At 67.8% G+C, this 230686-nt stretch carries 199 protein-coding genes, 1 tRNA gene and 1 pseudogene (2 of these 201 only partly in view); 97 read left to right on the top strand and 104 right to left on the bottom strand.

The annotated features are described in order from the left end of the window. Positions 1–2168, top strand: partial view of a penicillin acylase family protein gene (locus tag GDJ08_RS05230; protein ID WP_153164415.1) — the 3' portion only. The gene continues 193 nt to the left of window position 1, outside the view; the window shows 2168 of its 2361 coding nt (coding positions 194–2361); its start codon lies off the left edge, out of view; the stop codon is at positions 2166–2168. A gap of 25 nt (positions 2169–2193) precedes the next feature. Here GDJ08_RS05230 and GDJ08_RS05235 read toward each other — a convergent pair whose 3' ends face one another. Together GDJ08_RS05235 and asnB are read right to left on the bottom strand one after the other, a co-directional pair. Continuing rightward, positions 2194–3576 (bottom strand): cation:proton antiporter, encoded by a 1383-nt coding sequence (locus tag GDJ08_RS05235; protein ID WP_153164416.1) that lies wholly within the window; start codon positions 3574–3576, stop codon positions 2194–2196. 101 nt (positions 3577–3677) lie between these two features. After that, positions 3678–5369, bottom strand: a complete 1692-nt coding sequence (asnB, locus tag GDJ08_RS05240; protein ID WP_136004235.1) for an asparagine synthase B — start codon at positions 5367–5369, stop codon at positions 3678–3680. Between the two features lie 354 nt (positions 5370–5723). Here asnB and GDJ08_RS05245 point away from each other — a divergent pair, with 354 nt between their 5' ends. Both GDJ08_RS05245 and GDJ08_RS05250 read left to right on the top strand, forming a co-directional pair. Further along, complete coding sequence (locus GDJ08_RS05245; RefSeq protein WP_136004237.1) at positions 5724–6626, top strand: tetratricopeptide repeat protein; 903 nt, start codon at positions 5724–5726, stop codon at positions 6624–6626. A gap of 101 nt (positions 6627–6727) precedes the next feature. Next, positions 6728–7411, top strand: a complete 684-nt coding sequence (locus tag GDJ08_RS05250) for a pentapeptide repeat-containing protein (protein WP_153164417.1) — start codon at positions 6728–6730, stop codon at positions 7409–7411. A gap of 189 nt (positions 7412–7600) precedes the next feature. Here GDJ08_RS05250 and dapE read toward each other — a convergent pair whose 3' ends face one another. Genes dapE through map form a run of 6 tightly spaced genes read right to left on the bottom strand, consistent with a single transcriptional unit; the run spans position 7601 to position 14471 of the window. Beyond that, positions 7601–8728: a succinyl-diaminopimelate desuccinylase gene (gene dapE / locus GDJ08_RS05255; protein WP_153164418.1), complete on the bottom strand. Its 1128-nt coding sequence runs from the start codon at positions 8726–8728 to the stop codon at positions 7601–7603. Further along, positions 8725–9087 carry an arsenate reductase gene (locus GDJ08_RS05260; RefSeq protein WP_153164419.1) on the bottom strand — a complete coding sequence of 121 codons (363 nt, stop codon included), beginning with the start codon at positions 9085–9087 and terminating at the stop codon, positions 8725–8727. The genes dapE and GDJ08_RS05260 overlap by 4 nt, the downstream gene beginning before the upstream one ends. 45 nt (positions 9088–9132) lie before the next feature. Next, positions 9133–9990 (bottom strand): hypothetical protein, encoded by an 858-nt coding sequence (locus GDJ08_RS05265; protein WP_153164420.1) that lies wholly within the window; start codon positions 9988–9990, stop codon positions 9133–9135. Between the two features lies 1 nt (position 9991). Beyond that, positions 9992–11056: a 2,3,4,5-tetrahydropyridine-2,6-dicarboxylate N-succinyltransferase gene (gene dapD, locus GDJ08_RS05270; protein ID WP_153164421.1), complete on the bottom strand. Its 1065-nt coding sequence runs from the start codon at positions 11054–11056 to the stop codon at positions 9992–9994. Beyond that, positions 11056–13677, bottom strand: a complete 2622-nt coding sequence (locus GDJ08_RS05275; RefSeq protein ID WP_423670162.1) for a [protein-PII] uridylyltransferase — start codon at positions 13675–13677, stop codon at positions 11056–11058. Before GDJ08_RS05275 ends, dapD begins: the two co-directional genes overlap by 1 nt. Before the next feature lie 20 nt (positions 13678–13697). Then, positions 13698–14471, bottom strand: coding sequence for a type I methionyl aminopeptidase (gene map, locus GDJ08_RS05280; protein ID WP_026070700.1), 774 nt, complete (start codon positions 14469–14471; stop codon positions 13698–13700). A gap of 260 nt (positions 14472–14731) precedes the next feature. Between map and GDJ08_RS05285 the strand changes: the two genes are divergently transcribed. The 8 genes from GDJ08_RS05285 to tsf all read left to right on the top strand — a co-directional run bounded on the left by GDJ08_RS05285 (position 14732) and on the right by tsf (position 22507). Next, entirely contained in the window at positions 14732–15256 is a 525-nt protein-coding gene (locus GDJ08_RS05285; protein WP_017355581.1) for a Csu type fimbrial protein, read from the top strand. Between the two features lie 7 nt (positions 15257–15263). Then, a complete protein-coding gene (locus GDJ08_RS05290) occupies positions 15264–16022 on the top strand; it encodes a fimbrial biogenesis chaperone (RefSeq protein WP_026070699.1) in 759 nt (252 codons plus the stop codon). Between the two features lie 13 nt (positions 16023–16035). Next, on the top strand, positions 16036–18372 hold the full coding sequence (locus GDJ08_RS05295; RefSeq protein WP_153164422.1) for a fimbria/pilus outer membrane usher protein: 2337 nt from the start codon (positions 16036–16038) through the stop codon (positions 18370–18372). Continuing rightward, positions 18369–19412 carry a Csu type fimbrial protein gene (locus GDJ08_RS05300; RefSeq protein ID WP_136004253.1) on the top strand — a complete coding sequence of 348 codons (1044 nt, stop codon included), beginning with the start codon at positions 18369–18371 and terminating at the stop codon, positions 19410–19412. The genes GDJ08_RS05295 and GDJ08_RS05300 overlap by 4 nt, the downstream gene beginning before the upstream one ends. 71 nt (positions 19413–19483) lie before the next feature. Beyond that, on the top strand, positions 19484–19765 hold the full coding sequence (locus GDJ08_RS05305) for a hypothetical protein (RefSeq protein ID WP_136004255.1): 282 nt from the start codon (positions 19484–19486) through the stop codon (positions 19763–19765). After that, positions 19741–20484 (top strand): fimbrial biogenesis chaperone, encoded by a 744-nt coding sequence (locus GDJ08_RS05310; RefSeq protein WP_153164423.1) that lies wholly within the window; start codon positions 19741–19743, stop codon positions 20482–20484. The genes GDJ08_RS05305 and GDJ08_RS05310 overlap by 25 nt, the downstream gene beginning before the upstream one ends. A 211-nt stretch (positions 20485–20695) precedes the next feature. Continuing rightward, positions 20696–21502 carry a 30S ribosomal protein S2 gene (gene rpsB, locus GDJ08_RS05315; protein WP_017355305.1) on the top strand — a complete coding sequence of 269 codons (807 nt, stop codon included), beginning with the start codon at positions 20696–20698 and terminating at the stop codon, positions 21500–21502. Positions 21503–21628: 126 nt separating this feature from the next. Next, positions 21629–22507: a translation elongation factor Ts gene (gene tsf / locus GDJ08_RS05320; RefSeq protein ID WP_017355306.1), complete on the top strand. Its 879-nt coding sequence runs from the start codon at positions 21629–21631 to the stop codon at positions 22505–22507. A 105-nt stretch (positions 22508–22612) separates the two neighbouring features. Here the strand turns inward: tsf and GDJ08_RS05325 are convergent, their stop codons facing one another. Continuing rightward, the gene (locus GDJ08_RS05325; protein WP_017355307.1) at positions 22613–23308 is read right to left on the bottom strand and encodes an AIM24 family protein; all 696 of its coding nucleotides are present in this window, start codon (positions 23306–23308) and stop codon (positions 22613–22615) included. A gap of 292 nt (positions 23309–23600) precedes the next feature. Between GDJ08_RS05325 and GDJ08_RS05330 the strand changes: the two genes are divergently transcribed. From GDJ08_RS05330 to GDJ08_RS05405, 16 genes are all read left to right on the top strand, one after another. Then, a complete protein-coding gene (locus tag GDJ08_RS05330; protein WP_153164424.1) occupies positions 23601–25100 on the top strand; it encodes a GGDEF domain-containing protein in 1500 nt (499 codons plus the stop codon). A gap of 124 nt (positions 25101–25224) precedes the next feature. Next, positions 25225–25956 carry a UMP kinase gene (gene pyrH, locus GDJ08_RS05335; RefSeq protein WP_017355309.1) on the top strand — a complete coding sequence of 244 codons (732 nt, stop codon included), beginning with the start codon at positions 25225–25227 and terminating at the stop codon, positions 25954–25956. A 138-nt stretch (positions 25957–26094) separates the two neighbouring features. Beyond that, positions 26095–26652: a ribosome recycling factor gene (gene frr / locus GDJ08_RS05340; RefSeq protein WP_017355310.1), complete on the top strand. Its 558-nt coding sequence runs from the start codon at positions 26095–26097 to the stop codon at positions 26650–26652. Between the two features lie 6 nt (positions 26653–26658). Further along, positions 26659–27429 (top strand): polyprenyl diphosphate synthase, encoded by a 771-nt coding sequence (gene uppS, locus GDJ08_RS05345; protein WP_153164425.1) that lies wholly within the window; start codon positions 26659–26661, stop codon positions 27427–27429. After that, positions 27426–28250, top strand: coding sequence for a phosphatidate cytidylyltransferase (locus GDJ08_RS05350; protein ID WP_017355312.1), 825 nt, complete (start codon positions 27426–27428; stop codon positions 28248–28250). Before uppS ends, GDJ08_RS05350 begins: the two co-directional genes overlap by 4 nt. Positions 28251–28252: 2 nt before the next feature. After that, the gene (locus GDJ08_RS05355) at positions 28253–29443 is read left to right on the top strand and encodes a 1-deoxy-D-xylulose-5-phosphate reductoisomerase (RefSeq protein WP_017355313.1); all 1191 of its coding nucleotides are present in this window, start codon (positions 28253–28255) and stop codon (positions 29441–29443) included. Positions 29444–29477: 34 nt separating this feature from the next. Then, positions 29478–30836 (top strand): RIP metalloprotease RseP, encoded by a 1359-nt coding sequence (gene rseP / locus GDJ08_RS05360; protein ID WP_136004259.1) that lies wholly within the window; start codon positions 29478–29480, stop codon positions 30834–30836. A 72-nt stretch (positions 30837–30908) separates the two neighbouring features. Continuing rightward, positions 30909–33332: an outer membrane protein assembly factor BamA gene (bamA, locus tag GDJ08_RS05365; RefSeq protein ID WP_017355315.1), complete on the top strand. Its 2424-nt coding sequence runs from the start codon at positions 30909–30911 to the stop codon at positions 33330–33332. 322 nt (positions 33333–33654) lie between these two features. Beyond that, positions 33655–34677, top strand: coding sequence for a UDP-3-O-(3-hydroxymyristoyl)glucosamine N-acyltransferase (gene lpxD / locus GDJ08_RS05370; protein WP_017355316.1), 1023 nt, complete (start codon positions 33655–33657; stop codon positions 34675–34677). Continuing rightward, a complete protein-coding gene (gene fabZ, locus GDJ08_RS05375) occupies positions 34674–35129 on the top strand; it encodes a 3-hydroxyacyl-ACP dehydratase FabZ (protein ID WP_017355317.1) in 456 nt (151 codons plus the stop codon). The genes lpxD and fabZ overlap by 4 nt, the downstream gene beginning before the upstream one ends. Positions 35130–35148: 19 nt before the next feature. Next, positions 35149–35940: an acyl-ACP--UDP-N-acetylglucosamine O-acyltransferase gene (lpxA, locus tag GDJ08_RS05380; protein ID WP_017355318.1), complete on the top strand. Its 792-nt coding sequence runs from the start codon at positions 35149–35151 to the stop codon at positions 35938–35940. After that, positions 35937–37223 carry a lipid-A-disaccharide synthase gene (gene lpxB, locus GDJ08_RS05385; RefSeq protein WP_153164426.1) on the top strand — a complete coding sequence of 429 codons (1287 nt, stop codon included), beginning with the start codon at positions 35937–35939 and terminating at the stop codon, positions 37221–37223. Before lpxA ends, lpxB begins: the two co-directional genes overlap by 4 nt. Beyond that, complete coding sequence (locus GDJ08_RS05390) at positions 37220–37882, top strand: ribonuclease HII (protein ID WP_153164427.1); 663 nt, start codon at positions 37220–37222, stop codon at positions 37880–37882. Before lpxB ends, GDJ08_RS05390 begins: the two co-directional genes overlap by 4 nt. 218 nt (positions 37883–38100) lie before the next feature. Further along, the gene (gene dnaE / locus GDJ08_RS05395) at positions 38101–41682 is read left to right on the top strand and encodes a DNA polymerase III subunit alpha (RefSeq protein ID WP_153164428.1); all 3582 of its coding nucleotides are present in this window, start codon (positions 38101–38103) and stop codon (positions 41680–41682) included. Positions 41683–41713: 31 nt separating this feature from the next. Then, a complete protein-coding gene (locus GDJ08_RS05400; RefSeq protein WP_153164429.1) occupies positions 41714–42574 on the top strand; it encodes a hypothetical protein in 861 nt (286 codons plus the stop codon). A 121-nt stretch (positions 42575–42695) separates the two neighbouring features. Next, positions 42696–43655, top strand: coding sequence for an acetyl-CoA carboxylase carboxyltransferase subunit alpha (locus GDJ08_RS05405; RefSeq protein ID WP_136004269.1), 960 nt, complete (start codon positions 42696–42698; stop codon positions 43653–43655). A gap of 92 nt (positions 43656–43747) precedes the next feature. Here the strand turns inward: GDJ08_RS05405 and GDJ08_RS05410 are convergent, their stop codons facing one another. Beyond that, positions 43748–44197, bottom strand: coding sequence for a CopD family protein (locus GDJ08_RS05410; RefSeq protein ID WP_136004271.1), 450 nt, complete (start codon positions 44195–44197; stop codon positions 43748–43750). A 121-nt stretch (positions 44198–44318) separates the two neighbouring features. Here GDJ08_RS05410 and GDJ08_RS05415 point away from each other — a divergent pair, with 121 nt between their 5' ends. After that, positions 44319–44915 carry a class I SAM-dependent DNA methyltransferase gene (locus GDJ08_RS05415; RefSeq protein WP_136004273.1) on the top strand — a complete coding sequence of 199 codons (597 nt, stop codon included), beginning with the start codon at positions 44319–44321 and terminating at the stop codon, positions 44913–44915. A 97-nt stretch (positions 44916–45012) separates the two neighbouring features. Beyond that, positions 45013–46332, top strand: coding sequence for a polyhydroxyalkanoate depolymerase (locus GDJ08_RS05420; RefSeq protein ID WP_136004275.1), 1320 nt, complete (start codon positions 45013–45015; stop codon positions 46330–46332). 72 nt (positions 46333–46404) lie between these two features. On the opposite strand, the gene GDJ08_RS05425 is transcribed toward GDJ08_RS05420, so the two are convergent. Both GDJ08_RS05425 and GDJ08_RS05430 read right to left on the bottom strand, forming a co-directional pair. Next, positions 46405–47424, bottom strand: coding sequence for a sensor domain-containing protein (locus GDJ08_RS05425; protein WP_153164430.1), 1020 nt, complete (start codon positions 47422–47424; stop codon positions 46405–46407). Further along, positions 47421–47786 (bottom strand): PadR family transcriptional regulator, encoded by a 366-nt coding sequence (locus GDJ08_RS05430; protein WP_017355577.1) that lies wholly within the window; start codon positions 47784–47786, stop codon positions 47421–47423. The genes GDJ08_RS05425 and GDJ08_RS05430 overlap by 4 nt, the downstream gene beginning before the upstream one ends. 151 nt (positions 47787–47937) lie before the next feature. Between GDJ08_RS05430 and GDJ08_RS05435 the strand changes: the two genes are divergently transcribed. Next, positions 47938–48837, top strand: coding sequence for a peptidylprolyl isomerase (locus tag GDJ08_RS05435; RefSeq protein ID WP_153164431.1), 900 nt, complete (start codon positions 47938–47940; stop codon positions 48835–48837). 12 nt (positions 48838–48849) lie between these two features. On the opposite strand, the gene GDJ08_RS05440 is transcribed toward GDJ08_RS05435, so the two are convergent. Continuing rightward, positions 48850–49731, bottom strand: a complete 882-nt coding sequence (locus GDJ08_RS05440; protein ID WP_136004281.1) for a DMT family transporter — start codon at positions 49729–49731, stop codon at positions 48850–48852. Between the two features lie 161 nt (positions 49732–49892). On the opposite strand from GDJ08_RS05440, the gene GDJ08_RS05445 reads away from it, so the two are divergent. Further along, positions 49893–50834, top strand: coding sequence for a LysR substrate-binding domain-containing protein (locus GDJ08_RS05445; protein ID WP_153164432.1), 942 nt, complete (start codon positions 49893–49895; stop codon positions 50832–50834). A 71-nt stretch (positions 50835–50905) separates the two neighbouring features. Beyond that, positions 50906–51199: a hypothetical protein gene (locus GDJ08_RS05450; protein WP_017355573.1), complete on the top strand. Its 294-nt coding sequence runs from the start codon at positions 50906–50908 to the stop codon at positions 51197–51199. 43 nt (positions 51200–51242) lie between these two features. Here GDJ08_RS05450 and GDJ08_RS05455 read toward each other — a convergent pair whose 3' ends face one another. Further along, entirely contained in the window at positions 51243–52049 is an 807-nt protein-coding gene (locus GDJ08_RS05455) for a DUF4349 domain-containing protein (RefSeq protein ID WP_423670159.1), read from the bottom strand. 235 nt (positions 52050–52284) lie between these two features. On the opposite strand from GDJ08_RS05455, the gene GDJ08_RS05460 reads away from it, so the two are divergent. Then, positions 52285–54096 (top strand): DUF885 domain-containing protein, encoded by a 1812-nt coding sequence (locus tag GDJ08_RS05460; protein ID WP_153164433.1) that lies wholly within the window; start codon positions 52285–52287, stop codon positions 54094–54096. A gap of 960 nt (positions 54097–55056) precedes the next feature. Here GDJ08_RS05460 and smrA read toward each other — a convergent pair. Both smrA and GDJ08_RS05470 read right to left on the bottom strand, forming a co-directional pair. Next, complete coding sequence (gene smrA / locus GDJ08_RS05465; RefSeq protein WP_136004287.1) at positions 55057–56889, bottom strand: multidrug efflux ABC transporter SmrA; 1833 nt, start codon at positions 56887–56889, stop codon at positions 55057–55059. An 88-nt stretch (positions 56890–56977) separates the two neighbouring features. Next, the gene (locus tag GDJ08_RS05470; protein ID WP_153164434.1) at positions 56978–58555 is read right to left on the bottom strand and encodes a serine hydrolase; all 1578 of its coding nucleotides are present in this window, start codon (positions 58553–58555) and stop codon (positions 56978–56980) included. A 131-nt stretch (positions 58556–58686) separates the two neighbouring features. On the opposite strand from GDJ08_RS05470, the gene GDJ08_RS05475 reads away from it, so the two are divergent. Both GDJ08_RS05475 and GDJ08_RS05480 read left to right on the top strand, forming a co-directional pair. Continuing rightward, positions 58687–59127 carry a VOC family protein gene (locus GDJ08_RS05475; protein WP_153164435.1) on the top strand — a complete coding sequence of 147 codons (441 nt, stop codon included), beginning with the start codon at positions 58687–58689 and terminating at the stop codon, positions 59125–59127. Continuing rightward, positions 59124–59942 (top strand): DUF72 domain-containing protein, encoded by an 819-nt coding sequence (locus GDJ08_RS05480; RefSeq protein ID WP_153164436.1) that lies wholly within the window; start codon positions 59124–59126, stop codon positions 59940–59942. Before GDJ08_RS05475 ends, GDJ08_RS05480 begins: the two co-directional genes overlap by 4 nt. On the opposite strand, the gene GDJ08_RS05485 is transcribed toward GDJ08_RS05480, so the two are convergent. After that, positions 59915–60574 (bottom strand): Pr6Pr family membrane protein, encoded by a 660-nt coding sequence (locus tag GDJ08_RS05485; RefSeq protein WP_229296445.1) that lies wholly within the window; start codon positions 60572–60574, stop codon positions 59915–59917. The two genes, GDJ08_RS05480 and GDJ08_RS05485, sit on opposite strands and share 28 nt — an antisense overlap. A gap of 94 nt (positions 60575–60668) precedes the next feature. Between GDJ08_RS05485 and GDJ08_RS05490 the strand changes: the two genes are divergently transcribed. Beyond that, positions 60669–61616 (top strand): DMT family transporter, encoded by a 948-nt coding sequence (locus GDJ08_RS05490; protein ID WP_136004419.1) that lies wholly within the window; start codon positions 60669–60671, stop codon positions 61614–61616. Between the two features lie 12 nt (positions 61617–61628). On the opposite strand, the gene GDJ08_RS05495 is transcribed toward GDJ08_RS05490, so the two are convergent. The 7 genes from GDJ08_RS05495 to GDJ08_RS05525 all read right to left on the bottom strand — a co-directional run bounded on the left by GDJ08_RS05495 (position 61629) and on the right by GDJ08_RS05525 (position 72198). Then, the gene (locus GDJ08_RS05495; RefSeq protein WP_136004297.1) at positions 61629–62789 is read right to left on the bottom strand and encodes an AAA family ATPase; all 1161 of its coding nucleotides are present in this window, start codon (positions 62787–62789) and stop codon (positions 61629–61631) included. Positions 62790–62864: 75 nt separating this feature from the next. Further along, positions 62865–63926: a DUF1176 domain-containing protein gene (locus GDJ08_RS05500; RefSeq protein WP_165699759.1), complete on the bottom strand. Its 1062-nt coding sequence runs from the start codon at positions 63924–63926 to the stop codon at positions 62865–62867. Positions 63927–63934: 8 nt separating this feature from the next. Beyond that, positions 63935–65005: a GGDEF domain-containing protein gene (locus tag GDJ08_RS05505; RefSeq protein ID WP_136004300.1), complete on the bottom strand. Its 1071-nt coding sequence runs from the start codon at positions 65003–65005 to the stop codon at positions 63935–63937. A 66-nt stretch (positions 65006–65071) separates the two neighbouring features. Then, the gene (locus GDJ08_RS05510; RefSeq protein ID WP_017354731.1) at positions 65072–65794 is read right to left on the bottom strand and encodes a pseudouridine synthase; all 723 of its coding nucleotides are present in this window, start codon (positions 65792–65794) and stop codon (positions 65072–65074) included. Between the two features lie 54 nt (positions 65795–65848). Beyond that, complete coding sequence (locus GDJ08_RS05515; protein WP_423669325.1) at positions 65849–67525, bottom strand: sensor domain-containing diguanylate cyclase; 1677 nt, start codon at positions 67523–67525, stop codon at positions 65849–65851. A 128-nt stretch (positions 67526–67653) separates the two neighbouring features. Further along, a complete protein-coding gene (locus tag GDJ08_RS05520; RefSeq protein WP_229296446.1) occupies positions 67654–69996 on the bottom strand; it encodes a putative bifunctional diguanylate cyclase/phosphodiesterase in 2343 nt (780 codons plus the stop codon). Between the two features lie 252 nt (positions 69997–70248). Continuing rightward, positions 70249–72198 carry a DEAD/DEAH box helicase gene (locus GDJ08_RS05525; protein WP_153164439.1) on the bottom strand — a complete coding sequence of 650 codons (1950 nt, stop codon included), beginning with the start codon at positions 72196–72198 and terminating at the stop codon, positions 70249–70251. Between the two features lie 268 nt (positions 72199–72466). Here GDJ08_RS05525 and GDJ08_RS05530 point away from each other — a divergent pair, with 268 nt between their 5' ends. Further along, on the top strand, positions 72467–72697 hold the full coding sequence (locus tag GDJ08_RS05530) for an RNA-binding S4 domain-containing protein (protein WP_136004306.1): 231 nt from the start codon (positions 72467–72469) through the stop codon (positions 72695–72697). 30 nt (positions 72698–72727) lie between these two features. Here the strand turns inward: GDJ08_RS05530 and ubiM are convergent, their stop codons facing one another. From ubiM to GDJ08_RS05550, 4 genes are all read right to left on the bottom strand, one after another. Continuing rightward, positions 72728–73921: a 5-demethoxyubiquinol-8 5-hydroxylase UbiM gene (gene ubiM / locus GDJ08_RS05535; RefSeq protein ID WP_153164440.1), complete on the bottom strand. Its 1194-nt coding sequence runs from the start codon at positions 73919–73921 to the stop codon at positions 72728–72730. A gap of 101 nt (positions 73922–74022) precedes the next feature. Next, positions 74023–74412: an MAPEG family protein gene (locus tag GDJ08_RS05540; RefSeq protein WP_136004310.1), complete on the bottom strand. Its 390-nt coding sequence runs from the start codon at positions 74410–74412 to the stop codon at positions 74023–74025. 30 nt (positions 74413–74442) lie between these two features. Further along, entirely contained in the window at positions 74443–74973 is a 531-nt protein-coding gene (locus GDJ08_RS05545) for a DUF4019 domain-containing protein (protein ID WP_153164441.1), read from the bottom strand. Positions 74974–75034: 61 nt separating this feature from the next. Then, positions 75035–76195, bottom strand: coding sequence for a COG3904 family protein (locus GDJ08_RS05550; protein WP_153164442.1), 1161 nt, complete (start codon positions 76193–76195; stop codon positions 75035–75037). Between the two features lie 168 nt (positions 76196–76363). Between GDJ08_RS05550 and GDJ08_RS05555 the strand changes: the two genes are divergently transcribed. From GDJ08_RS05555 to GDJ08_RS05565, 3 genes are read left to right on the top strand one after another with little or no spacing between them, the layout of a single operon-like run. After that, on the top strand, positions 76364–77830 hold the full coding sequence (locus GDJ08_RS05555; protein WP_153164443.1) for an AlkA N-terminal domain-containing protein: 1467 nt from the start codon (positions 76364–76366) through the stop codon (positions 77828–77830). Beyond that, a complete protein-coding gene (locus tag GDJ08_RS05560) occupies positions 77827–78318 on the top strand; it encodes a methylated-DNA--[protein]-cysteine S-methyltransferase (RefSeq protein WP_136004316.1) in 492 nt (163 codons plus the stop codon). Before GDJ08_RS05555 ends, GDJ08_RS05560 begins: the two co-directional genes overlap by 4 nt. 60 nt (positions 78319–78378) lie before the next feature. Continuing rightward, complete coding sequence (locus GDJ08_RS05565; RefSeq protein ID WP_153164444.1) at positions 78379–79632, top strand: alkaline phosphatase family protein; 1254 nt, start codon at positions 78379–78381, stop codon at positions 79630–79632. 76 nt (positions 79633–79708) lie between these two features. Here the strand turns inward: GDJ08_RS05565 and GDJ08_RS05570 are convergent, their stop codons facing one another. Both GDJ08_RS05570 and GDJ08_RS05575 read right to left on the bottom strand, forming a co-directional pair. Further along, the gene (locus GDJ08_RS05570; protein WP_068850363.1) at positions 79709–79891 is read right to left on the bottom strand and encodes a 30S ribosomal protein THX; all 183 of its coding nucleotides are present in this window, start codon (positions 79889–79891) and stop codon (positions 79709–79711) included. Positions 79892–79999: 108 nt separating this feature from the next. Continuing rightward, positions 80000–80413, bottom strand: a complete 414-nt coding sequence (locus GDJ08_RS05575) for a MerC domain-containing protein (RefSeq protein WP_136004320.1) — start codon at positions 80411–80413, stop codon at positions 80000–80002. A 152-nt stretch (positions 80414–80565) separates the two neighbouring features. On the opposite strand from GDJ08_RS05575, the gene GDJ08_RS05580 reads away from it, so the two are divergent. The 4 genes from GDJ08_RS05580 (at position 80566) to GDJ08_RS05595 (ending at position 86433) form a co-directional block, all read left to right on the top strand. Further along, on the top strand, positions 80566–82755 hold the full coding sequence (locus GDJ08_RS05580) for a TonB-dependent receptor (RefSeq protein ID WP_153164445.1): 2190 nt from the start codon (positions 80566–80568) through the stop codon (positions 82753–82755). A 248-nt stretch (positions 82756–83003) separates the two neighbouring features. Beyond that, positions 83004–83570, top strand: a complete 567-nt coding sequence (locus tag GDJ08_RS05585; RefSeq protein WP_153164446.1) for a TetR/AcrR family transcriptional regulator — start codon at positions 83004–83006, stop codon at positions 83568–83570. After that, positions 83567–85252 (top strand): MFS transporter, encoded by a 1686-nt coding sequence (locus GDJ08_RS05590; RefSeq protein WP_153164447.1) that lies wholly within the window; start codon positions 83567–83569, stop codon positions 85250–85252. Before GDJ08_RS05585 ends, GDJ08_RS05590 begins: the two co-directional genes overlap by 4 nt. Before the next feature lie 8 nt (positions 85253–85260). Then, positions 85261–86433 carry an HlyD family secretion protein gene (locus GDJ08_RS05595; RefSeq protein ID WP_136004327.1) on the top strand — a complete coding sequence of 391 codons (1173 nt, stop codon included), beginning with the start codon at positions 85261–85263 and terminating at the stop codon, positions 86431–86433. 63 nt (positions 86434–86496) lie between these two features. On the opposite strand, the gene GDJ08_RS05600 is transcribed toward GDJ08_RS05595, so the two are convergent. Further along, positions 86497–86982: a Fur family transcriptional regulator gene (locus GDJ08_RS05600; RefSeq protein WP_136004329.1), complete on the bottom strand. Its 486-nt coding sequence runs from the start codon at positions 86980–86982 to the stop codon at positions 86497–86499. 16 nt (positions 86983–86998) lie between these two features. Beyond that, the gene (gene gltX / locus GDJ08_RS05605) at positions 86999–88402 is read right to left on the bottom strand and encodes a glutamate--tRNA ligase (protein WP_153164448.1); all 1404 of its coding nucleotides are present in this window, start codon (positions 88400–88402) and stop codon (positions 86999–87001) included. A gap of 157 nt (positions 88403–88559) precedes the next feature. On the opposite strand from gltX, the gene GDJ08_RS05610 reads away from it, so the two are divergent. Then, on the top strand, positions 88560–89189 hold the full coding sequence (locus GDJ08_RS05610; RefSeq protein ID WP_153164449.1) for a hypothetical protein: 630 nt from the start codon (positions 88560–88562) through the stop codon (positions 89187–89189). Positions 89190–89207: 18 nt separating this feature from the next. Here GDJ08_RS05610 and GDJ08_RS05615 read toward each other — a convergent pair whose 3' ends face one another. The 5 genes from GDJ08_RS05615 to creB form a co-directional block, all read right to left on the bottom strand. Continuing rightward, the gene (locus GDJ08_RS05615; protein ID WP_153164450.1) at positions 89208–90824 is read right to left on the bottom strand and encodes a M28 family metallopeptidase; all 1617 of its coding nucleotides are present in this window, start codon (positions 90822–90824) and stop codon (positions 89208–89210) included. A 114-nt stretch (positions 90825–90938) separates the two neighbouring features. Next, complete coding sequence (locus GDJ08_RS05620; RefSeq protein ID WP_153164451.1) at positions 90939–91376, bottom strand: hypothetical protein; 438 nt, start codon at positions 91374–91376, stop codon at positions 90939–90941. A gap of 14 nt (positions 91377–91390) precedes the next feature. Then, positions 91391–92710 (bottom strand): cell envelope integrity protein CreD, encoded by a 1320-nt coding sequence (gene creD, locus GDJ08_RS05625; RefSeq protein WP_136004339.1) that lies wholly within the window; start codon positions 92708–92710, stop codon positions 91391–91393. A gap of 92 nt (positions 92711–92802) precedes the next feature. Next, positions 92803–94263: a two-component system sensor histidine kinase CreC gene (creC, locus tag GDJ08_RS05630; RefSeq protein WP_136004341.1), complete on the bottom strand. Its 1461-nt coding sequence runs from the start codon at positions 94261–94263 to the stop codon at positions 92803–92805. A gap of 2 nt (positions 94264–94265) precedes the next feature. Beyond that, positions 94266–94961 carry a two-component system response regulator CreB gene (gene creB / locus GDJ08_RS05635; protein WP_153164452.1) on the bottom strand — a complete coding sequence of 232 codons (696 nt, stop codon included), beginning with the start codon at positions 94959–94961 and terminating at the stop codon, positions 94266–94268. A 45-nt stretch (positions 94962–95006) separates the two neighbouring features. Here creB and GDJ08_RS05640 point away from each other — a divergent pair, with 45 nt between their 5' ends. From GDJ08_RS05640 to GDJ08_RS05660, 5 genes are all read left to right on the top strand, one after another. Continuing rightward, complete coding sequence (locus GDJ08_RS05640) at positions 95007–95864, top strand: 23S rRNA (adenine(2030)-N(6))-methyltransferase RlmJ (protein ID WP_136004345.1); 858 nt, start codon at positions 95007–95009, stop codon at positions 95862–95864. 95 nt (positions 95865–95959) lie between these two features. Next, positions 95960–96505 carry a GNAT family N-acetyltransferase gene (locus GDJ08_RS05645; protein ID WP_017356031.1) on the top strand — a complete coding sequence of 182 codons (546 nt, stop codon included), beginning with the start codon at positions 95960–95962 and terminating at the stop codon, positions 96503–96505. 73 nt (positions 96506–96578) lie between these two features. Next, the gene (gene mfd, locus GDJ08_RS05650; protein ID WP_153164453.1) at positions 96579–100046 is read left to right on the top strand and encodes a transcription-repair coupling factor; all 3468 of its coding nucleotides are present in this window, start codon (positions 96579–96581) and stop codon (positions 100044–100046) included. Between the two features lie 77 nt (positions 100047–100123). Further along, positions 100124–100636 (top strand): hypothetical protein, encoded by a 513-nt coding sequence (locus GDJ08_RS05655; protein ID WP_017356033.1) that lies wholly within the window; start codon positions 100124–100126, stop codon positions 100634–100636. A gap of 50 nt (positions 100637–100686) precedes the next feature. Then, the gene (locus tag GDJ08_RS05660) at positions 100687–101292 is read left to right on the top strand and encodes an HD-GYP domain-containing protein (RefSeq protein ID WP_037591213.1); all 606 of its coding nucleotides are present in this window, start codon (positions 100687–100689) and stop codon (positions 101290–101292) included. Between the two features lie 68 nt (positions 101293–101360). Here GDJ08_RS05660 and GDJ08_RS05665 read toward each other — a convergent pair whose 3' ends face one another. From GDJ08_RS05665 to GDJ08_RS05675, 3 genes are all read right to left on the bottom strand, one after another. Further along, positions 101361–103460: a M13 family metallopeptidase gene (locus GDJ08_RS05665; protein ID WP_136004348.1), complete on the bottom strand. Its 2100-nt coding sequence runs from the start codon at positions 103458–103460 to the stop codon at positions 101361–101363. 240 nt (positions 103461–103700) lie between these two features. Then, a complete protein-coding gene (gene gpmA, locus GDJ08_RS05670; RefSeq protein WP_017356036.1) occupies positions 103701–104450 on the bottom strand; it encodes a 2,3-diphosphoglycerate-dependent phosphoglycerate mutase in 750 nt (249 codons plus the stop codon). Between the two features lie 78 nt (positions 104451–104528). Next, positions 104529–105584: a cation diffusion facilitator family transporter gene (locus GDJ08_RS05675; RefSeq protein ID WP_153164454.1), complete on the bottom strand. Its 1056-nt coding sequence runs from the start codon at positions 105582–105584 to the stop codon at positions 104529–104531. A 148-nt stretch (positions 105585–105732) separates the two neighbouring features. Here GDJ08_RS05675 and GDJ08_RS05680 point away from each other — a divergent pair, with 148 nt between their 5' ends. Continuing rightward, complete coding sequence (locus GDJ08_RS05680) at positions 105733–107157, top strand: GGDEF domain-containing protein (RefSeq protein WP_136004352.1); 1425 nt, start codon at positions 105733–105735, stop codon at positions 107155–107157. 7 nt (positions 107158–107164) lie between these two features. On the opposite strand, the gene GDJ08_RS05685 is transcribed toward GDJ08_RS05680, so the two are convergent. From GDJ08_RS05685 to GDJ08_RS05700, 4 genes are all read right to left on the bottom strand, one after another. Then, entirely contained in the window at positions 107165–107359 is a 195-nt protein-coding gene (locus tag GDJ08_RS05685; RefSeq protein ID WP_136004354.1) for a hypothetical protein, read from the bottom strand. A gap of 209 nt (positions 107360–107568) precedes the next feature. Then, positions 107569–109278, bottom strand: a complete 1710-nt coding sequence (locus GDJ08_RS05690; protein ID WP_153164455.1) for a LeoA/HP0731 family dynamin-like GTPase — start codon at positions 109276–109278, stop codon at positions 107569–107571. After that, positions 109278–111476 carry an AAA family ATPase gene (locus GDJ08_RS05695; RefSeq protein WP_153164456.1) on the bottom strand — a complete coding sequence of 733 codons (2199 nt, stop codon included), beginning with the start codon at positions 111474–111476 and terminating at the stop codon, positions 109278–109280. The genes GDJ08_RS05690 and GDJ08_RS05695 overlap by 1 nt, the downstream gene beginning before the upstream one ends. A 78-nt stretch (positions 111477–111554) precedes the next feature. Next, positions 111555–112622: a helix-turn-helix transcriptional regulator gene (locus GDJ08_RS05700; RefSeq protein ID WP_136004360.1), complete on the bottom strand. Its 1068-nt coding sequence runs from the start codon at positions 112620–112622 to the stop codon at positions 111555–111557. Between the two features lie 264 nt (positions 112623–112886). On the opposite strand from GDJ08_RS05700, the gene GDJ08_RS05705 reads away from it, so the two are divergent. From GDJ08_RS05705 to GDJ08_RS05720, 4 genes are all read left to right on the top strand, one after another. Then, positions 112887–114020, top strand: coding sequence for a metallophosphoesterase (locus tag GDJ08_RS05705; protein ID WP_153164457.1), 1134 nt, complete (start codon positions 112887–112889; stop codon positions 114018–114020). A gap of 77 nt (positions 114021–114097) precedes the next feature. Next, complete coding sequence (locus GDJ08_RS05710; RefSeq protein WP_017356044.1) at positions 114098–114484, top strand: BlaI/MecI/CopY family transcriptional regulator; 387 nt, start codon at positions 114098–114100, stop codon at positions 114482–114484. Then, positions 114481–115962, top strand: a complete 1482-nt coding sequence (locus GDJ08_RS05715; protein WP_153164458.1) for a M23/M56 family metallopeptidase — start codon at positions 114481–114483, stop codon at positions 115960–115962. Before GDJ08_RS05710 ends, GDJ08_RS05715 begins: the two co-directional genes overlap by 4 nt. A 120-nt stretch (positions 115963–116082) precedes the next feature. Beyond that, complete coding sequence (locus tag GDJ08_RS05720; RefSeq protein WP_153164459.1) at positions 116083–118248, top strand: TonB-dependent receptor plug domain-containing protein; 2166 nt, start codon at positions 116083–116085, stop codon at positions 118246–118248. Between the two features lie 13 nt (positions 118249–118261). Here GDJ08_RS05720 and GDJ08_RS05725 read toward each other — a convergent pair whose 3' ends face one another. Beyond that, on the bottom strand, positions 118262–119395 hold the full coding sequence (locus GDJ08_RS05725; RefSeq protein ID WP_153164460.1) for a fatty acid desaturase family protein: 1134 nt from the start codon (positions 119393–119395) through the stop codon (positions 118262–118264). A gap of 2 nt (positions 119396–119397) precedes the next feature. Further along, positions 119398–120474 (bottom strand): ferredoxin reductase, encoded by a 1077-nt coding sequence (locus GDJ08_RS05730; protein ID WP_165699761.1) that lies wholly within the window; start codon positions 120472–120474, stop codon positions 119398–119400. 92 nt (positions 120475–120566) lie between these two features. Between GDJ08_RS05730 and fabR the strand changes: the two genes are divergently transcribed. After that, positions 120567–121229, top strand: a complete 663-nt coding sequence (gene fabR / locus GDJ08_RS05735) for an HTH-type transcriptional repressor FabR (RefSeq protein WP_017356049.1) — start codon at positions 120567–120569, stop codon at positions 121227–121229. Positions 121230–121242: 13 nt separating this feature from the next. Here fabR and GDJ08_RS05740 read toward each other — a convergent pair whose 3' ends face one another. From GDJ08_RS05740 to GDJ08_RS05750, 3 genes are all read right to left on the bottom strand, one after another. Further along, a complete protein-coding gene (locus GDJ08_RS05740) occupies positions 121243–122631 on the bottom strand; it encodes a hypothetical protein (RefSeq protein WP_153164462.1) in 1389 nt (462 codons plus the stop codon). Positions 122632–122748: 117 nt separating this feature from the next. Then, positions 122749–123114: a glycine zipper 2TM domain-containing protein gene (locus GDJ08_RS05745; protein ID WP_017356051.1), complete on the bottom strand. Its 366-nt coding sequence runs from the start codon at positions 123112–123114 to the stop codon at positions 122749–122751. 156 nt (positions 123115–123270) lie between these two features. Next, complete coding sequence (locus tag GDJ08_RS05750) at positions 123271–125256, bottom strand: oleate hydratase (RefSeq protein ID WP_153164463.1); 1986 nt, start codon at positions 125254–125256, stop codon at positions 123271–123273. Positions 125257–125451: 195 nt separating this feature from the next. Between GDJ08_RS05750 and GDJ08_RS05755 the strand changes: the two genes are divergently transcribed. From GDJ08_RS05755 to GDJ08_RS05770, 4 genes are read left to right on the top strand one after another with little or no spacing between them, the layout of a single operon-like run. Continuing rightward, positions 125452–126816 carry a TolC family protein gene (locus tag GDJ08_RS05755; RefSeq protein WP_153164625.1) on the top strand — a complete coding sequence of 455 codons (1365 nt, stop codon included), beginning with the start codon at positions 125452–125454 and terminating at the stop codon, positions 126814–126816. Beyond that, the gene (locus GDJ08_RS05760) at positions 126809–127825 is read left to right on the top strand and encodes an HlyD family secretion protein (protein WP_017356054.1); all 1017 of its coding nucleotides are present in this window, start codon (positions 126809–126811) and stop codon (positions 127823–127825) included. The genes GDJ08_RS05755 and GDJ08_RS05760 overlap by 8 nt, the downstream gene beginning before the upstream one ends. After that, positions 127822–129003, top strand: a complete 1182-nt coding sequence (locus tag GDJ08_RS05765) for an ABC transporter permease (protein ID WP_153164464.1) — start codon at positions 127822–127824, stop codon at positions 129001–129003. Before GDJ08_RS05760 ends, GDJ08_RS05765 begins: the two co-directional genes overlap by 4 nt. Beyond that, positions 129000–130118: an ABC transporter permease gene (locus tag GDJ08_RS05770; RefSeq protein ID WP_153164465.1), complete on the top strand. Its 1119-nt coding sequence runs from the start codon at positions 129000–129002 to the stop codon at positions 130116–130118. Before GDJ08_RS05765 ends, GDJ08_RS05770 begins: the two co-directional genes overlap by 4 nt. A gap of 214 nt (positions 130119–130332) precedes the next feature. Here the strand turns inward: GDJ08_RS05770 and GDJ08_RS05775 are convergent, their stop codons facing one another. From GDJ08_RS05775 to GDJ08_RS05800, 6 genes and pseudogenes are all read right to left on the bottom strand, one after another. Beyond that, on the bottom strand, positions 130333–130851 hold the full coding sequence (locus GDJ08_RS05775; protein ID WP_017356057.1) for a hypothetical protein: 519 nt from the start codon (positions 130849–130851) through the stop codon (positions 130333–130335). An 89-nt stretch (positions 130852–130940) separates the two neighbouring features. Next, a pseudogene (locus GDJ08_RS20175) lies at positions 130941–131589 on the bottom strand (transposase); the annotation flags it as partial. A gap of 364 nt (positions 131590–131953) precedes the next feature. Further along, on the bottom strand, positions 131954–134584 hold the full coding sequence (locus tag GDJ08_RS05785; RefSeq protein ID WP_153164466.1) for an AAA family ATPase: 2631 nt from the start codon (positions 134582–134584) through the stop codon (positions 131954–131956). A 96-nt stretch (positions 134585–134680) separates the two neighbouring features. Next, positions 134681–135280 (bottom strand): hypothetical protein, encoded by a 600-nt coding sequence (locus GDJ08_RS05790; RefSeq protein WP_153164467.1) that lies wholly within the window; start codon positions 135278–135280, stop codon positions 134681–134683. Positions 135281–135331: 51 nt separating this feature from the next. After that, positions 135332–135964, bottom strand: coding sequence for a tyrosine-type recombinase/integrase (locus GDJ08_RS05795; protein ID WP_153164468.1), 633 nt, complete (start codon positions 135962–135964; stop codon positions 135332–135334). Beyond that, positions 135897–136451 carry an integrase arm-type DNA-binding domain-containing protein gene (locus GDJ08_RS05800; protein WP_153164469.1) on the bottom strand — a complete coding sequence of 185 codons (555 nt, stop codon included), beginning with the start codon at positions 136449–136451 and terminating at the stop codon, positions 135897–135899. Before GDJ08_RS05800 ends, GDJ08_RS05795 begins: the two co-directional genes overlap by 68 nt. Before the next feature lie 145 nt (positions 136452–136596). Between GDJ08_RS05800 and mutS the strand changes: the two genes are divergently transcribed. From mutS to katG, 3 genes are all read left to right on the top strand, one after another. Beyond that, positions 136597–139209 carry a DNA mismatch repair protein MutS gene (gene mutS / locus GDJ08_RS05805; protein ID WP_425505090.1) on the top strand — a complete coding sequence of 871 codons (2613 nt, stop codon included), beginning with the start codon at positions 136597–136599 and terminating at the stop codon, positions 139207–139209. 138 nt (positions 139210–139347) lie between these two features. Further along, positions 139348–139956, top strand: a complete 609-nt coding sequence (locus tag GDJ08_RS05810; RefSeq protein WP_017356060.1) for a DUF937 domain-containing protein — start codon at positions 139348–139350, stop codon at positions 139954–139956. 221 nt (positions 139957–140177) lie between these two features. Next, complete coding sequence (katG, locus tag GDJ08_RS05815; RefSeq protein WP_017356061.1) at positions 140178–142406, top strand: catalase/peroxidase HPI; 2229 nt, start codon at positions 140178–140180, stop codon at positions 142404–142406. A gap of 34 nt (positions 142407–142440) precedes the next feature. On the opposite strand, the gene GDJ08_RS05820 is transcribed toward katG, so the two are convergent. Then, positions 142441–142845 (bottom strand): RNA-binding S4 domain-containing protein, encoded by a 405-nt coding sequence (locus GDJ08_RS05820; protein WP_153164471.1) that lies wholly within the window; start codon positions 142843–142845, stop codon positions 142441–142443. Continuing rightward, positions 142838–143065, bottom strand: coding sequence for a hypothetical protein (locus tag GDJ08_RS05825; RefSeq protein ID WP_229296448.1), 228 nt, complete (start codon positions 143063–143065; stop codon positions 142838–142840). Before GDJ08_RS05825 ends, GDJ08_RS05820 begins: the two co-directional genes overlap by 8 nt. Before the next feature lie 139 nt (positions 143066–143204). On the opposite strand from GDJ08_RS05825, the gene GDJ08_RS05830 reads away from it, so the two are divergent. Continuing rightward, positions 143205–144665, top strand: coding sequence for an MATE family efflux transporter (locus tag GDJ08_RS05830; RefSeq protein ID WP_153164472.1), 1461 nt, complete (start codon positions 143205–143207; stop codon positions 144663–144665). 85 nt (positions 144666–144750) lie between these two features. Here GDJ08_RS05830 and rplS read toward each other — a convergent pair whose 3' ends face one another. The 8 genes from rplS to ffh all read right to left on the bottom strand — a co-directional run bounded on the left by rplS (position 144751) and on the right by ffh (position 150921). Beyond that, positions 144751–145158, bottom strand: coding sequence for a 50S ribosomal protein L19 (gene rplS, locus GDJ08_RS05835; RefSeq protein ID WP_017356065.1), 408 nt, complete (start codon positions 145156–145158; stop codon positions 144751–144753). 156 nt (positions 145159–145314) lie between these two features. Beyond that, positions 145315–146073: a tRNA (guanosine(37)-N1)-methyltransferase TrmD gene (gene trmD / locus GDJ08_RS05840; RefSeq protein ID WP_017356066.1), complete on the bottom strand. Its 759-nt coding sequence runs from the start codon at positions 146071–146073 to the stop codon at positions 145315–145317. A gap of 5 nt (positions 146074–146078) precedes the next feature. Beyond that, on the bottom strand, positions 146079–146591 hold the full coding sequence (rimM, locus tag GDJ08_RS05845) for a ribosome maturation factor RimM (RefSeq protein WP_017356067.1): 513 nt from the start codon (positions 146589–146591) through the stop codon (positions 146079–146081). Between the two features lie 42 nt (positions 146592–146633). Next, a complete protein-coding gene (rpsP, locus tag GDJ08_RS05850; protein WP_017356068.1) occupies positions 146634–146894 on the bottom strand; it encodes a 30S ribosomal protein S16 in 261 nt (86 codons plus the stop codon). A 124-nt stretch (positions 146895–147018) separates the two neighbouring features. Next, positions 147019–147807, bottom strand: coding sequence for an aminotransferase class IV family protein (locus GDJ08_RS05855; RefSeq protein ID WP_017356069.1), 789 nt, complete (start codon positions 147805–147807; stop codon positions 147019–147021). Then, positions 147804–148880 (bottom strand): NAD(P)H-dependent flavin oxidoreductase, encoded by a 1077-nt coding sequence (locus GDJ08_RS05860; protein ID WP_165699762.1) that lies wholly within the window; start codon positions 148878–148880, stop codon positions 147804–147806. The genes GDJ08_RS05855 and GDJ08_RS05860 overlap by 4 nt, the downstream gene beginning before the upstream one ends. A gap of 75 nt (positions 148881–148955) precedes the next feature. Next, on the bottom strand, positions 148956–149390 hold the full coding sequence (locus GDJ08_RS05865; RefSeq protein WP_037590943.1) for a hypothetical protein: 435 nt from the start codon (positions 149388–149390) through the stop codon (positions 148956–148958). A gap of 151 nt (positions 149391–149541) precedes the next feature. After that, the gene (gene ffh / locus GDJ08_RS05870; RefSeq protein ID WP_017355335.1) at positions 149542–150921 is read right to left on the bottom strand and encodes a signal recognition particle protein; all 1380 of its coding nucleotides are present in this window, start codon (positions 150919–150921) and stop codon (positions 149542–149544) included. 131 nt (positions 150922–151052) lie between these two features. Here ffh and GDJ08_RS05875 point away from each other — a divergent pair, with 131 nt between their 5' ends. Then, on the top strand, positions 151053–151847 hold the full coding sequence (locus GDJ08_RS05875; protein WP_017355334.1) for a cytochrome C assembly family protein: 795 nt from the start codon (positions 151053–151055) through the stop codon (positions 151845–151847). A gap of 4 nt (positions 151848–151851) precedes the next feature. On the opposite strand, the gene GDJ08_RS05880 is transcribed toward GDJ08_RS05875, so the two are convergent. The 4 genes from GDJ08_RS05880 to radA all read right to left on the bottom strand — a co-directional run bounded on the left by GDJ08_RS05880 (position 151852) and on the right by radA (position 158097). Continuing rightward, entirely contained in the window at positions 151852–152325 is a 474-nt protein-coding gene (locus GDJ08_RS05880; RefSeq protein ID WP_229296449.1) for a hypothetical protein, read from the bottom strand. 59 nt (positions 152326–152384) lie between these two features. After that, on the bottom strand, positions 152385–154691 hold the full coding sequence (locus tag GDJ08_RS05885; RefSeq protein ID WP_136004384.1) for a tetratricopeptide repeat protein: 2307 nt from the start codon (positions 154689–154691) through the stop codon (positions 152385–152387). Between the two features lie 45 nt (positions 154692–154736). Beyond that, positions 154737–156593: an ATP-binding protein gene (locus GDJ08_RS05890; protein WP_017355331.1), complete on the bottom strand. Its 1857-nt coding sequence runs from the start codon at positions 156591–156593 to the stop codon at positions 154737–154739. Between the two features lie 127 nt (positions 156594–156720). Beyond that, a complete protein-coding gene (gene radA / locus GDJ08_RS05895; RefSeq protein WP_017355330.1) occupies positions 156721–158097 on the bottom strand; it encodes a DNA repair protein RadA in 1377 nt (458 codons plus the stop codon). Positions 158098–158246: 149 nt separating this feature from the next. Here radA and GDJ08_RS05900 point away from each other — a divergent pair, with 149 nt between their 5' ends. Further along, a complete protein-coding gene (locus GDJ08_RS05900; RefSeq protein ID WP_017355329.1) occupies positions 158247–160310 on the top strand; it encodes a putative bifunctional diguanylate cyclase/phosphodiesterase in 2064 nt (687 codons plus the stop codon). A 185-nt stretch (positions 160311–160495) separates the two neighbouring features. Here GDJ08_RS05900 and cyoD read toward each other — a convergent pair whose 3' ends face one another. Genes cyoD through cyoA form a run of 4 tightly spaced genes read right to left on the bottom strand, consistent with a single transcriptional unit; the run spans position 160496 to position 164566 of the window. After that, positions 160496–160846 (bottom strand): cytochrome o ubiquinol oxidase subunit IV, encoded by a 351-nt coding sequence (cyoD, locus tag GDJ08_RS05905; protein WP_017355328.1) that lies wholly within the window; start codon positions 160844–160846, stop codon positions 160496–160498. After that, the gene (cyoC, locus tag GDJ08_RS05910; protein WP_037590942.1) at positions 160846–161487 is read right to left on the bottom strand and encodes a cytochrome o ubiquinol oxidase subunit III; all 642 of its coding nucleotides are present in this window, start codon (positions 161485–161487) and stop codon (positions 160846–160848) included. The genes cyoD and cyoC overlap by 1 nt, the downstream gene beginning before the upstream one ends. Continuing rightward, entirely contained in the window at positions 161484–163481 is a 1998-nt protein-coding gene (gene cyoB / locus GDJ08_RS05915; protein WP_026070658.1) for a cytochrome o ubiquinol oxidase subunit I, read from the bottom strand. Before cyoB ends, cyoC begins: the two co-directional genes overlap by 4 nt. A gap of 8 nt (positions 163482–163489) precedes the next feature. Next, the gene (gene cyoA, locus GDJ08_RS05920; protein WP_017355325.1) at positions 163490–164566 is read right to left on the bottom strand and encodes a ubiquinol oxidase subunit II; all 1077 of its coding nucleotides are present in this window, start codon (positions 164564–164566) and stop codon (positions 163490–163492) included. A 341-nt stretch (positions 164567–164907) separates the two neighbouring features. On the opposite strand from cyoA, the gene GDJ08_RS05925 reads away from it, so the two are divergent. Further along, positions 164908–166929: an acyltransferase family protein gene (locus GDJ08_RS05925; RefSeq protein ID WP_153164474.1), complete on the top strand. Its 2022-nt coding sequence runs from the start codon at positions 164908–164910 to the stop codon at positions 166927–166929. A gap of 78 nt (positions 166930–167007) precedes the next feature. Here the strand turns inward: GDJ08_RS05925 and GDJ08_RS05930 are convergent, their stop codons facing one another. Beyond that, positions 167008–168018: a 2-hydroxyacid dehydrogenase gene (locus GDJ08_RS05930; RefSeq protein ID WP_153164475.1), complete on the bottom strand. Its 1011-nt coding sequence runs from the start codon at positions 168016–168018 to the stop codon at positions 167008–167010. A 244-nt stretch (positions 168019–168262) separates the two neighbouring features. Continuing rightward, positions 168263–168784 carry a hypothetical protein gene (locus GDJ08_RS05935; protein ID WP_153164476.1) on the bottom strand — a complete coding sequence of 174 codons (522 nt, stop codon included), beginning with the start codon at positions 168782–168784 and terminating at the stop codon, positions 168263–168265. A gap of 108 nt (positions 168785–168892) precedes the next feature. Here GDJ08_RS05935 and GDJ08_RS05940 point away from each other — a divergent pair, with 108 nt between their 5' ends. After that, on the top strand, positions 168893–169060 hold the full coding sequence (locus GDJ08_RS05940) for a diguanylate cyclase domain-containing protein (RefSeq protein WP_267873503.1): 168 nt from the start codon (positions 168893–168895) through the stop codon (positions 169058–169060). Here GDJ08_RS05940 and GDJ08_RS05945 read toward each other — a convergent pair. Together GDJ08_RS05945 and GDJ08_RS05950 are read right to left on the bottom strand one after the other, a co-directional pair. Beyond that, positions 169049–169873: an IS3 family transposase gene (locus GDJ08_RS05945; protein ID WP_165699763.1), complete on the bottom strand. Its 825-nt coding sequence runs from the start codon at positions 169871–169873 to the stop codon at positions 169049–169051. The two genes, GDJ08_RS05940 and GDJ08_RS05945, sit on opposite strands and share 12 nt — an antisense overlap. Next, entirely contained in the window at positions 169873–170187 is a 315-nt protein-coding gene (locus GDJ08_RS05950) for a DUF1153 domain-containing protein (protein WP_153164477.1), read from the bottom strand. Before GDJ08_RS05950 ends, GDJ08_RS05945 begins: the two co-directional genes overlap by 1 nt. Positions 170188–170229: 42 nt before the next feature. On the opposite strand from GDJ08_RS05950, the gene GDJ08_RS05955 reads away from it, so the two are divergent. After that, positions 170230–170370, top strand: coding sequence for a hypothetical protein (locus GDJ08_RS05955; protein WP_153164478.1), 141 nt, complete (start codon positions 170230–170232; stop codon positions 170368–170370). A 154-nt stretch (positions 170371–170524) separates the two neighbouring features. Here GDJ08_RS05955 and GDJ08_RS05960 read toward each other — a convergent pair whose 3' ends face one another. From GDJ08_RS05960 to GDJ08_RS05980, 5 genes are all read right to left on the bottom strand, one after another. Continuing rightward, entirely contained in the window at positions 170525–170998 is a 474-nt protein-coding gene (locus tag GDJ08_RS05960) for a hypothetical protein (RefSeq protein ID WP_153164479.1), read from the bottom strand. Beyond that, a complete protein-coding gene (locus GDJ08_RS05965) occupies positions 170988–172517 on the bottom strand; it encodes an RHS repeat domain-containing protein (RefSeq protein ID WP_229296450.1) in 1530 nt (509 codons plus the stop codon). The genes GDJ08_RS05960 and GDJ08_RS05965 overlap by 11 nt, the downstream gene beginning before the upstream one ends. After that, a complete protein-coding gene (locus GDJ08_RS05970; protein WP_153164480.1) occupies positions 172456–173199 on the bottom strand; it encodes a hypothetical protein in 744 nt (247 codons plus the stop codon). Before GDJ08_RS05970 ends, GDJ08_RS05965 begins: the two co-directional genes overlap by 62 nt. A gap of 220 nt (positions 173200–173419) precedes the next feature. Continuing rightward, positions 173420–173495: transfer RNA gene (locus GDJ08_RS05975), tRNA-Thr, on the bottom strand. A 59-nt stretch (positions 173496–173554) separates the two neighbouring features. Continuing rightward, the gene (locus GDJ08_RS05980) at positions 173555–176434 is read right to left on the bottom strand and encodes an autotransporter outer membrane beta-barrel domain-containing protein (RefSeq protein ID WP_153164481.1); all 2880 of its coding nucleotides are present in this window, start codon (positions 176432–176434) and stop codon (positions 173555–173557) included. Positions 176435–176602: 168 nt separating this feature from the next. On the opposite strand from GDJ08_RS05980, the gene GDJ08_RS05985 reads away from it, so the two are divergent. From GDJ08_RS05985 to GDJ08_RS06000, 4 genes are all read left to right on the top strand, one after another. Further along, complete coding sequence (locus GDJ08_RS05985) at positions 176603–177205, top strand: RNA polymerase sigma factor (protein WP_017356264.1); 603 nt, start codon at positions 176603–176605, stop codon at positions 177203–177205. After that, positions 177205–178182 carry a FecR family protein gene (locus GDJ08_RS05990; RefSeq protein ID WP_153164482.1) on the top strand — a complete coding sequence of 326 codons (978 nt, stop codon included), beginning with the start codon at positions 177205–177207 and terminating at the stop codon, positions 178180–178182. The genes GDJ08_RS05985 and GDJ08_RS05990 overlap by 1 nt, the downstream gene beginning before the upstream one ends. A gap of 62 nt (positions 178183–178244) precedes the next feature. Beyond that, a complete protein-coding gene (locus tag GDJ08_RS05995; protein WP_423669359.1) occupies positions 178245–180980 on the top strand; it encodes a TonB-dependent receptor plug domain-containing protein in 2736 nt (911 codons plus the stop codon). Positions 180981–181102: 122 nt separating this feature from the next. Further along, positions 181103–181432: a YegP family protein gene (locus tag GDJ08_RS06000; RefSeq protein ID WP_017354914.1), complete on the top strand. Its 330-nt coding sequence runs from the start codon at positions 181103–181105 to the stop codon at positions 181430–181432. 42 nt (positions 181433–181474) lie between these two features. Here GDJ08_RS06000 and GDJ08_RS06005 read toward each other — a convergent pair whose 3' ends face one another. From GDJ08_RS06005 to murJ, 7 genes are all read right to left on the bottom strand, one after another. Continuing rightward, entirely contained in the window at positions 181475–182149 is a 675-nt protein-coding gene (locus tag GDJ08_RS06005; protein ID WP_153164484.1) for a lysoplasmalogenase, read from the bottom strand. Then, on the bottom strand, positions 182146–184029 hold the full coding sequence (locus tag GDJ08_RS06010) for a M61 family metallopeptidase (protein WP_017354916.1): 1884 nt from the start codon (positions 184027–184029) through the stop codon (positions 182146–182148). The genes GDJ08_RS06005 and GDJ08_RS06010 overlap by 4 nt, the downstream gene beginning before the upstream one ends. A 94-nt stretch (positions 184030–184123) precedes the next feature. Then, on the bottom strand, positions 184124–185074 hold the full coding sequence (gene ispH / locus GDJ08_RS06015) for a 4-hydroxy-3-methylbut-2-enyl diphosphate reductase (RefSeq protein WP_017354917.1): 951 nt from the start codon (positions 185072–185074) through the stop codon (positions 184124–184126). A gap of 53 nt (positions 185075–185127) precedes the next feature. Next, complete coding sequence (gene lspA / locus GDJ08_RS06020) at positions 185128–185634, bottom strand: signal peptidase II (RefSeq protein WP_017354918.1); 507 nt, start codon at positions 185632–185634, stop codon at positions 185128–185130. Further along, on the bottom strand, positions 185634–188465 hold the full coding sequence (gene ileS / locus GDJ08_RS06025; RefSeq protein WP_153164485.1) for an isoleucine--tRNA ligase: 2832 nt from the start codon (positions 188463–188465) through the stop codon (positions 185634–185636). The genes lspA and ileS overlap by 1 nt, the downstream gene beginning before the upstream one ends. Next, complete coding sequence (locus tag GDJ08_RS06030) at positions 188462–189409, bottom strand: bifunctional riboflavin kinase/FAD synthetase (RefSeq protein ID WP_017354920.1); 948 nt, start codon at positions 189407–189409, stop codon at positions 188462–188464. Before GDJ08_RS06030 ends, ileS begins: the two co-directional genes overlap by 4 nt. Before the next feature lie 75 nt (positions 189410–189484). After that, positions 189485–191089, bottom strand: coding sequence for a murein biosynthesis integral membrane protein MurJ (gene murJ, locus GDJ08_RS06035; protein WP_153164629.1), 1605 nt, complete (start codon positions 191087–191089; stop codon positions 189485–189487). Between the two features lie 116 nt (positions 191090–191205). Between murJ and rpsT the strand changes: the two genes are divergently transcribed. Next, complete coding sequence (gene rpsT / locus GDJ08_RS06040) at positions 191206–191475, top strand: 30S ribosomal protein S20 (protein ID WP_017354922.1); 270 nt, start codon at positions 191206–191208, stop codon at positions 191473–191475. 199 nt (positions 191476–191674) lie between these two features. Here the strand turns inward: rpsT and obgE are convergent, their stop codons facing one another. From obgE to rplU, 3 genes are all read right to left on the bottom strand, one after another. Further along, the gene (obgE, locus tag GDJ08_RS06045; protein ID WP_017354923.1) at positions 191675–192727 is read right to left on the bottom strand and encodes a GTPase ObgE; all 1053 of its coding nucleotides are present in this window, start codon (positions 192725–192727) and stop codon (positions 191675–191677) included. Between the two features lie 195 nt (positions 192728–192922). Continuing rightward, entirely contained in the window at positions 192923–193183 is a 261-nt protein-coding gene (gene rpmA, locus GDJ08_RS06050; RefSeq protein ID WP_017354924.1) for a 50S ribosomal protein L27, read from the bottom strand. 15 nt (positions 193184–193198) lie between these two features. Then, positions 193199–193516 carry a 50S ribosomal protein L21 gene (rplU, locus tag GDJ08_RS06055; RefSeq protein ID WP_017354925.1) on the bottom strand — a complete coding sequence of 106 codons (318 nt, stop codon included), beginning with the start codon at positions 193514–193516 and terminating at the stop codon, positions 193199–193201. Positions 193517–193809: 293 nt separating this feature from the next. Between rplU and uvrA the strand changes: the two genes are divergently transcribed. Together uvrA and GDJ08_RS06065 are read left to right on the top strand one after the other, a co-directional pair. Then, entirely contained in the window at positions 193810–196800 is a 2991-nt protein-coding gene (gene uvrA / locus GDJ08_RS06060; protein ID WP_153164486.1) for an excinuclease ABC subunit UvrA, read from the top strand. Continuing rightward, the gene (locus GDJ08_RS06065; RefSeq protein ID WP_017354927.1) at positions 196800–197204 is read left to right on the top strand and encodes an acyl-CoA thioesterase; all 405 of its coding nucleotides are present in this window, start codon (positions 196800–196802) and stop codon (positions 197202–197204) included. Before uvrA ends, GDJ08_RS06065 begins: the two co-directional genes overlap by 1 nt. Positions 197205–197266: 62 nt before the next feature. Here GDJ08_RS06065 and GDJ08_RS06070 read toward each other — a convergent pair whose 3' ends face one another. Beyond that, entirely contained in the window at positions 197267–197710 is a 444-nt protein-coding gene (locus GDJ08_RS06070) for a copper chaperone PCu(A)C (RefSeq protein ID WP_017354928.1), read from the bottom strand. A gap of 34 nt (positions 197711–197744) precedes the next feature. On the opposite strand from GDJ08_RS06070, the gene GDJ08_RS06075 reads away from it, so the two are divergent. The 4 genes from GDJ08_RS06075 (at position 197745) to GDJ08_RS06090 (ending at position 201315) form a co-directional block, all read left to right on the top strand. After that, positions 197745–198524, top strand: a complete 780-nt coding sequence (locus GDJ08_RS06075) for an enoyl-CoA hydratase/isomerase family protein (protein ID WP_017354929.1) — start codon at positions 197745–197747, stop codon at positions 198522–198524. Positions 198525–198607: 83 nt separating this feature from the next. Next, positions 198608–199516 carry an acyl-CoA thioesterase II gene (gene tesB / locus GDJ08_RS06080; protein ID WP_026070594.1) on the top strand — a complete coding sequence of 303 codons (909 nt, stop codon included), beginning with the start codon at positions 198608–198610 and terminating at the stop codon, positions 199514–199516. A 6-nt stretch (positions 199517–199522) separates the two neighbouring features. Beyond that, positions 199523–200029, top strand: a complete 507-nt coding sequence (locus GDJ08_RS06085; protein WP_017354931.1) for a putative signal transducing protein — start codon at positions 199523–199525, stop codon at positions 200027–200029. 68 nt (positions 200030–200097) lie between these two features. Next, positions 200098–201315 (top strand): RNA polymerase sigma factor, encoded by a 1218-nt coding sequence (locus tag GDJ08_RS06090; RefSeq protein ID WP_026070595.1) that lies wholly within the window; start codon positions 200098–200100, stop codon positions 201313–201315. Positions 201316–201403: 88 nt separating this feature from the next. Here GDJ08_RS06090 and GDJ08_RS06095 read toward each other — a convergent pair whose 3' ends face one another. After that, positions 201404–201982: an EF-hand domain-containing protein gene (locus GDJ08_RS06095; RefSeq protein ID WP_153164487.1), complete on the bottom strand. Its 579-nt coding sequence runs from the start codon at positions 201980–201982 to the stop codon at positions 201404–201406. Between the two features lie 155 nt (positions 201983–202137). On the opposite strand from GDJ08_RS06095, the gene GDJ08_RS06100 reads away from it, so the two are divergent. After that, a complete protein-coding gene (locus GDJ08_RS06100) occupies positions 202138–202893 on the top strand; it encodes an arginyltransferase (protein ID WP_153164488.1) in 756 nt (251 codons plus the stop codon). 37 nt (positions 202894–202930) lie between these two features. Continuing rightward, on the top strand, positions 202931–204136 hold the full coding sequence (locus GDJ08_RS06105) for an endonuclease/exonuclease/phosphatase family protein (RefSeq protein ID WP_017354935.1): 1206 nt from the start codon (positions 202931–202933) through the stop codon (positions 204134–204136). Positions 204137–204167: 31 nt separating this feature from the next. On the opposite strand, the gene purT is transcribed toward GDJ08_RS06105, so the two are convergent. Then, positions 204168–205355, bottom strand: coding sequence for a formate-dependent phosphoribosylglycinamide formyltransferase (purT, locus tag GDJ08_RS06110; RefSeq protein WP_136006179.1), 1188 nt, complete (start codon positions 205353–205355; stop codon positions 204168–204170). Positions 205356–205494: 139 nt separating this feature from the next. On the opposite strand from purT, the gene GDJ08_RS06115 reads away from it, so the two are divergent. From GDJ08_RS06115 to GDJ08_RS06145, 7 genes are read left to right on the top strand one after another with little or no spacing between them, the layout of a single operon-like run. Beyond that, entirely contained in the window at positions 205495–206379 is an 885-nt protein-coding gene (locus tag GDJ08_RS06115) for an SPFH domain-containing protein (protein WP_153164489.1), read from the top strand. A gap of 4 nt (positions 206380–206383) precedes the next feature. After that, on the top strand, positions 206384–206563 hold the full coding sequence (locus GDJ08_RS06120) for a type II toxin-antitoxin system antitoxin (RefSeq protein WP_017354938.1): 180 nt from the start codon (positions 206384–206386) through the stop codon (positions 206561–206563). Further along, positions 206560–206739: a DUF4177 domain-containing protein gene (locus GDJ08_RS06125; RefSeq protein ID WP_017354939.1), complete on the top strand. Its 180-nt coding sequence runs from the start codon at positions 206560–206562 to the stop codon at positions 206737–206739. The genes GDJ08_RS06120 and GDJ08_RS06125 overlap by 4 nt, the downstream gene beginning before the upstream one ends. A gap of 1 nt (position 206740) precedes the next feature. Then, entirely contained in the window at positions 206741–208039 is a 1299-nt protein-coding gene (locus GDJ08_RS06130) for an alpha/beta hydrolase (protein WP_153164490.1), read from the top strand. Further along, a complete protein-coding gene (locus GDJ08_RS06135; protein WP_153164491.1) occupies positions 208036–208590 on the top strand; it encodes a PH domain-containing protein in 555 nt (184 codons plus the stop codon). Before GDJ08_RS06130 ends, GDJ08_RS06135 begins: the two co-directional genes overlap by 4 nt. Before the next feature lie 9 nt (positions 208591–208599). Continuing rightward, a complete protein-coding gene (locus tag GDJ08_RS06140; protein ID WP_153164492.1) occupies positions 208600–209409 on the top strand; it encodes a M15 family metallopeptidase in 810 nt (269 codons plus the stop codon). Positions 209410–209438: 29 nt separating this feature from the next. Continuing rightward, positions 209439–209969, top strand: a complete 531-nt coding sequence (locus GDJ08_RS06145) for a hypothetical protein (RefSeq protein WP_153164493.1) — start codon at positions 209439–209441, stop codon at positions 209967–209969. A 10-nt stretch (positions 209970–209979) separates the two neighbouring features. Here the strand turns inward: GDJ08_RS06145 and GDJ08_RS06150 are convergent, their stop codons facing one another. The 5 genes from GDJ08_RS06150 to GDJ08_RS06170 form a co-directional block, all read right to left on the bottom strand. Further along, positions 209980–210654 (bottom strand): DNA-3-methyladenine glycosylase family protein, encoded by a 675-nt coding sequence (locus GDJ08_RS06150; RefSeq protein ID WP_153164494.1) that lies wholly within the window; start codon positions 210652–210654, stop codon positions 209980–209982. A gap of 1 nt (position 210655) precedes the next feature. Next, on the bottom strand, positions 210656–211027 hold the full coding sequence (locus tag GDJ08_RS06155) for a DUF423 domain-containing protein (RefSeq protein ID WP_017356776.1): 372 nt from the start codon (positions 211025–211027) through the stop codon (positions 210656–210658). A 105-nt stretch (positions 211028–211132) separates the two neighbouring features. Then, entirely contained in the window at positions 211133–212212 is a 1080-nt protein-coding gene (locus GDJ08_RS06160; RefSeq protein ID WP_017356777.1) for a polyketide cyclase, read from the bottom strand. 280 nt (positions 212213–212492) lie between these two features. Then, the gene (locus tag GDJ08_RS06165; protein ID WP_017356778.1) at positions 212493–213134 is read right to left on the bottom strand and encodes a response regulator; all 642 of its coding nucleotides are present in this window, start codon (positions 213132–213134) and stop codon (positions 212493–212495) included. Beyond that, positions 213134–214330: a sensor histidine kinase gene (locus GDJ08_RS06170; RefSeq protein ID WP_017356779.1), complete on the bottom strand. Its 1197-nt coding sequence runs from the start codon at positions 214328–214330 to the stop codon at positions 213134–213136. The genes GDJ08_RS06165 and GDJ08_RS06170 overlap by 1 nt, the downstream gene beginning before the upstream one ends. A gap of 138 nt (positions 214331–214468) precedes the next feature. Between GDJ08_RS06170 and GDJ08_RS06175 the strand changes: the two genes are divergently transcribed. From GDJ08_RS06175 to GDJ08_RS06195, 5 genes are read left to right on the top strand one after another with little or no spacing between them, the layout of a single operon-like run. Beyond that, positions 214469–215065, top strand: a complete 597-nt coding sequence (locus GDJ08_RS06175) for a GNAT family N-acetyltransferase (RefSeq protein ID WP_017356780.1) — start codon at positions 214469–214471, stop codon at positions 215063–215065. Between the two features lie 15 nt (positions 215066–215080). Further along, on the top strand, positions 215081–215851 hold the full coding sequence (gene minC / locus GDJ08_RS06180) for a septum site-determining protein MinC (RefSeq protein WP_423666619.1): 771 nt from the start codon (positions 215081–215083) through the stop codon (positions 215849–215851). 36 nt (positions 215852–215887) lie between these two features. Next, positions 215888–216697, top strand: a complete 810-nt coding sequence (gene minD / locus GDJ08_RS06185) for a septum site-determining protein MinD (protein ID WP_136006162.1) — start codon at positions 215888–215890, stop codon at positions 216695–216697. A gap of 2 nt (positions 216698–216699) precedes the next feature. Next, on the top strand, positions 216700–216960 hold the full coding sequence (gene minE / locus GDJ08_RS06190) for a cell division topological specificity factor MinE (protein ID WP_017355894.1): 261 nt from the start codon (positions 216700–216702) through the stop codon (positions 216958–216960). A 46-nt stretch (positions 216961–217006) separates the two neighbouring features. Then, positions 217007–217492, top strand: a complete 486-nt coding sequence (locus GDJ08_RS06195; RefSeq protein ID WP_017355895.1) for a hypothetical protein — start codon at positions 217007–217009, stop codon at positions 217490–217492. 112 nt (positions 217493–217604) lie between these two features. On the opposite strand, the gene GDJ08_RS06200 is transcribed toward GDJ08_RS06195, so the two are convergent. From GDJ08_RS06200 to GDJ08_RS06210, 3 genes are all read right to left on the bottom strand, one after another. Then, complete coding sequence (locus GDJ08_RS06200; RefSeq protein ID WP_017355896.1) at positions 217605–218837, bottom strand: DUF819 family protein; 1233 nt, start codon at positions 218835–218837, stop codon at positions 217605–217607. 117 nt (positions 218838–218954) lie between these two features. Continuing rightward, positions 218955–221018: an alpha/beta hydrolase family protein gene (locus GDJ08_RS06205; RefSeq protein WP_153164495.1), complete on the bottom strand. Its 2064-nt coding sequence runs from the start codon at positions 221016–221018 to the stop codon at positions 218955–218957. A 165-nt stretch (positions 221019–221183) separates the two neighbouring features. Continuing rightward, complete coding sequence (locus GDJ08_RS06210; protein ID WP_153164496.1) at positions 221184–223154, bottom strand: OPT family oligopeptide transporter; 1971 nt, start codon at positions 223152–223154, stop codon at positions 221184–221186. Between the two features lie 183 nt (positions 223155–223337). Here GDJ08_RS06210 and GDJ08_RS06215 point away from each other — a divergent pair, with 183 nt between their 5' ends. From GDJ08_RS06215 to GDJ08_RS06225, 3 genes are all read left to right on the top strand, one after another. Then, the gene (locus tag GDJ08_RS06215) at positions 223338–224525 is read left to right on the top strand and encodes an acetyltransferase domain-containing protein (RefSeq protein WP_153164497.1); all 1188 of its coding nucleotides are present in this window, start codon (positions 223338–223340) and stop codon (positions 224523–224525) included. Positions 224526–224641: 116 nt separating this feature from the next. Continuing rightward, positions 224642–226399 carry a peptide MFS transporter gene (locus tag GDJ08_RS06220; RefSeq protein WP_136006155.1) on the top strand — a complete coding sequence of 586 codons (1758 nt, stop codon included), beginning with the start codon at positions 224642–224644 and terminating at the stop codon, positions 226397–226399. Between the two features lie 263 nt (positions 226400–226662). Further along, positions 226663–229326, top strand: a complete 2664-nt coding sequence (locus GDJ08_RS06225; protein ID WP_153164498.1) for a hypothetical protein — start codon at positions 226663–226665, stop codon at positions 229324–229326. A 46-nt stretch (positions 229327–229372) separates the two neighbouring features. Here GDJ08_RS06225 and GDJ08_RS06230 read toward each other — a convergent pair whose 3' ends face one another. Beyond that, positions 229373–230686 carry the 3' portion of an alpha/beta hydrolase family protein gene (locus tag GDJ08_RS06230; protein ID WP_017355776.1) on the bottom strand. 660 nt of this gene lie beyond the right edge of the window, so 1314 of the gene's 1974 nt are visible here — the last part of the coding sequence; its start codon lies off the right edge, out of view; it ends in the stop codon at positions 229373–229375.

A 230686-nucleotide genomic window follows, 5' to 3' on the forward strand; every position in this document is an offset into this window, starting at 1 on the left:
CCGATGCGATGCAGGCGCTGGGGCTGGTGCACGCGCAGGAACGCTATTTCGAGATGGACCTGATGCGCCGCACCGCCGCCGGCGAGCTGGCCGCGCTGTTCGGCCCGGCCGCCGTCGAGATGGACCAGCGGATGCGCGTCCACCGTCTGCGTGCGCGTACCCGCGCGCATCTGGCCGAGGCCATCGGTGCGCGGCCCGAGGTGATCCAGGCCTATGTGGCGGGTGTCAACGCCGGCCTCGCCGGGCTGCGCGTGCGCCCGTGGCCGTACCTGCTGCTGCGCCAGCCGCCGGCCCCCTGGGCAGCCGAGGACAGCGTGCTGACCGGGCTGGCGATGTATGCCGATCTGCAGGACCCGGGCAACCAGGACGAGCTGGCGATGGCGCGCCTGCGTGACGTGGTGCCGCCACCGTTGTATGCCCTGCTCGCCCACGACGGCAGCGAGTGGGATGCGCCGCTGTTCGGCCCACCGCGTGGCAATGCGCGGCTGCCCGGCGCCGACGTGCTGGACCTGCGCCGGCCGTTGGCCGTGCCCCCCACCACAACAGCCGCGCGCGCCGAGCCGGATGTGCACGGCAGCAACACTATGGCCGTGGCCGGCGCACTCACCGCCGATGGCCGTGCGATCGTCGCCGATGACATGCACCTGGGCCTGCGCGCGCCGAACCTCTGGTTCCGGGTGCGGCTGCGTTATCCCGACCCGCAGGCACCCGGCGGCAAGGTCGATGTCACCGGCTTTTCCCTGCCCGGGTTGCCGGCGATCGTGGTCGGCAGCAACGGGTACGTGGCGTGGGGATTCACCAACAGCTACATCGACAACGCCGACTTCGTCCCTGTGCCGGCCGCCGCGCCCGGCACGGTCGATGGCATCCGGCGCTACGAGGAGCGCATCCAGGTGGCCGGGCAGCCCGACGTGATCCTGCAGGTGCGCGAGAGCGCCTGGGGGCCGGTCCTGCACACGCGTGCGGATGGCAGCGGCGAGGCCCTGCGCTGGACCGCGCAGTTGCCCGGTGCACTGCGGCTGGACTTCGCGGCGATGGCGCGCGCCGGGAATCTGGACGAGGCCCTGCGCATCGCCGACCACGCCGGTATTCCCACCCAGAACCTGCTGCTCGGCGACCGCAAGGGACGTATCGCCTGGCGGCTGATCGGCGCCCGACCCGACCGTGCCGCCGGCTGCCCGCCCGCCGGCGCCGCACAGCCGGCGGCGGCGCACTGCGCACCGTGGCCGATCCGCAGCGACCGCTCACCGGCGCTGGTCGACCCGCCCTCTCACCGCCTGTGGACCGCCAACGGACGCGTTCTCGACGGCGAGGCGCTGACGGTGGCCGGCAACGGCGGCTACGACCTGGGCGCGCGTGGGCGGCAGATCCGCGACCGCCTGATGGCGCGCCAGCAGTTCACCGAAGCGGACCTGCTGGCGATCCAGCTCGACGACCGTGCACTGTTCATGGCGCGCTGGTGGACGCTGATGCGCCAGGTGGTTGAGGGCAGCAACGACCCCGCGCTGAAGCGCCTGGAGGCCGCCAGCCGTCACTGGGACGGGCACGCCGGGGTCGATTCGGTCAGTTACCGGCTGGCGCGCGGCTTCCGCGGCAAGGTCGTGGACGCCCTGACCACGGGCCTGCTCGCACCGGCCACGGCAACCCTTGGCGACCGTTACCTTCCACCGCGGCTGGCCCAGTTCGAAGGGGTCGCCTGGCCGCTGGTGACCGAGCGGCCGGCACACCTGTTGCCGCCGGCCTACACCAGCTGGGGCGCGCTGCTGGAGGATGCCGCCCGTCACCTGGACGCCGACCTCGCCGCGCAGGGGCCGGATCTTGCGCAGCGCACCTGGGGCGAGCGCAACACGGCCGCGATCTGTCATCCGATCAGCCGCGCCCTGCCCGCGTTCGTCCGCCGCGGGCTGTGCATGCCCGCCGATGCCCTGCCCGGCGACCGCGACATGCCCCGCGTGCAGGGGCCGGCGTTCGGTGCCTCGCAACGCATGGTGGTCGCGCCCGGCCATGAGGCCGATGGCCTGGTGCACATGCCCGGCGGCCAGAGCGGGCATCCGCTGTCGCCGTTCTGGGGCGCAGGGCACGAGGATTGGGTGAAGGGAACGCCGACGCCGTTCCTGCCGGGCAAGACGGTGTACCGCCTGGACCTGACGCCGGGCACCGCGCGGTAGCGGGCACCCGCCGCCTCTGCCGCAGCTAGCGCCAGCGACGGTCCATCGCGCTCAGCAGCGGCCCGGTCATGGCGGTGGTCACCAGCGCCATGATCACCAGCACGGCGAACAGCCGGTCGCCAAGGAAGCCCAGTTCGTAGCCCAGGTTGAGCACGATCAGCTCCATCAGCCCGCGGGTGTTCATCAGCGCGCCGAGCCGCCAGGCCTCGTGATTGCCCATGCCCGCGCTGCGCGCCGCGCTCCACGTGCCGATCAGCTTGCCCAGGGTGGCCACCGCGATCACCACCAGGCACAGCAGCAGATCGCTGGCGTGCAGCGCGTCGGCGCGCATGCGCAGGCCGGTCATGGCGAAGAACAGCGGCAGCAGCAGGGTGACCGCGAACGGCTCGACCCGGGTGGCCACGGTGTGCCGCAGCGTGGCATTGCCGGACACCGCCACACCGGCGGCGAACGCACCGAACAGCGCGTGGATGCCGAGTATTTCAGTGACCAGCGCGCAGCCCAGCGCCATCAACAGCATGATCAGCAGCCAGCGGCCCTCCAGCCCCGGCGCAATCGTGCGGCGCGAGAACCACGGCCGCACCACGCCCAGCATCAGCGCCACGAACGCCACCACACAGACCAGGTTGATCGTCGCCGGCACCCAGCCCTGCGCCTGCGCGGCCGCCACGATCAGCGCCAGCAGGCACCAGGCAGTGGCATCGCCAAGTGCGGCGCAGGCGATCGCGGTCTGGCCCAGCGGCGTGCCGGTCATGCCGCGGTCGGCCAGGATGCGCAGCAGCACCGGGAACGCGGTGATGCTCAGCGATACGCCGACGAACAGCGCAAATCCGGTGAATCCCACACCGCCCGGCGCGTGCGCGTCGTACAGCCACAGCGCCAGCAGCACGCCAAGCACGAACGGCACGGCGATGCCGGCATGGCTGACCACGAACGCGAAGCGACGCCGGCCACGCAGGCCACCCAGATCCAGTTCGGCGCCGGCCACCAGCAGGAACATCAGCACACCCAGCTGACTGAGCAGCCCCAGCGAGCCCAGCGACGCCGGCGGGAACAGCACGCCGTGCACCTGCGGCAACAGCGCGCCCAGCACCAGCGGCCCCATCATCAGGCCCGCGGCCATTTCGCCGATCACGCCCGGCTGGCCGAGCCGGCGGAACAGCCAGCCGGTGCCCTTGGCCACCAGCAGCAGCACAAGAAGCTGCAGCAGGAACAGCCCCAGTGGCGTACTCAGATGCGCTGCCCAGTCGGCATCGAGGGCCGCATGGGTACGGGCGACCTGCGCCTGCACGCCGGGACCGGCAAAGCGCGCAAGGCCGAGGCCCACCAGCAACGGTAGCGCCACCCAGCCGAGATACCGCCATGCCAGTCCGCGGCGACGCACGCCGCCGGTGGTGTCCGCTTCCATGACCGGTCCCGATCGATTGACGCAGGGATTCTACGGGTTCAGGGGCATCGCGGCAGCAGGCAGCGGTGCGGCGACACGGTGGCGTCGCCGCACCGGATCGATCACGCCAGTGCCTGGGCGTGCACACCGGCGACCGCGCGACCGGACGGGTCCGCCATTGCCGCGAAGCTCGCGTCCCAGGCGATGGCGGCCGGCGACGAACAGGCGATCGACTTGCCGCCCGGCACGGTTTCGGCCGCCGCCTGGGTCGGGAAGTACTGCTCGAACACGTGGCGGTAGTAATAGGCCTCTTTGGTCTGCGGCGGGTTGTGCACGAAGCGCTTGTCCGCCGCCGCCATCACCCGGTCGCTGATCTGTGCGTCGGCATGCGCCTTGAGCCCATCGATCCAGCCGTAGCCCACGCCGTCGCTGAACTGCTCTTTCTGCCGCCACAGAATCGACTCCGGCAGATAGCCCTCGAAGGCTTCACGCAGCACCGCCTTTTCGATCCGGCGCGCGCCGTCGCCGCCCTTCCCCACCATCTTGTGGCGGGCATCGATGCGCATGGCCACATCGAGGAACTCGCGGTCCAGGAACGGCACGCGCGGCTCCACGCCCCAGGCCATCATCGACTTGTTGGCACGCAGGCAGTCGTAGTTGTTGAGCGCGTCGAGCTTGCGCACCAGTTCCTCATGGAACTCCCGTGCGTTCGGCGCCTTGTGGAAGTACAGATACCCCCCGAAAATCTCATCGCTGCCTTCGCCGGACAGCACCATCTTCACGCCCATCGCCTTGATCCGGCGCGCCAGCAGGAACATCGGCGTGGAGGCGCGGATGGTGGTGACATCGTAGGTTTCCACGTGCCGGATCACTTCCGGCAACGCATCCAGCCCTTCCTCGAAGGTGTACTCGAACCCGTGGTGCACCGTGCCCAGCGCCTCGGCCGCGATCGCCGCAGCCGCCAGGTCGGGCGATCCCTTCAGGCCGATCGCGAACGAATGCAGGCGCGGCCACCACGCTTCGCTCTGGTCGCCGTCCTCGATGCGATGGCGGGCATAGCGTGCGGCCACCGCAGCCACCAGCGAGGAATCGAGACCGCCGGACAGCAGCACGCCATAGGGCACGTCGGTCATCAGCTGCCGGTGTACGGCACGCTCGAAGGCTTCGCGCAGCTCGGTCAGGTCGGCAGCCACGCCGTCCACCGCGTCGTAGTCGCGCCACGGGCGCTCGTAGTAGCGGGTCAGCGTGTCGGTGGCGCTGTCGTACCAGTGGCCGGGCGGGAACTGCGCGGCGTCGGCGCAGATGTCCACCAGTGACTTGAGTTCGGAGGCCACCACCAGGCGGCCGGCGCTGTCGTGGCCCCAGTACAGCGGCACCACGCCGATCGGATCGCGTGCGATCAGTACACGCTGCGCCGCGCGGTCCCACAGCGCGAAGGCGAAGATGCCGTTGAGGCGGTTGAGGAACGACGCGGGGGTGTCCTGGCGGTACAGCGCGTTGATCACCTCGCAGTCCGACCCGGTCTGGAAGGCGTAGGGCTGGGCCAGCTCGCCCTTGAGTTCACGGTGGTTGTAGATCTCGCCGTTGACGGCCAGGGCCAGGTCGCCGTCGTCGGACAGCAGCGGCTGCGAGCCACCGGCCGGATCGACAATCGCCAGGCGCTCATGGACCAGGATGGCGCCGTCATCGACGTACACCCCGCTCCAGTCCGGGCCGCGGTGGCGTTGCCGCTGGGACAGCTCGAGGCTGTGGCGGCGCAGGGCCGGAAGGTCGTCGCCGGCCTGCAGGCCGAAAATACCGAAGATCGAACACATGGGAGCAGCTCCTGGGAATGGGGGAATACACGTGACGTCTGTATCCGACCGGCCACCTTTCCCGGGCCTGTGCTGCACCCGGAAAACAAAAAACCCGCATCGACCGATGCGGGTTTTCTGGGTCCGGGCGTGTGTTGCTGTTCTAGCCCTGGTCGCAGTCCCGCATCGGCCGCGCACGATTATTCGCGCGCAGATTGCTGCGGTTATTGGTGTTGACGGCGGTGGCCAGGAACGAGGACATGGATCGACCGTACCCCGGTTTTGGCGACGGCGCAACTGTTGCGACGGCAACTGATTCAGCGGGCGCGCCATCGCGCTCGGGGATAATCGCCCACCCCGTTCCGGATATCATGGATGACCCTCTGCTTCCCCCGCCTGCGCGCCGCGCTGCTGCCGACGCTGGCCCTGCTGGTCCTGGCAGGCTGCCATAGCGCCCCTACCCGCCCGGTCAGCGACACCGAACGTGATGCCCTGGCCGCTGCGGCCGATGGGCAGTTCGACTCGGCGATGCGCGTGGCCAGGATGTACCGGGCCTGGAATGACCCGCGCGCGTTGGACTGGTACGCGCGCGCCGCCGCCACCACCCCACGCACGCATCGCACCACCGGTGCCGAAGAGGAGTTGGGCACGATCCTGGAACGCGGCCGCCTGGACAGCAGCGACACGCCGCAGAAGCCCGAGGCGGTCGTGTTGAAGCCGTCGCCACGCAAGGCCTTCCGCTGGTACCACAGCGCCGCGTACCACGGCTCGCCCTATGCCATGCACGACCTGGAGAAATGGTATGAACGCCGCGGCGACATGGAAGGCGCACTGCGCTGGCGCCTGCGCTCGGCGGTGTATCTGCGCGAGCTGTACAAGCTGCAGGCGCTGCGCGATGCGACCAGCGGGTCGGCCAAGCCCGGCACGCCGGTCAGCAGCGCGCCGTCGCCGAACCCGGTGATCGCCGCCATCCAGCGCCGTGCCGAACGCGGCGATGCCGAGGCCCAGGTCGATCTTGGCGCGCTGTACGAAGCCGGCATCGGCGTGACCGAGAGCAAGGCTGATGCGCTGCGCTGGTATGCCCGCGCGGGCGACCAGGGCAATGTGTATGGCCAGTACCTCGCCGGGCTGCTGCAGGGCCGCGGCGGGCGTGGTCTGGAAAAGAACGTGGACGCGGCCGCAGGCTGGTTCGCCCGTGCCGAAGCGCAGGGCTTCTACATGGCGGCCGAATCGTACTGGCGCGAGGCGATTGCGCCGCCGTTCTTTACCTTTGAATGATGGCCAAGCGGCGTACCGGGCCCCGCCCGGTCGCGCTGTACACAGCCAACGGCGCTGCGCAAGACTGCATCACCACGCGCTTCTCGCCCAGAATGGGCGGCATGAACAGCGTCACTTTCCGCAACGACACCCTCACCCGCGAACGCATGCAGCAGATCATCGCCGCGCATCCACGCGCGGCGGTTTTTGAATCCTGCGTGTTCGACGGCGGCGATTTTTCGCGGCTGGACATGGATGGCTTCCAGTTCAACCAGTGCTCGCTGGCGGGCACGAGCTGGCTGGCCGCCTCGCTGGAGGAAAGCCGGTGGCACAAGTGCCGGGGTGCGCAGGCCGACCTCAGTTCGGCGCTGCTCAGCGACAGCCATTTCTCGCACTGCGATCTGAACAACAGTCATTGGCGCCGCGCGACGCTGTCCTCGGTGCGGTTCGAGGACTGCAAGCTCACCGGCGCGCACCTGCAGGAGGTCAGCGGCTGGGCGCTGGAGTTCCGCAACTGCCTGATGGTCAGTGCGGACCTGCGCGGTCTGTCGTTCCGCAAGGCGCAGCTGGACGGCATGGATTTCTCCGATGCGGAGCTGTCCGGCTGCGACTTCCGCGACGCGGTGTTCAACGGCGGCAGCCTGCGCAATGCGCAGACCCGGCTGACCCGCTTTGACGGCGCCGACCTGCGCGGCACCGATATCAGCGGGCTGAACGTGATGGACAGCAAGCACTTCAAAAAGGCGGTGATTTCGCAGCAGCAGGCGGCCGCGGCATTGGCCGCGTTCGGGCTGATTGTGGCGTGATGGGCGGCTGGCTGGAATGCCTGGCTGGAATGCCTGGCTGGGTAGAGCCTACCGGGTAGAGCCGGGTGTTGGTCGGCTGTTTGTGGTCTGGTGAAGAGCAGCCGACTGACAGTCGGCTCTACCTTTTCGTCGGCTCTACCTTTTCGTCGGCTCTACCTTGTCGTCGGCTCTACCCTGTCGGCCACGCGGTTACGCCAGGAGCCGCTCGATGAGGCGCTGGTACAGGGCCGGCAGCCGTTCCAGGTCGGCCACCGCGACGTTCTCGTCCACCTGGTGGATGCTGGCGTTGACCGGCCCCACTTCGATGCACTGCGCGCCCAGCGGCGCGATGAAGCGCGCATCGGAGGTGCCGCCGCCGGTGCTTTCCTCCGGCGGCGCGCCGGCGAACGCACCCAGAACCTCGCGGGCCACCTGGCGCAGCGTGCCTTCCGGGGTGTAGAACGGCTCGCCGCTGCGGTGCCAGCGGAGCGTGTAGTCCAGCGCATGGCGGTCGAGCAGCGTGGCGATCTCCTGCTCCAGCACCGGCGCGCTCCAGTGCGGGTTGTAGCGCAGGTTGAACTGCACCTGCAGCTCGCCGGGGATCACGTTGTTGGCCCCGGTACCGGCATGGATGTTGGAGATCTGCAGGCTGGTCGGCGGGAAGCTCTCATAGCCGTCGTCCCATTGGCGCGCCGTCAGTTCGGCCACTGCCGCGGCAGCCAGATGGATCGGATTGCGCGCCTTCTGCGGGTACGCCACATGACCCTGCACGCCCTTCACCGTCAGCGTGGCCGACAGGCTGCCACGGCGCCCCACGCGCAGCAGGTCGCCGAGCACGGCGGTGGAGGACGGTTCGCCGGTGATGCACCAGTCGATGCCCTGCCCGCGCGCGCGGAACAGGTCGGCCACCCGGCGCACGCCGTCGATGGCATCGCCTTCCTCGTCGCTGGTGAGCAGCACCGCCAACGTGCCGGGGTGGTCCGGATGGGCGGCGACGAACTGCTCGGCGGCCACCACGAAGGCGGCCACGCTGCCCTTCATGTCCGCCGCACCGCGGCCGTACAGCACACCATCACGGATCTGCGGCACGAACGGGTCGCTGGTCCAGGCCTCGACCGGCCCGGTCGGCACCACGTCGGTGTGGCCAAGCAGCACGAGCACCGGCGCGCCGTGCCCGTGGGTGGCCCACAGATTGTCGACCTCGCCAAGGCGCAGGTGTTCGCAGCTGAACCCGGCGCGCTGCAGGCGCCCGGCCAGCAGCGCCTGGCAGCCGGCATCGTCGGGGGTCACCGACGCGCGCGCGATCAGGTCGCAGGTCAGTGCAAGGACATCGCTCACGCGCCGGCTCCGAAGCGCTGCTTGAACCCGTTGTCCGAGAACCCCTGGGTCACAGTGCCGTCGGCCGTGACCACCACCGGCCGCTTGATCAGCTGGGGATGCTCGCGCAGCAGCAGCTTCCACTCCGCGTCGGAGGCCGCCGCCTTGCGGTTCTCCGGCAGTTGCCGCCAGGTGGTGGACGAGCGGTTGACCAGTGCGGCGAATCCGCCGGCCTGCGCGGCCCAGTCGATCAGGGTTTCCGGCGAGGGGGTGTGCTCGCGGTAATCGACAAAGGTGTACGGCACCTGGAAGCGGTCGAGCCACTTGGTGGCCTTCTTGCAGGTGTCGCAGTTCTTCAATCCATACAGGGTGGTGGTCATGGCGCGCTCCGCACAACGTCGATCAGGAAAGACCGCCGAAGCATGTCACACCAGGCGTTCGGACACGACCCGGAACGGCACCTGCGGCACCCGGAAGCAGAGCGCATCGGCGGGATCGACCCCCATGCCCGCCACCCGCGGACAGTGCGGCTGGCCCACCAGCCGCAGCGGCTGCACCTGCGACACCGTGATCGGCAGGTCGATGTGGGTCAATGCGGTACGGCCGTCGCCGCACACGGCGATGGCCGCGTCCTGGCAGGCGAGAAATGCCAGCGCCTGCGGCGTGTCGGCGAACGCACCCGCCGCCCAGTCGGGCGGCCAAGCCGCTGTCGGCGCCAACTGCGCCTGCAGTGCCGGTGCACTGCCCTGCCCCGGTTCGATGCGCGTCCGCCACCCATCGCCGCTGCGGCCGTGATCGAAGCGTGCCGGCCAGTGCGGCTGCATCGCATCGCTGAACAGACGGGCGCCCACGGCGTGGGTCACGCTGTCGATCACGTTGCGGTCGAACAGCACCACCGGCGTGGCCGCCGTGTCGTCCTCGGGCAGCAGGTACCAGCGCCAGTTGCTCTGCAGCGGCGAGGGAAACAGCGCACGCAGCCGTCCGGCGAACGCCGGGCCGAAATGGCCGTGCCGATAGGTCAACACCGTGTAGGGCGTGCGCCCGGCGTGGGTGAACAGACGGTAGCCCGGTGGCGCTGTGGGCGCGTTGGCGGCATCCACCCACCAGGTCATGTAGATCACATCGCGCACATCGCTGCACAGCGGTGGCACCGGCAGCACGCGGGTCAACGCGCGCCGCAGGGCCGTCCAGCGCGTACCGTCCAGCAGGCGCTGCAACGCGCGTCCCGGCCACCCCGGGAAGGGATGGCGGTAGCGCGCTGCCTGCGCCAGCGACGGCGCCAACTCAGTCGGCCAGACCGCGCAGCAGGTCGTTGACGCTGGTCTTGCTGCGGGTCTTGGCATCGACCTGCTTGACGATCACGGCGCAGTACAGCGAGTGCGAGCCGTCCTTGGACGGCAGCTGGCCGGACACCACCACGCTGTACGGCGGCACCGAGCCGTAGCTGATCTCGCCGGTGGCGCGGTTGTACACGCGGGTGCTCTGACCGAGGAACACGCCCATGCCGATCACGCTGTGGTGACCCACCACGAAACCCTCGACCACCTCCGAGCGGGCGCCGATGAAGCAATGGTCTTCGATGATGGTCGGGCTGGCCTGCAGCGGCTCGAGCACGCCCCCGATGCCGGCGCCGCCGGACAGGTGGCAGTGTTTGCCGATCTGCGCGCAGGAACCGACGGTGGCCCAGGTATCGACCATCGTGCCTTCACCCACGTAGGCGCCGATGTTGGTGAAGCTCGGCATCAGCACCACGTCCTTGCCGAAGTAGGTGCCGCGGCGCGCGATGGCGCCCGGCACCACGCGCACGCCGGCACGGCGGAACCTGGCTTCATCGAAGCCGGCGAAGCGCGATTCGACCTTGTCCCAGAACGGCGCCGGGCGTGCGTCGACCACGGCCATGTCGTTGACGCGGAAATACAGCAGCACGGCCTTCTTCAGCCACTCGTTGACCTTCCAGCCGCCGTGGCCATCCGGCTCGGCCACGCGGAATTCGCCGGTTTCCAGGCCGTCGATGACCCGGCCGACCAGCGGCTTGGTCGAGCCTTCCAGTTCATGCAGGGTCAACGTGGCACGGCGCTCGAAGGCGCTCTCGATGCCGAACTTCAGCTCTTCCACGCCCGGCGTGGCCGGCTTGCGCAGCGATTTGCGGGCGATGGTGGCGTCCCGGCTGGCGGTGCGCTTGGCGGCACTTTCGGTCGGGCTGGCGGCGGCCTTGCCGGCGGCGGCTTTGCGCGGCGCGGCCTTCTTCGCGGCCACCGGCGCCTTCGCGGCAGGCGCCGTCCTGGCGGCGGCAGTCTTCTTGGCCGCCGCAGAGGTAGCGGCAGTCTTCTTGGTCGGCTTGGTGGCCATCAGCGGGGGTCTCCGGCGTTTCGATCAGGGTCCAGGCAGGCCAGCATGGCGTCGTGCAGCTGCTGCCTGGCGGATTCGGTCAGGGGGTGGTCGTGTTCATCGCTGATCACGAACATGTCTTCGGCGCGCTCGCCGAAGGTGGCGATGCGGGCGTCGTGCACGCGCAGGCGCTGGTTGCGCAGCACGTAGGCGACATCGGCCAGCAGGCCGGGGCGATCCGGCGCGACCAGGCTGAAGCGGGTGCTGCTGCTGCCTGCGTCGGCGATGTCGCGGAATTCGATGCGGGGCGCGAAACGGAAATGGCGCAACTGGCGGGGAATGGCCCGGCGCGAGGGACGCAGCCGGGACAGGTCACCGGCCAGCGCATCGCGCAGCGCCGCCTCCAGCCGTGGCGCGTCGCCATCGGCGAAGCTGTCGGCCGGCGTCACCTCGAAGGTATCGAAGATGGTGTCCACCGGCCCGTCCAGTACGCGCGCGCGGTGGATGCCGTAGCCCTTGCGGTCCAGCGTCATCACGATCGCGGCGAACAGGCCATCGCGATCGGGCGAATGCACGAACACTTCCAGCGCCTGGTCGTCAGGAGTGATGCGGCGCACCTTGACCAGGGTCTGGCCCTGCTTCACCGGCACCAGCGCTGCAGCCTGCCACGCCAGTTGCTCGGGGCGCAGGCGGATGAAGCTCTCGTCGGGCATCACCGCGAACTGGCGGTCGATGGTGGCGTCGTCGTAACCGCGTTCGCGCACCAGCGTGCGCACCGAGTCACGCGCCTCGGCCACGCGCTCGGCCGCCGGCATCTGGTTTTCGAGCCCGTCGCGCAGCGCGCGGCGCGCGGCGAAGTACAGATCGGCCAGCAGCCGGTCCTTCCAGGCGTTCCAGAGCTTGGGACTGGTGCCGGCGATGTCGGCGCAGGTCAGCAGATAGAGATAGTCCAGCCGGTCGCGGCTGGCCACCAGCGTGGCGAAGCGGTGGATCACGTCCGGATCGGAAATGTCCTGCTTCTGCGCCGTCACCGACATGCGCAGGTGCTGCTCGACCAGCCAGGCCACCAGGTCGGTGTCCGAGGCGCTCAGCGCATGCGCCTGGCAGAAATCGCGTGCGTCCACCGCACCGAGTTCGGAATGGTCGCCGCCGCGGCCCTTGGCGATGTCGTGGAACAGGCCCGCCAGCAGCAGCAGCTCCGGCTTGCGCAGGCGCGGCCACACCTCGTGGGCGATCGAGAAGCGCTCGTCGGCGCGGCTGCTGGCGAACAGCCCGATGTTCCGCAGCACCATCAGGGTGTGCTGGTCCACCGTGTAGACATGGAACAGATCGAACTGCATGCGCCCGGACACCTGGGCGAACGCCGGAATCCACTGGCCGAGCACGCCCAGGCGGGCCATCCGCGCCAGCGTGTCGACCGCGCGCGGGCTGCGCAGCAGTGCCATGAACTGCTCGCGCGCCGCCGCGCCCGCGCCGGTATACGCCGGCAGCGCGGCCAGCGACTCGGCCAGCGCGCGTGCGGTCAGCGAATGCAGGCCGCGCACGTCGGGGTTGTAGGCCCAGCTGGAGAACAGCGCGAACACCTGTTCGATATCGCCCTGCGGCCACTGCGGATCGTTGGCGGCCAGGTAGCCGCGACGCAGCGAGAAACCCACGCTGACCGGCTCGGGCACCGCTTCGCCGTCGAACTGTTCTTCAAAGCGCTGCAGCAGGCGGTCACTGATCCGCCGCACCACCGTGGCGCTGCGGTAGAAGCCCTGCATCATTTTCTCGACGCCCAGGCTCTCCGGGTCGTCTTCGAAGCCGAGGCGTGCGGCCAGGGTCTTCTGGTAGTCGAAGCGCAGGCGTTCTTCGGGCCGGTTGGCGACCAGGTGCAGGCCAAAGCGCAGTTGCGCCAGCGCGCAGCGCTCGCGCCGCAACGCGGTGGCCTCGTCCAGCCCCAGATGCCCAAGGCCGACCAGGGCCTCCAGTTCGCGCACGCCGAACGCACGCAGCGCCATCCATCCCAGTGTGTTGAGATCGCGCAGGCCGCCCGGGCCATCCTTGATGTCCGGTTCGAGGTTGTCGGCGGTATCACCGAAGCGGCGGTGGCGTGCCAGCAGCTCCTCGCGTTTGGCAAGGAAAAACTCGCGGGGCGGCCACAGGCCATCGACGTTGACCGCTGCCTTCAGCGCCTGCCGGGCGGCATCGTCGGCCACCAGCGGGCGCGATTCGATCAACGCGGTCAGCACGGTCTGGTCGGCGCTGGCGTCGGTGCATTCCTGCGCCGAGCGCACTGCATGACTGACCGGCAGGCCGCAGTCCCACAGCAGGGCGAACAGGCGTGCCAGCGCCGGCTCCTGCGCCCGCTGGCGCGGCGGCTCGCCGAGAATCAGAAGATCGATGTCCGACCGCGGAAACAGTTCGCCGCGCCCGTACCCCCCGACCGCGAACAGCGCCAGCCCGCTCTCGGCCGGCAGACAGCGCTGCCAGGCCAGACGGATCAGGTGGTCGGCCGCGCGGGCGCGCAGCGCCAGCAGGCGCTCGATGTTGTCGCCCTGGTCGAAGCGCCGGTACAGGCGTGCATCGGCCTGCTGCAGGGACTGGCGCGCTGTCGCCGCCCATTCCGGGTCAGCGACGGAGGTGGCCGGCGCGTCCAGCATCGGGCTCGCCGGCAGCATGCTCAGACCTGCGATTCGCCGGGCGACAGGGTCAGCACGTCCACGCCGGTCTCGGTGACCGCGATCATGTGCTCCCACTGCGCCGACAGCTTGCGGTCCTTGGTCACCACGGTCCAGCCATCCGGCAGCACCTTGTTGTAGCGGGTGCCCTCGTTGATCATCGGCTCGATGGTGAAGGTCATGCCGGGCTGCAGCACCAGCCCCTGGCCCGGGCGGCCGTAGTGCATCACCTGCGGTTCGTCGTGGTAGATCTTGCCGATGCCGTGGCCGCAGTACTCGCGCACCACGCTGAACCGCTCGGCTTCGGCATAGCTCTGGATCGCATGGCCGATATCGCCCAGCGTCGCGCCCGGCTTGACCGCACGGATGCCGCGCCACATCGCTTCATAGGTGGTGTCGACCAGGCGCCTGGCCATCACCGACGGGGTGCCGACGTAATACATGCGGCTGGTGTCGCCGTGCCAGCCGTCCTTGATCACGGTGACGTCGATGTTGACGATGTCGCCGTCCTTGAGGACCTTGGCTTCGCTGGGAATGCCGTGGCAGATGACGTTGTTCACCGACGTGCAGACGGTCTTCGGGAAGCCCCGGTAGCCGACGTTGGCCGGCGTGGCCTTCTGCACGTTGATGATGTGGTCGTGGCAGATGCGGTCCAGCGCTTCGGTCGTCACGCCCGGCTTGACGTGCGGGGTGACGATGTCGAGCACCTCGCTGGCCAGACGGCCGGCGATGCGCATCAGTTCGATTTCCTGGGGAGTTTTCAGATTCACGCTCATGGCGACCATTATCGCCGATCCGGAGCCAGACTGAACGGGGCCGGCGGGAACGCCGACAGCCGAGGTTCGGCTGGCTGACCGGGGCCGCCGTGCGCCGGGGACGCCGCGTGAACGCAAAAAACGCCAAATCCGGCCAGAAATCCTCACGTTTCCCCGACAACCCCGCTTCTATAAGCAGGGTAGCGCCCGCCCGGCGCCCGTCCCTGCAGTACGTCAGCATCGACCTGATCATCCAGGACCCCCGTCCAAGGAGAATGCCCATGCGATCCCTGCGTCCCCTGCTCGTCGGTGTCGGCCTGGCGGCCCTGTCCACCCCCGCCCTGGCCGCCGATACGACCACCTTCAACGTCAAGATCATCATCACCAAGGCCTGCACGATCACGGCGGCAGCCGCCACGGACGTGGATTTCGGCAGTGCGCTGTCCACCGCCACCAGCCCCTCCAACGCCCAGGGCACGATCACCGCCCAATGCTCGGCCTTGACGCCCTACACCATCGCGCTCAACGCCGGCTCCAACGCGGGCACGGCCAATGACGTCACCACCCGGCGCATGAAGAACACCAATGCGGCGGTGACCACCAACAATTTTGTCGGCTACCAGCTGTACCAGGATGCCGGCCACAACACCGTGTGGGGTGCCACCGCCGGCACCAACACCGTGGCCGGCATCGGGACCGGCCTGCCGCTGGCCTACAACGTGTACGGCCAGATCGCCAATCCCAGCGTCAACAACGCCGCCACCGGCAGCTATCAGGACACCGTCACCGCCACCATTTCCTACTGAGGTTGCCATGCTGACTTTCGGACCGGGGCGCCCACGGCGACCCACGGCGTCGGCATGGCGGGCGTTGCCCTGGCTGTGGCTCGGCATCGCCGGCATGGTCCACGCCGCCAGCCTGCAGGTCGCGCCGACCTCGCTGCAGCTCACCCCTGGACAGAATGCGGACGCGTTGTGGGTCAGCAACAGCGGCACCTCGCCGGTGGACGTGCAGGCGCGCGTATTCCGCTGGACGCAGCGCGATGGCAAGGACGCGCTCGAGCCCACCACCGAGCTGGCAGTGAGCCCGCCGATGCAGTCGCTGGCCGCCGGCCAGCAGCAGCTGATACGGGTGGTGCGCGTGCAGCCGGAAGCGCCCGCTGCGCAGCTCGCGTATCGGGTGATCGTCGATGAGGTACCAACGCTCGACCCGGCCCGCCGGGGCATGCAGTTCGTACTGCGCTACTCGCTGCCGGTGTTCGTGCAGCCGGCCGGCGGACAACCGCCGGCCCCGGACCTGCAGGCCAGCGTGGTCGATCTCGGCGCGGGGCGCATCGCGCTGCAGGTGCATAACCGCGGCAACAGCTATGCCCAGATCGCCGACCTCGCCGTGGGCGACCCCGCGCGACCGCAGATCGTGCAGCCGGGCCTGCTCGGGTATGTACTGAGCGGCCAGACCATGCGCTGGCCCCTGGAACTCACCGCAGCCCGGATGGCGGGCGGCACGCTTTCGGCGAAGATCAATGGCGAGCAGGCCCAGACCCCGCTCCCCCTTGCGCCACCGTCTCGCTGAGGCGTGCGTGCGGATGGCGCTGGCTGCAAGCCTGTTGCCCCCGGCCGCGAGCGCGGCGGAGGCCGATATCGGCGCGTCCGGCGACGCCATGCTGCCGGCACCCACGCCGTTGACGGCAACGCAGACGCTGTATCTGGATGTGACCCTCAATCGCAGTCCACGCGGTCTGCTGCCGTTCTCGCTGGAGGCCGGCCGCCTGATGGCCCCGGCCTCCACCCTGCGCCAGCTCGGTTTCAGCGTGCGGGGTGAGGCCCCGCTGCCACTGGATGCCCTGGGCGGCGTTGTGGTGCGCTACGACGCTGCGCTGCAGACCTTGGCGCTGGACGCGCCGCTGTCGCAGCTGACCCTGCCCACCACCCTGCTGGAACGCCCGGCAGCGCCCACGCCGGTGGCCAGCGCGTCGCCGGGCGCCCTGCTCAATTACGACGTGTATGCCAGCCACAACCAGGATGCGGGCAACCTGGCCCTCACCACCCAGTGGCGCGCGTTCGGCCTCGGCCGTGGCGTGCTGGAAAGCACCCAGTTGCTGCGCACCTACCAGGAAGGCCGCAGTGGCCACTGGCGCGGCGAAAGCGTCCGTCTGGACAGCCACTGGGAACTGGACTTCCCCGACAGCGCCACGACCTTGACCGTGGGCGACTTCTTCAGCGGGTTCGTCGACTGGAGCCGCCCGGTACGCATGGGCGGCGTGCAGATCGGCCGCAACTACGGACTGCAGCCCTACCGTGTGCTCACCCCCACGCCCACCTTCCTTGGCGAGGCGGTGGTGCCCTCCAGCGTGGAGCTGTACGTGGACGGACTGCGTCAGTACAACGGCGAGGTCCCGGTGGGGCCGTTCCAGCTCGCCGCCCAGCCCGGCATCAGCGGGGCCGGCAACGCGCAGGTGGTGATCACCGACGCCTACGGGCGCATGCAGACCGTGGACTTCGCCTTCTACGGCGCCCAGCAGCTGCTCGCCAAAGGCCTCACCGACTGGTCACTGGGCGTGGGCCGGATGCGCCGCGAATATGGCATCCACTCCTTCGCCTACGACACCCCGGTGCTGGTCAGCGGCACCTGGCGCCACGGTGTCAGCAACCGCTTCACCGCCGAGGCCCACGCCGAAGGCGGTGGCGGCGTGGCCAACGCCGGCGCCGGCGGCTGGTGGCTGCTGGGCCCCGGCGGCGTGTTCAACGCAGCGTATGCCGGCAGCCGTGTGAACGGTCGCGAGGGTGGCCAGTGGGCGCTGGGCTACAGCTGGAACAACCGGCGCGTCAACGTCAATGCCGCCACCCGCCGCACCCACGGCGACTACCGCGACCTGGGCGCCCTGCAGGAGGCCCTGCCCCCCGATGTCACCGACCAGCTCACCCTGGGCCTGACCCTGGGCCGCGCCGGCGCGATCAGCGCAAGCTACCTGCGGTTGTCCTATCCCGACGGTGACGACAACCGCTACGCCAGCCTGTTCTGGAACAAGACCTTCTCGGCGCGCTGGTCTGCCTACCTGTCCTTCAACCAGGACCTGTCCGACCGTGACGACCGCAGCGTCTACCTGTCGGTGTCGGCCAGCCTGGGCCGCAACCGACAGAGCAGCGTGTCGGCCCAGCGCAACGGCGACCGCCGTCTGTATGCCGTGGATGTCTCGCAACCGGTTCCGGGGGACGGCAGCCAGGGTGGGTTCGGCTGGCGGCTGCAGGCCCGCGATGGCGATGGTGGTGCCGGCGGACTGGCCGAACTGGGCTGGCTGAACCGGGTCGGCCGCTACGCACTCGGCGCCTCGCGCCAGGGCGATGCCAACTTCGCTTATGCCAATGCCGCCGGCAGCCTGGTCTGGATGGGGGGCCATGCCTTTGCCGCACGCGAAGTGCCGGATGCGTTCGCGGTGGTTTCCACCGATGGTATCGGCGGCATCCCGGTGCGCCTGGAGAACCGACTGATCGGGGTGACCGATGCCAACGGCCTGCTGCTGGTCACCCCGCTGCTGTCCTGGCAGCGCAACCGCCTCTCCATCGACACCCTCGACCTGCCGGCCGAGATGCGCGCCGACCGGGTGGACACCTGGGTGACGCCGCGCCAGAACGCCGGACTGGGCGTTGCCTTCGGGCTGCGGCGCACCCGCCAGGCCACCGTGGTACTGCACGATCCGCTGGGCCTGGCCCTGCCCCCGGGCAGCCGCGTGCACCTGCCCGATGGCCGCCGGACCATCGTGGGCTATGACGGCGAGGCCTACCTCGACGATCTGCCTGCGCAGAGCCGCCTGCGCGTGGAGACAGAGACCGGCCGCTGCGAGGTCGAGGTCGCGGTGGTCGGCGCGGCCGACGGCACGCCCCTGCGCATCGGCCCGCTGCGCTGCCTGCCGGTGCCCCCATGAGCAGCGCCTGGCACAGCGGACTGCCGCTGGCGGCGCTGCTGGCGTGCCTGTGGCTGGTACCGGCGCCTGCGCGGGCAGCCACCACCTGCACCGCGACCGCCCCGGGCGCGCTCGCCTTTGGCACCATCACCAATGGCGCAGCGGCGCCGACCAATGTGATGGTGTCGTTCAAGATCCAGTGCAGCACCGTCGGCCTGTCCCTGCTCGCCGACGCGTCGGTCCGGGTCTGTGTCGGCATCGGAACCGGCAGCACGGGCACCACCCTGTCCCCGTTCCGCGGCATGACCAACACCTTCGGCGACACCATGTCGTTCCAGCTCTACACCAATGCCGCGCGCACCATCCCGTGGGGACTGCTGCCGGGCGGAACGCCCCCGGCGCAGGTCGTCGATCTGAAGTACCCGGTGCCTGTCCTGGGTGGCAATGGCGAAGTCACATTGACCCTCTACGGCCAGATCCCGGCCAACCAGGCGCTGGCCTTCGGCAGCTACACCAGCAGTTTTTCCGGCAGCGCGGTCACCCTGGAATACGCCTACAACGAAGTTCTCCTGGGCGGCTCGACCACCCCGGCGACCTGCACCGCCGGCACCACCGGGCACAAGACCGCCACCGACGCCTTCCCGTTCACCGTGACCGCCAACGTGCTCGCGCAATGCAGCGCCACGGTCGCCACCGACATGGACTTCGGCAGCCGCGCCGGCAGCATCGCCAGCGCGATCGACCAGACCTCCACCATCACCACCACCTGCCTGAAGCGCACGCCGTTCACGGTCGCGCTGGACAACGGCCTGTATGCCGGTGGCACCAGCGTGCGGCGGATGCGGCACGTCACCAACGCCGCCTACACCATTCCCTATGAGCTGTACCGCGACAGCGCGCGCACCCTGCGCTGGGGCACTACGCAGAACGTGGACACCCTTGCCCAGACGGGCACCGGCAGCGCGCAGCCGATCACCGTGTACGGCCGCGCACCGGCCACGGTCGGTGCGGTGGCCGAAGGCAGCTACAACGACCGCGTCCAGGTCACCATCACGTTCTAGGCCGGTGGCGTTCCCTCAAGCATGGCGCCACAACGCCGATAACCCCGTCGCCCTCCCTGTTGTCGACGTGGATGATCCGCCGCCGTTCCGTCCCGCTGCTGGCGCTGAGCCTGCTCGCCAGCCTGGCCGTCCCCGCAGCCTTGTGCGCCCCCGCCACGCCCCTGCGCATCACCCTGCGGGTCGTCGAGGCATGCCGTCTGCCGTCCGGCCCGGCGACGGACGCCTGTCAGGCGGCCCACCAGCGCAGCGACGATGGCACCCCGCCACCTGCGCAGGTGCAGGCACTGGCCCCGGCCGATGAAACGGCACCGCCCGGCCCGGAGCGCGCATGGCCTCCCACCTTCATCTTCTGATCGCGCCGCGGGCGGCGCTGCTTGCCGTGCTGGCAGGGCTGCTGCCCGGCGTCGCGGCGGGCCAGGCGCTGGAGATCGCGCCGCTGCAGGTCGCCCTCCCCGCCGGCAGCGCCGACGGCGAACTCTGGCTGCACAATACCCACCCGGGCGCATGGACGGGCCACGCACGGCTGTATCGCTGGGAGCAGACGCCCGACCGGGAGCTGCTGACCCCGGCCGATGACGTGGCCTTGAGCCCGACCCGGCTCACCATTGCCCCGGGCGGCCGGCAGCGGCTGCGCGTGGTGCGGCTGGACAGCGGCCCGCTGGCGCAGGAGCGCAGCTACCGGCTGCTGCTCCGCGCAGGGCCGGACAGCCCGCCCCTGCAGGTCTCGCTGCCGGTGTTCCTGGCCCCGGACGGCGACGCGGCAGGTCCGCCCGCCCTGACCGTGCAGCTCGGCGACGCCCTGCCCGGCCCGTCCCTTCGGCTCTACAATGACGGCCCTCGCCATGTCCGCCTGGCCGACCTGGCCTTCGTGGACCACCACGGCCGGCGCCACCCGCTGATCCCCGGCCTGGCCGGCTACGTCCTGCCGGGCCGGATGCGCCAATGGTCCCTGCCGGCCCGGGCGGCCGGCTACCACCGCGGCCGTTTCCAGGCCCGCCTGGACGATGCCGCCCAGGCCGATCTGGCCCCGGCCACCCCGCCAATTGCGCCGGCCGCCGCAGCCGGGCTATAATCGACGGGATTTCCCGCGCTCTTCGCGTGAAAACCGTCCACACCGGACGTCACCGGTGAATCCACACCTGTCGTCCCCATCCGTGCCGGGGTGCTCCGCAAGGAGTTCGGCCACGGAGACGACCGGGAAGCCCAACCCCGGAACCACCCGCCTCGCGGCGGACCGCCCATCTATTACCCGTGGCGGCCGGTTCCCACTCAGGAGTATTGCAATGCCCCAGGTCACCATGCGTCAGATGCTGGAAGCCGGCGTCCACTTCGGCCACCAGACCCGTTACTGGAACCCCAAGATGGGCCAGTACATCTTCGGCGCCCGCGGCAAGATCCACATCATCAACCTGGAAAAGACCGTTCCGCTCTTCAATGACGCGATGAACTTCATTTCCAGCATTGCCCAGAAGCGCGGCACCATCCTGTTCCTGGGCACCAAGCGCAGCGCCCGCGAGTCGATCCGCGAAGAAGCCGAGCGTTGCGGCATGCCGTTCATGAACCAGCGTTGGCTGGGCGGCACCCTGACCAACTTCCGTACCGTCAAGCAGTCGGTTGCCCGCCTGAAGGAACTGGAAGCCGGCGAAACCGACGGCAGCTTCGACAAGCTGGTCAAGCACGAAGTGCTGGGCCTGCGTCGCGAGCGTGACAAGCTGGAAGCCTCGCTGGGCGGCATCAAGGACATGAACCGTCTGCCGGACGCGATCTTCGTCATCGACATCGGCCACGAAGACATCGCCATCAAGGAAGCCAAGAAGCTCGGCATCCCGGTGATCGCTGTCGTCGACACCAACTACAACCCGGAACTGGTCGACTACGCGATCCCGGGCAACGACGACGCCATCCGCGCTGTGCAGCTGTACGCCCGCGCCGCTGCCGACGCCGTGCTGGAAGGCAAGGCTGCTGCGCCGCACGCCGCCACCGTCCGTGAAGAAGAGTTCGCCGAAGCCGCGGCCGCCGAAGAAGGCAAGCCGGCTCGTCGCGCTCCGGCCAAGAAGGCCGCTGCCGACAAGGGCGAAGCCCAGGCCTGATCCAGGCCCCTGGTGGGCGCCACGCGCCCACCGATCCTGTCCGCTGCCGACGGCGCGACGACAGGACACTGTCACACGGGCCGGCCACCATGCCGGCCCAACCCCTTTCTTTCGTGAGGAAATCCCGTGGAAATCACTGCTTCCCTGGTCAAGGAACTGCGCGAGCGCACCGGCGCCGGCATGATGGAGTGCAAGAAGGCACTCACCGAAAATGGCGGCGACATCGACGCCTCGGCCGAATGGCTGCGCAAGTCGGGCCTGGCCAAGGCCGACAAGAAGGCTGACCGCGTTGCTGCCGAAGGCATCATCGTTGCCGCCCAGGACGGCAACAAGGCCGTGCTGGTCGAGATCAATTCCGAAACCGACTTCGTCGCCAAGGACAGCAACTTCCTGGACTTCTCCAAGGCCGTTGCCGCCACCGCCCTGAGCTCGGGCGCTGCCGACATCGACGCGCTGAAGGCCGCCAAGCTGCCGACCGGCGAGACCATCGAAGAAGCCCGCGCCGCCGTCATCGCCAAGGTCGGCGAGAAGGTCGACGTGCGTCGCATCGTGCGTCTGGAATCGACCAACAACGTCGCTGCCTACGTGCACGGCGGCCGCATCGGTGTGCTGGTTGAACTGGCCGGCGGCGACGCCGAGCTGGCCCGTGGCCTGGCCATGCACGTGGCTGCCATGAACCCGCCGCACAACAAGGCGGCCGATGTGCCGGCCGACTTCGTGGCGAAGGAAAAGGAAATCGAACTGGCCAAGATGTCCGACAAGGACAAGTCCAAGCCGGCCGACATCCTGGAAAAGATCATCAGCGGCAAGATCGCCAAGATCGTCAACGAAGTGACCCTGTACGGCCAGCCGTACGTGCTGGACACCAACCAGTCGGTCGAGCAGGTGCTGAAGGCGGCCGGCGGCGACGTGGTCGGCTTCAAGCGCCTGGCCGTTGGCGAAGGCATCGAGAAGGTCGTGGAAGACTACGCGGCCGAAGTGATGAAGCAGGCCGGTCTGGCCTGATCCATCGCCTCCAGCGCGATAACGAAAAAGCCCGGCTGACGCCGGGCTTTTTTTTGCTCCACGCCTCTGCGCGTGACATCGCCGCCGTTGACGTTGCAGCGCCCCTCAGCCCTTTGACTGGAACGACACTTCTTCGTAGGGCTGCACCACCACCCAGCCTTCGCCGGCGAACTTCATCTGCAGACTCTCGCCCGAGCCGCGACCGACCAGCGTGCCCAGCGACACATCCGCCACCACCTCCGGCGACAGCGAACCCGACCACGCCACCGTCGCGTTCGGATCGGTGAACACCGGCCCGCCCTGCGCCGTCACCCGCAGCGTCATCGGCTCGTAGTGCGACGTCACGGCCACGATGCCGTGCCCGCTCAACCTGATGTTGAACAGCCCGCCGGACAGCATCCCCGCCACTTTCTTCATCATCGTGATCTTCGACTCGATCCCGGTTTCGAAGGCCAGCACATCGTTGCCGTTGACGAAGATCGACTCGCCCGCCAACCGCAGCAGCGTCACCTTCTTGCCCGCATCGGCCAGGTACACCCGCCCCTGCCCTTCCACCTTCATCAGTTGCAGGCCTTCGCCGCTGACCATCTTCTTCAGCAGCGTGCCCAGCCCCTGCTCCAGGATGCCCTGGCGGGTGAACTTCACCCCGCCCTTGCGCGCCACCATCGACCCCGCCTTGGCCCACACCAGACCATCGACACGCACCTCCAGCATCCGCGGGCTTTCCAGCTCGAACGCGTCGGCGCTCACATCCTTTTCCTGCGTGGTGGACAGAAACTCCTGAAGCGACTTCACGGTCATGGGGACAACGTCCTTGAGATTGAGACCGCGAATGGTAGCGCCCACCGCCCCAACGGCGCACGCCTTCGAACCGCAGGCCCCCACCTCTCACCCGCCACTCCCCCATTCGTCGGCGGATGTGTTACCAAAGAACCTGTCGCGCCTGCCCCCTGCAGTCTGCCCACTGGTTTTGCCTTGCATGGCGCCTCGGCGCACCATTGCCAACGCCAGTTTCCATAACAACGCAAGAATCCACGATCAAATCTGTGACGCACACCATGTATTCTTGCCACAACACATCAATAGCCCCGCCATGCCTCCCGAGCTGACAGCCGCCCTGGCGCTCTGCCGCAACCTGCCCTCGCCACCCGGTATCGCCTTGCGCATCATCGAGCTGGCGCAGGACCCGGAAGCGGACATCACCACTGCCGCCGACATCATCGCCATCGACATGGCGTTGAGCGCGCGCATGCTGCGCATCGCCAACTCGCCGCTGTACGCCAGCCGCCGCCGGATCGAAAACCTCGGCCAGGCACTGACCATGCTCGGCCTCAACGCCACCGTCAGCCTCGCCCTTGGCTTCACCGTGACCCAGGGGCTCACCGACCCGGGCGAAGGCCAGGACCTGCGCGAACGCGCATGGCGACGCAGCATTCTCAGCGCCCTCGCCGCCAGCCTGCTCGGCCAGGCGCGGGGTCTGCGCAAGGCCGAAGAGCTGATGCTGGCCGGCCTGCTGCAGGACATCGGCGTGCTCGCGCTGGCCCAGGCCGAGCCGGAACGCTATCTGCCCCTGCTCCGCCAGGCCGCCGACAACGACGCGCTGGTGGCACTGGAACGTGAACACCTCGCCTGCAGCCATGCCGACGTAGGCGCCTGGATCGCCGAAGCGTGGGCCTTGCCGCGCTACCTGGTGGAGAGCATCGCGCGCAGCGAGCAGCCCGAGGCCACCGAAGACACCTTCCAGGCCTGCGTCGCCGTCTCGGGCGCGGTAGCCGACATCTGGCTGAGCCGCGACGCCGATGCGGCCCGCGAACACGCCCTGCAGCTGGTCAATACCCGGCTGCAGCTGGACAGCGCCCAGTTCGACCAGGTCCTGGCGCGCATCAGCGAAGCGCTGCCGGACATCGGCGCCCTGTTCGAGACCACCCTGTTCTCCCCGGCGCGCGTCCAGCAGCTGATCGACCACGCCCAGGAACTGGCCACCCTGCGCAACCTGCGCGAGATGCAGGACGCCGCCCAGGCCCGCAAGCGCGCCGATGAATTCGAGGCGCGCGCCAACCGGCTGGCCGAGCAGGCCCATCGCGATGCCCTGACCGGCGTCCTCAACCGCCGCCAGCTCGAGGCCGTGCTGGAACAGGAGTTCCTGCGCGCCACCCGGCACGGCTGGCCCCTGTCGGTGGCCTTCATCGACCTGGACGACTTCAAGAAGATCAACGATGCCCACGGCCACCTGATGGGCGACCAGGTCCTGCGCATGTTCGCCAGCAAGCTGCAGGAGCAGCTCCGCAACAGCGACACCGTGGCCCGCTTCGGCGGCGAGGAGTTCATCGCCCTGCTGCCCAACACCACCGAACCGGTGGCCCTGGAAGTGGTACGCCGGGTCCTGGCCAACATCGTCAACACGCCGATGGCCGAACTGGAGGGAGGCCCCCTGTTCGTGACCTTCTCGGCCGGCGTGGCGACCCAGGGCGGTTACGAGCGTTTCGCCGATGTTCAGGACCTGCTGAAGGCCGCCGACGACGTGCTGTACCGCTCCAAGAACCTGGGCCGCAACCGCGTCATCGCTCGCTCCCCGAGCTCCGCCCCGGCCTGAACGGGGCCGTGACGACAGGCCCCCGGCGGTCCCGCCACGGACGCCGCAGTGCAGCAAAATAATCCTGCTCCGCGGCCCGGCTTCCAGTAGAATTCCCGCGTTTTCCACGCATCCAGAGGCCACCATGTCCAATCTCACCTATCGCCGCATCCTGCTGAAAGTTTCCGGGGAGGCGCTGATGGGAGACGAGGACTACGGCATCGACCCCAAAGTGATCCACCGGCTGGCGCGTGAAGTGCTCGAGGCCCAGCAGGCCGGGGCTGAAGTCGCCCTGGTCATCGGCGGCGGCAACATCTTCCGCGGCGCCGGCCTGGCCGCAGGCGGCATGGACCGCGTCACCGGCGACCAGATGGGCATGCTCGCCACGGTGATCAACGCGCTGGCCATGCAGGATGCGCTGGAAAAGCTCGGCGCCAAGGCGCGCGTGATGAGCGCGATCAAGATCAACGATGTGTGCGAGGACTACATCCGCCGCCGCGCCATCCGGCACCTGGAAAAGGGTCGCCTGGTGATCTTCGCCGCCGGCGTCGGCAGCCCGTTCTTCACCACCGACTCCGGTGCCGCCCTGCGCGCCATCGAGATCGGCGCGGATCTGCTGTTGAAGGCCACCAAGGTCGATGGCGTCTACGACAAGGACCCCAACAAGTACAGCGATGCCGTGCGCTTTGACACGCTGAGCTACGACGAAGTGATCCGCCGCGGCCTGGAAGTGATGGATACCGCCGCCTTCGCACTGGCGCGCGACAGCGACCTGCCGCTGCGCGTGTTCGACATGGGCCAGCCGGGCGAACTGCTGAAGATCCTGCACGGCGAGAACATCGGCACCCTGGTGCAGGGCCGCGACAGCGCTGCCTGACCCCCGCCGCCGCCGGCAAACGGCACCGATTCCGCAACCGCAGCCCACGCAGCGGCGCGGAACTGGTGCCGATGGGCCCGGTATCGGCCCGTATTCGCCTATAATCGCCCGATTCCAGTTACATCCAGGATTCGGGCGATGCTCAACGATATCAAGCAGGACGCGCAGACGCGCATGGCAAAGAGCATCGATGCTCTGAAGCACACCCTCACCTCCATCCGCACCGGCCGCGCATCGCCGTCGCTGCTGGACCGGATCACCGTCAAGGCCTACGGCACCGACACGCCGCTCAACCAGGTCGCCTCGATCAGCGTCTCCGAGGGCCATTCGCTGGTCATCACGCTGTTCGACAAGGGCATGATCAAGGACGTCGAGAAGGCCATCTACGCCTCCGACCTCGGCCTGACCCCGAACGTGGCCGGCACCGTGATCCGCCTGAACCTGCCGCCGCCGACCGAGGAGCGCCGCAAGGAGCTGGGCAAGCAGGTGCAGAAGGAAGGCGAAGGCGCCAAGATCGCCATCCGCAACATCCGCCAGGACGCCAACAAGGCGATCGCCGCGCTGCTCAAGGACAAGTCGATCAGCGAAGACGACAAGAAGCGCGGTGAAGACGACATCCAGAAGCTGACCGACAAGTCCATCAAGGACGTCGACAGTGTCGTGGCAGAGAAAGAAAAGGAACTGATGGCGGTCTGAGCCCCCATGACCTCAGCCCCGTCCAGCGGCACTGCCGCGCCCCTGCCCCGCCACCTGGCCATCATCATGGATGGCAACGGGCGCTGGGCACAGAAGCGTCGTCGCCCGCGCGTGATCGGCCATCGTGCCGGCGCGCGCGCGGTCAATCGCACCATCGACTTCTGCCTGGAGCGCGGCATCGCCGTGCTGACCCTGTTCGCCTTCTCCAGTGAGAACTGGGGGAGGCCGCAGGAGGAAGTGGATGCGCTGATGAAGCTGTTCCTCAATGCGCTCGATCGCGAAGTGGACGAGCTGCACCGGCGCGGGGTCCGCGTACGCTTCATCGGCGACCGCCAGCGCTTCGGCGCCGGCCTGGTCAGCCGCATGCAGCTGGCCGAACAACGCACCGCCGACAACCGCGCGATGACCCTGAACATCGCGGCCAGCTACGGCGGCCGCCAGGACATCGCGCAGGCCGCGCGCGACCTTGCCGCCGAAGTGGCGGCCAGTCGCCTGCTGCCCGAGCAGATCGACGAAGCCCTGCTCGGCAGCCGCATCGCGCTGGCCGACCTGCCGCCCCCGGATCTGTTCATCCGCACCGGCGGCGACACCCGCATCAGCAATTTCCTGCTGTGGCAGCTGGCCTATACCGAACTGTGGTTCACCGACGTGTTGTGGCCCGAGTTCGATGCCGCCGTCCTGCAGCAGGCCCTGGATGCCTACGCCGCGCGTGAACGTCGTTTCGGCCTGACCAGCGCCCAGATCGCCGCCCTGGCCACCGAGACCACGACCCCATGACCAGAACCCGAGTCATCGCCGCACTGATCATGGCGCCGGTCGCCATTGCGGCCATCCTGCTGCTGCCGACCCCGTGGCTGGCCGCCGCCGCCGCCGCCGTGTTCCTGATCGGCCTGTGGGAATGGCTGAAGCTGGCCGATGTCGACGACACCCTCGCCCGCACCGTGCTGCTGGTCCTGAACCTGGTGCTGATGGTGCTGATCGTGTGGGCCGGCGACGGCTCGCTGGTGCTGTACCAGATCGCCGCACTGATCGGCATCGGCTGGTGGGTGCTGGCCCTGGTATGGCTGCGCTTCTTCAACTTCGGCGCCAGCCCGAGCAGCCCGGCGCGTGCGCTCAAGCTGCTCGCCGGCACCCTGGCCATCGTCCCGGCCTGGGCCTCGCTGGTGCTGATCCATGCCAGCGGCAGCAACGGCCACCTGTGGCTGCTGACCGCGTTGGCGGTGGTGTGGGCAGCCGATTCGGGCGCCTACTTTGCCGGCCGCACCTTCGGCCGCACCAAACTGGCGCCGCGGATCAGCCCCAACAAGACCTGGGAAGGCCTGGGCGGCGGCATGGTCGCCGGCCTGCTGGTCGCGCTGGGCTTCGGTTTCATCGCCGGGGTCGAGAGCGGCCACCTGGTGGGCCTGACCATCACCGCTGTCGTCACCGTGTTCGCCTCGGTGCTGGGTGATCTGTTCGAGAGCCTGATCAAGCGCCACGCCGGCGCCAAGGACTCCGGCCACATCATCCCCGGCCACGGCGGCGTGCTGGACCGCGTCGACGGCGTGCTGGCCGCCCTGCCGGTCTTCGCCCTCGGCAAGGAAATCTTCGGATTCTGAGCATGACCAGCGTCAACACCCCCCGCCAGGTCGCCGTGTTCGGCGCCACCGGTTCGATCGGCGCATCCGCGCTGGACGTGATGGCACGCCATCCCGACCGGTATCGCGCCAGCGTGCTGGCTGCCGGCCGTCAGGTCGACGCGCTGGTCGCGCTGTGCGTGGCGCATCGGCCCGATCACGCGGTGATCGCCGACGCGACCCTGTATCCGGCCCTTCGCGCCGGCCTGCAGGCCGCCGGGCTGGCCACCGAAGCGCATGCCGGGGCGGCCGCACTGGATGCCCTGGCCGCCAGCGATGCCTGCGACACCCTGGTGGCGGCCATTGTCGGCGCGGCCGGGCTGTCGTCCACGCTGGCCGCAGCCCGGGCCGGCAAGCGCATCCTGCTGGCCAACAAGGAGTCGCTGGTGCTGGCCGGCGAACTGCTGATGCGCCAGGCTGCCGCGGCCGGCGCCGAGATCATCCCGATCGACAGCGAGCACAGCGCCATTTTCCAGTGCCTGCGCTCCTGTGACGCCAGCCTGGACGGGGCCGGCGTCCGCCGCATCATCCTCACCGCCTCGGGTGGCCCGTTCCGCGGCCGCCGCCGCGCCGAGCTGGCCGACGTCACTCCGGCCCAGGCCGTGGCGCACCCGAAATGGTCGATGGGGCCGAAGATCTCGGTCGATTCGGCGACGTTGATGAACAAGGGCCTGGAAGTGATCGAGGCCCACCACCTGTTCAACGTGCCCGGCGAGCGCATCGACGTGCTGGTGCACCCGCAGAGCCTGGTCCACTCGCTGGTCGAGTTCGTGGATGGGTCCACCCTGGCCCAGCTCGGCCTGCCGGACATGCGCACCACGCTGGCCGTCGGCCTGGGCTGGCCCCGCCGGATCGACTCGGGTGTCGGCGGGCTGGACCTGCTGACCCAGGGACGGCTGGATTTCGAGGCCCCCGACACCGACGCCTTCCCCTGCCTGAAGCTTGCGTGGCAGGCGATGGCCGCCGGCGGTACCGCGCCGGCCGTGCTCAATGCGGCCAATGAAGTGGCGGTTTCAGCGTTTCTTCAGGGTCGGATCGCTTTCCTTGCCATTCCGGCGCTGGTGGCTAACGCTCTGTCAACACTGTCGGTGGAGTCCGCCGATACACTGGAGGTCCTGCTGAGCGCGGACCGCCGTGCCCGCCAGATCACCGAAGCCGCCATCGACCCCGCCTGAATGCCCGACGCTCCCTCTTACTTTGCCATCGCTCATGGGTGACTTCATCGGATCGGTCTGGTGGATGATCGTCAGCCTTGGGCTGCTGGTGACCTTCCATGAGTTTGGCCACTACTGGGTCGCGCGCCGCTGTGGGGTGAAGGTACTGCGCTTCTCTGTCGGCTTCGGCCGGCCCCTGTGGATGCGCCGCAACCGCGCCGGCACCGAATTCGCGATTGCCGCCATTCCGCTCGGTGGCTACGTGAAGATGCTCGATGAGCGCGAGGTCGAGGTACCGCTGGCCGAGCGCTCGCAGGCCTTCAACAACAAGACCGTCTGGCAGCGGATCGCGGTCGTGGCCGCCGGCCCGCTGGCCAACCTGCTGCTCTGCGTGGCCCTGCTCTGGGCGATGTTCGTGATCGGTCGCCAGGACTATTCGGCCACCATCGGCCGCACCACGGGCATGGCCCAGGCCGCCGGCCTCCAGGCCGGCGACCGGGTGCTGCGGGTGGACGGGCGCGACGTCGTCACCGCCGGCGAGGCCAGCATGGCCCTGACCACGGCGGCGATGGACCGCAAGGACGCGCAGGTCGAGGTGCTGGACACCCAGGACCAGCAGCGCACCCGCCTCCTGCCGCTGTCACAGCTGCCGGCCGGCTTCGACGAGCGCCGTGTTCCGGTGCTGGCGGGCCTGAACTGGCAGTACTGGCTGCAGCCGGCACTGGTGGACAGCGTGGTGCCGGGCTCGGCGGCGGACGGCGTGCTGCTGCCGGGCGACCTGATCGTGGCCGTGGACGGACAGCGCATCGAAGCGGCCGACCAGGTGCCGGCCCAGGTGCTGGCGCTTGGCCAGCGCGGTGGCGCGGGCATGATCGACGTGCTGCGTGCCGGTGAACGGCTGGCGCTCGAGGTCACCCCCCAGGCGGGCAAGGGTCCGCGCGGCCAGGCGACCTGGCAGCTCGGCATCGCCTTCCCGCAGGGCCATGCCCCGGCCTACGACGCCGAGCTGAAGTTCGGCCCGTTCGCCGCCGTGCCGGTGGCGCTGCGCGAAACCGCCCGCCTGGCCGGCGATTCGCTGGGCATGATGCGCCGCATCGTGACCGGCAACGCCTCCCTGAAGAACGTGTCCGGGCCGGTCACCATCGCCCAGGTGGCCAATGGCACGGCCAAGCGCGGGGTGGACTGGTTCCTGTATTTCCTGGCCCTGCTGTCGCTGAGCCTGTGCATCATCAACCTGCTGCCCATCCCCATCTTGGACGGCGGGCACCTGCTGTATTACCTTATTGAGTTGGTCAAGGGCAGCCCGCTCAGTGAGCGCGCCATGGCCGCCGGTCAGTACATCGGCCTGGCGCTGCTGGCGGGACTGATGGGATTGGCGTTCTACAACGACATCCTTGGTCTGGCCCAGCGATGAACTTTTTTCTTTTGTCGTCGTCTTACACGCCGGCATCCCGCAATGTTGAAATCGACTCCAACCGGACGTGACATGACGCGACTCCCCAATCGCCGCCTGCTTGCCCTCGCACTCGCCGCCGGTTTCGGCGCGCCCGCCCTGGCGCAGGCAGCCGAGCCCTTCACCGTCAGCGACATCCGTGTCGATGGTCTGCAGCGCATCACCTCCGGTACCGTGTTCACCTACCTCCCGGTGGAGCGTGGCGACACCCTGACCGACAACAAGGTCGGCGAGACCATCCGCGCCCTGTACAAGACCGGTTTCTTCGAAGACGTGCAGATCGACCGCCAGGGCAACATCATGGTGGTGACCGTGCGTGAGCGCCCGGCGATCAACAAGCTGACCGTCACCGGCAACAAGGACATCAAGAGCGACCAGCTGCTCAAGGGCCTGAGCGACATCGGCCTGACCGAGGGCGGCACCTTCGACCGCCTGAGCCTGGACCGCGTGACCCAGGAACTGCGCCGCCAGTACAACGATCGCGGCAAATACAACGTCGACATCACCCCGACCGTGAGCCCGCTGGACCGCAATCGCGTGGACATCACCATCGCGATCAAGGAAGGCAAGGCCGCCAAGATCCAGCACGTGAACCTGGTGGGCACCGAGAAGTTCGCCTCCGAGGACATCCTGGAAACCTGGGAATCCAAGGAGCACAACTGGGCCTCGTGGTATCGCCGCGACGACCAGTACTCCAAGGAAAAGCTGTCCGGCGACCTGGAAAAGCTCAACTCCTGGTACCTGGACCGCGGCTACGTGGACTTCAGCATCGACTCCACCCAGGTGTCGATCAGCCCCGACAAGCGCGACATGTTCATCACCGCCGGCGTGACCGAGGGTGAGCAGTACAAGATTTCCGAGATCAAGGTCACCGGCGACACCATCCTGCCGCAGGAGGATGTCGAGCGCATGGTGATCCAGAAGTCCGGCGACACGTTCTCGCGTGCGCTGCTGGAATTCAGCTCGGATGCGATCACCAATTCGCTGTCCAACATCGGCTACGCCTTTGCCAAGGTCAACCCGATCCCGACCAGCAACCGCGCCGACCGTACCGTGGCGATCAACATGCAGGTCGTGCCGGGTCCGCGCGTGCAGGTGCGCCGCATCACGTTCAAGGGCAACACCCGCACCTCCGACGAAGTGCTGCGTCGCGAAATGCGCCAGTTCGAGAACAGCTGGTACTCGCAGGCCGCGATCGACCGCTCCAAGATCCGCCTGCAGCGCCTGGGCTACTTCGAGGCGGTGGACGTGGAAACCCCGCAGGTCACCGGCAGCAACGACCAGGTGGACGTGGTCTACAACGTCAAGGAAACCACGTCGGGCAGCTTCGTGTTCGGCCTGGGCTATTCGCAGTCCTACGGCATGACCACCTCGGTGCAGCTGTCGCAGAACAACTTCCTCGGCGGCGGCAACCGCGTGTCGGTCGAAGCCTCGCGCAGCAGCTACCTGCAGCGCTACGGTTTCTCCTACACCAACCCCTACTTCACCGATGACGGCGTCTCGCTGGGCTACAACCTGTCCTGGCGCGAACTGGACTACTCCGACTTCAACACCGCGCAGTACAACAGCACCAACGGTGCGGCGCAGATGATCTTCGGCGTGCCGATCACCGAGAACGACACCGTCTCGCTGATGTTCGGCATCGACAGCAACCAGATCACCACCTACCGGGAGGCCACGCCGGAGGCGATCATCGACTACATCAACGCGGTCGGCCAGCGCACGTTCCACTCCTGGCGTACCGAGCTGGGCTGGGCGCGCGATACCCGCAACGACTACTTCATGCCCACCCGCGGTACCTACCAGCGCGTCGGCCTGGAGACCACGCTGCCGGGCTCGACGGTCGAGTACTACAAGCTGAACTACCAGTTCTCCAAGTACTGGCCGATCATGCCGTCGCTGGTGATCAACACCCGCGCGGAAATCGGCTACGGCGACAGCTACGGCAAGGACGTCACCCGCGACCTCTGCTACACCCCGCCCACCACCGACAACCCGAATCCGACGCAGACAGTGAACTGCAATACGTCCTCGCCGGACTACCGCAAGACCGTGACCGCCACGGGCCTGCCGTTCTACGAGAACTTCTACGCCGGCGGCACCAACTCGGTGCGCGGCTTCGAAGACAACACGCTGGGCCCGCGTTCGGAAGCCATCAACGGGTACAGCAACGGCCAGCCGCTGGGCGGTTCGCTGAAGACGGTCGGCTCGATCGAAGCGTACTTCCCGCGTCTGTTCGACAGCCCGTCGGCACGCATCTCGGCGTTCCTGGACTTCGGCAACGTGTACACCGGGGTGGACAACTTCAAGGCCAACGAGCTGCGCGTGTCCACCGGTGTGGCGCTGTTGTGGCGCGCACCGGTCGGTCCGATCTCGATCAGCTACGCCTTCCCGCTCAAGAAGGAAGACGGCGACGAGATCGAGCGTCTCCAGTTCACGTTCGGCGGCCAGTTCTAAGCGTCGGACGCATCAGCAGAAACGCCGGGCATGTCCCGGCGTTTCTGTTTTCGAGCCTCAAGCCGCAAAGCAAACGGCGAACGGCAGCATTTCACCTGCTACGGGCTGGAGCCGCCGCCGGGTAGCCCCGCGCCGGGACGTCCGCCGCGAACCCGCCCCGACCCACCCAAGCCAGACGTCCCTTCAGCCACACGCTGTTCGCCTGAATCCAACAGCAGCCGGGCACAGCCGGGGGGTACACAGCCCATCGTACGCGCGTGGTGGATCAGGCCCGGAAAGGGCCGAACATGACCGAAGTCACGGCACACGGTAAACTTCCGGCGTGAATACTCCTTCCTATACCGCCCAGCAACTCGCCGAGCAGTTTGGCCTGCAGGTCCACGGTGATGGCAGCACCGCCATCCGTGGCGTGGCCACCCTTGCCCATGCCGGCCCCGGCCAGCTGACCTTCCTGGCCAACCCGCGCTACCGCGCCCAACTGGCCGACAGCCAGGCCGGCATCGTGGTGCTGCGCGCCGAGGATGCCGAGGCCGCACCCGGCACCGCGCTGGTGGCCAAGGACCCGTACACGACCTTCGCCAAGATCGCCGCGCTGTTCGACATCGCGCCGACCCGTCCGCCAGGCATCCACCCCAGCGCGATCATCGATCCGGATGCGCAGGTGGCCGCCAGCGCCCACATCGGCCCGTTCGTCACCATCGGCGCGCGCAGCGTCGTCGGTGAGAACTGCATCGTCGGCCCCGGCAGCATCATCGGCGAGGACTGCACCCTGGACACCGGCTGCGAGCTGATCGCACGGGTGACCCTGGTGACCCGGGTCAAGCTCGGCAAGCGCGTGCGCATCCATCCCGGTGCCGTGCTCGGCGCCGACGGCTTCGGCCTGGCAATGGATGCCGGCCACTGGATCAAGGTGCCGCAGCTCGGCGGCGTGCGCATCGGCGACGACTGCGAGATCGGCGCCAACACCTGCGTGGACCGCGGCGCGCTGGAAGACACCGTGCTCGACAACGACGTGCGCCTGGACAACCTGGTGCAGATCGCACACAACGTGCAGATCGGTGCGCACTCGGCCATCGCCGGCTGCACCGGCATCGCCGGCAGCGCCAAGATCGGCCGCTACTGCCTGCTCGGCGGCGCCGTCGGCGTGGTCGGCCACCTCGAAATCTGCGACAAGGTCGTCATCACCGGCAAGTCGGTGGTGCGCAACTCCATTCATGAGCCGGGCGAGTATTCGTCCGGCACCCCACTGACCGACAACCGCACGTGGCGCAAAAACGCCGCGCGCTTCAAGCAGCTCGATGCATTGGCCCGTCGCATCCTGTCTGTGAGCAAGGAGAAGGAATGAGCCACGAACAGAAGCTGCCGGACATCACCGAGATCCAGGCGTTGATCCCGCACCGTTACCCGTTCCTGCTGGTCGACAAGGTCGTGTCGATCAACTACGACAAGCGCACCATCGTCGCAACCAAGAACGTCAGCATCAACGAACCCTTCTTCCAGGGCCACTTCCCGGGCCAGCCGATCATGCCCGGCGTGCTGATCATCGAAGCGATGGCCCAGGCCGGTGGCGTGCTCACCCAGCTCACCCTGGGCCGCGATGCGCAGTCCAAGCTGTTCTACATGGTCAAGGTGGACAAGGCCCGTTTCAGCAAGCAGGTCGTTCCCGGTGACGTGCTGGAAATGCACGTGGAGATCAAGCGCGTGATCCGCAACATGGCCGTGTACGACTGCGTGGCCAAGGTCGACGGCGAGATCGTGGCGTGCGCCGAAGTACTGTGCGCCGGCACCCGCGAATGAGTCCGGCAGGAGACCTGCGATGAGCGACAACGCCCCCCTGATCCATCCCACCGCCGTGGTCGACCCGTCGGCCCGGCTGGCGCCCGATGTCCGCATCGGCGCGTTCAGCCTGATCGGTGCCGATGTCGAGATCGGCGCCGGCACCGAGGTCGGTCCGCACTGCTCCATCCACGGTCCGACCCGGATCGGCCGCAACAACCGTTTCATCGGCCACGCCGCGATCGGCGGCGAGCCGCAGGACAAGAAGTACACGGGCGAACGCACCGAGCTGGTGATCGGCGATGACAACGTCATCCGCGAGTTCGTCACCATCAACCGCGGCACCGCAGGCGGCGGCGGCATCACCACGGTTGGCAACGACAACTGGATGCTGGCCTACACCCACGTGGCGCACGACTGCCATGTCGGGGACCACTGCGTGTTCTCCAACAACACCACGTTGGCCGGCCACGTGACCGTGGGCGACTACGTGATCATCAGCGGCTTCGCCGGTGCCCATCAGTTCTGCCGGATCGGCGCGCATGCGTTCCTGGGAATGGGCGCGTTGACCAATGGCGACGTACCGCCGTTCACGATGGTGGGCAGCGATTCGCTGGGCCGACCGCGTGGCATCAACAGTGAAGGACTGAAGCGCCGCGGTTTCGACGCCGAGCGCATCGCCAGCATCAAGCGCGCCTACCGCACGCTGTATGTGGCCGGCCTGCCGCTGGCCGAAGCCAAGGTGCAGCTGGCCGAACAGGCGCTGCACAGCGCGGACGTGAAGGACCTGCTGGACTTCATCGAGCACGCCGAGAGGCCGCTGCTGCGATGACGGGACCGGGCGGGCCCCTTCCCACCGGCACGACCGCCGAGATCATCGAGCTCGCGGCGGTTGTGGGTGCGCTGGAGACCACCATCGTGGCCACGCCACGCGCATCCGACCGCCCGGTGCGGATCGCACTGGTCGCGGGCGAAGCATCCGGCGACCTGCTCGGTGCCGGCCTGGTCCGCGAACTGCGGCAGCGCTTCCCCAACGCCGAGTTCGCCGGCATCGGCGGCGATGCCATGCGCAGCGCCGGCTGCCAGACCTGGTTCGATGCCAGCGAGCTGGCGGTGATGGGGCTGACCGAAATCCTGCGCCACCTGCCGCGCCTGCTGAAGCTGCGCGGCGAGTTCCGCACGCGTGCGCTGGACTGGCGGCCGGATGTCTTCATCGGCATCGACGCCCCGGACTTCAACCTGGGCGTGGAGCGCTGGCTGAAGGAGCGCGGCATCACCACGGTGCACTACGTGAGCCCGTCGGTGTGGGCCTGGCGCGAGAAGCGGGCCGAGAAGATCGGCGCCAGCGCCGATCTGGTGCTTTGCCTGTTCCCGATGGAGCCGCCGATCTACGCACGGCATGGCATCGATGCGCGCTTCGTCGGTCATCCGATGGCTGACGACATTCCGTTGCAGAGCGACCGCGACGCGGCCCGCATGGCGCTGGGCCTGCCCGCCAACGCCAGCGTGCTGGCCGTGCTGCCGGGCAGCCGCCTGGGCGAGATCGGCAAGCTGGGCGAGGCGTTCTTCGAAGCCGCCTGGCAGGTGTCCGAGCGCATTCCCGGGCTGCATGTGGTGGTTCCGGCCGCCAATCCGGCCTGCCGCCAGCTGATCCAGGAACAGTTGTCGCGCTCGGCGCTGCCGGTGGCGCATTCGCACCTGCTCGATGGGCAGGCACGCGAGGCGATGATTGCCGCCGACGTGGTGGTGCTGGCCTCCGGCACCGCGACACTGGAAACCATGCTGGTCAAGCGCCCGATGGTGGTCGGCTACCGGGTGGCCGAGCTGACCTACCGCATCGTCAAGGCGCTGGGCCTGATCAAGGTCGACCGCTTCGCGTTGCCCAACATCCTGGCCGGCAAGGACCTGGCGCCGGAGCTGATCCAGCACGACTGCGTGCCGGACAAGCTGGCAGCCGCGATTCTGCAGTGGTTCGACCACCCGCAGCGTATCGCCGACCTGCAGGGCACTTACGCGCAACTGCATCTGCAACTGCGCCGTGACGCCTCGGCACGTGCCGCCGAGGCGGTGGCCGAGCTGCTGATGCGCCAGCCGCGCACAGGTGGGGGGGCGTGAGCCGCCGCCACGCTGCGGCCGCCTCGCTGGCGCTGTTCGATGGGGCGGCACTGGCGACAGTCGCACCGCGCTACGTCGCGGGCGTGGACGAAGCAGGGCGCGGCCCGCTTGCCGGTCCGGTCGCGGTGGCGGCCGTCGTGTTCTGCCCGGACCGCCCACGCCTGAACGGCCTGGACGACTCCAAGCAGCTGACGGCGCTCCGCCGCGACGCGCTGTTCGACAGGATCCAGCAACGTGCCCTGGCCTTCCACGTAGTGATGGTGGACGTGGCCGAGATCGACGCGCTCAACATTTACCAGGCCACGATGCTCGGCATGCGCCGCGCGGTCGAAGGCGTGGCGCACGTGGCGCAGTTCGCGCGCATCGACGGCAACGTGGTGCCCAAGGGCCTGCCCTGCCCGGCCCAGGCGCTGGTCGGCGGCGATGCGCTGGACCGCGCGATCATGGCCGCCTCGATCCTGGCCAAGGTCAGCCGCGACCGCTACATGCTGGCGCTGCACGAGCAGCACCCCGAGTACGGCTTCGACCAGCACAAGGGCTACGGCACCCCGGCCCACCTGGCCGCCCTGCGCACGCACGGCCCCTGCCCGCAGCATCGACGCAGCTTCGCGCCGGTTCGGGCGTGTTTCGATGCCGAGCTGGTCGCGGTCCCGGGCTGAGCGCTTCACGGCCGACGCGGAGGCGTGCTGTGCCTCGGACCGGTCGTGCTTTCCGCGAGTGGGAGGTGCCGGGCATGGCTCAGCACGGCGTGGACGGGGCCGGCAACAGCGCGCCAACCTGAACCGTACTGCCCGCACCACCGCCCCTGCCTGACCTGTCAAGCCTTGTTCCGCCTGCCGCCCGCCGCTACCCTGACCGGGCATTACATTGGCCCGGCATGTCCACTTCCCGTTTCGTACATCTCCACATCCACACCGAGTTTTCGCTGGCGGATTCGACCATTCGTGTCCCGGCGAAGCCGGATCAGGCCGACCCGAAGAAGGCCAAGCAGGCCAACCTGCTCAGCCGCGCGGTGGAACTGAAGCTGCCGGCGCTGGCAGTCACCGACCTGAACAACCTGTTCGCGCTGGTCAAGTTCTACAAAGCGGCCGAAACCGTCGGCATCAAGCCGATCGCCGGTGCCGACATCATGATCGCCGAAGAGGGCATGACCCCTTGGCGCATGACCCTGCTTTGCCGCGATCGCGAGGGCTACCTGAGCCTCTCTCGCCTGCTGACCCGCGCCTGGATGGAGGGCCACCGCCCGGAAGGCGGCGTCGCCGTGCACCCGGACTGGCTCAAGGCCGGCTGCCACAACCTGTTCGCCCTGGCCGGCCGCGACAGCCTGGCCGGGCGCCTTGCCGGTGAAGGCCGCCACGACCTCGCCGAGCAGCAGCTCGCCGACTGGCAGCGCGTGTTCGGCGATGGCCTGCACCTGGAACTGACCCGTACCGGGCGCGAGGGCGAGGAAGCGTTCAACCAGTTCGCCCTTCAGGCCGCCGGCCAGCGCGGCCTGCCCGTAGTGGCCAGCAACGACGTGCGCTTCCTGCAGCCGGAGGATTTCAGCGCGCACGAAGCCCGTGTGTGCATCTCCTCCGGCCGCGTGCTCGACGACCCCAAGCGTCCGCGCGACTACAGCGACCAGCAGTACCTCAAGTCCCCCGAGGAGATGTGCGCGCTGTTCGCCGACATCCCCGACGCCATCGACAATACGCTCGCACTTGCGCAGCGCTGCAACGTCGAAATGCGTCTGGGAACCTACTTCCTGCCCAACTACCCGGTGCCGGAAAACGAAACGCTGGACAGCTGGATCTGCAGCGAATCGCGCAAGGGTCTGGACGCGCGGCTGGAGAAGAACCCGCTGGCCGAAGGCAAGACCCGCGCCGATTACGTCGAGCGCCTGGAGTTCGAGCTCGCCACCATCATCAAGATGGGCTTCCCCGGCTACTTCCTGATCGTGGCCGACTTCATCCAGTGGGGCAAGAACCAGGGCATTCCGATCGGCCCCGGCCGTGGTTCCGGTGCCGGCTCGCTGGTCGCCTGGGCGCTGCAGATCACCGACCTCGACCCGATCCCGTACAACCTGCTGTTCGAGCGGTTCCTCAACCCCGAACGCGTGTCGATGCCCGACTTCGATATCGACTTCTGCATGGACCGCCGCGACGAAGTCATCGACTACGTCGCGCGCAAGTACGGCCGCGAGCGGGTCAGCCAGATCATCACCTACGGCACGATGGCCGCCAAGGCGGTGGTGCGCGACTCCGGCCGCGTGCTCGGTTTCCCGTATGGCCTGGTCGATGGCGTTTCCAAGCTGATCCCGAACATCCTGGGCATCTCGCTCAAGGATGCGATGGGCGAAGGCAAAGACCCGGAGATGGCCTCGCCCGAGCTGATCCAGCGCTACCAGTCCGAAGACGATGTGCGCGACCTCATCGACCTGGCCCGCCAGCTCGAGGACCTCACCCGCAACGCCGGCAAGCATGCCGGTGGCGTGGTGATCGCGCCCGAACCGCTGGCCGAGTTCTGCCCGCTGTTCGCCGAACACGACGAAGGCGGCCGTGGCCGCAACCCGGTCACCCAGTTCGACAAGAACGACGTCGAAGAAATCGGCCTGGTGAAGTTCGACTTCCTCGGCCTGCGTACGCTGACCATCATCGACTGGGCGGTCAAGGCGATCAACAAGCGCCATGCCCGTGCCGGCATTCCGCCGGTGGACATCACCGCCCTGCCGCTCGACGACGCCCCGACCTACAAGGACATCTTCGCCAACGGCAATACCGGCGCGGTGTTCCAGTTCGAATCCTCGGGCATGCGCCGCCTGCTGAAGGACGCGCGCCCCGACCGCTTCGAAGACCTGATCGCGCTGGTGTCGCTGTACCGGCCTGGTCCGATGGACCTGATTCCCTCCTTCAACGCGCGAAAGCACGGGCAGGAAGAAATCATCTACCCCGATCCGCGTACCGAAGCCATCCTGAAAGACACCTACGGCATCATGGTGTACCAGGAGCAGGTGATGCAGATGGCGCAGATCGTCGGCGGCTACTCGCTGGGCGGCGCCGACCTGCTGCGCCGTGCAATGGGCAAGAAGGTGCCGGCCGAAATGGCCAAGCACCGCGAGATCTTCCGCGAAGGCGCGGCCAAGGATGGCGTCGGCGAAGCCAAGGCCGACGCGATCTTCGACCTGATGGAGAAGTTCGCCGGCTACGGCTTCAACAAGTCGCATGCGGCCGCCTATGCACTGGTCAGCTACCAGACCGCCTGGCTGAAGCGGCACTACCCCGCCGAGTTCATGGCCGCCACGCTGTCCTCGGACATGGACAACACCGACAAGGTGGTCGGCTTCCTCGCCGAAGTGCGCAACCTCGGCCTGACCGTGCAGCCGCCGCGCGTCAATGAATCGGCGTACATGTTCGAAGCGTCCAGTGCCGACACCATCGTGTACGGCCTGGGGGCGATCAAGGGCGTCGGACAGGGTGCCTGTGAAGCGATCGTGGAAGAACGCCGGCGCGGCGGGCGTTACGCCTCCCTGCTGGATTTCTGCATGCGCATCGAATCGGGCAAGCTCAACCGGCGCACCCTCGAAGCGATGATCAACTGCGGCGCGCTCGACGGACTCGGCAAGAACCGCGCCTCGCTCATGCTGCAGTTGCCGGAGGTGCTCAAGGCCACCGACCAGATGTCGCGCGAAAAGGCCTCCGGCCAGAACTCGCTGTTCGGTGCCCCCGATCCGGTCAGCACCGCACAGCAGCTGGACCTGCCCGAGGCCAAGGAGTGGGCGCTGGGCCAACTGCTCGAGGGCGAACGCGAAACGCTGGGCTTCTACCTCAGCGGCCACCCGTTCGATCCGCATGCCGACGACGTCAAGGAACTGGTCGGCACCGACCTGGGCATGCTGGAGAAACTCATTCCGCCCGCACGCCCGAGCAAGGACGGCGAGAAGCGCGCCTGGCGCCAGGAAACCCCGGTGATCCTCGCCGGCCTGGTGGTCGGCGTCCGGCGCAAGGGCGAAAGCCAGGTGTTCATGCAGCTCGAGGACGGCAAGGGCCGGGTCGAGTGCAGCGCGTTTTCCGATGGCCTGGCCGAGTTCGGCCACCTGATGACCAAGGACCGCATCCTGGTGGTCAAGGGCGGCCTGCGCGAAGACGAATTCAACGGCGGCTACGCCCTGCGCATCCGCCAGTGCTGGGATTTCGAGGACATCTGCGCCAACTACGCCACGCGCCTGTCGCTGCGCCTGGACCTGCGCCAGGGCCGCCCGGTGTGGGCGCGCATCAATGCGCTGCTGGACCGCCATCGTCCGGGCCGCACGCCGCTGCGCCTGGACCTGCTGCTGGACTCCGACCAGGGGCCCATCGCCGGCATGCTCGATGTGGCCGGCGACATCGCCGTGCGCGTGGACAGCCACCTTGTCGACGCGCTCCGCGCCGACCCCGCCGTGCGTACCCTGAAGGTGCGCTACAGCCCGCCGTGGGCGAACTGATCCGCTCCATCCGCACTACAGGTACCTTGTTTTGATCAAACGTTTCACCGTGCTGCTGTGTGCAGCCGTTGCCATCGCCGGCTGTTCCAGTCCCGCCCAGACCTTCGTGATCGACAACCCGCGCGATACCCCGCTGATCGTGCGCATCGACGGCAACGAACTGCCGATCGCCGCGCACGCCTCCCGCCCGGTCAACCTCACGCCCGGCGAGCATCACCTGCAGAGCGCGCCGCTGGGCGATGTGCGCTTCATCGTGTACGCACGCGGCAAGGGCGGACTGATCAACCCCACCTTGGCCGAGTACGTGATCGCGCAGGAGGTCTACGTCACCGGCGAAAGCAAGCTCGCCAACTTCGGCCGCATCGACCACCGCATCGAGCTGGGCGGCGTCCCCTTCGAGGGCCCCTACCAGAAGACCCACGACCTGTTCATCGACAGGACCTGGACCTTCGACGTGCGCGAGCCCTTCCCGGACGTGCAGACCGTGGCCCACGTGGACGAGAGCGGTGGCCGCATCAACACCAAGATCTTCACCGCCCCGGACTTCATCGCCTACGTGGACCCGTCCGGTGCCTACCTGCGCGCGCAGCCCGCCGGCTACGTCGCGCCGCATTACGCGCCGGAAGCCGCACCGGCCGCCCTGCCGCCGCTGGACCCGGTCTTCGAGGCCCATGCCGGCCCGCTCCGCGAGCTGTACACACGCTACCTGCACGCCACCACCGCCGATGCCCAGCTGCAGCTGCAGCAGGAGGCCCACCAGGCGCAGATGGCCTTCACCGCCGCGACCGCCTCGCTGGGGTCCGCCCTGCCGGTGGAGGCCCATGAGGCGTACAACACCTTCGTGGAGACCCGCAGCCGACTGATGGGCAGCGCCGCGCTGGTCGTTCCCTGAGACCGGCCACGGCTGGCGCGCCCCGCCCCGCTGCGCTACCGTCGCCTTTCCAGACGACGGCGTACGGGGCTTTTCGGCGCATTCGGCTACACTTTCCCTCTTTTCTTCACGACGGCTTCCGATGAATCCGAACTACCTCGACTTCGAGCAACCCATCGCTGATCTGGAAGCGAAGATCCAGGAACTGCGCAGCGCCAGCGCCGGTCCTGCGGTCAATGTCGAGGCCGAAGTGCACGCCCTGCAGGACAAGCTGCGGGTGCGCACCGCGCAGATCTTCCGCAATCTGACCTCGTGGCAGATCCTGCAGCTGGCCCGTCACCCCTCGCGCCCCTACACCGCCGACTACATCCGCATCATCTGCGATGAGTTCCAGGAGCTGGCCGGCGACCGCGCCTTCGCCGACGACAAGGCCATCATCGGCGGCCTGGCCCGCATCGGTGGGCGTTCGGTGATGCTGATCGGGCACCAGAAAGGCCGCGACACCAAGGAAAAGATCAAGCGCAACTTCGGCATGCCCAAGCCGGAGGGCTACCGCAAGGCCCTGCGCCTGATGAAGATGGCCGAGCGTTTCGGCCTGCCGGTACTGACTCTGATCGATACCGCCGGCGCCTGGCCGGGCATCGATGCCGAATCGCGCGGCCAGTCCGAGGCGATCGCCCGCAACCTGATGGAAATGGCTGAACTGAAGGTCCCGGTGATCTGCACCGTGATCGGTGAAGGCGGCTCCGGTGGCGCGCTGGCGCTGGGTGTCGGTGACCGCACCGTGATGCTGGAGTACAGCGTGTACTCCACGATCAGCCCGGAAGGGTGTGCCTCGATCCTGTGGAAGGACGCCGGCAAGGCCAAGGACGCCGCCGAACAGCTCGGCCTGACCGCCTCGCGCCTGAAGGGCCTGGGCCTGGTCGACAAGGTGGTGCGCGAGCCCACCGGCGGCGCCCACCGCAACCCGACCCAGATGGCCAGGCGCCTGAAGGCCGTGCTGCTCAACGAGCTGGATCAGCTGGAGAGGCTCTCCACCGGCGACCTGCTGCAGAAGCGCTACGAGCGCCTGCGCAGTTACGGCGCGTACGAAGCGGCCTGATCGGCGGCAAGGAACGCAAAAAAAGCCGGGCGCGCAGGCGTCCGGCTTTTTTCATGCAGCGCACCGGCACGCGGGCCGATGCGCTGGCCGGTTCAGAACGGCTTGGCCAGCACCAGCCACACCACCGCGATGAACAGCACCAGCGGCAGCTCGTTGAACCAGCGCAGCGCGCGCGAGGACGGCAACTCCCTGCCCTTCACCGATGCCTTCAGCAGTCGCCCGGTCCACGTGTAGTAGCCCAGCAGCAGCACCACCAGCCCCAGCTTGGCATGCAGCCAGCCGGACGCGCCGGGCGGCGCCATCGTCGGGAAATCCGGAATCACCCTGTAGCCCAGCCAGAGCACCAGGCCCAGCAGCAGCGCGAGGCCGAACATCATGTGGCCGAACCGATACAGGCGCAGGCCCATCAACTGCAGGCGCTCGGTCACCGGCAGCTGGCCGGCGGTCTCACTGATGTTGACCAGGATGCGCGGCAGGTAGAACACCGCCGCCATCCACGCCACCACGAACAGCAGATGGAAGGTCTTGACCCAGAGATACATGTGCTCGCTCCATCGGCTGGCGCAGAAAGTGACCCATTTTCACCGATTCACCCCGGCCGCGCATGCGCGACGGTTTGACGCAGTACGATGGCGTCCGTTTCTTCTGTTGCCCGCCTCTTTCATGCACAAGATCTACGACCAGGCCTATTTCCAGCGCTGGTACCAACCCGACCAGACGGGCGGCCCCGCGCGCCTGGCGCGCAAAGTGGCCCTGGCCGTGGCCAGCGCCGAGTACTACCTGGAACGCCCGATCCGCAGCGTGCTGGACATCGGCTGCGGCGAGGGCGCCTGGCGCGCGCCGCTGCTCAAGCTGCGTCCGCGCGTGCAGTACCTCGGCTTCGACAGCAGCGAATACGCCGTGCACCGCTACGGGCGCAGCCGCAATCTGCACCTGGCCCGGGTGGGTGACTTCGCCTGGCTGCGCCCGTGTGCGCCGGTGGACCTGCTGGTGTGCTCGGACGTGATGCATTACGTGCCCAGCCGCGAACTGCGCCCCGCGCTGGCCGGGTTTGCCGAGCTGACCGGCGGCATCGCGTTCCTGGAGGCGTTCAGCGCCGATGATGCGTTCGAGGGCGACCACGAGGGCTTCCAGCCACGCCCGGCGCGCTGGTACCGAAGCCAGCTCAGGACGGTCGGCTTCACCGCGCTCGGGTCGCACTGCTGGCTCTCACCGGCACTGGCCGGCCACGCGGCGGCGCTGGAACGCGCAGCGCCCTGATCGCAGCGTCAAATGAGACGCTCCCCCGCATTAACGCACCCGGCCGACGGGTGCGCTATGCTGCGCGGCAACATAAGACCATACATATTCGGACGTCATGCTTTATCAGCTGCATGAATTGACCCGCAACATGCTCGCCCCCTGGGTGCACCAGGCCCAGGCCAACGCGAAGTTCTTCGCCAATCAGGGACACTGGTGGTCGCAGATGCCGGGCGCCGATCGTCTGGCGGCGGTGAACGAGCTGTTCCATCGCATCGGCAAGGATTACGAGAAGCCCGAATGGGGCATCAACGAAATCGACGTCGATGGCGAGCGCGTGCCGATCGTGGTCCACGAAGAAATCAGCAAGCCGTTCTGCAAGCTGCTGCGCTTCAAGCGCCACAGCAACGAAGCGGACCAGCTCAACACCATGCTCAACCAGCCGTTCGTGCTGGTGGTGGCGCCGCTGTCCGGCCACCACGCCACGCTGCTGCGCGACACCGTGCGCACGCTGCTGCGCGACCACCGCGTGTATGTCACCGACTGGGTGGACGCGCGCATGGTGCCCGGCAGCGAAGGCGAGTTCGGGCTGGAGGACTACATCGCCTACGTGCAGGAGTTCATCCGCCATCTGGGCGGTGACACGCTGCACGTGGTGAGCGTGTGCCAGCCGACCGTACCGGTGCTGGCGGCGGTCTCCCTGATGGCCAGCCGTGGCGAACCCACCCCGCGTTCGCTGGTGATGATGGGCGGCCCGATCGATGCACGCTGCAGCCCCACCGCGGTGAACAACCTGGCCACGCAGAACCCGCTGTCGTGGTTCGAGAACAACGTCATCCACACCGTACCGGCCACCTACCCCGGTGCCGGCCGCCGTGTGTATCCGGGCTTCCTGCAGCATGCCGGGTTCCTGTCGATGAACCCGAGCCGGCACTTCAGTTCACACTGGGATTTCTATGCCGACCTGGTCAAGGGCGACATGGAGGATGCCGACGCGCACCGCCGCTTCTACGACGAGTACAACGCCGTGCTGGACATGCCGGCCAAGTACTACCTCGATACGATCCGCGTGGTGTTCCAGGAGTTCCTGCTGCCGCGCGGCGAGTGGTACGTGCAGGGTGAGCGCGTGGACCCCGCCGCGATCACCGGTACCGCGCTGCTGAGCATCGAGGGCGAGCTGGACGATATCGCCGGCCTCGGCCAGACCGAAGCGGCGCAGGCGCTGTGCACCGGCATCCCGGCCGGGCGCCGCGAACACTTCATCGTCGAAGGCGCAGGCCATTACGGCATCTTCAGCGGCCGCCGCTGGCGCGAGACGGTGTACCCGAAAGTGCGCGATTTCTTCGCCGCTGCCAACGCGCAGGCCGCCGGCGCCAAGCCGAAGAAGACGGCCAAGGCCGCCAGCAACGTCACTCCGATCCGAAAGAAGGCGGGGTGACGCGGACGGAGCCGGCGGCGGGCCGGCTCCGTTCTGTCGCCGTCTGGCGCCGGCCAGCGGCCGGCGCCGCGGTTACAGGCGGACCAGCAGGTGCTTGGCGAGCTGGCCGTGCAGATGGCCGATACCGCGCGCCAGGTGCATGGTCAGGAACAGCAGCAGGATGCCGACCACGGCCAGCAGCGGCGTGGCCCAGATCGACAGCATCTGGTCGCCATCAAGGTATATGCCCGGCAGCGCACCGGTGAACAGCGCCGCCACCGGCGCCCAGATGAAGCCCAACGACACCGACAGCAGGGTGATGGCGATGGTGAAGTAGAGGATGCCCAGCGGCAGCATCAGGACGAAGTACAGCAGGGTCAGCCAGGTGCGCCCGTCGGTGAACATGTCGCCGATCCGCTGCAGCCAGCTGCGGCTGCGGTCGGAATAGGTCGGCCGCCGTGGCATGCGCTCGCCGAGCAGGGCTTCCACCAGCCGGCCTTCCAGCAGCGACAACCCGCGCACCGAGCCGAAGAACAGCACCGTGAGCGGAATGCCGATGATCAGGATCAGCAAGCCCAGCGACAGTGACAACCCGGTGATCACCCACGTAAAGAAGAAGATGCCGGTCGCCAGCGACAGCAGCATGTAGAACAGGGCGCCGTAAGTACGCGCGTCCAGCGCCACGCCGAAGAAGCGCGCCAGCAGCGAGCGCGGCTTGGCCGGTGCGTGCGGCGGCGGCACGGCCGTCGCGGCCGTCGCGGCCGTATCACCCGCCACACCGGCGGCGCCCCCAACCGCAACCACCGGGGCCCGCCGCACCGGCCCCGCACCGGCACTGGGCGTGCGCAGCGCGCGGTTCACGGTGATCTCGGTTTCGCGGTAGATCTCGGCCACTTCGTCCGGCGCACCGTAGCTGCCGGCCACGTCGGCGATGACCTCGGCCTCGCTGCGGCCCGGCTGGGCAGCCAGCTCCGAGCGCAGGTACTCCTCGGCGTCGTACAGCGCGTCCTGCACCATCGCCGGATCGGCATCGTGCAGCGCGCCACGCAGTTGCGCCAGGTACTGCGGGATGGTGGTGGGCAGGCTGCTGCCTGCCGTGGTCGGGTCGTTCATTGCAGTACCCCCTCCAACACGGAATCGACGGAATCGCGGGTGGCGCGCCAGGCCTGGATCCACTGCTCCAGTACCTGGTGGCCACGTTCATTGATGCGGTAGTAGCGTCGCGGCGGACCGGCCATCGACGGTTCGACATGGCTTTCCAGCAACCCGGCCCCTTCCAGGTTGCGCAGGACGGGATACAGCGCGCTCTGCTTGCCGCTCAATACCCCCTCGCCCACCCGTTCCAGCTCCTTGGCGATGAGGTAGCCGTAGAGCGGCTCGCCGGCCTTGGCCAGCACCGCCAGCAACGCCAGCGACACCGTGCCGGCACTGAGCTCTTTCTGGAACTTCTTCAGCGGGGCATCGAGATCGCTCATGGCTGTCTCCAACTAGCGTGGAGTCAACACTAGTGCGAAGTGAGCTATAGCGAACGTGCCGTTAGTCACCGTGCCTGGCGTCAGGGGCGCCGCTGGCGGCGATGGGCGCGCTTCGCGCACAATCGGCCGACACTTTCTGAACGGGTCCGCCATGTCGCCACTTCGTCCTGCCCTGCTCGCCTTCGCCCTGGCCTGCGCGCTGCCTTTCATTGCGTCGGCGGCCTCGCCCTACCGCAGCCCGCAGCAGATCCTGGCGGCCTCGCCGGACAGCGACTGGCGCACCCCGGACCCGGCCAACCTGCTGTACATGAACCTGGACGGCGGCCGGGTCATCATCGAACTGGCACCGGCGTTCGCGCCGGCGCATGTGGCCAATATCCAGACCCTCGCCCGTGAGCACTTCTGGGACGGCGAGAGCATCTACCGGGCACAGGACAATTTCGTGGTGCAGTTCGGCGATGCCGATGCCGACGAGGTGGCCAAAGCGAAACCGCTGGGGTCGGCCAAGCGCAGGCTGCCGGCCGAGTTCCAGCGCGACAGCAAGGGCCTGAAGGTGACCGTGCTGCCCGATCGTGACGGCTGGGCCGACCGCACCGGTTTCGTCGATGGCTTCGCGGTGGGTCAGGACGCGCAGGACGGCAAGACCTGGCTGGCGCACTGCTACGGGGCGCTCGGCGCCGGCCGCAGCAACGAGGAAGACAGCAGCATCGGGGCGGAACTGTACGTGGTGACCGGGCAGTCGCCGCGTCAGCTGGACCGCAACATCACGCTGGTGGGCCGCGTACTGCAGGGCATGGAACTGCTCAGCGCCCTGCCGCGCGGGCCGGCGCCGATGGGGTTCTACGCCGATGCCGCGCAGCGCACACCGATCCGCTCGATCCAGCGCGCCAGCGATGTGCCGGCGGCGGAACGGCCGGCGCTGCAGGTGCTGCGCACCGATTCGAAGACGTTCGCCGATACGGTCGAGGCGCGCCGCAACCGGGTGGACGACTTCTACAAGCGGCCGGCCGGCCACATCGACCTGTGCAACATTCCGGTGCCGGTGCGGTAACGGCGGCGTCGCCTATCGCTTCTGCGAGGCTGCCACGCTGCCGAGGATCAATGCGCCGGCGACCACCATCGCCCAGGTCACCGGCTCGCCCAGGAACAGCCACGCAAACAGCGCCCCGAACATCGGTACAAGGTAGGTCACTGTGGACGCACGCGCCGGGCCGATGCGTGCGATGAGGCGATAGAACATCAGGAACGCCAGGCCGGTGCAGACCACGCCGAGGGCGATCGCGCAGGCCCAGGCCAGCACCGGAATCGGGGCGGAGGGCCAATGGGTGAGTGCCATCGGCAGCAGCAGGATCGCCGCGCAGCCCAGCGTGGCACCGGCCGAGGCCGCCGGCGGCAGGCCGGTCATGTGGCGCTTGACCAGGTTGACGCCCAGCCCGTACAGCAGCGCGGCCAAGGCGCCAGCGACCACTGCCGCGCCGATGCTCAGGCCGGACACCTTGGCGGTCGCCAGCACCACCACACCGGCGAAGCCGACCAGCAGGGCGATCGCGCGGCGCATGCCGATCTTCTCGCCGAAGAACAGGAAGGCGATCAGCGCGGCGAACAGCACCGTCATTGCATTGCAGATCGCACCGATCGCGGCCGGCGCCCGTTGTGCGGCCCAGGCGAACAGCACGAACGGGATCGCCGAATTGATCAGGCCGATCGGGGCCAGCCACAGCCAGCGCCGCGCCGGAAACCGCGCGCGTGCCTGCCAGAGGAACGGCAGCAGCACGAGCGCACCCAGCAGCAGCCGCACCTCCACCAGGGCGTAGGGCCCGAACGACGGCACCGCCACACGCATGAACAGGAACGAACAGCCCCAGATCGCGCCCAGCACGGTCAGTTCGAGCGGGGTTCGCCAGTCGCGCTCGATCACGCCGCTGGCCAGCGGTGCGCCGCTCATGGCCGGCTCCCCGACCACAGGCAGATACGTGGCTGGACAAGGATGGCGGACGGCAGCATGGGATCGACTCCGGGGGACAGGCGCACAGCATCCGCCTACCGGTACAGGCCGACAAGCGCGTAGTATCCGGGCAAGCCACAAATCTGATTTGGGTCTCGACCATGATTCTCCGGCCTGCCCTGCTGCCCGCACTGGGAGTGTTCGCGGTCGCCGCGCGCCACCAGAATTTCGCCCACGCCGCCCAGGAGCTGCATCTCACCGCCAGTGCGGTGAGCCATCACGTGCGCAAACTGGAAGACCTGCTCGGCACGGTGCTGTTCCAGCGCCACGCACGCGGCGTGCGGCTCACCGTGGAAGGTCGGCAACTGGCCGATGCGGCGGCCGCAGCGCTGAGTGACCTCAATGCGGTAGCCGGCAACCTGCACCCGCAGGCGGACACCGTGCCGCTGCGCATCACCACCATCCGCTCGCTGTCCTACTGCTGGCTGGTGCCACGGCTGCCGCGTTTCACCCGCCAGCACCCGCGCATGCGCATCGAACTGCAGACCAGCACCGAACTGGTGCGGTTCGACGAGAACGGACCGGAGCTGGGCATCCGCTACGGGCTGGGCCAGTGGCCAGGCCTGCGCGCGCACCACCTGATGGACGACGAACTGTGCCCGGTCGCGTCGCCGGCGCTGGCCGGAGTCGCGGCACTGCGCGAGCCGGCCCAGATCGCCAGCCTGCCGCTGATCAGCGACATGTCGCCGCAGGGCTGGCGTGACTGGTTCCGTGCGGCCGGGGTGCGCGGTCTGGACCTGCCATCGCTGCACACCTTCAGCGACAGCACCGATGCGATGCGCGCGGCGGTCTACGGCATCGGCGCGGTGCTGGCGCGCAAGCACATCGCCCAGCCGTACCTGCAGCGCTATGAACTGGTGCGACTGCCCGGCCCGGCGCTGAAGGCGCGCTACGCCTACTACGTGGTCCATGCAGAACACCGCCCGCTCAGCCCGACCGCGCTGGCGTTCATGGACTGGCTGCGGCGCGAGGCGCTGGACGAACGCACACCGGTGCCGGCGCTGCCGGAAGAACTGCTGGGCCTGCCTGCCGACGCGGACTAGCGCGCCCGGTCGTCACCCCTTCTTGTCCATCGCGCCGCTAGGCTGAAGTCCCTTTCCCCCAAGGCGAACTCATGGCCCTGTTGCGACTTCGAATCACCGGCAGCGAAGACGATGCGCGTGCCATCACCGACCTGCTGCAGAGCATCGAGGGCATCGAACATGTGGAAGAAACCGACGATCTGATGCCGCACATGGATGACGACGATTCCAGCTCGGCGGGTCTGTCCGACGACATCGGGCCGGGTATCCACGAACTGGAAGTGGAAGTCGGCAACGACTACACGGCCCAGCGCGTGCGCGATGCGGTGCAGGAGCTGGCGCTGGAACTGGACGTGTTCGTCGAGTACGAGCGCGACGAAGGCTGATCTGCGCGCGGAGCCGGCTCACACCGGCTCCGCCGCGCTCTGCTCAGTGCGTCGCCTGCAGGCGGCGCTGACGACGACGCCACAGCTTCAGGCCGATCCACACGAATACCGACAGCACCACCGCCACCGGCAGCAGCGCCGCCACGGCGCGGATGACGAACGCGACGCTGGCGGTGAGAATCGCACCGGACTCGCGCAGCGCTTCGCCGATTTCGCTGCGGCTGCGCTGCCCTGACGGGGTATGGAACTGCAGGGTGACCAGCTGCGTGTCGATCCGTCGGCGCTGCTGCGCGGCATCCTTGTTGGCCTGCTCGACGCCCGCTTCGATCTCCGCCAGCCGCTGGCTCACCACCAACAGATCGGCCGTGGTGATGGTCCTGCTGTCCTGATAGGCCAGCAGGCGCGCATGCTCCTTCTCCAGCCTGGCCTTGGTCAGCGCTGTATCGGCCACCTGCTGCGCCAGATCCTCCGCATGGGTGTTGCGCGAGGACACCTCGCCGCCCTGCCCGGCCAGGCCGATGATCGGCTCCACGCCCTTGGGCGCGATGCGCACGCGGATCGAGCCGGTTGGATACTCGCCACCCTGCTGGCCCACCTGCAGCACCGCGCAGTCCCCGAAGCGGGCGGACTGGCAGGCGTCGGCGATCTGCTTGACGCGCGGGCCGATCTGCGCGGCATCCAGGCGGATGTCCAGATCATGCTCGTAGGCCAGTGCAGCGCCTTCGGGCGATGCCACCGCGCCGGCGCCACCACCGCTGTCGGCGGCCATCTCGGTCTTGCTGCAGCCGCTCGCGGTGAGCAGCAGCATCCCTGCAAGGGCACCGGCAAGGTGCCACGTCATCCGTTTCATTACTGGCTTGCTCCATCGAATCGCGTGATCGTGAGCCCGCCCAGGTCGACCCCGGGCAGGCAACATGCATTCACCTTCACCATCGCCGGGCCGCTGCACGGGTCGATGCCCTCGCTGAACGGGGCGGTGCCGCAGGTGTGGTGGTGCCGGAAAGCATCATGGTAATCCAATGGCACGGGGACAAAGACCGCCGGCGGGCCTATCCTCGGGGATTGTCCCCAGTACAGGATCCACGATGCGCCAGCATCTCCTTGCCCTCGCCCTGGTCGCCGCCCTCGGCGGCTGCCAGCAGGCCGACGCTCCGCCGGCCGCCAACGACGCCCCGGCTGCCGCGGCCAGCGCCAGTGACGCCGCCGTCGACACCGCCTTCGCCGACCTGTCCAAGCGCGCGCTCGATACGTGGATGCAGCTGTCGCCGATCAGCGCCACCCAGATCGGCGACCATCGCTACGACAGCGAGATCGACGATCTGAGCGCGGCTGGCCAGCAGAAGATGCTGACCGCGTACAAGGGCCTGGTCGCCGACCTGGACCGCATCGACGTGAGCAAGCTGTCGCGCGAGAACCAGGTGGATGCGGCGATCCTGCGCAATCAGCTGCAGTCGGATATCTGGAACGCCGAGGTGCTGCAGTCGTCCAGGTGGGACCCGCAGGTCTACAACGGCCTGGCCGGCAGTGCCATCTACAGCCTGATGGCGCGCGAGTTCGCGCCATTGCCGGAGCGGCTGAAGTCCGCCACCGCGCGTATGGAAAAGCTGCCGGCGATCTTCGCCCAGGCGCGTGAGAACCTGGACCCGGCACGCGTGCCGAAGATCCATGCCGAGACGGTCGCCAAGCAGAACCGCGGCATCCTCAGCATCGTCGATTCGTTCATCGTGCCGCATATGGGCGAGCTGCCGGCCGAGGACCAGAAGCGCCTGCAGGCTGCCATCGAAGGCCTGAAGAAGGCGGTGGACGAGCAGCAGACCTGGCTGGACAAGACCCTGGTGCCCAACGCCAAGGGCGACTTCCGCATCGGCGCGGATCTGTACGACCAGAAGCTGAAGTTCGCGCTGAATTCGTCGCTGTCGCGCGCGGAGATCGGTGAGCGCGCGCGGGCCGAGCTCAAGCGCGTGCGCCAGGACATGTACGGCATCGCGCAGACCGTGCTCAAGGATACGGCCGGCGCGCCGGCGCTGCCGGCCAACCCGACCGACGCGCAGCAGCAGGCGGCGATCGAGGCGGCGCTGGAACTGGCCTACGCCGACAAGCCGGCGCGCGACAAAGTGGTGGACGATGCCAAGGCCGCGCTGGCGCAGTCCACCGAGTTCGTCCGCAAACACGACCTGATGACGTTGCCCGACTCGCCGGTGGACATCATTCTGATGCCGGAGTTCCAGCGCGGCGTGGCGGTGGCGTACTGCGATTCGCCGGGTCCGCTGGACAAGAACCTGAAGACGTTCTACGCGGTCTCGCCGATTCCGGACGACTGGAGCGACGCGCAGGTGGACTCGTTCCTGCGCGAATACAACAGCCGCATGATCCACCTGCTGAGCATCCACGAAGGCACGCCGGGCCATTACCTGGAAGGCTGGCACTCGGGCAAGTTCCCCTCGACCCTGCGCGCGGTGCTGCGTTCGGGCCTGTTCGCCGAAGGCTGGGCGGTGTACACCGAGCGGATGATGCAGGAGCAGGGCTACCTGGACAACGACCCGCTGTTCCATCTGGTGCAGCTGAAGTTCTACCTGCGCACCATTTCCAACGCGATCCTGGACCAAGGCGTGCACGTGGACAACTGGACCCGCGAGCAGGCCATGCACCTGATGACCCACGACGCGTTCCAGCAGGAAAGCGAAGCCTCGGGCAAGTGGGTGCGCGCGCAGTTGACCTCGGCGCAGCTGCCGACCTACTTCGTCGGCGCGCAGGAGCACTTCGACACGCGCAAGGCGGTGCAGGAGAAGCAGGGCGACAAGTTCAACCTGAAGGCCTACCACGACCAGATGCTGTCCTACGGCGCCCCGCCGGTGCGCTTCGCGCGCCAGCTGATGCTGGACCAGCCGATCGAGTAACCGGTCGACAGCGTGATCTGTGGGTGCCGGCCGCTGGTCGGCACGCAAGCCAAACGGCCCGGTGCGAACCGGGCCGTTTGTGTTTGCGGTTTTCTTCTGTGAAGCAGAGCAGCGTCTTCTCTGTTCCCGTGTGAGGAGGGCCGTCAGCCCTGTCCGGGACACGCCGTGAACCCATCCCTGGGGGCTCGTAGAAAACATCCATGTTTTCTACGGTCCCGTACAGGGCTGACGACCCTCCTCCGATAGGTTCACGTGTGCGGCCTGCAATGACTGCAACGACTGCCGACGCTGTTCGGCACGCAAGGCAAACGGCCCGGTGCGAACCGGGCCGTTTGTGTTTGCGGTTGTTCTTCTGTGAAGCAGAGCAGCGCCTCGCTTGTTCCTGCGTGAGGAGGACCGTCAGCCCTGTCCGGGACACGCCGTGAACCCATCCTTGGGGGCTCGTAGAAAACATCCATGTTTTCTACGGTCCCGGACAGGGCTGACGGCCCTCCTCCGATAGGTTCATGTGTGCGGCCTGCAAGGCAAACGGCCCGGTGCGAACCGGGCCGTTTGTGTTTGCGGTTTTCTTCTGTGAAGCACAGAGCAGCGCCTCGCTTGTCCTGTGTGAGGAGGGCCGTCAGCCCTATCCGGGACACGCCGTGAACCCATCCCTGGGGGCTCGTAGAAAACATCCCTGTTTTCTACGGTCCCGGACAGGACTGACGGCCCTCCTCCGATAGGTTCACGTGTGCGCGGCCTGCAACGAGTGCCGATGCTGTTCGCCTGTCGATGACGCACCGGGCCACTGTCAGTGGCTGGCGGAGATGGGTATGCGGGACCGTAGAAAACATGGATGTTTTCTACGAGCCTACATGGACGTATTCACGGCGTGTCCCGCATGCCCATCTCCGCCGGCCACCCGCCGGGAACCAGGGCAGCCAGCACTGGCTTCATGCCTCTTCTTCACCAGGATCAGGATCACGCGTCCGCCGCGACGAACCCGCCGGTCTGGCGGGCCCACAGCCGTGCGTACAGGCCACCGGCGGCGACCAATTCGGCGTGCGTGCCGGTCTCCACGATGCGGCCCTGATCCATGACCACCAGTCGGTCCATGCGCGCGATGGTGGACAGCCGGTGGGCGATCGCGATCACCGTCTTGCCCGCCATCAGCTCGTCCAGGTTGTCCTGGATGGCCGCCTCCACTTCCGAATCCAGCGCGGAGGTCGCCTCGTCCAGCACCAGGATCGGCGCGTCCTTGAGCAGCACCCGCGCGATCGCGATGCGCTGGCGCTGGCCGCCGGACAGTTTGACCCCGCGCTCGCCCACGTGGGCGTCGTAGCCGGTGCGGCCCTCGCCGTCGCGCAGCGTCTCGATGAAGCTGGCGGCGCGCGCCTTGGACACCGCCGCACGCAGCTGCGCCTCGGTCGCGTCCGGTCGTCCGTACAGCAGGTTGTCGCGGATCGAACGGTGCAGCAGCGACGTGTCCTGGGTCACCACGCCGATCTGCCGGCGCAGGCTCTCCTGGGTCACCCCGGCGATGTCCTGGCCATCGATCCGGATGTGTCCGCTTTCCAGGTCGTACAGCCGCAGCAGCACATTGACCAGCGTCGACTTGCCCGCGCCGGACGGGCCTACCAGACCGATCCTCTCGCCCGGTGCCACCACCAGGTCGAGACCGGCGATCACGCCGCCGGTCTTGCCGTAATGGAAATGGATGTCGTCGAAATGCACCCCGCCTTCGCGTACCTCCAGCGGCACCGCGTCGGGACGATCCTGCACGGTCAGCGGCTGGGCGATGGTGGTGATGCCATCCTGCACCGTCCCGATATCCTCGAAGATGCCGTTGATGGTCCACATGATCCAGCCGGACATGTTGTGGATGCGGATCACCAGCCCTGTCGCCAGCGTGATCGCGCCCACGGTGATGTGCCCGCCGTTCCAGAGCCACAACGCCAGCCCACAGGTCCCGGCGATAAGGAAGCCGTTGACGATGGCGATGGTCAGGTCCATCGACGTGGTGATCCGGGTCTGGCGACGGTGCTTGACCGCCAGCTCATCGATCGCCTCGGCCACGTATGCCTGCTCGCGGCCGCCGTGGGCGAACAGCTTGAGCGTGGGGATGTTGGTGTAGCCGTCGACGATACGGCCCATCGCCTTGGAACGCGCTTCAGAGGCGATCCACGCGCGCTCCTTCGCGCGCGGCACGAAGTACCACATGATCGCCACATAGGCGGCCAGCCACAGTACCAGCGGAATCATCAGCCGCCAGTCGGCCTGCGCGAACAGATACAGCGCGGTACCGGTGTAGACCACGATGTACCAGAGCGAGTCGACCATCTGCACCGCCGATTCGCGCAGCGACGTGCCGGTCTGCATCACCCGGTTGGCCATGCTGCCGGCGAAATCGTTCTGGAAGAAACTCAGGCTCTGCCGCACCACGTAGTTGTGCATCAGCCAGCGCGAGCGGTTGCTCAGCCCCGGCACGATCGCCTGGTTGACCAGCAGGTTGTGCAGGCCGACCAGGATCGGGCGGGCGATCAGGGTGATGCCGGCCATCCACAGCAGCGTGTCGGCGTGCGCGGCAAAGAAGCCGGGATCGGGCTGCTCGCCCACCATGTCCACGATGCGGCCGAGGAAGTCGAACATGGCCACTTCCACCAGCGCCAGCAGCAGCCCGGCGATCAGCGTGGCCAGCAGTACCGGCCATACCGGCCGCAGGTAGTGGACGTAGAACGGCAGCACCTTGCGCGGTGGCATGCGGCCATCGATCGGCGGGAACACCGGAATCAGCGACTCGAACCAGCGGAACATTCCATTTCCCACAAAAAGAAGCAGGCCGCGATTATCCCACCGCGGCCTGCGTTTTGTTTTCACCCGCGCCACACGCGGGACGCGCGGTTCAGCCCTTCGCGTCGTTGGCGATCGGCGTCAGCAGCAGGTCCTGGAAATCGAAACTGAAATCGGTCAGCGACGACACCGCCTGCATGCGCGCCTCGCGGACCTTGCCGTCCGGGTCCAGGCTGAAAGTGATGAATGCATCGGCATTCAGTGAACGGTCGTCCCAGCGCACCAGGAAGGTGTCGTGCTGCCACGGCTCCATCGTGCCAACCAGCTGCGCGGTCCTGCCGAAGCGCAGGCGCAGCGTACCGGCCTTCTGCTCCACGAACACATCGCCGTACCACGGATCGCGGTAGCCACCGGCGTAGCCGGCCAGCGGCAGTGACGGGCGGGACTTCGCATCGCGCGCGGCCTGGTGCCGGGCCCACCCCTCGTCGGCCTTGTCCTGCGCCTTGGCCACCGCGGCCGCGTACGCGCCGACCCAGTCGGTCGTCGGTGCCGCGAGGTAGGCGTCCAGCACATCCATCGTGATCGCGTTGAAGGCCGCACCGACTTCCTGGTTGGTCAGCACGACGATGCCCAGGTTCTGTTCGGGCACCAGGGTCACGCGCGAGACCATGCCCGGCCAGCCGCCGGTGTGCCACACCAGTTTCTGGCCCCGATAGTCGCTCAGGCTCCAGCCTTCGCCGTATCCGGCGAAGTTCGGGCGTGCCGCGGCCAGCTCCGGCACGCTCGGCTCGGGCACCACCTGCGGGGTGATCATCTGCCACATCGCGTTCTGGGTCTTGGCGCTGAACAGCGCGGTGCCGTTCTCCAGCGCGCCGTGGGCCAACTGCACATTCATCCAGCGCGCCATGTCGTGCACGCTGGAGTAGATGCCGCCGGCACCGGCGTTGTTGGACCAGGTCAGCGGCGCAACCGTGCGCAGCGCGGTGAAGTCGTATTTGGCGTGTCCCACGGCCGCGTTGTCGCCCGGCTGCAGGTGGTCGGCGTTGTAGCGCGTGCCGGTCATGCCGACCGGCGTGAAAATGTGCTGCTGCAGGAAGTCCGCGTAGGACTGCCCGGACACCTGCTCGATCACCTGCTGGGCCACAGCGTAGAGAATGTTGTCGTACGCGTAGCGGTCGCGGAATCCGGCCTTCAGCGGCACCTTGGCCAGGCGCTGCACCACCTCCTGGTTGGTGTAGGTAGTGGTCGGCCAGAACAGCAGGTCGCCGGCGCCGAGGCTCAGCCCGCTGCGGTGCGAGAGCAGGTCGCGGATGCGCATCTCGCCGGTCACGTACGGATCGGACATGCGGAAACCGGGCAGGTGGTCGATCACCCGGTCGTCCATTTTCAGTCTGCCCTGCTCGGCGAGCAGGTTCAGCGAGGTAGCGGTGAAGGCCTTGGTGTTGGATGCGATCGCGAACAGCGTGTCGGCCTGCACCGGCGCGGGCTTGCCCAGCTCGCGCACACCGTAACCACGTTCGAGGACGACCTTGCCGTCCTTCACCACCGCCACCGCGATGCCGGGTACATCGAATTCACTGCGGACGCGCTCGACCGTGGCGTCCAGCCGCTGCAGTTCGGCCGGCACGGCCGCCGATGCCAGGGGTGCGCACGCCAGCAGCACGACGCCTCCGATCCAGGATGTGTTCAATCAGTGTCTCCAGTTGCATGTCGCGGGGGCGTTGAGATCCACAGGATGCCCGTCGCCGGTTTCGCACGATGGTAACGCGGCCCCCTTCACGCTCGCCTGTGCCAGAAGGCGGCCCGCCCCGGAGAGCCTGCATGACCGCGCCAGCCAACACCGTCTCCACCATCATTCCGTGCCTGCGCTACCGCGACGCCCGGGCGGCGATCGCCTGGCTGCAGCGCGCGTTCGGCTTCGAACCGCAGGCGGTGTATGCCGATGGCGACACCGTCCACCACGCGCAGCTGGTCTACGGCCACGGCATGATCATGCTGGGCTCGGTGGACAACGGCAGCGCATGGGGACGCCACAGAGTGCAGCCGGACGAGGTCGGCGGCCGCCAGACCCAGAGCGCCTGCGTGATCGTGGCCGACCCCGATGCGCACCATGCGCGCGCGGTTGCCGCCGGGGCCGAGGTGGTGATCGCGATCGCCGACCAGGACTACGGTGGTCGTGGCTACGCCTGCCGCGATCCCGAAGGCTACCTGTGGTGGTTCGGCAGTTACGATCCCTGGCAGGCCCACGCAGGCGGCGCATGAGCGCACCGCCCGGTCGTATCCGTACCGGCATCGGCGGCTGGGTGTTTCCGGCCTGGCGCGGCGGCATGTTCTATCCGCCCGGGCTGCCCCAGCGCGATGAACTGGCGCATGCCAGCCGCGCACTCGGATGCATCGAAATCAACAGCACCTTCTACCGCGCACAGAAGCCGGCGGTGTACGCCCAGTGGCGTGAGCAGACCCCGGCCGGCTTCCGGTTTTCGGCCAAGGCACCGCGCACCATTACCCAGACCCACGACCTGGGCACGGTCGGGGCGCGCGTGGATGCCTTCGTCGAGGGCATCGCCGCGTTGGGCGACCGGCTGGGCCCGCTGGTCTGGCAGTTCGGCGACAGCCATCCGGCCGACGCGGAGGCGTTCGACGCGTTCCTGCAGCGCCTTCCGCGCGAGGCCGGCGGCGTTCGCCTGCAGCATGCGCTGGAGGTGCGCAATCCGGCGGCGTGGACGCCGGCCCTGATCGCAACCGCACGTGCGCACGGCACCGCCCTGGTGTACAGCGGCTCGGCCGACTATCCCAGCTTCGCCGACCCCACCGCCGACTTCATCTATGCACGGCTGATGCATGCGCGCGGCAACCTGCGCGCCGGCTACCCCGAACGTGCGCTGGAACAGTGGTGCCTGCGCGCGATGCGCTGGGCGCGCGGCGAGGACAACCCCGACCTGCCGCATGTGGTTGCCGATGCACCGCCGGCTGTCTCCCGCGACGTGTATGTGGTGTTCATCGGCGCGGCCAAACAGCGCAATCCCGGCGCGGCGATGGCGCTGCGCGATCAGCTGCGGCGGGTCGGCGCCCCCTGAGCGCGGTGTGCCAGGCGGGCATCCAACCGCCACAGCAGCGCCCCCACGGCAATGAACGCCGCTGCCACCACCGCCGCGTTGCGCGCGACCGTGGCCCCACCCAGCAGGCCCAGGTCCAGGAACGGATAGGGATAGTGGCCACTCCAGCGGCCGACCAGCAGGGCCCAGCCCAGGTACACCGCCGGGAACACCAGGGCGCCGCCCAGCTGGCGCCAGCGCAGGCCGACATGCGGCCCGGCCAGCCAGCCCAGCAGGTACAGCACCGGCACGGCGGTATGCAGGCCGATGTCGGCCCACCACTGCCAGCCCTGCGGTTGCCAGAGCGGGCGCAGCACCAGCGCGTACACCAGCCCGGTGATGCCGATGTACAGCGCCACCGCGGCGCTGGGGGCAGGCGCGGCCAGGCCGCTCCGGCTGCCACGCAGCCGCGCCAGGCACACCGCCGCCACCCCGATGTTGCTGAGGATGGTGAAGTAGCCCAGCAGCCGCAGGGTGGCCTGGCCACTCCCGGCCTCGGCACCAACGGTCTGCAGCAGCAGGCCGTACTGCAGGGCCAGCGCTGCGACGGCGACCAGACCGGTGAGCGCGGCCCAGGCGCGCGCGGCCCCGGTCGGGGCCGGAACGGGGAGCAAGGCGTGGGGCGTCTCCATTGGCGCAGGATGCCATGCGGCGACGGGGTGCTGCAGCAGGATCGCGATGACCGCGCGCTTCCCGCACAATATGCGGATGCCGATGACCGACACCCGCAAAGCGCTGCTGCAAATCCACTTCTGCGTGCTGTTGTGGGGCGTCACCGCCATCCTCGGCAAGCTGATCACCCTGCCCGCCCTGCCGCTGGTGTGGTGGCGCATGCTGCTGGTGGTGGCCATGCTCGCGCTGCTCCCGCGTGTCTGGCGCGGCCTGCGCCAGCTCTCGCCGGCCCTGTTTGCCGGCTACTGCGGCGTCGGCGCGCTGGTCGCGCTGCATTGGTTGACCTTCTACGGCGCGGTGAAACTGGCCAATGCCTCGGTCGCGGCGACCTGCATCGCGCTCGCCCCGGTGTTCACTGCCGTGATCGAGCCCTGGGTGGCCAGACGTCCCTTCCAGCTGCGCGAACTGGCGTTCGGTATTGCCGTACTGCCCGGCGTGGCGCTGGTGGTCGGCGGCGTGCCCCACGGCATGCGCCTGGGCGTGCTGATCGGTGCATTGTCGGCCTTGCTGGTGGCGGTGTTCGGGTCCCTCAACAAGCGTCTGGTCAGCCATGCCGATCCGCTGACGGTCACCGCCCTGGAGCTGGGCGCCGGCACGCTGACGCTGACGCTGCTGGCGCCGCTGCTGCCGTTCCTGCTGCCGGCGCTGGCCAGCCCGTTGTGGGTGGTCCCCAACCTGCACGACGGTCTGCTGCTGCTGGCCCTGGCCGGCCTGTGCACGCTGCTGCCGTTCGCGCTGGCGCTGGTGGCGCTGCGCCATCTCAGCGCCTATACCGTGCAGCTGGTGACCAATCTGGAGCCGGTCTACGCGATCCTGCTGGCGATGGTGCTGCTCAGCGAACAGCGCGAACTCACACCGCTGTTCTACGCTGGCGTGGCGATCATCGTCGGCGCCGTGTTCCTGCATCCGCTGCTGAACCGCCGCAAGCCGGTCCAGCATCCGGAGCTCCTGGGCACGGCCGAAGCCCGCAACATCGCCGACTGATCGCCGCGGCGATTACCGCGCCGGCCAGTACCAGGCCGGTGCATCCAGCAGCCCCTGGCCCAGCACGCGCGTCTGGCTCATTTCCTTGTGCAGCCGGATCGCATGGCAGGCGGGCGCTTCCTGCAACGCGGCAATCAGACGGCTCGCGTGCGATACCACCCAGACCTGGCTGCGCACGCTGGCGGCGATGATCAGGCGTGCCAGCGCGGGGAGCAGATCCGGGTGCAGGCTGGTTTCCGGTTCGTTGAGCACCAGCAGCGGTGGCGGGCGCGGTGTGTACAGCGCGGCGATCAGCAGCAGGTAGCGCAGCGTGCCGTCGGACAGTTCAGTGGCGGCCAACGGGCGCAGCAGGCCGGGTTGCTGGAACGTCAGCGACAGGCGTCCGTCGTACGCGTCGATCCGCACCTGTGCGCCCGGGAAGGCATCGTCCACCGCGCCGGTCAGCCCGGCGACATCGCCGACCTCCACGATGGTCTGCCAGGCAGCAGCGAGATCATGGCCATCATTGGCCAGCACCGGGGTACGGATCGCCAGGCACGGCAGCCGCGCCGGCGCAGCCATGTCGGTGCGGAAATGGTCATGGAAGCGCCAGCACCGGATGTAGTCGCGCAACTGCATCACCTCGGGCATGCGCTGCGGATCGGCCAGTTGGGTGAACAGACTGTCGAACGCCGACAGCGGTTCCTCCAGCAGGTCCCAGCCACGCCCGGCGCGGCGACGCACCCGCGCGCCACGCCGTTCGACCAGGGCGTTGGCGCTGCGCAGGAACGGGCCAGCCCAGATGCACTCGGTCTTGATCCGGGGTTCCCGGTCGAACATCGACAGGCCCGGGACCGGCAGACCGAGATCGATCGCATACCCGAACGCCTCGGCCGAAAAACCCAGCTTCAGCGACACCGGATGGCGGCGCGCGGTGCCCTGCACCGGCACCTCCCCGGTACGCATGCGCCGGTCGATCTCTTCCGGACCGGCCCACAGCGCCGAGCCAAGCCCCCCTTCCCGGGCCAGCGCGGCCGCCACCCCGCCCTGCGCGGTTTCGGCCAGCAGGCGCAGCGCACGGTACAGGCTGGACTTGCCGCTGCCGTTGTCGCCGGTCACCAGCGTCAGGCGCTGCATCGGCACCACCAGCGCATGCAGCGAGCGGTAGTGCGAGATGGCGAGGGTCTGCAGCATGGCGCGTCCTGACAGGAGGGAGAGCGCGCAGTGTGGAAGGGCGCGGTCGCAGCGCCTGCGACCGGGCCGATGCCGTCAGGGGGCGTTGGCGGTGCGCCACAGCGCCGGCCATTCGGCCGCATCGTCGCCGCGGCAGGCCCCCATGTGCTCGTAGGCGAGCAGTGCAAAGGTGGTACCGGTCCAGCCCCAACGCGCGCCGCTGCCGCAATCGCCCATGCCGCGACCACGGCCGGAATGGGTAAGCACGCCGTCCTCGAACGCCGCCGATGTGACCATGTCCAGTCGCGCGCGCACACCCGGCAGCGTGAACGGCAGGGTCGGCGTCACACGGGTGGCGCGCGACGGATCGGCTACCGGCACCTGGAACACCAGGCTGGAGCTCTGGTAGGCGCCACGCAGGCACTCGATCAGCACCAGCGCGCGGGTATCGTCCAACGCGGCCGCTTCATCGAAGGCGTCGTCACCGCCGTGCTGGCTGCAGTCTTCACGCTGTATCAGGGCCGCCTGGCCGCGCCGCACCTGGGCGATCAGGCGGGCCTGGGTGGCCGCGTCGAGGACGGCCCGGGGCGGCGGCGCCAGCGCCACCCGCGGCAACGGCGCCGCGGCCGGCACCGTGCTGGCCGCCGCGGCACCTCGTCGCAGCAGCGCGGTGGTGCCGCCGAGGCGACCCTGGGTCTCATCGACCAGCAGCAGCGCGGCGCTCAGCCCGCCCAGCGGTATCGCGTCGCGCTCGCCGGCACCGAAGCGCAGCGACTGCCCATTGCGCACCGCATCGACGAACGCCTGTGCGTCGGCCAGGCCGCGCGTCCGGCGCACCACCCACTCCGCGCCGTCCTGCGTGCGCGCCCAGCCCGGTGCGGTCAGCGCCACGGCCTTGCCGTCGAGCCGCAGCGGCGCATTGCCACCGCGCGTGGGCAGCACCACGGTCACGTCAATGGCGCCCTGCGGGCCGGCATCCCGCTGCACGGTGATGCGCCCATCCAACGCTTCGGCAGCGCCGGAGACAACGCAGCGCGCGACGTTGTCGCAGGCCACCACCCAGTCCTGGAACTGGCGGTACACCGGCGTGGCGGCATGCGCGGGCAGCGCCGTGGCCAGGGCAACGGCCAGCAGCGAAACCACGGAAACAACGTTCATGAACATCCTTATTCGGCAGGCACGACGCGATTGCGGCCTTCGCGCTTGGCACGGTACAGCGCGGCATCGGCACGCGCCAGCGTCTGTTCCGCCGTGTCGCCCTCTCGATGGGCGGCCACGCCGATGCTGACCGTCAGCGGTATGCCCAGCGGCAGATCGGCCGCCGCCACGCGCAGGAACTCGCACTGCATTTCGGCCACGCTCAATGGCGTATCGGGCATCACCACCACGAACTCCTCACCGCCGTGGCGCGCGGCCATGCCACCGCCGGCGAAGGTGGCGCGCAGCAGGCGCCCCAGTTCGGCCAGTACGTGGTCGCCGCTGGCATGGCCGTACAGGTCGTTGACGTTCTTGAAGTGATCGATATCCAGCAGCGCCACCGACACCGCGCGCGGTGCTCCGTTGGCATCGTGCAGCGCCGCATCGAGGAACGCGCCCATCGCGCGCCGGTTGGGCAGGCCGGTCAACGCATCGGTGCGGCTCTGCTCGGCAAGGTCGGCGTTCTGCCGTTCCAGCAGCGCGTTGTACTCGGACAGACGTTGCTCATACCACGCCCGTTCGCTCATGTGCTGCTGGATTTCGTGTGCATAGCGGCGCAGTTCCATCACCAGCGATACCTGCCGCGACAACGCCGACAGTGCCTGTAGACGTTCGGGCGACAACTGCCCGGGCGCGGCATCGAACACGCACAGCGTGCCCAACGGCAGGCCTTCGAAGCTGAGCAGCGGTGCTCCGGCATAGAAGCGGATGTGCGGGTCGTCGACCACTATCGGGTTGTCGAAGAAGCGCGGGTCTTCGCGGGCGTCCTCCACCACCATCACCTGGTCCGGCTGCAGGATGGCGTGGCCGCAGAAGGAGATCTCGCGGGTGGTCTGCGGCACATCCAGCGCCCGCCGCGCCTTGAACCACTGGCGGTCGCGGTCCACCAGCGTGACCGCGCCCATGCGCGTGCCGCAGAGCGCGGTGGCGATGGTGACCAGGTCATCGAAGGAACGTTCGGCCGGGGTATCCAGCACTTGATAGCGCAACAGCGCCTGCAGGCGCTGTTCTTCATTGTCCGGTCTGGACGGTTTGATCATGTGTCGGCTCCCGGCGAGTCGGTCGCAGTCTAGCCAATCAACGCCGGTGCCGGCGTCAGCGGACCCTCACCAATCCAACTGCTTGGGCAACAGCCCGCGCAGTTCGGCGTCGGTGAGGTTGCGCCACTGGCCCGGCTTGAGCGCGCCGATCTTGACGTTGTCGATGCGCACACGGCGCAGCTGGGTGACGCGGTAGCCGAACGCGGCGGCCATCAGGCGGATCTGCCGGTTCAGGCCCTGCTGCAGCACGATGCGGAAGCCGAACTTGGCGATGCGGCTGGCACGGCACGGCAGCGTGGTCTGGTCGTGGATGCGCACGCCGCGCGCCATGCCACGCAGGAACTCGTCGGTGACCGGTTTGTTGACCGCCACCAGATACTCCTTCTGGTGGTTGTTCTCGGCGCGCAGGATCTGGTTGACGATGTCGCCGTTGCTGGTCATCAGGATCAGGCCTTCGGAATCCTTGTCCAGGCGGCCGATCGGGAAGATGCGCTGTTCGTGGCCGACGAAGTCCACGATGTTGCCCTTGACCGCGCTTTCGGTGGTGCAGGTGATGCCCACCGGCTTGTTCAGGACGATATAGACGTGGCGACGGCCGCCGGGCTTCTTCGCCTCGCGGGTGCGAAGCGGCTGGCCGTCGACCAGCACCTGGTCGCCCTCCCCGACCACCGCGCCGGTGCCGGCGGGGATGCCGTTGACGGTGACGCGGCGCTCGCCGAGCAGGCGGTCGGCTTCGCGCCGGGAACAGAAGCCGGTGTCGGCGATGTACTTGTTGAGTCGGATGGTCATCCGCCCATTATCCGGCAAAGCCGGTCCCGGCTGCGGGTTTGCCTGCAATCGGGCTCACGCCGCCTGCGGATCGGGTTGTCCGGCCAGCGCCTCGGCGTCGAACACCTGGTTGCGCCCGGCGCGCTTTGCGCAGTACATGGCGTGGTCGGCACGGCGCAGCAGGCCGGCCAGGTCGTCGCTGTCGGCACGCAGCACCGCCAGACCGATGCTGGCCGACACGTTCAGGCCGGGGATGCCGAGCCCCGGGGTGACCGCGGCCACCTTCAGCCGAAGGTCTTCGAGCCGCGCCGCGGCGGCGGCACGGCCGGCACCCGGCAGCAGGACCAGGAACTCCTCGCCCCCCATCCGGATCACGTCGGCGTGGTTGCGCACCGAGGTCCGCAGCGCGCGCGCCACGGCCACCAGCACCTGGTCGCCCACTTCATGCCCGTGCTGGTCGTTGATGTCTTTGAACAGGTCGATGTCCAGGAAGCCGATCGCCAGCGCCTGGGGCTGCACGCGCGCCTGCTCCAGGTACTGTGACAGCAGGCGCAGCCCGGCCCGGCGGTTGGGCAGGCCGGTTAGCATGTCGGTGTCGGCCAGCTGGCGCATCTCGTCGCGCTGCTGCCGCAGCCGGCCCAGGCGCAGGTTGAGCGCGAAGGCCGCCATCATCAGGAACCAGGTCGTGGCCACCTGCAGCGCTTCGATCCGGTAGGCGATGAGCCAGCGCGCACCGACCGCTTCGGCCACGATCAGGATCCACCACGGCAGCAGCGCGCCCAGGCCGGCCAGCGCCTGCGCATCGCCGCGCCACAGTGCCCAGACGCCCACGCCCAGGCACAGCACGCAGCCAAGCAGGTACAGCGTCTCCAGCGCGGCTGCCAGCGTTCCCAGCGCGGGCATGCCCAGCCAGGGCACGCTGCAGCCCACTGCGACCAGTCCCCACAGCACCGCGTGCTGCCAGGCGCGCGACCGCGGCCAGCGCCGGTCGCCGCCATTGAGGCGCCACAGAATCGGCAGCAGCAGCGCTTCGGAGAAGGCGGTCAACCCCACCAGCCACCAGGAGGCGCGGTCATGCACCGGCAGCCACGGCTCGGGGTAGCCGCTCAGCCCGCCGAGCACGGCCTGCCACAGCACGAACACCAGGCAGACCACGACGTAAAGGAGGAACAGGCGATCGCGCGTGGTGGCAAACCCCATCAGCGCCGACAGTGCCAGGGCGATCGCCACGGCAATGCACGCCGCACGCACCAGCAGGCGCGCGGTGTCGTTCTGCTGCACCGGGCTGGGCGCACCCAGCTGCAGGGTCGGCACCCAGCGCGCCTTCAGCGGCCGGGCCCAGGACACCACGATCGGCTCGCGGTCGCCGGCCTTGGGCACCACCACCATGCCGACGCCGGCACGGAAGCGCGAATCGCGGGTGCGGGCGTCATGCATGCTGCCGCAGACCTGGCGTTGGCCGTGGCTGATGCGCACCTCGCCCGACAGCACACCGAAGACGTCCACCGCCTGCGGCTCACCGGACCAGCCCTGCGCGGGTGCGGCAATCGACAGCACGTCCTGGTGGCGCGCCAGCACCCCCGGTGCACACGCCCGCTGAGGGGTCGGCTCGGACGTGGCCTGGCCCAGCAGCAGATAGTCCACGCCGGCCCGCGGCGCATCGGCCCGGGTGGGCCAGGCGCACAGCATCAGCACCACCAGCAGCAACGCCGCTACCGCCTGTTCCCCGCACCAGCCGTGCCTGCCTGTCACAACAACGTCCTGCCCGTGCTTCACGCCAACGCACACACCGTGCATCGCCCCTGGCGCGGATTATCGCAAGAACCGCCGCCACGGCGGTGATGACCCGGTCCGCACACCCGGGCACGCCGCAGCGGGCGTCACGCCGGGCCGTGCGCGCCGTCGGACGCCGCCCCCGGGTGGATTGCCCACAGCCCCTGCTGGGTCATCCGCTCCAGTGGAATCGGCCGTTCGATCGCGTAGCCCTGCAGGCCCTGCACGCCCAGGTCGGCCAGTTGACGGGCCACATCGGCCGATTCCACCCATTCGGCCACCACCGTCATGTGCAGCTCGCGCCCCACTTCGGTGATGGCGCGCACGGCCGCGCGGTTGATCGGTTCGGACTCCATGTCACGCACGAACATGCCGTCGATCTTGAGCATGTCCGCCGGCAACTGCCGCAGGTAGCCGAACGAGGACAGCCCGGAACCGAAATCGTCCAGCGCCATCCGGCAGCCGCGCGCCTTGACCGCGTCGATGAAGCTCCGCGCCTGCGCCAGGTTGCTGACCGCGGCGGTCTCGGTGATCTCGAAGCACAGCTTGGTGGCCAGGCCGCGATTGCGCTCCAGCAGATCGGTCACGAACGCCAGAAAACTCGGCTCGGCGATGGATTGCGCGGACACGTTGACGTTGCACAGGCCAAGCAGCTTCACATGTGCCGGGCAGACCTGCAGGTGGCGGAACAGCAGCCCCAGCACGTGCCGGTCCAGCGCCATCGCCATGCCGTAGCGCTCGACCGCACTCATGAATTCGCCCGGGCCCTGCAGGGCGCCTTCGGGGCTGCGCATGCGCACCAGCACCTCGTAATGCAGGAAGCCCGGATCGCCAACCCGCTCGATGCGCTGGGCGTACAGCAGCATCCGGTTCTCGGCAATCGCGCTGGCCACGCTGGACAACCGCTCGGCTTCCAGCCGGCGCTCGTCCAGCGCCATGCGGCTTTCATTGAAGCAGTGCACGCGGTTGCGCCCGGCTTCTTTGGCCGCGTAGCAGGCGCTGTCGGCCGCGCTCATGAGCCAGTTGACGTCCTGCGCTTCGGCGGTGATCTCGACCACGCCGATGCTGCAGCTCACCTTCGGCGCCCCCTCGCCGTGCTGGAAACTGACCTGTCCCAGGGTGCGGATCACCCGCTGCAGCACGCGCTTGGCTTCTTCCTGGCTGGCATTGGCCAGAAACACCGCGAACTCGTCGCCGCCCAGCCGCCCGACCCAGTCGCCTTCGCGGACCGCGCCCACCAGGTAGTCGGCGAACGTGCGCAGCAGCTGGTCGCCGGCGGCATGGCCGAGGCCATCGTTGACCAGCTTGAAGTAATCCAGGTCCAGGTAGCACAGCGCGTGCATGCCGCCGCGATCGCGGACGTCGAGCAGCGCCAGTTCGATCAGGCGCTCGATCTCGCGCCGGTTCACCAGACCGGTCAACGGGTCGTGGCTGGCGTGGTGCTCCACCTCGCGCGCCAGCGCATGGTTCTGCGACACGTCTTCGACAATCGCGAAGGCGGCCGGCTCCCGCCCGCGGGTATGCACCACCGTGCCGCTCCAGCGCCCCCACAGCAGGCCACCATCGGCGCGCCGGAAGCGCAGTTCGGCCGGCCGCAGCTGGCGCATCCAGTCAATCGCGCCGGTGCCGTCAACCACCAGTTCGCCCTCCACCAGCAGCTCCTGCAGCGACAGGTGCAGCAGGGCATCGCGGCGGTACTCGAGGATGTCGGCCATTGCCTGGTTGGCTTCGACCACGCGCCCGCCCATGTCCAGCTTGAGCATGCCGACGGTGGCCTGGTAGAACGCGGCGCGGAAGCGGCTTTCCTGCTCGATCAGATCGTTGCGCACCCGGCGCGCCAGCATCACCGCGACCACGGTGATCATCAGCACCGACAGCCCGCCCACCACCAGGGTCGTCATGCGAACGATGCCCGACGTACGCAGCAGCGACGCCGAGAAAGCCTGGGCCTTGGTGCGCAGACTGACATCGAGCCCCTGCAGCCGCGCCTGCAGGGCGTCGTGCAGCGCCGGCGTCATGCCCCCACTGCCGTGCAGCGCCTGCGCCTGGTCGGCCAGCGCCTGCAGGTGCAACAGGTCGGCATCGGTCGTGCGCCACAGGCGGACCGCATCGCGGAAGTAGCCCAGGCGCCCGAGATAGCGGAACGAGACAATCAGCCGATTGACGTCACCGGGCGCATTGTCGCCGGCCAGGAAGCCCCGGCGCGCCCGCGCCAGGTCGGCGTCCGGCGCTTCCAGCGCGTGCCGCGCCTGCAGGTCGCCCAGAGGCACCGCCAGCGCCGCGCGCGCGTCGGCCAGATCGTCCGGATCGGCGGTGGCCAGGTAACGCGACAGTGCCAGGGTGGCGTGCTGCTGCGCCCGCGACCAGTGGCTCTGGCCGACGATCCACGCCGTCGAAGCGGCCTGCAGCTCCTGGATCAGGGCCGAAATGCCGACCAGGCCGATCGCCATGCCGGTCAGCAACGCGAAACGCAGGATGAGGCCCCGCGTTGGATACGGTACTTCCCTGACGCCCCCGCCCCTGCCACTTCCAAGCATCGTCGATTCCCCTGGACGCTTTCGTTGTGTGGGGACCGATTCCGTTGCGCGGCCCATTGCCGAGGCTAGGACCAAGCATGTTGAGACGGCGCGAAACCCGGCGTGACTCCCCGGAAACGACAACGCCAGCCCGGAGGCTGGCGTTGCAGGGACCGCCCGGGGCGATCAGAAGCTGCGCGGGCCGCGCGGCTTGAAGCCGTCCCGGCGCGGCGGACGGTCGTTGCCGCCCGGACCACCCGGACCACGGTGACCGCCCGGGCCACCCGGCTTGCCGCCGCGGCCGAACTTCGGCTTGAACGGGGGACGCGGCGACGGGGTCAGGTCTTCACCCGGCTCCACCTTGCGCATCTGAAGCTGCTGGCCGGACACCCACACCTTCTTCAGGTGGGTGAGCAGGTCGCTCGGCATCTCGGCAGGCAGGTCCAGCACCGAGAAGTCGTCGTGGATGTCGATGCGGCCGATGAAGCGGCTTTCCAGGCCGGCTTCGTTGGCGATCGCGCCGACGATGTTGCCCGGCTTGACGCCGTGCACATGGCCCACTTCGATGCGGAAGGTCTCCATGCCCTGCTCCGGCGCACCGCGCGGGGCGATCTCACGGCGCGGGGCGCGCTCGAAGCCACCCTCGTTGCCGCCGAAGTCGCCTTCGGCACGCGGCGGACGCGGCCCGCGGTCGTCTTCACGGCGCGGGCCACGCTCGAAACGCGGCTCGAAGCGCGCCGGGCGATCGCCACGATCATTGCGGTCGTTGCGTTCGCGAGGCGCCCGCTCTTCACGCGCACCCCGCACCGGCGGGGTCAGCAGGAACGGCGAATCGCCCTGCAGCAGCTTGGCCAGCGCAGCGGCGATCTCGATCGCCGGCACGTTGTTCTCGGCCTCGTAGCGCTGCAGCAGCTCGCGGTAGAAGTCGACGCCGCCGCCTTCCAGCGCCTCGCTGATGCGGCTCATGAACTTGGCCACGCGGGTATCGTTGACCGCGTCCACGCTCGGCAGCTGCATTTCCTCGATCGGCTGGCGCGTGGCGCGCTCGATCGCCCGCAGCATGCCCTTCTCGCGCGGGGTGGCGAACAGGATCGCGTCGCCGGTGCGGCCGGCACGGCCGGTACGGCCGATGCGGTGCACGTAGCTTTCGGTGTCGTACGGAATGTCGTAGTTCAGCACGTGGCTGATGCGTTCCACGTCCAGGCCGCGCGCGGCCACGTCGGTGGCGACCAGAATGTCCAGCTTGCCTTCCTTGAGCTGGCCGATGGTGCGCTCACGCTGGGCCTGCTGCATGTCGCCGTTGATGGCGGCAGCCGCCAAGCCGCGGGCCTGCAGCTTCTCGGCAAGTTCTTCGGTGGCCGCCTTGGTGCGCGAGAAGATGATCATCGCGTCGAACGGTTCCACTTCCAGGATGCGGGTCAGCGCATCCAGCTTGTGCATGCCGCTCACCCACCAGTAGCGCTGGCGGATGTTGGCCGAGGTCGTGGTCTTGGCCGCGATGGTGACTTCGGCGGGGTTCTTCAGGTAGGTCTGCGCGATGCGACGGATCTGCGGCGGCATGGTGGCCGAGAACAGGGCGACCTGGCGGGTCTCCGGCAGCTTCTTGAGCACGGCTTCGACGTCGTCGATGAAGCCCATGCGCAGCATTTCATCGGCTTCGTCCAGGACCAGCGTCTTCAGCTCGGACAGGTCCAGAGTGCCGCGATCGAGGTGATCGATCACGCGGCCCGGGGTACCCACCACCACGTGCACGCCACGGCGCAGGGCCGACAGCTGCTGGCCGTAGGGCTGGCCGCCGTAGACCGGCAGCACGCGGAAGCCCGGCATCGCCGAGGAATAGGTCTGGAAGGCCTCGGCAACCTGGATGGCCAGTTCGCGGGTCGGCGCCAGCACCAGCACCTGCGGCTTGGCCTGGTTGAAGTCGAGGTTGGACAGGACCGGCAGCGCGAAGGCGGCGGTCTTGCCGGTACCGGTCTGGGCCTGACCCAGCACGTCGCGACCTTCCAGCATGGCCGGAATGGTGGCGGCCTGGATCGGCGACGGCGTTTCATAGCCGACGGTGGCCACGGCCTTCATCACAGCATCGGACAGGCCGAGGTCTGCGAACAGCAGCGGCGCGGGGGATTCTTGGGACATGGGAAACTCCGAAGGCACTGCCATTTTTCGGGCAATGCGATAAAAAAAGGGGATGGTCCGCGCTTTGGGCGCCCTTTCTTATCGCGTGCCCTGGCGCTGCTCGGTCGGAGGAGAATTCACTCGCTCAGGGCGCGATGATACCGCATCGTTCCTGAACCACGCGTACAGATTTCCGCCTGAATCCCGCGCAGGCCCCGCGCTGGCGCACAATACGCGCCCTCCCCCGGCCCGGGCCACCGTCCGCGCCCCTTTCCAGGATACCCGCTTCATGCAGACCCTCGAATTCGAACTGGACCGCGACTACGTCGAGCTCAAGCAGCTGCTCAAGCTGGCCGACCTGGTCACCAGCGGCGGGGAGGCCAAAACCGTCATCGGCGACGGCCAGGTCCTCGTCGATGGGGAAGTTGAACTGCGCAAGGCCTGCAAGATCCGCGCAGGCCAACAGGTCCGGTTCGGCGACACCACCATCCACATCATCGCCGACAGCGACGCCCCCTGAGCCACCGCCGCCCCGCGGCTGCCGCCCCGCTCAGGAGGCGCGCGTCAGCTGGGCGGCGATCAGCTGCCGGAAGGGGGCCACGCCCTGGGCCAGGCGCAGGCCGGCACTGCGCAGCGCGCGGGCCGGCAGGCGGTCGTCGGTGTACAGCGTGGCGATGGCATTGGTGGCCTCGTACAGCGGCCGCGACGCCAGCCGATGGCCCCGCTCATAACCGGCCAGGCCCGCCGGCGCGGCGATGTCGCCGCCCCGCTGGGCGGCGGGGGCGATCACCGCAGCCAGCCGGTCCTGGCTGAGCAGGCCGAGGTTGAAGCCGTGCGCGGTGACCGGGTGCATGCCCACCGCCGCATCGCCGATCAGCGCGCAGCGCGGGCCCACGAAGGATTGTGCGTAGACCCCCACCAGCGGATAGGCGATCGGCCGCGCGCACGGCTGCATGCGGCCGAGCCGGTGCTCGAAGAAGCCACTGACGGTACGCCCGAGGGCGTCGTCGTCCTGCGCCATCAGCGCCGCGATCTGCCGCGGTGGCAGGGTGATCACCGCCGAGGCCAGGTCGCCGTTCAGCGGCAGCAACGCCATCGTGCGGCCATAGCCGAACCATTCCCAGGCCGTGTGATGGTGCGGTTGTTCGATACGCATCCGGCACACCAGCATCGACTTGCCGAAATCACGCATGCGCGCACCGATCCCGAGCAGGCGGCGGGTACTGGAGAAGCGGCTGTCGGCGGCGACCACCAGCCGCGCCTGCAGGCGGCGGCCATCGGCCAGGGTGACAGAGGTGTGCCGGGGGCCGGTGTCGATGGCGGCCACGCTGGTCTGGTCGAGCACCTCGACCCCGGGCTGGTCCTGCACCGCCTGCCATGCGGCGCGCCGGATCAGATGATTGGGCACCAGCCAGCCCAGGTCGCGCCCGTGCCCGTCGCGTGCCGCCGCGAAGGTCAGCGCGAACGGCGAACCGCCGTTGAGCACCTGCGCATCGCGCAGCGGTGAAATCTCGGCCGGGTCCAGCCGCGCCCATAGACCCAGCCGCTCCAGGATCGCGCGGGACGCATGGGTCAGCGCGATCTCGCGGCCATCGAACGCCGCCTCGGCCAGTGCCGCACGCGGCTGCTGCTCGATCAGCGTCACCGTCAGGCCGGTCCCGGCCAGCGAGCGGGCCAGGCACAGCCCGACCGGCCCTGCCCCCACCACCACGACATCCACCGGGCGCGCGTGTTGCTCCACCATGATCCGATCCTGCGGTTGCCAGTCCACGTGGAGCTTAGCGCCGCCGGCAGTGCGCTGGCCTTGATCTGGATCAGCCGCGTGCGGAACGGTTCACCCCCGCGTTACAGCAGCGACCACATCAGCAGCAGGATGCCCACCAGCGAGGCCAGCCACACCAGGCTGCGCACGTACGGCACGCCGGCCGCATACAGCGGCAGGTAGACCACCCGCGCCCAGAAGTACAGCTGCGCGGCCAGTGCGGTCAGCCCGTCCTGGCGCTGGGTGAGCGTTACCGCCAGCACGGCCGCCGCGAAGAACGGAAAGGTCTCCATGAAGTTGGACTGGGCGCGCTGCAGCCGGCCCGTCAACGGGCGTACCGGGGCGCTCTGCCCGTCGCGCGCGGATGCATTCCACGCCAGCCCGCGCTCGCGGGTCACTGCCGTGGACGCTGCGAACAGGTGCACGATGCCCAGCAGCATCGACCACACCAGCATCTGGATCTCGATCGTCATGGCGTACTCCGGAAGGTGTCAGGCAGAACGTCAGGGGGTGGCGGCACGCACGCTGTAACCGGCGAGCCGCCAGACGCGGTCTTCATCCAGTCGGAAGGACACCAGTTCGCGTACCGGCTGGGCGCTGTTGGCAAAGCGGGTCGGGAAGCTGACGTTGATGTACAGCCCTTCCGGCACGGTCGCGCCAGCCGCGTACTTGACCCGGGTCACGGTGGGCTGGCCGCGCGATGCGAGCGTGCCGAGCCGCTTGCGGTCGGCCGCCAGCTGGGCCACGAAGGCCGGTTCGGTGACGGTCTTCTTCGCCACGGCGGACGCACCACGCCACGCCTCGGCCGCCCGGTTGGCATCGACCAGCTGCGCCACCTTCAACGCCGCCGCGCTCATCTCCGCATCCTGCTCGCGCACCTGGGCCTGCTGCGCGGGCGTCAGCACCGGGCGCGGCGCGGCGGCGGCATCCGGTGCCGGGCGGGCCGGCGCCGGGGCGGGCGTGGCCGGGGCAGGCGTCTGCGCCATCGCGGCGACGGGGAACAGGATCGACAACAGCAGCAGCGGAACACGCATCAGGGCACCGTCGGCAGAAGGAAACTGCCGGCCAGCATACGTCAAGGACGTGAGTAGTCCGTCAGTTGCGCTGCGCCGCCTCGGGCGGCGGCCGGTGTCCTTCGCTCGCGGTCTGCGCCGGTGCGGCCGGCACCGCGTCTGCCGACGCCGCGGTGGGCGTGGACGGTGGCAGCAGGCTGGTCACGTCGATTTCCGACAATGGGCTTTCGTCCGGGCAGGTCGCGTCGGGGAAACCGAATCGCTGTTTGAGCATCTGCCCGCAGGTGTTGATCGCCTCCATCTCGGCGCCCTCGCGCTTGCATTCCTGATCAAAGGCGATCAGGAACGCATCCTTGCGGCGCACGAAATCATCGCCGCACTTGCGCATCTGCTTGATCCGCTCCAGGTCGTCCTGCACCGCATTGGTGCCGTCCAGGCCGAACTGCCGCAACTCGCCGGCATCGAGCAGGCGCAGGCTGCGGTTGGGCACGGTCATCATCAGGTCGGCCACGCCCACCGCCACGCCATTGCGCTGCAGGTAGTCCTTCACGTTGTCATAGACTTCGTGCAGCTCGCGGTTGAGCTCGGCGCGCGAGGTCGCCTTGGAGCTGATCCGCATCATGCGGTGGATGCCGACCTTGCCCGAGACGAGCCGGTTGTCACCGGCCGCCAGCACGAACACGCACGCACTGTGGCAGACCGATCCTTCGCGCACCCAGATGGTCCAATTGGATTCGCCGATGCTGTCGCCGGCCACAATGGCCGCCTCCACCTGGCCGCCACTGGAATCCAGATCCAGGATGCGCCGCGAAATGTGCTGTGCATCGGCCACGATCGCCACCCGGCCGACCAGCTCGGCAAACCCGGGATTGATCTTGCCGACGTAGCGCACGCGCAGCAGGCCACGCTCGGCGCACGGTGCCAGCGCCGCCTCCACGCTGGCGCGGTCGAGCGCCTCCAGCGGCTGCCCGTCGCCCCCTTCGGCGGCGTAATCGGTATCGCAGCTCACGAACGCCTTGCCGTTGTCCAGCGCCGCGTCCGGCCACGCCTGCTGCCCACGCCGCGGCGGCGGCGGCGGCGGTAGCGGGGCGTCGGCGGCGTTGATGGACACCATGTGGTCGCCATCGGCCGCCTGCGCACGCACCGCCTTGTCGGCCGCAGTGACATTGCCCGGATTCTCCAGCTGGCTGCAACCGGCCAATCCCAGGCACAACAACGGCAACCACCACGACTTGGGCAACATGGACAACCTGGACTCCACGACAAGGGGCGCACCTGCGGCGCGCAGGCAGACAGTCTAGTGCGCCACGGCAGCGCCGCGACAACCTGCACTGAACCGTCCGGGGCCGCGACCGCATTGCCGTCCGAAAACGGCGAGCCGGGTCCATCCCGGGGGCATAGACTGACCGGCATGGACACCGCCCTGCCCCTGGACTACGCCGCCTGCGAAAGCGCCCGCCTGGCACGCGACGCCCGCTTCGACGGGGTGTTTTTCACCGCCGTGCGCAGCACCGGCATCTATTGCCGCCCGGTCTGCCCGGCACCACCGCCGAAGCCGCGCAACGTGGACTATTACCCGACCGCCGCTGCGGCCGCCGCCGCCGGTTTCCGGCCCTGCCTGCGCTGCCGCCCGGAACTGGCGCCGGAGGCCCAGGAGGTCCTCAGCAACGAAACCCTGCAGCGCGCGTTGGCGCTGATCCACGATGGCTACCTGCAGGATGCCCCGGTCGGCGCGCTCGCTGCCCACGTGGGGCTGAGCGCCCGCCAGCTGCAGCGCCTGTTCGTGGCCCGCCTCGGCGCGGCGCCGGCGCAGATCCACGCCACCCGTCGCCTGCTGCTGGCCAAGCAGTTGTTGACCGAAACCGCGCTGCCGGTCACCGACGTGGCGATGGCGTCCGGCTACAACAGCCTGCGCCGCTTCAACGCCGCGTTCGTGGACGGCTGCGGGATGCCTCCGACGGCCATCCGCCGCCAGCGCGGTGCGCTCGGCGACGCCCCCCTGACCCTGCGCCTGGGCTACCGGCCGCCACTGGATTTCGCCGCGATGCTCGGCTTCCTGCGCCGCCGCGCCATTCCCGGTATCGAGCAGATCGACGACCACAGCTACCAGCGCGTGATCGGCCCGGCCGCGCGCCCCAGCGTGATCCGCGTCAGTGCCGATCCGAAGCGCCCGGAGCTGCTGCTGCAACTGGGCCAGGTCGATCCACGCGCCATCCCCGGCATCGTGCGACGGGTCCGGCGGATCTTCGATCTGGATGCGGACCTGCGCATCGTGCACGCCACGCTGGCCCGGGAGCCACTGCTTGCCAGGGGCATCGCCGAGCGCCCCGGCCTGCGCGTGCCCGGCGGCTGGGACGGCTTCGAGGTGGCCGTGCGCGCCGTGCTCGGCCAGCAGGTCAGCGTGGCCGCGGCGGCCACGCTTGCGCGACGCGTGGTCGACCGCTTCGGCATCACGCTGCCGGGCATGCCCGAGGGCCTGGACCGTCAGTTCCCCACCCCGCAGGCGCTGGCCGAGGCCCCGCTGGACACCGTGGGCCTGCCGAAAACCCGCGCGGCAACGGTCCGCGCGGTGGCCGCCGCAGTCGCCGACGGCCGCTTGGACTTCGCCGCCGGCCAGCGCCTGGACAGCTTCGTGGCGCGCTGCGTCGCGCTGCCCGGCATCGGCCCGTGGACCGCACACTACATCGCGCTGCGCGCCCTGGCTCTGCCCGACGCATTTCCCGCCGGCGACCTCGTGCTGCAGCAGGTCCTCGGCGGCGAAACCCGCCTTGCCGAGCGCGCCACCGAGGCCCGTTCGCATGCCTGGCGCCCGTGGCGCGCCTATGCGGTGCTGCACCTGTGGCACCTGTCTCCCCCCGCTCCCGGAGTACGCCCATGACACTGCGCTACGACACCTTCGACAGCCCCATCGGCGCCCTCACCGTGGCCGGCGACAGCCGTGGCATCCACCACATCCTCTTCGAGAACAACCGGTACGACGCCAAGGGCCGCGAGCACTGGCAGCGCGACGCACATGCCGTGCGCGAGGCACGCCTGCAGCTGCTGCAGTATCTGCGCGGCGAACGCACCGCCTTCGCGCTGCCGCTCGCGCCGCATGGCACGCCGTTCCAGCTGCGCGTGTGGCGGGCGCTGGCAGATATCCCGTTTGGCCGGACCTGGAGCTACGTCGACCTTGCCCGCCACATCGACCATCCCACCGCCAGCCGGGCGGTCGGGGCCGCCAACGGCCGCAACCCGCTGCCGATCGTGCTGCCCTGCCATCGGGTGATCGGCAGCAACGGTGCACTGACCGGATTTGGTGGCGGACTGGACACCAAGGCCGCCCTGCTGCAGTTGGAGGCACGGCGCGATTCGCTGTTCGCCTGAGCCGCGCCCCCTGCCATTGGTTGTCTTCGTCGCGTCACCGCTGCCGATTATCATGGCGTGATGATCTCCGTACGTTTCCCACTGGCGCTTGCCGCCGCCCTGTCGCTGGCCGGCTGCGCCACCGCACCGTCCGCACCGCCGCCGCCTGTCGCCGCTGCCACCCCCAATGCTTCACCGCCGAAACTGCTGCTGGTCTCCATTGATGGCCTGCGTGCGGACATGCTCGACCGCGGCATCAGCCCCAACCTGTCGCGGATCGCCGACAGCGGCGTGCGTGCGCGCTGGATGACGCCGTCGTATCCCGCACTGACCTTTCCCAACCACTACACGCTGGTCACCGGCCTGCGTCCGGACCACCACGGCATCATCCACAACAGCATGGAGGAAGCCGGACTGGGCAGCTTCCGGCTGAATCGCCGCGAGGCCGTCACCGACGCGCGCTGGTGGGGCGGCGAGCCGATCTGGGTGGGCGCGGAAAAAGCCGGCGTGCGCACCGCCACCCTGTCCTGGCCCGGCAGCGAAGCGGCCATCCAAGGCGTGCGGCCGAGCCAGTGGCGCGTGTTCGACAGCCAGGTGACGCTGCCCGATCGCGTTGATCAGGTCCTCGGCTGGCTCGGCCAGAGCGATCCGCAGGCGCCCCGTCTGGTCACGCTGTACATGGAACAGGTCGACCACGCCGGCCATGACCACGGCCCGGAGTCGCCCGAGTACGCCGCCGCCATCGTCGAGGTCGACACCGCCATCGGGCGGCTGCTGGACGGCCTGCAGGCGCGCGGCCTCGCCGACGACACCAACATCGTCGTGGTCTCCGACCACGGCATGGCCAGCGTGCCGGCAGGCCAGGTCATCGCCACCGAGGACATGGTCGATCCGGCCATCGCGCGGGACGTGACCGTCGGGCAGTCGGTCGGCTTCGCGCCGTTGCCCGGCAAGCAGCGCCAGGCCGAGAAGATCCTGCTGGGCGCGCACGCGCACTACGACTGCTGGCGGCGCGAGGCGCTGCCGGCGCGGTGGGCCTATGGCACCCATCCACGCATCCCGCCGATCCTGTGCCAGATGCACGAAGGCTGGGACGCGCTGACCCGCGATCGGCTCGCCAAACGCCCCCCGGGAGACCGCGGCTCGCACGGCTACGACAATGCACTGCCCTCGATGCGGGCGGTGTTCATCGCACGCGGGCCGTCGTTCAGACAGGGCGCGGTGATTGCGCCGTTCGACAACGTGGACGTCTATCCGTTGCTGGCGCGCCTGCTCGACGTGCCGGCCGCGCCCAACGATGGCGACCCGCAACGCCTGCTGCCGGCCCTGCGCTGAGGCGCGCCGGCGCCGCGCGGACAACAAAAAACGCGGCGCAGGCGCCGCGTTTTTCGTGGGCCCTGCCTGGCTGGGATCAGCCGGCCTTGGCCACCGCCTTCTTGGCGACAGCCTTCTTGGCCGGCGCCTTGGCAACGGTCTTCTTGGCGACCGGCGCAGCTGCGCCCACGGCCACCTTGCTCACCGCGTGCGAACGCGAATTGCCGTAGCTGGCGTTGTAGCGCTTGCCCTTGGCGGTCTTGCGGTCACCCTTACCCATGTCGTCAACTCCTTAGTCTGAAATCTGATAACCCCGTACTGACACGGGTTCGGCGGGGCCGCCCTCTCAGGCGCCCCCGCGCACGATCTGAAAGCCTACCACACGCACTCAGTGCGCACAGCTCGCATCATGGATGTGGCCGTGGTTCAGCCGCAGGTTCACCAGGTGCGCCACCCCCACCAGCACCCCGCCGAGGGTCATCACCACGGCGTGCGGAACCGCTGAATGGTGCAGCGGGCCATACAGCAGCCCGGCCCACAGCGCGACCAGCCCCGGCACCAGGAAGCCCAGCGCGCGCAGCGCACCGTGGCGACGATATCCCCAGACCAGGCTGAACAGCCCCAGCAGGGTCACGAAGCAGACCAGCGCCAGCTCGACCCCGTCGCTCATCCACACCGACAGGCCCAGCGAGGGCGCGGCGGCCAGCAGCACCGGCAACACCGCGCAGTGCACCGCACACAGCAGCGATCCGGTGGCACCGAAACGATCGAGAAGATGGCGGAGGCGTGGGAACAGGGGCATGACTTCCAGCAGGGTCGGCGAAGCGTTATGGAATAATATAACATCAATCCCGACGCGCACCTGCCTCCCCTGCCCCACCCCCGTTCATCGACGGGTTTCGCGCGCCCCACCATTGATACATTGTAACAATTCGACTGACGGACCCTGCCCCTATGCGCTCTTCCCGCCCCCTGTTTACGCGCCACACGCTGTCCCTGGCCCTGGCGGCCGCCCTCCTGCCCTCCGTGGCGATGGCTGCCGACGATGACGGCCATCGCGGCCACCTGACCGAGCTGTCCGAGGTCAAGGTCACCGCCTCGCCGCTGCAGGGCGATGCCGAATCCCTGGCCCGCCCGGTCGATGTCCTCGCCGGCGAACGTCTGGACGAACAGAAGGCCGGCACGCTTGGCGACACCGTCGCCAAGCTGCCCGGCGTGCAGAGCACCTTCTTCGGCCCCGGCGTCGGTCGCCCGATCATCCGCGGACAGGAAGGCCCGCGCGTGGCGGTGCTCTCCAACGGCATGGGCAACATGGACGCCTCTACGGTCAGCGCCGACCATGCCACCAGCATCGAGCCGTTCCTGGCCGACCAGATCGAAGTGCTGAAGGGCCCCGCCACGCTGCTGTTCGGCAGCGGCGCGATCGGCGGCGCGGTCAACGTGGTTGATGGCCGCATCGCGCGCGAACTGCCGGACCGCCCGCTCAGCGGCCGCGCCGAACTGCGCGGCAACTCGGTCAATGACGAGCGCAGCGGCATGTTCCGCCTCGACGGCGTCAGCGGCAACGTGGTGCTGCATGTGGATGGCCTCGTACGCAACGGCGACGACTACCGCATCCCGGGCTACGCCGTGATCGATGGCCTGGAAGACCACAGCGGCCACGACCACGACGAAGACGACGCCGACGAGCCGCGCCGCGGCCGTCTGGACAACAGTTCCATCCGTACCCGCGCCGGCGGCCTGGGCGTCACCTGGCTGGGCGACGGCGGCTACGCCGGCATCTCGGCCAGCACCTACCGCACCAACTACGGCATCCCCAACGGCGCACACGTGCATGCCGACGATGATCACGACCACGATCACGACCATGACCACGGCGACGAGGAAGAAGGCGACGAGCACGACGTGCGCATCGACATGGTGCAGAACCGCTTCGAAGCGAAGGCCGGCATCTACAACCCGGTCCCGTTCCTGAAGAACGTCAATCTGCGCACCGCCTACACCGATTACGAGCACACCGAGCTGGAAGCCGGCACTCCGTCCACGCGCTTCACCAACCGCGGCATCGAAGCCCGCCTCGAGGCGGTACAGCAGCCGATCGGCGGCTGGGATGGCGCCTTCGGCGTGCAGTTCGGCAACAGCGACTTCGGCGCCAAGGGTGAAGAAGCGTTCGTGCCCGACACCGGCACAAAGAACGTCGGCCTGTTCGTGCTGCAGGAAAAGCAGTTCGGCCCGTTCAAACTGGAACTCGGCGGCCGCCACGACCAGGTCAAGCTCGACCCGACCGGCGACTACCGCGCACGCACGTTCGACGCCACCAACCTGTCCGCTGCCGGTATCTGGAAGCTCAATGACGCGGTGGACCTGCGCTTCGGCGTGGACGGCTCCGAGCGCGCACCGACCAACGAGGAGCTGTACGCCGCTGGCGCACACATCGCCACCCGTTCCCTGGAAATCGGCAATGCGGACCTGAAGACCGAGCGCGGGCAGCGCGTCGAACTGGGCATCCACACCCACAGCGACCGCGTCGACTTCTCGGCCTCGATCTACCAGACCAGGTTCAAGAACTTCATCTACCTGGCCGACACCGGCGTGGTCGAATCGCTGCCGGTCCGCCTGTGGACCCAGCAGGATGCCACCTTCAAGGGTGCCGAAGCGGAGGCCCTGTTCCACCTGTTCGAAGGCACGTCCGGCGACTGGGACCTGCGCGTGTTCGGCGACTACGTGAAGGCCGAACTGGATGGCAGCGGCAGCCGCAGCGTGGACATCGCCGTGCCGCATGGCGACCACAACCACAACTACACCGTGGACCTGGCCAACAGTGGCTACCTGCCGCGGATTTCCCCGGCCCGCATCGGCGCCGACCTGCGCTGGTCCCGCGACGGCTGGCGCGCCTCGGTCGGTGCCGTGCGCTACAGCAGCCAGAAGGACGTGGCCCAGAACGAAGACCCGAGCAACGGCTACACCCTCGTCGACGCCCACCTCGCCTACCGCTGGGACCGCAACGACAGCAACAGCTACGAAGTCTTCCTGGACGGCAGCAACCTGACCAACCAGGAAGTCCGCCCGCACACCTCCCTGCTGCGCGACTACTCGCCGCTGCCTGGCCGCGGCGTGGCCTTCGGCATCCGCGCCTTCTTCTGATACCCGCCTCTCACGACCGGGGTCGTTGTTCTTACTCTGAGGGGGCCGCAAGGCCCCCTCTTTTTTCCCTTGTCCCTCCCCGTGGCACGCAGGTCGATCGAGTGCCGGGGCTTCACCGTGGCTGGCCACCGTGCCGGCACCGCGCTGGGTTCACCCGCCCTGCACAAACCCCAGCGGCGCCCCCTGCGTGCGCCTGACGTGACGCGTCCGCCCCTTCCAGAACGGACACATCTGTCCGAACATGGGCCATGCCTACCCAACGTGCCGATGCGGCCGCCCGCCGTGCCCAGATCCTCGACGCCGCCGATGCCGTATTCGGCCAGCACGGCGTCACCGCGCCGCTGGACCTGGTGGTCGAACGCGCCCAGGTCGGGCGCGCCACCCTCTACCGCAACTTCCCCGACCGCACGGCGCTGGTGGAAGCCCTGCTGCAACGTACGGTCACCCGCATCCAGCGCCAGGTGCAGACTCTGGGTGACCGCGACGACGCCCTGTTCGAGGTGCTCAACGGCATGGCCGCACGCATCGTGCAGTCGCCCGCGCTGTCGGACTACTGGCGCGCCGTCGATCCGGACGATCCCACCATCAAGACCGCGCGCGAGACCATCCGCGCCGTCCTGCGCGCGCCCATGCAGCGCGCCATCGCCGCCGGCCTGTGCCGCGCCGATCTCGACGTGACGGACATTTCACTGATCTCGGGCATGCTGGGAGCCGCGCTGCGTGGCAAGACCCGGGAAGAACGCGCCACGCTGGCCACGCGCGCCCTGCAGTTGCTGCGTGGTGGACTGCGGGGGCCTGATCACGGGGAGGGGTGATGCCGCAGTACCTCAAGCCGGTACCGGACTGGGAAGAGCACGAAAAACCGACGCTGCCCGGCTCGGCCTCCATGCCGTGGCATCCGCCGCACCGGCGCCTGGCCTATGCGCTGGTGGCGCTGCTGGTCGGCATCACCGGCGGGCTCGGCAACGCCCTGGTCACCGCCAACCTGCCTTTCATGCAGGGCCAGCTCGGGCTCACGCCGGCCCAGGGCAGCTGGCTGGTGGCGGCCTACGCGATGGTCAATGTGACCGCCAACCTGCTGGCCTTCAAATTCCGCCAGCAGTACGGCATCCGCCTGTTTGCCGAAATCGGGCTGGGCCTGTACGCCGCGCTGGCGGTACTGCACCTGTTTGTCGGCAGCTACGAGACCACCGTGCTGACGCGCGCGGCCAGCGGATTCGCGGGCGCGGCCTGCAGCACGCTGGGTACGCTGTACATGCTGCAATCCCTGCCGCGCCGTTACACCGGAAATCTACTGGTGATCGGCGTGGGCATCTCGCAGCTGGCGATACCGATCGCCTGGCTGGTGTCACCGGGACTGGTCGACACCGGCCAGTGGCACAACCTCTACCTGTTCGAGGCCGGGCTGGCGCTGTGCGCGTTCGCTGCGGTAGTCGTGCTCAAACTGCCGCCGGGTGCGCAGATCAAGGCGTTCGAGCCGTTGGACTTCCTGACATTTGCGCTGCTCGCGCCGGCGGTGGGCCTGCTGGTCGTGGTGCTGGCCCAGGGCTATACACGCTGGTGGTTCGACACCCCCTGGCTGGGCTGGGCGCTGGTGGCCGCGATCGTGCTGGGCACGACGGCCTTCATCATCGAACACTTCCGGCGCAACCCGTTGCTGCAGACGCGCTGGCTGGCCAGCCTGCCGGTGCTGCACTTCATTGTCGGTGCGTTCCTGATCCGCTTCCTGACTACCGAGCAGTCCTACGGCGTGGTCGGGTTGATGCGTCAGCTCGGGATGGGTCCGGACCAGATGCGCCCGCTGTTCGGTGTGATCCTCGCCGGCGTGGTGACCGGCATCGCGGCGGCGTCGCTGACCTTCGGCCCCAGGCGGATCATCCCCCAGCTGCTGATGGCGATCCTGCTGCTGGGCAGCGCCGCGTTCCTCGACCAGAGCCGGACGAGCCTGGACCGCCCGCACGACTTCTACGCCAGCCAGTTCCTGGCCTCGGTCGGCGCGGGCATGTTCATGGGCCCGCTGATCATGCTCGGCATCACCCAGGCCTTGAAACAGGGCGTGGACCACATGATCACCTTTCTGGTCACCCTGTCGATCACCCAGACGCTGGGTGGCCTGGCCGGTTCAGCGGTGCTGGGCACCTACCAGCTGCACCGCGAACAGGTGTACTCCAGCGCGCTCGTCAGCCAGCTCGATCCGGCCGACGGCGTGGTGGCACAGCGCCTGAAACAGCAGCAACAGCTCTATGCCGGCCTGATCACCGACCCGGTGCAGCGCAGCGCGCAGGGCACTGCGCAGCTGGCACTGACCACACGCCGCGAGGCCAATGTGCGGGCGTTCAATGATGTGTTCACGCTCAGCGGCACCGTGGCGCTGGCCTTCCTCGGCTGGTTGCTGCTGCTGTCGGTGCGCACCGCCCTGCTCAAGCAATGGCGCAAACGCCAGCGCCGTGCCGTTTCGCCGACCGTCCCGGCATCCCCGCCGGCCGCTACCCGATGAGTCCCGACATGCCCACTCCCCCGCCACGCGACGACAGCACGCCCGAGAACGTGAATCCAGCGCCGCCGACCGATGCTGCCCCGACCGGCACGCCCGCCGCGGCGACACCGTCGGGCGTGCCCAAGTACCTCAAACCCAGCACGCGCAGCGTCGTGATCATGATCGTGATTGCCCTGCTCGGCATCGCATTGATCCTGCGTGCATGGTCGTTGTGGCCGTTCGACAGCACCCGTGTCAGCACCGACAACGCCTACGTGCGCGGCCAGATCACCGTGCTCGCGCCGCAGGTGAACGGCTATGTCACCGAGGTGCTGGTCAAGGACTTCCAGTACGTGCGCAAGGGCGATGCACTGGTGCGCATCGATGACCGCATCTACAAGGAAAAAGTGGCCCAGGCCCAGGCCGATCTGGACAGCGCGCTGGCCGCGCTGGCCAATTCCGACCAGACCCAGGCACAGAACCGCGCGCAGATCGCCGCCGCGCAGGCCAACCTTGCCGCCGGCCAGAGCGAGCTGTCGCGATCGCGCAACGAACTCAAGCGCTATGAGGAGCTGGCAGCCCAGCAGCTGGTCGCGCTCAACGACCGTGACAAGTTCCGTACCGGCGCGCAGTCCGCACAATCGGCCGTACTGCAGTCGCAGGCGCAGATCCGCATCGCCGAGGAAACCCTCACCTCCACCCGGGTGGCCCGAAAGGGCCTGGAAGCCCGCGTGGAGACCGCGCGGGCACAGCTCGCGCTGGCCCGCATCGACCTGGCCAATACGGTCATCCACGCGCCACGCGATGGGCAGATCAGCGAAGCGTCGGTCCGCCTGGGTCAGTACGTCACCGCTGGCTCGCAGCTGCTGTTCCTGGTCCCCGATGCGTTGTGGGTGGTGGCCAACTTCAAGGAAGGCCAGACCTGGAAAATGCGCATCGGCCAACCGGCCACCTTCTCGGTGGATGCCTTCGACGGCCAGCGGCTGCACGGCCATATCGAACAGATCGCCCCGGCCACCGGCTCGGAGTTCAGCGTGCTGCGCCCGGACAACGCCAGCGGCAACTTCACCAAGGTCGTGCAGCGCCTGCCGATCCGTATCGCCATCGATCCCGACCAGCCACTGGCCAGGCGATTGCGCCCGGGCATGTCGGTGGTGGTGCGGGTGGAGACGGCCGATGCCGGGGCAGATCCCGGCAGGTAAGCCGCCTCATGCAGAAATCCGCGCGTCTGCCGGATGGATGCCCCGCCAGCACCGGGTGCGGCGTTACCCCGCGCAGCGCGCGCAGAGCCCGTGTACTTCCAGGGTCTGCGCCTGCGGCTGGAAGCCCAGCTCCTTGGCGCGCTTTTCCAGCTGGCTGACGATCTCGCGGTCTTCCAGTTCCACTGCGCTGTGGCAGCTGTTGCAGATCAGGAACGGCACCGAGTGCTGCGCACTGCTCGGGTGGTGGCACGCCACGAAGGCGTTGACCGACTCGAGCTTGTGCACAAAGCCGTTGGCCATCAGGAAGTCCAGCGCCCGATACACGGTGGGCGGGGCGTCAGCGCCCACGCCCTTGCCGTTGCGCACCCACTCCAGCAGTTCGTAGGCCTTGACCGGTTTTCCGGCCTCGGCGATCAGACGCAGCACATTGGCGCGGATGGGCGTCAGGCGCAGTCCGCGCTCGATGCACACGCGTTCGACCACCTTCACGAAGTCCGAGGCATCGTGAACATGGTGGTGCGGGGCGGTACAAGCGGTCTTGGCGGACATGCGCGGTCTCCGGTTATCAGGCCGACGGTACTTTAGTGAGTGCGACGTCGATGCGTTTCAAGGCCTCTTCACGCCCGGCCAGGAACACGGTCTGGGAAATGTCGGGGCTGACCTGGGTACCGGTGATGGCCACGCGCAGCGGCTGGGCGACCTTGCCCATGCCGATCTCCAGCGCGATGGCCACGTCGTGCAGGGCGGCCGAAACGCTGTCGACCGTCCACTCGCCGGCTGCGGCGAGCAGCTCGCGGGCCTTGCCCAGCGGCAGTTCCGCGCCCGGCTTGAAGTGCTTGGTCACCGCCGCCTCGTCGTAGTCGGTCAGCGGCTGGTACCAGACCACGGCCTTCTCGGCCATTTCCTTCAGCGTCTGCACGCGGTCGCGCAGGGCCACCACGACGTCGGCCGGGGCCGGGCCTGCCGCCAGGTCCAGGCCCAGCTTGTTCAGCTGGTAGACCAGGTGCGGTGCGATATCGGCCGGGTCAACGGTCTTCAGGAAGTGCTGGTTGACCCAGCCCAGCTTGGCCATGTCCAGGCGCGCGGCCTTGGAGTTGCAGTGGGTCACGTCGAACAGGTCGATCAGCTCCTGGCGGGTGAACAGCTCCTGGTCGCCGTGCGACCAGCCCAGCCGGGCCAGATAGCTCAGCAGTGCATCGGGCAGGTAGCCGGCATCCTTGTACTGCATCACGTCGGCCGCGCCGGTGCGCTTGGACAGCTTGGCGCCCTGCTCGTCCAGGATCATCGGCATGTGGCCGAACTTCGGCACCGGCGCGCCGATCCCTTCGTACAGATTGATCTGCCGCGGAGTGTTGTTGATGTGGTCGTCGCCGCGGATGACCTCGCTGATGCGCATGTCCCAGTCGTCCACCACCACCGCGAAGTTGTAGGTGGGGAAGCCATCCGGACGGAAGATCACCATGTCGTCGAGTTCACTGTTGGCGATCTCGATGCGCCCCTTGATCAGGTCGTCGAACACCACCGTGCCGTCGAGCGGATTCTTGAAGCGGATCACGCGATTGGGGTCGTCGCGGTACGGCAGGCCCAGCTCACGCGCGGCGCCGTTGTAACGCGGCTTCTCCTGGCGGGCCATCGCGGCCTCGCGCATCGCATCCAGCTCTTCCTTGGTCTCGTAGGCGTAATAGGCTTTTCCGTCGGCAACCAGCTGTTCGGCCACCGCCTTGTAACGGGCGACGCGGTCGGTCTGGTAGATCGGACCTTCGTCGTAGCCCAGACCCAGCCAGTCCATCGCCTCCAGGATTGCGTCGATGGCGCCCTGGGTGCTGCGTTCGCGGTCGGTGTCCTCGATGCGCAGCACAAACTCGCCGCCCCGGTGACGGGCTTCCAGCCAGCAGTACAACGCGGTGCGGGCACCACCGATATGCAGGTAACCGGTGGGACTGGGGGCAAAGCGGGTGCGGCAGATCATGGAGGGCTCGGGGAACGGGAATCCCGGCAATTTTACCCGCCTGCGGCCGCACATGCGAAAACCGGCCAATTCCTAAAGATTTCCAGGGCGCGCCCTGCTTTCATGGCTGCGCGGTGGCACGCCCACCGTCCTGCAACCCGCACTGCCGGAGGTTTCCATGCACCATCCCGCTCGCCCCCGCGCCCCCGTCCTGCATGTTGCCGCGCCCGCCAGCGCGCTGGTGCTCGCACTGGGGGTGGCGGTGATGGCAGTGGTCAGCTGGCCGGAGGTTCCCGCCCCGCCCGGCCCGGTGATGCCGCGGGTCCAGGCGACGCGCCTGGCCCCCTGGATCACCCGCATGCTGGAGCCGACGCTGCGGTCCCGCCGGATGACCGGGCCACCCGGCCAGGTCGACACCCCGCTGCGTGCGCTGGGCGGACTGCTGTCCGACGACACCGCGTTCCATGCCCTCCTGGACGAATGGCGAGGGCGCCAGGACAGTCCTGATCCACGCACCATAATGCGGCTGCACCAAGGCCTGGACGGCTACCTTGCGACCCTGCTGCCCCCGCTGTCGCTGCACACCCTGGCCTGCGATGCGTCGTTGTGTCTGGCCGTCCTGTCCGGGCCCCACCGGACCCAGGACCTGCTGGCGCGGCAATTGATGGCGATCGAGCAGGACGGACACGCCCCCCTGCAGGCCGTGCACGTGCATGAACTGCCGGCCAGCAGCGATACCGGGCCACGCCAGTTCCGCCTGGCCCTGGCGCGCACGGCTGCGTCCTTCGGCACCGCCGCCACGCCATGAGCGGCAGGCAGCGCCGGATCAGGGCGCGAGCAGCGGTTTGCGCGGCAGCTTTTCCTCGCGCATCGCGGCGTGGTAGACGAAGGACGCCACGATGGCCGCTGCCTGCTTGAGGTCCTCCGGCTCGGCGTGGTCCCAGGTATCCAGGTTGCTGTGATGGACGTTGGTGAAGTAGTCCAGGCGATCCTGGATGAACTGGAAACCGGGCAGGCCGACGCGGTCGAAGGCGATGTGATCGGTACTGCCGGTGTTGCGCGTGGCCACGGTGGTGGCACCGACATCGTGGAACGGTGCGAGCCAGGCCTCGAAGATCGGCACGGCCGCCAGGTTTTCCTGTGCGTAGATGCCACGGAAGCGGCCCGAGCCGTTGTCCATGTTGAAATACGCCGAGAACCGGTCGTAATCGCGCTGGCGCTGCAACGCCCCGGTCGGTTCGCGCATCGAGGCCGGCAGCGTCAGCTGCTGCGGGTCGGTCGGTTCGGGGTAACGGGCCAGGTGGCGCGACACATAGTCCTGCGAGCCCACCAGCCCCTGCTCCTCACCGCTCCACAACGCCACCCGGATGGTGCGCTTGGGCTTGGCGCCCACCGCCTTGAGGATGCGCATGGCTTCCATCATCACCGCGACGCCGGCCGCGTTGTCGGCCGCACCGGTGCCGGTGTGCCACGAATCCAGGTGCGCGCCGAGCATCACGATCTCGTCGGCCTTGCTGCTGCCGCGGATCTCGGCCAGCGTGTTGTAGCCGGGCTGGTCGGTGTCGTCGGTGAAACGTGCCTGGACGTCCACGCGCAGCTTCACCGGCTGCTTGTGGTCCAGCGCGCGCACCAGCTGGTTGTAGTGCTCGGCCATCATCGCCAGTTCCGGCACGCCGACCGGCTCGCCGGCCTTGCGCGACCCTCCGCCGCCGACACGGATGATGCCGTTGTCCCAGCCGCTGATGCTGATGGTCGCCAGCACGCCCTGCTCGGCGAAGAAGGCGTTGGTGGCACGGGTCAGCGCCTGCTTTTCCAGATATTCCCTGGCCTTCCTGGCGCGGTCGGCCTTGGCGTCGGCCACGTCCTTGGGCACCGCGAACACCTGCAGTTCGGCCAGCCCGGCGTCATCGTGGCGGTGCGAGTCGGCGCTGCTGGCGCGTGCGTAATCGCGCGCATCGTTGAGCAGCAGGATCTTGCCGGCGAGCTTGCCCTTGTACTGGTCGAGGTCGGCGAGCTTCTTGATGTCGACCTTGATCACCTCGCCTTCCACCGGACCACGCGTGCCGGGCGTCCACGCCTTCGGCAGCGCGTACAGCGGGGTCACCCGCGGGCTTAGCATCTCGACGTTGGCGTTGCTGAATTCCCAGCCGCGGCCGAACGCATCGAAGGCTTCGTCGTGCACGTTCTGCAGGCCCCAGTCCGTGAACCTGCTGCGGGTCCAGGCATTGGCCTCGGACATCGCCGGGGAGTTGGTCAGGCGCGGACCGATCTGTTCGGTGAGGTGGCTGAAGGTGGCCATCACCTGCGAGCGATGGAACGCCTCCTGCCGGATGCGGCTGACCATGTCCAGGTCCACCGGTTCCTTCGCCTGTGCACCAGCACCGCCACTCAACGCCAGGGCCAGGGCAAGCACGCCCCACTTCACCGCGTTCCGCTTGAACATGCTCCGCTTCAACTCGACCACCCTTCGTTGCACGGCACCCGCCGCGACAGGCGAGTCTAGCGGGCGGCATGCCCGCTGCCCGCGGGCCATGAGTCATGGTCGGCATCGCGACGCTCACGCGCGCCAGCCATACCAGAGCACCCCCTGGACCGGCATCAGGAGCAGCCAGCGACTGCGGTCGAGCGTGGCGGTGCCGTATACCGGCGTGTACTGCGGCCAGTCGGCCGGGAGCCCGTCGATACCCGCCTCCGCCAGCGCGGCCGCGCCCTCCTGCCACGGCCGGTACGCGGCGCACCCTGCCCGCTGCGGCACGCTGCCGCGCGCCTGGCGCGCATCGCGCAGGAACGCCAGCCCCCGGGCGAGCACCGCGTCGCGGGTCTCGGCCGCGATCGAAAAGCGCATCAGGCCGGGCGCGACCCGCGCGCCCGGCAAGGCCTGCAGCGGGGAGGGCCAACCGTCGCCGGCGCCCTCCCCGGCCAGTACGGCACACCGTCCCAGTCGGGCCGGCAGGGCGCGGCTGGCGCGCTCCTGCAGACGGCGGGAAGTGATCATTGTCGTCTCCGTGCTTACTTGAGGCTGGCGCCCAGTTCGTACCAGTCCACGCGGCGGGTGATCCACATCGCCGAGGCGAGCACCGCAAACAGCAGCAGCGACCCCATCAGCAGCGCGTTGTTCTCCGAGATCAGCAGGCCGTACAGCGCGCCGTACAGCACACTGAGCATGGCGGCAAATCCCAGCCCGCGCTTCCAGCTGTGCAGCACCCCGGACAGATACACCGCCTGTACGCCGATACAGGCCACTGCCGAGACCGCGTACGCCATCCAGAACGGAATGTGTTCGGACAGGCTCAGCAGGAGCAGGAAGAACACCGCCAGGCCCAGCCCCACCATCAGATACTGCAACGGGTGGATGCGCAGATGCTTGATCAGTTCGAACAGGATGAAGCCCACGAAGGTCAGCACAATGAACAGGATGCCGTACTTGCTGGCACGATCGGCCTGCGTGTACACGTCCACCGGGTTGACCAGCTCCACGCTCACCGACTCAATCTCGGCATCGCCAGCGCTGCGCAGCTGCTGCTGCGCCCGCGACGCCAGCGAGGACACCGCCCACTGCGCGTCGAAGCCCTGTGCATCCACTTTGCGCTGGTTGGGCAGGAAACTGCCGCCGAACAGCGGGTGCGGCCACGGCGAGCGCAGCGCGATGCGGCTGTCGTCGCCCACCGGCACCACCGCCAGCGAGCGGCTGCCGTCAAGCACCAGCGACAGTTCCACCGTACTGGCCTTCAGCACGCCACCGCGGTTGTCGTCGAACGGAGCCAGATCCACGTGCAGGCCGGTGGCGATGTTGCGCACCGGACCCGGATCGGGCAACAGGTCCAGCGCCCGTCCATCCACGTGCAGCTGCGGCGAGCCGACCAGCCCGCGCACGTCGGCGATGCCCACGGTCAGGTACGGCGTGCCATATACGCGACCGTCCCTGGCGGGATAGTCGTCGTCGGCGAATTCAGCGGTGATGGTGGCGTTCCAGCTGTACACCGGCACCCGGAACAGGCCCACACGGCGCTCGTCCGGCTGCATCCGCCCGTCCACCTGCAGCTTGGACGGCATCTGCAGCCACTCGCCCTGCTCGACCTGCTTTTCCTTCTTCTTGGTACCCGCCGCGTCCACCACTTCGACCTCGCGGGTTTCGGTCCACGGCACCACGCGGATCGGACCGGTCAACGTCTGCGCGCCAGCCCGGCTCTGCGCGACACGCTGGTAGGCCTCGTTGCGATACGCCTCGCGTTCGTTGATCACGCCTTTGATCAGCGCCAGGGGAATCAGCAGCACCAGGATCAGCCCGCCGACAATGGCGAACCGCAACAGCATCTTCAGGGATTTCATCGCCCGTCCTCGGTTGGGAGGACGCCAGCGTCGCGCACGCCGATGTGCGGGGTTTGTGCTGAATTTGAAGTCTGTGTGAAGTCCCGGCGCGCTCAGCGCCGGGCGGGAGCTGACGGTGGCCGCAACGGCAACCACAACTCGGCCCGCGCGCCGCCCTCGGCACGGTTGCGCAGCCGCGCGCGGCCGCCATGCAGGCGCGCCACCTCCTGCACGAACGACAGGCCGAGCCCGGAACTGCGCTGGCCGGTCGCCGGCCGCGCCAACGAATAGAAGCGTTCGAACACGCGCTCGAGGGCGTACTCGGGCACGCCACTGCCGGCGTCGTCCACCTGCAGCGCGACGCCGCCGTCAGCCGGGCTTGCGCGCAGCACGATACGGCTGCCGGGCGGCGCGAAGGCCACGGCGTTTTCCAGCAGGTTGTTCACTGCCTGCCGCAGCAGGTAGCGATCGCCCTGCAGGTCCGGTCCGCCTGGGGCGTCCACGTCGATCGTCACCCCCGCCGCCTGCGCGCTGACGGCCACCGCATCGGCGGCGGCCCGCAGCAGCGGCGCCAGGGCGATGCGCTCCTGCTTCTGCAGCCAGCCGTACTGCTCCACCTCGGCCAGCGCCAGCAGCTTGTCGATGGTTTCGGTGAGGCGCTGCGCCTGGCCCTGGATGCTGCGTGCGAAGTGCTCGCGGTCGGGGTCGGGCAACGGCTCCTGCAACAGCTCGGCCGCACCGCGGATGGCCGCCAGCGGGCTCTTCATTTCGTGGGTCAGCGATTGCACGTACTGCTCCACGTAGGCCTTGCCTTCCAGCTTGCGGCGCATGGTTTCCAGCGCCTGACCGAGGTCGCCGATCTCGTCGCGGCGTGGCTTCGGCGGCGGCACCGGCTCGCCTGCGCTCACCGCTTTGGCGTAGCGGTTGAGGCGGTTGACGCCGTGCATCAGCCAGGCCGTCATCAGCAGGCCGATCAGTGCGGACAACCCGATCAGCCACGCCCCGCGCTTGACGATCGCGCGCTGGCTGGCGGCGATGAACGGGTCGATGCTGCGGTTGGGCTGGGCCAGACTGAGCACCCCGATGAGCGTGCGCCCATCGGCCGGGTCCAGGATCGGCGCGGCCACATGCATCACCGAATGGGTGTCATCGCCCGGTGTCTCCGGGCTGGAGCGTGCGCCGTACTCGCCGCGCAGCGTGCGGTAGACATCGTTCCAGCGCGAGTTGTCGCGGCCGACGTCACGGCCCCGGGAGTCGTAGACCACGATGCCCTTGGCGTCGGTGATGGTCACCTGGTAGTCCAGCGTGCGTTTGGGAAAGCGCCACACCATCGCCTTGGGATCGCGCTGTTGTGCGCGCGCCAGATTGGCCACGAAGGTGCCGTTGCGCAGGGTGCCCGCCTTGAGATCGGCCGCCGCCATTTCCGCCAGCACGTTGGCCGCATCGACCAGGGTCGACTCCATCGCCTGGCGTACGCCCGGCTTCACTTCATTGACGAAGATGCGCATCACAAAGAACGCGGCGATGCCCACGATCAGGAAGAAGCCCAGGAACAGTTTGAGACCCAGGCGCACCGTTACGCCTCCAGCGCGTAGCCCAGCCCGCGATGGGTGCGGATCGGGTCGGGATCGGCACCTGCGGCGCGCAGCTTGGCGCGCAGGGTCTTCACGTGGGTGTCGACCGTGCGGTCGGCGCTGTCGGCATCGCTGTCCCAGCCGCGGTCCATCAGCTGGGCCCGGCTGAGAATCGCCCCCGGGCGCTGAAGCAGCGCGGCCATCAGGGCGTATTCGTAACGGGTCAGGTCCAGCAGCTGCTCGCCGAAACGGATCCGGCGGCCCTCGCGGTCGATCGCGAAACGCCCGAGCTGCTGCCAGCCCGCGCTCTCGGGCGCGGCACTGCTGCCGGCCCGCCGCAGCCGCGCCCGCACCCGCGCCACCAGCTCGCGGGGCGAGAACGGCTTGGCCATGTAGTCGTCCGCCCCCAGCTCCAGGCCGAGCACCCGGTCGAATTCGTCGTTGCGGGCGGTCAGGAAGATCACCGGCACTTCGCTGAACGTGCGCAGGCTGCGGCAGACCTCGAACCCGCTCATGTCCGGCAGGCCCACATCCAAGACCACCAGATCGTAGGCCTGCTGGCGCAACCGGGCCAGGGCGTCGTTGCCGAGCAGGCAGTGGCGGGCGGCGTAGCCCTCGCTGCGCAGCGCATACAGAACGGTCTCGGCGATGGCCGTTTCGTCCTCGACCACCAGGACGTTGTGCAGGGGGTGGCTCATCCGCCCAGCATAGCCGCTGGCGCCCCCGCCCCGTACACTGCCCCGATGAACTACCGCCACGCCTTCCATGCCGGCAACCATGCCGACGTGCTCAAGCACGTCGTCCAGCTTGCCCTGCTCGACACCTTCAAGCGCAAGGACAGCCCGTTCTTCGTGCTCGATACCCACGGCGGCGCTGGCCGCTACCTGCTGGCCAGCGAGGAGAGCCGCAAGACCCTGGAGGCCGAGGACGGGGTCATGCGCCTGATGGCCCAGCCGCAGCAGCCGGCCGTGATCGAGCGCTACCTCAAGGCCGTCCAGGCCGACAATCCCGTCGGGGCCATGATCAGCTACCCCGGCTCGCCGCTGCTCACCGCCCAGACCCTGCGTGCGCAGGACCGCATGGCGGTCTGCGAAGTGCAGGACGACGAAGTGGCCTCGCTCAAGGCCCTGTTCGCCCACGACGCCCGGGTCGGCGTTTACCACGCCGACGGCTACGCCCAGAACAAGGCCCTGCTGCCGCCCAAGGCCAACGGGGTCAAGATCGGCCGCGGACTGGTCCTGATCGACCCACCCTACGAGGCGCAGGACGCCGAGTACCAGCGCATCCTGGCGTCGGTGACCGAGATCCTGGGTCGCTGGCCGCAGGCCACCTTCGCGATCTGGTTCCCGATCAAACAGCGCCGCAGCATCCTGCATTTCCTGCGCAAGGCCGTGGCGCTGCCGGTCCGCTCGGTGCTGACCGCCGAGCTGCTGATCCGGCCCGACGACTCCCCGCTGCGGCTCAATGGCAGCGGCATGCTGCTGCTGAACCCGCCGTGGCAGTTCGACCAGATCCTGGCCCCGGCCATGCCGGCACTGAAGCAGCACCTGGGCGAGGCCGGCGCCTCGACCCGCCTGCAGTGGCTCAAGCAGGCCGAATGAGCCCCCGTCACCGGGGCGGCGGTCTGTGAGCGTTCCGTTCACGGAAGCCTGCCCCGGGGATGCGAGAATCCGAAGACCACCAAGGAACCACCGGTATGGCTACCCGTAACCGCATGCCGCCCTGGCACGAGACCTTCAAAGCCCCCAGCGGGCATGAGCTGTTGATCCGCCCGATCCGCCCGGAAGACGGTGCGCCCCTGCACGCCGCCTTCAGCCTGTTCGGCCCGGAAGAGATCCGCGACCGTTTCCTGCAGTCGGTGACCGAACTGTCCCCGGAAACCACGCAGCGGCTGACCCACCCCAACCCCAAGACCGAGATCACCCTGGTCGCGGCGGAGTCGTTGCCGGCCGGTGAGGCCGTGGTCGGCGCGGTCGCACGCGCCTCGATCATCCAGGGCACCCGGGAGGCCGAGTACGCGATCCTGGTCAGCCGTTTCCTGGTCGGCCAGGGCCTGGGCCGCCAGTTGATGCGCAAGCTGGTCAAGTGGGCCCGCGGCAAATACCTGGACCGTCTCTACGGCGATGTCGCCGAAGAGAACGAGCCGATGAAACAGCTGGCTGCCTCGCTGGGCTTCCAGCCGGTCCCGCACCCGCAGGGCACGCCCGGCCTGGTGCGCATGGTGCTCGAGCTCGACAGCTGACCTCATGCCGGCCCCTGGCCGGCACGTCGGTGTCCACGGTCGTTGGCGCGGGGTCTGCTAAAATCGCCGGTTCATGTCACGCACCTCCCCTCCCGCACCGCCGCTGCCTCGTTCCGGACAGCTCCGCGCCTGGTGGCGCGCCCCCGCATCGGCCACCGCGCTGGCGTGGTATGTCGCGCGTGCCGCGCAGGCCCACGACGGGCCGCTGCTGGTCATCGCGCGCGACAACCACGGCGCCAACCAGATCGAGTCGGACCTGCGTACCCTGCTGGGGAACGACACTGACCTGCCGGTGGTGGCGTTCCCGGATTGGGAAACCCTGCCCTACGATGCGTTCAGCCCGCACCCGGACATCATTTCCCAGCGCCTGGCCGCACTGCACCGCCTGCCCACGCTGAAGCGAGGCATCGTCGTGGTGCCGGTACAGACCCTGCTGCAGCACGTGGCGCCGCTGAAGTACATCGTCGGCGGCAGTTTCGACCTGACGGTGGGACAACGCCTGGACCTGGACGCCGAGAAGCGTCGCCTGGAATCGGCCGGCTACCGCAATGTCCCGCAGGTGATGGACCCGGGCGATTTCGCCGTGCGCGGTGGGCTGCTCGACGTCTACCCGATGGGCGCAGACGCGCCGCTGCGGGTGGAACTGCTGGACGAGGACATCGATTCGATCCGCGCCTTCGACCCCGAGTCGCAGCGTTCGCTGGACAAGGTCGATGCGGTACGGATGCTGCCGGGCCGCGAAGTTCCGCTGGACGATGCCAGCATCGCGCGGGTGCTCGCCATCCTGCGCGAACGCTTCGACGTGGACACGCGGCGCAGTGCGCTCTACCAGGACCTCAAGTCAGGTCTGGCACCGGCCGGTGTGGAGTACTACCTGCCGCTGTTCTTCGACCAGACCGCCACGCTGTTCGATTACCTGCAGCCCAACGTGCTGCCGCTGGTGGTACCGGGCGTCGGCGACGCCGCGGCCGCATTCTGGGCGCAGACCCAGAACCGCTACGAGCAGCGCCGCCACGATGTGGAACGGCCGCTGCTGGCCCCGCAGGAGCTGTACCTCAGTCCCGAGGCCTTCAACAGCCGCCTCAACACCCTGCCGCGCGTGGACGTGTGGGCCGCCGACCACCCTCGCATCGCCGAGGCGCACGCGCTGGGCGACCAGCCGCTACCGCCCCTGCCGGTGGCCGCGCGCGATGCCCCGGCCGGCGAGGCGCTGAAATCGTTCATTGGCCATTATCCCGGCCGCGTGCTGATCGCCGCTGATTCGCCAGGTCGCCGCGAGGCGCTGCTGGAAGTGCTGCAGGCCGCCGAGCTCAAACCGCCGGTGGTCGCCGACCTGCCGACGTTCCTGGCCCAGCCGGACCTGCGTCTGGCCATCACCGTGGCGCCGCTGGAAGACGGCTTCGCGCTGGACGATCCGGCGCTGGCGGTACTGACCGAACGCCAGCTGTTTCCCGAACGCGCCGGCCAGACCCGCCGCAGCCGCCGCGTCGGGCGCGAGCCCGAAGCGATCATCCGCGACCTCGGCGAGCTCACCGAAGGCGCGCCGATCGTCCACGAGGATCACGGCGTCGGCCGTTACCGCGGCCTGATCGTGCTCGACGCCGGCGGCATGCCGGGCGAGTTCCTCGAAATCGAATATGCCAAGGGCGACCGCCTGTACGTACCGGTCGCCCAGCTGCACCTGATCAGCCGCTACTCCGGCGCCTCGGCCGAGACCGCCCCGCTGCATTCGCTCGGAGGCGAGCAGTGGACCAAGGCCAAGCGCAAGGCCGCCGAGAAGGTCCGCGACGTGGCCGCCGAGCTGCTGGAGATCCAGGCCCGTCGGCGCGCCCGTGCCGGTCTGGCGCTGCACGTGGACCGCTCGATGTACGAACCGTTCGCGGCCGGTTTCCCGTTCGAGGAAACCCCCGACCAGCTCGCTGCCATCGATGCGACCCTGCGCGACCTGGCCAGCAGCCAGCCGATGGACCGGGTGGTGTGCGGCGACGTGGGCTTCGGCAAGACCGAAGTGGCCGTGCGCGCCGCCTTTGCCGCCGCCAGCGCCGGCAAGCAGGTGGCCGTGCTGGTGCCGACCACGCTGCTGGCCGAGCAGCACTACCGCAACTTCCGCGACCGCTTTGCCGACTGGCCGCTGCGGGTGGAGGTGCTGTCGCGGTTCAAGACCAGCAAGGAAATCAAGGCCGAGCTGGAAAAAGTCGCCGCCGGCACGATCGACGTGATCATCGGCACCCACCGCCTGCTGCAGCCGGACGTGAAATTCAAGGATCTGGGCCTGGTGGTGGTCGATGAGGAGCAGCGCTTCGGCGTGCGCCAGAAGGAAGCGCTGAAGGCCATGCGCGCCAACGTGCACCTGCTGACGCTGACCGCCACGCCGATCCCGCGGACGTTGAACATGGCGATGGCCGGGCTGCGCGATCTTTCGATCATCGCCACGCCGCCGCCGAACCGGCTGGCGGTGCAGACGTTCATCACCGCCTGGGACAACGCGCTGCTGCGCGAAGCGTTCCAGCGCGAGCTGGCGCGTGGTGGCCAGCTGTATTTCCTGCACAACGACGTGGAAAGCATCGGCCGCATGCAGCGCGACCTGGCCGAGCTGGTGCCCGAAGCGCGCATCGGCATCGCCCACGGGCAGATGCCCGAGCGCGAACTGGAGCGGGTGATGCTCGATTTCCAGAAGCAGCGCTTCAACGTGCTGCTGTCGACCACGATCATCGAGTCGGGCATCGACATCCCCAACGCCAACACCATCATCATCAACCGCGCCGACCGCTTCGGCCTGGCCCAGCTGCACCAGTTGCGCGGCCGCGTCGGCCGTTCGCATCACCGGGCCTACGCCTACCTGGTGGTGCCGGACAAGCGGTCGATGACCCCCGACGCCGAGAAGCGCCTGGAGGCGATCGCCTCGATGGACGAACTGGGTGCGGGTTTCACTCTGGCCACGCACGACCTGGAGATCCGCGGTGCCGGCGAACTGCTCGGCGAGGACCAGAGCGGGCAGATGGCCGAGGTCGGCTTCAGCCTGTACACCGAGCTGCTCGAACGCGCCGTGCGCAGCATCCGGCTGGGCAAGCTGCCCGATCTGGACGCCGGCGAGGAAGCGCGCGGCGCGGAAGTGGAACTGCATGTGCCGGCGTTGATTCCGGACGACTACCTGCCCGATGTGCACACCCGCCTGACCCTGTACAAGCGCATCAGCAGCGCGCGCGATCCGGACGACCTGCGCGAACTGCAGGTGGAGATGATCGACCGCTTCGGGCTGCTGCCCGATCCGGCCAAACACCTGTTCGCCGTGGCCGAGCTGAAACTGCAGGCCAACGCGCGCGGCATCCGCAAGCTTGAGCTGGGCGAGAACGGCGGCCGCATCGTGTTCGATGCCAAGCCGGACATCGACCCGATGGCGGTCATCCAGCTGATCCAGAAGCAGCCCAAGCTGTACAGCATGGACGGCCCGGACAAGCTGCGCATCCGCCACCCCCTGCCCCTGCCAGAAGACCGCTTCAGCGCCGCCAAGGCGCTGCTGCTGACGCTCGCGCCGGGCTGACCGCTCCCCCGACCCCCTTCGCTCAGCGGGCCGGAGGGGCTCACCCTGTTCTTTTGCCCGCGACAAGGAGAGTTGCTTTGAAACGATTCCATTACCTGCTGCTGGCCGCCGTGCTGGCCCTGCTGACCGCCTGTGGTGGCGGCATGAGCGCCCGCGACTACCTCACCGAGAACGTCGCATATTGGAACGGCACCACCAGCACCGTGCAGCAATGGACCGTCGGGCCGCAGAGCGAACAGCTGCAGCGTGCACTGCAGGAAGGCAAGGGCCTGGGCACCTTCACGTTCGCGCTGGGCAATGCGCAGAAGGAGATGAAGGACCGCCTGGTCAGCATCGACCAGATGCCCCCGGCCGACGACGCCAAGGACCTGCACCAGAAGCTGCGCACCTATGTGCAGACCGCCGAGGAACTGTTCGGCGTGCTGCTGCAGATCGCCGCGCTGCCGGATGGCTACAGCCAGGAGCAGATCGCGCCGATGGCCGAGAAGCTGACCGCCATCGGTGAGCGCATGGACGTGGAAATGCAGTCCCTGAGCGATGCCCAGGATGCCTACGCCAAGCAGCACCGCATCAACCTGCAGAAGCATTGATCCACCCGGTCCCGGCCACGCAGGTGGCCGGGACCCTTGAAGTTGTGACCGTGACCGATCCCCTCCCCCGTCCCACCGATCCCCCCCTCGCCTGCTCCATCGACGCGCTGTCGATGTCGCTGCAGATGCGCGACCCCTATACCCGTTTCCACTGCGACCGCGTCGGCACGATGTGCGAGCAGCTGGGACGCTACTGCGACCTCGATGCAACCGACCTGTCGCACCTGGCCCTTGCCGCGCGCTTCCACGACATCGGCAAGATCGGCATTCCCGACAATGTCCTGCTGCATCCGGCACGCCTGGATGACGATCAGCGCGCGATCATGCGCACGCACCCCGAGCGCGGCGAACGCATCTTCGCCGCTACCGGCCGCGCCGATGCCCAGGCGGTGGCACGCCTGATCCGCGGCCACCATGAGGCCTACGATGGCAGCGGCTACCCCGATGGCCTGCGTGGCAGCGACATTCCGCTGGCCGCCCGCGTCCTCACCGTCGTCGACGCCTGGGACGCCATGACCAGTGAGCGGCCCTACCGCGATGCGATGGAGCGCAGCCGCGTCATGTTCCTGCTGGAGGACGCTTCCGGCGGCATGATCGATCCACAGGTCCTGGGTGCGTTCCAACACCTGCTGCGCCGCGAACCGGGCCTGGGCTGAGTCCCTGCGGTCGGCCCACAAAAAACCCGGCAATTGCCGGGTTTTCTGTTGGCATCAACCGCGCGCGATCACCAGATCACGACACGCTTGTCGTCGGCACGCACCATGCCGTCGCCGGCCTTGCACGCGAATGCCTGCGCATAGGCGGGCATGTTCGACGGCGCGCCGTTGGCACGGAAGTTTGCCGGCGCGTGCGGATCGGTGTTCAGGCGCACGCGCAGCTCGCCTTCGGTGAAGTTGCGGCGCCACACGGTAGCCCAGTTCATGAAGAAGCGCTGGTCCTGGGTATAGCCGTCGACCGGCACGTTCACCTTCGGGTCTTCCTTCAACGCCATCTGCAGCGCGTCGTAGGCCACGGTCAGGCCACCCAGGTCACCGATGTTCTCGCCCAGGGTCAGCTTGCCCTTCACATTCACGCCCGGCAGCGATTCATAGCCGTCGAACTGCGCAACCAGCTGGTCGGTCCGCTGGGTGAAAGCACTGCGGTCGGTGTCGGTCCACCAGTTGTCGAAGTTGCCGTTGGCGGCGAACTGGCTGCCCGAATCATCGTAACCGTGCATCATCTCGTGGCCGATCACCGCACCGATGCCGCCGTAGTTCAGCGCCGGATCGGCCTTGGCGTCGAAGAACGGCGCCTGCAGGATCGCTGCGGGGAACACGATCTCGTTCTTGGTCGGGTTGTAGTAGGCGTTGACGGTCTGCGGCGTCATGCCCCACTCGGTCTTGTCGACCGGCTTGCCGATCTTGGCCAGCATGAAGCGGTAGTTGAACGCACGCGCGGCCTGCATGTTGGCCAGGTAGCTGTCGCCGTTGGTCTCCAGGCCCGACCAGTCACGCCACTTGTCCGGGTAGCCGATCTTCGGCGTGAAACTGGCCCACTTCTCCAGCGCCTTCTTGCGGGTGTCTTCGCTCATCCACTCCAGCTTCTCCAGACGCGCCTTCAGCGCGACCGAGAGGTTCTCCACCAGGTGCTGCATCGCCACCTTGGATTCGGCCGGGAACACGGCATCGACGTACAGCTGGCCCAGGCCTTCGCCGATGGCGCCATTGACCGATTCCAGCACGCGCTTCCAGCGCGGCTGCATTTCCTTCTGGCCACGCAGGGTGGTGCCGTAGAAGTCGAAGTTGGCCTTCTCGAAGGCGCTGCTCAGGTACGGCGCAGCGTCATCGATGGTGTGGAAGCGCAGGTAGGCCTGCCAGGTGGCGGCCGGCACGTCGGCCAGCATCTTGTCCACTTCGCCGAAGAAGGCCGGCTGGGCCAGCGAGAACTTCTGCGCGGCCGGCACCTTCAGGGTGTCGAATAGTGCGGTCCAGCTGAAGTTCGGGGTCAGCTTGTCGGCCTCGGCGGCGCTCATCGGGTTGTAGCGCTTGGACGGGTCACGCAGCTCGATGCGCGACAGCGAGGCCTTGGCCAGACGGGTTTCGAAGTCCAGCACGGCCTTGGCCTGGGTCTTGGCCTGCTCGGCATCGACGCCGGACAGCGTCAGCACCTGGGCGATGTAGGCCACGTAGGCGTCGCGGATCTTGGCCTGCGCATCGTCGACGTAATAGCCCTTTTCCGGCAGCCCCAGGCCGCCCTGGCCGACGTAGGCGATGACGTTGGCCGAATCCTTGTAGTCCGCATTGCCGAACAGCGAGAACAGCACGCCCTGGCCCTGCGCCTGGCTGTCGCGCAGGTACTGGGCGATGGTGGCGGTGTCCTTCAGCGCCGCGATCTTGTCCAGCTGCGGCTGCAGCGGCGCGATGCCGGCAGCTTCGATCTTCGCCTCGTCCGAACCGGTCTTCCAGATGTCGCCGATCTTGGCTTCCACCGAACCGGCCTTGGCCTGGCTGGCGGCCGCCTGCTGGACCAGCGCGTGCTGCACTTCCAGCGAGCGCTCGCGCAGGATTTCGAAGCTGCCCCAGGTGGTCTGGTCGTTGGGCACCGGGTTGGCCTTGAGCCACTTGCTGTTGACGAACCCGTTGAGGTCCGTGCAGGCCGCGATGGTCGGGTCCAGGTCGGCGCTGTTGAGGGAGATCAGCGCAGTCTTGATCTGCGACTGGTCGAAGGCCGGCCTGGCAGCGGCATCGGCCGTGGCCGCAGGGGTGGGTTCAGTCTTGCCGCACGACGCCAGCGACGCGGCGATGGCGAGGGTCAGGCCCAGCGGGACCAGTTTGGACAACTTCATTCGACTCTCCGGCTACGGATGGATGCAACGCCCGGATGGCGGGCAATCACGGAGCGTAGCGCGGGAGGGGAAGCTCGGGACCGGCCAAAGGTCACCCCCCTGCCACGGGGGGTGCGGGGCAGCCTCCCCCTGGCGGTGGGTGCGGGCGTCGGTCCGCACGGGTCTGCCCACATGGGGCGCCAACGGCAGCCGGGCAGCGCCCGGCTTTGCCTGGCGCGACCTGCTGCGGGTGGAGGGGCGCTACTTCGCCTTGCCCTGATTGGCCACGGCCTCGGCGGCCCTGCGTGCCGCTTCCGGGTCGCCCAGGTAGCGGAACGACTGCACGGTGAGGTCGTCGTTGAGCTCGAACAGCAGCGGGATACCGGTCGGGATGTTGAGTTCCAGGATGGCTTCCTGCGACACATTGTTGAGGTACTTGTACAGCGCGCGCAGCGAGTTGCCATGCGCGGTGACCAGCACGGTCTTGCCATCCTTGAGCTGCGGAGCGATCGAATCGAACCAGTACGGCAGCACGCGGTCCAGCGTGGTCGCCAGCGATTCAGTGCCCGGCAGCGCATTGCGGTCCAGACCGGCGTAACGGCGGTCGTGGATCGGGTGGCCCGGGTCTTCGCGGTCCATTGCCGGCGGGGGGATGTCGTAGGAACGGCGCCAGATCTTGACCTGGTCCTCCCCATGCTTCGCGGCGGTCTCGGCCTTGTCCAGGCCCTGCAGGCCGCCGTAGTGACGCTCGTTCAGGCGCCAGCTCTTGCTGACCGGCAGCCAGTCCTGGTCCAGCTCGGCCAGTGCCCCCTGCAGGGTGTGGATGGCGCGCTTGAGCACCGAGGTGTGCGCCACATCGAACTGCAGGCCTTCCTCGCGCATCAGACGACCGGCGGCGGCGGCCTCACGGCGCCCCTGCTCGGTCAGCTCCACGTCCACCCAGCCGGTGAAGCGGTTGTCCAGGTTCCACTGGCTCTGGCCGTGGCGCAACAGTACGAGTTTCCGGGTCACTGCAGTATCTCCGACAGATGGCAAGGCAGGCGGGCATTGTAGCGGCAAGCCCGCCCGGCCCGCCTGCGTACGCCACAGTCAGGGGTGCGGATGGCCGTGATGGCCCTGCGCGTCCGGGCCGCTGCGGCGGCGCTCGCCCGTGCCGCCGTGAACATGCGTACCGTGATCGTGATCGTGATCGTGATCGTGGCCGTGGCCGTGGCCGTGGCCGACATGATCGTCTGCATGGGCCGGCCGCGGCGCGCCCACACTGCAGGCATCGCCGCAGTGGTCGGCTTCGATCTGCAGCGTCACATGGTCGATGCCGAAGCGTTCGTGCAGCGCCGCGCCCAGGTCGCGCCGCAGCCGGTCCGGGTCCACGCCGGTGCCCATCACCACGTGCGCGGTCAGCGCCGGCGTGCTCGAGGCCAGCGCCCACACATGCAGGTCGTGCACATCCACCACGCCGTCGTGGCTGCACAGCGCGGTGCGCACCGCTGCCACGTCCATGCCCTTGGGCACGCCTTCCAGCAGCACGTTGATCGCCTCGCGCATCAGCACCCAGGTGCGTGGCAGCACCCACAGCCCGATCAGTACCGCCAGGATCGGATCGATCGGCCTCCAGCCGGTCCACTGGATCAGCAGCGCCCCCAGGATCACCGCCACCGAGCCGAGCATATCGGCCCAGACTTCCAGGTAGGCTCCCTTCACATTGAGACTCTCGCCGCTGCCGGCTCGCAGCAGGCGCATCGAGATCAGGTTGATGACCAGGCCGAACGCGGCGATCACCAGCATGCCGGTGGAGGCGATCTCCTGTGGCGCGCGGAACCGCTCGATCGCCTCGTACAGGATGTAGCCGGCCACCACGAACAGCATGCCGCCGTTGATCATCGCGCCCAGCGCTTCCAGCCGCGCATAGCCATAGGTGCGCTTGGCATCGGGCGGGCGCCGGCTGAGCCGCACGGCCACCAGCGCGATCATCAGCGCCAGGGTATCGGTGGCCATGTGCGCCGCATCGGACAGCAGTGCCAGGCTGTTGGTCCAGAAGGCGCCCGCCACCTCGACCAGCAGGAAGGTGGTGGTCAACCCGAGCGCCCACCACAACGGTTTCTCGTGGCGGATCTCGCTGGGCAGGTGATCGTGATCGTGGGCCATGACAGTACCTCCGGAACAAGGAGCGCAGGTTAAGCAGGGCGTGCGGCGGAGACTATTACACTTGTGCCGGCGTTCATTCTGTAACTTCATTACAGCCGCGCACGGCCGCTAACGTTCGACGGCCTGTGTGGCGGGAAGAGCAATCATCGTGGATAACGTTCCAAACCTGGACGAGGCCAGCCGACCGCTGGCCGATGCCTGGCAACATACCCTGCAGTCCACCGGCGCGGCGGCCGCGTCGCTGCTGTGCGCCCTGGCCGCCGATTCGCCGCCGGAGCTGGCCCACCACTTCTACGACGTACTGCTGGAGGACCCGCGCGCCAGCCGCTTCCTGTCGCACGACCAGGTCCGCCTGCGCCTGAAACCGGCCATGCAGCGCTGGCTGTGCCAGCTGCTCACCGCGACCCCGGCCAGTATCCCGGCGCTGGTAGCGGCGCAGCGCGTGATCGGCGATGTGCACGCGCGCGTGGGCATTCCGGTGGATCTGGTCACGCGCGGCGCGCGGGTGCTCAAACAGCGCCTGTTCGAGCGCATCGTGGCGCAGGCACCCAGCAGTGCGGTGGCGTTCGAGGCAATCGCCTGTCTGAGCGCCTCGGTCGACATCGCGCTGGAAGGCATGACGCTGGCGTACACGCATGCGCGCGAGCGCTCCTCGCGCACCGATGCAGCCTACCGCCTGTTCTCACTGGTACAGAACGTCAGCACCGAACGCGAGCGCCAGCGTGCGCTGCTGCTCGACTGGGAAAACGCGCTGCTCTACGCGATTGCCAGCCAGGCCAGCGACGCCGACACCGTCGACCTGGCGCACTCCGAGTTCGGCCTGTGGTTCACCCACAAGGGCATTCCCAGCTTCGGCGAAAGCAGCGAGACCGCGCAGGTCGGTGCCCTGATCGCCACGGTGGATGCGCAGTTGCGTGCCGCCCAGGCGCATGCCGACGTGGGCGCGCGCTTCGCCGCCCTGCAGGGCATCCGCGAGCAGCTGGCGCGCATACGGACGCTGATGAGCATGCTCTTCGAACGCATCGGCGAGCTGGATGCGGGCAGCGATGCGTTGACCAACCTGCTCAACCGGCGCTTCCTGCCGACCGTGCTGCGCCGGGAGATCGAGCTGGCCAACAGCACCCACACGCCGTTCTCGGTACTGCTGCTGGATCTGGACCATTTCAAGGCGATCAACGACGCGCATGGCCATGACGGCGGCGACCGCGCCCTGCAGCACGTCGCCGCCCTGCTCGGCCAGCTCACCCGCGGCAGCGACTACCTGTTCCGCTACGGCGGCGAGGAGTTCGTGGTGGTGCTGGTGGCTGCCACGGCGGCACAGGCCGAGGTGATCGCAGAAAACCTGCGCAAGCACATCGCACAGACCCCGGCGCAGCTCGCCAACGGGCAGCCGCTGGCACTCACGGCCAGCATCGGCGTGGCCGCGCATGAGGGTCACCCGGACTACGAACGGTTGATGGCCCGCGCCGACGCCGCCATGTACCAGGCCAAGAAGCGCGGCCGCAACCAGGTCGTGCTGGCCAGCGACGACCTGCCCGAGCCGCCCGGCAGACGCGGTCTGCAGCGCGGCTGAGGGGGCATCACTGCGCTCGACGGCGCAGCCAGCGCGACAGCAGGCTGCGCCAGTCGCCGCCGAAGGAAATGACGGCCGACGCGCAGCGGGGACAGCGGCGGACAACGTCCACGCCTCCCAGCAGGCAGTCACTGCGCGGGCGGACCCAGCGGAACCAGCGGCACGCGGGGCAGAGGTACATGCGGGCGGGAGGACGGATCATGTGAGTGCCGCTGTGGGGCGGTCAGTCGGCCGCCGCTTCATCGCGCACCCGCTCGATCAACGCCTGGGTCTTTGCGATCACCACCCACAAACCGACCAGGGCAAGGGCATTCTTCAGCATGGCACTTCCTTTACAGCGTTGGAGGAGCCTGTATCGTGGCCCGGTGGCGCGACGATCTGCGTCGCAGCGCCACCGGCCCGCTTGACGCCTCAGTGGGGCAGCCGCTTGAGCTCGGCGTCGAGCGCGAGCGCTTCCTCGTTCCAGGCCTGGAACTGCTGGCGACGCTCCTTCACCACGGCCGTTTCGGCCTGCATGGCCTGTGCGCGGGCCTCCAGCGCCTGGTAGTCCGGGAACAGACTGGGCACGGCCTGCTCGCCCTGCAGCATCGTCAGCAGGTCCGCGCGCTGGTCCTCGAACGAGGTCACCATCGTTGCGATGAGCGTCTGGAAGGCTTTCTCGCGCTGGGCTTCGTTCCAGCTGTCCCAGATTTCCATCGCGGCGCCCACGAACACCAGCGCGCCGTTGGCCGCCTTGGCGAACTTGACCGCTCCCCAGGGCTTGAACTTGAGCGCCTTGCCCACGCCGTCCATGCCCAGCGCTTTGGCTGCCCCCACGATGCCATCGCGGGCGGCCAGTACCGAGCCGTTGTTGATCAGATTGCCCTTCAGGACGTACTGCAGGCCCTGCTTGCCCATGTCGCGCATCACCGCATTGATGTGGTTGACCTCGGTATCCACGTCGAGCTGGACCTTGGCCATCTGCAGGTTGACACCCTTCACGCGCTGCTCGAACTCGTTCTGCAGGCGGGTGGACAGCATGATGCCGTCGGCGCCGATCTCGCGCTCGTAGAAGTCGGTGAAGGTCTGGCGGTCCACGCCCTTGGCCTGCAGGATCAGCCCGGCGAAAAAGTCGGCAACGAAACCCCGCAGCTCGACCAGCGTCTCGGTGACATCGCCCCTGGCCTGGACAAGCTGCTGGTTCATGCGCTCGGACAGCGCTTCGGCGCGCTGCAGCTTCTCGGCGATGCGCGCATCGTTCTGCCGGGCAACCGGAAGCTGCTTGTCCAGCACATCGCGGATCACGCTGCGGCGGGCCTCTTCCACCAGCGCCACCGCCCCGCCACTGCGTGCGATGCGCTGCCGGGTTTCCTGCTGCAGCACCCCGATGCGCGACAGCCGATGGTAGGTGTCCAGCTGTGACAGCCAATGCGGCAATCCCATGTCGAAGGGGTTGGCCGCCACTGCCACAATCGACAGGTCGGCTCGCTCGGCCGCGTCCAGTGCGAGCAGGTCGGTCAGGCGTCCGGCGACGTTGTCGCGTTTGATCGCCAATGCCGCCTGGTAGCTCTGCTCGTCCTCCACGTCGGCCACGTCATCGAAGCGACTCAGCACGAACACCGTGCGCGACAACAGGTCGAGGGTGCGGAACAGCCATATCAGCTCGTCGCGGTGGCTTTCCTTGACCGGATTGACCGAGTTCATCACGTACAGCACCAGATGCGCCTGGCTGACGTAGCGCCGGGTGATGTCCTTGTACTTCTCGACCTCGTGGGTGTCGGCACTGATCCGGTCCTTGAAGCCGAACAGCCCCGGCGTGTCGATCAGCGTGAAGTCGTCGCCCACGTCATAGACCTTCACCTCGTTGGAGGACTCCTGGTGGCTGATCTTCATGCTCGCCTCGTCGAGCTGCTCCAGCCACGCCGCCGCGATGGAGGTCTTGCCTTCGGAGAACCCACCGATCAGGGCGACCTTGAGCTTCTCGCCCGCGATGCCGTCGCGCACGGCCACGAGCTTGTCGATCAACGACGGCTCCAGCGTGATGCCCAGCGCGCTGCCGCGCTCGAGGAACTGGATCAACTTGCCCAACACATCACTGGCCTGGGACTGCTGCGCCTTGAAGGCGCTCAATGTGGTTTCCATCAAAGGGTTCCTTGTGCGTGGATCCGGGAGGAGAGCTGCTGCAGGTTGCGGGTGGATGTGATCAGCACCTGGTTGAGATGATCGACCTGCTCGACCGGCGCGCGCAGGGATGCCTGGATACCGGCAACCACGGCATCCAGCTCGGCGAAGGCCTCGTTCAGCCCGTCCTCAAGACGACGTTTGAGCTGATCGGCCGCGCTGGCGATGTTCTCGTCGACCGTCTTGCGCTGCTGCGTCTGGCGGAACTCGCTGCTCAGGAACCCACGGATCGCCTTGTAAGCCGAGAACGCCAGCGTCAGCGCGGACGGGATCATCAGCAGCCAGCCCGCCGGGGTCCAGAGCAGCACAGCACCGCCGATCAGCGTGGCGATGAGGCTGCCGATCTGGATCCCATGATCGATGTTGATCTTCAGGTTGATGCGGCTGTCCAGGCCGCCCACGGCCATGCCGCGGCACGCGTCGAGCAGCTCCTCCGCCTGCTGCCGGAACGTCTCGATGATCGAGGCGATCTCCTGTTCGAGGCGGTCGCGCTGTGCGGCCATCGCAACGCCGACATCTTCCACGAGCTGCTGGGCTTCGCGCGCCATGCAGTCCTCCAGCGTACGGGTGAACGCCTCATTGCCGTGGTCGCCCTCGATGTAGGCGTACATATGCTCGCGTACGCGCACGGTGTAGCGGGCAATGCAGGACCGCCCCTTGTCGCGCAGCCGCGCCCGCATCGACTTCACCGCAAGGCCGATCTGGCGCACGGCGCCGTCGGCGTCCTCGGCCAGACTGCTGGACAGCGGCTGGAACCGCTCCTGCTGCAGCGTGGCGATGCTCGCCGCAACCGTGTCCACCACCTCGCGCGCTTTGTTGAAATTGGAACGCTGGATCTTGGCCTTGCAGTCGTCCACCAGCTCGGTGGTCAGGAAGGTCTGGAACGCGGTGAAACCGCTGCGCAGCAGCAGTTCATCGGCCGTCATCCGGTCCAGGAACTTGCGTTGGGTGCGTGCGATGTCCGAGCCGGGCACCAGGTGCCGTGCGTTTGCCAGGAAGGCAGGATGCGCGCTGACCGTGCGGCTGCCGCGGTACTGGTCAACCAGCACGCTGGCCACGCGCCCGTCGAGGTCCGCCAGGCTGGCCGCCTCGTCCTCGCTGGTGAGCCGGGCGGCCTGCAGCTGCATCGGGTTGGTCACGCGCTTGTTGTACAGCGTCCAGACTTCGGTCTGCGGCCCCAGATGGCGTGCGATCTTCTCCAGCGTACCCGGCCGCCCGGCCTCGCCCTTCTGCGGTGCGGTCGGCTTGCCGGTGACGTAGAACACGGCGTGGGCGGTCTGTACCGCACTGTCGATGTGGTCGTGCACCTTGGCCTCGTCGCCTTCGATGCCTGGCACGTCCAGCAGCACGAACGAGTGGCCGTTGGCTTCGAAGGCGAAGCGCCCGGTGGCGACGGTGAAGTCCGAGCGCCCATCGCCGATGATGCCGCCGTCCGCGTAGTCGGTCAGTTGCTGCAGCGCTTCGCGCTGGCGCATCTGCCGCTGCTCGTCTTCCAGCAGCTGCTGCCGCACCTGGGCCATCCGCGCCTGCTGCGACTGGCGCGCCGCCTCGCGCTCGGCGTTCACATCTGCCAGCCGACGCTGGGCGTCGTGCAGCCGGGTGTCCTTCGGGGTCCGACGAAGGACCGCCAGCAGGCGTGTCCACCACGACGACGCAGGCGCCGAGGTCGCTTCGGCCTGCAAGGTGGCGATGTCATCCAGCAGCGCGGTCTGGCGCGAATCGTACTGGATCATGGCCGTCTCCTGCCCGGCCTGCAGCGCCGCGAGTGCATGGCGCGCCTCGTCGATGCGTCCCTCCAGTGCGGCGATGTCCGCCTCACCCAGCCCGTGCTCGCGCTGGAGCTGCTCGAACGCCTGCTGTGCATCGCGTTTGCTGGTTTCGCCGAGCGCGATGCGCAGCGCTTCGATGAGCGTGGACTTGCCGGCGTTGGTCTCGCCGTAGAAGGCGATGGTGAAGGCATCCCATTCCGCATTGCGGTCCAGCGCCTGCACCTGCTCATCGATGCGCTGGCGGAAATCGGCCAGCAGCGCCACGGCGGCGCGGGTATGCGCCTCAAGCTGCGGGTGGGCGGACGGGACATCGAAGCGGGTGAGAATGTCTTCGACGTCGCGCGCAACATGCCGGTAGATATCCGTCGGCGAGTTCAGGTCGGTGGTCACGTGACTGTCCATTTTCATGCGTTGCTGAAGAATCGGGAAAGAAGTGGCAGGGCGCGGACATGCGCGGCAACCGCCGGATCAGCCGGGGACGCCATCCGAACACGCGGCTGCGACAAGCTGCGCCGCAGCGTCGGGCGACAGCCCCTGCAAGGCGCTGCGCAGGTGCTGCAGGCGCAGCGCATCGGCGAGCGCGGTCGGGGCCAGCACGCGCACGGAAGGCCCCAGGCCCATCAACCACCAGCGCAGCTGCGAGGTGTCTTCAACGTCGGCATGCAGGTGGAATCCGCCGGTGGCGGCGTCATGGGCCAGTTCCTGGTCGATCGCCAGGGCCGCCTCGCCGAGGTGCTGGCCGAGCGCGGCATCGACCCACAGCGACAACGCGATCCGCCCGTGCCGTTCGAAGCCCGCCGCCACCTGCGGCAGCGCGGACGCCAGGGCGGCAGCGTCGCCACTGTCGGCATCGGCGTCCAGCCGCACGGCGGCAGCGATGCGATGCAGCGCCAGCATGCTGCGCGTGGATCTGCCGTCGATGCGCGCGACCAGGTACGTGATCGGGCCGCGCAGCACGATGCCCAGCGGATGCAGTACATGCGTGCGGGCCTGGGCGCGGCCACGCGCGAGGTAGTCCACCTGCAGCTGTTGCCCGCCGTACAACGCCTGGTGAACCGCGAGCAGGACCTGATCGTCGATGCGCGGCGGAATCAACGGCTGGTTGGCATCCACGCGCGCCACACGGGCATCCCAGCGCGCAGTCGCGCTGCGGCCGAGTCCCTTGGCGAGGGTGCGCTCGGCCTGCTGGAACAGTGGCTCCAGCTCGCGCCACTGGTGCAGCGGCAACAGATCACGCAGGTGGCCGCGGGCAGTGAGCAGCACCACCGCCTGGATGGCCGACATGCCCGGCAGCGAGAACGCCTTTGCATCGCGCTGCCAGCTCCAGCCGAAGGGCCGCTCGCGCTCGTCGCATTCCAGCGGGAACACCGCCGACAGTGCCTGCAGGTCACGTTCGACCGACCGTTTGGTGATCGGGTAGTCCGACGCCAGGCGGTCGGCGAGTTCGCCGGCGGTAATCCGCTGGGGGGCGGGCGGCAGCATGTTCAGCAGGGCCCACTGGCGGGCCAACGTTCCCTTCGCGTCCTTTCTCAACATCTGCTCCGCTTCATCCTGAAGATCCGTGGCCCATCGACCACAGCTGCCATCTCGCCCTGACCATCGCCCACTGCCGTGCGCAGGTCACCGCATTGCTATCGGCAGCAGCCGACCGATATTTAGCCTGCGCTGCGTGCGGCAGGCAAGCCAGCCGATCGTGGCGTGCGGCAAGGCATGCCGCCGCATGATGCGTGGTCCGCGGCGGCGGGGCGGCGTAGCATCGCCGGGCGCGGCGCGTCTGCCCGCACCTGCAAGGAGTCCCCGATGTCCACCCGTTCCGTCCTGTCCTGCGGCGTCCTGCGCGGACTGCGCGTCATGCTGCTGCTGGTGCCGCTCGCTGCGACCGCGCGCGAGGTACCGCCGCCCGCCGACCACGTGGACGCCGATGGCCCGTACGTGTTCACCACCCCAACGGGCCTGGAGGCGCAGTGGGTGTGCAACGACCACGTGGTGCGCCGCACCCTGCCCGCCCGCCGCGCGGGTACCATGATCGCACCGGAATGCGGTTACGCCCATCCCCTCACCGTGGTACCCGCGCAGACCGCCGCTGCGGCGCGGCTGCCGGCCACGCCGCGCATCGTCGCGCTGTCGGACATCCACGGCCAGTACGACCTGCTGGTCAGGCTGCTGCACGCCCATCGTGTGATCGATGCGGCAGACCGCTGGTCGCTCGGCGATGCCACGCTGGTGGTCGCCGGCGACGTCTTCGATCGCGGGCCGCAGGTGACGGAAGCCTTCTGGCTGCTCTACAGCCTGCAGGAGCAGGCACGCGAGGCCGGCGGTGCCGTGCATTTCGTGCTCGGCAACCACGAGACGATGGTGCTCTACGACGACCTGCGCTACGTCAACCCGAAATACCTGCGCAGCGCCGCGCTGCTTGGTCGATCCTATCCCGCGCTGTACGGGGCCGACAGCACGCTCGGCCAGTGGCTGCGCACCCGCCCGGCGCTGCTGCGGATCGGCGACACCCTGTTCCTGCACGGTGGCATCGCGCCGGAGAATCTGGACCTGGTGCGCGACATGGCCACCACCAATGCCACCTACCAGGCGTCGCTCGGCCTGCCCCGCGACCAGGTCAAAGCCGCGCCGGACAGCGCGCGCCTGTTTGATGGCAAGACCAGTCCGATCTGGTACCGCGGCTACTTCGATGGCCGCCTGGATACCGATCAGGTCCAGGCGCTGCTCACGCAGCTGGACCTGGCGCGCATCGTGGTGGGCCACACATCGATGCCGCACGTGAGCAGCTTCCACGGCGACCGCATCATCGCCATCGACAGCAGCATCAAGGACGGCGAGAACGGCGAACTGCTGTTCATCGAGAAGGGGGTGCTCAGCCGGGGCCTGCTCGACGGCCGACGGGTGCCGCTGGCTGAAGGCACCCTTGCCGTGGACGACTGAGCGTCGGCAGCGGGCCTTGCATGGCGTGCGACAGTTGTCGCACACTTGCGACATCACTCCCGGATGCCGTGACCGACATGTCCCGACTGCCAACGCCGTCCAATGCCGAGCTGGAACTGCTCAAGTGCCTGTGGCGCAGTGGCGCCTGCAGTGCTCGTGAACTGCACAACGGCGTCTCCGCCACCCTGGCGTGGTCCTATTCGTCCACGCGCAAAACGCTGGAGCGCATGGTCGACAAGGGCCTGGTCGCCGAAGTCGCCGAGCATGGCCTGAACGTCTATCGGGCCAGGGCCAGCAAGGTCGCCACCCTGGCGGCGCTCAGCGCCGACTTCGCCCGACGTGTGCTTGAGATCGACGGCGCACTCCCGGTGCAGGCGTTCGCCGACAGCCGCCTGCTCAGCGACGCCGAACTGACCCAGTTGGAGGCACTGCTGCGCGATCCCGACCAGGATCTGCAGCCATGAGTCTGTCTGCGCTGTCGCCGTGGGTTCTGCACCTGTCCGGCAGCCTGCTCGGAGCCGGTCTGGCCTGGGCACTGGGCATCGCGCTGCACCGCCTGCTGCGGCTCTCCACTGCCACGCCGCGCTATTGGCTCGGGATCTGGCTGCTTGCGGTGGTGCCACCGTTGCTGGCCGTCGCGCTGGCCACTGCCGCCCCCATGCAGCTCGCCGCCCTGCCCGCGCCGCTGTCCCTGCCGATTGCGCTGGACGAAGGAGCCGCTGGCGGCACCACGATCCCGGCGCCGATGGCCGGGCTCGGATGGCCGTCGCTGACCCACGTGGCCTTGGCCGCCTATCTTGGCGTGGCCACCGTGCTGCTGCTGCGCCTGCTCGGCGGCATGCGCAGCGCCGCACGGATCGTGCGCCTTGCCACGCCGGTCGCAGACAGTGCATGGCCCGGCAGGCTCAGTGGCGACACGGCACGGCAGTTGGCCGACAAGGGGATTGCACTGCGGGTTACCGGTCAGGCCATGACCCCCTTTGCCGTGCGCTGGCCGCATCCCACCGTGGTGATGCCCGCCGATGCGCTGTTGCGCTTCAACGACCGCCAGCTGCGCCTGGTCCTGCGCCATGAGGCCGCGCACCTGTCGCGTCGCGACCCGCAGCGGGCCGCTGTCATGGCGGTGACCGGCGCGCTGTTGTGGTTCAACCCCTTCGTGCGGTTGATCGCCGCGCGCGTGCAGATGGCCGTCGAACTGCACTGCGATGCCGAGGCGCTGCAGGGCGACGACGACGCCCGACGCGATTTCGCCAGCGCCTACCTCCAGGCACTGCGCATGGCCGGGCATGGCGGCGCGCCCACTGCGCTCAACGCGCTGACCCACCGTGAGGTGGCCGGCCACCGCCTGCGCATCCTGCACATGCTGCAGGGCGATGGTGCGCGCCGGTTGCCGCGCGCTGCATGCGCTCTGCTCGGTGCCGGCGCGCTCGCGGCGGGTGCCATGCTCACCCTGGCCCAGGCCGTTGCAGCCACCACACCGGCACAGATCGTCGCCGTGGCCGGGATTCGCACCACCACGGCAACAGGCGGCGCACTGCGCATTCCACCGCCGCTGCGGTTTGCCGCGCCATTGGCCCAGGCCAGGATCACCGGCCAGTTCGGCGATACCGGCGGTATCCGCCAGCGCGCGCATCGCGGCACCGACTTCAGCGCCCGCGTCGGAACGCCTGTGCTGGCGCCCGCTGACGGCACCGTGCTCATCGCCACCGATGCGTATCCCGAGGGACCGCAGTACGGCACGGTCGTGGTACTCGATCACGGCAACGGTTGGCAGACGCTGTTCGCCCACCTCGATGCCACTGACGTGCAGGCTGGCCAACGGGTGCGCGGCGGCCAGCAGATTGCCCGCAGCGGCAGCAGCGGACGGGTCACCGGTCCGCACCTGCATATGGAGATGCTGCGTCACGGCGAACGCGTCGACCCCCAGCACCACTTGAACTGACCGCCCGCCACACCTCGCCGTTCGATCCACCGTTGCCGTTCGTTTTCGCCTTCCTGGCCGCAGGAGGGGTGGGTATTGCCCATCGCATGCCTGCGCCAGCCCACTGCACGGACCTCGCGCATGCCCCGTTCCGCCCTGTACCCGCTCGCCCTGATGCTGCCGCTGTACGCCGTCGTTCCCGCCGCTGCACAGCCCGCGCCGTCCACGTCCCCACCCACCACGCTGGACACCGTGCAGGTGCAGGCCGCGTCCTACGACGCACGCCGCGACGATACCGCCACGCGCATCGTGATCGGTGCGCAGGAGCTGCGGCAGTACGGCGACCCTGCGCTGATCGATGCGCTCAAGCGCCTGCCGGGCATCAGCGTCGTGCCGGGCGCACCGGGGCGTGCGGGCACGGTTTCCCTGCGTGGACTGGGCAACGGCTACACCCAGATCCTGATCAACGGCCAGCGCGCGCCATTGGGATTCGATCTGGACGCACTCACTCCGGCGATGGTCGAACGCATCGAGATCCTCCGCGCTCCCACTGCCGACCTGCGCGGCGAAGCGATCGCCGGCACGCTCAACATTGTGCTGGTGGCCGGCGCACGCAAGGACGCCGCATCGCTGACCGCCGCGTGGGGCGTGTCCAACGGCCGCAGCACGCCCTCGTTGACCTGGCAGCGCAGCCGCAATGGCCGTGATCGCAGCAGCACGGTGACCGCCACCGCATCGCGCCGGGCGTTCCAGGTTGACGAACGCACCACCGAAACCGGTCACGACAATGCCGGTGGCACCACGATGCTGCGCGACAGCCGGTTGCAGGCCCGTGGCGCACGCGAAGCCGTGTCGCTGGCACCGAGCCTGGACCTGCGCCTGGGCAACGGGGATTCACTGACGCTGCAGGCACTGGCCGACGCCAGCCGCTTCCACCGCGCGGTCGACATCGACTGGAACACCCTGTTGGGCCCTCCCCTGCAGCACGACCATTACCGGCAGCGGACGGAGATCGACGTTGCCCAGCTCGGCGGCAGCGCCACCTGGACGCACGGCCTGGCTGCTGGCGGCAGCTTCGTCGGCAAACTGGCCGTGGGCGGCAATCGCGAGCGCTACCGCTATCGCGAGCAGGGCTACGACACGGTGGGTACACAGAACCTGGACGACCACACCGACGCCCGTCTGCGCGTGCACAACATCAACAGCACCGGCAAGTACGCGCTGCCCGCCCACGGACGGCACACTGTGGAACTCGGGTGGGAAGCCAGCGTGGACGGACGTGATGAAACGCGCCTGCAGCGGCTGCTGCCGATCGGCGGCACCCCCGGCAGCGCCAGTGACCTTTCCTTCGATGCCCGGGTACGCCGGCTTGCACTCTACGGCCAGGACGAGATGCAGCTCAGCCCCCGCTGGTCGCTGTACCTCGGCCTGCGCTGGGAGCATATCGACACGCGCAGCGTCGGCAGTGGCTTTGCCGCGGTCCAGCAACGCGACCACGTGCTGTCGCCCGTGCTGCAGTCCCTGTGGAAGGTGCCGGGCCGGGACGACCAGCTGCGGGTGGCAGTGAGCCGCACCTACAAGTCGCCGACGCTCGCCTCATTGATTCCACGCCCGTACACCTCGACCAACAACCGCCCGTTGAATCCGGACGAGCAGGGCAACCCCGCCCTGCGTCCGGAGCTGGCCACCGGGGTGGACATCGCCTACGAGATCCAGGGCAGGGAAGGCACCCAGCTAAGTCTGGGCGCCTATGCGCGCCGCATCAGCAACGTGGTGCGCACCGAGACGACGTTGATCGATGGACGCTGGGTCGCATCGCCCCGCAATGGCGGCAATGCCACCAGCACGGGCCTGGAGATGGATGCGCAGCTCGCACTGGCACGCTGGATCGACGCCGCACCGGAGGTCACGCTGCGCGCCAATGCCACCCGCAACTGGTCGCAGGTGCAGGACGTGCCAGGGCCGGACAACCGGCTGGACAAACAACTGCGCTTCACCGGCACGGTGGGCGCCGACTACCGGCTCAACACGCGCTGGACCACCGGGATCACCTACACCTGGCGCAATGGCGGCCCCACGCGGATCACCGCCGGGCAGATCGACACGACCGCTGATGGACGCGAACTGGACCTGTACGTGCTGTGGACGCTGTCGACGCGCAGCAAGCTGCGTCTGAGCGCCAACAATCTGCTGCAGCGCGACCTGGTGTCCGGGCAGGAGCTGCGGGACGCGCTGGGCCGGCAAACGCTGGAACGGCGGCGCAGCGGTGTCCCGCTGTGGCGGGTGCAGTGGGAACGGCAGCTCTGACCGGCCGCGCCGCTCAGCCGGGCTGCGTGCTGCCCTGCCCGACCGGCGCCAGTGCCGGCGCGCGCGACGGTCGGCTCGGGAAGGCGTGGCGCACGATCCGCCACATCACCTGGCCGAACTGCCGGGGCAGCGAGCCGGTGTTGTAGTGCTGGCCGTAGCGCGCGCAGATCCGCTTCACCTCCACGGCAATGGCGGCATAACGGTTGGCCGGGATATCCGGGTAGAAGTGGTGCTCGATCTGGTGGCTGAGATTGCCCGACATCAGGTTCATCAGCTTGCCGCCGGTCAGGTTGGACGAGCCGCGGAGCTGGCGCAGGTACCAGTGGCCGCGCGTCTCATCGCGCACGCATTCCTTCGGGAAGGTTTCGGCATCGGCGGTGAAGTGGCCGCAGAAGATGATCACGTACGTCCACACGTTGCGGATCAGGTTGGCCGCCACATTGCCGAGCAGCACCGGCAGGAAGAACGGGCCAGCCAGTGCCGGGAACAGCAGGTAGTCCTTGAACATCTGCCGGCCCATCTTGCGGCCGACCGGACGGAACTGTGCACGCAGCTGCTTGAAGGTCATCTTGCCGGCGAACCAGCGGCCCAGTCGCAGGTCCTGGATGGCGATGCCCCATTCGAACAGCAGCGCGAACACCACCGCCACCACCGGCTGGAGCAGGAAGAACGGGCGCCAGCGCTGCTCGGGGAAGATGCGCAGCAGGCCGTAGCCGATGTCGTCGTCAAGCCCGCGCACGTTGGTATAGGTGTGGTGGCGGAAGTTGTGGGTCTTGCGCCAGTTGTCGGCGGTGCCGACGATGTCCCATTCGTAGGTGCTGCCCTGCAGCTGCGGATCACCCATCCAGTCGTACTGGCCGTGGATGACGTTGTGCGCCAGCTCCATGTTCTCCAGGATCTTGGACAGTGCCAGCAGCACCACGCCGGCGATCCACGCCGGAATCAGCACGCTGTGCACGAAGGCGCCCAGGAACAGCAGGGCGCGGCCGGCCACGCCGGTCCAGCGCACCCCGGCCATCACGCGGCGGATGTAGCGCGCATCGGCAGCGCCCAGCGTCGCCAGCTGGCGCGCGCGCAGCGCGTCGAGTTCAGCGCCGAAAGACTGCAGTTCGGCGGCGGAGAGTACGCGGTTGTTGACGGATGACATGCTTACAGCTCCAGGATCAGGTCGGTGCTGGCGCTGTTCACGCACAGCTTCACTTGCGTGGCCGGTTCGGCCGCGTACTCGCCGGTGAGGGTGTGCCGGGTCACGCCGGACGCCTTGCCGCATACGCAGGTATTGCAGATGCCCATGCGGCAGCCGCTGGCCGGGCGCAGCCCCTCCGCTTCCAGCGCCTGCAGCAGCGACGTGCCGCGCGGCAGCGCCAGGGTGCGTCCGCTGCGTCGCAGTTCGACCTGTACCAGACCGGTTTCGGCATCGGGCAGGACCGGCGGACTGAACGCTTCCACCTGCAGCGCGGCGACCTGCGATTGCAGGCGTGCACGCGCGGTGTCGACGAAGCCACCGGGTCCGCACACCAGCACGCGGGCGCTGGCCAGATCGCCCAGCGCATCGAACGCGTAGGCATCCACGCGCGGGGCCGGGGCCTGCGCGTCGCGGGTGGGCAGGTAGTGCACGCGCAGGCAGGGATGGCGCGCGGCCATCGCGTCCAGTTCGTCGACGAAACACAGCGCCTCGCGCTGGCGTGCCCAGTACAGCAGGTCCACCTGCGCAGGCATGCCGGCCGCATCGAGCTGGCGCAGCAGCGCGCGCATCGGTGTGATGCCGCTGCCGGCGGCCAGCAGCAGCAGGCGCTGATCGGCCTGCGGAGGCAGGGTCATCCCGCCGAACGCCTGGCCCAGCTCGAACACCTCGCCCAGGGGCGCGCCGCTCGCCAGGTGCTGGCTGACACGGCCACCGTCGATCGCCTTTACGGTGATCGCCAGCGTGCCATCGGCCAGCCGCGTGGGGCTGTAGCTGCGGGTCAGGCGGCGGCCGTCGACCTCCACGCCCAGATTGACGTGCTGGCCGGCGGCCATCCCGCGGAAATGGCGGTTCGGCTTCAGGATCAGGGTGACCGCGTCGGCACTGGCCGCCTCACGGGCGACCAGCCGGGCGCGCGGGCGGCGCAGCGTCCACAGCGGATGCAGGCCACCGGCCCAGAAGTCAAACAACGCCTCGGGCACCCAGTGGCGGGGCGACAGCGGGGTGCGGCGGCGGGAATCAGGACGAAGGCGTGCGCTCATACAGGCACTATACGGCCGAGCATACGCCTGTGTATACACTTGTATATCCGTGGGACCGGCTATGATTCAGCGACGTGACCACCCTGCCCCCGATGACCTCCCCAGACCTGCCCCCGACCGTGGTCGACGATGCCCACCACGGGCGCAAATCCTCGATCACCCGCGACGACCTGCTGGCCGCCGCCCTGGCCCTGATCGGCCCGCATCGCAGCGTCTCCACGTTGAGCCTGCGCGAAGTGGCGCGCGAAGCCGGGATCGCACCGAATTCGTTCTACCGCCAGTTCCGCGACATGGACGAACTGACCGTCGCCCTGATCGACCTGGCCGGGCGATCACTGCGCACCATCATCGGCGAGGCGCGCCAGCGCGCGGCCTCATCCGAACGCAGCGTGATCCGGCTGTCGGTGGAGACCTTCATCGAACAGCTGCGCGCCGACGACAAGCTGCTGCATGTGCTGCTGCGCGAAGGCAGCGCCGGCTCGGATGCGTTCAAGCAGGCGGTGGACCGCGAGCTGAACTATTTTGAAGACGAACTCCGGGTCGACCTGATCCGGCTGGCCGCCGCCGACGGCGCGGTGCTGCATGAGCCGGCGCTGGCGTCCAAGGCGATTACCCGCCTGGTGTTCGCGATGGGGGCCACGGCGGTGGACCAGCCTCCGGAGAAGGACCCCGAGCTGATCGAACAACTGGCGCAGATGGTGCGGATGATCATCACCGGTGCCCGCACCATCGCCGGCAATCCGCCGACGCGCTGAGTACCGCCAGCCGTCAGCGCTTGTCGTCGGGCGCATACCAGAACGGAATGCGGTACTCGCGGCGACGCTCGCGTCCACGCTTCCCGCCGTCCGCATTCCAGACCAGCAGCAGGTCATGGCGTCCCGGCGACAACCCCTCCAGCGGCAGGTAGCCGGCCAGGCCGCGCATCTCCAGATCACGCCGCTCGATGGGCAGGAAGCCGTCGAGCGGCACCGGCGTGCCGTCCAGGCTCACCTGCCAGACCTTCGCCAGGCAGGCCACGGCACGGCTCGCCGCCTCCGGGCCGGCAGCCGTATTGCCGCCATCGGGCAGCGCACACAGGCGCTGCGCCAGTGCGTTCTCGCGTTTTGGCTGGTGCGGAATGAACAGCCGCAGCCGGCTGCCCTGGATCACGTCGGCCGGGATCATCGGATAGCGCAGCAGGCGATCGTGCTCGGTACGCAGCGATTCGTAGTGGGCACTGAGCATGCCCTGCTCGACCGCCGCTTCGGTGACCAGCGAATAGCGGTCCAGCAGCGAAAAGCGCATCGACCCCACGGCCTGCACCCCGCCGATCACCATCGCGACCATCACCGCGCCCATATACAGCCACATGAAGTGCCGGGCGCGCTGGTTGCTCTGCAGCATCAACTGTACCGGCAGCAGCATCCGCATCGGCACAAACCACTGATTGAGGGCCAATACACGGTGTGTTGCCCGCTCCAGTCGCGGGCTCGCTTCGCCGCGCGCGTGCCGCCTGGCGACCGCTTTGTCCATTATTCCTGCGCCGAGGCCCAGCATCACCGGTACGCCCGTGAGCACAGCGAGGATCGCCAATGCCACCTCATCCGAATGGGGGAACAGCGCACCGATACCCGCCGAGACCGTGATCGCCAGTATCGACATCAGCCCGATGACGGCCATCGTCAGGGCGAACAGGAGCGTGGTCGAGAACAGCGTCGACGCGGCGCGGTCGGCATTGGTGATGGCCTGGTCCAGGCCGACTACCCGGGCCTGGTAGAACCCGCGCGCGGTACGACCCAGAAAGGGAATGTGATCCCAACGGATACCGTCGGGGAAATTGCTTTTCAGCCCGATCAGGCCGACCCAGTAACCACGGATGGCCAGGTGCGCGATCAGGGCTATCGCCAGCACGTAGCACAGGCCAACGCTGGTGCTGAAGCCGAACCAGAGCGCCTGCCAGTAGATGCCGTCGGTGTGCACCTCGCTGACCGCCCAGGCATCGAAAATGCGCCCCGGCACCGCCAGCAGTGCGAAGGCGAGCAGGCCGGAGATGAACATTTCCAGTTCGTCGGTCCGCTCGCGCAGGCGGGCAAAACGACCGTGGGAATCGGCGTCTGCACCGGGTACGTCGGGGGTACTGCCAGGGTCGAGCGCGTCGCTCACAGGCGGATCGTCCATGCGGTTTGGCGGAGTATACGGGGGCTGCCGCCACATTCGGCAAGGTCCGGACACGACGACGCCGGCCCGGGGCCGGCGTCGCATTGCTGCTCGTGAACGATACGGAGGCTGCGGGGATCAGCGGTAGACGCGCTCGCAGCGACGTTCGACCACGCGGTTGCCGGACTCCTGCTGATGCCGGCCCTGCACGTTGCGGCCAACCGCACCGCCAGCCACCGCGCCTGCCACCGTCGCCACCTTCTTGCCATTGCCGCCGCCGACCTGGTTGCCCAGCAGGCCGCCGACAATGGCGCCGGTGGCGGTACCGGTGATCCGGTTGGGGTCCTTCGCGTTGCGCTGGACTTCCACGTTCTTGCACACCACCTTGCTGCCGTCATTGAAACGGCGTCCTTCGTCCTTCGGTCCGTAGGTCTGAGCCGTGGCGGCAAAGGACGATGCCAGCAGCGCGCCTACGCACAACAGATGGGAGAGGGTCGGTTTCATGTCGGCTCCTTGTGTCAGCTCGTGGCGCCAGTGTCCGCGTCGGGACGGCTGCAGGCCGTGAAATGGTGTGGATGCCGCGTCAAGGCGCTGCCGTTGGTTCAGCCTGCAGCGGGGCGGCGGCGGCGCCACGCCGCCCTGCCGCACGCCGCCCCGCGCTCAGGGCGCGCGCCGCCTGCCCAGCGTTTCGCCAAGCCGATCCAGCCGTGCAGACAGGTCCTTAAGCACCACGCTGCCCTTGCCTGACAACCACGACAGCTCCTCTTCAAGGAAGGCCTCCCGGCCCTTTTCAGGCTGTGGCAGCGGCGGCAGGATGTGGGCGTAGTAACTGTTGCCGAGCAGACGGTGCAGCAGCCGTTCGCCGGGGAACGGCGCGTTGTTGTTCAACGCCCGTGCCGCTTTGATCAGATTGCGGATGTCGTACTGGGTCGGGCTCAGGTCCGGTACCTGCTTGCGCAGCCCCAGCAGGGTGTACACCGCCACACGCGCCGTGCGGATCGAGCTTTCCATCGTGAAGATCACATCGTTGCGCGTTTCCACGAACTGGCCGAGCAGGCCCAGGTTGGTGCAGCCGGCCGGTACCACGTGCGGACGGTCGCCAGCGGCACGCGGCATGAACTGCGCGGTGATGTACGGCATCAACGCCAGCCGCACCCTGGTCGCGGCGGCCACCGCATCGATCTGGTCGCCGATGCCCAGGTGGTGGCACAGTTCGGCCAGCACCTCGCGTCCGGTACACGCCGGCATCGGCTTTTTGATGTGGTTGCCGTCCTGATCCATCAACAGGGCATAGACCCATACAACTAGCACGTCCTTGGGCTGGTCCACGAAATGCGGCTGGCGGTTGACGGTGAAGCTGAGCACCCAGTTGGAATCGCTGATGGTGATGACCCCACCGGTCACGGTGCGCCCGGAGTACGGATCGTTGACCGACAACGTGCGGATCTTGTCCACCAGCGGCGAGGGGCGGCAGGTCAACGTGGCCGACTCCCACATCGAGCGGTCCACGTCGCCGTAGAACTTCTCCGGCTTGCCGAAGATCGGCGACTGCCGCGCGAGATTGCGCCACAGCGCCCAGTCACTGTCCTCGCCCGGGTCCCGGCGGTCGCGCGCCAGCGGCGGCACGGTGTCCATGTCGCCGTACGCCGTGCCTTCGGTCATCGAACCGGTGAGCGCGAACACCAGGTCGCCCGCCGCAACCGGCAGCGTGGTCTCGCTGCCGGCCACCCGGCAGCGCAGCGCGGTGACGGTGCGTGACTGCCCGTCCACCGCCATCTCCAGGTCGTGGACGCGGGTATCGAACTGCACGTTGACGCCCTGCGCGCGCAGCATCCGCGACAGCGGCACCACAAAACTCTCGTATTGGTTGTACTTGGGAAACACCAGCGCGGACATGTCGTTCAGACCGTCGATGGCATCCAGGAACCGATGCATGTACAGCTTCATCTCGAGCAGGCTCTGCCAATTCTCGAAGGCGAACATCGAGCGCCAGAAGAACCAGAAGTTGCTCTGCAGAAAGCCTTCGCTGAAGTAGTCCTCGATGGTGACGTCGTCCAGGTCTTCCTTGCGCTTGAGCAGCAGCTTGACCAGCTCCCATTGCTGGCCGCGGCTCAACCCGAACGTGGCGAAATCCTTGACCTTGCCCTGCTGGTGCAGCAGCCGCGCCTTGGACCAGTTCGGATCGTTGTCGTTGACGGCGCGGTACTCGTCGAGCACGCTGAAGCCGGCCGGCAGTTCGAGTGCCGGCACATCCTGGAACAGGTCCCAGAAATTGTCGTAGTTCCAGTTCATCTCGCGGCCGCCGCGGATCAGGTAGCCCTGCTCGGCATCCCCCGCGCCATCCAGCGAACCGCCTTCGATCTCCAGGCTGTCCAGCAGCGTGATGTTGGCCGGCGGCATGCCGCCGTCGCGGATCAGGTAGAACGCCGCCGCCAACCCGGCGATGCCGGTGCCGATGATGTAGGCCTTGCGCTGCGCCACGTCCTCCGGCGGCAGCGGCCGGTTGCGCATGTAGGCCCCCATCATGTCCGGCGGTGGCAGTGTGTTCTCCGGCCGGTTGGACCAGTAGCCGCCGGTGCTGTCCGGCTCGTGCTCGAAGGCCGGCGTGGCCCCTGCGTTGCGTCCCGGTGCGGTGGGCTGGCTCATGGCACTGCTCCTGTAGGGATGGAAATAGCGTGCACCGTCCATGTTACGCAGCGGCGTCGGTCACGCCTTGATCCGCATCAAAGACCCGGGCTTCACGCGGCGCGCACTATCTTTTGCCAGACTTTTTACGCAGGGAGCCGCCAGCACGTGAGCCGGCATGCAACGCAGGCGCGCGCTACGAACGCGCGACGCAGGATCGCCTGGGGGATTGGCGCGGCACTGCTGGCCGCCGCCCTGCCGCTCACCGCCGTCGCCCAGGACAGTCCTGCGCTGGACTGGGTGCAATCGCAGCAGCGGCTTGAGCAGGTCTCCGACGCGCTCGCCGCCGCCGATGCATCGGTGCGCAACAAGGAAGACCTGCAGGACGCCACCCGGCTGCTGCGGCTGCCGGAGATCACCGGCGAAGTGCGCCGGCTGCAGTTCCAGAAGACCCTGACCCTGCCGCTGGGCTCGTTGACCCCGGTGGCCGAAGCGTTCGGCATCGACTCCCCGTTGCAGTTCACCGAGCGCGACTGGCGTACCCGGCCGGTGGTGACCGCGGTGCTGCCGCTGTATACCGGCGGCCTCATTCCGGCAGCCCAGCAGGCCGCGGCCGGTGCCACCGAGCAGGCCAACGCCGAGCGCGACGCGCAACGCCAGTCGTTGAGCGTGCAGCTGGCCCAGGCCTACTTCGGGCAGCAGCTGGCCGAGCAGGCGGTGAACGTCCGCCGCGACGTGCGCGATGGCATGCAGCGCCACCTCGACGATGCGCTCAAGCTGGAGCGCGAGGGCTTTGCCACCCGCGCCCAGCGGCTGCAGGCCAACGTCGCCCGCGACAAGGCCGAGCGCGAGTACCAGAAGGCGTTGAACGACCTGCAGACACTCAAGGCCGCGTTGTCCACGCTGCTGCGCAGCGGCGGCGAGGTGCGGCCCATCTCGCCGTTGTTCGTGCACCGCGCGCCACTTGGCGACGTGGCCAGCTTCGAACGCGTGGCGCAGGCGCGGCAGCCGCAGATCGCGCGTCTGCGCGCCGTGGTGGCGCAGGCCGAACAGGGCGTACGTGTGCAGCAGGCCAAGCTCAAGCCGACCGTGTATCTGTTCGGCCAGTACGACTTCCGCCGCCGCGATGAAATGATCACCGACCCCGATTGGGCGTTCGGCATCGGCCTGAAGTACACCTTCCTGTCGCCCAGCTCGCGCCCGGCGCAGATCCGCGCTGCACGCGCACAGCAGGAGCAGGCCGAGGCCGGCCTGCGCGAGGCCGAAAACCAGGTGGCGCTGGGGGTACGCAAGGCCTGGAACGAGCTGGAGACCGCGCGCCACCAGTACGCGCTGCTCGACAGCAGCATCGAACAGTCGCGCGAGAACCTGCGCCTGCAGGAACTGGCCTATCGCGAAGGCCAGGCCACCTCGCTGGATGTCATCGACGCCCGGCTCGGTCTGGGTGGCGCCCGCGTGGAACGCGCGCAGGCCGCCTTTCAGTACGACGTGGCGCTGGCGCAGCTGCTGGAGATCAGTGGACAGATGGACCGCTATGACGAATTCCGACGCCGTGCGGACGAGGTGATCGACCATGAATGACACATTGCAGGCGCCGGCCGACGCCCCGCCCCCGAACAAGCGCCGTGCCGGCGTGGTGATACTGGTGGCGCTTGCGCTGGTGGTACTGCTGGGCCTGTGGCTGGCATGGCGCACACCGGCCGACCAGCTGCAGGGCATGGCCGACGCCGATACGCTGAACGTGGCCGCCAAGATCACTGCACGGCTGGCCGAGCTGAACGTCCGCGAGGGCGATCGGGTCGCGGCGGGCCAGGTCCTGTTCGTGCTCGACAGTCCCGAAGTGTCGGCCAAGGAGGAACAGGCGCACGGCGCCCTGGACGCCGCCCGGGCCGTCGCCGACAAGGCCGATGCCGGTGCGCGCAGCGAGGACATCCGCGCTGCCCAGGCCAACTGGAAACGCGCCGAGGCCGGCGCCACCCTGGCCGATGCGACCTACCGGCGCGTGCAGAACCTGTTCAACGAAGGCGTGATGAGCCGTCAGAAGCGGGATGAGGCGCTGGCCCAGTCGCGCAGCTCGCGCGAACTGGCCAATGCCGCACGCGCCCAGTACGACCAGGCGCTGGCCGGCGCACGTGAACAGGACAAGCGAGCCGCGCAGGGCCAGGTGCGCCAGGCCCGGGGCGCGGTGGCCGAAGTCGATGCCGCGCGCGATGAGGTCAACGGCCGTGCACCAGTGGCCGGCGAGATCAATAAACGCATGGCCGACATCGGCGAATTGGTCCCCGCCGGGTATCCGGTGTTCACGCTGGTGGACATCGACCGCATGTGGGTGTCGATCAACCTGCGCGAATCGCAGATGCAGGGGCTGAAGATCGGCAGCCCTCTGCGTGGCAGCATTCCCGCGCTCGGCCGCGATGCCGACTTCGAGGTCTACTTCATCAATCCGGCCGGTGACTACGCCACCTGGCGCAGCACGCGCCAGTCTTCCGGCTACGACGTGCGCAGCTTCGAGATCCGGGTGCGCGCGGTGGACCGCATCGAGGGCTTCCGCCCGGGCATGAGCGTGCTGTTCGCGTGGCCACAGGGATGAAGCCGCCGCTGCGGGCGGGATTCTCCGCCTCGCTGCAACGCGAACTGCGGCACCTGCGCGCCGATCGCGCCGACCTGGCGCTGGTCACCGTGCTGCCGCTGCTGATGCTGCTGGCAATGGCCTGCCTGTTCTCCGCGTCGGTGATGCGCGCGGTGCCGATTGCCGTGGTCGACCTGGACCACAGCGCCGAAAGCCGCCTGCTCACGCGCATGCTCGATGCCAGCCCCGGCGTGGCGGTGGCCAGCCAGCCGCCCACGTTGGCGCAGGCGCAGACCCAACTGCGCCGCCTGGAGGTGTTCGCCGTCGTGCTGGTGCCGCGCGATGCCACCCGTCAGGCGCTGCGCGGCGGCGAAGGCACGGTCCTGGCGTATTACAACGCCAGCTACCTGACCACCGGGCAATCGGCCGCACGCGATATCACCGACGCCGTCGGGGCCTGGAACGCGCGCCTGCTGACGGAGCGGATCGGGCTGCAGGTGGGCCCGGGCAAGCTGCGCGCCGCGCCGATCCGGGTGCAGTCGGAGATCCTCTACAACCCGGCCCGCAGCTATGAGCTGTTTCTGCTACCGCTTGTTTTCCCGGCGATCCTGTCGCTGGTGCTCGCGCTGGCGGCGGCCAGCAGCGTAGGCCGCGAAGTGCGCGACGGCACGCTGGCCGCCTGGCTGGGCGACGCACCGTGGGCAGCGCTGGCCGGCAAGCTGCTGCCGTATGTCCTGCTGTTCGCCGTGTATGGCGCCGCCGGCGTGCTGTACCTGGCCTATCTGCGCGGCGATGGCGTGGCCGGCAGCCTGCTGCTCCTGCTGCTGGCACAGCCGCTGTTCTACCTGGCCTGTGCGGCCTATGCGGTGCTGTTCGTCGGCGTCACCCGCGACATGGGCACGGCATTGTCGGTGGTGGGTCTGTCGCTGGGCACCGCGCTGGCGTTCTCCGGCGCCACCTTCCCGGTGATCGACGCGCCGCTGTTCACCCGCATCTGGAACCTGCTGCTGCCGCTGACCGCCTATGTGAAGCTGCAGACCCAACAGCAGTTCGTCGGCGCTGCAGGAGCGGTATCGCTGTGGCCGCTGGCCACGCTGGCGCTGATGATCCTGGTCGCCGGCGGCATCGGCGGCTGGCGGCTGATCGCCACCGCGCGCGCCCTGCGACCCGCAGCGTCGGCGCAGGGAGCGTCGCCATGAGCCGGGTCTGGGACAGCCTGCGCCAGACCCTGCGCGCGGTGCTTACCGACCGCTACGCACTGGTGGTGATGATCGGTGCGGTGGTGCTGTATTCGTTCTTCTATCCGGCCGCGTACCGGCACCAGGTCGCCGGCAACCTGCCGATCGTGGTGGTCGACCTGGACCAGAGCGCCACCAGCCGCGAACTGCTGCGCCGCGTGGACGCGCTCAATGCGGTGCGCATCGTGGGCCAGCCGGCCAGCCTGGACCAGGCGCGCCGCGTGATGGAGGCTGGCCATGCCGAAGGCATCCTGCTCATCCCGGACCGGTTGGAGCGCGACATCCTGCGCGGGGGCAGCGGCGATCTGGTGCTGATCGGCAACGGTGCCTACCTGGGCCGTGCCAGCTGGGTAATGGCCGGCGTGGCCGAGGCACTGGGTGCGTTCGGGCGCGACGCTGCCGTCGCGCAGGCCGCGTTCATGGGCCCACCGCAGCCGCCGCCGATCCGCCTGGTGCAGCGCCCGCTGTACAACACCCACGAGGGCTACGGCAGCGCCATCGTCGCCGGGGTGGCCGAACTGATCGTCCACCAGACCCTGCTGATGGGCATCGGCGTGCTGCTGGGTACCCGCCGCCTGGCCCTGGGCCGGCGCCTGCGCTTCGATCTGCCGACGTTGTCCGGCATGGCCGTGGGGTTCTGGTTGATCGGCATGCTCGGCCTGCTCTACTACGTCGGCTTCACCGCCTGGGTGCAGGACTATCCGCGCGGCGGCAATCCCGTCGGTGTACTCGTGGGCGGTGCGCTGTTCATCGCCGCGACCGTCGCCTTCGGGATGTTCATCGGCAGCTTCTTCCGTACCCGCGAGCGCGCGTTCCAATACGTCATCGCGTGTTCCATCCCATTGTTCTTCCTGGCCAACCTGTCGTGGCCGGCGATCGCATCGCCACGCGCACTGGTCGCCCTGTCGCAGTTGCTGCCCACCACATCGGGGATCAACCTGGTGGTCCGCATGAACCAGATGGAAGCCAGCGTGGCCGACGTCGCCCGCGAGCTGTGGACGCTGGTCGGGCTGGCCGTGCTGTATGGCGGGCTGGCGATCTGGCGGCTCGGCCCGCAGCGCGCACCGCGCCCATAGCGGCCCCCGGAACGCCCCCTCCCCGCCCCATTCGACAGCCTGGCGGCACCCGACAGCGATTGAACGGGACCTCCTGCCGGCGACGGGTCGTTCCCGCAGGCTGATTCATATTCCCATCGTTGAACGTACACACCGCCCCTCACAGGCAATCAAGCAATGACAGGAACAAAAAAGCCCCCGATCGGGGGCTGTTCTGAACAACACAGTCATCACGTTACGGCGTTGATCCCGGTGGACGACGACGGCGGGTTGATGATGGATGTGACCATCCACTGAGCACATCATCCACCAGCCTGTAAGCGCTGGCCTGCTGCTCGTCGTCGCCTTCGATCTTCTGCTTTTCGTCTGCGCGCATGCGCACGTAGTCGGCGTTGAATTCATCAAAGCGCGAGGGTTCGACCCACTTGCTCTTGAGCGCCTCGATTGCTTTCCGGATGCTGGAACGGTCCAGAATGACATCCGCCGCAATGTCGCGCAAAACCTCATTGCTATGTTTCAGCATGCGCAACTCACTTTTCAGCGCATCCACTTCGCGGGATTTTTCCTGACCGTACTGAATGGCTTCAAGTTCGCTACGCAGGCTCCTGCGTTCGCGTTTTTCATCCTGCTGATCCAACTCAATCTTGCGAAGCTCGGCCTGCCCTTCCGCGAACTGAACGTTCTTCTTCAACAAATCGCTTGTACTCTGGTCCGCGTCGCGACTGACTTGCCCCGCAATCTTCACCAAGTCCATAGGCCCTCCTTTTTGTATGGGTCATTCACCACCAAAGCACCGATCCTAGCATTGTCAAGCCAATCCAAGCGGCGTCCGGCGCGCTCTTCCCTGCCGTAAAACGGCTTGCCGTTGTCTGCCCTGATCACCTGCGGCAAACCGCGCTGAACGGCCAGTCTGTCCAGCCTCTGGCAACGCCTTGGCCGGGGATGGCCCGTTCCACCTGGATGGCCACAGCCCCGTGGGTGGCGTCGTCTACGATGGTCAGTCACTTGATTGCCCGGCCTTCCGCGGTGCGGTCGAACACAACATCCATCGACCACACCTGATTGGCGGCCGAGGGACGCAGCAAAGGTTGCCGCGCACCAACGGGGACCTTCCTGCGCTTCCTGCGACGCACCTGCAAGCCCGCTTCCTGATACAGGCGCTCCACCGGCTTGTAGTTCACTACCAGCTCCTGCTGCCCGAGTTTCAGATGGATCATGCCTAGGCCGTAACCCCGTTTTCCACAACGCCCCCTCGATGACGTCGTTCTCGAGAACCTGCCCGGCCGGCAGCGTCTTCAGGCGCGTGTTCTCCGCCTCCAGGTCCTTGAGCCGCCTGGCGTCAGGCACGGTCATGCCACCGACCCTGCTGCGCCACAGGCAGTAGGCGGCCTCACTGAAAGCCATGTTGGCGGCATGCGTCCCTGATCGGCCTGCCCGCCTGGGCCTCGCGCAGAAAGCCGATGATCTGCGCTTCGGAAGAACGCTTCTTCACGTCCAATCGCCTTGTGGTTGAGAATTGGACTCCAAAGCGTCGTGCTACTCAATCCCGGGGGGACGTCGCACGCGCCACGTCACCCGCCTTCACCGCTTCTTCCCACTTCTCCCGATCTTTCACTGCGCTCAGCTCCTTCAAAAGGTTGAAGCTAAGGCAGATTCATGATCGGTCAAGCCGCGTCCGGACTGGTCACCCTCTCGTTTCCGCACGCCTCATGATGAGCATCCAAAAATCAGTGTGCCGCGCGAGCAAGGCTAAATGAGTAGGCGCAAGTCATCCCGGTCGTGCCAGCCAGATCAAGACCCGATCTTTGACCGTGGCGCCCCTCCTAGAAGAGGCGCCTCAGCCTTTTACCAAGAGCTCATGCGGTGGCCACTGCTGCCGGCGCCCCTTTCTTCCGCGACGTCGAGGTTTTATCCGAGCGCTCGTTTACTTCCTTGATGAAGGCCTCAAATTCCACGATGTCCGACATGAGCTCATCCGGGTCTGGGACCGCGATCCCACCGAACTGGGCTTTGTCGTGCGCGTAGTTGGAACACTTGGACATACCTGCTTCGACGCGCGCGTAATCAGCATCCGTCACCGTCACGCCTGACAGGCGCTGCGTCTCCACCCCCTTACGGAACCGAAGAACGACATTTCGGAGCAGCACCTCCTCTACTGCTCGCTCCCAAGCTAAGCGCAAGTTGGAGTAAGCCCCTACGGTGAGGTCGTAGTGCTTCTGCTCCTCCCCAAGCTTGTGCGCCTTCGCTGCTTCAACGTGAACGGTTTTGAGGAACCCTACACGCTTTGAACTACTCAATCCTTCGAATGGAAGATTGGGACTTGCAACGCCGTAACCCTGGGCTTGACGCACCAGGCTCTGAGTCACGACGGGCCTGCCCGCACGTCCGGCAGCTTCCGTCAGCAAGTTCAGGAAATAGATGTCGTGCGTAAAAATAATTACTTGCCGCTTCTCTGCCTCATCAGCAAGACGTTTTGCGACGCGTTCACGACGACGGTGGTCTAACGAACACACTGGATCATCGAACACGATCGCTCCTGTTTGGCCGCTCAGCGAAACCTCAGCCAAGAATGATCCAATGGCGATGGCGCGCTGCTCGCCTTCGCTGAGGATCTCGGAGGGAGATAGCGCCTGCGGCAACGCCAAGCGGAGCCGGTGGAGCGTCTTTCCACGCGCTGAGCGACTTTGCGAGAACACACTCAATGAAGAGACGCCGAGTGACTTGAACTCGCGATTGAGCGCTTCACCCAGTTCCTTGGAGACCACTTGGGCAGCAATCTCGGTGGCCTTGGTGGAAATTGAACGCGTCTTGAGATGGGGCAGGCAGGCTTTCAATCTGGATTGCACCGCCAGCTTGCTGATGGCGCTAAGCACCGAGTCTTTGACCACCGCCAACTGCATGCGGGCATTAAGCTCATTGAACTCGCCCTGCAAACCATTACGCGCCTTTTCATCCGAAGCGTCATCAAGCGCTTTGGCTGCGCTGTGCAATTGCTCAGCAAGTAGCGAAAGGGCAGCTTTCGGACTCACCCCGGCACTAACCACCACACTCCAATCATCGGCAGTGGCAGCATCTTTGACGGATTTCTGGCGCGCAATCAACGCCTCCTCAAACGCCTCCACGTCGCTGGCCAGCTGCTCGTTTTCCGCGCGAAGCTCGACCCGAATAGCCTCATCCAACCCGAGTGTGACGACCTCCTTTGTCATCGGCACAAAAACTGCGCGAAGATCCTCTCGCCTGGCATCACGCGCCTTCTCTGCCTCAGCCTGGACAAATGCCTCAAAGCGATGCAGGCGCTCGGCGCCCGCTTGCAGTGGCTGCTGGCAAAGCAAGCAAGCGTCATCCGACGAGAGTTCATCGAAGCTCTTGTCTGGATATGCACTGACGGCAAACTTCTTTGCCGCGTCATAGAGATCGCGCCACACCTCGCCACCGGTGCCTGGCAAGAGTTTGCCGCCCTCTGTATGCAACTGAGCGGCGATCTTGGCTGCGACCTGCGCATTGCGATAGGCATCAGCTGCTTGATGGACGACCGTCACCGCCGCTTCGCTCAGGCGCTCCTCTTCGACTGCCACCTTCGCTGCAAGTGCACTAAATCGCTGCGCCCGAAGACGAACTTGTTGTGCCTTCTCTTTGGGGTTTCCTTCCTTGAGACTGGCTTCCACTTCGGCGCGCCGCGCAAGCTCTTTGTCGCCCAGGGTCGCCAAGCTTTCGATCACCTCAGGCTTGGTCTTGGCAGACAACGCAGCAATTTGTTTCCCAACTTGCGTCTCACCGAGGAGAGGCGCAAAAGCACTGATGTCGACCTGTGCCCTGAGAAGTTCGTCCGAAACCTTGGCTTCCAGACGCTGACATACCGTTGCGAGCGCTGCGAACACTTCTAAGCCGTAAGGCACATAGGCAAAGTCTCCCTCCTGGTCGAGATATGCCTTAGCGCAGCGCGCATCAAAAACCGCAATGGATGAAAGCTCCGCTGGCGGTGTGACGCCCTGCTGCCAAGTAAGCTCGCTGACCACACCGCCTTGCGACACAACAAAGGTCGCCTGCGGCGTGGTGGACTTGGAAGCGGCGAAGTTGGCGTCTGGATGAATGTCTTCTTGTTGATCACGAGCACGGCATGCTCGCTTGAGAACTCGCGAGTAGCCAGACTTCCCCGACCCGTTACTGCCGTAGATGATCGTTAAGCCAGTTGCCCCCATCCCAAGGCTTTGGTGCGGTGCGATAGCATTGACGTGCTGCAAGTCCTTCACAGCTTGTAGCACGATTGCCCTTCCACCCGCAGGTGGCAGTGGAACTTGCCCCGCCGCAAGCGGCTTGGCTATCCGTCCCTTCGGATCAGGAATACCGTTCGCGGATTTAAGCAGCGCCAGCAAGTCCGCCTCGTCTTGCTCATCGAGGGCATTCTTCGCTAGCAGTCGAGAGATGGCATCACTTTGCCAAGGTGGCAGGCCCTTAGACCATTCAAAGATCTCGTTCAAAATCGTCACCACAACCCCCTGTAAGTTCCATTTACTGCGGTGCGGGCATAAGCAGTCACCCGCGATTGAAGCCAGGCACGATCACTGTCCCTGGCTGATTTTCGGTTACATGCCAAACTCCGAATGAATGGCGTCGCGCTCGCCTGCCGCTTTAATAGCAGCGCGCTCATGCTCCACGAGGTCATCAAAGACCGCCTCGTATGCCCGACGCGCAGGCATGTTCGACCAGGCCTCTCTCAGTGCTTCATTTAGAGTGGCAAAGACAACCGCGTCGTCGCTCAGCGCACGCAAGACGGCATCAACGCTCTCGGCATCCAAGATGTGTCCCCAGAGCTTGCCTTCGTTCGTCACGATCCACGGCGCATCTAGGGTCAGGTCGTCGAACCGCTTAAACGCGATCGCGAAGCTGATCAAGCTCGAACGCCACGCATCTAGGTCGCCCTTGCGGTAGCGCGTATGACGATTAGTGGCGTAAAGACCACTGGCATCAGGGTTCTTCGCCCGGGCCGGTCCCACGCCTGCATCTATTGCGCGTTTCAGGGTCTTGGTGCTTCTACCCACATAGATCGCGGCTTCAACTGCATTGAAGTCGGCGTCTTCGGGGCGCTCTTCCAAACGGCGGCGCACTTCCGCGAGCTGATCAGCGGTCAAGCGCTTCTGCGCAATCTGGGTCAGCCGGAATGGAATTTCATTGTCTTGGCTCATCTGATCTTCGCCCCTCCCTAGCGCCGTCCTTGATGCTCTAAGACCACTCAGCTATGTCAGCACAGCCAGAAGCAGAGGATCCACCCCCAGTATCAACTTCTCAATCCGCGTCATCTCTTCCAGCAGCCGCGCATCGTCCACTTTAGTGTAGCGGCCGGTAACGTCTCGGCTGTTGCGGTGATTGAGAAGCCGCTTCACGACCGCATACGAAGCCACTTCCTCGGCCACTGTAGCAAAGGTCCGACGCAGGTCGTGGGTCCGAAGCGCCTCGATCTCGCCAGCTTTCTTCAAGCCCTGCAAGATTGCCTTACTGTCCAAATAGTGGCCTTGCACCGCCCTACTGCTCCGAGCGGGAAAGACCCAAGGAGACTGGCTCTTCTGGGTCGCCTCCTCACGAAGGGTCAGAATGCGCTTGGCACCTGGTGCCAACGGGAGCGTATGGGTAGAGCCGTTCTTCGTATTGGCAAAAGATACCCACCCGGCATCCAGATCCACCCAAGAGCTGATCGAAAGATCTCGCTTATCGATCCGATGGCGCCATTTCAACGGGGCTGCCTCACCCCGCCTGGTGCCCCAAAGAAGCGTCAGAAGGAGGTAGTCGCACGCCGTGCGGTAGTTATCGACCTTGCGCCGCTCCCAAAGCGCTGCCAAGAAGCGCCCGAGTGAACCGTCGCGAAGCTGCATCGGGTTGCGGGCCTGGCTCGCCTCGTAGTCCGCCTCCAACTGCTCGCGCGTTCGGTAGCGCCCTTCTTCGATAGAGCGCAAAGCACGCCTTCACCGTCATCAGGCTTACCCGGATCTCGTCCTTGTCGATTTGCTTGGCCTGGGCAGGCGTCTTGCCACTGGCTTGCATGGAAGCCAGTGCAACCTTGGCGTCTTCACGGGCCTTAGCAAGAGTGATGTCCCGGCAGTTTCCCAAGGTCGCTTTGAGCACACGGGGTCCGATGCGCCGCTGCAAGATGTAACTCATCCCGGTTTTGTTCAGCGCCACCCCAAAGCCAACCGGCGCGTCTCGGTGGCTATCGAACACCACATAGCGCTTCTGATCCGTATTCGGGGCAAACTTGACGATCTTGCCCTCGGCGTTGACCTCCGGCACGCGCGTGAAGGACAGCTGCTCTTGGACCATAGTCGCCGTGAGCGCCAGACGTCGAGAGGCCTTGTTTTCCATCGTGTAGCTCCGGGTGAACCCTGTTTCACTGGACGTTATCCTAGGGCGCTACTTTGGCGCTACAGCTGATTGTCCAAAGACGGGGACAGATGTCCCTACTCGTCCACAGTTGTCGCCACGCAGATCACTTAAAGCACTGATTGATATGTCAAAAATTGAGAAACAGCAGAAATCCGGAAGCGCGGCAGAGCACACCCCGCTCATGAAGCAGTTCTTCGCCGCCAAGTCCGACTATCCGGACCTGCTGCTGTTCTTCCGCATGGGCGACTTCTACGAGCTGTTCTACGACGACGCGCGCAAAGCGGCGCGGCTGCTGGACATCACCCTGACCCAGCGCGGCAGCTCAGGCGGCCCGCCGATCCCGATGGCGGGCGTGCCGGTGCACGCGTACGAGGGGTATCTGGCGCGTCTGGTGGCGCTGGGCGAATCGGTGGCGATCTGCGAGCAGATCGGCGATCCGGCGTTGGCCAAAGGCCTGGTCGAGCGCAAGGTGGTGCGCATCGTCACTCCCGGCACCGTCACCGACGAGGCGCTGCTGGACGAGCGCCGCGACACCCTGCTGATGGCGCTGTCGCGCGGCAAGCAGGGCTACGGTCTGGCCTGGGCCGACCTGGCCGGCGGCCGCTTCCTGGTCAACGAGGTCGATTCCGACGACGCCCTGGAAGCCGAGCTGGCCCGGCTGGAACCGGCCGAGCTGCTGGTGCCCGACGAAGAAAACTGGCCCGACTTCCTGCGCCACCGTACCGGCATCCGCCGCCGCGCGCCGTGGCTGTTCGATGCCGACAGCGGCCGCCGCCAGTTGCTGGCCTTCTTCAAGCTGCATGATCTGAGCGGCTTCGGCATCGACGACAAGCCGCGCGCCACCGCCGCAGCCGGCGCACTGCTGGGCTATGTCGAAGAAACCCAGAAGCAGCGCCTGCCGCACCTGACCGCGATCGCCACCGAAACGGCGAGCGAGGCCATCGCGATGAACGCGGCCACGCGCCGCCACCTGGAACTGGACACGCGCGTCGATGGCGACACCCGCCATACGCTGCTGGGCGTGCTCGACACCACGGTCACGCCGATGGGCGGGCGCCTGCTGCGCCGCTGGCTGCACCGCCCGCTGCGACTGCGCGAGGTGCTGGTACAGCGCCACGATGCGGTGGCCACCCTGATCGATCGCGGTGCCGACGGCGATGTCCGTGACGCGTTCCGGGCGCTGGGCGATCTCGAACGCATCCTCACGCGCGTGGCGCTGCGCTCGGCGCGTCCGCGCGACTTCTCCACCCTGCGCGATGGCCTGGGCCTGCTGCCCGAGGTGCGCGCGGTGCTGGCGCCGCTGGATTCGCCGCGTCTGGTCGCGCTGCGCGACGCACTGGGCTCGCACGACGAATGCGCACACCTGCTGGCCTCGGCGATCGCACCGACGCCGCCGCTCAAGCTCAGCGATGGCGGCGTCATCGCCGAAGGGTTCGATGCGGAGCTGGACGAGCTGCGCCGCCTGTCCACCCACGCCGACCAGTTCCTGATCGACCTTGAACAGCGCGAACGCGCCAGCAGCGGCATCGCCACGCTCAAGGTCGGCTACAACCGCGTGCATGGCTACTACATCGAAATCAGCAAGGGACAGAGCGACAAGGCGCCGGTGCACTACACCCGCCGCCAGACCCTGACCAATGCCGAGCGCTACATCACCGAAGAACTGAAGTCCTTCGAGGACAAGGTGCTGTCCGCACGCGAGCGGTCGCTGTCGCGCGAGAAGCTGCTGTACGAACAGCTGCTCGATACGCTGGGCGGCCAGCTGGAACCGCTCAAGCAGTGTGCCGCCGCATTGAGCGAGCTGGACGTGCTGGCCGGCTTCGCCGAGCGCGCGCAGGCGCTGGACTGGTCGCGGCCCGAGCTGGACACCGCGCCGTGCCTGCGCATCGAGCGCGGCCGCCACCCGGTGGTCGAGGCGGTGCGCGAGCAGCCCTTCGAACCCAACGACCTGGACCTGCACCCGGACCGCCGCATGCTGGTGATCACCGGCCCCAACATGGGCGGTAAATCCACCTATATGCGCCAGAACGCGCTGATCGTGCTGCTGGCCCACATCGGCAGCTTCGTGCCGGCCAGCCGCGCCGTGATCGGCCCGATCGACCGCATCCTGACCCGCATCGGCGCGGGCGACGATCTCGCCCGCGGCCAGTCGACCTTCATGGTCGAAATGGCCGAAACCAGCTACATCCTGCATCACGCCAGCGCGCACTCGCTGGTCCTGATGGATGAGATCGGCCGTGGCACCTCGACCTACGACGGCCTGGCGCTGGCCGATGCCGTGGCGCGCCACCTGGCCTACCAGAACCGCTGTTACACACTGTTTGCCACCCACTACTTCGAACTGACCGCGCTGGCCGACGAGCAGCATGAAGGTGGTGCCAGTGGCATCGCCAACGTGCACCTGGACGCGGTCGAACACGGCGATGCACTGGTGTTCATGCACGCGGTGAAGGACGGCCCGGCCAACCGCAGCTTCGGCCTGCAGGTGGCCGCGCTGGCCGGCCTGCCGAAGTCGACCGTCGCGCAGGCGCGGCGCCGACTGGCCGAGCTGGAGCAGCGCGGCCGCGAGAGCCAGGCCGCCACGGTGGCGCCCCAGGCTCTGGATGCACCGCAGCAGTTCGGGCTGTTCAACGCGCCCAACACCGCCGCACAGGATGCGCTGGCGGCCATCGACCCGGACGAGCTGACCCCCAGACAGGCACTGGAAGCGCTGTACCGCCTGAAGACGTTGATCTGAGGCCATCCCGCAGTGCCGGCCGGGGAGCCGGCGCTGTCCGCCCCCCACACCCGGCGCACTCGGCGTGACGCCTTCGCATTCCCGTCGTGGAGGCGGCGTTATGCTCGGCCGGTTCCCATCCCTGCTCCGGAGTCCGCCGTGAACAACGCATCGCTCGCCGCTTCCCTCTTCCAGCAACTGCAGCAGGGCCAAGGCCTGCAGCAGGTCTCCCGGCAACTGGGCATCGACTCCGACCAGGCCAGCAGCGCCATCGGTGCGGCACTGCCGCTGCTGATGGGCGCAATGGGCCGCAATGCCCAGCAACCGCAGGGTGCCGAAGCCCTGCTGGGGGCGCTGCAGCGCGACCACGCCGGCGGCGGGAGCGGTGGTTTCGATCTGGGTGGTCTGCTCGGCAACGTGCTCGGCGGTGGCGGCGGCAGCGCCACCGATGGCGCAGGCATCCTCGGCCACGTGTTCGGCGGCAACAGCGACCGGGCCGCCCAGGGCCTGAGCCAGGCTACCGGCCTGGACAGCAGCAAGACCAGCCAGCTGCTGGCCATCCTCGCGCCGATCGTGATGGCCTACCTGGCCCAGCGCTTCGCCAACGGCGGCAACCCGGCCCAGCTCGGCCAGGCGCTCGGGCAGGAAGCCCAGGCCGCCAGCAGCGGCGGGCTGCTGACCTCGGTGCTGGACCAGGACGGCGACGGGCAGCTGGGCATCGGCGACCTGCTCAAGCTGGGTGGCGGCCTGCTGGGGGGCAAACGCTGAGTGCGGGATAGAAATAGGCTGTAGCTATCGCTTTGGTTGATTTATTCGAATTTACCGAATGAACGGGCGTACTTACCGTGTCTGCATGCCGTCACGGCACGCCCCGGCAGCCGCCAGGGCCTGGCGGCGACGCGGCTCCTGCGGGAACGCGCGCCCACCGACATCGCCCTCCACGCTCCGGCGCGGAGGCGTCCCATTCGCTGGTACACAGGTAGATGCCCATGAAAAGCGAAGCAAAGTGCCCCTTCAACCACGCCCTCGTCGGCGACGCCACCACCAACCGCGACTGGTGGCCCAAGCAGCTGCGCGTGGACCTGCTCAACCAGCATTCCAACCGCTCCCATCCGCTGGATGAGGGCTTCGAGTACGCCAAGGCGTTCGCGCAGCTCGACTACGCGGCGCTCAAGGCCGACCTTGCCGCGCTGATGACCGATTCGCAGGACTGGTGGCCGGCCGACTTCGGCCACTACGGCGGCCTGTTCGTCCGCATGGCCTGGCACAGCGCCGGCACGTACCGCATCGGCGACGGGCGCGGTGGCGGCGGCCGCGGGCAGCAGCGGTTCGCCCCGCTCAACAGCTGGCCGGACAACGTCAGCCTGGACAAGGCGCGGCGCCTGCTGTGGCCGATCAAGCAGAAGTACGGCCAGGCGATCTCCTGGGCCGACCTGCTGATCCTCACCGGCAACGTCGCGCTGGAATCGATGGGCTTCAAGACGCTGGGCTTCGCCGGCGGGCGCCCGGATACCTGGGAACCGGACCAGGATGTGTACTGGGGTCGCGAGACCACCTGGCTCGGCGGTGACGTCCGCTATGCGCACGGGTCCGAAGGCGTGGTGGAAGACCACGGCGTGCTGGTGTCCGATGACGACGCCGATGGCGACATCCACTCGCGCACGCTGGAGAACCCGCTGGCCGCGGTGCAGATGGGCCTGATCTACGTCAATCCGGAGGGCCCGGATGGCAACCCCGACCCGCTCAAGGCCGCCTACGACATCCGCGACACCTTCGGCCGCATGGCGATGAACGATGAGGAGACCGTGGCGCTGATCGCCGGTGGCCACAGCTTCGGCAAGACCCACGGCGCCGGCCCGGCCGACAACGTGGACGTGGAACCGGAAGCCGCCGGCCTGGAACACCAGGGCCTGGGCTGGGCGAACAGGTTCCGCAGCGGCAAGGGCGGCGACACCATCACCAGCGGGCTGGAAGTGACCTGGACGCGTACCCCGGCGCAGTGGAGCCACGACTTCTTCGAGCTGCTCTTCAAGCACGAGTGGGAGCTGACCAAGAGCCCGGCCGGCGCGCACCAATGGGTGGCCAAGGACAGCGAGGCGGTCATTCCCGACGCGCACGATCCGTCAAAGAAGCATCGCCCGAGCATGCTCACCACCGACCTGTCGCTGCGCGTCGATCCGGCCTACGAAAAGATCTCGCGCCGCTTCCTGGCCGACCCGCAGGCCTTCGCCGATGCCTTCGCGCGTGCGTGGTTCAAGCTCACCCATCGCGACATGGGCCCCCGCTCGCGCTATCTGGGCCCGGAAGTGCCGGCCGAGGAATTCCTCTGGCAGGACCCGGTGCCGGCAGCGACGCAGCCGGGCATCGACGCGGCCGACATCGCCACGCTGAAGCAGCAGATTGCCGCCAGCGGCTTGAGCGTGTCCGAGCTGGTCGCCACCGCGTGGGCGTCGGCCTCCACCTTCCGCGGTTCGGACAAGCGCGGCGGTGCCAACGGTGCGCGCATCCGCCTGGCGCCGCAGAAGGACTGGGCGGTCAACCAGCCGCAGCAGCTGGCCAAGGTGCTGGCCGCGCTGGAGAAGATCCAGACCGGCTTCAATGGCAACGGCGGCGGCAGGCAGGTATCGCTGGCCGACCTGATCGTGCTGGCCGGCGGTGTGGGCATCGAACAGGCGGCCAAGGCCGGCGGCCATGACATCCAGGTGCCCTTCACCCCCGGCCGCACCGATGCCAGCCAGGAACAGACCGACGTTGAATCGTTCGCGGTGCTTGAGCCGTACGCCGACGGCTTCCGCAATTACCTCAAGGGCCGCTACAGCGTGCCGGCCGAGGTACTGCTGATCGACAAGGCGCAGCTGCTCACCCTGACGGCTCCGGAGTTGACCGTGCTGGTCGGCGGCCTGCGCGTGCTGGGCGCCAACACGGACGGCAATACGCAGGGCGTGCTGACCGACCGCCCCGGCACGTTGAGCAACGACTTCTTCGTCAACCTGCTGGACATGCGCACGCAGTGGAAGGCCAACGGCAACGGCTACGAAAGCAGCGGTGCCGCGCGCTGGACCGGCAGCCGCGCCGATCTGGTGTTCGGGTCCAACTCGGTGCTGCGAGCCCTCGCCGAGGTCTATGCCAGCGCCGATGGCGAGAAAAAGTTCGTGCAGGACTTCGTCGCCGCCTGGGTGCGGGTGATGGAACTGGACCGCTACGACCTGCACAGCTGATGCGACGCGCTGGGTGCCGACCGTGGGTCGGCACTCAGATCGCGTCAATATCCCCCAACGCCCGGATCAACCGGCGCGCACGCTTGTCCGGCTTGTGCTCCGGCGGCTGGTAGCCATTCTTTGCGGCGGCACGCTGCGCACGCAGTTCCGCCCGACGCGCGCGCGAGGCGTCGCTTTCTTCGTACAGCTGCTGCGCCACCGGCGCCGGCCCACGCAGGTCGCTCAGGCCACGGACCTGCACCTCATAGGTTTCATCGCCTCGGCTGATCTGCAGCTGCTCGCCCACGCGCACCGCGCGCGAGGACTTGGGGCGTTGTCCGGCGACGTCGACCTTGCCGGTCTCCACCGCCTGCTTGGCCAGGCTGCGGGTCCTGTAGAAGCGCGCGGCCCACAACCAGACATCCAGCCGCACGGCGGCCACGAGTGTTGCGTCAGTCATTCTGCTTGCCCAGCTCCACGGCGTTGGCCGGTCGTCGATTCAGCGGTTGCGGTGCGTCCGGATTGCCACGGCAACCGGTGCCACCGATCAGTACCGGTACCCCGGCGTCCAGATCGCGGCGCTGGCTGCCAACCTGGCACTCGGGTCGGTCCATCGGCCGTACCTGGGCATCCCCCAGGCGGTCCGTACTCGAACATGCGGCCAGTGCACCGGCAATCAAGAGCGCAGTGCAGGAGCGCGCCCATACAGGCACGGTGGGAAGGGTCCGAAGGCGCGGATGAAACGGGTGTGGCATGGCGATATCCCGCTGACGGGCGTGGTGCTAGTGTGCCGCTCCCAGAGCCTGATCTCCAGAGCACATGGCCAAAGCGCCGCTTGACCTGACCACCGGCCCGATCGGGCGCAACCTGTTCCTGTTCGCCCTGCCGATCCTGGCCGGCAACATCGCCCAGTCGCTGAACGGCTCGGTGAACGCGATCTGGGTCGGGCGCTTCCTTGGCGAGGCGGCGCTGACCGCCACCGCGAACGCCAACAGCATCATGTTCTTCCTGATCGGCTCGGTGTTCGGCATCGGCATGGCCGCCACCATCCTGATCGGCCAGGCGATGGGCGCGCGCGACCTGCCGCAGGCGCGCCGGGTGATGGGCACCAGTGCCACGTTCTTCATCGGGCTCTCGGTGGTCATCGCCATCGCCGGCTGGTGGCTGTCGCACCCCCTGCTGGCCGCGATGGGCACGCCCGCCACGTCGCTGCCGCTGGCCGAGGCCTATCTGCGCATCATTTTCCTGGCCATGCCCACGCTGTACGCGTTCGCTTTCCTCAGCTCGGCGCTGCGCGGCGTCGGCGACTCGCGCACGCCGTTCCGTTTCCTGCTGCTGTCGGTGGCGCTGGACATCGGCTTCAACCCGCTGCTGATCTTCGGCATCGGCCCATTCCCGGCACTGGGCATCGCCGGTGCCGCGTGGGCCACGCTGATCGCCCAGACCGTGTCGCTGCTTGGCCTGCTGCTGTACATGCGCAACAAGCGCCACGTGCTGTGGTTGGGCCGCAAGGACATGGCGCTGTTCAGGATCGACCCGGAGATCCTGCGCGCACTGGTGGTCAAGGGCATCCCGATGGGCCTGCAGATGGTGCTCATCTCCCTGTCGATGATCGTCACCGTGAGCATCGTCAACGGCTACGGCACCGATACCGCTGCTGCCTACGGCGCGTCGCTGCAGTTGTGGACGTACGTGCAGATGCCGGCAATGGCGATCGGCGCGGCCTGTTCGTCGATGGCCGCGCAGAACGTGGGCGCCGGCAACTGGAGCCGCGTGCGCGGCACCGCGCGCAGCGGCGTGCTCTACAACTTCCTGCTGACCGGCGCGCTGATCCTGCCGCTGATCCTGCTCGACCGCTACACCCTGGCGCTGTTCCTGCCCAGCGGCAGCGAAGCGCTCGACGTGGCCCGCCACCTCAACCACATCGCGGTGTGGTCGTTCCTGTTCTTCGGCGTGAACTTCGTGATCTCCGGCGTGGTGCGCTCCACCGGTGCGGTGATTCCGCCGCTGTTGATCCTGGCGGTGTCGCTGTGGGGCATCCGCGTGCCGTTCGCCGAGGGCATGCAGCCGTACCTGGGCGCTGACGCGGTGTGGTGGAGCTTCCCGGTCAGTTCGTTCTTCGCGATGCTGCTGTCGCTGGCCTACTACCGCTGGGGCGGCTGGCGCAAGGCGCGCATGCTGCCCGCCCATCGCGGGGAGCTGGCCGCCCCGTCGGAAGTCCCCTCGATGCCGCCGTCGCCGGTGGCCGATCCGGACCCGGCCGCCCCCACCCGCCCGTAACTGGATCGCGAAACGCAGACGGCCACCCGAAGGTGGCCGTCTGTTGGGCAGGTACCGACCCGGAGGCCGGTACACCACGCCGGAATTACTGGGCGGCCTTCGCAGCCAGGCGGGCAGCCTTGGCCTGCGCAGCGGCAGCCAGATCTTCCTTGATGCGGGCAGCCTTGCCTTCCAGGCCACGCAGGTAGTACAGCTTGCCGGCGCGGACCTTGCCGCGACGCTTCACTTCGACCGAGTCGATGATGGCGCTGTGGGTCTGGAAGACGCGCTCGACGCCGTAGCCGTGCGAGATCTTGCGGACGGTGAAGGCCGAGTTCAGGCCGGCGTTCTTGGTGCCGATCACGACGCCTTCGTAAGCCTGCACGCGCTCACGGTTGCCTTCCTTCACCTTCACGTTGACGACGACGGTGTCACCCTGGCTGAACTTCGGCAGTTCACGGGTAATCTGGGCGGATTCGAAATCCGAAAGAATGGTCTTGTTCAGCTTGCTCATGGGTGCACCGATAGTGTTCGGGTGGTCGTGTCGTTCGACAACGTGGGCTCATGCAGTCACCGGACTGTGCTGCACGTTTTTTGTAGGGATTCCGCCAACCAGCCCCCAAGAGGGGCGATGGCAATCCCGCATTCTAATCCAGGAAACGCCGCCACGCTAGGGGGCGGCATCTCCGCTGTGGGCCTGCCGGGCCTGCTCGAGCAGGAGCCGGTCGGCCTTGGACAACCGGCTTTCGTCCAGCAGGTCCGGGCGACGCAACCAGGTCCGCAGCAGCGACTGCTGGCGGCGCCAGCGGGCGATGGCGGCATGGTTGCCCGAGCGCAGCACATCGGGGACCGTGCCCCATTCATGCTGTGCCGGATGACTGTAGTGCGGGCAGTCCAGCAGCCCCTGCGGGCCTTCGAAACTGTCCTGGGCCGCCGATTCGGCATCGCCGAGGGCACCCTCCTGCAACCGGGTGACGGCATCGACGATCACCGCCGCGCCCAGCTCGCCGCCGGACAGCACGTAGTCGCCGATCGAGATTTCCTCGGTGACCTCGGCCGCCAGGAAACGCTCGTCCACGCCTTCATAGCGCCCGCACAGCAGGATCATGCGCGGCAGTGCCGCCAGTTCCCGCACCTTGGCCTGGGTCAGCGGCTGGCCCTGCGGGCTCAGATAGATCACCGGCGCCGGCGCCGGGTCGGCCGCCTTGGCGGCCGCCAGGCAGGCGCGCAGCGGCTCGATCAGCATGACCATGCCGGGGCCGCCGCCGAACGGACGGTCGTCCACCCGGCGGTAGTTGCCTTCGGCATAATCGCGCGGATTCCAGCCATGCAGGTCGAGCAGGCCGCGTTCGGCGGCACGGCCGACCACGCCCAGCGCGGCCGACTGCGCCATGAACTCGGGGAACAACGTGATGACGTCGATACGCACCGGCGTCAGAACTCCGGATCCCAGTCGACGATGACCAGATTGGCCTCGAAATCCACCGACACCACGAAGTCCGGCTGCACGAACGGAATCATCCGCTCACGGTCGCCCTGCACCACCACCACATCGTTGGAGCCGGTCGAGAACAGGTGCGAGACCCGGCCCAGCTCGACGCCCTCGACGGTGCGCACCTGCAGCCCTTCCAGATCGACCCAGTAATACTCGTCGGCCTTCGGGGGCGGCAGCGCGCTGCGCGGCACATAGACTTCGGTCCCGTACATCGACTCGACCACATCGCGATCGGTGACATCGGGGAACACCGCGACCAGATGCTTGCCGGACTGACGTCCGCGCGCCCCGGTCAGGGTGCGTTCCTGGCCGGCGGGCGACCGCAGGATCCAGGGTTGATAGTTGAAGATGGCGGTACGCGGCTCGGTCCAGGACTCGAGCTTGATCTCGCCTCGCACACCAAAAGCGCCGACAATCCTGCCCAGCAGGATGCGGCGCTCGGTATCTTTCATCTGAATAGACCGATGGGCCGCGGCAGGCGCGGCCCTTCAGGATCAGGCCGCGGAGGCCTGGGCCTTGGTCGCTTCCTTGTACAGGTTGCGGACCTTGTCGGTCATCTGGGCGCCGTTGGCGACCCACTTGTCGACCAGCGGCAGGTCCAGCACGATGCGGGATTCCGCACCCTGGGCCACCGGGTTGTAGTAGCCGACGCGCTCGATGTTGCGGCCGTCACGGGCGCTGCGCGAGTCGGTCACGATGATGTGGTAGAACGGACGCTTCTTGGCGCCGCCGCGGGTCAGTCGAATCTTGACCATGATGTTGCTTCCTCAATTGCCCAGTCGCCAGGATGGCGCGGTAAGCCGGCGATTATAGCGGCGCACCCGGGCCATTCCAAGCCTGCCCCGGCCGGAAAAGCTGAACAGCCCCTTTACCCGGCGGTTACCCGCCCAACGGCTGCCACGGAACCGCCGCCAGGACGGCCCGCGCCCGCGCGCACAGCGCCTCGGAGTCCGGCAGCACCCGCCCATCGATCCGTGAAATCGGCCAGACCCCGACCGAGTTGCAGGCGAACGCGCCGCTGAACCCGGGCAGCGCCGCCAGCTCGACCGGCCGGCGCTGCTGGTCCCCGTTCCATCCCGCCTGCAGCAGCCGCTCATGGGTGCCGCGCAACGCCGGCGCCTGCGGCCACACCAGGGTGTCGCCGGCGGACAGGCCGATGTTCCAGGTGGTGCCCTCGCTGATGACACCCCCGTCGCCGACGAACAGTGCATCGTCGGCTCCGGCCTGCAGGGCCGCACGGCGATGCTCGAACAGTGGAAACGTGCCCACGTGCTTGAGGTGCGGCAGGTCGCGCTGGTAGCGCACCGTGCGCAGACAGCGCGAGGCCGCCGGCAGCGTCACCGGCGCGGCAACCGCGATCAGCACGTCCACCGGTACCGCCTGCAGCGGCTGGCGGAAATCGAAGCAGTGCGAATACACCGTCACCCGCAGCGATGCATCGCGCACGCCCGCAGCGTGCAGCGCGTGCCACATCCAAGCCTGGACCTGGGCGGTATCGAGCGTGCTGGCGAACAGTTCCTGCGTCCCCTGCTGCAGCCGCTGCAGGTGCAGGTCCAGCCCCTGTACGGCCCCGTCGCGTACCTGCAGCGAGGTGAAATGGCCGTAATTGGTCAGTGCGCCGGCCAGGTCGTCGGCACTGGCAGACAGGCCGTTGCAGTACAGCTTCATGCCAGCAGCGCCCGGGCCTGCGCCCACATCTGCGTGAGCACCTCGGCTGCGGGGCGGGCCGGCGCCATCCACGCCGACTGCCCGGCCCAGGCCTGCATCGCGTCGAGGCGGTGCTCCCGGCTGGCCTGCGCGCGCATCGGCGCGGTGAGGCCGCGCTGCACCGGATATGGCCGCGGCGGGGGCGCGCCGGGGGCCGCCGCCGCGCGAACATAGGCAGTGGCCAGACCCCGGCCGAGGCGGCCGCTGAAGGCGCGCGTCGGCCAGGTGTCTTCCGGTTCGGCGGCGGCCAGCGCCTGCGACCAGGCCGGGTCGAGCGCGCATTCGGGCGTGCGCAGGAAGGCGGTGCCTACCTGGACCGCGCTGGCGCCCAGCATCAGCGCGGCGGCAACGCCCCGGCCATCGGCGATGCCGCCGGCCGCGATCACCGGCACCTGCAGGTGGTCAACCAGCCGCGGCAGCAGCGCGAACAGTCCCACCTGCTGGCGTTCGGCCGCAGCGGGATCGAACGCACCGCGATGGCCACCGGCTTCACATCCCTGCGCGACCACCGCATCGGCACCGGCGGCCTGCGCCGCCTGCGCCTCGGCCAGCGTCGTCGCACAGGCGAACCAGGCAATGCCCACGCCCTTCAGCCGCTGCACCTGGGCGGCGGAGAACACCCCCATGATGGTGGAGGCAACCGCCGGCCGCGCCTGGATCAGCGCGTCGAACTGGGCATCGATATCGGCCGGGCCGGCGTCACCGGCACTGGCCGGCACCTCCGGGCCCCATTGCGACAGAAACGCCCGGGTCGCCGCCTCGCCGTCCGCATCGCGCGCCGGCAGCGGATCGGGAATCCAGACATTGACCTGCGCAGGCCCGCTGGACCGCGCGCGGAAGTCGTCCATCCACGCCACGATGTCCTGCGGCTGGGACAGCACCGCGCCCATCGCGCCCATGCTGCCGGCCGTGGCCAGCGCTGCCGACAACGGCACCGGGCAGGCGCCGGCCATCGGGGCGAGCAGGATCGGCGCCTGCAAGGCAAAACGCCGACAGAAACTGTCGGCGCGTTCGAGGATCGGCGAAAGACTCACGCGCGGCGCACCTGTAGGGTCAGACCCGGCCAGCATACGCCGCACCGCCCTGCCCGGCATGCACGCCGGCAGGAGTCAGCGCGCCGACACGGCGTAGGTGCGGACCAGCTGACTGTCCATTTCTTCGTTGAACGTGAAGGTGACATAGCGCGCGTCGTCGGCGGCGAATTCTTCGTCGACCACGGCCCGGCCGATCTCGGTGCCATCGGCATCCAGCGCGCGCGCCACCAGCCTGCCCTTGAACGGCTTGTCGGCCACCACGTACACCGCTGCGTCCTTGGAGCCCATGCCACGGCTCTTGCCCTGGGTCACGGTCAGGCCGCGTGCGGCCAGACCCGGGTCGGTCTGCAGCGTCACGCTCATGCGCTTGTCCACGCCCTCACCCAGGCCGGCGACGAAATCGGCGGCGGTGCCGCTGATCGCACTGCCTGCCTTCTGCGACATCGACGTGTCGTCCTTGCAGGCGGTCAGCGCCAGGACCAGCGCCACCACCACGATCGACTTGTTCACGGGCATTCCTTTGAGTGATCCAACAGCGGGCTAGTCAAGCACCCCGGCCCAGACGCTGGCAAGAGGCAAAAGCGCACGCGGGTGACGCGTGCGGCCATTTCGTAGAAGCAGAGGCGGCGCGGGGCCCGAAGGCCGGCCGCGCACAGGGCACTCAGCGGAACGGCAGGCCGCCGCGGCCGCCCATCGCGCCCATCATCCCCTTCATGCTGCGCATCATGCCCTTCATGCCGCCGCCGGCCATCTTGCTCATCATCTTTTCCATCTGCTGGAACTGCTTCATGAGCTTGTTGACGTCGGCCGGGGTCAGGCCGGAACCGCGGGCGATGCGGGCGCGGCGCGAGCCGTTGAGCAGGCCCGGATTGCGCCGTTCCTTCTTGGTCATCGAGTTGATGATGGCGATCATGCGCGGCACTTCCTTGCCCTGGCTGACCTGCTGCTTGAGGTGCTCGGGGATCTGGCCCAGGCCCGGCAGCTTGTCCATCAGCCCGCCGATGCCGCCCATGTTCTGCATCTGCTCGAGCTGGTCGCGCATGTCGTTGAGGTCGAACTTCTTGCCCTTGGCGACCTTCTCGGCCAGCTTGGCCGCCTTGTCCTTGTCGACCTGCTGCTCGACCTGTTCCACCAGCGACAGCACATCGCCCATGTCCAGGATGCGGCTGGCCAGACGATCGGGGTGGAACACGTCCAGGCCGTCGGGCTTTTCGCTGACGCCGACGAACTTGATCGGCTTGCCGGTGATGTAGCGCACGCTCAGCGCGGCACCGCCGCGGGCATCGCCATCGGTTTTGGTCAGCACCACGCCGGTCAGCGGCAGCGCTTCGCCGAAGGCCTTGGCGGTGTTGGCCGCGTCCTGGCCGGTCATGGCATCGACCACGAACAGCGTTTCAGCCGGGTTGACCGCTGCGTGCAGGGCCTTGATCTCGGCCATCATCGCGTCGTCGATGGCCAGGCGGCCGGCGGTATCGACCAGCAGCACGTCCACGAAGGACTTGCGCGCATCGTCGATGGCGGCACGGACGATGGCCTCCGGCTTCTGGTCGGCGGTGGACGGGAAGAACAGCACGCCGACCTGGTCGGCCAGGGTCTTGAGCTGCTCGATCGCGGCCGGACGGTAGACGTCGGCCGACACCACCATCACCTTCTTCTTGCGCTTTTCCTTCAGATGCTTGGCAAGCTTGCCCACCGTGGTGGTCTTGCCCGCGCCCTGCAGGCCGGCCATCAGGATGATCGCCGGGGCCGGCACGTTGAGGTTGAGGTCGGAGGCGGCCGAACCCATCACCGTGGTGAGCTCGTCGCGCACCACCTTGATCAGGGCCTGGCCCGGGGTCAGCGACTTGAGCACTTCCTGGCCGACCGCGCGCACCTTGATGCGCTCGATCAGGGCCTGTACGACCGGCAGCGCGACGTCGGCCTCGAGCAGGGCGATGCGGACTTCGCGGGTGGCCTCGCGGATGTTTTCCTCGGTGAGGCGACCGCGGCCGCGCAGCCGCTCGATGGTGCCGGAGAGGCGCTGGGTCAGGGACTCGAACATGGAGGCAACCTGTTCAGAACGAAAGACAAAGAGACCGACAGTATAGCGGGTCCGCTGCGGCCGCCGGATCGCCGCTGCGGCCTGTCGCCGCAGGCATCGCCAGCATCCCGGGGGTATGCGAAACTGACACGATGACAATCGTTCTCATCGCCACCCTGCTCTACCTGACCGCGACCGGCCTGCTGGTGCGCGCGGTGAGCCGCGATGACGGCCCGCGCTCGCCGGCCTGGTTGTGGCCGGCCCTGCCGGCGATGCTGCTGCATGGCAGTTACCACGTTCTGGTGGCCATGCGCACCAGCGGCGGACCGGACATGCACTTCTTCGCGGCGCTGTCGCTGGTCGGGCTGGGCATGGCCTGGCTGACCTCGCTGGTGGCCGCCCGGGGCCGGATGGCCGCACTGGGCGTGCTGGTGTTCCCGATGGCCGCGGCGGTGCTGTGCATCTACCACGGCTACGGCCATGAGCCGAGCCGCCCGCTGGGCTGGCAGCTCGCCACCCATGCCTGGATGGCGCTGCTGGCCTACGCCACGCTGAGCGTGGCCGCGCTGCTGGCGATCATGCTGTGGCTGCAGGAACGCGCCCTGCGCCGGCGCGACTTCCGGCCCTGGCTGCGTGCGCTGCCGCCGCTGGCCGACCTGGAAGCGCTGCTGTTCCGGGTGATCACCGTCGGATTCGCCCTGCTCACCCTGACCCTGGTCACCGGCGTGCTGTTCGTCGACGATCTGCTGGCGCAGAAGCTGGTGCACAAGACCGTGCTCAGCATCCTGTCGTGGATCGTGTTCGGCACGCTGCTGATCGGCCGCCGCCGCTATGGCTGGCGCGGCGCCAAGGCCGTCCACTGGACCCTGACCGCGATGGGCCTGCTGCTGCTGGCGTTCTTCGGCAGCCAGTTCGTGATCGAACTGGTGTTCGGCCACGCGCGCTAGTCGCCTACAGCGGTTCGGTCAGTTGATCGCGCAGGCGGCTGCCGCGCTGGGTGGTCATGTCGTCCACGCCCCAGCACCCATCGCCGCGCTGGCGTAGCGACAGCAGGACGCGGTACGGCTCACCCCATACCGCATAACGCACCTCCACCGTGGCGACGTCGGCGGCGCTGCCCGCCACGCGCGCGAACGCGAACGGCGCGTCGATCTCGCCATCCTGGCCGTCCAGCCACGGATCGCTGTCCAGATGGCAGATGCCCTGCTCGCGCTCCTGGCAGTCGCGCTCCTCGGCGAACAACCTGCCCAGCGCGGGCGTCAGCACCTCCGCCGGCGTCGCCAGCAGGCCGTCCATGCTGGCCTGCTGGAATCGGCGCGCCACCACCACCGGGTCGTCGCACGCCTGCCCGGCCTGCGCTGTCGGCGCGCAGAGCAGCGCCACTGCCAGGCCACCACACACCCGCGTCCACTGTGGCATCCGCATACCTCGTCTCCTTCCCTGTCGATGGGCCGGGCGCCCCGTTGGCGCGCCCGGCCCGGCCATCACAGACCGTAACGCTCGATCACGTCCAGGTGGCGCTGCGCGTCCTGGTCGCAGGCTTCGGCCAGGCGCAGCCAGCACAGCTGGTGCGGCCACTGCGCGGTCGCGTCGAGCAGGAACCGGTGCAGGTCCAGCGGCGGCTGTTCCTGCGGCTGCGCCACGGTGAACAGCACGCCCGGCAGTGGCACATCGTCGCCTTCGGCATCGGTGAGCTGGTAGTCGTCCGGACTGTGCGTCCACAGCTTCCAGCCACGGGCCTCGACCGCCTCGGCGAAGGCACTCCACGCGTCTTCGCCCGGATGCACGCCATCCACCAGCCAGCTGCCCGCATAGCCACCACTTTCAAGCAGATGGACCTCGGCATAGGTGGGCATGAAGCGCTCGCGCTCCTGCTCGTCCTCCGGCGCCGGATGCACCAGCTCGGCGTCGAACACCACCCAGTCGTCCACGCGCTGGCGGCGGTTGGCCGGCGCGTTCTCGACAATCCGCGCGGTGACCGGGCCGGTGCGGCGCGCATAGTATTCGATCGGCTCGCCACCGTCGGTGCAGCGGATGATCACCCAGCCGAAGGATTCCTCGACCGGGCCGTCGGTGCTGTCCAGCTCCATGCCGATGGCCGCTGCCGAGCCACGCACGGCCGCCCAGTCGCGGGCGGCACTGGCGGCGGTCATGTGATCCCAATGCGCGCTGCGCGGTTCCTCCAGCACCTCGGTGAGGTGGCGGTACTGCACGGCGGCATCCTGGAAGCGCTGCATCGCCATCAAGGCCACGCCCAGCAGGTTGCGCGCACCATGCGACTGCGGCGACAGCGCCAGCAGCGCGCTGCACGCCTGCTCCAGCGTGGCCCAGTCGGACAGCTTGTGTGCCATCTGCGCCTGGCACCACAGTGCGAACACCGGCACCTGCGCCTGGTAATGCTGCATCAGGCGGTCCAGCCCGGCCTGGTCGCCACGCTGCACCAGCAGGCGCAGGAGCGAGTACGCCGGGGCGGCATCCTCATGCGGGTGGCGCTCGACAAACGCCCACAGCAACGCGATGGCCTCTTCCTCCGCACCACAGGCGTTCAGCGCCGAGGCGGCGACATCCAGCATGGCTGCGTCGTCGGGACGCTGCTCCACGCCCTGCAGCAGCCATTGCGCCTCGCGCTCCGGATCACGCCCATCGCCCTGCTCGCCCTGTTCAACCAGCCAGTCGAGCAGGCCTTCGGCAGGAACAGGCAACGCGGCGGTGCTGGGAGCGGCATCGATCCGTGCGGCCATCGCGGCGATCGCATCGCTGGCGCCGCGGTCCTGGCGCAGTTGGCCCACGTGCTGGCGGGCCAGTGCCAGGTGACGGCGCGCGGTCCACACCGCACCGCGCTGCAGCGCCATGTCCACGCACAGCCCGGCGATTTCGATCACGAAGCGATGTGCACCGACCTCGGCGTAATGCGCCAGGGTCGCGTTGAGGCGGCGCCCCAGATCCCAACTGTTGCGCTCGGGCGCATTGCGCACCAGCAGCGCCACGGTGTGCGCCCACATGCGACGGTAATTGGGCGACAGCTGGTTGAACGGTACCAGCGATGCCAGCGCCTCCTCGTCGCGGCCCAGCTGCGCCAGTGCCCACGCGCGCGACAGCTTGCGCGGAACAGTGCAGTTGGCAGGCTCGTAGTCACCTTCGGCGTCCACTTCGGCCTGTCGCACATCGATCAACGCCAGCGCCTCGGCCGCGCGGCCGCTGGCGAGCAGGATCTTGATGCGCATCTCCGGGAAGCTGTCGTATACCTTGCCGCCGTGCGCCAGCACGGTACCGGCCTGCACATCCAGATAATCCAGCGCGCCCTGGCTGTTGCCGTCGTCGAGCAGTGCATCGGCCTTCTCGCAGCTCAGGCACTGGAAGCACGCCCAGCTCGGATTGATCCGCGCCAGCGTTTCCTCGCAGACCTCGATGCGCTCGGGCACCCAGCCGGGGCCATCGATGTTGCCGTAACAGGCCGCCAGGTCCTGGGTCACGCAGATCGACTGCGGGCACTCCACCGTATCGGCACGGTGGGCGCGTTCGAACAGCGCCACGGCGTCGCCCAGCGCCGACTCGCCTTCCAGTCGGTTGCCGACGCGGTTGCGCATGTCCCAGTGGCCGACAAACACCTCCAGCCACGGATTGCCCAGCGTTTTGCCCAGCGCACGCGCTTCGGGCAGCAGGGCATCCACGCGGTCCATGCGCAGTTCGCAGACCTCATCGGTCAAGCGCGTCAGCAGCTGCGCGCTCTGCGCCTGCCCGGCTTCGCCGAGATCGTCCTGCAGTTTTTCAACCCAATTCCAGATATCCATGCGGTCGTGCCGTCCTGTGGTGCGTAACGTTGAAGAAAGGGAGGGTCAGCGCGCCTGCAGCATCTGCTGCAGGGCATCGGCGATGTCGCCGAACGCGCGGTTGAGATCGGTGCTGGCCGCGCCGCCGTCCTGTGCGCGACCCTGCGCGCTGACGATCACCTTCAGCGAGCGCAGCAGGCGTGCGGCGGACGCGGCCTGCGGGTTGCCGGCGCGCATCGCCGCCAGCAGCGCCTGCACAGCGGGGTTGTCCAGGTTGAGGTACAGGCGCGACGGGGCGCGCGCCACGATCCGGGCAGTGAACTGTCGCGCCAGCCGCAGCGCGGCCATCGACACGCGCTTGTCGTTCTCGTCGTCCTCCAGACGGCGTTTCAGCTCGGCCTCGCGATCGGGCACCACCACCACCGGCAGTTCAGACGGGCTGAAATGCGCCGGCAGCAACTGCTCGCCGTCACCCAGATGGGTCTGCAGCCAGTCCATTTCGGCATCGGGCAGCGTATCGGTGCGGAACAGCGCGCGGTTGCCCTGCTCGGTGCCCAGCTCCACCAGGCGCATGCCCTTGGCCTGGGTCCAGCGGCGAAGGAACGGCACCACCGCGTAACGGTTGCCATGCGCCACCGGCACGCCCATCGCACGGAACAGCATTTCCTCGAACCCGCCGCCGCTGTCCAGGATCACGTGGACCGCACCGCGCGACGGCAGTTCGCTGGCCTTGATGTCGCCCTGCGAACTGGGCACGCGCACGTGTTCGAGCAGCAGCTGGAACAGGCGGTCGTCGCAAAGCGACGCCCCGAGCAGCGCTTCGTTGTGCCGCACCAGAATGCGTCGCCATGCTTCGGGCTGCTGGCGTGCGATCTCCACCAGCCCATCGATCAGGGCCTCTCCCAGCGCATGCTGCACGGCGCTGTAGGTTTCATCGCGCTGCAGATCTTCGCGGCTGGCGGTGGGCGTCAACCGGCTCGATTCGATCACCCCGCCGATGAAACCGGCCCACGGTGGCAGCAGATCGCGTGCGTCGTCGTCGAGCAGCATGCCGCGCACGAACACCGAGAGATTGCGGTTGTCACTGGTGCCGTAAGTGGCACCGTCCTGTACCCAGAGCAGGCCCACCGCATCGCTGCCGCCATCGGCGCGCAACGGCATGCAGGCGATCGGCTCGAAGCTGCGTTCGAAGTGCGCGGCAAACTCCAGGCCACGGCGCTGCGCCTGCAGCGGGTGCATGACCACACCGGCCTGTGGTCGCCACGGCGGCGGCTCGGGATTGATCGCGCGCGCATCCTGGCCAATGTGGATCGGCTCCCCCAGCAACGCGCAGTACCGGCCGAGGATGTCGCGCAGGTTCTGCTCCTGCGCCAGATGCACGTAGCTGCTGTGCAGCTCGAGGATCACCTCGGTCCCCACCGCACGGGCCGGCATCGGTGACACCGTGTACTGCTCGGCATTGCTGGACACGTAGCAGTGGCCCAGCGTCGGCTGCTGGTAGGAGGTGGTGCGCACAGTGACCCGGCGTGCCAGCACGAACGCGGACAGGAAGCCCAGCCCGAACATGCCGATCAGCCCCTCGTCGTCTTCACCCGCCTGGCGCAGGCCACGGGTGTAGCCCACGCCGACCGTGGCCAGGTAATCGTGGATTTCCTGCTGGGTCAGGCCGGCACCGGTATCGATGATGCGCACGATGCCGTTGACGGCATCGCCATGCACTTCAATCCGGCCCGGGTCCTGCCAGTCGGCCTGCTCCAGGCGCCGCCGCACCAGTGAATCGTGCGCGTTCTGCACCAGTTCGCGCAGTGCCACCACCGGGGTGGAATACAGATGCTTGCCAAGGACAGTCATCAATCCGTTGAGGTCGACACCGGCGCGACGGATCTCGCTGGCGCCCTGTACATCCAGGGGAGTCTCTTGCATGTAATCGTTTTCTCTGGCGGGCGCACCCCGGCCGGGATGCGCGCTGGAACGAGGATTTCGGGAAAGGAAACCTAGCACAGCCCGGCCACGCATTGCCTGCGCGGCGCGGGCGTCGGAAACAGCCCGTTCAGATCGCGTCGATGGCCTCGGACAGCCGCTCCACCGCGATCACCTCCATGCCCTTCACGCTTCCGGCCTTGGGCGCATTGGCTTTGGGCACGATGGCGCGCTTGAAGCCATGCGTGGCGGCCTCGCGCAGCCGGTCTTCGCCATTGGGCACCGGGCGGATCTCGCCGGACAGACCCACCTCGCCGAACGCGATGGTCTTTTCGGCCAGCGGGCGGTCCTGCAGCGAGGACAACACCGCCAGCAGCACCGGCAGGTCGACCGCGGTCTCCTGTACGCGGATGCCGCCGACCACATTGACGAACACGTCCTGGTCGCCGACCAGGACGCCGCCGTGACGGTGCAGCACGGCCAGCAACATGGCCAGCCGGTTCTGCTCCAGGCCCACCGCCACCCGGCGCGGGTTGGACAGTGGCGAGGCGTCGACCAGCGCCTGCACTTCCACCAGCAACGGCCGGGTGCCCTCGCGGGTGACCATGACGCAGCTGCCGGGCTGGCGCGTACTGCCACCGGACAGGAAGATCGCCGAGGGATTGGAGACTTCCTTAAGCCCTTTCTCGCCCATCGCGAACACGCCCAGTTCGTTGACCGCACCAAAGCGGTTCTTGAACGCGCGCAGCAGGCGGAAGCGGCTGCCGCTCTCGCCTTCGAAATACAGCACCGCATCGACCATGTGCTCGAGCACGCGCGGGCCGGCAATGCCGCCCTCCTTGGTCACGTGCCCGACCAGGAACACCGCGGTGCCGGTTTCCTTGGCAAATCTGACCAGCCGGGCCGCGCTTTCGCGCACCTGGCTGACCGAGCCAGGTGCGGCGGTCAGCGATTCGGTCCACAGCGTCTGCACCGAGTCGGCAACCATCAGCTTCGGCTTGGCTACGCTGGCATGTCTGAGGATCGCCTCGATCCCGGTCTCGGCCAGCGCATTGACCCCGTCCAGCGGCAGATCCAGACGCACCGCCCGTCCGGCCACCTGCGACAGCGACTCCTCACCGGTGATGTACAGCACCGGCAAGGACGCGGCCATCTTCGCCACGGCCTGCAGCAGCAGGGTGGATTTGCCGATGCCCGGATCGCCGCCGACCAGTACCACCGCGCCCTCCACCAGACCACCGCCGAGCACGCGGTCGAACTCGCCGATACCGGTGCTCACCCGCAGGTGTTCGGTCTGCTGCACATCCTTGAGCGCCATGATCTGCGGGGCATCGACCTTGCCGGCCCAGCCCGAGCGTCGCGCCGCCGGCGACTTGGCGGCGGCGGCGCTTTCCAGCACCACCTCGCCAAGCACGTTCCAGACCCCGCATTCGGTGCACTGGCCCTGCCACTTGCTGTATTCCGCGCCGCATTCGCTGCAGACGTAGGCGGTGAGCCTCTTGGCCATGTCCACTTCCACTTCATCGTCAGGCGGTCAGGATAGCCGAGCCGCGTCGCAGCATCCGAGACGCGGCGCGCACGGACCTAAAGAATCCGGCGCCGGTGCCGATACCCCGGCGCACTCCTGCACCCCCTCCGCTCCCCAGGTTTTCTTTCATGTCCGGCACCTACAGCCAGAGTCTTGTCGTGTTCTCGCTGCTGGTCGCCATCCTCGCCTCCTACACGGCGCTGGACATGGCCGGCCGTCTGGCCAGCACGCAGGGGCGCGTGGCACGCTGGTGGCTGGCCGGCGGCGCCGTCGCGATGGGCCTGGGCATCTGGTCGATGCACTTCATCGGCATGCTCGCCTTCGACCTGCCGATTCCGGTCGGCTACGACCTGGCGATCACCCTGTACTCGCTGGCCGTCTCGGTCGGCGCCTCGGCCTATGCGCTGTGGCTGGTCTCCCGCCCGCACCTGCCCTGGGCGCGCCTGGGCGCCGGCGCGGTTCTGATGGGCCTGGGCATCGCGGCGATGCACTACCTGGGCATGGCGGCACTGCAGATGCAGCCGGGCATCACCTACGATCCCCTCTGGTTCACCGCCTCCATCGTGATCGCCATCGCGGCCTCCGGCGCGGCATTGTGGATCGCCTTCCGCCTGCGCGGCGAACAGCGCCGCCCGTTCCTGCTGCGCGGCGCCGCCTCGCTGGTGATGGGCCTGGCGATCGTGGGCATGCACTACACCGGCATGGCGGCCGCCAGCTTCCCGCCCGGCAGCATCTGCGGCGCGGCCTATGGCGAGGGCATCGACAGCAAATGGCTGGCGGTGCTGGTGATCGTCACCACACTGGCCACACTGGGTATTGCCCTGATCGCGTCCGTGTTTGATCGCCAGATGCGCACCCGTACCGGCCTGCTCGCGGACTCGCTGGCGCAGGCCAACGAAAAGCTGATCCAGGCTGCCCTGCATGACCCGCTGACCCAGTTGCCGAACCGGATGCTGCTGCAGGACCGTATCGAGCAGGCGATCGAGAAGGCGCGTCGGCGCCAGTTCACCTTCGCGGTGATGTTCTGCGATCTGGACGGTTTCAAGACCATCAATGACGCCTACGGCCACCAACTCGGCGACAAGCTGCTGATCCAGATGAGCCAGCGCGTGGCCGCGCTGCTGCGTGCCCAGGACACCTTCGCGCGTCTGGGCGGCGACGAGTTTGTCATCGTGTTCCAGGTCGACGCGCCGGAAGATGCCGCCGTGGTGGCCGAGCGCATCATCGCCACCATCGCCGAACCCTTCGTGATCGACGCGCTGGAGCTGCAGGTCAGCGCCAGCCTGGGCATCGCGCTGTACCCGGCCGATGCCACCAGCGAACGCGACCTGATGGCGCATGCCGATGCCGCCATGTACCACACCAAGGAATCCGGCCGTAACGGCTATACGTTCTTTACGCAGTCGCTCAACGTCAGCGCCAACCGCCAGCTCAAGCTGCTGCAGGAGCTGCGCAAGGCCGTGATCCGCAACGAACTGGTGCTGCACTACCAGCCCAAGTTCCCGGCCAACGGCCAGGCCCTGACCGGTGCGGAGGCACTGGTGCGCTGGCAGCATCCGGAGCTGGGGCTGCTGTCACCGGATGCCTTCATTCCGTTGGCCGAGCGCAGCGGGCTGATCCTGCAGATCGGCGACTGGGTGCTGGACCGCGCCTGCGCGCAGCTGCGCCAATGGCACGACGCGGGCCACGCGGACTGGTCGATGGCGGTCAATCTCTCGCCCCTGCAGTTTGGCTCCAGCACCCTGCTCGAGACCGTGCGCGGCACGCTGGAGCGCCATGCGCTGGCGCCGCGCTGGCTGACCCTGGAAGTGACCGAAACCACAGCGATGAAGGACGTCGAGGCCAGCCTGCAGATCCTCCACGGGCTGACCGCAATGGGCGTGAACATTTCCATCGACGACTTCGGCACCGGCTATTCCAGCCTGCTGTACCTCAAGCGCATGCCAGCCACCGAGCTGAAGATCGACCGGGCGTTCGTGCATGACCTGGAAGAAAACGCCGAAGACGCGGCGATCGTCTCCTCGATCATCGCCCTCGGCCGCTCGCTGCAGCTGCGGATCGTCGCCGAAGGCGTGGAAACCGACGGCCAGCGCCAGTACCTGAGCGATCTCGGCTGCGATCTGCTGCAGGGCTACCACCTCGGCAAACCCGTGGGTGCCGAGGAGTTCCTGCGGTTGGCGCGCGCCGCGTGAGGGGCTGTGGCGACCGGCGGTCGGCACCTACAGCCGCCACCGGCCTCTCTCGGCGTATGCGACACCCGGGGTAGAGCCGACCGTTGGTCGGCTGCCCTTCGCTCCGGCACCGGCACCGCCCCCTCACCCAACAAACAGAAAGGCCGCCCGGAGGCGGCCTTTCTGCATGCCGGGGTCCGAAGACCTCAATGCATCATATGCACGTTCATGTTGTGCATGACCCACAGCGAACCGGCGACGATGATGCCGATCACCACGACGGTGAAGGCCGCCGCGCTGACGTTCCAGCGCTGTTCGGAGGAGCGGTCCAGGTGCAGGAAGAACACCAGGTGCACCAGAATCTGCAGCACCGCGGTGATCACGATGATGATGCCGGTGGTCAGACGCGGCAGGTCGCCGTGCATGACGGCCCAGAACGGGATGATGGTCAGCACTGCAGCCAGCAGGAAACCGATCAGGTACGACTTGACGCTGCCGTGGCTCTCACCGCCGGCGCTGTGGCCGTGGTCGTGTGCGTGATTGTCATGTGCGGACATTACAGCGCTCCATTCAGATAGACGACGGAGAACACGCCGATCCAGATCAGATCCAGGAAGTGCCAGAACAGGCTCAGGCACGCCATGCGGGTCTTGTTGGTCGGGGTCAGGCCGTTCTGCTTGATCTGGATGAACATGATCAGCAGCCACAGCAGGCCCGCGCTCACGTGCAGACCGTGGGTACCGACCAGCGCGAAGAACGCCGACAGGAACGCACTGTGGTCCGGACCGTAGCCCTGATGGATCAGGTGGTTGAACTCCCACACTTCCATGACCATGAAGCCGAAGCCCAGCAGCCAGGTGATGGCCAGCCACAGGTACATCTGGCCGACCTTGTGCTTGTGCATGGCAATCATGCCCAGACCGAACGTCAGCGAGGACACCAGCAGCAGCGTGGTTTCCCACGCCACGAACGACAGTTCGAACAGGTCCTTCGGACCCGGGCCGCCGTTGGTACCGCCGGACAGCACGATGTAGGTGGCAAACAGCGTGGCGAAGATGAGGCAGTCGCTCATCAGGTACACCCAGAAACCGAAGACGGTATTGCCGCCGGTGTCGTGGTGCTCGTGGTCATCATGGCCGTGGGCCGCCGCATGCGCGGCGTGCCCGTGGTTCATGGTGTTGGGGATAGTGCTGCTCATGCCTTCAGCTCCGATTTCACCAGGCCCTGCGCCACCAGGTGGCGACGGTGCTCATTCTCGATCCGCTCCACTTCGGCGGCCGGCACGTAGTAATCCACGTCCTTGTCGAAGGTGCGCCAGATGAAGGTGCCGATCATGCCGATCATGCCCACGATGGCCAGCCACCAGATGTGCCAGATCATCGCAAAGCCGAACACCAGGCTGAAGGCGCCGATCACCACACCGGTGCCGGTGTTGCGCGGCATGTGGATGTCGGTGTACCTGGCCGGGCGTTCCCACGCCTCACCACGCTGCTTGCGCTCCCAGAACTCGTCCAGTTCGTTGACGCGCGGCAGCGAGCCGAAGTTGTAGAACGACGGCGGCGAAGAGGTTTCCCACTCCAGCGTACGGGCATCCCACGGGTCGCCGGTCAGGTCGGCGGTCTTCTTGCGGTCGCGGATCGACACGGCGATCTGGATGACCTGGCACAGGATGCCGGCACCGATGATGAAGGCACCAAACATGGCGATGATCAGCAGCGGCTGGTACTCCATGTTCGGGTAGCTCTGCATGCGGCGGGTCATGCCCATGAAGCCCAGGATGTACAGCGGCATGAACGCCACATAGAAGCCGATGAACCAGCACCAGAACGCGCGCTTGCCCCAGGTTTCGTTGAGACGGAAGCCGAACATCTTCGGCCACCAGTAGGTGATGCCGGCGAACATGCCGAACACCACGCCGCCGATGATGACGTTGTGGAAGTGGGCGATCAGGAACAGGCTGTTGTGCAGCACGAAGTCGATGGCCGGGATCGCCAGCATCACGCCGGTCATGCCGCCGATGGTGAAGGTGACCATGAAGCCGATGGTCCACAGCACCGGGGTGGTGAACTGCACGCGACCGCGGAACATGGTGAACAGCCAGTTGAAGATCTTCACGCCGGTGGGAATGGAGATGATCATCGTCGTGATGCCGAAGAAGGCATTGACGTTGGCACCCGAGCCCATCGTGAAGAAGTGGTGCAGCCACACGATGAACGACAGGACGCCGATGCACGCCGTCGCGTAGACCATGCCCTTGTAGCCGAACAGCGCCTTGCGCGAGAACGTGGCGATGACTTCGGAGAACACGCCGAATGCCGGCAGAACCAGGATATAGACTTCCGGGTGACCCCAGATCCAGATCAGGTTGATGTACAGCATGGCGTTGCCGCCACCGTCATTGGTGAAGAAGTGCGTGCCCAGGTAACGGTCCAGGGTCAGCAGCACCAGGGTGATGGTCAGCACCGGGAAGGCGGCGATGATCAGCACGTTGGTGACCAGCGCGGTCCAGGTGAACACCGGCATCTGCATCAGCTTCATGCCGGGGGTGCGCATCTTCAGGATGGTAATGAAGAAGTTGATGCCGCTCAGCGTGGTACCCAGGCCGGCGACCTGCAGGCCCCAGATGTAGTAATCGACACCCACCCCTGGACTGTATTCCTTGCCCGACAACGGCGGGAAGGCCAGCCAACCGGTCTGCGCGAACTCACCCACGCCCAGCGAGATCATCACCAGGCCCGCGCCCGCCACGAACAGCCAGAAGCTGAGCGAGTTGACGAACGGGAAGGCGACGTCGCGTGCGCCGATCTGCAGCGGCACCACGACGTTCATCAGGCCGGTGATCAGCGGCATCGCCACGAAGAAGATCATGATCACGCCGTGGGCGGTGAAGATCTGGTCGTAGTGATGCGGCGGCAGAACGCCTTCGGCACCGCCGGCCGCCATCGCCTGCTGCACACGCATCATGATCGCGTCGGCAAAGCCGCGCAGCAGCATGACGAAGGCGACAACGAGGTACATCACGCCGATCTTCTTGTGGTCGACCGAGGTGAACCACTCTTTCCAGAGATAGCCCCACAACTTGAACTTGGTGATCAGGGCCAGCAGCAGCAGGCCACCGATGCCCGCGCCGATCAGCGTGGTGATGATGATCGGGTCGTGCGGGATGTCGGCAAATGTCAGTTTACCCAACAGATTCATGCTCATTCTCCCGAGCCGCCGTGGCCGGTGTGACCGGCGGCGGCGTGCTCGTCTGCAGTGTGTTCGGCATGCGCGTCGGCGGCGCCGGCCGCATGGCCGGCGTGCGCGTCGGCAGCGTCATGACCCTCGGCCATGCCCGGCATGGCGTGGCCTTCGTGGCTTTCGCCCTCGGCGCCGTCATGCTTCATGGCCTTGTGGTCGTGCTTCATGCCGTAGTGCTGGTTGTCGCCCATGTGCTTGGCGATCACCCAGTCGAACAGGCCAGCCTCGACGGTGCCGTAGTAGGTCACCGGGTGCCAGTCGTGGTTCTTCTCGGCGCCCAGCGCGTTGAACGCGGCCTTGTCCAGGCTGCCACGCTCGGCACGCACCTTGGTCAGCCACGCCTGGTACTGCGCGTCGGTCACCGAGTGGGCACTGAAATGCATCTTGCTGAAGCCCGCGCCGCTGTAGTGCGAGGACATGCCCGGGAATTCGCCGGTCTCGTTGGCGATCAGATGGAGTTTGGTCTCCATCGCCGTCATCGAGTAGATCATGCTGCCCAGGTGCGGAATGAAGAATGCATTCATCACCGAATCGGACGTGATCTTGAAGTTCAGCGGGGTATCGACCGGGAAGGTGATCTCGTTGACCGTGGCGATCTTCTCTTCCGGATAGATGAACAGCCACTTCCAATCCAGCGAAATGGCCTCGATCACCACCGGCTTCTTGTCGGAAACAAGAGGACGGTACGGATCCAGCGCGTGCGAGGAGCGCCAGGTAAGGACCGCCAGCACCAGCACGATCATGCACGGAATCGACCACACCACCACTTCGATCGCGGTGGAGTGCGACCACTTCGGCTCATAGCGGGCCTTGGTGTTGGACGCACGGTACTTCCACGCGAAGGCCAGGGTCATGACGATGACCGGCACGACGACCAGCAGCATCAGCACGGTAGCCGTGATCAGCAGCGTCTTCTCATCGTGGCCGATCTGGCCCTTGGGGTTGAGGATGGCCGAGTTGCAGCCCGTGAGGAACACGGACAACGCAAACAGCAGGCCCGGACGCAAAAAGCGTCCAAGGGGTTTCAACGGAATCATCGGTCGATCCAATTGCGTAGGGAATGCAGGTCAGGCCCGCCCCACCCCGGCCAAAGCCGGTTGTGCCGGTCCAGGGGGACGGGCACAGGGACGTTCTTGTCAGCCCTCTAATTTTAGGCCGTCACGCACCATTTAAGAAAGGCATTGACAATGATCCAGCGCAGAAAAGCCCTGTTTTGGGCTGCGACACGTTGTCGCACCGCGCGCAGGGCGCCCGGATCGGGGGCCGGCACCTCCACTCCGTTCAGGTATAGACACGTTGTCCAGCCCCCTATGAACGGAGTCGATTCTTCCGCCGACTCCCGGCTACAATCTTGACGCTTTGTTAACAGGGGACCCCGATGCACCACCAGGATGCAGCAACCTCCGTTGCTGCCAACGCGCATGGACCATACCGCGCAGACATCGACGGCCTGCGCGCGATCGCAGTCGTGGGCGTGCTGCTGTATCACGCATTTCCGACACTCCTGCCCGGCGGTTTCGTCGGCGTCGATGTCTTCTTCGTCATTTCCGGCTTCCTGATCACCCGGGTGATCCTGGATGGGCTGGACCAGTCCCGCTTCAGCATCGGCGACTTCTACGCCCGTCGCGTGCGCCGCATCTTCCCGGCCCTGCTGCTGGTCCTGGCAGCCTGCTTCGCGTTCGGCTGGAAGACCATGCTGGCCGAGGACCTGGCCCATCTCGGCAAGCAGACCGCCGGGGGCGCCGGGTTCATCGCCAACCTCGTGCTCTGGAGCGAAGCGGGCTACTTCGACATCGCGTCGGCCAGCAAGCCGCTGCTGCATCTGTGGTCGCTGGGCATCGAAGAGCAGTTCTACCTGGCCTGGCCGCTGCTGCTGTGGGCGGCCTGGCGGATGCGCCTGCCGCTGATGCCGGTCATTATTGCCACCGCCGTCGCCTCCTTCCTGGTGAACCTGCACTATCAGAACGGCAATCCGACCGCCGCGTTCTACTCCCCTCTGTCGCGGGCCTGGGAACTGATGATCGGCGGCATGCTGGCGCACTGGAGTTCGGCGCAGGGTGCCCGTGAGCGGACGTGGTGGGCGGCCCGCCTGAGCCGTTCCGGCGTGGCGATGCCGGCCGAGACCGCGGCGCGGGTGCGTGCCTGCGCTGCATGGGTGGGCGTGGCCCTGCTCGTGATCGCGATGCTGAGCATCCGGTCGACCATGCCGTTCCCGGGCGTGCGCGCCCTGCTGCCGACCTTGGGCACCGCACTGCTGATCGGCGCGGGTCCGTCCACCCCGGTAGCGCGCTGGATACTCTCCAGCCGGCCCTTCGTGTGGATCGGCCTGATCAGCTACCCGCTGTATCTCTGGCACTGGCCGCTGCTCACGCTGGCCCGCAATGCCTACGGCGACCTGAGCACGCTGGACCGCGCCGGCCTGCTGCTGGCCAGCGTTGTCCTCGCCTGGCTCACCTGGCGCCTGGTCGAGCGGCCGCTGCGCTCCTCGCGGCGCGGCGGCCTCAAGGTCGCCGCCCTGCTGGTGGGCATGGCCATCATCGGTGTCCTCGGCTACAAGACCTGGAAGAACGCAGGGTATCCGTCGCGCTATCCGGAGATCATCCAGCGCGCCACCGAGTACGATCTGGAGGCGTATCGCGCCGGCCTGCGCAACCACATCTGCTTCATGGAGATGGGCGAGAACGCGGACAAGTACGCGCCCGAATGCGTGGATCAAGGCACCCAGCCGCTCTGGGTGCTGTGGGGTGACTCGTCTGCGGCATCGCTGTACACCGGCATTCGTGGTCTGCAGCAGCGCAGCGGGAAGATGCGCCTGGCGCAGTTCACCTCGTCGGCGTGTCCGCCGATGGCCGGTTTCGCAGGTCCCAATCCGGCCTGCACCTACAACAACGACTGGGCCTTGGCGTCGATCGCGCGGCTCAAGCCCGACACCGTGCTGATGGCGGCCATGTGGCATGAGTATGACAAGGCCAATCTGCCTGCCACGCTCGCCCGCCTGAAGGCGCTCGGTGTGCGCCGCGTGGTCATGCTGGGGCCGCCGCCGTCCTGGAAGGACACCCCGTCGCGGATCGTGTTCAATCTCTGGCGCGATGACCCGCTGCATGCCACCCCGCCGCCGCGACTGGATTACACCAAGTACGGCATGGGCCAGGATGCCGCTGCCGGTGGGGCCGATTACCGCACCGCCACGGCCGAAGTGCTCCTGCGCGATCTCGCCAAGCAGACCGGCGTGGAGTACATCTCGCTGACCGAGGTGCTGTGCAACGAGGATGGTTGCCTGACCCGCTCCGACTCCAAGAGCGGTGAGACGTTCTACCTGGATATCGTGCACCTCACGCCGGCCGGCTCGCGTTTCACCGCAGACCTGATCGCCAAGCAGTTGCTGCAGGACTCGCCCTGACGCCTGACGCACAGGCACCCGTTGTCCCGACGCACGCGGCCGCTCCTTCACTGGAGCGGCCGCGTGCGTTCTGCGGGGCTATCCGGCAGGCGGCGGAACCGCGTTCGGGCATGGCGTGCCTGCCGCGAAATGTCCCAGATTGCGCAGCGTGATCTGCGCGATCTCCTGCAGCGCCTCGGCGGTGAAGAAGCCCTGATGGCCGGTCACCAATACGTTCGGGAAGGTCATCAGGCGCTGGAACACCTCATCGTCAATGATCTCACCGGAGCGATCCTGGAAGAACAGCGCGCTTTCCTGCTCGTATACGTCAATGGCCAAGTGGCCGAGATGGCGCGACTTCAGCGCATTGATCACCGCGTGGGTATCGACCAGCCCGCCGCGCGAGGTGTTGACCAGCATCGCACCAGGCTTCATCGCCGCCAGCGCGGCCGTGTCGATCAGATGATGGGTCTGAGGCGTCAGCGGGCAATGCAGTGACACGATGTCCGAGCGCGCCAGCAGCACCTCCAGCGCCACGGACGCACCGATCGCCTCGAAGGCGGTGGACGGACACGGGTCGTGGCCCAGCACCGTGCACCCCATGCCGTGGAAGATCCGCGCGGTGGCCAGGCCGATCTGCCCGGTGCCGACGATACCCACCGTTTTGCCATGCAACGTGCGGCCAAGCAGGCCATCGAGCATGAAATTGCCGTCGCGCACACGGTTGTACGCGCGATGCGTCTGGCGATTGAGCGTCATGACCAGCGCCAGCGTGTGTTCGGCCACCGCCTCAGGGGAATACGCCGGCACGCGCGCCACGAACAGGCCCAGCCGCTGCGCCGCAGCCACATCGACGTTGTTGAATCCCGCGCAGCGCAGCAGCAGCGCGCGCACGCCCTGGGCATGCAGCGCCTCCAGTACCGCCGCATCCAGACGATCGTTGACGAACACGCAGACCGCTTCGCAGTCCTGCGCAAGCGCCACCGTGTGTGCATCCAGCACCGCGTCGAAATACAGAAACTCAAAGGCCGCCCGCGCATCGTCGCGCACGTTGGCGGCATCCAGGGACTGGCGGTCGTAGGGTCGTGCACTGAAAACGGCGATCTTCATGGAGACCTCGGCGAAGGGAGCCCTGTCACGATAGCGCGGAAGCCGGGTTCACCCCAGTTGTTCCGCACTGGATGCGAATTGTCCGCGACTGTGGACTGCTTGAGCACCGTTAGCTCGGCCCAGGAAGGAACACCCTCCTTATCAATCAGTTCCGAAGGCACCCCAAACAAAAAGCCCCGACCAACGCCGGGGCTTTCTGCTGAACTGGTGCCGGAAATAGGAATCGAACCTACGACCTACGCATTCATATATCTACCCGCGCGTACTCGTCCGCAGGGAACTGCCAATTTTTGGGGGCGCCACGAGGAAACGACATCGAAAAGGCACCCGGAATGTCGACAGCTGCTGCACTGAATACCTCTCCGCCATCCTTTGAACGGAACTCTACTCCCGCATCGACAAGGATGCCATCACGTTGCCACCGAAGGATGCTGATCTGGCCTACCACAAAGCCCACCAGTTCTGAGAGGCCAACCTGATTCCCATCGCTGACGGCACTTGGTGCCAAAGCAAGATTGATCGTCCCGTACTCATCCCAGCCACGAACCAGAGTGCTCGATGAAGTAATTTCAAGTGAGTACCCAGAACTGAACTCCAGACAGGCCCACCACGCAAGGTCCGAGCGCTGAGTAGCAGGAATGCAGCAACGCGTTACTTCCGCCCCACGCAACAAATCAAGTTGAACGAAAGAATCCAGCCCCTCAAGCTGCGCTGGAAGGTAGAGCGATCCATCAGCCAGAGAATCAATCGTAGTGAAGGGTTTCATGTGGTTTATTTCCGTTAGCGGGAATGTCTATGCTCTTCCAACCTGAACTGTTGGTGTCGCGCCCGAACACGCCGTTCTCTCCGATTCTAGCTCCTGGCAGAGCGCTGCATCCCTCCCAACCGGCGCCACTTTGAAGAACGCTCGGCGCAGATCATCGCCGCAGGGGAAGCCACCGGTCATTTGGTGGCCGTGCTGATGGTCGACGTCGACGATCTCAAGAAGATCAACGACAGCCATGTAATGACCCACCGTTTTCTGCTCAGGTCATGCGGTTAATGTGGCGGCATGAGCCGCGTCTGGGGTCATCATCTTCAGCGCCTGATGTGGGCGCTGTTGGTTGTAGAAGCCAATCCAGTCGCCAATGATCCGCAGGGCATGGACTTGGCTCTCAAACCGGTGTCGATGCACGCACTGCTCCTTAAGCGTCCGGATAACCCGTTCCACCATCCCGTTCTGCTGCGGGCAGTGCGGTGTGATGAATTCCTGTTTCAGGCCGTGACTGCGCACCAGGCGCGTGTAGTCACGGCTGGTGAAGACCAGGCCGTTATCCGAGCGCAGCAGGAAAGGCTCCGGCACACGTCCCAGCGTGCCAAAGCGGGCGATCAAGGCCTGCTCCAGAGCGGCTGAGGCAGTGCTCGCCTTGCCGGTGCGTGACAGGTGCCAGCCCAGCAGCTGCCGCGTGCTGCAGTCGATCACCAGCGCCAGGCTCAGCCAGCCGTCCTTGCCTCCCCATACACGGCACAGGTCTGTGGCCCATCGCTGGTCGGGCCGTTCGGCACGAGAGACCTTTGCCTCGATCCTGGGCCGTTGCCCAAGTGCGCGCTTGCGCACCTGCCAGCCCTTGAGCTGGAAGATCCGCTGGACGGTGTTCTTGTTCATGCCCAGCAATGCAGCCACCGTGCGGTAGCCGAACGACGGCTCCGCCTCGATCATCTCCTTGATCGGCTCGGCAAGCTCCGCTTTGACCTTTGCAGGCGAACGGGTCGGCTTGTAGTACCTCGTCCGCCGCGCCACACCGAACCACTGGCACAGCTTGGTCATCGGTACCGCCACACCTTCGTCCTTCAGGCCCTGCTGCACCGAGAGCATCAGCTCTCGTCCTTTCCCAGCAGGGAGGCCAGCTTTTTTCGGGCGCGGATCTCCAGCATGGCCTCGCCGTAGGCTTCCTGCAGGTCTTTGAGCTGGCGCTCGTACTGCTCGCGCACGTCCTCCGGCTTGGCCCGCAGCGCGTTCTCCATGCCGCGCTTGCCATCTTCGACCCAGCTGTCGATCTCGGCCGGCGTCAGGTCAAACTGGCGGCTGGCCGCAGCCACGGTGGTCATGCCCTGGATGATCTCAAGGACCAGTGCCGACTTGCGACGGGCCGTCCAACGCTTGATCTCTTCTTCCATTACTTCGCTCATCGGTGTCTCCTTCGGGGAAAGTAACGCCTGAGCAGGAAATCAGTGGGTCATTACAGCCAAGCCGAGGGCGATGCCTCGCGAGGGATTGAACGGCTACAGCTGGAGCGCATCGCGGCGCTGCCCAAAGCACAGCAGCGGTTTGTCATGCAGATGTTGGATACGGTGCTGCAGCAGAGCGGTTGATTGGTTTGGCCAAAGCAAACAAAAAGCCCGCCATTGGCGGGCTTTCTATTGCACCGACGGTTAGGAAGCAAACCGGATCCCGCCATTCAGCGACCTGTTTGGTTCGATGCTTCGGCTGCGAACGCTGCGAGCCAACATCAAGAGTCCAAACGAATCAATCGATCGGCAATTGTGGCCGCTCTCCTGCCATCTCTTGCAGCCAATAATGCTGCCCAATAATCTCGATTCGTCCCAACGCACTATTTTTCTCGCCGTATCCGGGGAGGTACAATCCGGCTACAGTCGCTGCAGAATCATTTGCCATTAGTCGTTTAAAGCGATCGACCTCTGACAAGGCAACACCAAGAGCAACCCCGCCTTTTCCTCCAGAATAAACATAAAGATCTTTTGATGCGAACATGTATGGCGAGCCGTCGACATAAGCGATATAGCCCGTAACCTCAATGTAGCCAACATCGTGGCGCGTCCACAATTCTGGAAATAACGACACACAGACGCGAACGGGGCCATCGCCGCGTACACCTTTGGAAACGACATAACAGCCTCCTTCTTTTTCGGCATTGCCCGCTGTTACGCCACATGAAAAGAGAGAGAGTGCAAGGAAACAAAGCCAAGGCCTAATGATCATTATAGTAACTCTCGTTCAAGTATGACGCTCCACCAGAGCCCATATAGCTACTCACTTTCCACCCAACAACTCGCCCGCCCGGCAATGTCACAATAGCACTTTGATCAAATTGTCCGTTGCGGGTCCAGCCGTTAGCCCTCCTGTACTGCCCAATCGCATAATTCAAATCATTGCCACTAAACAAGCTCTTTGTCGGATGTGTATGTACGAAACCGGCGGTTATCGAGTAGGGCGTCGGCCCGGATGAAAAGTCGGGATTGACTGAAAACCTAAGTCCATCGCTTGTAGCAGATCCAAGAACAACGCCATCTTTGCTATAGAAAATTCTGGACGCAATCTCGGCGTCAAATTTATCTGCGATCCTACGGACTCGATCATCCCAAGCTCTTGCCGCGCTCCCTGGCGTTTCAAATTCTCTTTCTTGGATTGAACTCAATGCGTTGTTAGCTGCAGTGGTCGCAGCCTTGCCTACTGTCTCAGCTTGCTGCTGGGACCGCTCACTCCTCCCGCCATTCACCATTAGCACGCCGCCGCGAGCGCCCTGTTTCAGGGCGCTCCTTGTATCTTTGCCACAAGCTCGGCGCCCATCTGGATCCGTGAACTTGTAGGGATTGTTGTTGGCATACCAATACCGGTTAAACGCGCCCACCGGGTTGCTATACGCCGTCACCGGATCCACGGACAGGAACCTTCCGATTTGCGGATCGTAGTAGCGCTGCTGCATCTGCACCAGCCCGGTCTCGCCGTCCATCACATGCCCGGTGTAGCCAGGGCCATCCACCACCTTGCCGATGGGCGCGCCATACGGCTCGTAATGAGTACGCTCGATCACGTTACCGGAAGCATCAGTACTGGCAACCGGGCTACCCAGCGAATCGGTGTGCAGGTAGGTGATCTTGGCGTCCACACCTGCGTAGTCCCGGCGAGCGATCAGGCTACCGGCCAGATGGACGTACTCGCGCCCCAGGCCCTTGCGGCCATCACTCTGGAATACCAGCCGGCCGTCCTGCGCGTACTGCGAAAGCACCACTCCGAGTCCTGGGGCTGAGGCAAAGATGCGGCGCCCCAGCGCGTCATAGCGATAGCTCTCCTTTCCGCTGACCTCGCGCAGACGATTGCCATAGTCAAAAACGTGATTGAGGCCATTCTTCAACTTCAGGTTGCCCTGCACGTCATAGCTCAGGCCGATAAGCGTATTGCCCGCACCATCCCGCACATTGGTGAGGCGGTTGTGCGCGTCGTACCAGTAGCGATGGTCTTTGACACCCGGCAACATCCAGCTGGTCAGGTTGTCCAGCGCGTCGTAGCTGAACCGGTGCCAGGAATCGCCGCCAAAGTTGTTGGATCCTGCCGCGATCAGACGATCCAGACCGTCGTAGAGCATGTGCCGGTTGTAGAACGCCCCCAGTGCCAGGTCATAGATGTCGCTGACATTGCCATTCCGATCGAATCGCGTATCAAAGTCGAGAACACCTGAATCCGTGCTTCGCACCGGCAGTTGACGCTCGTTCTGCTGCATCGTGTGCACGATGCCGTTGCCATACCTGCTGCGCCAAGCGCCCGAAGACGTAGGCACGTACAGGTTGCGCGGTGGCTGTATCGAACTCGGTGCGCGATTGCTCGATGCCGTTCACCAGGCTTCTGGCCACCTGGCCCCGCACCCATAGCTGCGGGTTGTCGTAGTACTGGGTCGAGATGCTCCGGCCCTGGCCGTTCGAGTTGGACTCAGCAACCTCGATCTCGCGCACGGAGGGATCGAACGCCTGGACCGTTCGGGTGAACTGCACGCCATCCTGGGTAGTCAGCGTGGCCTGGACCGGCCTGTTCAGGTGCTCGCCCAGCTCGGTGGCACCGTACTTCAGGTTGCGTCCTGCCGCGCGTGGGAATGGCGCAGTGGCAAGCTCCGCATCGGGGTAGTAGACGCTGCGATCGGTGCGGACAACGGCGCCGCCGGAACTGGTGGAGGTCGCCAGCAGCAGGCCATCGTTGTAGGCGACCTCCTTGCCGAACTCATAGGTCTTGACCACACCGTCCGGCTGGGTCTCGATCGTGATCTTCGGTTCGGACTGGCCCACCGGCACCATCGGCCATCCCTGCTGACGCACCTCGCGGTTGTACTTCCCACCCAGGTTGGCGTACTGATAGGTCCAACTCGCCCTCGGCACGCCGGGGCCTTCGATGGTCCTGGCGACCAGCGACATCGCGTCTCGATAGATGGGGGTGAGATTCCAACCATCTGCAAGCAACTGGTCATCGCCAGAGGTATTTGAAGTGGCTTTATGAACCAATGCAATCCGAACGGTCGATAGGGCAATCCGTTATCCGCATCGTTCCTGGGGGGGCTGCCCACGCAATCCCCCGGCAGGGGAAGGAATGCACAAACAAAAAGCCCCGACCAAGGCCGGGGCTTTTTGCTGTATCTGGTGCCGGAAATAGGAATCGAACCTACGACCTACGCATTACGAATGCGCCGCTCTACCAACTGAGCTATTCCGGCTGAGCTGGCAATTCTAAGGCCGGGCGTCCGGGCGGTCAATTGCCCGGACGCCCCTGGGCTCAGAAGCGGTAGCCCAGGCCCAGCATCACGCCGTTCTGGTCCTGACCGTCCCGGCGCTCGCCGACGTAGTCGATCATGATCGACAGGCGCTCGCTGGCGCGGCTGGTGACGCCGACGTTCCAGCTCAGGACCTGCTCGCCCACCGACTGGCTGGTCGAACCGAAGACCAGGTCCGGCGCGGCCGCGAAGCCGGTGCTGAACTGGGCCTGGGTGTCGCCCAGCTCCTTCTGCCACAGGACGCGGGCGTGCGGGGTGATGCGCTCGCCCTTGCGGCCTTCGAAGGTCTTGAACAGCTGCAGGCCGGCACCCACGCGGATGCTCTCCAGGCTGTCGCTGCGGCCGGCCAGGGCGCCGGCGCCCTGCCCTTCGTTGAAGCGGACGTTGGACAGGCGGGCGTAATCGACCACCGGCAGCAGCGGCTGGATCACCAGACCGCGGGCGGTGGTGAAGGAGAAGCCGTGCTCCAGGCGGGCCGACAGCGCGTCGCTGTCGTACTTGGCGCGCAGCGGCGCTTCCAGGCCTTCGATACCCACGATGCTGCGGTGGGTGTCATGGCGCAGGTCGGTGTAGCGCAGCGAGGCCGACAGGTAGCCGCGCGAGTACGCGGCATCCAGGTAGCCGCCCACGTCCAGCGCGCGTACGTCACCGCTGAAGCCGGCGCCGTCGCGGCCCTTGGTGGACATCTCCGCTGCGGCCACGCTGACACCCAGGGTGACCTTGTCGTCGGCCAGGCGCGTATCGGCGCCGAGCACGATGCCGCCGGTGGTGTGGGTCAGGCCGGCCACGCCGCCATTGGCATCGATGCGCCCCTGGCTGCCGAACCCGCGGCCCCACATGCCAACGCTGCGACGGTCGCCAGCGGTGCCGGCGCTGCCGGTGTCGCCGGCCGGCTGCACCAGGTGCATTGCCAGTTGGTTGAACAGGCTGCCATTGCCCATGCCCGGCTGCGCGGAGGCGGCCTGTGCGGCCTGCGCGGCCAGGCCGTCGGCGTCGCCGCCGCTGCTGCGCATGTCGAACTGGTGCTGCTGCACGACGTTGCCGATGCTGCCCACCAGGGCGGTGTCGGCCAGGCGCAGGGTGGCGTGGCTGTCGCCGCGCAGGCCGCCGGCCTGCTGTGCGATCACATCGCGGTCGGAGAACTGCAGCGAGGCCAGCAGCGGCTTGAGGCCGGCGGCGTTGCCGGTGGCGGCACTGGCGAGCGCGCGGCCCAGGCCGTCGCCGGAGGTGGCGTTGGCGAACAGGCCGAGCTGGTCGAAGCCCGGGTTGGCGGTCAGCGACAGGCCGTTGGCGCTCTGCACGACGTTGAAGCTCAGCAGCGAGTTGTGGCGCGGGCGGAACACCTCGCCCTCGGCGATGCTGGCGGTGTAGCCGGTGTCGCCCAGGCGCACCACATCCTGGAAGCCGTCCTGGTAGATGGGGCCGGTGACCAGGTCGCGACGGTAGCTGCCGTCGTAGTAGCCGCGCGCGACGTTCAGTTCCAGGTGCGCACCGGGCGAGATCACCAGGGCGCCGTCGATCTGCTCGTCGTCGAAGAAGGTGCCGACGCGCAGGCGGCCGTTGGCGGCGCCGCCGTTCTCGGTGACGTCGAACAGGACCTTGCCGCCCGGCATGATGTTGACGTAGCCGTGGGTGACCAGATCGCCGCCGCGCGGCATCAGGGTGCCGTACACGCGCAGACGGTTGAAGCCGTCTTCGCGCCACGACGGGCCGCTGCCCTCGGCCAGTGCGTTGAGGTCCATTGCCGGCGAGGCGATGTCGCCATGACCGACCAGCATGCTGGTCTGCATGACGCGCACTTCAGCCGCGCGCAGAGCGCCGCCTTCCAGGGCGATGGTGCCGTTGTCGACCAGCATGAAGTCCGCGCCGGTGGTGGCGGCGGTGCGCCACACGGCACCGTTGGTGACGCGGATGACGCCCATCGAATCGTCGAGGGTGGATGCGGCGAGATCATTCAGGCGCAGCTTGGACAGCAGCAGGGCCTGGATGCCGGGGTCGCTGAGATAGTCCTGCACCGAGTCCGGACCGATGCCGTTGGGCCCGCGGCTGGACGCGTTGTAGATGGACTGCGCCAGATTGATGTAGGTGGACTGCCAGTCGGTGTTCCAGCGCGCGAAATCGTCATCGACGAACGTCTGCAGCTGGCGGCCGGTGCGCAGGTAGCCGGCGTTGATGTCGCCGGTGACGTTGGCGGTCACGTTGAGCGTGTCGCCCGGGGCGCGGTATTCGGCCGAAGTCATGATGTTGTTGTTGAACATGTCCTCGCCGGCGAAGGTCACGCGCTTGGCGCCGGACCCGTCCGGATCGAAGCTCACCGAGTTGCCGCGGGTGCGCGCCGGATCGGAGAACACCAGCAGGCCGTTGGGCTGCACCACTTCGTACATCGCCTTGCTCAGCAGGCCGGCATCCATGCCACCACCGTAGTTGCCGGTGTATATCTCGGTCATGCGCGCCGACGGCGTGTAGATCACCTTGCCGCCACTGCTGGCGGCGTGGATCTGCACCGAATCAACGGTCGGCAGGTCGCCGGCCATGTAACGTTCGACACCACCGGACTGCATGATGGAGCACGAGGAAATGCAGTGGCCGGACACGATGGTGTTCAGGCCGGCCGTGCGGATCACGCCCTGCAGCCACTCACCGGCAATCAGCGCGCCGCCGTTGGAGGTGCGCAGCACCACTTCACGGATCGGACGCCCTTCGGCCTGCGCCTTGGCCAGCAGCGCCGGCAGCGAGACCACGTCGGCGTAGGTCACGCCGCCGCTGAGGAAGATCCGATCGCCCTGTACGTGGTAGCTCATCGCGGCGGCTTCACCCGCCGCGCCCATCGCCGCCACGCCCAGCAGGCCTGCCAACGCCACACTCAACACCGATTGCTTCATGCTTTCTCTCCAGAAAAGGTCCTACCCCGCATCGCGCGGGACCTGTGCAGAACGTGGCGGAACGACGATCTCCCCCAGTCGGGCATCGACATAAAAATGAACGCATTCATTTTCAAAGCGTGGCACTTTCGGCCTTTCACATCCTGTCAACGTCGCGTAATACTCGGGATGCCCGTGATCGTTGCCGTTCGAGGTTCCGTTCTGTCCGCTCCGTCCCCCCTGCTGCGCTACGACCCGGAACCGCTGCCGCGGCCCGAGCCGTTCGCCGCGTTCGTGCGGGACGAGCGCGCGCCGCTGTGCGCCTTCCTGCGCGCGCGGGGGGCCAGTGCGGACGACGCCGAGGACATCGCCCAGGACTGCATGGAACGGCTGATCCGCTACCAGTCGCATGGCAGCGAAGAACTGCGCCTGCTGCTGTACCGGATTGCGCGCAACCGGCTGGCCGACCGCGGGCGGTCACCACACGCGCGCACGCACCTGCCACTGGCCGACGGCGATGGCGCGGCCGAACCGCTCTGCACCGCTCCGGGACCGCTGCGCCAGGCCGAGTCCGGGCAGATGCTGTCCCTGTTGCGGCAGGCGCTGTTCAAGCTGCCCGAGCGCTGCCGCGAGGTGTACCTGCTCAACCGGATCAGCGGCATGAGCTATGCGCAGATCGCCCGCCACCGGGGCATTACCGCCAAGACGGTGGAAAAACACATTGCCCGCGCCCTGCAGGGACTGCGCCAGGAACTGGGCCCCGACACCTTCGGCCAGGACGGAGACACCTGATGCGGGCTGCCACGCACCGCCGCGACGAACCGGCATTCAACCAGGCCGCCCATTGGGTGGCACGACTGGAGGCGCCGGATTGCAGCCGTGCCGAACGCGATGCGTTCGAACACTGGCTGGCCGAAGACCCGGGGCATGTGCGCGCCTGGGTGCAGGCCGAAACGCTGCATCAACAGATGGGCCAGCTGGCCAATGATCCGTGGGTGCGTGCCGGCACGGCGCGGAGTGCGCGCCCGCGCCGTGCGCGATGGTTGCCTGCCGTGGCGATTGCCGCCAGCCTGTGCCTGGCCGTTGGCCTGGTCTGGGCATGGGTGACGGATGGGCAGCCCACGCCGCAGCACTATGCCAACGCAACGCATCTGCCGCAGCAGCGCACGCTGGCCGATGGCAGCCGGGTCACGCTGGATGCCGGCGCGGCGATGACCACCCGGTTCGGGCTGCGGCAGCGCCACATCGCGCTGGACCGCGGTCGCATCCAGCTGCAGGTGGCTCCATCGCGCAGGCCGCTGCGGGTGCAGGCGGGCAACAGCACCATTGAGGACATCGGCACCACCTTCCAGGTGGAACGCTGGCAGGACAACCGCATCGACGTGGCGCTGCTGGACGGCGCGGTGGAGGTGCGCAGCGACGGCACGCAGGGCGGACACCTGATGCTGTCGCAGCCGGGCCAGCAGCTGCAGGTGCAGGCATCGGGGCAGATCACGCCCGGCCCCACGCTGCCCCAGGGCACGGCCGATGCCTGGCTGGATGGCCGGCTGGTCTTCGACGCGACGCCGCTGCAGACCGTGGTGGAACGCATGAACCGTTACCACGCCACGCCGATGGTGATCGCCGATCCGGCGATCGCGGCGCTGGCGGTCAGCGGTACGTTCCGTGCGGAGGATCGCGCGGGCCTGCTCGCCGCGCTGGAACAGGGCTGGTCGATCACTGGACAACAGCGCGCCGACGGCGCGCTGGAACTGCGCCGCCGGCACTGACGTCGATGGCCGTACGGGGGGGGCAACGACGGTGGCGGTGGCTGCGATGGCGCGTGTTCGTCGTGGCGATGTCGTGCGCGCTGTCGTGGACACTGATCCCACCGGTGGGCGCGCGCGAACGCGCCGATGTCGGCTACCACATTCCGCGCGGCCCGCTCGCGCCGGCCCTGCAGCAGTGGGCGCGGCAGAGCCAGCGGGTGCTGCTGTTCGATGCCGCCGAGCTGGCCGGCCTGACCACCCCCGGGCTGGACGCCACGCTGGAGGACGATGCGGCGTTGGCCCGCCTGGTCACCGGGTTGCCGGTCCACGTGCTGCAGACGACCCAGGGCGTGTTCGTGGTGCGCCGCGTTGCCGTCGCACCGGCACCGGTGCCCGCGCGACGGCGCCCTGCCCCAGCCCCGTCACCGGTGCTGGGTGCGCAGGTCGAGATGGCGCCGGTGCATGTCACCGGCAGCCGCTTGCCGCGCAGTTCGGTGCAGGCCTCGCTGCCGGTGGTGGTGATCGAGCGCGATGAGATGCTGCGCAGCGGCTACGGCTCGCTGTTCGATCTGCTGCGGCACCTGCCCGGCATGAACGGCCATCCGCCGCTGGCAACCTCGCGCGGGGGCGATTCGCTGTACCTGCCGGTGGGCGCGGCGGCGACCACCAGCCTGGATGGAATGGGGCCGCGTGCGACGCTGTTCCTGGTCAACGGCCGACGTCTGCCGCGCTACCCGATGGTGTCACTGGAACAGGGCGCGCTGACCGACCTGGGCGGCATCCCGCTGAGCTTCGTCGAGCGCATCGAACTGGTGCGCGGCGGGGCGTCGGCCATCTACGGCGCCGACGCGATGTCCGGGGTGGTCAACATCATCCTGCGCGAGCAGGCCGACGGTCCCGAAGCGATGCTGCAGTCGGGCGTGAGCAGCCGTGGCGATGGCGACCAGCAGCGCGTGCAGCTGGCCACCGGCGCCACCCGCGCCAACGGCGACCGCTGGTTTGCCGGCATTGATCTGCAGCGGGTACAGCCGTTGGCCGGCGACAGCCGCGCGTGGCATGTGGAACAGGAGCGCTACCCGATCGGCCTGTTGACCGACAGCGGCCTGTACCTGCCGGCAACGCGCTGTGCGGCGCCGTTGCAGCGCGATGCGGACGGCTGCTGGTTCGACAGTTCGCGTGGCCGCTCGCTGCAGCCGGCGGCCACCACCGTGGCCGCGTACGGACGCTATCGGCATGCATTCGGCGACGGCCACTACGCGTTTGCCGAAGTGCGCGGCAGCGAGGACCGGCAGCGCTTCGAACTCGGGCCGACCGCGGCCGCGCTGCGCATCGGCGAAGGACTGCTGTTCAACTATGTGTTCCAGGAAGGCGGCAGCGTGCGCCCGCGTGTGGAGGCCACCACGGCCGACGTCACCGTGGGCGTGGGCCGCGACCAGGCGGGCCGCAACTGGCACGCCGGGATCAGTCGCCAGCACAGCGCCGTGTCGCTCCACACGGCCGGCACGGTGCGCACCCAGCGCCTGTACGAGGCGGCCCAGCAGGGCTTCCTGCCCGGCTTCAACGCGCTGACCGCGCCGCTGGCCGAGCATCTGTTCCCGGCCATCCGCAACCGCGGCCGCACCGACCAGTGGCAGGCGTGGGCGGGACTTCAGCGCGATCTGGCGCAATGGCCCGGCGGCCCGGTGCAACTGGCCACCGGCCTGGATCTGCGCCACGAGGCCTGGAGCGCGCACCCGGACGCGTTGATCGGCGACGGCGAGCTGGCACTGGGACTGCCGGTGGAGCACCGGCGACTGTCGCGCCTGTCCAGCGCCGCCTACGCCGAACTGGGCTTGCCATTCACCGATACCCTGCGCCTGGACGTGGCGGCCCGGCTGGACCGCGATGGCGATGACACCGCGTTCTCGCCGCGTGCCGGGCTGCGCTGGACGCCGTCCGAGCAGTGGTCGCTGCTGTGGTCCAGTGGCCGTGGCTACCGCGCGCCCAGCCTGTTCGAGCGCCGGCGCCCGCCCGGCTACTTCGGCCAGGTGGTGCTGCCCACCTCCAACGCCCTGCCCCGGTGTGCGATCACCGCCGCGCAGGGCTGCGTGGTGGACGTGGGCGTGGTGGAGAACAGCGCCCTCGATGCGGAAACCACACGCAGCCATTCGCTGGGGGTGGTGTGGTCGCCACGCGAGGACCTGTCGCTGTCGCTGACCGGCAATGTGGTCGACCTGCGCAACGAGATCCTGGACCTGCACCCGGCCGATGCGTTCTGGAACCGCGCCACCTGGGTGCTGGATGACGCCGGCCGGCTGCAGGCGCTGCGGCTGTCGTTCGACAACATCGGCCGCACGGTGTCGCGCAACTGGGTGTTGCGTGGCGACTACCGGTTCGGCCGGTCGGCCGAGGGGCCGTGGCGGGTATCGCTGGATGCGCTGCGCCAGCAGACGCTGCGCCGCCACCGCGCGCACGGCGAGACGGTCGACCTGCGCGGACATGCCACGCCCACGCTGTCGGCGGTGCTTACCACGCAGTGGCAGGGCGACCGCTGGGACCTCGCGCTGCGCGCCAATTACGTGGGCCGCACCCGCGCGTGGCTGCCGGGTGACGCCTGCCCGGCCACGCAGCGCGAGCAGGGCCGTTGCCACAACCCCGACCAGCTGCGCTGGAACCTGCACGTGGGCCGCCAGCTGGGGCCGCGCGTGCTGCTGGCGCTGGATGTGCACAACCTGTGGGACGCGCCGCCGGTCAACTACCTGAGCGGCAACGGCGGGCTGGCGCCGGGGCTGGATGATCCGCTGGGCCGCTACTTCATGATGACGCTGCAGGTGCGCTGAGCGCTGCAACGGACTTTCCCTACCCGCTGCTGAGGCATTCCCTGATTGAATGCGCGAGCCTGTCGTAAAAGGCTCATGCCTTACGTCCGGGGTACCGACCGATCAACCAAGGGATATCCGCTATGGCAGCACGCTATGACCTGAAACGCTCAGGGGATCAGTTCCACTTCACGCTGAAGGCCGGCAACGGCGAAACGCTGCTGTCCAGCGAGCGCTACACCAGCAGACAGAACGCACTGAACGGGATCGAATCGGTGCGCGAGAATGCGCCGCTGGACACGCGTTACACGCGCAGGAACGCCAACAATGGGGCGCCGATGTTCAACCTGAAGGCGGCCAACAGCCAGATCATCGGCACCAGCGAAACGTATTCGTCGGTGACCGCGCGCGAGGCCGGCATCCAGTCGGTGAAGATGAGCGCGCCCGGTGCGACGGTGAACGATCTCACCTGAGCGGGACGGCCCGTCGCCGACGGGCCACCTCATGCGGTGCCGCTAGGCCGAACGCGGCACCGAGCGCGCGATGCAGTACTGCGCGGCGTAGTACGTGGCCAGGATGCACAGCGCCGCGAGCGGCAGGCCGCCGCCGAAGCGGTCCCAGGCCAGGACCGAATCGCTGACCACGAACAGCGCGGCGCCCCACGCCGCCCAGCGTGCGCTGCGCCCCTCCTCACCGGTGGGGCGTGGCCACGCTCCGGCCCGCGCGAGCGCCAGCGTCGCCATCAGCGCCAGCACGGCCACATACACCCCCACCGGCACACGCAGATCGGCAGGCAGCAGCGGCCACAGGCCGTTGAGGTTGGCGCCGGCGAACAGCGCCAGCAGACCCGCGGCGGCCCACAGGCTGCGTCCGCTGCGCCACCCGGCGCGGAAGGCGACGATGTAGCACACGTGCGCGAGCAGGAACGCGAGCAACCCCGGGACGAACGCATCCACCGGCAGCATCAACGCGATGTCGCCGATGCAGGACAGCAGCATGCCGGCCAGCACCGCCCGGCGATAGCCACTGCCGGCCAGCGGTGTCGCACGCCAGACGATGGACGCGATCAGCAGCGTGGTCAGCGGCTTGGCCAGCCAGTGCAGCCAGCGTGCATCGCCCTCCAGTCCGGCCCCGATGATCGCCGCGACCGCCGCGATCAGGATCAGCACATCGCGCAGGCGCGGGCTCATCGCGGCTTCCACAGCTCGGCAAGGCGGTCGGGCCTGCCGCCAATGCGCTCCAGTGACGGATACTTCAGGCCATCGTGGTAGTCCAGCACAACGCTGTCGATGCGGTCCACGCGCTTGACCAGCAACGTGAGCGGCGCCTTGCCGGTGCGTGCGGCGGTGATCGCATCCTTGAGCGCCTGGCCGTTGAACACGCGGCCATCCAGGCCCAGCACGGTCATGCCCGGGGCCAGGCCCGCGTTGAACGCGGGGCTGTCCCACAGCACGTCGCTGATGTAGCCGGCGTCGCTGATCGACACGCCGATCGAGTACAGCAGGTTGTTGGTCCTGGCCCGGGATTCCTGCGCCTTGAATGCGTCGTTGGGCGTGTCGGTGTAGACCAGCCTCCAGCCGGCCGCCTCCAGCCCGCCGGTGAGCGGGCCGTGGCCATCCAGACGCTCGCGCAGGAAGGTGGCCCAGTCGAAGGGCGCCACGCCGTTCAAGGTGGTCACCACGTCATCGAAGGTGTACGGATGGACGTTCCAGTCGCCGTCGTTCATGCCGAAGAACGCCTTGGCGAAATCATCCAGTCCGCGTCGGTTGCCGGTAAGCGCGCGCAGCTTGCCCTCCACGTCCAGCCACATCATCTGGCCGCCGGAGTAGTAATCCTCGCTCAACTGGTAGTTGCGGAAGGCCAGTGCGCGGCGCTGGGCGATGGTGGGATCGTTGGTGGTGTCCTGCAGGGTGCGCCAGCCCAGGCCGGGGCGGCCGCGATCGTAGGTGGCGGCGACATTGGCCAGCACGTCGCGGGTCTGCTGCACGCTCCACAGCCCCGAGCGCGCGGCCAGTACCTGGCCCCAGAACTGGGTCTGTCCTTCGTAGAGCCAGAGCAGGCTGTCGCCCATCGGCACGTTGAAGTTCGGCGTGGTCAGGTCCGCGCCACGGCGGTACTTGCCGTTCCAGGAGTGGTTGAACTCGTGCGGCAGCAGGTCGCGTCCCAGCCAGGTCTTGTCCCACTCGGTGAAGTAACCCGGTTCGCCGCTGTTCTCGCTGGAGCGCTGATGCTCCAGGCCGATGCCGCCGAGCTTGTCGGTGAGCGCGAGGAGGAACTCGTAGCGGTCGAAATGACGCGCGCCGTAGAGCTTGTACATCTGCTGCACCAGCGCGCGGTGCGCCTGCAGCTGCTCGGGCTTGGCGACCAGCGATGTGGCCTGGTCGGCAAATACGTTCAGGTGCACCGGTACCTTGGCGCCGGGGTCAAGGTCGAAGCGCTGGAAGTGGCGGCCGGCGAACAGCGGCGAATCGACCAGGTGGTCGTAGCTGATCGGCTTGAACACCACCGTGTCGCCGTCGCGGCGCTCGGTGTCCAACGCGGTGGCGTAGGACCAGCCCGGCGGCAGCGTGACCGTGGCCTGGGCCTGGATGTTGCGGGTGACCACGCCGGCCGGATACAGCGAGTTGGCATTCCACTGCAGGTTGAGCATGTCCGGGGTCATCACCACCCTGCCCTGGGTCCCCCCCTGCGAGGACAGGAACTTGAACTCGGCGACCACCTCGGTGGCGCCCTGCGGCACGTCCACGCGGAAGGCATACACATCGTAGGGGTCGCGCGTCCACGCCAGTGGCGTGCCGTTGGCGGTGACCACCAGGCCAGCGAGCTTGTCGATCGGACCGCTCGGCGAATGGCTGCCGGGCAGCCACTGCGGATACAGCAGGGTCAGCGGACCCGGCCTGGCCGGCACGGTGGCCTTGACCTTGAAGATGCGCCGGCCGATGTCACGTGCGTCCACGTCGATGCGCAGCAGGCCGGGGAAGGCAACGTCCTGCGGCGGCGGCGTCTGCGCATGTACGCCCGAGGCGGACAGGACCAGCAGCACGGAGAGGACGGCGGCACGCAGTTTCATCAGGCTCGGCTTCCAGCATACGAAAGACCCGATGCTAGACCTGCACGTCAGCGAACCACATGGCCAAAGGTCATGCCCCTGGCCGCCGCACCGATCAGGAGATCAGGCGCAGCCGCAGCTCCTTCGGCAGCGCGAACACCATCGACTCGGGCTCGCCATCGAGCTCGCCAATACTGCTGGCGCCCAGTGCCTTGAGCCGCTCGATCACGCCATCGACCAGCACCTGGGGCGCCGACGCGCCGGCGGTGAGACCGATGTGCTGCTTGCCGACAACCCACGCCGGATCGATCTCCTCGGCGCCGTCGATCAGGTAGGACTCCACGCCCTCGCGCCGGGCCAGCTCGCTGAGCCGGTTGGAGTTGGAGCTGTTGGGCGAGCCCACCACCAGCACCAGGTCGCAGCGCTTGGCCAGGTCGCGGACGGCGTCCTGGCGGTTCTGGGTGGCGTAGCAGATGTCGTCATTCTTCGGCCCCTGCATCGCCGGGAAACGGGCGCGCAGTGCGTCGATGATGCTGCGGGTGTCATCCACCGACAGGGTGGTCTGGGTGGTGTAGGCGAAGTTCTCCGGCTGATCCAGCACCAGCGTATCCACGTCCTGGACGTCTTCGACCAGGTAGATCCGACCGTTGCCGCGTTCGCGGTCCCACTGCCCCATCGTGCCTTCCACTTCCGGGTGGCCGGCATGGCCGATCAGCACCACGTCGCGGCCGGCGCGGCAGTGCCGTGCCACTTCCAGGTGCACCTTGGTGACCAGCGGGCAGGTTGCGTCGAACACCTTCAGGCCGCGACGGTCCGCTTCCAGGCGCACGGCCTGGGACACCCCGTGGGCACTGAAGATCACCGTATTGTTGTCCGGCACTTCGTCGAGTTCCTCGACGAAGATGGCGCCGCGGCTTTTGAGGTCGTCGACCACGAAACGGTTGTGCACGACCTCATGGCGCACGTAGATCGGCGCCCCCAGGGTCTCGATCGCGCGCTTGACGATCTCGATCGCACGATCGACACCGGCACAGAACCCACGCGGATTGGCAAGCAACACATCCATCGGTCAGATACTCCGGCCGGCGCGAGCCGGTTATTGCTGAATACAGGGAGGGATTATCCCGCTTTTTTGCTGGCCTTGCCTTCGAACAGCCCGAACACGGCAATGCCCACGGCACCGGCCACGATCGCCGCATCGGCGATGTTGAACGACGGCCAGGCATAACTGCCGATGTACCACTGGATGAAGTCCACCACGTGCCCGTGTACCTGGCGGTCGATGACGTTGCCGATGGCACCGCCGATGACCAGGGCGAAGGGCAGCGCCCGACGCCAGTTGGCGCGGGGGGTTTCCCACAGCCACTTGGCCATCAGGGCGCTGATGGCAACAGCCAGCGCGGTGAAGAACCACAGCTGCCAGCCACCGGCATCGCTCAGGAAACTGAACGCCGCACCGGTGTTGTAGGTGCGGTACCAGTTCCAGACGCCGTCGATGACCGGCACCGGCTGGAACTCGGGCAGGCTGGACAGCACCCAGGCCTTGCTCCACTGGTCCAGGCCGATGACCACCACCGACAGCAGCAGCCACACCAGGGCGTTGGGACGCGGACGCGCGGCGCTCATCAGAACCACCGCCGGTCTTCGCCGGCACCGTCGATGTTGGTCGCGCAGCGACCGCACAGCTCGGGATGGGCGGCCACACTGCCGACATCGGCACGGTAGTGCCAACAACGCACGCACTTCTGCTTGGTGGTCGGCTGGGCGCTGACGAACACCTCGTCAGTGGTTGCCGGACGCACCTGCACATCGCCACTGATCAGCAGGAAGCGCAGTTCCTCGGCCAGCGGCTGCCAGCGCGCGGCGGTTTCCGCATCGGCGGCCACGGTGATCTCCGCTTCCAGCGCGGCACCGATCGCGCCATTGGCGCGCATCGGCTCCAGCACCTTGGCGACCTGCTCGCGCAGGGCCAACAGCTGATCGAAATCGGCGGCGCCCAGCGCGGCATCGGCCGGCAGCGGAGCCAGGCCTTCGTACCAGGTGGCGAACAGCACGTTGTCCTTGCGCTCGCCCGGCAGGTAGCCCCACAGCTCGTCGGCGGTGAAGCTCAGGATCGGCGCGATCCAGCGCGTGAACGATTCGGCGATGTGATACATCGCGCTCTGCGCCGAACGGCGGCCGCGCGAGTCGGTCGGCATCGTGTACAGGCGATCCTTGGTCACATCCAGGTACAACGAGCCCAGGTCCACGCTGCAGAAGTTCAGCAGCAGCTGCACGATCTCGGCCATGTTGTAGCTGGTGTAGGCGGCCTTGATCTTCTCCTGCACCTCGAAGGCGCGATGCACGATCCAGCGGTCCAGCGCGACCATGTCGGCCGGGGCCACCAGGTGCTGCGCCGGGTCGAAGCCGTCCAGGTTGCCGAGCAGGAAGCGCGCGGTGTTGCGCAGGCGCCGGTAGGCATCGGCGTTGCGCTTGAGGATTTCCTGCGACAGCGACATTTCATTGCTGTAGTCGGCCGAGGCGATCCACAGGCGCAGGATGTCCGCGCCCAGGGTCTTCATGATGTCCTGCGGCTCGATGCCGTTGCCCAGCGACTTGGACATCTTGCGGCCGTGCTCGTCCACGGTGAAGCCGTGGGTGAGGCACTGCTTGTACGGGGCATGCCTGTCGATCGCCACGCCGGTGAGCAGCGAGGACTGGAACCAGCCGCGGTGCTGGTCCGAGCCTTCCAGGTACAGGTCGGCCGGCTTGCCGAAGCCGCGCGCCAGCAGCACGCCTTCATGGGTGACGCCGGAGTCGAACCACACATCAAGGATGTCGGTGACCTTCTCGTAGTGCGGCGCGTCCTCGCCCAGCAGCTCGGCGCTGTCCAGCGAGTACCACACGTCGATGCCCTCGACCTGCACGCGGTCGGCGACCTGCTGCATCAGTTCGACGGTGCGCGGATGCGGCTCGCCGGTTTCGCGGTGGGTGAACAGCGCGATCGGCACGCCCCAGGTGCGCTGGCGGCTGATGCACCAGTCCGGACGGCCATCGACCATGCTGCCGATGCGCGCCTTGCCCCAGCTCGGGAACCAGCCCACGTTGTCGATGGCGGCCATCGCGTCGCGACGCAGGTTGGCCTTGTCCATCGAGATGAACCACTGCGGGGTGGCGCGGAACACCACCGGCGTCTTGTGGCGCCAGCAGTGCGGGTAGCTGTGCTGGATCTCGACGAAGGCCAGCAGCGCGCCGCTGTCGCGCAGCACGTCCACGATCAGCGGCTGTGCCTTCCACAGGTGCACGCCCGCCAGCACCACATCGCCGGCCGGCGGCGTGGAGGGCAGGTACACGCCGCGACCGTCGACCGGATTGATCTGGCCGGCGTTGTACGCGTCCATCAGCCCGTACTGCTGGCTGACCACGAAGTCTTCCTGGCCGTGGCCCGGGGCGGTATGCACCGCGCCGGTACCGTCTTCGTCGGAGACGTGCGCGCCGTTGAGAAGCGGGATGTCGCGCTGGGGGTAGAACGGATGGGCCAGCAGCAGGTTTTCCAGCGCGGCACCGGCGGCGTGGCCGTGCGCCACCACCTCCTGCACGCCGTAGCGGCGCAGCGCGCGCTCGGCGAGGGCGGCGGCGATCACCAGCCAGCGGCGCTTGCCGGCATGCGCCGGGCCTTCGACCAGCGCGTACTGGATATCGGCACCCAGCGACACCGCCAGCGAAGCCGGCAGCGTCCACGGCGTGGTCGTCCAGATCGGCACGGCCACCTCGACATCGGCCGGCAGGCTGACGCCGAAGCGTGTGGCCAGCTGCGCCGGGTCGCGCGCCACGTAGGCGACGTCGATCGCCGGCGAGGTCTTGTCCTGGTACTCGATCTCGGCCTCGGCCAGCGCCGAGCCGCAGTCGAAGCACCAGTGCACCGGCTTGGCGCCGCGCACGATGTGGCCGTTGGCGAATACCTTGGACAGCGCGCGGATCTCGTTGGCCTCGAAGTCGAAACTCAGCGTCTTGTACGGGTTGTCCCAGTCGCCGATCACGCCCAGGCGCTTGAAGTCGCGGCGCTGCAGTTCGATCTGCTCTTCGGCGAACTCGCGGCACTTCTGGCGGAACTGTACGGCGTCGAGCTTGGTGCCGACCTTGCCCCACTTCTTCTCGACCGCGATCTCGATCGGCAGGCCGTGGCAGTCCCAGCCCGGCACGTAGGGCGCATCGAAGCCGGCCAGGTAGCGCGACTTGACGATGATGTCCTTGAGGATCTTGTTGACCGCATGGCCCAGGTGGATCTGGCCATTGGCATAGGGCGGGCCGTCGTGCAGCACGAACAGCGGGCGACCCTGCGCGTTCTCGCGCAGGCGGGCGTACAGGCCCTCGTCTTCCCAGCGCGACAGAATGCCCGGCTCGCGCTTGGGCAGGTCGCCGCGCATCGGGAATTCGGTTGCCGGCAGATGAAGGGTGGCTTTGTAGTCCTGGCTCACGCAGTGGCTCGCAATCTGTGTTCGGAAAGGATGTGGCGCGCCTGTTCGGCGTCACGGTGCATCTGGTCGGTCAGCGCCGCCAGGTCATGGAACTTTTCTTCATCGCGCAGCTTGGCCACGAACTCCACTTCGATGTGGCGCCCGTAGAGGTCGCCCTGGAAGTCGAACAGGTGCGCTTCCAGCAGCGGCTCCACCCCGTCCACCGTGGGCCGGGTTCCGAAGCTGGACACCGAGGGCCACGGCTGGTCGAACACGCCATGCACCCAGGTGGCATAGATGCCCGACAGCGCCGGCGTCTTCGGGAAGCGCAGGTTGGCAGTCGGGAAACCGAGGGTACGGCCCAACTGGCGGCCGCGCACCACCCGGCCACCGATCGCATAGGGGCGGCCCAGCAGGTCGGCGGCGTGGCTGAAATCGCCGGCACGCAGCAGCTGGCGGATGCGGGTGCTGGAAATGCGCTCGCCGCGCAGGTCCACCGGTTCGATCTCGCCGGCACTGAAGCCACGGTCGGCACCCATCGCCTGCAGCAGGGCCAGGTCGCCCCTGCGGCGGTTGCCGAAGCAGAACTCCGGTCCGATCCAGACCTCGCGCGCGCTCAGCCGCTGCACCAGCAACTGCTCCACGAACGCCTCGGCCGGCATCGCGGCCATGCGCGCATCGAAGCGCAGCAGGCCGATTCCGTCCACGCCCAGTTCGCGCAGCATCGCCACCTTGTCGCGGGCCAGGGTCAGCCGCGGCGGCGGCTCGCCCTGGGCGAAGTACTCGCGCGGCAACGGCTCGAACGCAACCGCCACGGCGGCCACGCCCATCGCGCGCGCACGCGCTACCGCGTGGCGCACCAGCGCACGATGGCCCAGGTGCAGGCCGTCGAATGCACCGATGCAGACCACGCTTCCGTGCGGGAACAACGGCCCGCCCTCAACGCTTCTAAACAGCCTGCTCATCAACTTGGAATGCGGCCCACCGGGGCCGATGCTTTGCAAGGGATAGCCATGAAGTATAGCCGGGTGCCCGCCGGATCAATGCTCGCGCAGGTGACGCGGGCGGAAGCCCATCGCCACCAGGGCCAGCAGATAGGTCAGACCACCGCCGCCGACCAGCGCGGCCAGGTTGCCGATGCGGTGCCACTTGTCCATCTCGGTGAAGTCGGACATCAGCTGCAGCAGGCCCAGCAGCACCGCCACCATCGCCGCGCAGGCCAGGCCCAGCTTCGTGACATAGCCCACCCAGCCCGGCCGCGGCTGGTACACCCGGGTCTTGCCCAGCCAGTACCAGAGCAGGCCAAGGTTCAGGTAACTGGACAGCGCGCTGGCGATGCCCAGGGCCAGGTGCAGGCCGGGCTGCTTGCCCAGCGCCACCCAGACCCCCTGCGCCTTCAGCGCCTCCGGCACCATTACCTGGTACAGCACCGCCAGCAGCGCGAAATTGAAGACCATGTTGGCCACCAGGGCGACCAGGCCGGCACGCACCGGGGTGCTCGTGTCCTGCCGGGCGTAGAACGCCGGCAGGACCACTTTGAGCAGGGCGAACGCCGGCAGGGCCAGGCTCAGTCCGTACACCGACAATGCGGTCATCCGGGTGTCGAACGGGGTGAACTGGCCGTGCTGGAACAGCGTGGCGATCAGCGGTTCGGCCAGCAGCAGCAGGCCAAGCATGGCCGGCACCGCGATCAGCAGCGTGGTGCGCAGGCCCCAGTCCAGGGCATTGGAGAAGCCTGCCTTGTCGGTACTGACGTGATGGCGGGCCAGCGCGGGCAGGATCACCGTGCCCAGCGCCACCCCGAACACGCCCAGCGGCAGTTCCAGGAAGCGGTCGGCCAGGGACAGCCAAGACTGCGAACCGTCGGTGAGCTTGGCCGCGATCACGGTGTCCAGCAGCAGGTTGATCTGGGCCACGGAGGAGCCGAACAGGGTCGGCACCATCAGGGTCAGCACCTTGCGCACGCCGGGATGGGTCCAGCCCCAGCGCGGCAGCGTGAGCAGGTTGATGCCCTTCAGCGAGGGCAACTGGAACAGCAGCTGCAGCAGACCCGCCGCCAGCACGGCCCAACCCAGGGCCAGGATCTGCTTTTCGGGGGTGCCACCCAGCCGCGGCGCCAGCCACAGCGCGCCGGCGATCATGCACAGGTTGAGGATGACCGGGGTCAGCGCCGGCATCGCGAAGCGCTGGAAGCTGTTCAGCGCCCCGCCGGCCAGGGCCGTCAGCGAGACGAACAGCAGGAACGGAAAGGTCAGCCGGAACAGGTCCACCAGCAGCCCGTGCTTGGCCGGATCGGTCTCGACGCCGCTGGAGAACAGTGTGGCCAGCTGCGGGGCGAAGATCAGCGCCAGCGCAGTCACCAGCAGCAGCACCCCGCCCAGGGTACCGGCCACCCGCGACATCAGCTCGCGCAGCTCGGCATGCGGACGGGTTTCCTTCACCTCCGTGAACACCGGCACGAAGGCGGTGGCGAACGAGCCCTCCGCGAACAGCCGGCGCAGGAAATTGGGCACCCGGAAGGCGACCCAGAAGGCGTCGGTCACCGCATTGGTGCCGAACGTGGTGGTCACGGCCAGGTCGCGTACCAACCCCAGTACGCGCGAAATCATGGTCATGCTGCTGAACGACAGCAGGCCCCGCAACATCTTCGGTGAACTCACCCGTGTTCCCTCTTGACAATTGACTTGACGTACATTTTTCGAGCCATCATACTTTCCAGCTTGCTGTTCCCATTACACCGATTTTTCAGGAAACCACCACTGTGGCCAATATCAAGTCCGCCAAGAAGCGCGCCAAGCAGACCGTCGTGCGCAACGCGCGCAATACGGCTCAGCGTTCGATGCTGCGCACCGCTGTCAAGAAGGTGATCAAGGCTCTGGATGCCAATGACGCCGCCGGCGCCGAGGCAGCCTTTGCCGTCGCCCAGCCGATCCTCGACCGTTTCAGCTCGCGTGGTCTGATCCACAAGAACAAGGCCGCTCGCCACAAGAGCCGCCTGACCGCGCGCATCAAGGCCCTCAAGGCCGCCTGATACGGCGAAGTGACTGCCGGAAGCCCTGCTTTCGGCGGTACAGAAAAGCCCGGCCCTGGCCGGGTTTTTTGTTGGGCGGCATCCACGTGCGGCGTGCGCGCCGCGGACCGCACAGCGCCCGGCAGTGCGGCGCGGGATACCGGCGGCACCACAGAAAAACCCGGCCGAAGCCGGGTTGTTCAGGGGCGCGCGGATGCGCTCAGTACGCATCGCGCGCTTGCGCCTCGTCTTCCTTCTGGCGGTCGAAGAAGGCCATGATGTTGGTCATGATCGGCCAGGTGCCTTCACGACCCAGTGCCGAGACCAGGTACCACGGCTGGGTCCAGCCCAGCTCGGCGATGATCTTCTCGGCGGCGGCCTTGGCCTCGTCCTCGAACATCAGGTCGGCCTTGTTGAGCACCAGCCAGCGCGGCTTCTGCAGCAGCTCCGGATCGTGCTTCTCCAGCTCACGCTCGATCGCGCGCACCTGCTCGATCGGCGACACGCCCTCCACGCCGCCTTCCATCGGGGAGATGTCCACGAGGTGCAGCAGCAGGCGGGTGCGCTGCAGGTGGCGCAGGAACTGCGCACCCAGGCCAGCGCCATCGGCCGCCCCTTCGATCAGGCCGGGAATGTCGGCGATCACGAAGCTGCGGTAATTCTCGACCCGGACCACGCCCAGATTCGGATACAGGGTCGTGAACGGATAGTCCGCCACCTTCGGGGTCGCCGCGGACACCGCACGGATCAGGGTGCTCTTGCCGGCGTTCGGGAAGCCGAGCAGGCCAACGTCGGCCAGCAGCTTCAGCTCCAGCTTGAGCAGACGCTCCTCGCCCTCCTCGCCCGGCAGCGCCTGGCGCGGCGAACGGTTGGTGGAGCTCTTGAAGTGCATGTTGCCCAGGCCGCCCTTGCCCCCCTTGGCCACCAGCAGGCGATCGCCATGCCCGGTCAGATCGCCGATCACTTCGTCGGTGCTGACGTTGATGACCACGGTGCCGACCGGCACGGTGATGACCAGGTCTTCGCCGCCCTTGCCATAGGCTTGGCGGCCCATCCCGTTCTCGCCGCGCTGCGCCTTGAAGATGCGCTCGTGGCGGAAGTCCACCAGGGTGTTGAGGTTTTCGTCGGCGCGGATCCACACGCTGCCGCCGTTGCCGCCATCACCGCCGTCCGGGCCGCCCAGCGGAATGAACTTCTCGCGACGGAAACCGACGCAGCCGTTGCCGCCATTGCCGGCGGTGACCTGGATTTCTGCTTCGTCTACAAGTTTCATGATTCTGGATGCCAACTGGAGGCGGCGGGCAGCGGATGCGCCCGACCGCAGAGTCTAACGTCCCCGGTACGATCCAGGGACGGCGGCGGGAAGGATCCCGCCCGGTATGCGTTCAACAAAAACAAAAACCCCGCCGAAGCGGGGCTTTCGTCAGCGGCCCCACGCCGAGGCGTGGGCGCCTGCGTGTCGCGAAGATCAGGCTTCGGCGACGACGCTGACGGTACGACGCTTCTTCGGGCCCTTCACCGAGAACTCCACCTTGCCGTCGATCAGCGCGAACAGGGTGTGGTCACGGCCCAGGCCAACGCCGGAACCCGGGTGGAACTGGGTGCCGCGCTGACGCACGATGATGTTGCCGGCATCGATGGCCTGGCCACCGAAGATCTTGACGCCGAGGTACTTCGGGTTGGAGTCGCGACCGTTGCGCGATGAGCCTACGCCCTTTTTATGTGCCATGACTGCTTCTCCTTATTACTTGCTGCCACCGGCGATGCCGGTGATCTCGATTTCGGTGTAGTACTGACGGTGACCCTGGCGCTTCATGTGGTGCTTACGGCGACGGAACTTGATGATCCGGACCTTGTCGGCACGACCCTGGGACACGACCTTGGCGGTGACCGAAGCGCCGCTCAGTGCGTCGCCCAGCTTGATGCCATCGCTGTCGCCCAGCATCAGGATGTTGTCGAACTTGATCTCGTTGCCAACGTCGACATCGAGCTTTTCAACGCGGAGCGTTTCGCCCTGCGCCACGCGGTATTGCTTACCGCCGGTTACCAGTACTGCGTACATGACCAGACTTCCTCTGTAGTTATTGTGGTCTATGGACTGCCGCCATCGAGGGCGGACAGAAGCGGAATTTTAATGACTCACCCCGGCCCGGGTCAACCCACCCCCGGGTCTGGGGCGCAATCGCCTGAACCCCGTTCAGGTTGAGGCCCGGCCGGTCTCAGGGAATGAGACACGGGGCTGGCAATGTCGCCGATTGCCCCCAAATCCCAAGCTCGGTAGGCTGACCGATTGCCGTCTCCGCTTGCCCCACCCGCTTGCCGACCCCCGGGTCGAAGCCCCACAACGGATCCCCCATGGCGATGGATTTCATCCGCATCCGCGGCGCGCGGACGCACAATCTCAAGAACATCGATCTCGACCTGCCCCGCGACAAGCTCATCGTCATCACCGGCCTGTCCGGCTCGGGCAAGTCCTCGCTGGCGTTCGACACGATCTACGCCGAAGGCCAACGCCGCTACGTGGAGTCGCTGTCGGCCTATGCCCGGCAGTTCCTGAGCGTGATGGAGAAGCCGGACCTGGACCACATCGAGGGTCTGTCCCCGGCGATCTCGATCGAGCAGAAGTCGACGTCGCACAACCCGCGTTCGACCGTCGGCACGATCACCGAGATCTACGACTACCTGCGTCTGCTGTACGCCCGTGTCGGCAGCCCGCGCTGCCCCGACCACGGCTACCCGCTGGAAGCGCAGACGGTCAGCCAGATGGTCGATCACGTTCTGACCCTGGACCAGGAACAGCGCTACATGCTGCTGGCCCCGGTGATCCGCGAACGCAAGGGCGAGCATGCCCAGGTGTTCGACCAGTTGCGCGCGCAGGGGTTCGTGCGCGTGCGCGTGGACGGCGTGCTGCATGAAATCGATGCGGTGCCGCCGCTGGCGCTGCGCCAGAAGCACACCATCGAAGCGGTGATCGACCGCTTCCGCCCGCGCGAGGACATCAAGCAGCGCCTGGCCGAGAGCTTTGAAACCGCGCTCAAGCTCGGCGACGGCATGGTCTCGGTGCAGTCGCTGGATGTCGAAGACGCGCCGGCCCATCTGTTCTCGTCCAAGTACAGCTGTCCGGTCTGCGATTACTCGCTGCCGGAGCTGGAACCGCGCCTGTTCTCGTTCAACTCGCCGGTGGGCGCCTGCCCCGGCTGCGACGGCCTGGGCATGGCCGAGTTCTTCGATCCCTCGCGCGTGGTGGTGCACCCGGAGCTGTCGCTGTCGGCCGGCGCCGTGCGCGGCTGGGACCGCCGCAATGCCTATTACTTCCAGCTGATCGCCTCGCTGGCCAAGCACTACAGGTTCGACGTGGACGCGCCGTGGCAGAGCCTGCCCGAGGATGTGCGCCAGGCCGTGCTGTACGGCAGCGGCGAGGAGACCATCACCTTCACCTACTTCACCGAGGCCGGCGGGCGCACCCAGCGCAAGCACCGCTTCGAGGGCATCATTCCCAATCTCGAGCGCCGCTACAAGGAAACCGAATCGGCGGCGGTGCGCGAGGAACTGGCCAAGTACATCAGCGAACGCGACTGCCCCGAGTGCCACGGCGCGCGCCTGAACAAGGCCGCCCGCCATGTGTTCGTGGCCGACCGTGCGCTGCCGGAACTGGTGGTGCTGCCGATCGACGAGGCGCTGAAGTTCTTCAGCGGCATGAGCCTGCCGGGATGGCGTGGCGAGATCGCCGGCAAGATCGTCAAGGAGATCGGCGAGCGGCTGGGCTTCCTGGTCGATGTGGGCCTGGATTACCTCACCCTGGAGCGCAAGGCCGACACTCTGTCCGGTGGCGAAGCCCAGCGCATCCGGCTGGCCAGCCAGATCGGTGCGGGCCTGGTCGGCGTGATGTACGTGCTCGACGAGCCGTCCATCGGCCTGCACCAGCGCGACAACGAACGCCTGCTCGGCACCCTCACCCGCCTGCGCGACCTGGGCAACACGGTGATCGTGGTCGAGCATGACGAAGACGCCATCCGCCTGGCCGATTACGTGCTGGACATCGGCCCGGGCGCGGGCGTGCACGGCGGCGAGATCGTCGGCCAGGGCACGCTGCAGGACATCCTGGATGCACCGCGCTCGCTCACCGGCCAGTACCTGTCGGGCAAGCGCGCCATCGAGATTCCGGCGCGCCGGCACAAGCCCAACCCGAAGATGACGCTGCACCTGCGCGGTGCCAGCGGCAACAATCTCAAGGGCGTGGACCTGGACATTCCGTCGGGTCTGCTGACCTGCATTACCGGCGTGTCCGGCTCGGGCAAGTCGACGCTGATCAACGACACCCTGTTCTCGCTGGCCGCCAACGAGATCAACGGTGCCTCACACCCGATCGCGCCGTACAAGGAGGTCGACGGGCTGGACCTGTTCGACAAGGTGGTGGACATCGACCAGTCGCCGATCGGCCGCACGCCGCGCTCGAACCCGGCCACCTACACCGGTCTGTTCACCCCGCTGCGCGAGCTGTACGCGCAGGTGCCCGAAGCGCGTGCGCGCGGCTATTCGCCGGGGCGCTTCAGCTTCAACGTCCGCGGCGGCCGCTGCGAAGCCTGCCAGGGCGATGGCCTGATCAAGGTGGAAATGCACTTCCTGCCGGACGTGTACGTGCCCTGCGATGTGTGCCACGGCAAGCGCTACAACCGCGAAACGCTGGAGATCCTGTACAAGGGCTACAACATCAACGACGTGCTGCAGATGACCGTCGAAGATGCGCTGAAGCTGTTCGAGCCGGTGCCGTCCATCGCACGCAAGCTGGAAACGCTGGTCGATGTGGGCCTGAGCTACATCAAGCTGGGCCAGAGCGCGACCACCCTCTCCGGCGGTGAAGCGCAGCGCGTGAAGCTGTCCAAGGAACTCTCGCGGCGCGATACCGGCCGCACCCTGTACATCCTCGACGAGCCGACCACCGGCCTGCACTTCCACGACATCGAAGCGCTGCTTGGCGTGCTGCACAAGCTGCGCGACGAGGGCAACACGGTGGTGGTGATCGAGCACAACCTGGATGTGATCAAGACCGCCGACTGGATCGTCGATCTGGGTCCGGAGGGCGGCCACCGCGGTGGCACCATCCTGGTCACCGGCACGCCGGAAGACGTGGCCGCGCACCCGGCTTCGTACACCGGCCAGTTCCTGGCCAAGATGCTGCCCTCGATCACTGCGCGCCCGGAGCGCCCGGCCGCCGTGGCCAACAAGCCTGACGCCCGCCCTCCCCGCAAGGTCAAGCCGGAAAAGCCGGCCAGGAAGGCGGCCGCTGCCAAGAGTACCGGCAAGGCCAGCAAGACCGGCACCACCCGCAAGAAGAAGGACGCCTGATGAGCACCGACCACACCATTCTTGCCCGCGTACCGATCAGCGTGCGCTGGCGCGACATGGACAGCATGGGCCACGTCAACAACGCCAAGTACATCTCCTATCTGGAGGAGGCGCGCGTGCGCTGGATGCTGGGCGTGGACGGCGTATCGATGACCGACCGCATCGCCCCCGTGGTGGCGGCCACCAACGTCAATTACCGCCTGCCGATCGTGTGGCCCAACGACATTGTGGTGGAACTGTTCGTGGAGCGGCTGGGCAACAGCAGCATCACCATCGGACATCGCATCGTGGACCAGCAGGACGACACCCGCCTGTATTCGGATGGCAACGTGGTGGTGGTGTGGATGGACACTCAGACCGGCAAAAGCGCGCCCCTGCCGGATGCGATCCGCAACGCCTCGTAGCGCCGGGTTCCACCCGGCTGCGGTTGATCCGCCTATCCGGCCCCCATCAGTGCCGCGCGTTGTCAGGGCGTCGCTCTGCGCACCTGCAGGGTGGCGTCCACCTTGCGGCCGTCTTCCAGGCTCAGCCGCAGCGGGACCTGCCCGCCTTCCTTCAGGGCGATGGCAGGCTGCATCAGCATCAGGTGCAGGCCACCGGGTTTCAGGTCCACCGTGGCGCCCGGTGCGATCGGCATCCGCTCGACCTCGCGCATCCGGCTGACGCCATTGACCAGGGTGGTTTCATGCAGCGACACATCGCCGAATGCCCGGCTGCCCGCGCCGACCACCACCACGGCGTTCGGGCAGTCATTGCGGATCCGCCCGTAGCCGGCCGCCATCGGCATCGCGCCCGGCGGCAGGCGCACCCAGCCCTCACGCACGGTCACGCACGCAGGTTCGGCCGCCGCGGCCGATGCTGCGAACGCACACAGGCCCAACAATACGCACACGAATGGTTTGGTTATCATCGCCTCAGTTCCCTGTCCGCAACGAGATCGCAGCATGACGACGCTTATCGAGGTGATCAACCACGGCCCCATCCGCGAGCTGCGGCTGGCACGCCCGCCGGTGAACGCACTGGACACCGAGCTGTGCCGTCACCTGATCCATGCGGTCAACCAGGCCATGACCGACGATGTGCACGGCATCGTGCTGTCCGGCAGCGAGCGCATCTTCAGCGCCGGCATGGATGTGCCGCACCTGCTCGGCCACGGTGAGGACAGGCACAAGCTGCTGGACAGCTGGCAGGCGTTCTTCGGCGCGGTGCGCACCCTGGCCGAATGCCGCGTACCGGTGGTGGCGGCACTGACCGGGCATGCGCCGGCCGGCGGTTGCGTGCTGGCCCTGTGCTGCGACTACCGGGTGCTGGCGCGCAGCGCGGACCCGGCCCAGCCGACGGTGATCGGACTGAACGAGGTGCAGGTCGGCCTGGTGGCGCCGGAAGGCATCCAGCGCCTGATGCGTCGCGTGGTGGGCCATCACCGCGCCACCCAGTTGCTGATCGGCGGGGAGATGGTGCCGGCCGAGCGCGCGCTGGCCATCGGCCTGGTGGACGAACTGGCCGACGCACCGCAGGTGGTGCCGCGCGCGGTGGCCTGGCTGCAGCGCCTGCTGAAGCTGCCGCGCCAGCCGATGCTGCTCACCCGCGCCATCGCACGCACCGATCTGCATGAAGCGCTGCATCCTGACCTGATCCAGCTGGACCGCTTCGTGGAGGCCTGGTACGCCCCGGACGCCCAGCAGGCACTCCAGACCCTGGTCGCCCGGCTGGGCAAGGCCTGACCAGCACGCGGGGGCCGTCATGCCGGCCAGCGGCCGGCGCTGCCCTATAATTCGGGTTCGCCCCCCTCTGCTGGTTGCCTCCCTTGTCCGACACGCACGAACCCGTCGTTTCCGAGCTGATCGACCTGCTCACGCTCGAACGCCTGGAAGACAACCTGTTCCGCGGCCAGAGCCGCGACATCGGCACAAAGTATGTGTTCGGTGGGCAGGTGCTGGGCCAGGCGCTGTCGGCCGCTCAGGCCACGGTGGACAACGGCCGCCACGTGCATTCACTGCACGCCTATTTCCTGCGTGCCGGCAACATCGACCACCCCATCGTCTACGACGTGGACCGCACCCGCGATGGCGGCAGCTTCTCGGTGCGCCGGGTCACCGCGATCCAGCACGGCAAGGTCATTTTCTTCTGCGCGGCCTCGTTCCAGCAGGCCGAGAGCGGTGCCGAGCATCAGCACAAGATGCCGGAAGTGCCGCAACCTGAAGACATCGAACCCAACCGCCCGCTGCCGCCGGAGGTGCTCGAACGCCTGCCGATCAAGGTCCAGCGCTGGCTGTCGCGCGGCGGCCCGTTCGAGTTCCGCCACGTGTACCCGCGCGACGAACTCAACCCGCCCAAGCGGCCGCCCTACCACCAGGTGTGGCTGCGGTTGAACGAAACCGTGGGCGATGCCCCCGAGCTGCATCAGGCCCTGCTGGCCTATGCCTCGGACTTCCACCTGCTCGGCACGGCCACGTTCCCGCACGGCATCAGCTATTACCAGCCACACGTGCAGATGGCCTCGCTTGACCACGCCATCTGGTTCCACCGCCCGTTCCGCGCCGACGACTGGCTGCTGTATTCGCTGGACAGCCCCAGCGCGCAGGATTCGCGCGGCCTGGCCCGTGGCCAGTTCTTCACCCGCGACGGTGTACTGGTCGCCAGCACCGCGCAGGAAGGGCTGATCCGCGTGGTCACCGACAGTGCCGCGGCCGCCGCCGTCCCGGCCAAGGACTAATTCGATATGCGTCAGATTTTCAGCAGCCAGCGCGTGGAAACCGTGGAAGGCGTGGCCCAGCTGCTGCGCGATGCGGGCATCGACGTGCGCATCACCAACGGGCGCTCGTACCACAGCAAGCGCGGCAGCCAGTTCAGCTACCTGGACACCAGCAAGGCGTCCACCCACCCGACCCTGTGGGTGGTGCATGCCGACGATCAGCCGCGCGCGCGTGAGATCCTGCGCGACGCACGCCTGCTGGAAACCACCCGGCGCGACCACCCCACCGCCGAGTTCGCCTTCCGCGACCAGGTAGGCGAGGTGGCGCCGCGCCGCAACTGGGCCTGGCGCATTCGCATCGGCCTGCTGCTGGTCATCGCAGCAGTGGCGATGGTGGTGATGATGCGCCACCGTGGCGCGCCCACGGCGGAGCCCGTGCAGACCCGGCAGGCGCCACCGCAGGCACCGGCCACCCAACCGGCACAGGAAGAGGAAGACGTCCGCGTGCGGATCACGCCGGCACAGCAACCGTAAGCCGCGTCCGGCGGTCACATTCCCTGCCCTGCCCCGTCATGATGTCACTATCCCCAGGGACCGATGCCATGACGCCACACCCGTTGACCGCCACACTGGAGCGCGAACTGCCCGCCGCTGCGGGCGGCTGTCAGCAGTCCTACGGCCGTATCGTGCTGGCCTGCCAGAACACGGTGACCGCGATCGCCCTGGCGATCACCCGCGACGTGCAAGCCAGCGAGGACATCGCGCAGGAGGCCTTCATCAAGGCCTGGCAGCAGCTCAACCAGCTGCACAGCCACGCCAGCTTCCTGCCGTGGCTGCGCCAGATCACCCGCAACCTGGCCCGCGACTGGCTGCGCGCCAACCGCGGCCGGCCACTGTCGGGCGAGGCGGCCGAGATGGCGATCAGCATGGCCGCCGATCCCCGTCCCAGCGCGCCGGAGTACCTGCAACGGGTGGAAGAAGAAGTGGCCGCCGAGGAAATCATTTCAGCGCTGCCCGAAGACAGCCGCGAAACGCTGCTGCTGTATTACCGCGAGGGCCAGCGTTCCCAGCAGGTGGCCGACCTGCTCGGGTTGAGCGATGCCGCCGTGCGCAAACGGCTGTCGCGGGCGCGGGCCACGGTACGCGAGGAGATGCTGCGCCGCTTCGGCGACTTTGCCCGCAGTTCGGCGCCCAGCGCGGCGTTCGCCACCACGGTGGTGTCGATGGCGCTGGTCGCTGCGCCCGGCACGGCCAGTGCGGCGATCCTGATCGGCACCGGCATCGGTACCGGCAAGCTCGGGTTGGGGGGTGCCAGCCTGTCCGGCGGCGCGGCGATGGGCTCGCTGGGCGCCGCCGCCAGCCAGAGCCACCTGTTTGGCAGTGGCTTCGACTGGGGCGCGGCGGTGGGCGGCATGGTGGGCGGCGTGGTCGGCAGCTACCTCGGCGGGCGCTACCTGATGCGCTATGCGGAAACCGATGCCGAGCGCGCGGCCGTGCGCGGGTTCGTGCACTACAGCACCTTCACCGCCATGCTGATGTGCATGGCGGTTTTCGTTCTGACCGCGCTGCAGGCCACGTGGTATTGGCCGCTGATCGCGCTGGTGATCGGGCTGGCCGTCGTCAACTACCAGTGCCTGGTGCCGCTGCAGCGGATCATGGCGCCGATGATCGCCCGCGATGCCGCCCGCCACGGACGCAGCGGGCCAACGTGGACCTACCAGTGGATGTACGGCGGCAAGGCGATGATGGCGGTGAACCTGCTGATGCTCGTGGTGATCGCCGGGGTGATCGCCCGGGGCGTCCGGCTGGGGCATGCCTGAGGCCGGACAGCACACCGCCGGTCGATGATCGGCGGTGTGGGGTGCCGGGCCGGGGCCCGGCGGTGCGTTGCGATGGGCGGACGCTGCGTCAGCGGGCCTTCGGTGCCGGCGGAGCGTCACCCCGGTGACCGCCGCGCGGACCACCGAACGGGCCCTTGGCGGCGTCGAACTCGGCCTTGCTGATCTGGCCGTCCTTGTTGGTGTCGGCGGCAGCGAACCACGCATCGCGGTGCTGCTTCATGCGCAACTCGCGGTCGGCCTTGTCCAGGTAGCCATCCTTGTTGACGTCCATCTGGTCGAAGCGCGCGGCCAGGCGCGGATCAGCCTTGGCCTCCTCGCGGCTGATGCGGCCGTCCTTGTTGGTATCCAGCCTGGCCATCATGTCGTCGCGGCCACCCGGGCCACGGCCGTGCCGCTTGCCATGCCAGCGCGGCAGTTCTTCGCGCGAGAGCTTGCCATCCTTGTTGGCGTCCAGGGTGTCGAACTTGGCGGCAAGACGCGGCGCCTTGGCCGCCTCGGTGCGGTCGATGAAACCGTCGCCGTTGGTGTCCAGCGTGGCGCGGGCCGGCGCACCGGTCGGGGTCGGGGCATCGGCGGCCACCGCCAGACCGGTCGCACCGGTGGTCATCAGCAGGGCCATCAGCAGAAGGGGGTTGCGATTGCGCATGGGTCACTCCGGTTCGTAGGGAAATCCGTGTGCGGTGCGTGGGCACCCACACCGGTAACAACGCGCGGGCACCGTCGGGGTTGACCGTCCCGGCGGCCGTGTTCATTTGGCAGACAGTCGCGCCGCCTGCGACGGCCGGGCGCTATGCTGGGCGCATGGCAATATACGGCGACCGCGACGACGAGCTGCGACTGTTCCAGACCGGCGACCACCCCTGTGGCTACTGGCCGGACCGGGCCGCGCGCGACCTGGTGCTCGACCCCCACGACGCACGCCTGGGGTCCCTGTACCCGATGGCGCTGAGCTGGGGCTTCCGCCGCTCGGGCGATCTGGTCTACCGCCCGCACTGCGCGCAGTGCCATGCCTGCGTGGCGGTGCGTGTCCCGGTGGCGCGCTTCGCGCCGGACCGCAGCCAGCGCCGCTGCCTGGCACGCAACGCCGACCTTGAGGTGCGGATCGTGGCAGCCGAACAGACCGACGAGCAGTTCGCGCTGTACCACCGCTACCTGACCCATCGCCACGCCCAGGGCGGCATGGACGAACACGGCCCGCACGAGTTCGACCAGTTCCTGATCGGGCAATGGTCGCAGGGCCGCTTCCTGGAGGTGCGCGGGCCGGGCCAGCCGGGGCACCGCGGCGACCTGCTCGGCGTGGCCGTCACCGACGTCACCGCGCAGGGGCTGTCGGCGGTGTACACCTTCTTCGATCCGGACCAGGCCGCGCGCGGCCTGGGCACCTTCGCGATCCTGCAGCAGATCGCCTGGGCCCGTCGCGAACAGTTGCCACACCTGTACCTGGGCTACTGGATCCGCGACCACCGCAAGATGGACTACAAGCGCCGCTTCCGCCCGCTGGAGGCCTACGACGGCCGCCGCTGGCACGATTTCGACGACGACCGGGACGGGCGCTGACGCACCGCTGACATCGCGTCGGGTGCAGAATATGCGCATGAAAGCCCATCCCCTGATCCTTGCCCTGGCCCTGCTGTGCAGCGCCTGCGCCCAGAGCCCCGTCAAGACCGCCGCCATGCCGGACACGTCCTCCGCGCCCCTGCGGATTGCCACCTACAACACCTCGCTGTACAGCGACGAGACCGGCGGGCTGATCGCCGAGCTGGAAGGCGACAGCGAGCACGCACGCAAGATCGCCGCAGTGCTGCAGCAGGTCCGCCCGGACCTGGTGCTGCTCAACGAGTTCGACTACGACGACGCCCACCGCGCCGCCGACCTGTTCCAGCAGCGCTACCTGGGCACCGCCCAGCCCGGCGGCGGCGAGCCGCTGCACTACGCCTACCGCTACCTCGCCCCGGTCAACACCGGCGTACAGAGCGGGCTGGACCTGGACAACAACGGTGAGATCGGCGGCGACGGCCGCGCCCGCGGCAACGATGCCTGGGGCTACGGCCTGCACCCGGGCCAGTACGGCATGCTGGTGCTGTCGCGCTACCCGATCGATGCGGACAAGGTCCGCAGCTTCCAGTTGCTGAAGTGGAGCACGATGCCGGGCGCGCTGCGGCCGATCGATCCGCGGACGGGCACCTCCTTCTACAACGACCACGTGTGGTCGCAGCTGCGCCTGTCCTCCAAATCGCATTGGGACGTGCCGGTGACCACGCCGAACGGCGTGGTCCACGCGCTGGTCTCGCACCCCACACCGCCGGTGTTCGATGGCCCAGAAAAGCGCAACGCCGCGCGCAACCACGATGAGCTGCGCCTGTGGCAGGAGTACCTGTCGGCCGGCGACAAGCCCTGGCTGTGCGACGACCGCGGCCAGTGCGGCGGCCTGGCGCAGGACGCGCGCTTCGTGATCCTGGGCGACCTCAACAACGACCCGGTCGATGGCGATGGCCGCCACGAGGCGATTGTCGAGCTGATCGAGAACGCACGCGTGCTGCGCTATCCGACCCCGCGCAGTGCAGGCGCCGAACAGACCAGCCTGGCCTATGCGGCCAAGGGCATCGTACGCAAGGGTGCGCCGTTCCATGCCACCGGCGATTTCGGGCCGAAGTCGGGCACGATGCGCCTGGATTACGTGCTGCCCTCGGTCGGTTTCAGCTACGTGGGCAGCGGCGTGTTCTGGCCCGCCAACGAACACCCGGAGGCGAAAATCGCCGATGGCAGCGACCACCACCTGGTGTGGGTGGACGTGCGCTGAGGGACGTACCTACCGCTTCATTGCGCCCCGGTCAGGGGCGCAGTTCAATCCCGATGGCGTCGGCCGCCTCACGCGCGATGCGGCGTGCGTCGTCGATATCGGCGCCGCGCGCCAGGGTGACGCCGACGCGGCGGTGACCATGCACGCTGGGCTTGCCGAACAGGCGCAGCGCCGTGTCGGGATGGACCAGTGCGGCATCCACATTGCTGAAGAAGGGCACGCCTTCGCCGTGCGCCAGCATCGCGCAGGAGGCGGACGGACCGCTCTGGCGGATCAGCGGGATCGGCAGGCCGAGAATCGCCCGGGCGTGCAGCGCGAACTCGCTCAGTTCCTGCGAGGCCAGCGTGACCAGGCCGGTGTCATGCGGGCGCGGCGAGACTTCGCTGAACCACACCTCGTCGCCCTTCACGAACAGCTCCACGCCGAACAGGCCCCAGCCGCCGAGATCGTCGGTGATGGCCTGCGAGATTTCTTCGGCACGCGCCAGCGCGCGCGGCGACATCGGCTGCGGCTGCCAGCTTTCGCGGTAGTCGCCGTCCTTCTGCCAGTGGCCGATCGGGGCACAGAACGAGGTGCCGCCGGCATGGCGCACCGTCAGCAGGGTGATTTCGTAGTCGAAATCGATGAAGCCTTCGACGATGCAGCGCCCCGCGCCGGCGCGGCCGCCGGTCTGCGCGTATTCCCAGGCCGGCGCGATGTCGGCCTCGCTGCGCAGGGTGCTCTGGCCCTTGCCCGACGACGACATCACCGGTTTGACCACGCACGGCAGGCCGATCGCCGCCACGGCGGCGCGGTACTCGGCCTCGGTATCGACGAACCGGTACGGCGAGGTCGGCAGCCCCAGGGTTTCGGCGGCCAGGCGACGGATGCCTTCGCGGTCCATCGTCAGGCGCGCAGCGCGCGCGGTGGGCACCACGCGCTGGCCGGTCTCCTGCTCGAGCTGCACCAGCGTTTCGGTGTGGATGGCCTCGATCTCCGGGACGATCAGGTGCGGCTGTTCCTGGGCAATCAGCGCGCGCAGCGCCATCGCATCGAGCATGTCGATCACATGCGCGCGATGCGCCACCTGCATCGCCGGGGCATCGGCATAGCGGTCGGCGGCGATCACCTCCACCCCCAGCCGCTGCAGCTCGATGGCGACCTCCTTGCCCAGTTCGCCCGAGCCCAGCAGCAGGACGCGGGTGGCGGAAGGAGACAGCGGCGTGCCGAGCGTGGTCATGGCGTTTTCCGGGCATCAGGGGCGGGTGGGCATTCTAGAGCGTGGCGGCCGGCGACGGGATGATCCCGGGACAGGAGGCACTTGCATGTTGATATCATTTTGATATCTTTGAGTCCCAACCCTCCCAAGGACGATCCCCGTGAAAGAGAAAACCATCCGTTCGATGTCCGGCCTGGTGCTGCTCGCCCTGGTGCTGCTGGCGTCTCTGCTGGGCGGCGCCCTGTTTGTGGGCGGTGTCATCGAGCAGAAGCAGGCCGGCGGCGCGCTGGCGGTGCTGTCGATCCTCGCGGGGCTGGGCATCGGTGCCTTGGCGATGTTGGTGCTGGCCGGCGTATACACCGTGCAGCCCAACCAGGCCGTGGTGCTGAGCCTGTTCGGCAAGTATGTCGGCACGGTCAAGGACAACGGTCTGCGCTGGAACAACCCCTTCTTCAGCAAGAGAAAGGTCAGCCAGCGCGTGCGCAACTTCGAAAGCGGCAAACTGAAGGTCAATGAACTGGATGGCAGCCCGATCGAGATCGCCGCAGTGATCGTCTGGCAGGTGGTGGACGCCTCCGAGGCGGTCTACAACGTGGACGACTACGAGAGCTTCGTGCACATCCAGTCCGAATCGGCCCTGCGCGCGATGGCCACCAGCTACCCGTACGACCAGCATGAAGACGGCCAGCTCTCCCTGCGCAGTCACGCCGCCGAGATCTCCCAGCACCTCAAGGACGAACTGGCCGAGCGCCTGGCCGATGCCGGCGTACAGGTGCTCGACGCGCGCATCAGCCACCTGGCCTACGCCGCCGAAATCGCCCAGGCGATGCTGCAGCGCCAGCAGGCCAACGCCGTGATCGCCGCACGTACGCGGATCGTGGCCGGTGCGGTGGGCATGGTCGAAATGGCCTTGGCCGAGCTGCAGAAAAACGGCGTCGTGCAGCTGGACGAAGAGCGCAAGGCGCACATGGTCAGCAACCTGCTGACGGTGCTGTGCTCGGACCGTGGCACCCAGCCGATCGTCAACGCCGGCTCGTTGTACTGACGTCATGGCCGAGAAGAAAGCCTATCCGCTGCGCATCAACGCCGACGTGCTGGCGGCCGCGCAGCGCTGGGCCGATGACGAGCTGCGCAGCCTCAACGCACAGATCGAGTACGTGCTGCGCGACGCACTGCGCAAGGCCGGACGCCTTCCCAAACCGGATGCCAACAAGGAGAACAGTGAATGAGCAAGCGTTGGAAGTACCTGACCGTGGAAGTGAAGCCCAGCTGGTCGGGGAAGATGGACACCGAGGAAGTGCAGACGCAACTGAACCGGCATGGGCAGCTTGGCTGGGAACTGGTCAACATCGTCATGGCCGCACCGATGACCGCAGCGGTCCTGGTCTTCAAACAGGAGGCCTGAGATGCACACGACGCTCCGTCGCGGCGCCGCTCTGATGTTCGCCAGCCTGGCGCTGGCGGCTGCGGCCGCGCCGCCGGAACAGACCGCCACTGCCGTGCTGGACCGACTGCAGGCCGGCGATGCGCAGGCGGCCGAGGCGCTGTTCACGCCGGAACTGGCCCAGGCCGCGCCCGCCGCCACGCTGCAGGCGCTGTGGCAGTCCTTCGGCGAACCGCGCGGCCGCGGCGCGGCGCGGGTGACCCCCCACCAGGGCATGCAGGTTATCGTGCAGCCCCTGCAGTTCGCCACCGGCACGGTCGATGCGCAGGTGGCCGTGGATGCGGCCGGCCGTGTCGCCGGGCTGATCTTCCGGCCCGCCGCCACGCCTGCGGCGCCCGCCCCGGACGTGCCTGCCGGCGCCGGTTATCGCGAGCAGCCGCTGGAGATTCCCACCACCAGAGGCAGCCTTCCCGGCACGCTGGCCATGCCCGCCGGCACGGGGCCGTTCCGCGCGGTGGTGCTGGTGCATGGCTCCGGTCCACAAGACCGCGATGAAACCATCGGCGCCAACCGGCCCTTCCTGGACGTGGCGCGCGGGTTGGCGGCGCAGGGCATCGCGGTCCTGCGTTACGACAAGCGTACCCACGCCCGTCCGCAGGATTTCAGCGGTACCGGCTACACCGTGGACGATGAAACCACCGACGATGCGGTGGCCGCCATTGCGGCGCTGGCCGCTACCGCCGGTATCGATCCGCGGCATCTTTATGTGATGGGCCACAGCCAGGGCGGCATGCTGGCCCCGCGCATCGCCAGCCACTCGGGCAAGGTCGCCGGGGTAGTGCTCTGGTCCGCGCCGGCGCGCTCGCTGCTCACCCTGCTGCCCGAACAGAACCGCTACCTGCTGGGCCTGGACGGCCAGATCAGTGCCGATGAGCAGGCCTTCCTGGACAAGCTCGATGCGCAGATCGCCGCCGCGCGCGGCACGGCACCGACGGACGCCGCCGACCTGCCGCTGGGCCAGCCGGCACGGTACTGGCAGTCGTTCGAGGCGATCGATCCGGTTGCCGACGCGCGCGCCCTGGCGCAGCCGATCCTGCTGCTGCAGGGCGGGCGCGACTTCCAGGTGGTCGATACCGACTGGCAGCTGTGGAGGCGCGGGCTGGCACGGCAACGTGCGGTCACCTTCCGCGACTACCCGGCACTGAATCACCTCGGCATCGCCGGTGAAGGTCCGGGATCGCCGAAGGAATACACCCGGCCCGGCCACGTGGCCGCGCCGCTGATTGATGATGTGGCGCGATGGATCGGAGCACAGCCGTGAGCGCGGCACTCCCTGCCGCCCGCACCTTCGCGGTGGCACCTGCAGCGGTGTGGCGGCTGCTCTGGCTGTGGGTGCCGCTGCTCGGCTGCGCGGCGCTGATCGTGGTCGGCACGCTGCAGTCCGACCAGCGCACCACGCACGAACTGGCGTTGACCGTGCCGTTCCTGGCGCTTCTGCTGGCGGTGCTGACCTGGGCCTTTTTCCGCCGCCGCATCACCCTGCAGGGCAGCACGCTGGACGTCACGGCCGCGTTCTACCGCAGGCAGGTGCCGGTGCAGGCGATGATGCTGGCCAAGGCGCGGGTGGTGGACCTGGCCGGACATGACGCGCTCCGCCCGCGGATGATGCTCAACGGCTACGGCGTGCCCGGCTTCAACGCCGGGCACTACCGGCTGCGCGACGGCAACCGTGCGTACTGCCTGCTCACCGACGCCAGCCGCGTGCTGCACATCCCCCTGCACGACGGCAGCGTGCTCCTGCTCAGCCCCGAGCAGCCCCGCGCCCTGCTGGCGGCACTGCAGGCGCTGGCCGGGCCTGCGGCCACGCACTAAGCTGGGCACATGCGCGGATCCCCTGCCCTGCTGATCAATACCGCCGAGATCGAACTGTGGCCCGGCGGACTGCTGCGCGCACGCGGCAATGCCGATGCGCGTGCCCTGGCGACTGCCCACACGGTATTGCGGCGCAAGCGTGATGGTCGCTACCTGGCGGCGGTATCCACGCACGGCGTACTGCCGCTGGTGCCGCGGCTGATGCGCGAACCCGGCATCGACGCGGCGCTGGATGCGCTCGAACACCACCTCACCGGTCGCGAGCGTGCGCACGATCTGGACGGGGTATTGCCGCTGCACGGCTTGGAGCTGCGCCTGGCGCAGCTCGGGGTCGATGCGCAGGCCTACGAGCACACGACCGGGCTGGCGCTGGAAGCCGAACCGGCACGACTGCAGTTCGCCGGCCGCGACCGCTACCGTCGCCCGTTGTGGCTGCACCATCGCGCGGCACGCAGCTGGCAGCGCATGCGCGCCCAGGCCGCCGCCGACGGGATCGTGCTGGAGGCCATCTCCGGCTATCGCAGCCACGATTACCAGCTCGGCATTTTCGAGCGCAAACGCGCGCGTGGGCTGGCGGTGGCCGATATCCTCACCGTCAACGCGGCACCGGGCTACAGCGAGCATCACGGTGGACGTGCGCTGGACATCGGCAGTCCGGGCGAACCCCCGGCGGAAGCGAGCTTCGAGGCCACCCCCGCCTTTGCCTGGCTGACGGCGCACGCGGCCGACGCCGGCTTCCGGTTGAGCTACCCACGCGACAATCCGCACGGCATCGTCTACGAACCCTGGCACTGGTGCTGGCACCCGGCGGGCGACTAACCTTCGCATTCGAACAAGGGAGCGGGATCATGGACGACATCAGCCCGTATCAGGTGGGCACGACGACGCGGCCAGCCGCACCGCGCCGGGCGTGGGATCACGCACCGCGCCCGCTCACCTCACCGATCCGGCAGATGGCCGCACTGGGCGCGATCCTGGCCGTGCTGGCAGTGGGGATGGCCGTGTACCACCTGGGTGATGCGGTCCAGATCAGCATCGAGACATCGGATGGGCGCATCGGCATGTCGCTGGCCGCGGCCGTGTTCCTGGTCGATGCGTGCATCCAGATCGCGCTGTCCTGGGGCGTGCTGCGCGCCAGCCGCGTGGCCGCCTGCCTGCTGATGGCCTACTACCTCGCGGGCAAGGTCCTGCTGCTTGTCGTTGGCGACGGCCCGACGGTGCCGGGCCTGGCCTGGATGGTGGTGGTCTGCGGGGTGATGCTGCGCGGCACGATCGCCACGTTCCGCTACCACGGCCACCTGAAGCAGGAGCAACGCCATCCGCCCCGCCGGCTCAGCGACGACCCGGCCTTCGCGCCGAGGACGCCGGCCCTGGAGTGACCCGCCGCGCTCAGTACTGCGAACGGTTGGTGGGCGCCTTCGGCGCGTCGGTGAAATCGGCGATCCGCCACAGGTACAGGCTGGCGTAGGTCCGGAACGGGCCCCACGCGGCGCCGCGCGCCTGCAGTTCCTTCGGCGTCGGCATCAGCGCGGCCTTGTCCACGCGCTGGGCACCCTTGCGCACGCCGAGGTCGTCGACCGGCAGGATGTCCGGCCGGCCCAGGCGGAACATCAGCATCATTTCCACGGTCCAGCGGCCGATGCCACGGATCGGCACCAGCGCGGCAATGATCGCATCGTGGTCCATCACCGACATCCGGCGCAGGTCGGGAATCTCGCCGGCCGCCTCGCGCCGCGCCAGGTCACGCAGCGCCAGCGCTTTGTTGCCCGACACCCCGCACGCGCGCAGGCCCGGATCATCGATGCGCGCCAGGGTATCGGCGTGCAGGCGCGGGCTGCCGATCGCCGCTTCCACCCGGCCCACGATCGTGGACGCCGCCTTGCCGCTGAGCTGCTGGAACAGGATCGCCCGCGCCAGCGCATCGACCGGGTCGAACGAGCGGCCCCACCCCGGGGGCGGCTCGATCGGACCGAGCCGTTTCATCCAGGTGCCGAGGCGACGGTCACGCCGGCTCAGCCAGGCGTATGCCTCCTCCACATCAAAGCCGCGGCGGAAGCGCGGCACCTCAACGCCTCAGGGCATTGAAGGCGTACACCACCCACCCCAGCATCAGCGCGCTGCCGCCGACCGGCGCCAGGCCGGTGCGGAACTGCCAGACCGCTCCGGCGACCAGGCTGCCCGAGAAAAGCAGCGTGCCCAGCAGCAGCACTGACAGGGCCAGCTTGCCGACCCGGTTCTGCTGGGTGGCCCCCAGCGCGGCCAGCGCCACGCCGTGCCCGAAGGCGAACAGCGCGGCGGTGTTGACGTGCGACTGCGCCAGCGGCTCGGCGATGCCATGCGACGCATAGGCCGACAGACCCACCGCCGCGGCGGCCAGCAGGCCGCCCAGGCAGGCCAGCAGTGAGGGTCTGCGCGCGCGTCGTTCGAGGTTGAGCATCCTTCCATCCTTCCAGACAAGGCTCCCACAACGGAGCGGCAAAAAAAAACGCGCCGCAGGAAGCGGCGCGTTTTCGTCGTGCGTTACATCACGGCAACCGTCGGTTTACTTGACGGCCCAGTAGATGTCGTACGTACCTTCCGGGGTGAAGGACTTGTCCACACCACCGTTCCAGGATTCGTACGGACGGTCGATCACTTCGTTGCCGGCAGTGACAGCCCAGGCACGCAGAGCGTTGCGTGCCACGTCCAGACCCGCCATGTGGCCGGTATAGGCCGCGTGGGCCGAACGGTGCGGCGCGACATGCACGTACTTGACCGGTGCGTCACCGTCGATCTTCACCGTCAGGGCCTCGGCCGAGGCCGCTTCAGCACCCTTCTTCTTGACCGGCTGGGCCACGTCGAAGGCGTACTTCTCCTGACCGAAGTCGGTGGTGATGATGCGCAGCGGACCGGCGGCTTCGAGGTTGTTGGCCTCCATCACGCGCTTGATCCATTCCTGGTTGTCGCGGATCGACTTGGTGATGGTTTCCTGACCGCGGTCGACGTTGCCGGCGTTGACGACCAGCAGGTCTTCGACCGGGACATCGACGATGGCCAGATCGGTCAGCGGGGCTTCGGCAGTGCGGTAGTCAACGTTCGGCACGGTGGCCAGCATGTTGGCCATGCGGCTCAGACCCAGCTTCAGGTCGTCACCGATGTGGCGGCTGACGTACAGGCCGGCGTAACGACCGAACAGGTCGAAGCCGTACTTGACGCTGTAGTCCTGCGTGATCTTGACGTTGCGGCCACCCTTGCCGGTCGGCTCGAGGGTGAAGCTGGTGGTCTTGTCGTGGCCCTTGCTCGGGTCCTCGATCGCGATCGCCACGTGCTTGTTCTGCTCGGACTCGGTGATCACCCAGCTGCCCTGGCCCAGGGAGCTTTCCTTGGAGGCGTAGTCCAGGCGGGCACCCACGCCGGCGGCCGGGCCGGAGTGCTTCAGCTCAACGGCGGGATCGCGCAGCAGCAGCGGGTTCCAGTCCTTGAAGCGGCGCAGGCTGTTGACCGTGTCGAACACGATCGTCATCTTGCGGTTGGTCTCGATGCTTTCGGAAATATGGCGCTCGCCCGGCAGACATACGCCAATGATGACGAACAGGCCAGCCACGATCCCCAAGGCGATCAGGAACTCGATAATACGGGTCATTCAGGAGTCTCCGGGGCCGATCCCACGGCCGGGTTGATTGAAGCGAAGCGCCAATCCTAGCAGGCTTCGCGGGTGTTGTTGATCAGGATTGGCGCACCGGTTTCCATGCCGGCAGCGGTTTTGCATAGACAAGGAGCGGAAAGATAGCGCATCGCGGGTGCCAGCACGTAGGGGATGGGCGATATTTCTTTGCCGGATTCGGCGAAAACCCCTCGCCAGCCGCCCGCATCCCTTGTGCCGCAAGCCTTTCGGCCATCGGTGAATGTTTTTGCCGTGGGCCTCAGACCAGTTGGAGTTCGAAGGCCTTCAATACGGCCCGGGTGCGGTCGCGCACGCCCAGCTTGGACAGGATGTTGGACACGTGGTTCTTGATGGTGCCCTCGGCCACGCCCAGCGAATTGGCGATCTCCTTGTTGGAGAACCCGCTGGCCATCAGCCGCAGGATCTCGGTCTCGCGGTCCGTCAACGGATCGGGCCGGTCCAGGCTGACGAATTCGTTGCGCATGTGCTCCAGCCCGGACAGCAGGCGCTGGGTCACGGCCGGCTGGACCAGCGAGCCGCCGTCGGCCACGGTCCGGATCGCCCCGACGAGCTGTTCCAGGGTGACGTCCTTGAGCAGGTAGCCCTTGGCGCCGGCCTTCAACCCGGCCAGCACCAGCTGGTCGTCGTCGAACGTGGTCAGGATGATGGTGGGCGGCAACTGGTTCAATCGCGACAGCATCTGCAGTGCTTCCAGCCCGGACATCACCGGCATGCGCATGTCCATGAGCACCACGTCGGGCCGTACCTGCGGAACCACGTCCACCGCCTGGCGCCCGTCGGCGGCCTCGGCGACCACCTCGATGCCATCGTCGAGTGCCAGCAGCGAGCGGATCCCCTGCCGCACCAGGGTTTGGTCGTCGACCAGGCAGACGCGAATCATCAACGCACTCCTTCCAGGATGGCACCCAGCATCAGCACTGGCACGCCGGGGACCGAGGCGCACAGGCGGAAGCCCTGTCCCCGGCGGGTTTCGATCTGCAGCTCTCCGCCGCATTGTTGCAGGCGTTCGCGCATCCCGCGCAAACCATTGCCAACCACGATGCCGTCGGCCCCCACCCCGTCATCATGCGCCTGCAGCACCACCATGCCCGGCGCCTCGCGGCGCACGCGGATCCAGAGATTGCGGGCGTGCGCGTGGCGCACGGCGTTGGTGATGATTTCCTGGGTGCAGCGCAGCAGGACGTGCGCGCGCTCGGGGTCTTCCACGCTCAGCGGCTCTTCGATGTCCAGGTGGATGTCCAGCGACGGCACCTGTTCGGTCAGCGGGCGCAGGGCGGCGGCCAGGTCGATGGCGCCGCTGTCGCGCAGCTGGCTGACCGCCTCGCGCACGTCGGTGAGCAGCAGTTTGGCCAGGGTGTGGGCCTGGTGCACATGTTCCTGGGCCTGGCCTTCGGTGATGTGGCCGGCCACTTCCAGGTTCAGGCTGAGCGCGGTGAGGTGGTGGCCGAGCAGGTCGTGCAGCTCGCGCGAGATGCGGGTGCGCTCGTTGACGCGCGCGCTCTCGGCCAGCAGCACGCGGGTGGCGCGCAGTTCGGTGTTGAGCCGGCGCTGCTCCTCGCGGGCGTCGGTCTGTTGCCGGGCGACCAGGCTGGTCACGAAGATGAACATGGAGAAGCCGCCGTACAGCAGCGACTGCATTATCGCCTCGAACAGCGAGAACGGCAGGAACAGGTAGTAGACCGGTGCGACGGCCAGCTGGCTCAGCAGCAGCCAGATCACGCCCACACGTGCCGGCAGCATCCACGGGATCACCCCGGCGGCCACCATCATCAGAATGCTGCCCAGGCCCGAACCGCTGAGGAAGCTCACCCCGAGGGCCGACACGGTCAGCAGAACCAGGATCGCGCGGTCGTACCATGCCGAGTGGCCGCCGTGGCGCAGACCACGGGTCAGCCACAGGTAGCCCCCGCCGAACGCCAGGTAGGCCACGAACAGCAGCACGGCGAACAGGTCCACCCCACCGCTGTGGCGGATCAGGGCTTCGTACTGGGAGTACACCAGCGGCAGGCCGAGCATGACCCAGGTGAACAGGCCGGCCAGTCGCAGTACTCGGGTTTGGCTGAGGTATCCCAACATGGATGCATCTTAGGCTGAACCTGCGCCCCTGCACCCGGACATAAGTCATGGCCGCCGGGTCGCGGGGGGCCGCCACCCATGCAATAATCCGGCGCAGGGCCCCTTGATGGGCCAACCGCGTTACCCCACGGAGTCACAATGTCGATTGTCATCCGCGACGTGCGCGAGCACGAGCTCGATTCCGTCCTGGCCCTGAACAACAACGCCGGCCTGGCCATCCTGCCGCTGGATGCCGCGCGACTGCGTCTGTTCTACGAAACCGCTGAATATTTCCGCGTCGCCGAGCGCGACGGCAACCTGGCCGGTTTCCTGATCGGCTTCGGCAGCGAGAGCCAGCACGACAGCACCAACTTCGCCTGGTTCAAGCAGCACCTGGGCACCGGCTTCTTCTACATCGACCGCATCGTGGTCGCCAGCCGCCGTCGCGGCGGTGGCGTCGGCCGTGCGTTCTATGCCGATGCACAGAGCTACGCCGAGCTGCGCTACCCGCAGATGACCTGCGAGGTGTTCCTGGACCACGGCGCCGACGCCGCCCTGCTCTTCCACGGCAGCTTCGGCTTCCGCGAGGTCGGGCAGAACACGATGTCGCACGTGGACGTGCGCGCCAGCATGCTGCTCAAGGACCTGTGCAGTTACCAGTGGGTGCACGACACCTACGGCGACCAGCTGCCCGACGTGCCCTGGGTGGGCCACCGTCGCGAGCCGCTGCGCGTACAACGGCCGACGGGGACCTGATTGGTGGCAGCGAACATGGATTTTGAACAGGCCGGGGAACTGAAGATCGGCCAGGTCGGTATCGCCAACCTGCGCATCCGCACCCTCGACGTAGAACGCCTCACCCGTGAAATGCACGACCGCGTGGCACGCGCGCCCAAACTGTTCGGGCGCGCGGCGGTGATTCTGGATTTCGGCGGCCTGAGCCAGATGCCCGACGTGGCCACGGCCCGGGCACTGCTCGATGGCCTGCGTGGTGCCGGCGTGCTGCCTGTGGCGCTGGCCTACGGCACCACCGAGACCGAGCTGCTGTCCCAGCAGCTCGGCCTGCCCCTGCTGGCCAAGTTCCGCGCGCAGTACGAGCGCGCCGAGGCCGAACCCGTCGCCCCGCCACCGGCACCGGAACCGCCGCGCCGCACCCGCGCGGCGGCGGCCACGCCCGCACCGGTTGCAGCGCCCCCGGCCGCTGCAGCGTCGCAGCCCGGCCGCATGCAGACCAGCAACGTGCGGTCGGGCCAGCAGCTGTATGCCGAAAACTGCGACCTGACCGTGATGGCCACGGTGGGCGCCGGCGCGGAAGTGATCGCCGACGGCAGCATCCACATCTACGGTACGCTGCGGGGCCGCGCCCTGGCAGGTGCACAAGGCAATACCACGGCGCGTATTTTCTGCCGTGATTTCCATGCTGAACTGGTCGCCATTGCCGGCCATTACAAGGTACTGGACGATGTCCCGGACACGCTGCGCGGCAAGGCCGTGCAGGTGTGGCTGGAACAGGACCAGATCAAGATCGCTGCGCTGGACTGATGCAGCCCCCAAAATACAAGAATCAGGAGAAGTCCTTTGGCTGAAATCATCGTAGTCACCTCCGGCAAAGGCGGCGTCGGCAAGACCACCAGCAGCGCCAGCCTGGCCTGCGGGCTGGCACGTCGTGGCAAAAAGGTGGCGGTGATCGACTTCGACGTCGGCCTGCGCAACCTGGACCTGATCATGGGCTGCGAGCGCCGCGTGGTGTACGACTTCGTCAACGTGGTACACGGCGAAGCCACGCTCAAGCAGGCGCTGATCAAGGACAAGCGGTTCGACAACCTGTACGTGCTGGCTGCCTCGCAGACCCGCGACAAGGATGCGCTGACCCAGGAAGGCGTGGGCAAGGTGCTCAAGGACCTGGCCGCCGACGGCTTCGACTACATCATCTGCGACTCGCCGGCCGGTATCGAGAAGGGTGCCTTCCTGGCGATGTACTACGCCGACCGCGCCGTGGTGGTGGTGAACCCGGAAGTGTCGTCGGTGCGCGACTCCGACCGCATCATCGGCCTGCTCGATTCGAAGACGCACAAGGCCGAGTCCGGGCAGAGTGTGCCGGCCTTCCTGCTTCTCACGCGCTACAGCCCGGCACGGGTGGAAAGTGGCGAGATGCTGAGCATCACCGACGTCGAGGAAGTGCTGGGCCTGAAGGCGATCGGCGTGGTGCCCGAATCGGGCGACGTGCTGAACGCGTCCAACAAGGGCGAGCCGGTGATCCTGGACCCCGAATCGGCGGCAGGCCAGGCCTACGAAGATGCGGTGGGCCGCATCCTCGGCGAAGAGCGTCCGATGCGCTTCACCACCGTGGAGAAGAAAGGCTTCTTCAGCAAGCTGTTCGGAGGGTAAGCATGGGACTGTTCGATTTCCTGAACCGGAAGAAGACCACTGCCGAAACGGCCAAGAACCGCCTGCAGATCATCATCGCGCAGGAACGCAGCCACCGTGGCGGCCCGGATTATCTGCCGCTGCTGCAGCGCGAGCTGCTGGAAGTGATCAAGAAGTACGTCAATATCGACGCCGACGCGGTCAAGGTGGACCTGGTCAAGGACGGCGAGCACGACGTGCTGGATATCTCCGTGGCGCTGCCGGAAGGTCCGCAGCAGCCCTGACCGACACCGCCCCTTCCCTCCGGAAGGGGCGCACTTTTCGTATTGCATGACCACCGTCGCCACCGACGCCGAGCCGCAGGTCACCTGCGTAGGCGATATTGATTTCGAGGATGCCGCCACACTGCTGGCGGCGCATGCGCTGCGCCTGCATCGGATCGAGGCGGGTGCGCCGATCCCGGGCAGCTACTGGGGCGAGCCGGAGGCGGGCATCATCGGCAGCGATGTGTACGTCCGCGACGACACGCCGGTGCATTCGATGCTGCACGAGGCCTGCCACCTGATCGTGCTGCCGCCGGAGCGGCGCGCACGGGTCCACACGGACGCGACCGATTCGGTCCCCGAGGAAGACGCTACCTGTTACCTGCAGATCGTGCTGGCCGCGCAGCTGCCGGGCGTGGGCAGCGATCGGCTGATGGCCGACATGGACGCGTGGGGGTATACGTATCGCCTGGGGTCGACCAGAGCGTGGTTCGAGCAGGATGCGGAAGACGCGAAAGCGTGGCTGATCGAACGCGGTCTTCTTCCTGCGTAAAGCATCGGTAGTGCCGGCCGTTGGCCGGCACGCGCTCTGTGTGCGTGCAAGTCCCCGGCGCTGCGCGCCGTCGCCCGACCAGCGGTCGGGCGCTACCCGGGTGTGGGCCGGGCTAGTGCCCTGCCAGCGAGCGCAGGGTGACGCCGACGATGTAGGCCAGATAGGTGCCGGTGGCGTAGCCCATCGTGCCGAGCAGCACGCCGACCGGGGCCAGCGACGGATGGAACGCGCTCGCCACGACCGGTGCCGAGGCCGGGCCACCGATGTTGGATTGCGAACCGATCGCAAAGTAGAAGAACGGCACCTTCAGCACCATCGCCAGCGTCGACAGCAGGACGATGTGCACGGCGATCCAGATCAAGCCGAGCAGGAACAGCCACGGGCGTTCCAGCAGCGCGAGCAGGTCCATCTGCATGCCGATGCACGCGATCAGGAAGTAGAGCAGCAACGAGCCGAGCTTGGAGGCACCGGCGCCTTCGAGATTGCGAGCCCGGGTGAAGCTCAGGGCCAGACCGCAGGTGGTGGAGATGACCACGACCCAGACGAATGGCGCGTCGAGGCTGAACTGCGGGGCCCAGCTGACGTGGCCCTTGAACCAGGCCGATACCGGCCCGGCGATGGCATGCGACAGGCCGACGGTGCCGAAGGCGACCGCGATGATCAGCATCAGGTCGGTCAGGCTGGCCACGCGTTCGTGTTCGGCCTGGAACTTCTCGATGCGCACCTTCAGCGCATCGATCGCCGAGGTATCGGCACCGGTGGCCGCGTCGATCTTCGATGCATGGCCGGCCATGAAGATCAGCACCGCCATCCACACGTAGCCCACGCCGACGTCGACCACGGCGAACTGGCCGAAGGTGGTGGCGTTGACGTCGAACACTTCGCGCATCGCCAGCATGTTGGCGCCGCCACCGATCCAGCTGCCGGCCAGCGCGGCCATGCCGGCCCAGGTATCGCCGGCAACGGTGGACGGATGCATCCACTTCATCACCAGAAAGGCCACCACTGCACCGAGCATGATGCTGAAGGACGCGCCCAGGTACATCGCGATGAGTTTCGGGCCGAGCCGCAGAATGCCCTTGATGTCCACCGCCAAGGTCAGCAGCACCAGCGCGGCGGGCAGCAGGACATCACGGGCGATCGGGTTGTACAGGCGCGTGTTCTGGCCGTCGATCAGCCCGACGGTGTTGTAGATGCCGGGGATCAGATAGCACAGCAGCAGAGCCGGCACGACGGCGTAGAAGTGTTTCCACAGCCCGCGCGGTCGCGAGGCGGTCCAGAACACGGCACCGAGGGTGGCGGCGATCAGGCCGAAGACGACGATGTCGTTCTGGATCAGGGGCATGAGAGCATCCTGGTAGTGCCGGCCGGGGCCGGCAACCTTGCAGAGTCGATGGGGGTGCCGGTCAGCCGCCGGCGCCAATGAAAAGCGCCGCCCCGGAGGGCGGCGCTGCAATCCGGCTTACTGGCCGATGTGCTGCTTCAACCAGCCGTTGACGGTGTCGTGCCACTGCACGCTGTTCTGCGGCTTGAGCACCCAGTGGTTTTCGTCCGGGAAGTACAGGAACTTGGACTCGATGCCCTGGCGCTGTGCAGCGGTGAACGCGGCCAGGCCCTGTTCGACCGGAATGCGGAAGTCGAGCTGGCCGTGGATCACCAGGATCGGCTTCTTCCACTCGGCAACATGGTTGACCGGGTTGAATTTCTCGTAGTTCGCGGCCTTCTGGTACGGCGTACCGCCCTGCTCCCACTCGGTGAACCACAGTTCCTCGGTGGCGTAGCCCATCATGCGCTGGTCGAACACGCCGTCATGGTTGACCAGGCACTTCCACGGCTCGTTCCAGTTGCCGGCGATCCAGTTGACCATGAAGCCGCCGTAGCTGGCGCCCAGCGCGCACGCCTTGTCGCCGTTGAGGAACGGGTACTGCTTCTGCGCGGCCGCCCAGCCCTTCTGCAGGTCTTCCAGCGGGCGGTCGCCCCAGTGCTGGCTGATCGCATCGGTGAAGGCCTGGCCGTAGCCGGTGGACCCGTGGAAGTCGATCATCACCACGGCGTAGCCCTGGCCCGCGTAGGTCTGCGGGTTCCAGCGGTAGCTCCAGCCGTTGCCGAAGCTGCCCTGCGGGCCGCCGTGGATCAGGAACGCCACCGGGTAGGTCTTGCCTTCCTGGTAGTTGTACGGCTTGACCACGTAACCGTGCACGGTCTCGTTGTTCCAGCCCTTGAACTGGAACTGCTCGTAGTCGCCAAAAGCCACGTCGGGCAGCATCTGGCCGGCGCTCGGGGTGATCTCGCGCTCGTTGGCACCATCGAAGGCGGCCACCACGATCTGGTCGCCGCTCTTGAGGCTGTTGCGGGTGTAGGCCAGGGTCGTACCGCCACGGGTCGGCGACCCGATGCTGCCACCTTCGGCGATCACCGCCGCCTCGCCGCTGTCGATATCGACCAGGAACAGGCGGTGTTCGCCCATGTCGTCGGCCGAGGTGTAGATGCCCTTGCCGTCGCCGGACAGGACGATCTCGCCGGCCGAGCGGTCCCACTTCGGCGCGATCTCGCGGGTCTTGCCGGTGGCCACGTCCATCGCCATCAGGCCGAAGCGGTCGGCTTCGAAGCCCGGGCGCTTCATCGCGCGGTAGTACAGGGTCTTGCCGTCGTCGCTGAACACCGGACCGGCATCCCAGGCCGGGTTGGCGGCGGTGAGGTTCACCGGTGCCTGCTTGCCGTCTGCATCGAGACGGTACAGGTCGAAGTTGGTCGACCACGGCTCCTGCTTGCCGGCCACGCGGATCGCAGCGACCACGGTCGTACCGTCCGGGGACCAGGTGAAGTCGTCATTGCCACCGAACGGCTTGGACGGCGCATCGCCATCGAGCGTGGCGCTGATCGCCGAGGCGCCCTTGACTGCGGCGCCCTTGGCTGCCGGCAGCGGCGCCACGAACAGCGTATTGCGGCGACCATCGTTCCAGGTGTCCCAATGGCGCACGAACAGGCTGTCGAAGACTTCGCCGGTGTTCTTGCGCGCCTTGTGCGCGTCCAGCTTCCTGCTGGTGCAGGCCAGGTCCGAGCCGCAGGCCTGGAACACGCCGCTGCTGAAGGCCACGCGGTCGCCCTGCGGGGACACGTGGTAGCTGTCCACATCGACCGGGAAATCGGTGAGCTGACGCGGCGTGCCGCCGGCGGTCGGCATGGCATACAGCTGCTGGCTGCCGCCCTTGGCGCTCAGGAAGTACACAGTCTGGCCGTCACCGGACAGCGCGGCGGAGTTGACGTTCCAGCCGGCCGGGGTCAGCGGCTTCGGCGGTGCGGCGTCACGGGTGCGCAGATCGCGGATGTACAGGCCGGTGCTGGCCTTGCTGTCTGTGCCGACCACGCGCTTGGCGAACACCACCTTGCCGCCGTCGGCGGTCAGCAGCGGGGCCGAAACCCGATCCAGCGCGATCATGTCGCGCACATCCAGGCCGCGCGTGGCCGCCAGCGACGGCATCGCGGTCAGCAGGCACAACGGCAGCAGGGCGTAACGAAGTTTCATCGGGGTCTCCGCGGGACGGCAAAACGCCGATGGTAGGGCGGCACCCGGTCCGAAGCAAAGGCCACAGGTCATGGGCTTGGCCAGATCCGGCAAACCCCGTGGGGGCACGCGTTGCGCGCGCCCCCTGGCGGTGGAGCCGGGCCCTGCCCGGCTCCCTGCGGCGGCTTACACGTTGCCGACGGCGCGCTTGCCGGTGCGGTAGATCAACCAGCCGACCAGGAACAGCACGACCAGGCCGATCCATTGGGCGCCCGGCAGGTGGAACGGCAGGGCCAGCACGTCGGCACGGCTGCTCAGCACGATCGGGACCGCGATGGCGATGCCCATCAGGGCCTCACCGGTGATCAGGCCGGCGGCGAACAGCACGCCCGGCTTGTGCACGCGGTCGCGGCCTTCTTCGTCGTCGCCGCGCACCTTGTGGAAGCGTTCCACCAGATAGGCGATCAGGCCGCCCAGGAAGATCGGCACCATCAGCTCCAGCGGCAGGTAGATACCGATCGCCGCCGCCAGCACCGGCACGCGGAAGCGGGCGTTGCGCGCCTTCAGCCAGCTGTCGAAGGCGATGATCGCCGCGCCGACCACGGCGCCGATGCCGATGAAGGTCCACGGCAGCTCGCCACCGAACAGGCCCTTGGCCACCGAGGCCATCAGGTTCGCCTGCGGCGCCGCCAGTGCATTGGGGTGCAGCTCGGACTTGACGCCGATGCCGTATGCGGTGGCCAGCAGGTTCAGCACCGGGGCCATGATCAGGGCGCAGGAGAACGCACCGATGCCCAGCATCAACTGCTGCTTCCACGGCGTGGCGCCGACGATGTAACCGGCCTTGAGATCCTGCAGGTTGTCACCGCCGACCGCCGCCGCACAGCACACCACCGCGCCGATCATGATCGCGGCCACGGCACCCAGCGGGGCCCCGCCAACGCCGACCGGCTTGAGGCCGTCGGCCCCCAGCAGCACCACCAGCACCGCCGAGGCGAACAGGATGGTGGAAATGGTGATGCCCGAGACCGGGTTGTTGGACGAACCGATCAGGCCGGCCAGGTAGGCCGAGACCGACACGAACAGGAAGCCCGCAGCGATCATGATCAGGGTCATCGGGATCGACACGTGCCACTGGCCCACGATGGCCTGGTACAGCGCCAGCAGCGGCAGGGTGAACACCACCAGGGCCACCAGCATCCACTTCATGGGCAGGTCGCGCTCGGTGTGTGCCAGCGCCGGTCCGCCGCTCTTGCGCGCGGCGGCAAAGCCGCTCTTGACGCCGTTGAGCAGCGACTTGCGCAGCGAGATCAGGGTCCAGACGCCGCCGATCAGCATTGCGCCCACGCCCAGGTAACGCATTTTCGCGCCCCAGATGGCGAATGCCGCCTCGGTCGAGCTGGCCGTGGCGATCGATGCCGCCAGTGCCGGATCGGTGTTCATGAAGAACGCCTGGTACAGCGGAATGGCGATGTGCCAGGTCAGGATCGAGCCGGACACCACCACGATGCCGACATTCAGGCCGACGATGTACCCCACGCCGAGCAGCGCCGGGGACAGGTTGGTGCCGATGAAGGCGGTGATCTTCGAGCTGCCCACGTAGGCCGAGGTGGCCCAGGCATCCGGGATCAGGCGCAGGCCACTTTCGGCCGCCAGCTTCACGAAGGCGCCGATCACGGCCGACACCGCCAAGATCTTCAGGCCCGGGCCCGGGTTCTCACCGGCCTTGAGCACTTCGGCGGCCGCCTTGCCTTCCGGGAAGGGCAGTGGATCTTCGACGATCATCGACCGGCGCAGCGGCACCGAGAACAGCACGCCCAGCAGGCCGCCCAGACCGGCGATGCCCAGCACCCACCAGTACTTGAAGTCCGGCCAGTAGCCCATGATCACCAGCGCGGGGATGGTGAAGATCACACCGGCGGCGATCGACGAGCCGGCGGAGGCGCCGGTCTGGACGATGTTGTTCTCAAGGATGGTGCCGCCGCCGAGCAGGCGCAGCACGCCCATCGAGATGACGGCCGCGGGAATCGCGGTGGCGATGGTCAGGCCTGCGAACAGACCCAGGTAGGCGTTGGCCGCCGACAGGATCACCGCCAGCACGATGGCAAGCACCACCGCGCGGAAAGTGAGCTGTTTGGGCGCAGCGTCGTTGTTCATGTAAGCCCCTGCTGGCAAAAAATCTGGTCCACGCTAGCGTTCATGTCCGGGCAAGTCCAGTGTGAAACGTGCTGCAGCGCGCGTGACTCACGGTGGTCACGACGATAGGGCGGCCACGCCGCCGCCATGCCGCCCGGATCGGCAAGGCCTGGTCGCCCGGTCACCTGGTCGCGCCAATTAGTTATGTTATATCCTATCGCGCCACGTCCTGGCGTTGCCGTGACCACTCCCCTCGCCTCCCGCCTGACCTCCATCGACCAGCTGCGTGGCACGGTGATCGTGCTGATGCTGCTGGACCATGTCCGCGAAACGTTCTACCTGCACCATCAGGTCCCGGACCCGATGGTGGTGGACCAGACCGAGCCGGCGCTGTTCGTCAGCCGCCTGCTCGCCCACCTGTGCGCCCCCGTGTTCGTGCTGCTCACCGGGCTGTCGGCCTGGCTGTATGGCAGCACGAAGGCCGATGGCCGGCGCGCCACCAGCGCGTTCCTGCTCAAGCGGGGCCTGTTCCTGGTGGCGCTGGAGCTGCTGGTGGTCAACTTCGCCTGGACCCTGCAGTTCCCGCCCAGCGTGATCTACCTGCAGGTGATCTGGGCGATCGGCCTGAGCATGATCGTCCTGGCCGGGCTGCTGTGGCTGCCGCGTGGCGCGCTGGCGGCACTGGCACTGGTGCTGATCGCCGGGCACAACCTGCTGGACGGTGTGCGGGTGACGGGCGACGGGCCGCTGGCGATCCTGTGGAAGGTGCTGCACCAGCGCGACTGGATCGCGCTGGGTGACCACCTGCGCCTGCGCACCTCCTACCCGGTGCTGCCGTGGATCGGCGTGATCGCCCTGGGCTACGCGATCGGGCCGTGGTTCGCGCGCGGCGGCGATGCCGCACAACGCCAGCAGCGGCTGGTGCTGGCCGGCGGGGGCGCCCTGCTCGGCTTCGTGCTGCTGCGCGCGGTCAACGTCTACGGCGACAGTCCGTGGCAGACGCTGGGCACCGCCGGTGCGACGCTGATGAGCATGTTCAACGTCACCAAGTACCCGCCTTCGCTGCTGTTCCTGCTGCTGACCCTGGGTGTGGGGCTGTTGCTGCTGCGCCTGTACGAGCGGCCGGCCGTCGCGCGTGTGCTGGCACCGCTGGCCGATATCGGTGCCGCGCCGATGTTCTTCTACCTGCTGCACCTGTACGTGCTGAAGCTGCTGTACGTGCTTGCCGAGGCGTACCGGGGGCCGACCCACGGGGCATACGTCGGGGTGGACCATGTGGCCACCCTGTGGGTCCTGACCGCCGTGCTGGTCCTCGCCCTGTACTGGCCGACCCGCGCGTTCGCGCGGTTGAAGGCACGGCGGCGCGATGTGGCGTGGTTGCGGTATCTGTGAGCAGGGCGTGCCGACCAACGGTCGGCACCCACCCACCGTAGCAATGGCCCGAACGTGTGCCGGCACCTGCGCAGCACAGGGGGCATAATCGCCGCCTGTCTGTTGCCTGCCCGCCCATGACCGCCATTGCCCTGCCCGCCTCCGACGACTTCCTCGGTCACCCCAAAGGGGTGTACGTCTGCTTCTTCACCGAGATGTGGGAGCGGTTCTCGTTCTACGGCATGAAGGCGTTGCTGCTGCTGTACCTCACCAAGTACCACCTGTTCGGCGACAAGGCCGGGCTCGACCTGCTCGGTGCGTACGGGGGTCTGGTGTATTGCATCCCGGTGTTCGGCGGCCTGCTCGCCGACCGCTGGCTGGGCATGCGCAAGGCGGTGGTGTTCGGCGGCGTGCTGCTCGTGCTCGGCCACCTGGGCATGGCCTTCGAAGGTCACGCCGCCACCCGCATCGACGGCCAGATCGTGCGCGACGAGGCGGCGCTGGGCATCACTTACCTGTCGCTGGCGCTGATCATCATGGGCGTGGGCTTCCTCAAGCCCAACATCTCCACCATCGTCGGCAAGCTCTATCCCGAGAACGACCCGCGCCGCGACTCGGGCTTCTCGCTGTTCTATGCCGGCATCAACCTCGGTGCATTGTTCGCCTCGCTGGTGTGTGGATTTCTCGGCGAAGCCTACGGCTGGAAGTACGGCTTCGGCGCCGCCGGCATCGGCATGGTGATCGGTCTGGTCATGTTCCTGTGGGGCCAGAAGTACCTGCAGGGCCATGCCGAACCGTCCGACGCACCGGCCCTGCGCCACCGCGTGCTCGGCATCCGCCGCGAATGGCTGATCTACGCGGTCGCGGTGCTCGGGGTGATCCCGGTGGCCGCGCTGATGTGGGCCGCCGCCAATGGCGCCTTCGCGCTGGGCGGCGAAATCAGCCTCGCGTTGATGCTGATGATCGTCGTGCTGGGCGGCGTGCTGGTGTGGTTCGCCTGGTTCACCGGCACCCGCTGCACGCCGGTGCAGCGCCAGCAGATGATCGCGTTGATGGCGCTGATCTTCATGGCCCTGGTGTTCTTCACCCTGTACGAGCAGACCTACGGCTCGTGGGTGACCTTTACCGACCGCCTGCTCACCAAGGACCTGGTGCCCGCGCTGGTGATCCAGGGCGGCACCCCGCTGCCGTGGTCGATCGCCTCGCTGCTGCTGGCGCCGCTGGGCTTCGTGGTGGCCGCGCGTCTGTCCGAACGCAACCCGGCCTCGGCCGCGCCGCGCACCCTGTTCATCGCCATCGTCGCGCTGATGCTGGTGATGCTGATCCGCGACTGCCTGGTGATTCCGCAGACCGCCGGCTCGCTGACCTATCTCGGCGGCCTGTTCCTGGTGGTGCTGGCGCCGTTGTTCGCAATGCTCTGGGCGTGGCTGGACCGTCGCCGGATGGACCCGTCCAAGCCGGTCAAATCCTCGTTCGGCCTGGTCTTCGCCGCGCTTTCCTTCGTGCCGCTCGCGCTGGCCGCGCAGCACGTTGGTGCCACCGGCCAGATGGCCAGCGTGTGGTGGCTGGTACTGGCCTATCTGATCCTGGAGATCGGCGAAATGTGCCTGTCGCCGGTTGGCCTGTCGGCGGTCACCCAGCTGGCCGCGCCGCGCGTGGTCAGCCTGATGATGGGCACCTGGTTCCTGGCCACCGCGTTCTCCGAAACCCTGGCCGCGCTGTTCGGCAAGCTCGCCGCGATCGACGTGCCCGAAGGCGAAGCGATCAACATCGCCAGCGCTGCGGCCAGCTACGAGCACCTGTTCTGGCTGCTGATGTGGATCGGCCTGGGCTGTGCGGCGGTGGCGCTGCTGTGCTCACCGCTGCTGAAAAGAATGATGCACGGGGTGAAGTAGCGCGGCATCGCAACGCACCTGCACAACGGCACCCATGTGGTGCCGTTGTGCGTTTCAGGCGCTGTGATTTAGCAGCAACACATAAACGTTTCCTAACACCATACGACCCGGTCACATTCTGGGATTTTCGTATTTTTTTCAAATACAGCCTCCGGCCTTGTCACGACCATGACGCTCCTTCACCGCCTTCGCGCGGTCGGAGCGGTGTCGCGACCCGCACCCGCTCCGTCTTTCCTCGTCCTGTACCCAGACTGGAGCTGCCCATGCGCCGTACCGTTCTCTTCCACCACCCGCTCGCCGCGATGATTGCCCTGACCCTGTGCGGCGTGCCCGCACTGCCTGCCCACGCGGACACCGCGGCGCAGTGCGATCCGGTCGGCGACACCGACTGCGAAACGGCGCAGGGCAGCGGCCGAGGCGGCCTGTCGGCGTGGTGGATCGGCGGCATTGTCGCGGTGGCAGCAGGTGCGGCGGGCGCTGCCGGCGGCGGCGGTAGCAACGGCGGCGGCAATGGCGGTGGGAACGGCGGCGGCGGTCCCGTCCCCGGCCAGGAAGGCGGCCAGTTCGGCGATCGCCAGATCCTGGTCGCGGCTGGCGGCGAGTCCGCTTGGAATCAGCCGGTGGACACCCGCATCATCGGCAGCGCACGCAACGACGGCCACCTGGCGCTGAATGCCGGCAGCCTCACGGTGCGCGGCAACGGTCATCTGCACAACCACGGCACGCTGCGCGTCGGCGAGGCCGCGCGCCTGGTGATCGAGCGTGATGGCGACCTCAACAACCGTGGCCAGCTCGACCTGCGCGGCAGCCTGCATCTGCAGGCCGATGCCAGCCTGGAGAATTTCGGCCGCCTGTCGGCACAGGGGGCACGCATCACCCTGGACGGCGATGCGGAGATCGACAACCACGGCGACATGCAGCTGCGCGACACACTGGTGGTGCTGCAGGGCGACAGCGATTTCGACAACGGCGAGCGCCAGCGCCCCGCAAGGCTGGTCGTGGACGGCGGCGGGTTCGTGCTGGGCGGTGCCGCCGGGTTCGAGAATCACGGCACCCTCCACGCCAGTGGCGCGCTGAACCAGGGCAGCCTGATCCACGCCACCACCGCGCGCGTCGGCAATGACCGCGACACCATCGACGCGTTCAACAACCACGGCAGCATCGTGCTCGATGCCGATGCCCGGGTGCTCACCCTGCTCGCCGATACCCACGCCAGCACGGGCATCAACCGGGTGGGCGGACAGATCACCAGCCATGCCCGCAACCACGCGGCCCTGCATGCCGAAGGCGCATCGGCGACGCTGCTCAACCAGGGTACCCTCACCGTGACCGGTGATCACGCCGTGGCCATGTCCGGCGCGCGCGGCGCCACCCTGATCAACGACGGCACGATCAACCTCGGTATCGCCGGTGCGGCCAACGGTCAGCACCTGGTGGCGATGCGTTCGGATGGCTCGGCCACGCTCAACAACCGCCGTGGCGGCGTGATCAACATCCACGCCGACCACTCGCATGCCTTCCAGAGTGCGGGGGGCGGGAGCGGCCGGCTGATCAACAACGGCCAGGTCAATGTGTATGGCAGCGGCAGCGGCATCAACGCCGATGCCGCCACCGCTGCGGTCAATCGGCCCGGTGCCGACCTGGGTTGGCAGGCACCGCGCGGCATCAGCGGCTACACCGTGGGCACGAACGCCGATGGCAGCGCCGGGCGCATGGCGCTGCATCAGGGCGGTCACCTGGCCGATGTCGCGGTGGACACCGGCTTCACCCGCGGTACCGCCGCGTCGCAGGTCCACCTGCCGGGTGTGTTTACCGGGGCCGACAGCGGTGAAGACAACATCCGCAGCGCGACGGTGGTGTGGCGCGCGCAGGCCGAGCGCGATGCCAGCGGCAACGTCGATGTGGTGATGACACGCAATGACTACCGCGCGCTGGCCGATGCATCGGTCCAGGGCGTGGCGGCCGCGCTGGAAGCTGGTTATGGCAACTCGGCGCTGTTCCACAGCCTGGAAGTGGCCGACACCGCCGAGTTCAACCGTGCCCTGCACCAGCTGTCCGGTGGGCAGGTGATGGCGGCGAGCCAGCGCCTGGCCGCCAACGGCGAGGCGTTCTGGTCGAGCCTGGCACGCAGCGCGCCGACCGACGGCCACCACCTGCTGGCGTTCGGGCCGGGCGCTGACACCCGCTACGGCGTGCAGGGCGTGGGCAGCGGCCTGCAGTTGGCGGTGCCGATGCAGGGCGGCCGCCATCTGCAGATGATGTCCGGCCTGCTCAGCACGGATGTCGCGCACGACGGCGGGCAGACGCGCAGCCAGTCGCGCTTCGCCGGCGTGGGCATCGGCCAGTCGTTGGGTGCGTTCCGCGTGCAGCACACCCTCGGCAACGAGCGGCACCGGATGGACGGTCAACGACAGCTCCAGTGGGGCGCTACGCACACGACGGCGCACAGCCGGCGCGCGCTCTCGCGCACCCGCATCGGCAGCATGCTGAGCCGCGATGTGGTGGCCGCCGCCGTGCACTGGCAACCGCGGCTGGGCGTCACCGCGTTCCACACCCGCGAGGCCGCCTTCCACGAACATGGCGCCGACGCATTCGGGCTCTCGGTGGGCGCGGGCACGCGCCGTGGCGTGCAGTGGGAAGCCGGCACGGGCGCGCAGGCGCGGGTCGGGTCGGCGTGGACAGTGCGTGGCGACGCGGCATTGATCGGCTCCGTCAAGGAGCATGCCCGCGGTCGCCTGGCGTATCTGCACGGGGCGGCGGGCCACGCATTCGAGCTGCCGGGCCGCACGTCGGGCGTGGACTACCGGGTGATGATCGGCGCGGATTACCGTCGCCAGCGCCTGGCGCTGGGCGGGGCGGTGCTGGCGCAACGCCTGCTGGGCACTCCGGACACCCAGGCGCAGATGCACCTCAACTACGTATTCTGATCCCGCCGGACGATGGCGCGCAGGCGCCATCGTCCGCCGTGCCGGCTCAGGGCTGGGCCGGTGCCGCCGGTGCCGTGGCGGTCGCGCCGCCCAGGCTGCGCGACAGGAAGGCGAGCAGCCTGGTGTAGTACTCGCGCCGGTGGTCGTCGGTGTAGAAGCCGTGGCCTTCGGTGGGGTAGTACAACGACTCCACCGGAACACCGGCCTTCTGCAACGCCGCTTCCATGCGCCTGGTGTGCTGGATGGGGGCGCGTTCGTCCTGGCCCCCGGCCGCCAGGAACACCGGCACCTTGATGCGGTCGGCCAGATTGACCGGCGACACCGCCGCGAGCTCGCTCCGCTCGCCGATCCATTCCTTCAGATAGGTTTCGCCCGAGCGCCGCCCCTGGATGTCGCCGGTGGTATGCATCATCGGCAGATCGTAGACGCCCACATAGCCCGCCGCGCAACGGTACAGCGCCGGTTCCCTGGCCACGCCCATCAGCGCGGCGTAGCCGCCGTAGCTGGCACCGTAGATGCAGATCTTCGAGCCGTCGGCGATGCCCTGTTCCACCGCCCAGCGGGTGGCGTCGGTCACGTCGTCCTGCATCGTGCCGCCCCACTGGCGCGCGCCGGCCTGCTCGTGGGCACGGCCGTAGTTGCCCGAGCCACGGAAATTGACCTGCAGCACCGCATAACCGGCGGCGGCCAGCAACTGGTTCTCGCTGTCGTAGCGGCCATCGTCATAGACATCGAACGGACCGCCGTGCGGCACCACCACCATCGGCAGGCGCTTGCCTTCGCTGCCCTTGGGCACGGTCACGTAGCCGTGCAGCGGCAGACCGTCGCGTGCCTTCAGCGCGATCGGGCGCACCACCGCCGCCGCCTCCGGATCGATCCAGTCGCTGCGGCTCAGCAGGTGTTCGGCATGTTTGGCCACAGTGTCGAACAGGAAGAAGTCGCCGGGGTTGCGGCCGGACCAGACTTCCAGCAGCAGGCGCTTGCCGTCGCGGGTGGACGAGGTGACATACACCGCCTCGCCGCCGAAGGCCGCTTCCAGGCTGCGATGCATGCGTGCGTCGGCGGATTTCTCGTCGAAGAAACGCGTCCGCGGGGTATCGCCCATGAACAGCGCACCGACCGGGATCGAGGTGCCCTGCCGGTAGATCACCCGTGCCGGGTCCACGACGGGATCGGAGAGCACGGGCAGGCGTTCGCCGGTGGCCGGGTTCCACGAGACGAATGCCGCCGGCCCGCGCGGCTGCTCCACGATCAGGTAGGCCAGCGTGCCATCGGAGGAGAAGCCGACCGGCCGTTCGATGTGCCCACTGACGTTCTCATCGTTGACCAGCGTCCAGTCGTTGCCGGCCGCCGCGCGGTA

The organism is Stenotrophomonas nematodicola (assembly GCF_009467805.1).
GTDB classification, from domain to species: Bacteria; Pseudomonadota; Gammaproteobacteria; order Xanthomonadales; family Xanthomonadaceae; genus Stenotrophomonas; species Stenotrophomonas nematodicola.

Bases quoted from the DNA above. Each gene is read 5' to 3' on its own strand.
- GDJ08_RS05235 (WP_153164416.1), bottom strand. From the start codon at position 3,576: ATGGAAGCGGACACCACCGGCGGCGTGCGTCGCCGCGGACTGGCATGG.
- asnB (WP_136004235.1), bottom strand. From the start codon at position 5,369: ATGTGTTCGATCTTCGGTATTTTCGGCCTGCAGGCCGGCGACGACCTT.
- GDJ08_RS05245 (WP_136004237.1), top strand. From the start codon at position 5,724: ATGACCCTCTGCTTCCCCCGCCTGCGCGCCGCGCTGCTGCCGACGCTG.
- GDJ08_RS05250 (WP_153164417.1), top strand. From the start codon at position 6,728: ATGAACAGCGTCACTTTCCGCAACGACACCCTCACCCGCGAACGCATG.
- GDJ08_RS05260 (WP_153164419.1), bottom strand. From the start codon at position 9,087: ATGACCACCACCCTGTATGGATTGAAGAACTGCGACACCTGCAAGAAG.
- dapD (WP_153164421.1), bottom strand. From the start codon at position 11,056: ATGGCCACCAAGCCGACCAAGAAGACTGCCGCTACCTCTGCGGCGGCC.
- GDJ08_RS05275 (WP_423670162.1), bottom strand. From the start codon at position 13,677: ATGCTGGACGCGCCGGCCACCTCCGTCGCTGACCCGGAATGGGCGGCG.
- map (WP_026070700.1), bottom strand. From the start codon at position 14,471: ATGAGCGTGAATCTGAAAACTCCCCAGGAAATCGAACTGATGCGCATC.
- GDJ08_RS05285 (WP_017355581.1), top strand. From the start codon at position 14,732: ATGCGATCCCTGCGTCCCCTGCTCGTCGGTGTCGGCCTGGCGGCCCTG.
- GDJ08_RS05290 (WP_026070699.1), top strand. From the start codon at position 15,264: ATGCTGACTTTCGGACCGGGGCGCCCACGGCGACCCACGGCGTCGGCA.
- GDJ08_RS05295 (WP_153164422.1), top strand. From the start codon at position 16,036: ATGGCGCTGGCTGCAAGCCTGTTGCCCCCGGCCGCGAGCGCGGCGGAG.
- GDJ08_RS05300 (WP_136004253.1), top strand. From the start codon at position 18,369: ATGAGCAGCGCCTGGCACAGCGGACTGCCGCTGGCGGCGCTGCTGGCG.
- GDJ08_RS05305 (WP_136004255.1), top strand. From the start codon at position 19,484: ATGATCCGCCGCCGTTCCGTCCCGCTGCTGGCGCTGAGCCTGCTCGCC.
- GDJ08_RS05310 (WP_153164423.1), top strand. From the start codon at position 19,741: ATGGCCTCCCACCTTCATCTTCTGATCGCGCCGCGGGCGGCGCTGCTT.
- rpsB (WP_017355305.1), top strand. From the start codon at position 20,696: ATGCCCCAGGTCACCATGCGTCAGATGCTGGAAGCCGGCGTCCACTTC.
- GDJ08_RS05325 (WP_017355307.1), bottom strand. From the start codon at position 23,308: ATGACCGTGAAGTCGCTTCAGGAGTTTCTGTCCACCACGCAGGAAAAG.
- GDJ08_RS05330 (WP_153164424.1), top strand. From the start codon at position 23,601: ATGCCTCCCGAGCTGACAGCCGCCCTGGCGCTCTGCCGCAACCTGCCC.
- pyrH (WP_017355309.1), top strand. From the start codon at position 25,225: ATGTCCAATCTCACCTATCGCCGCATCCTGCTGAAAGTTTCCGGGGAG.
- frr (WP_017355310.1), top strand. From the start codon at position 26,095: ATGCTCAACGATATCAAGCAGGACGCGCAGACGCGCATGGCAAAGAGC.
- uppS (WP_153164425.1), top strand. From the start codon at position 26,659: ATGACCTCAGCCCCGTCCAGCGGCACTGCCGCGCCCCTGCCCCGCCAC.
- GDJ08_RS05350 (WP_017355312.1), top strand. From the start codon at position 27,426: ATGACCAGAACCCGAGTCATCGCCGCACTGATCATGGCGCCGGTCGCC.
- GDJ08_RS05355 (WP_017355313.1), top strand. From the start codon at position 28,253: ATGACCAGCGTCAACACCCCCCGCCAGGTCGCCGTGTTCGGCGCCACC.
- rseP (WP_136004259.1), top strand. From the start codon at position 29,478: ATGGGTGACTTCATCGGATCGGTCTGGTGGATGATCGTCAGCCTTGGG.
- bamA (WP_017355315.1), top strand. From the start codon at position 30,909: ATGACGCGACTCCCCAATCGCCGCCTGCTTGCCCTCGCACTCGCCGCC.
- fabZ (WP_017355317.1), top strand. From the start codon at position 34,674: ATGAGCCACGAACAGAAGCTGCCGGACATCACCGAGATCCAGGCGTTG.
- lpxA (WP_017355318.1), top strand. From the start codon at position 35,149: ATGAGCGACAACGCCCCCCTGATCCATCCCACCGCCGTGGTCGACCCG.
- lpxB (WP_153164426.1), top strand. From the start codon at position 35,937: ATGACGGGACCGGGCGGGCCCCTTCCCACCGGCACGACCGCCGAGATC.
- dnaE (WP_153164428.1), top strand. From the start codon at position 38,101: ATGTCCACTTCCCGTTTCGTACATCTCCACATCCACACCGAGTTTTCG.
- GDJ08_RS05405 (WP_136004269.1), top strand. From the start codon at position 42,696: ATGAATCCGAACTACCTCGACTTCGAGCAACCCATCGCTGATCTGGAA.
- GDJ08_RS05410 (WP_136004271.1), bottom strand. From the start codon at position 44,197: ATGTATCTCTGGGTCAAGACCTTCCATCTGCTGTTCGTGGTGGCGTGG.
- GDJ08_RS05415 (WP_136004273.1), top strand. From the start codon at position 44,319: ATGCACAAGATCTACGACCAGGCCTATTTCCAGCGCTGGTACCAACCC.
- GDJ08_RS05420 (WP_136004275.1), top strand. From the start codon at position 45,013: ATGCTTTATCAGCTGCATGAATTGACCCGCAACATGCTCGCCCCCTGG.
- GDJ08_RS05425 (WP_153164430.1), bottom strand. From the start codon at position 47,424: ATGAACGACCCGACCACGGCAGGCAGCAGCCTGCCCACCACCATCCCG.
- GDJ08_RS05430 (WP_017355577.1), bottom strand. From the start codon at position 47,786: ATGAGCGATCTCGATGCCCCGCTGAAGAAGTTCCAGAAAGAGCTCAGT.
- GDJ08_RS05435 (WP_153164431.1), top strand. From the start codon at position 47,938: ATGTCGCCACTTCGTCCTGCCCTGCTCGCCTTCGCCCTGGCCTGCGCG.
- GDJ08_RS05440 (WP_136004281.1), bottom strand. From the start codon at position 49,731: ATGAGCGGCGCACCGCTGGCCAGCGGCGTGATCGAGCGCGACTGGCGA.
- GDJ08_RS05445 (WP_153164432.1), top strand. From the start codon at position 49,893: ATGATTCTCCGGCCTGCCCTGCTGCCCGCACTGGGAGTGTTCGCGGTC.
- GDJ08_RS05450 (WP_017355573.1), top strand. From the start codon at position 50,906: ATGGCCCTGTTGCGACTTCGAATCACCGGCAGCGAAGACGATGCGCGT.
- GDJ08_RS05455 (WP_423670159.1), bottom strand. From the start codon at position 52,049: ATGAAACGGATGACGTGGCACCTTGCCGGTGCCCTTGCAGGGATGCTG.
- GDJ08_RS05460 (WP_153164433.1), top strand. From the start codon at position 52,285: ATGCGCCAGCATCTCCTTGCCCTCGCCCTGGTCGCCGCCCTCGGCGGC.
- smrA (WP_136004287.1), bottom strand. From the start codon at position 56,889: ATGTTCCGCTGGTTCGAGTCGCTGATTCCGGTGTTCCCGCCGATCGAT.
- GDJ08_RS05475 (WP_153164435.1), top strand. From the start codon at position 58,687: ATGACCGCGCCAGCCAACACCGTCTCCACCATCATTCCGTGCCTGCGC.
- GDJ08_RS05480 (WP_153164436.1), top strand. From the start codon at position 59,124: ATGAGCGCACCGCCCGGTCGTATCCGTACCGGCATCGGCGGCTGGGTG.
- GDJ08_RS05490 (WP_136004419.1), top strand. From the start codon at position 60,669: ATGCCGATGACCGACACCCGCAAAGCGCTGCTGCAAATCCACTTCTGC.
- GDJ08_RS05495 (WP_136004297.1), bottom strand. From the start codon at position 62,789: ATGCTGCAGACCCTCGCCATCTCGCACTACCGCTCGCTGCATGCGCTG.
- GDJ08_RS05500 (WP_165699759.1), bottom strand. From the start codon at position 63,926: ATGAACGTTGTTTCCGTGGTTTCGCTGCTGGCCGTTGCCCTGGCCACG.
- GDJ08_RS05505 (WP_136004300.1), bottom strand. From the start codon at position 65,005: ATGATCAAACCGTCCAGACCGGACAATGAAGAACAGCGCCTGCAGGCG.
- GDJ08_RS05510 (WP_017354731.1), bottom strand. From the start codon at position 65,794: ATGACCATCCGACTCAACAAGTACATCGCCGACACCGGCTTCTGTTCC.
- GDJ08_RS05520 (WP_229296446.1), bottom strand. From the start codon at position 69,996: ATGGCGATCGGCCTGGTCGGCATTTCGGCCCTGATCCAGGAGCTGCAG.
- GDJ08_RS05525 (WP_153164439.1), bottom strand. From the start codon at position 72,198: ATGTCCCAAGAATCCCCCGCGCCGCTGCTGTTCGCAGACCTCGGCCTG.
- GDJ08_RS05530 (WP_136004306.1), top strand. From the start codon at position 72,467: ATGCAGACCCTCGAATTCGAACTGGACCGCGACTACGTCGAGCTCAAG.
- ubiM (WP_153164440.1), bottom strand. From the start codon at position 73,921: ATGGTGGAGCAACACGCGCGCCCGGTGGATGTCGTGGTGGTGGGGGCA.
- GDJ08_RS05540 (WP_136004310.1), bottom strand. From the start codon at position 74,412: ATGACGATCGAGATCCAGATGCTGGTGTGGTCGATGCTGCTGGGCATC.
- GDJ08_RS05545 (WP_153164441.1), bottom strand. From the start codon at position 74,973: ATGCGTGTTCCGCTGCTGCTGTTGTCGATCCTGTTCCCCGTCGCCGCG.
- GDJ08_RS05550 (WP_153164442.1), bottom strand. From the start codon at position 76,195: ATGTTGCCCAAGTCGTGGTGGTTGCCGTTGTTGTGCCTGGGATTGGCC.
- GDJ08_RS05555 (WP_153164443.1), top strand. From the start codon at position 76,364: ATGGACACCGCCCTGCCCCTGGACTACGCCGCCTGCGAAAGCGCCCGC.
- GDJ08_RS05560 (WP_136004316.1), top strand. From the start codon at position 77,827: ATGACACTGCGCTACGACACCTTCGACAGCCCCATCGGCGCCCTCACC.
- GDJ08_RS05565 (WP_153164444.1), top strand. From the start codon at position 78,379: ATGATCTCCGTACGTTTCCCACTGGCGCTTGCCGCCGCCCTGTCGCTG.
- GDJ08_RS05570 (WP_068850363.1), bottom strand. From the start codon at position 79,891: ATGGGTAAGGGTGACCGCAAGACCGCCAAGGGCAAGCGCTACAACGCC.
- GDJ08_RS05575 (WP_136004320.1), bottom strand. From the start codon at position 80,413: ATGCCCCTGTTCCCACGCCTCCGCCATCTTCTCGATCGTTTCGGTGCC.
- GDJ08_RS05580 (WP_153164445.1), top strand. From the start codon at position 80,566: ATGCGCTCTTCCCGCCCCCTGTTTACGCGCCACACGCTGTCCCTGGCC.
- GDJ08_RS05585 (WP_153164446.1), top strand. From the start codon at position 83,004: ATGCCTACCCAACGTGCCGATGCGGCCGCCCGCCGTGCCCAGATCCTC.
- GDJ08_RS05595 (WP_136004327.1), top strand. From the start codon at position 85,261: ATGCCCACTCCCCCGCCACGCGACGACAGCACGCCCGAGAACGTGAAT.
- GDJ08_RS05600 (WP_136004329.1), bottom strand. From the start codon at position 86,982: ATGTCCGCCAAGACCGCTTGTACCGCCCCGCACCACCATGTTCACGAT.
- gltX (WP_153164448.1), bottom strand. From the start codon at position 88,402: ATGATCTGCCGCACCCGCTTTGCCCCCAGTCCCACCGGTTACCTGCAT.
- GDJ08_RS05610 (WP_153164449.1), top strand. From the start codon at position 88,560: ATGCACCATCCCGCTCGCCCCCGCGCCCCCGTCCTGCATGTTGCCGCG.
- GDJ08_RS05615 (WP_153164450.1), bottom strand. From the start codon at position 90,824: ATGTTCAAGCGGAACGCGGTGAAGTGGGGCGTGCTTGCCCTGGCCCTG.
- GDJ08_RS05620 (WP_153164451.1), bottom strand. From the start codon at position 91,376: ATGATCACTTCCCGCCGTCTGCAGGAGCGCGCCAGCCGCGCCCTGCCG.
- creD (WP_136004339.1), bottom strand. From the start codon at position 92,710: ATGAAATCCCTGAAGATGCTGTTGCGGTTCGCCATTGTCGGCGGGCTG.
- creB (WP_153164452.1), bottom strand. From the start codon at position 94,961: ATGAGCCACCCCCTGCACAACGTCCTGGTGGTCGAGGACGAAACGGCC.
- GDJ08_RS05640 (WP_136004345.1), top strand. From the start codon at position 95,007: ATGAACTACCGCCACGCCTTCCATGCCGGCAACCATGCCGACGTGCTC.
- GDJ08_RS05645 (WP_017356031.1), top strand. From the start codon at position 95,960: ATGGCTACCCGTAACCGCATGCCGCCCTGGCACGAGACCTTCAAAGCC.
- mfd (WP_153164453.1), top strand. From the start codon at position 96,579: ATGTCACGCACCTCCCCTCCCGCACCGCCGCTGCCTCGTTCCGGACAG.
- GDJ08_RS05665 (WP_136004348.1), bottom strand. From the start codon at position 103,460: ATGAAGTTGTCCAAACTGGTCCCGCTGGGCCTGACCCTCGCCATCGCC.
- GDJ08_RS05675 (WP_153164454.1), bottom strand. From the start codon at position 105,584: ATGGCCCACGATCACGATCACCTGCCCAGCGAGATCCGCCACGAGAAA.
- GDJ08_RS05685 (WP_136004354.1), bottom strand. From the start codon at position 107,359: ATGATCCGTCCTCCCGCCCGCATGTACCTCTGCCCCGCGTGCCGCTGG.
- GDJ08_RS05690 (WP_153164455.1), bottom strand. From the start codon at position 109,278: ATGGAAACCACATTGAGCGCCTTCAAGGCGCAGCAGTCCCAGGCCAGT.
- GDJ08_RS05700 (WP_136004360.1), bottom strand. From the start codon at position 112,622: ATGTTGAGAAAGGACGCGAAGGGAACGTTGGCCCGCCAGTGGGCCCTG.
- GDJ08_RS05705 (WP_153164457.1), top strand. From the start codon at position 112,887: ATGTCCACCCGTTCCGTCCTGTCCTGCGGCGTCCTGCGCGGACTGCGC.
- GDJ08_RS05710 (WP_017356044.1), top strand. From the start codon at position 114,098: ATGTCCCGACTGCCAACGCCGTCCAATGCCGAGCTGGAACTGCTCAAG.
- GDJ08_RS05715 (WP_153164458.1), top strand. From the start codon at position 114,481: ATGAGTCTGTCTGCGCTGTCGCCGTGGGTTCTGCACCTGTCCGGCAGC.
- GDJ08_RS05720 (WP_153164459.1), top strand. From the start codon at position 116,083: ATGCCCCGTTCCGCCCTGTACCCGCTCGCCCTGATGCTGCCGCTGTAC.
- GDJ08_RS05725 (WP_153164460.1), bottom strand. From the start codon at position 119,395: ATGTCATCCGTCAACAACCGCGTACTCTCCGCCGCCGAACTGCAGTCT.
- GDJ08_RS05730 (WP_165699761.1), bottom strand. From the start codon at position 120,474: ATGAGCGCACGCCTTCGTCCTGATTCCCGCCGCCGCACCCCGCTGTCG.
- fabR (WP_017356049.1), top strand. From the start codon at position 120,567: ATGACCTCCCCAGACCTGCCCCCGACCGTGGTCGACGATGCCCACCAC.
- GDJ08_RS05740 (WP_153164462.1), bottom strand. From the start codon at position 122,631: ATGGACGATCCGCCTGTGAGCGACGCGCTCGACCCTGGCAGTACCCCC.
- GDJ08_RS05745 (WP_017356051.1), bottom strand. From the start codon at position 123,114: ATGAAACCGACCCTCTCCCATCTGTTGTGCGTAGGCGCGCTGCTGGCA.
- GDJ08_RS05750 (WP_153164463.1), bottom strand. From the start codon at position 125,256: ATGAGCCAGCCCACCGCACCGGGACGCAACGCAGGGGCCACGCCGGCC.
- GDJ08_RS05760 (WP_017356054.1), top strand. From the start codon at position 126,809: ATGAATGACACATTGCAGGCGCCGGCCGACGCCCCGCCCCCGAACAAG.
- GDJ08_RS05765 (WP_153164464.1), top strand. From the start codon at position 127,822: ATGAAGCCGCCGCTGCGGGCGGGATTCTCCGCCTCGCTGCAACGCGAA.
- GDJ08_RS05770 (WP_153164465.1), top strand. From the start codon at position 129,000: ATGAGCCGGGTCTGGGACAGCCTGCGCCAGACCCTGCGCGCGGTGCTT.
- GDJ08_RS05775 (WP_017356057.1), bottom strand. From the start codon at position 130,851: ATGGACTTGGTGAAGATTGCGGGGCAAGTCAGTCGCGACGCGGACCAG.
- GDJ08_RS05790 (WP_153164467.1), bottom strand. From the start codon at position 135,280: ATGAGCCAAGACAATGAAATTCCATTCCGGCTGACCCAGATTGCGCAG.
- GDJ08_RS05795 (WP_153164468.1), bottom strand. From the start codon at position 135,964: ATGCAGCTTCGCGACGGTTCACTCGGGCGCTTCTTGGCAGCGCTTTGG.
- GDJ08_RS05800 (WP_153164469.1), bottom strand. From the start codon at position 136,451: ATGGAAAACAAGGCCTCTCGACGTCTGGCGCTCACGGCGACTATGGTC.
- mutS (WP_425505090.1), top strand. From the start codon at position 136,597: ATGTCAAAAATTGAGAAACAGCAGAAATCCGGAAGCGCGGCAGAGCAC.
- katG (WP_017356061.1), top strand. From the start codon at position 140,178: ATGAAAAGCGAAGCAAAGTGCCCCTTCAACCACGCCCTCGTCGGCGAC.
- GDJ08_RS05820 (WP_153164471.1), bottom strand. From the start codon at position 142,845: ATGACTGACGCAACACTCGTGGCCGCCGTGCGGCTGGATGTCTGGTTG.
- GDJ08_RS05830 (WP_153164472.1), top strand. From the start codon at position 143,205: ATGGCCAAAGCGCCGCTTGACCTGACCACCGGCCCGATCGGGCGCAAC.
- rplS (WP_017356065.1), bottom strand. From the start codon at position 145,158: ATGAGCAAGCTGAACAAGACCATTCTTTCGGATTTCGAATCCGCCCAG.
- rimM (WP_017356067.1), bottom strand. From the start codon at position 146,591: ATGAAAGATACCGAGCGCCGCATCCTGCTGGGCAGGATTGTCGGCGCT.
- rpsP (WP_017356068.1), bottom strand. From the start codon at position 146,894: ATGGTCAAGATTCGACTGACCCGCGGCGGCGCCAAGAAGCGTCCGTTC.
- GDJ08_RS05855 (WP_017356069.1), bottom strand. From the start codon at position 147,807: ATGAAGCTGTACTGCAACGGCCTGTCTGCCAGTGCCGACGACCTGGCC.
- ffh (WP_017355335.1), bottom strand. From the start codon at position 150,921: ATGTTCGAGTCCCTGACCCAGCGCCTCTCCGGCACCATCGAGCGGCTG.
- GDJ08_RS05875 (WP_017355334.1), top strand. From the start codon at position 151,053: ATGACAATCGTTCTCATCGCCACCCTGCTCTACCTGACCGCGACCGGC.
- GDJ08_RS05880 (WP_229296449.1), bottom strand. From the start codon at position 152,325: ATGCGGATGCCACAGTGGACGCGGGTGTGTGGTGGCCTGGCAGTGGCG.
- GDJ08_RS05885 (WP_136004384.1), bottom strand. From the start codon at position 154,691: ATGGATATCTGGAATTGGGTTGAAAAACTGCAGGACGATCTCGGCGAA.
- GDJ08_RS05890 (WP_017355331.1), bottom strand. From the start codon at position 156,593: ATGCAAGAGACTCCCCTGGATGTACAGGGCGCCAGCGAGATCCGTCGC.
- radA (WP_017355330.1), bottom strand. From the start codon at position 158,097: ATGGCCAAGAGGCTCACCGCCTACGTCTGCAGCGAATGCGGCGCGGAA.
- GDJ08_RS05900 (WP_017355329.1), top strand. From the start codon at position 158,247: ATGTCCGGCACCTACAGCCAGAGTCTTGTCGTGTTCTCGCTGCTGGTC.
- cyoD (WP_017355328.1), bottom strand. From the start codon at position 160,846: ATGTCCGCACATGACAATCACGCACACGACCACGGCCACAGCGCCGGC.
- cyoC (WP_037590942.1), bottom strand. From the start codon at position 161,487: ATGAGCAGCACTATCCCCAACACCATGAACCACGGGCACGCCGCGCAT.
- cyoA (WP_017355325.1), bottom strand. From the start codon at position 164,566: ATGATTCCGTTGAAACCCCTTGGACGCTTTTTGCGTCCGGGCCTGCTG.
- GDJ08_RS05925 (WP_153164474.1), top strand. From the start codon at position 164,908: ATGCACCACCAGGATGCAGCAACCTCCGTTGCTGCCAACGCGCATGGA.
- GDJ08_RS05930 (WP_153164475.1), bottom strand. From the start codon at position 168,018: ATGAAGATCGCCGTTTTCAGTGCACGACCCTACGACCGCCAGTCCCTG.
- GDJ08_RS05935 (WP_153164476.1), bottom strand. From the start codon at position 168,784: ATGAAACCCTTCACTACGATTGATTCTCTGGCTGATGGATCGCTCTAC.
- GDJ08_RS05945 (WP_165699763.1), bottom strand. From the start codon at position 169,873: ATGCTCTCGGTGCAGCAGGGCCTGAAGGACGAAGGTGTGGCGGTACCG.
- GDJ08_RS05950 (WP_153164477.1), bottom strand. From the start codon at position 170,187: ATGAGCGAAGTAATGGAAGAAGAGATCAAGCGTTGGACGGCCCGTCGC.
- GDJ08_RS05960 (WP_153164479.1), bottom strand. From the start codon at position 170,998: ATGATCATTAGGCCTTGGCTTTGTTTCCTTGCACTCTCTCTCTTTTCA.
- GDJ08_RS05965 (WP_229296450.1), bottom strand. From the start codon at position 172,517: ATGCAGCAGAACGAGCGTCAACTGCCGGTGCGAAGCACGGATTCAGGT.
- GDJ08_RS05970 (WP_153164480.1), bottom strand. From the start codon at position 173,199: ATGTCGCTGGTCGCCAGGACCATCGAAGGCCCCGGCGTGCCGAGGGCG.
- GDJ08_RS05980 (WP_153164481.1), bottom strand. From the start codon at position 176,434: ATGAAGCAATCGGTGTTGAGTGTGGCGTTGGCAGGCCTGCTGGGCGTG.
- GDJ08_RS05985 (WP_017356264.1), top strand. From the start codon at position 176,603: ATGCCCGTGATCGTTGCCGTTCGAGGTTCCGTTCTGTCCGCTCCGTCC.
- GDJ08_RS05990 (WP_153164482.1), top strand. From the start codon at position 177,205: ATGCGGGCTGCCACGCACCGCCGCGACGAACCGGCATTCAACCAGGCC.
- GDJ08_RS06000 (WP_017354914.1), top strand. From the start codon at position 181,103: ATGGCAGCACGCTATGACCTGAAACGCTCAGGGGATCAGTTCCACTTC.
- GDJ08_RS06005 (WP_153164484.1), bottom strand. From the start codon at position 182,149: ATGAGCCCGCGCCTGCGCGATGTGCTGATCCTGATCGCGGCGGTCGCG.
- GDJ08_RS06010 (WP_017354916.1), bottom strand. From the start codon at position 184,029: ATGAAACTGCGTGCCGCCGTCCTCTCCGTGCTGCTGGTCCTGTCCGCC.
- ispH (WP_017354917.1), bottom strand. From the start codon at position 185,074: ATGGATGTGTTGCTTGCCAATCCGCGTGGGTTCTGTGCCGGTGTCGAT.
- lspA (WP_017354918.1), bottom strand. From the start codon at position 185,634: ATGAGCGCCGCGCGTCCGCGTCCCAACGCCCTGGTGTGGCTGCTGCTG.
- GDJ08_RS06030 (WP_017354920.1), bottom strand. From the start codon at position 189,409: ATGAGCAGGCTGTTTAGAAGCGTTGAGGGCGGGCCGTTGTTCCCGCAC.
- murJ (WP_153164629.1), bottom strand. From the start codon at position 191,089: ATGTTGCGGGGCCTGCTGTCGTTCAGCAGCATGACCATGATTTCGCGC.
- obgE (WP_017354923.1), bottom strand. From the start codon at position 192,727: ATGAAACTTGTAGACGAAGCAGAAATCCAGGTCACCGCCGGCAATGGC.
- rpmA (WP_017354924.1), bottom strand. From the start codon at position 193,183: ATGGCACATAAAAAGGGCGTAGGCTCATCGCGCAACGGTCGCGACTCC.
- rplU (WP_017354925.1), bottom strand. From the start codon at position 193,516: ATGTACGCAGTACTGGTAACCGGCGGTAAGCAATACCGCGTGGCGCAG.
- uvrA (WP_153164486.1), top strand. From the start codon at position 193,810: ATGGCGATGGATTTCATCCGCATCCGCGGCGCGCGGACGCACAATCTC.
- GDJ08_RS06065 (WP_017354927.1), top strand. From the start codon at position 196,800: ATGAGCACCGACCACACCATTCTTGCCCGCGTACCGATCAGCGTGCGC.
- GDJ08_RS06070 (WP_017354928.1), bottom strand. From the start codon at position 197,710: ATGATAACCAAACCATTCGTGTGCGTATTGTTGGGCCTGTGTGCGTTC.
- GDJ08_RS06075 (WP_017354929.1), top strand. From the start codon at position 197,745: ATGACGACGCTTATCGAGGTGATCAACCACGGCCCCATCCGCGAGCTG.
- GDJ08_RS06085 (WP_017354931.1), top strand. From the start codon at position 199,523: ATGCGTCAGATTTTCAGCAGCCAGCGCGTGGAAACCGTGGAAGGCGTG.
- GDJ08_RS06090 (WP_026070595.1), top strand. From the start codon at position 200,098: ATGACGCCACACCCGTTGACCGCCACACTGGAGCGCGAACTGCCCGCC.
- GDJ08_RS06095 (WP_153164487.1), bottom strand. From the start codon at position 201,982: ATGCGCAATCGCAACCCCCTTCTGCTGATGGCCCTGCTGATGACCACC.
- GDJ08_RS06100 (WP_153164488.1), top strand. From the start codon at position 202,138: ATGGCAATATACGGCGACCGCGACGACGAGCTGCGACTGTTCCAGACC.
- GDJ08_RS06105 (WP_017354935.1), top strand. From the start codon at position 202,931: ATGAAAGCCCATCCCCTGATCCTTGCCCTGGCCCTGCTGTGCAGCGCC.
- purT (WP_136006179.1), bottom strand. From the start codon at position 205,355: ATGACCACGCTCGGCACGCCGCTGTCTCCTTCCGCCACCCGCGTCCTG.
- GDJ08_RS06120 (WP_017354938.1), top strand. From the start codon at position 206,384: ATGGCCGAGAAGAAAGCCTATCCGCTGCGCATCAACGCCGACGTGCTG.
- GDJ08_RS06125 (WP_017354939.1), top strand. From the start codon at position 206,560: ATGAGCAAGCGTTGGAAGTACCTGACCGTGGAAGTGAAGCCCAGCTGG.
- GDJ08_RS06130 (WP_153164490.1), top strand. From the start codon at position 206,741: ATGCACACGACGCTCCGTCGCGGCGCCGCTCTGATGTTCGCCAGCCTG.
- GDJ08_RS06140 (WP_153164492.1), top strand. From the start codon at position 208,600: ATGCGCGGATCCCCTGCCCTGCTGATCAATACCGCCGAGATCGAACTG.
- GDJ08_RS06145 (WP_153164493.1), top strand. From the start codon at position 209,439: ATGGACGACATCAGCCCGTATCAGGTGGGCACGACGACGCGGCCAGCC.
- GDJ08_RS06155 (WP_017356776.1), bottom strand. From the start codon at position 211,027: ATGCTCAACCTCGAACGACGCGCGCGCAGACCCTCACTGCTGGCCTGC.
- GDJ08_RS06160 (WP_017356777.1), bottom strand. From the start codon at position 212,212: ATGACCCGTATTATCGAGTTCCTGATCGCCTTGGGGATCGTGGCTGGC.
- GDJ08_RS06165 (WP_017356778.1), bottom strand. From the start codon at position 213,134: ATGATTCGCGTCTGCCTGGTCGACGACCAAACCCTGGTGCGGCAGGGG.
- GDJ08_RS06170 (WP_017356779.1), bottom strand. From the start codon at position 214,330: ATGTTGGGATACCTCAGCCAAACCCGAGTACTGCGACTGGCCGGCCTG.
- GDJ08_RS06175 (WP_017356780.1), top strand. From the start codon at position 214,469: ATGTCGATTGTCATCCGCGACGTGCGCGAGCACGAGCTCGATTCCGTC.
- minC (WP_423666619.1), top strand. From the start codon at position 215,081: ATGGATTTTGAACAGGCCGGGGAACTGAAGATCGGCCAGGTCGGTATC.
- minE (WP_017355894.1), top strand. From the start codon at position 216,700: ATGGGACTGTTCGATTTCCTGAACCGGAAGAAGACCACTGCCGAAACG.
- GDJ08_RS06195 (WP_017355895.1), top strand. From the start codon at position 217,007: ATGACCACCGTCGCCACCGACGCCGAGCCGCAGGTCACCTGCGTAGGC.
- GDJ08_RS06200 (WP_017355896.1), bottom strand. From the start codon at position 218,837: ATGCCCCTGATCCAGAACGACATCGTCGTCTTCGGCCTGATCGCCGCC.
- GDJ08_RS06205 (WP_153164495.1), bottom strand. From the start codon at position 221,018: ATGAAACTTCGTTACGCCCTGCTGCCGTTGTGCCTGCTGACCGCGATG.
- GDJ08_RS06210 (WP_153164496.1), bottom strand. From the start codon at position 223,154: ATGAACAACGACGCTGCGCCCAAACAGCTCACTTTCCGCGCGGTGGTG.
- GDJ08_RS06215 (WP_153164497.1), top strand. From the start codon at position 223,338: ATGTTATATCCTATCGCGCCACGTCCTGGCGTTGCCGTGACCACTCCC.
- GDJ08_RS06220 (WP_136006155.1), top strand. From the start codon at position 224,642: ATGACCGCCATTGCCCTGCCCGCCTCCGACGACTTCCTCGGTCACCCC.
- GDJ08_RS06225 (WP_153164498.1), top strand. From the start codon at position 226,663: ATGCGCCGTACCGTTCTCTTCCACCACCCGCTCGCCGCGATGATTGCC.